Origin of the sequence: Microbacterium sp. Nx66 (assembly GCF_904066215.1) — a bacterium.
GTDB lineage: Bacteria > Actinomycetota > Actinomycetes > Actinomycetales > Microbacteriaceae > Microbacterium > Microbacterium meiriae.
Genome location: NZ_LR880474.1, coordinates 3199482 through 3422870, shown reverse-complemented (window position 1 = coordinate 3422870; position 223389 = coordinate 3199482). Strand labels below are relative to the sequence as shown.

Sequence of the window (223389 nt, the reverse complement as noted above, 5' to 3'; positions counted from 1 at the left end):
GGTGCTCCGGACGACGGATCGGGTCGGGGTCGACGTGCCGTTCCCCTGTGGATAACTTCGGATGCCACGGTAGTCACACCGGCTCGGAACGGCAACCTGCCCTTGAAAACACGCGGGCGTGTTGGATGTGGCGGATGCGTCCGGCTTGTGGATAATGGCTGTGCGGTACGCATGGGATGACAAGCGGTACAGGTCGCAGATTTGCCCTGTCCGCCGCCAAGACGTACCCTTAGTCGGTTGACTTATGCCTGTTTGGCAGTTCCCTATGTCTCCGGTCGAAGTGAATCCGGTGACAGCATTCCCGGAGTGATCTCATGAGCAAGCGCACCTTCCAGCCCAACAACCGTCGTCGCGCCAAGAAGCACGGCTTCCGTGCCCGCATGCGTACCCGCGCCGGCCGTGCCATCCTCTCGGCACGCCGCGCGAAGGGCCGTACCGAGCTCTCCGCGTAAGCAGCTGTGCTCGCCCGCCCGTTCCGTTTGACCCGCGGGAGCGACTACCGACTGGTCGTTCGACGCGGATCGCGTTGTGGCGGGGCCCGCGTCCTCACCTCCATGCTGGCGACGGGCGAGAGCAGGGCCGCGCGGTTCGGCTTCATCATCAGCAAGCAGGTGGGCACGGCCGTGGTGCGCAACACCGTCCGTCGGCGACTCAAAGCCGTCTGTGCGGAGGCGCTCCCGCGTGTTCCTCAGGGCACGGATGTCGTCATCCGTGCCCTTCCTGCGTCCGCGACCGCCTCCTACGCGGAGCTTCGCAGCGATGTGCATCGTTGCCTGGCGCGGCTCGCACCGGCCGAGGCCGCCTCATGACCGCGTTGCCGGCCTCGTCGGTGGGGACGGGGGAGATGCACGGGCGCGACGTGCTTCGCAGCATCCCGCTCCTGCCGCGCAACGCCGTGCTCGCCTTCCTGGCGGGGTACCGCAGGGTGGTCTCGCCGATGTACGGGGACGTGTGTGCGTACTATCCCTCCTGTTCCGCCTACGCTGTAGGTGCGGTGCAGCAGCACGGCGCCGTGCGGGGGGCTCTGCTCTCGGCGTGGCGCATCCTCCGCTGCAATCCCTGGTCTCGCGGAGGCGTCGACGACGTCACACCGCACCGACACTTCCGCTACGACCTGACCGCACACGGTTTCGTCGTCCCCTCCCGAAAGGACTGATCGGTGGGTCTTGACCTTCTGTTCGCCAGTGCCACCCCCAGCCCGGAGCCGGCATCCGGCGGATTCGACCTGCTCGGCACGATCCTGTGGCCGCTGAAGTGGGTCGTCGAGCTCATCCTCGTCGCCTGGCATTGGCTGCTGACCGCCGTCGGTCTTCCTGCGGCCTCGGGCATCACCTGGGTCCTCTCGATCGTCGGCCTCGTGATCGTGGTCCGTGCAGCGCTCATCCCGCTGTTCGTGAAGCAGATCAAGAGCCAGCGCAAGATGATGGAAATCGCTCCTGAACTGCGGAAAGTTCAGGAGAAGTACCGCGGCAAGAAGGATCAGCTCTCTCGTGAGGCGATGAGCCGCGAGACGATGGCGCTGTACAAGAAGCACGGCACGACGCCGATGTCGAGCTGTCTGCCGCTGCTCGTGCAGATGCCGATCTTCTTCTCGCTCTACAGCGTGCTGAGCGACGTCAGCAAGCACGCCCGCGACAACGTGGGTGGCGTCGGCCTGCTGAGCCCGGAGCTCACGAAGGAGTTCTACGACGCGAAGCTCTTCGGCGTCGCTTCGCTGCACGAGACGCTGGGCAACGCCATCGATGCGCAGAACGTCACGGCGATCATCATCCTCGTCACCCTGGTCGTCCTGATGATCGCGTCGCAGTTCTTCACCCAGCTGCAGATCATCTCGAAGAACCTCTCGCCGGAGGCCAAGACCGGCCAGGCGTACCAGATGCAGAAGATCATGCTCTACGTGCTGCCGCTGGGCTTCATCTTCTCCGGTGTCTTCTTCCCGCTCGGTGTCGTCGTGTACTGGTTCATCTCGAACCTCTGGACCATGGGCCAGCAGTTCCTCGTCATCCGTGAGATGCCCACCCCGGGCTCGGAGGCGGCGAAGGCGCGCGAAGAGCGTCTGGCGCGTAAGGGCAAGGCCATCGATTCCTCGGGCAAGGTCGTGCCGATGTCGGTGTACGAGGCAGAGCAGCAGCGTCTGCTGGAGCAGGCCGAGAAGGCGAAGGCTGAGGCACCGAAGCGACAGCAGCCGGTCGGCAAGAAGCGCGCGAAGAAGAAGGGGAACGCGTCATGAGTGAGGTCGTGACCGGGAGCACCGAGCCCACTGTGGCGCAGCTCGAGAACGAAGGCGATGTCGCCGCGGATTACCTCGAGGAGCTGCTCGACATCGCCGACATCGACGGCGACCTGAACCTCGATGTCCGGCAGGGGCGTGCCTACGTCTCGGTCGAGGCCGAGGGTGACGGCCTCGCGCTGCTCTCCGCTCCGGACACGGTGCAGGCGCTGCAGGAGCTCACGCGTCTCGCCGTGCAGAACAAGACTGGCTCGTTCTCGCGTCTCATCCTCGACATCGGAGGATCCCGCGACACGCGCCGCCGGCAGCTCGTGACCCTGGTCGAGGCGGCGGCCGCCAAGCTCGATGAGGGCTCGTCGCAGGCGTCGCTGCCGGCGATGTCGAGCTACGAGCGCAAGCTGGTCCACGACATCGCTGCCGAGCGAGGGCTCGTCTCCGAGTCGTACGGCGAGGGCGCGGACCGTCACACGGTCCTGCGTCGTCACTGACGTACCGAAGGCGAGTACGGGCGGGTGTCTGAGACGAACGATTCCGGCGAGAAGACCGTCGAGCAGGAGCCGGCTGTCGCTGCCGATCTTTTCGGAGACCGCCTGGAGATCGCTCGGCGGTTCACGGACTCCCTCGCCCGTGAGGGGGAGGAGCGGGGTCTGATCGGGCCGCTCGAACTGCCCCGCCTGTGGACCCGTCACATCCTGAACAGCGCGATCGCCGCACCGCTCTTCCATGGTTCCGTGGCGGACATCGGGTCTGGGGCCGGACTGCCCGGTCTGGTGCTCGCCATCGCCCGCCCCGATGTGTCGTGGACACTGGTCGAGCCGATGGAGCGTCGGATCAACTGGTTGACGGAGCAGGTGAACGATCTCGAGCTCTCGAACGTCACCATCCTCCGTGCGCGTGCGGAGGACGTCCGTGCGAAGGGTGCCTTCGACGTCGTCACGGCTCGCGCGGTGAGCGCGCTGCGTACCTTGATTCCACTGACGGCTCCGCTGGTGCGCGATGGTGGTGAACTCGCCCTCTTGAAGGGCATGAACGCCGCGAACGAGATCGAGGCGGCGCGGAAGCAGATCGCGAAGTTCACACTCTCCGACGTTCGCGTCGAGGTTCTGGGCGAGGGACTGCTTCCCGAGACGACCCGGGTCGTCCGTGCCCACGTGCGCTGAGGACATTGTCGTTTCACGTGAAACTCTGCCGTCAGAGTGGCCTTCTTTGGTGGGCACTACCTCTTGATCGGCTGATCCGAAAAGGTAGTGTCGGCTCACGCATGAGGTTCGCCCGGACAGGCCATGTTTCACGTGAAACAACAACGAGTCTCGGTGCAGTGCGGTAGGACGCTACTCACGGCTCCGAAGGCGCTGAGTCGGGAATCGCGTTCACTGGGTGCTTCAGCGACGCCAGTGTCCTGGTTGCTCCAGTTACGGTGAACCTGAATCGGCGATCGACCTCTGTCTGACACGGTTGTCGGGAGCGCTGGGTTCGGGGGCGTAGAGCTTCTTCCATCGCGGGACCATCTTCGCTGAGGCGGTCAGGGGCGAGTATCACGACTCCGAGGCCGGCCTCGGAGGAGGGAATCGGTGGGCGCCGCCACACAACTCCTTGGCATCGGCGCTGTGGACGGGCGTACTCATCAGCGTCCCCGGGTCTTTCTGGAAAGCGCGTGTGGAGACCGGTGGGGCATCCACTGATCGAGCCAAGGAGCGTGGGGCGCTGCCCCGGGCGGTCCGTAGGTCAACAGTGATGTTCTCCTGCGAGGTCATTGGACGCACTGCTCGTTGAGTGCCCTTCTGCTCGACACTGGCACCTGCCCGTGCTGTGGGTCAGCGAGCGGGGTGTGCTGTCTTCACGGCGCGGCGTGGTGGGCTGCGGATCGCAGAACCTCCCGTGAGGCAGACGCAGGAGGTGGGATCGTGGTCGGCGTGGCCACATCAGACACACAGCCGTTTCACGTGAAACGTCCCGCGATTCGCTTCGACGAGTTATCGCACGCGCCTACGTCGTCCGCTGACGATCTCCGACCGTTTGCCATGGCGCATTCGGTAGTGGAGGAGGTATCCCTCAGTCGTAGCGATCTCGAATGAGTGTTTCACGTGAAACAGTCGGTTCTCAGTGTGGCTCCCACGGTGCCTGAGTGCCCGTCCTTGCGCTGAGGGGCACCGATCCTCAGCGCGTGCGCAGAGTGTGGTGACGGTGAGCGCGGCACGGGGCGAACGTGTCATCGGTCGTCGGGGGGAGCCCTCGTCAGAGTCGACTGGGTCGTACCGCTGGCTCCTGCAGGTCGCTGCGGCAGTGGAGGTCCCCCGCGGGGGCGTCGACAGGCAAGAAGGTCATCCGCTCGGCGAAGCTACCGCAGGGGGTGCCTCGGTGCCTCGTTTCCTCTGCCGTCTGAAACGGACATGGTGCCACCAGTCCTGTCAGTGACGTTCGGGGTGTGCCTCGAAGCCTGGACTGGAGCCGGCGGGTGGCTTTCTCTTGGGAGAGTGTGATGGTGTCGCCGGGTTCTGCGGCGGGGGGCGGCGCGATACTTCGTCCCGTGCTTGGTTCAATGACGACTCGGGGCAACGGGGCCGGGCCCTGGCGTTCGCTGGTGTGCCGACGTGTAAAGGCACCCGGTGTGTGGCCTTCTTCGGAGGTGGCCTCTGAACCTTTCTGCGGCGCCATCGGATCCCTCGTGCTCGTCTCGAGTGCCGTCGGGGGGGAGACGCGGTGTAACCGGTGCTGGCCTGGCATTCGATACTGTGTGTCCATGTGTGGAGGGGCCCGGTGAGTGCCTTGACGCGGGAGTGGGCTTTGGAGCCTTCGGCCGCTGCGGCAGTGGCGCTCATGCCTCGTCTCGTGTTTTGTCCGAGGGAAGACTCCGGACAACCGGGGCTGGCCTTGATGCTCAACGGTGTCCCTCGATGAGTGGGCGGGGCCCGGTGATCGGCCTTCCCGTGGAGGAGCGGGCAACGGTGTGACCGGGCGCCGCTGTGGCAGACGTGCCGTGGAGCCTCCTCTCTATAGCGGTCCGCGGCGGACCTGCTGCGACGAGCTCTGATCTTCGCTATGGACGGTGTGCACAGGAAGGGGAGGGGGAGCTGTGTGCGGCGTTTGCGCGAAAGTCGGGCGTGAACGTGCCCAGCCGCCGCCGGGGGCTATCGCTGGCGTGACGCAGATGGCTCTTGAGCGACGGTCGTTCCACACACTTCGAGTACGCATGCCGAGTGGTGTGCGTGGATGGGCGACGCCACGTCGTTCGATGGGCATCGCCGTGAAGGGAAATCCTCCGCGCCAGAACTGCTCCCAGGTGTGCTCCGTCGTCGTGGGGCGACCCGAGCAGCGGCTGGGAACACGTGCTGCTGTGCGTGCCCGAGATGGTGAACGGATGTGAACAGGTCAGGAGGGGTTGCGTTTCACGTGAAACAGACCGCGATCGGGCGGCGGATTCACGGGAGACGAGCCGTCGCAAAGGGCGAAGGGACGGGCCACATTGGGGGTCGGTGCCCCCATGCGGCGCGATCCTTCGTCCACCTGCCGGCTCGGACGCTGGAGGAGGCAGCGGTGTGATGCTCCGCGAGTTGTGCGGGCAGGCAGGTCACGGAGGGGCCAGAACGACGCGACGCGCCTGTCGCGCTGTCATACGGAGCACGGGGCGCGAGCGGACCGGATCGGTGCCGCGCGACGCTGGCGTCCTCCCGGCGGAGGGTGCACGCGTGAAGGATCCGCGTGCTCTGCGGGGGAGGTGCCCGGCAGAGCGATGGCTCGCGGGTGTAGGCCGGGGGTTATCCAGAAGGACGCGGTCGCGGATTCGCCTGACCGCGGCATGCACCCCGCGTGGGAAGCTGCGACAAGGTACCTGAGTGAGGTGGGGAGGCCGAGGTTTGCGAGCGCGGGACTGGGCCTCGAGAAATGTGGCGTCGAACCGGACGACGCGGAGAAGCTACGCCGGACCGCCAGGCGCTCTCATCGAGGAGGGGCACGAGGTCGGCTCGCCAGCACGCTTCGGTGGAGCGGTAGGGACCCCAGTCGCGTGATTCAGACATCCGTCTCAGCAGGGGACCCCGGTGTCAGCGCTGGGGGCGTCCCTTCGCCTTTCGTCGATGAAGTTGCGCGAAGCCACCGGTGACGAAAGCCGCGTTCAGCGGGCCGTGCTGAAGCCTCGTTTCACGTGAAACGAACCTCACCGGAGCTGACTGTCCGCGTGTATGCGGAAGTGCGCGGACGGGAAGCATCTCTGCCGCCCGGTCGTGCCTGTGATCCGACGTCGGTCGCTGCGATTAGAGTGGAACGCGGCCCCGAAAGGAGTGGATGTTTCACGTGAAACAGTCCGAGAAGGCATCGTCGAACGAATCGTTCGGGATGGACACCCCCCTCGCGCGAGAAATCGCGGATCTCTCCGTTCGTCGCCGCGCGCTCGAAGCAGTCACCGTGGAGTTCGGGGGAGACACGCGAATCCTGACGGTGTCGAACCAGAAGGGTGGCGTGGGTAAGACCACGAGCGCCGTCAACATCGCTTCGGCATTGGCTGGTCTGGGTGCGAAGGTGCTCGTCATCGACCTGGACCCTCAGGGGAACGCCTCCACGGCGCTCGGGGTGCCACACAATGCCGACACACCGAGCGTCTATGACGTCCTCATCGACGAGTTCCCGCTCGCGGAGATCGTGCAGCCCAGTCCGGAGAGCCCCAATCTCTTCTGTGCGCCGAGCACCATCCACCTCGCGGGTGCCGAGATCGAACTCGTCGCACAGGTCGCCCGGGAGCACCGACTTCGCCGTGCTCTGAAGGACTACCTCGTCGACAACCCTGTCGACTTCGTCATCATCGATTGCCCCCCATCGCTCGGACTCCTCACGATCAACGCGTTCACCGCGGCGAACGAGGTCTTCATCCCGATCCAGTGCGAGTACTACGCCCTGGAAGGCCTGAGCCAGCTGCTCGGCAGCATCCAGATGATCCAGAAGCACCTGAATCCGAGCCTCCATCTCTCGACGATCCTCCTGACTATGTTCGACGGGCGGACGCGTCTGGCGCAGCAGGTTGCGGAGGAAGTGCGCTCGCACTTCCCGTCACAGGTGTTGGACACCGTGATACCGCGGTCCGTACGCGTATCGGAAGCCCCCAGTTTCGGCCAGACGGTCATCGCCTACGACGGTCAGTCCGCCGGAGCGATCGCCTACCGTGAGGCCGCCGTCGAGATCGCGTCGCGACAGACGCAGAGCAAGGAGAAATAATGGCGAAGCGCACTGGACTCGGCCGCGGCATCGGCGCCCTCATCCCGACGGCGGACCAGGCCGAACGTCCTGTCGACGTGTTCTTCCCGGGCGCGAAGATCGCTCCGGCACCCGAGGCTCCCTCCGCGAACGCCGACGCGGCACCCGAGGCTGAGCTCGAGGCGGTGCCCGGGATCCACCTGATCCAGGTCGACCCGCAGGCGATCGTCCCCAACCCCCGCCAGCCGCGCACGCACTTCAACCCGGAGGACCTCGCGGAGCTCGTGCACAGCGTCCGCGAGTTCGGCGTGCTGCAGCCGGTGGTGGTCCGGAAGAACAGCGACGGCGAGTACGAACTCATCATGGGGGAGCGGCGCACGCGGGCTGCCCGCGAGGCCGGACTCGAGTCGATCCCGGCCATCGTCCGGGATACCGCCGATGAGGACCTGCTGCGGGACGCGCTCCTGGAGAACCTCCACCGCTCGGAGCTGAACCCGTTGGAAGAGGCATCGGCCTACCAGCAGCTCCTCGACGATTTCGGCATCACGCAGGAGGAGCTCGCGACGCGCATCGGTCGTTCCCGTCCGCAGATCAGCAACACCATCCGCCTGCTCAAGCTTCCTGTCCCCGTGCAGCAGCGGGTGGCCGCTGGTGTCCTGACCGCCGGACACGCGCGCGCGATCCTGAGCGTGGACTCGCCGGAGGCCATGCAGCGCCTGGCGGACAAGGTCGTCAACGAAGACCTCTCCGTCCGTGCCACGGAAGAGGCGGCCAAGTCCCAGCCCTCCGCAGGGAAGACTCCCAAGCCCACGCCCGGGGCGCGGCGGGCGTACCTGGATGAGGTCGCCGGCAAGCTGGGGGACCGGCTCAACACCCGCGTCCGGATCGCACTGGGCGCTCGGAAAGGCCAGGTCACGATCGATTTCGCTTCGATCCAGGACCTGAACCGCATTCTCGAGGAGCTCGGCGAAGAAGGATACGGCTCCGCGCGCTGACCCCGCCCCTGGTCGGGGGTGACATAGACTCGCGTCATCTTGTCGATGCGAGGGGGATGTCATGTCCAGACCAGCTGATCCAGCGAGTATCAAGCGTCGCGTGATCGCCGTCAGTATTGCGGCGGCTCTGGGCGGATTCCTCTTCGGATTCGACACCGCGGTGATCAACGGTGCTGTCGACGCCCTGGCGGGAGATGTCTCAGGGTTCGACCTCGGCACGGGTCTCAAGGGCTTCGCTGTCTCCTCCGCCCTGATCGGCTGTGCGGTCGGCGCATGGTTCGCCGGCCCGGTGTCGAACAAGTTCGGACGCATCCCGGTGATGGTTGTCGCCGCGGCGATGTTCTTCGTCTCGGCGATCGGCTCCGGACTCGCGTTCAGCGTCGTCGACCTCATCGTCTGGCGTGTGATCGGCGGCCTCGGCGTCGGCGCGGCTTCGGTGATCGCCCCCGCCTACATCGCGGAGGTGTCTCCCGCGGCGATCCGCGGTCGTCTGGGCTCGTTGCAGCAGCTCGCCATCGTCCTCGGCATCTTCGCCGCCCTGCTGTCGGACGCCCTGCTCGCCGGCATCGCGGGGGAGGCCGACCAGCCGCTCTGGGGCCTGACCGCCTGGCGATGGATGTTCATGGTCGCGGCCATCCCCGCGCTCGTCTACGGGTTGATGTCGCTCCGGCTGCCGGAATCCCCGCGCTACCTGGTGCGCAAGGGCGAAGTGAAGCGTGCCGCGGAAGTGCTCCAGACCGTCACGGGGACGATCGACACCGAGGCGAAGATCAAGGAGATCACGGGCACGATCGACACGGAGCGCTCCGAGTCGCTGCGAGACCTGCGAGGCAGCCGTCTCGGCCTCAAGCCGATCGTGTGGGTCGGCATTCTGCTGTCGGTGTTCCAGCAGTTCGTCGGCATCAACGTGATCTTCTACTACTCCACGACACTGTGGCAGTCGGTCGGATTCGACGAGTCCAGCGCTCTCCTGACCTCCGTCATCACCTCTGTGACCAACATCGTCGTCACGATCGTCGCGATCCTGCTCGTCGACCGGATCGGTCGCCGGATCATGCTGCTCGTCGGCTCCGTCGGCATGACGGTGACCCTCGGACTCATGGCGCTCGCCTTCTCGTTCGGCACGCTGGATGCCTCGGGCACCGCGACGCTTCCCGACCCGTGGGCGACCGTCGCCCTCGTCTGCGCCAACGGCTTCGTGGTGTTCTTCGGTGCGAGCTGGGGACCGCTCGTGTGGGTCCTCCTGGGCGAGATCTTCCCGAACTCGATCCGTGCCGGTGCCCTGGCCGTGGCCGCCGCGGCGCAGTGGGTGGCGAACTTCTTCATCTCGACGACGTTCCCGGCGTTCGCCGAGATCGGCCTCACCTTCGCGTACGGCTTCTACGCGTTCTTCGCGTTGCTGTCGTTCTTCTTCGTGTTCTTCAAGGTGCCGGAGACCAAGGGCCGCGAGCTCGAGGACATGAGCGAGGATGCGAAGGTGGAGCGCCGACCCCGTCGCGCACGCGCGTAGGCTGGAGGGATGACCGAGTCCGTCCCCCGTCGCGCCAGCCTGGAAGTGCTGCGCGCCGAGGCCTCGGACGAACTCGCCGTCCTCGTCCAGGAGCGCCTGCTCGGCGGTGAGGACCCCTGGGAGTTCATGGAGGAGCTGCCCAGTGTCGACGAACTCGTCGTCTACCTGCTGCGCGCCGACAACATCGCCGCCAATGACGGGGTACGTCCCAACACCGCGCGGCATTACCGCGTGCTGCGCCAGATCGCCCTGGAGTACCCGGAGCTCACGCCGGCCGTCTGGGGACTCCTGGACGAGAAGCAGCGCCATCGTCGCTGGGACCCCCGCATCGCCGACGCCTCCTGACGACCGATGCTCCTCGTTCCCTACGACCCGTCGTGGCCGCAGCGATTCGAGGAGTTCGCGGCCTCGATCCGTGCTGCGGGGGAGGACGGCTGGATCGTCGAGCACATCGGTTCGACGGCGATCCCTGGGATGAGCGCGAAGCCGGTCATCGACCTCGCGGTGCGCGTGCAGACGCGAGGGGAGTTCGACGCCCACCGGTCCGAACTGGAGGCGACCGCCTGGCGCACCGGCAGCGGAATCCGCACTCATCCGGTGATGATCATGGAGGCGGCCGGGGAGCGCCTCGCCATCGCACACTTCTTTACGGCAGCCGAGTGGGATGCCGCGCCTCAGCGCCTGCTGCGGGACTGGTTGTGCGCGCACCCGGACGATGCGGAGCGATACGAACGCGTCAAGCACGACGCAGCGCGGGCGGCGGAGGAGCGGAGCTCCTCCTACAACGCAGCGAAGACCGCTGTCATCCAGGAGATCGTCGACAGGGCGCGGGCAGCACGCGGGCTCGAGCCGGTGGACGTGTACGACAAGCGCTGATCACCCCAGGCGGCCCCAGCATGCGAAAAGGGCCGCGCCCGGAGGCGCGGCCCTTCTCGTGGTCGAGGGGATCAGCCGAGGAAAGCGGCGAGATCCTGCTCGAGAGCGAACTTCGGCTTGGCGCCGATGATCGTCGTCTTGACCTCTCCGCCCTGGAAGACCTTCATCGCCGGGATCGACGTGATCTGGTACTTCATGGCCAGCTCCGGGTTCTCGTCCACGTTGAGCTTGAGGATGGTGATCTTGTCGGGGTTGTCGGACTGGATCTCGTCCAGCACCGGCGCGACCATACGACACGGACCGCACCACTCGGCCCAGAAGTCCACCAGCACGGGACCATCGGCCTGCAGCACGTCCTGCTCCCAGGTCGCCTGGCTCGTTGCCTTTGCACTCATCAGAGTTCTCCTTGTTCGAGGTTCGCCTGTTGCAACAACGGGCGGGGGGAAAGTGTTCCCGGCCCTGGTCAGGCCGTGATGACCTCGGCGGCCTCGGCCGCGGGGACCTCGACGGACGCGTCCTCGAGGTCGGCGAGGAAGTGCTCGGCGTCGAGAGCCGCGATCGTGCCCGTCCCGGCGGCGGTGATGGCCTGGCGGTAGGTGGGGTCGATCACGTCACCGGCGGCGAAGACACCGGGGACCGACGTCCGCGAGGAGCGTCCGTCGACCCAGATCGTCCCTTCGGGCGTGAGCTCGAGCTTCTCGTGCACGAGGTGCGTGCGCGGGTCGTTGCCGATCGCGATGAACAGGCCGTCGAGAGGGAGGTCGCGCAGCGACCCGTCCTCCGTGGAACGCAGCTGCACGCCGGAGACGGCGGTGTCGCCCAGGATCTCGACGACCTCGCTGTTCCACACGAACTCGATCTTCTCGTTCGCGAAGGCGCGCTCCTGCATGATCTTCGAGGCGCGGAGGGAGTCCTTGCGGTGGATGACGTACACCTTGTCCGCGAAACGCGTGAGGAAGGTGGCCTCCTCCATCGCCGAGTCGCCGCCGCCGACGACCGCGATGGTCTTCTGACGGAAGAAGAAGCCGTCGCAGGTGGCGCACCAGGAGACGCCGAAACCGGAGAGACGCTCCTCGCCCGCGATCCCGAGCTTGCGGTAGGCCGAACCGGTGGCGTAGATGATCGTCTTGGCCTCGTGGGTGGCACCCGAACCGAGGGTGACCTTCTTGACGGGACCGGCGACATCGAGCTCCGTGACGTCGTCGTAGAGCACCTCGGTGCCGAACTTCTCGGCCTGCTCCTGGAACTTCGCCATGAGCTCAGGGCCCTGGATGCCCTCCGGGAAGCCGGGGTAGTTCTCCACCTCGGTCGTGTTCATGAGCTCGCCGCCGACCTCGACGGAACTCGCGATGAGGAGCGGCTCCAGGTTCGCGCGCGCCGCGTAGATGGCAGCCGTGAATCCGGCGGGGCCGGAGCCGATGATGATGACCTGACGCATGTGATCTCCGTTAGAAAAGCGGTGCCGTCGAAAGACGTCCGACTGCTTCAACCCATGGTAACCGCGGGGCATTCCCACGTCAGCGGCCGGGCAGGAGGCGGCGGACGAGCCCGCCGGCGGCCTTCAGCTCCGGGGCGCGGAAGACCGCGAGGATCGCGACGTAGACGATCACGACGACGAGGCCGACGACGGCGGTGCCGAGCGCACCGGACATCGCGCTGCCCATCATCCAGCCGTTCGCTCCTCCGCTCAGCACGAACACACCCCAGCCGGCGAGGCCCGCAGGCACTGCAGCCAGGCCGAACCGCCCCACGGCGGCCAGCCAGGAGCGCACCCCCAGACCACCGATCTTCCGGTGCAGGAGCCAGACGGCCAGAACGGTCTGCAGGATGCTGGCCACGGACTGCCCCAGGGCGACGGCGGCGGCCAGCAGGGAGAGCGGCAGCACCTCGGCCTCGAACAGCGCCCACGCGAGGAGGGCGGTGGCCACGATGAGCGTGCATTGCACGATCGTGAACCAGAACGGCGTGCGGGTGTCGTCGTATGCGTAGAAGGTGCGCTGGACGATGAAGAGAACGGTCAGAGGGATCAGGCTGAGCAGGTAGCAGAGCAGGACCAGCGCGGCGGACTTCGCCGCGTCCTCGGCGGTCACGAACTCGGTGTCCTTCGTGAAGACCCGCGAGGCCGGCACGGCGGCGGCGGCCACGGCGGCGACGGCGGCGGCGATGAAGAAGAGGAGCGTGCGGATGCTCCGGGAGATGTCGCTGCGCACCTCGTCGTCCCGGCCACTCGCGGCGTGCTCGCTGATCTGGGTGAAGTAGGGGGTCCCGATCGACAGCACGATAACCGAGTACGGCAGCATGAAGATCAACCAGGCGTTGGTCGTGACCGTGGCCGAGGCCTCGAGCCCCGCCGCCTCGCTGACGATGAAGCCCTGCAGGGTCCCTGCGGCCAGGCTTGCGAACGCCATCAGGAAGGTCCACCCGGCGAGGCGACCGACCGTGCCGAGCCCGACTCCCCGCCAGCGGAAGTCCGGCTTCAGAGCCAGCCCCGTGCGGCGCCAGAAGACCAGCAGCACCACGGCCTGCAGGGCGATGCCGAGGGTCGCGGTCCCGCCGAGGAGCGAGATCATGGTCGGCGTCCACTCCGCCGCGCGCGTGGGCACGGGTCCGAAGAGGGCGCCGAGCGCCAGGAACCCGATGATCGAGACGACGTTGTTGACGACCGGCGCCCACGTGAAGGGCCCGAAGATGCGGCGCGCGTTGAGTGCCTCGCCGATCATCGCGTACAGGCCGTACAGCAGGATCTGCGGGAGGCACCAGTACGCCAGCGCCGTGGCGAGGGCCAGCAGCTCCGGGTTCGCACGACCGGCCACGATGTGCACGAGCCACGGTGCGCACGCCGTGGCGATACCGGTGACCACGACGAGGACGACCGTTCCGAGCGTGAAGAGCTTGGAGATGAACGCGTTGCCGCCGTCCGCATCCGCCGTGGCCTTGACGATCTGCGGCACGATGACGGCCGTGAGGATGCCCACCGAGATCAACGAGAAGACGCTGTTGGGCAACTGGTTCGCGTACGTGAAGGCGTCAGCGGCCTCGGAGGCGACGGAGCCGATCACCGCCACGAGGACGATACTGCGCAGCAGCCCGGTCACGCGGGAGACAAGGGTGCCCGCGCCGATGATGGCGCTGGCGCGCCCGAGACTAGTCACGCGACTCCTTCGTGGGAGGGGCATCCGGGCCGTCGGGGCGCTCCTGCACCGCGGCTTCCGCTTCCTTCTCCTCGATCAGTTCCTCGACGGCGGCCTCCACGGCCTGCTCCTCGATGGCCTCCCGACGCTTCCGGCGCACCGTGCGCACCACCCCGAGGGCGATGAGGAGCACGGCGAGGCCGCCGAAGACGATGAGACCGATGGTCTCCCATTCCGCGCGCACCGCGACCCGGATGGTCTGCTCCGACTGGATCGGCACTCCGGTCGGGCTGGTGAGGCTGAGGCGCAGGTCGAGCTCGCCGCTGCCGACCCGGGCCGACACCGGCACCTTCGCCCTCGTGGTCGAACTCGCCTGTACGGCGACGTCGATCACGGGTGTCACTTCGAGGCGCGGATCGGTGGGGGACGCGTACAACCGCACCGTCACCGGCCACGGGAGGTCGTTGCGCACGGCGATGGGGAGGTCGGCGTTGGCCGTGAGGAGCTGGATGGTGCTGGAGTCGGGGATGCTGACGGCGCCGAGCGTCTCGGTGGTGCGCGCGCGATGGGCCGCGACCTTCTCGGTGAAGGCTTCCGCGGAGGAACCGACCGCGATGGTGCGCAGGATCCGGATCCGCTCCGGGCTCAGCAGCACGAGCGGGTCACTGAGGACGGTCGCGAAAGCGGTGAGGGAGCGCTCATCGGCGAGGAGGTTCGTGAGGTCGGACGCGCGGGTCGCCGCGGCCGTCTCCGGCAGTGTCACCGCGACGGCAGGTGCCGCCCGCACCGCCGAGAGCTCGAAGCCGATGGAGTCCGCGGTGGAGATCGCGTCACGAAGGGCCTCTGCGGGACGACTCTCGTCGCGCTCCAGGCCGATGAGGAGCGGAGCGCCAGGCGCCCGGGCACCGGCGAGGAAGAGCCGGGCTGCCGCCTCCGCCAGCAGCCCCTGGCGGGGAGCCGAGGCGGATTCGGTCGCCGCTGCGGAGAGGGCCGCCGACGTGGCCGCGTCGGTGACGAGCAGGTCCTGTCCGCCCGCCGTCGCATGAGCCGCACTCTGACCGCCGACCGTCTGAGACGACACGACCGTCGTGGCGGTGCCTCCCAGGTAGCCGGTGAACGACGCGAGGTCAGCCTGCGTGAGGTCGCTCTCCGGCCAGACGATTCCCGGGACCGCGCCGTCGATCTCCGCGAGCTCGTCGTCGGTGGGAAGCGCGGGCCCGTCGGTCGGCGTCGCCGAGGGGTCGGCGGTGGCGGCGGGGGTGTTCGTCGGTGTCACGGCGCGCTGCTGCGGGAAGGCCGCGGGATCGAGCAGCGAGGTCAGCGGCAGCGGCGCCAGCGCCTCGGGCAGACCGGCCTGCGCCTGCACCGTGAGGTCGGCATCGCCGAACTGCAGGGCGAAGCGGGCGTTGGGGAGTTCGTCGAGCCTCTGCAGCCAGTCGCTCGCCGTGGAGGGAGCCGCGGTGCCCAGTGCGCGGATCGAGGTGAGGATGGCGGGATCGACCGCGAGCACAGCCGTCGTCCCGGCGACGCCGTCGAGCTGCGCGGTGAGGTCGCCGTCCGGGGCGGTCAGCTCCGTGAGCTCGTCAGCGCTCAGGAGGGCACCGCCGGCCGGGGTCGCGGTGATGGGCACGAGGACGCCGACCGGACTGGTCGGGCTGGCGCTGACCACGAGGACGCTCGTCGCGCTGGTGTCCCAGGTGGTGGTGCGCTCCCCCTCGGCGTCCTCCGTACCGGCATCGCTCAGGGCGGCCCGCAGCGGGTACACCCCCGGTTTCAACGGCTTCAGCGTCTCCTGCGGCACGAACACGGTGGTGGTGGCGGATCCGCCCGCCTCCGCCGGCTTGGTGGCCTCTTCGCCGAGGGAGAGGAAGGAACCGGCGGCCTGTCCCTCGTCCAGCCATTCGGTCACGGCATCGTCGTCGGTCAGTGGCGTGCTCCCGAGCTCGATCTCGACGCGACCCGCGGAGAGCTCCGCCTCGGTCTCGTTCTCGATCGTGACCACGGCCGACGTCGACGTGCCCGGCGCGACGGTGCCGCGTAGACCCGCCGTGACGTGCAGTTCGACACGGTGGTCGTCGTCCGCGGCGGGCTGGTCGGCCGCCATCGCGGGACCGGCGACACCCACCGCGCAGACGCCGGCGGCCACCACGAACGCCGCGAGCCGGCGCGCACGCGCGCGGAGGCCCGTCGGGGGAGTGATCGCGGTCATGAAGGTCTTCCTCGAACGCCGGGGAGAGGCGGATCGTGAGTACTGACCCTGCGATTCTAGGAGGCCGGACGGAGGAGAACCCTGAAGACGCGTAGAGTGACGGCCGTGTCCGACACCCCCGCCCCCCGCCCCGACCCGCTCCGCAGCGCTGCGTTCGCCGCGGATCTCGATGCCGCCGATCTCCGATCCGAGCCGCTGCGACGTCTCTGGGGCGAGGAGGCGGATGATGCACTCGCCCGTGGTCTGCGCGAGCCCATCCTTCGGGCGATCGCCGAGGATGAGGGGGTCCTCGCGATCCTCGGACGCCTCCTGGTGCTCGGCCTTCCCCAGCCGCGCGCGGCCGTGGAGCGCGCACTGCCGACGCTCGGCGTGGACGGGCTGGAGGCTCTGGGGCTGGCGACGACCGACGCCGACACCGTGACGCCGAGCGCGCTGCTGCGCCCGCAGTCGTTCGTCGACGAGGACGGAGTCGGGGAATGGTGGATCGCCAGCGACCTGGACGAGGTCGCCCTCGACGGCCCGCTGCCCGCCGACCACGTCCTCGGTGTGGGCGGAGCCTCCCGCACGCTCGCTGAGACGGTCGTCCCGCTCGCGGTGGATCGTGCCCTCGACCTCGGCACGGGCTGCGGCATCCAGGCGCTCCTTGTGGCACGACGCGCCGGCCGGGTCGTGGCCACCGACATCTCCCGCCGCGCCCTCGCCTACGCCGCGCTGAACGCGCAACTGAACGGGGTCACGAACATCGAGTTCCGTCACGGGAGCATGTTCGAGCCGGTCGCCGGGGAGGCGTTCGACCTCATCGTCTCGAACCCGCCGTTCGTGATCACCCCGCGCACGGCGGGGGTGCCCGCCTACGAGTATCGCGACGGCGGTCTGGTCGGCGACGCACTGGTCGAGCAGTTCGTCCGCACGGCACCGGCGCACCTCACCCCGGGCGGCATCGCGCAGCTGCTGGGCAACTGGGAGTCGCGGACGGGCATCACCGGCCTCGCGCGGCTGGACGCGTGGGTGCCCGCCGACCTCGACCTGTGGGTCGTGGAGCGGGAGGAGCTGTCCCCTCTCGCCTATGCCGAGCTGTGGATCAGGGACGGCGGCATCACGCCGCGCGATGCCGCCTTCACTCCGCTGCTGACCGCGTGGCTCGACGACTTCGCGGCGCGCGGCGTGACCGCGATCGGCTTCGGCTATGTGCTGCTCCGCCGCGGGCGGGGGGAGCCCCTGCGGCGATCGGAGCGGGTGACGCAGCCCGTGGCGAACGTGGGCGCGGCGCTCGGCCTCGGGCTCGCGGCCCACGATGCGCTCGCCGCAGGGCTGCCCGACACCCTCGTCGTGGCTCCGGACGTCACCGAGGCGCGCCACCTTCTCCCCGGTAACGACGACCCGAGCGTGATCGAGCTGCGTCAGGGCGGCGGGTTCGCGCGCACCGTCGCGGTGGACCCCGCGCTCGCCGGCTTCGTCGGCGCGTGCGACGGCGAGCTCCAGGTGCTGCAGATCGCCCCCGCCCTCGCGGACCTCTTCGAGGTGCCGTTCGCGCAGCTGTGGGCGGAGCTCGAGCCGCGCATCCGCGGGCTCGTCCTCGACGGCTTCCTGCTCCCGGGGGAATAGTCCCGGCTTCCATGCGTTCGAATACACCATGAAGGCTTTCGGTTTCCTCTCGTTCGGTCACTACGCCGACGTGCCCGGCTCGGCCACCCGCACGGCGGGCGACATGCTGAAGCAGACCATCGAGATCGCGGAGGGCGCCGACGAGCTCGGCGTCAACGGCGCCTACGTCCGCGTGCACCACTGGGCACGCCAGGCGGCGTCCCCGATGCCGCTGCTGACGGCCATGGCCGCGCGCACCGAGCGCATCGAGGTCGGCACCGGCGTGATCGACATGCGGTACGAGAACCCGTTCCAGTTCGCCGAGGAGGCGGCCGCACTCGACCTCATCGCGGACGGCCGTATCGCGCTCGGCGTGAGCCGCGGGTCACCCGAGACGGCGCTGCGCGGCTACGAGACCTTCGGCTTCCGCGACGAGGAGGACCCGGAGCGCGGCAGCGTGCTCGCACGGGAGAAGTTCGAGATCTTCCTCCGCGCCATCGACGGCGAGCGACTCGCTCCCGGCGACCCCCGGATGGTGGGTGCGGGACAGTACCTCGCGATCGAACCGCAGTCCTCCACGCTGCGCGACCACATCTGGTGGGGCTCGGGTTCGCGCGCGACGGCCGAGGAGACCGGCCGCAAGGGACTCAACATGATGAGCTCGACGCTCGTGACGGAGGCCACCGGTCAGCCCTTCCACGAGCTGCAGCGCGAGCAGATCGAGCTCTTCCGCTCCGCCTACCGTGAGGCCGGCCACACCGGGACGCCTCGCGTGTCGGTCAGCCGCAGCGTGTTCCCGCTCGTGTCGGACATGGACCGCGCCTACTTCGGGCTGCGCAGCGAGGAGAACGGCGACCAGATCGGCATCATCGACGGGTTCCGCTCCACGTTCGGCAAGACCTACGCCGCGGAGCCCGATGTGCTCATCGAGCAGCTCCGGCAGGACGAGGCCGTCATGGCCGCGGACACCCTCATGCTGACGATCCCGAACCAGCTCGGGCCGGAGTACAACCTCCACGTGCTCGAGGCGTTCGCGGAGCACGTGGCGCCGGCCCTCGGGTGGAAGCCCAACACGGAGGGTCCGGTCCAGGGCGACCCCGTGGTCTGATCCGGCATGGCGGTCCGACCGATAGTGTCGGAGGCATGTCCGCAGGCAGTTCCCCGCTCACCATCCGGCCGTGCCGGGGGGAAGAGGAGTACGCGGAACTCGTCGAGATCTGGCGCAGCGCCGTTCGCGCCACCCATGACTTCCTGGAGGAGACCGACTTCGCCCGGATCGAATCGCACCTCGCGTCCGATTACTTCCCCGCGGTGACCCTCACCGTCGCCGAGCAGGACGGGGTTCCGGTCGGGTTCGCCGGCGTCCACGACGACGGGCTGGAGATGCTGTTCGTCTCCGATGCCGTTCGCGGACGCGGTGTGGGCTCTGCCCTGCTCGCCGAGGTCGTCGTCCACCAGGGCGTGGCCAGGGTCGATGTGAACGAGGACAACCCGGGCGCGCGCGGGTTCTACCGCAGCCGAGGCTTCGTGGAGGTGGGCCGGAGCGCGCTCGACGGTGACGGTCGTCCCTATCCGATCATCCACATGGCGCTTTCGGACGACCCCAAGGCCTGATCCGCGGGTGTCCGGTACGGCGGCCCGCTCTTGACACCGGCCGCGGAACGCCCGACGCTGGGGACGGCGCGCCGACCGGTGCCCGTCCCCACCGCTTCGGAGGCACCATGACCCGCGTGCGCGTCGACCTCAACATCACTCTTGACGGCTTCGCCACGACGACCGATCAGACCCCGGAGAACCCGTTCGGCGAGGACTGGGGACGACTCACCGCCGCCTACACCGCGACCCGCACCTTCCAGGAGCGCGTCTTCCACGACACCAGCGGCGCCGGCACGACCGGGGTGGACGAGAAGTACGCGGCACAGTACTTCCAGGGCATCGGTGCCGAGATCATGGGCGCCGGGATGTTCGGCCTCCACGCGAACCCGGACGACCCGGACTGGCGCGGCTGGTGGGGTGAGGAGCCGCCGTTCGAGGTTCCGGTGTTCGTCCTCACCCACACCCCGCGACCGCCGATCGAGTTCGCGAACGGCACGAGCTTCCGCTTCCTCACCGCGACCCCCGAGGAGGCGCTGCGGGAGGCGGTGGCGGTGGCCGGAGGGAGTGACGTGCGCGTCGGCGGCGGGGCGATCACGGTCCGGGAGTTCCTGCGCGCGGGGCTCGTCGACGACCTGCACGTGGGCATCACCCCGATCCTCACCGGCAGCGGGATCCGTCTGTGGGACGACCTGCGCGGCCTCGAGGCCGGCTATCGCGTGACCTCCGAGGTCGCGGAGTCCGGCGTGACCCACATCACGTTCTCCCGCGGGGCCTGAGGCCCGGCACGCGGTCGCAGATTCGCACCGAGCTCGCACGGATTGCCGGGAGAACCTGCGACCTCGTGCGGAAGTGCGGCTGCGCCCAGGAGAGTCGCGGCATCGGTCTGGAAGGATCGGGGCGTGCATTCCGCGCTCGCTCCCTCCGAAACCGTCCCGTTCTGGGGGCGCCGCTCCGTGGTGCTCTCGGTGTTCCTCATCCCGCTGGCTCTGGCGATATTGCCGTTCACCGTCGAGTCCGGCCCCGTCTTCCTCCTGTGTCTCGTGGCCGTCCTCCCCGCGGCGGCGGTGACGATGTTCGCCGCGCGCTGGATCGCTCCGCGGGTCTCGCGCTCCTGGACGTCCTCCCTGCTGGCGCCGGCCTGGGGCGCCGGTGCTGCTGTGCTCATCGCCACCGGGCTCGGCGCGTGGTCTTCCGAGCAGGCGCTGTACGTCGACGATCAGGGCATCCTGCGCGAGGCGATCCCCTCGACGTGGGTGCTGACGCCCATCGTGGAGGAGCTCGGGAAGGGTCTCGGGGTGCTGCTCATCCTCGTGCTCGCCCGGCGCGTCGGGCGCCGCGGCGTACTCTTCGGCGCGATGGCCGGGGCGCTGGTCGGCGTGGGCTTCGCGGCGGTGGAGGACGCCTCCGCCATCGCGGCTGACATCGCGGCGAACGATGTCGGCTACGGCGTGGTGACGTGGATCGTCCGCACGCTCACCTTCCCCACGCATGCCGCTCTCACCGTCTGGACCGGGGCGGCGCTCGGCCTCGCGCTGGATGCCCGTCGCGCCTGGTCCCGCCCGCTCGTCGCGCTCGCCGGACTCACGGTGGCCATCGGAGCCCACGCCGCGATCAACTACGGGAACCTCGCCGGCGCCACCGATCAGGCCTCGTTCTTCACAGCCGTGGGCACGGCCCTCGGCTGGATCGCGGTGTCGACGGTCCTCGCGGTGACCCTCCGTCTCGTGCTGACCCGTCGCGGAGTCTGAGCCCTCGCGGATCGCGTGCACAGCTTCGGACATCTCGACCGACACGCCGACGTGGGGGCTGAACGACGGCGAGTCGAGCCCCGGCTCCGAAGCTGTGCCCGGACGGGCGGCGGCGTCGTGGGGTGCTTCAGATGTCGCTGAAGTCGTTGCCACCGGTGCTGAGGCGGCTCACGATGTCGCCGGTCATCGTGAGGTCGACGTACTCCACACCGACCTCGCCGGGGTTCACGAGCGAGGAGGTGCCGGGGACTTCCCGCACGCCGATGCTCAGGTAGTCGGCGACGCCATCGCCGTCCTCATCCCACCCGTCCACGGCCCCTGCGGCCATCGCCTCAGCGCGCGTCGAGCCGATGCCGATACCCTCCGGAGTCCGGACGATCACTCCCGGCGCGTCTGCCGACACGACGAGGTCGATGCGGGTGTCGCGGACCGTGGCCTTCGTTCCCGGCCAGTCGTAGCCGGCGTACACGGCGCCGTACGGACCCTCCACGGGTGCCTCCGTCGGCGCCGCTCCGAACGCATCGGTGAGGGCCGCGAGGGCGCCGTCGGCGTCGTCGTACGCGAGGACCGGGCCGTCATCGATGGAAAGGCCGTCAACCGAGATCTCGACGACACGGTCCGCGGGCGTCGCGGGGGGAGAGGCGATGATGGATGGCGACGGCGATGGCGACGGCACTGGTCCACCGCCCTCCGTGCTCTCGGGCGCGCAGGCGGTGAGGGCGAAGCCCAGGACTGCAGCTGCGGTGGAAGCGATCACGAGCCGAGAGGGGTGGGGCATGGCTTGAGCCTAGAGTGAGCGCGGGATCGACCGGCGGACGGAGGCTGAACCGTTATCGGTGGGGGATCCGTGCGCGAAGAGCGGGCGCCGCCCGGGGAGAACCCCGGACGACGCCCGCTGACGGGCTACGCCGTTTCGATCGTCTCCACCGTGGCATCCCGGCGGCGGCGACGCAGGGCGAACAGACCGAGGCCGGCGGCGAGCAGCACGACCGCGCCGATGACGAACGGCGTGCTGTCGGCACCGGTCGTCGCGAGGTCGCCGTCGGTCGCGCCACCCGAGTCGCTCTCACCGGGGACGACCGCTCCGCCGCCGGCCGCTGCGGTCACGGTCAGGGACGCCGTCACCTCTGAGCCGTCGGGGAGGATCACGGCGAGGGTGTGCGCACCCGCCGGGGTGCCCGCCGGGATGGTGACGGTGCGCGCGAACGTGCCGTCCGCCGCGGCCCTGACCGTACCGAGCGAGACCGGGTCGGACCGCAGCTCGAGCGCGAGCTCGGCGCCCTCCGCGAAGCCGCTGCCCGACACGGCGAGCGTGCCGCCGGCGGTGACCGAGGACGCGCCCAGCTCGACGGTCGCGGGCTTCTCGGGCTCCGGCTCCTCCGTGACCGGCGGGGTGACGCCGGCCTCGGTGACCCACTTCTCGCCCGCGTCGGACTTGGTCACCGTGAACGTGTCGTAGACTGCGCCCACGGGGAGCTCGGTCGTGGCGTCCGGCTGCTTCTCGGCGAGATACGACCGGTAGACGAGCTGGTTCTTCGAGACATCGATCACCTGGTAGGTCGTCACGCCCTGACCGCGCAGCACCTGGGTGGCGCCGTTGTTGGTCCAGACGTTCTTCTCCGGGGTCTCCAGGTCGTAGTGCTTGGCGCCGGAGTTCGACACGACGTACACCGGCCCCCTGGTGAGTCCGGCGGTGTCTGTGGCGTCCGTGTTCACGAAACCGCGGGCATACGTGTGATCGTGGCCCATGAGCACGAGGTCGATGTCGTTGCGCTGGAAGACGGGCAGCCACTCGGCACGGAGCACCGGCTCGTCACGACCGGCCGACGCCGAGAACACCGGCTGGTGGAACGTGACGACGTTCCACTTCGACGGGCTGTTCTGCAGCAGCAGGTCGAGCCACGCCGCCTGGAAGCGGGTCCACAGCGTGCCGATCTGCGACGACGGGCATTCCGCGCCCGTGCAGGACGGGAGCCCGGCCGGCGTGAGGAAGGTCGTGTCGCGCGTCGCGTTCAGGGTGATGAAACGGACGCCCTGGTAGTCGGTGTAGTACGCGGTCTCTGCGGCGAACGAGCTCCAGTGGTCGAAGAACGCGCGATACTGCTGCGCCACCTCTGAGTCGCCCTTCGCCAGGTTCGCGAGGTCCCCGATCGAGCTCGTGGACGGGTTGTTGTGCGGGTACTCGAACGCGGCCTTCCAGGCGGTGAGGAGTTTGTCCCCCGAGTACTCGTGGTTGCCGGGGGCGGCCATGACGTTGGTGCGCACGGCGGAATCCTCCATGCCCTTGAACCAGTTCAGCCACTCGTTCTCGTTGCTGGACGTGTTGATGAGGTCTCCGGCGTGCACGGAGCCGATCGATCGCGGGGCGTGGGCCTCTGCCTGCTTCACGACGCGCGGCCAGGTGGTGTCGAGACCGATCTGGGCGTCGCCGTAGTAGATGAACTGGAAGTCGCTCGCCTTCGGGTCCGCGGTGCGGAACTCGTGCCAGTCGCTCCAGCTGCCGGGGAGGCCGACACGGTAACGGTACGCGGTGGCCGGGGTGAGGTCGGTGACCGTGGCCGAGAAGTGCTTGTTCGGGTTGCCGTTCACCACTCCGGCGTCATAGGCGTCGACCGTCCGGGTGGCACCACCGGATGCGGGGCCGATCTCGACCTGACCTGCCGTGTGCGACGCGTCGCCGGCGAGCCAGGAGAACGACTGCGACACCTCCGGCTTCTCGGTCGGGGTGAGGATGACGCGGGTCGGCGGGGCGACGACGGGAGTGCCGGGGTCGGAGGCCTTCACGAGGGTCAGCGACGACATGTCGAAGTAGATGTCGGAGCTCGACGCGCGGTCCTGGAACAGCGACACGGCGATGGTGTTCGTGCCGTCGCGGAGCAGGTCGCCCTCGGCGCTGAACGTGCTGGTCAGGGGGTCGCCGTTGGAGTCTCCGGCGTACTCGACGTTGGTGGTGTCGGTGATGCGGCCGTCGACGTAGCGGGCGACCTCCTCGCCGTTGATCCACACGATGATCGCGTCGTCGAAGGTGACGGTGCTCTGCAGGGCGGCGACCTGCTCGGCGACGCCGGCCTCCAGCTCGAAGGTCGTGCGGAAGAAGTACGTCGGCACCGTCGGTGCCTTCACCCCGTCGAGGTAGTGGTTGAGGAGTGTCTTCGGGGTCTGCGGTCCCACCGGCGCGAGGGCGCCGTTCTTGGCACCGAAGCTGCCCGGTGCGGTCTTCCAGGCGCTGTCGTCGTACGCGGGCAGGGTCCAGTCGCGCAGCGCGGCCGGGGCGGGCGACGGGTCGGAGCCGTCGTCGAGGTAGTGCCAGGGGGTGTCGCCGGTGAGGAGCGAGCCGGTCGGCACTTCCGGGTCGGGCGCGGCGAGGGCCGCGGGGGCGACGACGGCGCCGCCGAGCACGGCGAGCAGCGCGACGGACGTCAGTCCGCGACGCCGCCACCGCACCGCAGGGGTGGGGGAGGTCATGTCTGTCCTTCGTGGGTGGGTGTCCGTGCTCAGCCGCACGGGGCGCCCCCAGCCCAGCGGAGCCGGATGACCGGGGTCTGACATCAAGACGACGGGGAGGTGAACGCGGGCGCGTCAGGGGGCGGCCGGTACGCTGGAACCCATGCTCAACATGGCCGACGGCCTCGCGCGTCTCGGCGCGCTCGCCGAGAATCCCGTCGTCCGTACCCTCGCGGAGGCCTTCGACGCCGCCGGTTTCGAGCTCGCCGTCGTGGGCGGTCCGGTGCGCGATGCGCTGCTCGGCCGGGAGACGCACGACCTCGACTTCACGACGAGTGCGTCGCCGGACGAGATCCTCGCGATCGTGAAGCCGGTGGCCTCCGCGCACTGGGACATCGGTCGCGCCTTCGGGACCATCGGCGCCCGGCTCCGCGGCGAGCAGGTCGAGATCACGACCTATCGGGCGGACAGCTACGACGGCGTGACGCGCAAGCCGACGGTGGAGTTCGGCGACTCGATCGATGGCGACCTGGTCCGCCGCGACTTCACGGTCAACGCGATGGCCCTCCAGGTGCCCGCGGTGAAGCTCGTCGATCCGACCGGCGGGGTCGAGGACCTCGTGGCGGGGGTACTGCGGACGCCGACGGATCCTCGGGTGTCGTTCGGCGACGACCCGCTCCGGATGCTGCGGGCCGCCCGGTTCAGCGCGCAGCTCGGCTTCACGGTGGAGGAGGATACAGAGCGGGCGATCACCGAGCTCCGCGAGACGCTGAAGATCGTGAGCCCCGAGCGCGTGCAGTCCGAGCTCGTGCGCCTCATGCAGACCGACGACCCCGTCCGCGGCATCCGGGTGCTGGTGGAGACCGGACTCATCGACGAGTTCCTCCCCGAGGTGAGCGCTCTCAAGCTCGAGGTCGACGAGCACCACCACCACAAGGACGTCTACGAGCACTCCCTCACGGTGCTCAGCCAGGCCATCGCGCTCGAGCACGCCCGGAACCCCGGGGCGGCGCCGGACGTGCCGCTGCGGATCGCAGCTCTGCTCCACGACATCGGCAAACCCCGCACGCGCAAGCTCGAGCCGGGCGGTGCGGTGACGTTCCACCACCACGACGTGGTCGGCGCGCGCATGGCCCGCAAGCGGCTGCAGGCGCTGCGCTTCGACTCGGCGACCACCGATGCCGTCGCGACCCTGATCGAGCTGCATCTTCGGTTCTTCGGCTATGCGGAGGGGGCGTGGACGGATGCCGCCGTGCGCCGCTACGTCCGCGATGCCGGGGACCTGCTGGAGCGGCTGCACATCCTCACGCGCGCCGACGTCACCACGCGGAACAAGCGCAAGGCCGCCCGGCTCGCCGCCGCCTACGACGACATCGAGTCACGGATCGCGGCGCTCCGGGAGCAGGAGGAGCTCGACGCGATCCGTCCGGAGCTCGACGGCAACCGCATCCAGGAGGTCCTCGGCATCAAGCCGGGCCGGGAGGTCGGCGAGGCGTACCGGTTCCTCCTCGATCTGCGCCTCGACGAGGGTGTGCTGGGCGAGGCCGTCGCGGAGCAGCGTCTCCGGGAGTGGTGGGCGTCGCGCGGTTGACTCCTGCCGGCCCACCCCGTTCCGTGCGTCCCGGCCCCTTACGGCCGCACGCAGGGGGCCGGGAGGACCGGAGAGGGGTGGGTCGACCTCAGTTGACGATGGCGGCGGCGTCCGGAGGGAGTGTCAGGGACGTGGAGGAGCGCGTCAGGGCGGCGGTGGCGAGGAGGATCTCGGACGTGGCGGGGACACTGAACGTCGCGGGGGTGGGGGAGAGGTTCACGAGCACCGACACTCCTCCTCGGTCGATGCGGTAGACACGGTGCTCGGGGCGGCCGTCCGTCTCCCGGACCTCGACCGTCGTGTGCGCGGAGTCCGGGTCGGTGAGCTCCGGTCGCGCTCGCCGCAGTCGTGCCAGGTCGCGGTACAGCGTCAGGAGCCGGGAGTGCTCCGGGGCCTCGGCCTCCGCCCAGTCGAGGTGCGAGCGGTGGAAGGTCTCGGGGTCCTGCGGGTCGGGCACCGCATCCGGATCCCATCCCATGCGGGCGAACTCCGCCGTGCGGCCCTCGGCGACCGCGCGGCCGAGCTCGGGTTCGGGGTGGGAGGTGAAGAACTGCCACGGGGTCGTCGCCCCCCACTCCTCGCCCATGAAGAGCATCGGGGTACCCGGCGCCGTCAGGGTGAGCACGGCGGCCACCGCGAGCCGGTCGGGGGAGAGCGTGGCAGAGAGCCGATCCCCGGCGGCGCGGTTGCCGATCTGATCGTGGTCCTGCGCGAAGGTCACCAGCCGCCAGCTCGGCACCTCGGCCGGGATCGAGGACCCGTGCGGACGGTCGCGGAAGGACGAGAAGGAGCCGTCGTGGAAGAAGCCGCCCTCCGTCACCTTGGCCACCGCGTCGTCTGCGGCGAAGTCGGCGTAGTACCCGGCGGTCTCTCCGGTGAGCGCGACGTGCACGGCGTGGTGCCAGTCGTCGGACCACTGCGCCGTGAGCCCGTAGCCCCCGGCCTCCCGCGGCAGGATGAGCGTCGGGTCGTTGAGATCGGACTCGGCGATGAGCGTCAGCGGTCGGTTCTGCTGCGCGGACAGCGCATCCACCCGTTCGGAGAGCTCCCGCAGCAGGTGCACCGGCCGCCGGTCGTGGAGGGCGTGCACGGCATCGAGCCGGAGTCCGTCGACGTGGAAGTCGCGCAGCCACATCAGGGCGTTGTCGAGGATGTACTCCCGCACGGCGTCCTCGTCGAGGTTCACCGAGTCGCCCCAGGTGGTGCTCTCGCCCTCGCGCAGGTACGGACCGAAGAGCGGGAGGTAGTTGCCGCTCGGGCCGAGGTGGTTGTAGACGACGTCCTGCACGACGGCGAGCCCGTGCGCGTGGGCGGCGTCGACGAAGCGCTGATAGGCCGCGGGGCCGCCGTACTCCTCCTGCACCGCGTACCAGAGCACGCCGTCGTATCCCCAGTTCCAGGCGCCGTTGAAGGCGTTGACGGGCAGCAGCTCGACATGGGTGACGCCGAGGTCGACGAGATGCGCCAGGCGGCCGACCGCCGCGTCGAGCGTGCCCTCCGGTGTGAAGGTGCCGAGGTGCAGCTCGTAGATCAGCCCGCCCGCGAGCTGCCGTCCGGTCCAGGAGGCGTCGGTCCACGCGAAGGCGGCGGGGTCGAAGGCCGCCGAGGCCCCGTGCACGCCGTCCGGCTGCCGCCGCGAGCGAGGGTCAGGGCGGAGGTCGTCGCCGTCGTCGAGGACGAAGCCGTAGCGCTCACCGTCCGCGAGGACGAGGTCGGTGGTCCAGCGCCCCTCTGCCCCCGCCGTGAGTGCGCGCTCCTCCACGGTGGTGCCCGCGTCGTCGAGGCGTCGTACCCGCACACGGGTCGCCCGCGGCGCCCACACCGAGATCATCGGGCCAGCTCGATCAGCGCGACGGGGTAGGTGTCGAGGAGTTCCGCCAGTCGCACGGGCCCGGGCGGGATCCGCCGGCCGGTGAGGAGGTCGGTCCCCGGCAGCTCGGGGCGCATCATGACCGTGTCGCCCCAGCCCCCGCGGCGCGCCAGCGCGACCGGCAGCCGTGTGGCCACGGCGGTTGCGCCGCCGCGGTGCACGGCGATCGCGTGGTCTGCGGCCTCACCTTCGACGACGGCCGGCCGGTAGAAGCGGAACAGCTCCGGATTGTCCCGCCGCAGTCGCAGTGCCCGCGAGGTCACCAGCAGCTTCGCGGCGCCGGAGTCGTCGATCGGGGGGACCACACCGCGGGCGTGGTCCGCGTCGAGCTCCCGCAGCATCCGGGCGCGCAGAGCGAAGTCGACGGGTCGACGGTTGTCGGGGTCGACGAGCGAGAGGTCCCACAGCTCGGTGCCCTGGTACACGTCAGGCACGCCGGGGCCGGTGAGCTGCAGCAGCTTGGCGGAGAGGGAGTTGGAGCGCCCCGCATCGACGATCTCGGCCACGAAACGGTCGAGGATCGGCGCGGCCTCTCCCTCGACGGACCGGGCGATCGCGGCCAGGCCCTCTTCGAACTCCGCATCCGGATGCTGCCAGGTCGTCCCCTCCGCGGCCTCACGCGCGGCCTTGGTGGCGTAGGCGAGTAGCCGTTCGGAGGGCAGCGGCCAGGCGCCGACCGCGGCCTGCCAGATCAGCGTGTCGAGAGGACCGTGTCCGGTGGTCGCGACGGCGCGCAGCTCCGCCAGCACCTCGGCCCAGCGCTCCGGGATCTCCGAGAGCACCGACAGGCGCGCGCGCACGTCCTCCGAGCGCTTCGTGTCGTGCGTGGAGAGCGTCGTCATCGAGTGCGGCCACGCCGCCAGCCGCGCCCGCTGCGCGTCGTGGAACTCCTCGACCGACAGCGCGGGGAGGGACGGGTCGGCGCCGACCTCGGTCAGCGTTCCGAGGCGGGTGAACCGGTAGAACGCTGTGTCCTCCACACCCTTCGCCATCACGGCGCCGCTCACCTGCGGGAATCGCTGCGCGACCTCGAGGCGCGGATCGTTCAGCAGCGGCTCCAGCGCTGTGAACGCGGTCGCGAGGTCGGGGCGTCGGCGACGGGCCTCCGCGAAGGCGGCGCGCAGGTGTTCGCGGCCCTCCGGGAGATAGGAGCGATACACGGGGAAGCAGGCGAGGAGCTCGGCCAGCGCGTCGTCGGCGTGCACGATCCCGTGGGGGAGCGTACGCACCAGTCGGCGCACCTCGGCGGCCAGGAGGGTGTCCGCGATCATCCGCTTCGTGTCGTGGATGAGGTCGTGCCAGGGGAGCGCGTCCGGGAGACCGGTCTCCGCGCGGAGCCTGGCATCCAGCCGGTCCAGCGCCGCGACGCCCTCCGCGTCGACGAACAGGCGGTCGAGCTCGGCCAGCGCGTCGTATCCGGTGGTGCCGTCGGTCCGCCACCAGGCCGGCAGGGCCTCGCCCGGCTCCAGGATCTTCTCGACGAGCGTGTACGCGCGTCCGGTCGCGTCGGCGAGCTGCTCCAGGTACGCGCCGGGGTCGACGAGGCCGTCCGGGTGATCCACCCGCAGACCGTCCGCGAGGCCCTCCCGGATCCAGCGCAGGATCTCCCGGTGCGACTCGGCGAACACCTCGGGCCGTTCGACCCGGATGCCGGCGAGTTCGGAGACGGCGAAGAACCGGCGGTAGGTGAGGTCGGTGTTCTGGTCCTGCCAGAACCGCAGCTCGTAGTTCTGGGCGCCCAGGAGCGCCGGGAGATCGTCCGCCAGTGCCGCGGTCCCGGGGGCGAGGGGCAGCTCATGCTCGAAGTAGCGCAGAACGCCGTCCGGCGCGTCGGCGGCCGGCGTGGTGTCGACCACGAGCTCGCCGTTCGCGACGACCTCGTTCGGGCTCGCGCCCAGCAGCGGCAGCAGGAGACGCCCGCCGCCCGCTGCCCAGTCGATGTCGAACGCCGCCGCATGACGGGTCTTCCGGCCCAGCCGCAGCACCTCCCACCACCACGGGTTCTGCCGCGGCACGGCCACCCCCACGTGGTTGGGCACGATGTCGACGAGGATGCCGAGGCCTGCAGCCCGTGAGGCCGCCGCGAAGCGGACGAGCCCCTCCGCGCCGCCGCGGTCGGGATCGATGCGGCCGTGGTCCACGACGTCGTAGCCGTGGTTCGAGCCGCGGGTCGCCGCCAGCAACGGTGACAGGTAGGCCCACGAGGCGCCGAGCTCGGCGACGTATCCGGTCACCTCCGCGGCCGCGTCCAGGGGGAAGTCCTCGCTGATCTGCAGGCGATACGTCGAGACCGGTCTGTCGGTCATGACGCAGCCTGCTCGCTCTGCGCGCGGAGCGAGGCATCGACGGAGTCATCCGTGTCGACGGGGTCGCCGTCGAGTTCCTGCAGCACGAGCATGGCCTTGCCCTCGAGCGGCACGCTGTCCCGCGCCCGGAGCTTCCGGTCACCGAGTTCGCCGGCGGTGTCCACGGAGACGAGCCATTCCGCGCCGTGCCGGTCGTCCGGCAGGGCGAGGTCGACGGGCTCGTCGCCGCTGTTGAAGTAGACGAGGAAGTTCACGTCCTCCACGGGACGTCCGCGGCGGTCGTTCTCGCGGATGCCGCGGCCGTTCAGGAACATGCCCACGGAGCGTCCGAAGCCCGAGTCCCAGTCCTCCGGCGTCATGCGGGCACCGTCCGGGCGCAGCCACACGACGTCGGGGATGCGCTCGCCGTCCTCGTCCTCGTCTGCGACCGGGCGTCCGTCGAAGAAGCGGCTGCGGCGGAAGGTCGGGTGCTCGTGCCGGAGCCGAGCGACCGCCGCCGTGAACTCCACGAGCGGCAGGTCGGCCGCCTCCCAGTCGATCCACGTGAGCTCGTTGTCCTGCGCGTAGCCGTTGTTGTTGCCGTGCTGCGTGCGGCCGAGTTCGTCGCCGTGGGAGATCATCGGCACGCCCTGCGAGAGCAGCAGGGTCGCCAGGAAGTTCCGCTGCTGACGCGCACGGCGCCGGTTGATGTCGATGTCGTCGGTCGGTCCTTCCGCGCCCATGTTGTCGGAGCGGTTGTGGGATTCGCCGTCGTTGTTGTCCTCGCCGTTGTCCTCGTTGTGCTTCTCGTTGTACGACACCAGGTCCCGCAGCGTGAAGCCGTCGTGGGCGGTGACGAAGTTGATGGACGCGACCGGGCGCCGGCCGGAGTGCTCGTACAGGTCGGCGGAGCCGGTGAGGCGGGAGGCGAACTCGCCGAGCGCCTGGGGCTCGCCGCGCCAGAAGTCGCGCACGGTGTCGCGGTACTTGCCGTTCCACTCCGTCCACTGCGGCGGGAAGTTCCCGACCTGATAGCCGCCGGGGCCGATATCCCACGGCTCGGCGATGAGCTTCACCTGCGAGACGATCGGATCCTGCTGCACGAGCTCGAAGAAGGCTGCGAGGCGGTCGACGTCGTAGAACTCGCGGGCGAGGGTCGCCGCGAGGTCGAAGCGGAAACCGTCGACGTGCATCTCGGTCACCCAGTAGCGCAGCGAGTCCATGAGCAACTGGAGCGCGTGCGGGTTGCCCGCGTTCAGGCTGTTGCCCGTGCCGGTGTAGTCCGTGTAGTACCGCTTGTCCTCTTCGAGCCGGTAGTACGCCTCGTTGTCGATCCCGCGCATGGAGAGCGTCGGCCCGAGGTGGTTGCCCTCAGCGGTGTGGTTGTAGACGACGTCGAGGATGACTTCGATGCCGGCCTCGTGGAGCGCGCGCACCATGGCGCGGAACTCCTGCACCTGCTGGCCGTCCTGGCCGCCGGCGGCATAGGCGTTGTGCGGTGCGAAGAATCCGAGGGTGTTGTAGCCCCAGTAGTTCGACAGGCCCTTGTCCTGCAGCACCGAGTCGTTGACGAATTGATGCACCGGCATCAGCTCCAGGGCCGTGACGCCGAGGCGCTGGAGATGCTCGATGACTGCCGGATGCGCGATGCCGGCGTAGGTGCCGCGCAGCTCCTCCGGGACCTCGGGGTGCCGCTGGGTGAGCCCCTTGACGTGGGCCTCGTAGATGACCGTCTCCGCGTACGGGGTCTTCAGCGGACGGTCGCCGCCCCACTCGAAGAACGGGCTGACGACCACGCCCTTCGCCATCGCGGTCGCGGAGTCGTCGTCGTTGCGGGAGTCGGGGTCGCCGAAGTCGTAGCCGAAGAGGGACTGGCCCCAGTCGACCTCACCGGCGACGGCCTTCGCGTAGGGGTCGAGGAGCAGCTTGTTCGGGTTGAAGCGCTGTCCCTGCGCGGGATCGTACGGACCGTGCACACGGTAGCCATAGCGTTGCCCCGGCTGCACCGTGGGCAGGTAGCCGTGCCAGACGAACGCGTCGACCTCGGTGAGCGGCACTCGTGTCTCCGTGCCGTCCGCGTCGAAGAGGCAGAGTTCCACGCGCTCCGCGCCCTCGCTGAAGAGCGCGAAGTTGGTGCCCTGACCGTCGAAGGTGGCCCCCAGCGGGTACGCGGACCCGGGCCAGACCTCGCCGCTCATCCGGCGAGGGCGTGGTCGCGCGAACCCGCGGCCATGGCACTGACGATGCTGACGGCATGGTCGTAGTCGTACACCTGAGCGATCTCCACAGCCCGAGGATACGGGTGTCCGAGGTAGCAGACGTAGAGCGGCGGCACGACCTCGATGTATCCGACGGGAGCGTCGTGCGCGACGACGTACCGGTCGAAGTCGATCCGCTCGCAGGCCGGCTCGGTCGCGGCGGGGTGGGCCGCGTCGGCGCGCTGCGAGGAGCCAGTGCTGGTGGGGGTGTGGACGTTCATGGCGCCTCCTGACTCGTGATGGGACCACGATAGGAACCGGGAACGGATTCGAGAACGGTATTGCCATCCGGGCCTCGACCGGCTAGGCACCCGATGACGGCGGGATCACTCCCTGCGCCGACGCACGTACTCGGTCACCACGACGCCCGATTCATAGGGAGTCGTCTCCACCGCATCGAACCGCTCCGGGCGGTACGGGCGGTCGCCGAAGAGGGGGATTCCCGAGCCGAAGAGCAACGGCTGCCGCTTCAGGACGAGCCGGTCGATCTCGTCGGCCAACGTCGCCGCGAGGGCCCCGCCGCCGCACAGCCAGATCGCGCCGCCCTCCTCCTGCTTCAGCCGCCGCACGACCTCCACCGGATCCTCCGCCGTCACCTCGAGGTTCTCGGCCTCGGCTGTGCGGGTGCGGCTGAAGACGATCTGCCGCAGGTGCCGGTAGGGACTGGGGAGCCCGCCCACCTCGTAGGTGTTCCCGCCCATCAGCACCGTGTCGAACACGTCGTTGCGCTGCGGGATGCCGAGGGCTTCGGCGGCCACGGTCGGCAGGGTGTCGGCGAAGCGCGCGTTGATGCCGTCCATGTGATCGCCTTCGACGAGGAAGGCGTCGAACTCCCCATTCGGACCGGCGATGAATCCGTCCAGGGTCACCGCGACGTAGTACACGAGGTCTCGCATGATTCTCCAATCACTACATCTGTTGCGGTTGAGAGTACAACAGTCGTAGTGATTGCGCTAGGGTGGCGGCATGGTGAGGAACGAGCCGCGTCGACGCCAGCTCGCGGACGCCGGGCTGGCCGTGCTCGCCCGCGAAGGTTCGCGGGGGCTCACGCATCGAGCGGTCGACGCCGAGGCGCAGGTCCCCGCGGGGACGACCTCGAACTATTTCCGCAGCAGGGGCGCGCTGATCGAGGGTCTCGTCGACCGCATCGGGGAACGTCTGGCTCCGACGCCCGAGGACTTGGAGCATCGCGCGGCGATCGCGCCGAGCCGCCAGCTGTTCGCCGACTACATCCGGGATATCGTGCGTCGCCTCACGGCCGACCGCGACGTCACCCTCGCACTGTTCGCCCTGCGGCTCGAGAGCGCCCGTCGTCCCGAGCTCGCCGCCGTGCTCGGCGCCTGGCAGCGGGCCGGCTTCGACGCGGACGTCGCCTTCAACGTCGCCGCGGGCCTCCCGGGAGGGCGGCGCGAGATCGCCCTGTTCCACTACGCGATCGACGGTCTGCTGCTCGACCGGCTCACCACGCCGATCGACCCGGAGACCTCGACCGACGAGGTGATCGACGATCTCGTGGCCGGGCTGTTGCCCTGACCACTGCCGCGGCCGCTGTTCCGCCCGGTCGATCCTGCTCGTACACTGAGGGCACGCTCTCGACTCCAGAAACGGAGAACGCGTGTCTGCGACGTGGCACGATCCGCGGGAGGCGTCGCCGACGGCGTCTCGCCTCCTCGTCGAGCGTGCGCACGAGGAGCTCATCGCCGGCAATCTCGACGACCACCGCCTCCGCGAGGTGCGGCCACTCGTGCGGGAGTCGTGGGAGCGGTCCTGGCACCGCCGTGTCGGTCCGGAGGCGCTGCCACCGCTCGACCTGTTCGAGGACGAGCTCGACGCCTATCGTCTGACTCACCCGCTCGCCTCCGCGATGGAGATGATCCGCGCGCTGCTGCTTCCCGGCGACTCCGAGGACTCGGGGGTCGTGATCGCCGTCGGAGATCAGGCAGGGCGCCTGCTGTGGATCGAGGGCGATGCGCAGCTCCGGTCCCTCACCGAGGGCATGGGGTTCGTCGCCGGCGCGAACTGGGCGGAGGACGCCGTCGGCACGAGCGCCCCGGGCACGGCGCTCGCCCTGGAGCGGTCGGTGCAGATCCGTGGGGCCGAGCACTACAACCGCCTGGTGCACCCGTGGTCGTGCAGTGCGGCGCCCGTGCGCGACCCGGAGACGCAGCGGGTCCTCGGCGTGATCGACATCACCGGCGGACCCGAAGTGGTGACCCCGCAGGCGCGACTGCTCGTCGACGCGACGGCGCGGGCGGTCGAGTCCGAGCTCCTCGTGGCGCGGCTGCAGCGACGAGCGGAGCCTCCGGCTCGACGCCTGCCGGGCAGGACCCCGCCGGAACCCCTCGCTCGCGCGCGACTGCAGGTGCTCGGACGCGACCGTGCCCGGTTGGAGACCGCGTCGGCACACGAGGAGGCCGTCACCGAGCTCAGCGCCCGGCACGCGGCCATCCTCCTGATGCTGGCCGTGCACCGCCAGGGCCTCTCCGCCGACCGGCTCGCGGAGCTCGTCTACGGTCCCGGGGTCTCGCCGGACACCCTGCGGCCGGAGATGGTGCGCCTGCGCAAGGTCCTGGAGCGGGCGGCCCCGGATCTCGTGCCGGAGTCCCGCCCGTATCGCCTTCCGGTGCCGCTGGAGACCGATGCTCAGGACGTGCTGTCCCTCCTTGATCGCGGCGCCCACCGGGTCGCGCTGACGGCCTACCGGGGGCCGGTGCTGCCGGATTCGACTTCGCCCGGCGTCGAGGAGTTCCGCGATTCGGTCCGTGCGGCGCTGCGGGAGGTGATGCTGTCGGGGGCGAGTCTGGACGTGCTGCTCGCCTATGCGGACACCCCCGAGGGGAGCGAGGACGCGGAGGTGCTGCGGCTCGCGCTGGAGATGCTGCCGGCGCGCTCGCCGCGTCGTGCCGGTCTCGTGACGCGGATCGAGCGCCTCGGCTGATTCGAATCGCCCGATTGGTGCCATTTCGGCCGCGGATGTAGCCAGGTGAGCGATTCGAACGGGGCGCAACCGGCTGCAACGTTGCGCATCGGGAGTGCAACGGGGAGCGGCCTAGCGTCGAGGGAACACCGCGGCATCGACGCCGCGGCGCCCCCGTCGAAGGAGACCCCATGACCATCGTCGAAGAAGACGTGTCCCTCGCCTACGCCGCCCCCGGACAGCCCGGAGCGGTCGCGAACTACCGGCCCCGCTACGGTCACTACATCGGCGGCGAGTTCGTCGAGCCCGCCAAGGGCCAATACTTCGAGAACATCAGTCCCGTCAACGGCAAGCCCTTCACCGAGGTCGGCCGCGGCACCGTCGAGGACATCGACCGCGCCGTCGACGTCGCCTGGAAGGCCTTCAGCGCCTGGGGCAAGACCAGCCCCGCGGAGCGCTCCGTGATCCTGAACCGCATCGCCGACCGGATGGAGCAGCACCTCGAGGAGATCGCGGTCGCGGAGACGTGGGAGAACGGCAAGCCCGTGCGGGAGACCCTCGCCGCCGACATCCCGCTCGCGATCGACCACTTCCGCTACTTCGCGGGGGTGCTCCGCGCGCAGGAGGGCGGCATCAGCCAGCTCGACGAGAACACCGTCGCGTACCACTTCCATGAGCCGCTCGGCGTGGTCGGGCAGATCATCCCCTGGAACTTCCCGATCCTCATGGCCGTGTGGAAGCTGGCGCCGGCGCTCGCCGCGGGCAACTGCATCGTCATCAAGCCCGCGGAGCAGACCCCCGCGTCGATCCTGTTCCTGTTCGACATCATCGGCGACCTGCTGCCGGCCGGGGTCGTGAACATCGTGAACGGCTTCGGGATCGAGGCCGGCGCGCCGCTCGCGCAGCACAAGCGCATCCGCAAGGTCGCCTTCACCGGCGAGACCACGACCGGCCGCCTCATCATGCAGTACGCCTCGCAGAACCTCATCCCGGTCACCCTGGAGCTCGGCGGCAAGAGCCCGAACGTCTTCTTCGAGGACGTCGCCCGCTCCACGAGCGACCCGTTCTACGACAAGGCGCTCGAAGGCTTCACGATGTTCGCGCTCAACCAGGGCGAGGTCTGCACCTGCCCGTCACGCGCCCTCATCCAGCGCTCGATCTACGACGGCTTCCTCGCCGACGGCCTCGAGCGTGTGGAGAAGGTCGTGCAGGGCAATCCGCTCGACCCTGCGACGATGATCGGCGCGCAGGCCTCGAACGATCAGCTGGAGAAGATCCTCAGCTACATCGACATCGGCAAGCAGGGCGGGGCCCGGCTGCTCACGGGAGGCGAGCGCGCCGACCTCGGCGGCGACCTCAGCGAGGGCTTCTACGTGCAGCCGACCGTGTTCGAGGGGACGAACGACATGCGGATCTTCCAGGAGGAGATCTTCGGTCCTGTGCTCTCGGTCACCTCGTTCGACGACTTCGACGACGCGATCTCGATCGCGAACGACACCCTGTACGGGCTGGGGGCCGGTGTATGGAGTCGCAGCGGCGACACCGCGTACCGCGCGGGCCGGGCGATCGAGGCTGGTCGCGTGTGGACGAACACCTACCACCAGTACCCGGCGCATGCCGCGTTCGGCGGGTACAAGCAGTCGGGGGTGGGCCGCGAGAACCACAAGATGATGCTCGACCACTACCAGCAGACGAAGAACCTCCTCGTCTCGTACGCGGAGGGCCCGATGGGCTTCTTCTGATCCGCCCGAGCCCGGGTGACGGGCGGCGCTCGCCGCGCCGTCCGGCACTCGGCATTCCGGAAGGAGTCCCATGGTCAGTCAGACCACGCCCGCCCGCGTCGCGGTGACCGACCCCGCCGCCGCGCTCGTCCGCGAACTCACCGCGCAGCACGGGCCGCTCATGTTCCACCAGTCCGGCGGCTGCTGCGACGGCTCCGCCCCCATGTGCTACCCCGTGGGGATGTTCCTCACCGGTCCCGGCGACGTGCTCCTCGGCACCCTCGACGTCGGGCTCGACGATCCGGTCGAGGTCTACATGTCGGCCTCGCAGTTCGAGTACTGGAAGTTCACGCACCTCACCATCGATGTCGTGCCGGGACGCGGCGCCGGGTTCAGCGTCGAGGGCCCCACGGGGATGCGGTTCCTCATCCGGTCGCGGATGCTCGACCCCGCCGAGCTGGCGGGCCTCGGCCTGGCCTGAGACGCCATGCCTGCGGTTCGTAGGGGAGCGATGGCGCGGTGTTGATCAACGCCGATGCCCTTCCGCAGGCTCGGGAGCCGTGCCGCGGCAGGCCGGCCACGACGCCGAGTCCGATCCGAGGTGCACATGAGCTCGTCCCGATCTCCGAGGAGACGCCTGCCGATCGTCCTGGCCCCGGCCGTGGTTCTGGCCCTGGCAGTGGGGGGTTGCACGCCCGTCGCCCCACCGTCCCCGACGCCCTCGTCCACCGACGTCGACCACTTCTCGGCGGTGGACGGCGTGCGGTCCTCCACGGAACTCATCTTCGCTCTCCTCGCCGCGGGAGACGAGAAGGGCGCAGCCGACGAGCTCCACCCCGCCATGGATCTCGAGCAGCCGTTGGCGTTGCTGCTCACGCCGAGTGGCGTCTACACGCAGATCGAGGACCGGCCGAAGATCCTCTCCGTCGACGACGTGACGGCGGCAGAGGACGGGGAGACCGGCACCGCGACGGTCACCTACGAGATGGCGGGCGCCGAGCACACCGCACGGTCGAGCTCCGACGGACCGGCGAACGGGGGGCGGACGCTTACGCCATCGTGACCTCCGAGGACGACTTCGGGCTGGACGCGAGCGGCGTCGAGCTGCTCCCGGCCGACACGGTGTACCGCATCCACAGGGTGGACGTCAGCGCGGCGTTCCTCGCGGCCCGGGCTCTCGCGGATGGCGATGAGGTGCCGCGGATCCCCGCGTTCGGCGGTACGTATCCGCTGGAGATCACGGTGCCGGGCCCCGACGGCTTCACCGACACGGTGACCCTGCAGACCTCGACCTTCCTCGGCGGCGGCACCGACGGCGTCCTGCGCGACTTCGCCGTGGAGCACGGGTACTGACTTTCGAATCGCCCGATTGGTCCCATTTCGGCCGGAGATGCAGCCAATCAAGCGACTCGAACGGGATACGCTGGCCCCATCGTGAACGCACCGCACCGACCCTCCGTCCTCTTCGTCTGCGTCCACAACGCGGGGCGCTCGCAGATGGCCGCCGGCTTCCTCCGGCACCTCGCCGGCGACCGCATCGAGGTGCGCTCCGCCGGGTCGATGCCCGCTGCCGAGATCAACCCCGTCGCGGTGGCGGCGATGGGGGAGCTCGGCATCGACATCACGGCCGAGCAGCCGAAGGTGCTCACGACCGAGGCCGTGCAGGCGTCGGACGTCGTGATCACGATGGGCTGCGGTGACGCGTGCCCGTTCTTCCCCGGCACGCGCTATGAGGACTGGGTGCTCGATGACCCCGCCGGTCAGGGAATCGATGCCGTCCGGCCGATCCGCGACGATATCCGCGGCCGCATCGAGACCCTCGTGGCCGAGCTGCTCTGACCGGCGCTCAGCCGGCCCCGTCGAGCACCTGTCAGGGGGAGAGCTTCGGCCTGGAGCTCTCTGGCAGCGACGGCACCCGAGTGCTCTGGACCCGGACTGCGGAGTTCAGGTAGAGAGCTGCCACTGCGAGCGCCACCAGGCCACCGATCACGGCCAGCATCGGACTCGGTGAAGCGAATGCTCCGAAGGAGGCCATGATCCCTTGGATCAAGAACATTGCGCTGAGGAGGATTCCGCTCCCTCGTGTGCTGGTCATCTTCCACCAGGGGCGTGGGGCGTCCGACTCTCCGGGGCTACGGAACGTTCGTGCCGCCACGACGACGGCCGCCACGATAACCACGGTGGCCCACACGAATCCGAGTTCGAACCTGAGGACCGTGAGCGGTACGACGGTGAGCATGATCCCGACGATGACGACGAGCAGATACCCGACCTTGGCGGTCGGTGTCCTGATGCGCATGAGTAGCACGTTACGCGTTGGCTGACGATTCGGTCAACGAATGTCCTCGCCGACCTCGTCGTCACGCCGACGGAGAGGCCGCGGCGAGCACAGCACTCCGCAGCCAGGAGCGGTAGCGGTCCGGCGACCAGCCGGACTGCACGACGAGCTGCTGGTGGCTCTCCGGTGAGAGCAAGAACGACAGCACGTCGGCGAGGGCGTCGCCGTCGTGGTCCGAGTCGACGATGCCCCGGCGCTGCAGTTCCGCCGCGAACCCCCGGTAGTCCGCCGCCCGGTTCGCGAGGATGCGCTGCAGGGCGGCATCGACGACCGGGTCGGAGAGCGCCGCGCCCAGGAGGACCGTCCAGAGGGCATGCCCGCGCTCGTTCGCGGCGCCGATCTGCGTGATGACGGCGTCCAGGAAGACGTCGTCGGGCAGGGCCGTCAGTCCCGAACCGGCCTCGGTGTCGGCGAGGGTCTCGGCGGCTTCCGAGCCGGAGAAGGTGACCTCGAAGGCGGCGATGAGCAGTTCCGCCTTCGCCGCCGTGGTCTTCACCGTCTCCGCGGACACCCCGGCCTCCCTGGCGATCGCGGAGATCGTCGTCGCCTGGTATCCCTGCGCGGCGAACAGGCGGGCGGCCGCCGCGACGATGCGCGCACGGGTCTCCTCGGCCTGGCGGGTCCGCAGGGCGGAGCGGTAGGGGCGTGCACTCGACGTCATTGACTTTCCTCAAAGGGTGATGAATACTTCAACGGTACAACCAACCCTATCGAGAGAGCCGCCATGTCCCGTTACCTCCTCACCTGCACTCCCGCTCACGGGCACGTGCTCCCGCTGCTGCAGGTCGCCAGGCACCTGGTCGCGGGCGGGCACGAGGTCCTCTTCCTCACGAGCAGCCGATACGAGGAGCGGGTGACAGCGGCCGGTGCCCGGTTCCGCCCGCTGCCCGCGGAGGCCGACGTCGATCTCGACGACGCGAACGGCGCGTTCCCCGAGCGCGAAGGTCTCACCGGGGCGGCCGCGCTCCGTTTCGATATGAGCACCCTCTTCATCCGCCCGGGTCGGGCTCAGCACGAGGCCGTGCGCGTCGAGCTGGCGCGGAATCGCATCGACGCGGTCCTCACCGAACCGCTGTTCGTCGGTGCGGCGCTGCTGCAGCGGTTGCCGAAGGCCGAGCGGCCCCCGGTCGTGGTCCTCGGGATCTTCCCGCTCGGCGCTCGCAGCGTCGACACAGCCCCGTTCGGGCTCGGAGTCACGCCGATGTCCGGGCTGTTCGGACGCGTGCGCAACGCCTTCCTACGTCTGGTGGCGGAGCGCGTGATCTTCGGGGGCGTGCAGAAGGAGGCCGATGCCATGGCGCGCGAGGCCGTCGGCCGCGATCTCGGCGGATTCGTGCTGGACTGGGCGGGCCGCGCCGACGCGTACGTGCAGTTCTCCGTTTCCGCGTTCGAGTACCCGCGCTCTGACCTCCCGGCGTCCGTGCATTTCGCCGGGCCCCTTCCGGCCGCGCCGTCGACGGCACCGCTGCCGGACTGGTGGTCCGACCTGGACGGTCGGCGGCCCGTGATCCACGTCAGTCAGGGCACCATCGCCAACGCGGACTTCGGTCAGCTCGTGCTTCCCACGATCGCCGGGCTCGCCGCGACCGACGCCCTCGTGGTGGTATCCACCGGCGGCCGTCCTGTCGACGCGCTCCGTGCGGAGCTGCCGGCGAACGTCCGGGTCGCCGAGTACTTGCCCTACGACCGGCTGCTGCCGGAGATCGACGTGTTCGTCACCAACGGCGGCTTCGGCGGGGTGCAGCAGGCCCTGGCCCAGGGTGTCCCGCTGGTGGTCGCGGGTCAGACGGAGGACAAGGTCGAGGTCTCCGCCCGAGTCGGGTGGACCGGCGTCGGCGTCAACCTGCGGACGAATGCGCCGAAGCCGGGACAGGTCGCCGCGGCCGTGCACCGGGTGCTCGTCGAGCCGACGTTCCGCGACCGCGCACGGCAGGTCGGAGAGGCGATGCGCGCTGCGGACGCCTGGCAGACGCTGGACGCGGTCCTGGCGGGGGAGGCCACTCGGGCCGAAGCTGACAGCTCGATGCACCGCTGACCGCCGCGCGGGAAAGTGCATTCCCGCGCATGAACGCAACCGGGTGCAACGTCCGCCGGTATACCATCCGGGTATCGCCACGCAGCGTCAGTCCCAGCTGACCACGGGCGGGACGGTCGAACCGTCAATGCGGAGGGAACGTCGAATTCCTTTCGATCCCGAGGGGGGATGGGGTGGGCGTCGGTTCCCCAGAACGACACCCACCCCCACATCGGACTCGTCGTCAGTTCCAGCGGCTGAGCATCCAGAAGACCGCGAAGCCGATCACCACGAGGATCGGCACCCACGTGCCCGTGCGCTTGAGGCGCCGACCCTGCGGCGCGACCCCCGGCGGTGGGGTGATCATCCCCGCCGGCGGAGCGAACGGGAGCGCGTGGCCCCCGGGCGTCGCCGCGGCAGCCAGGCGGTCGTCGCGCCACCGCGCCCACTGGTCGAGCTTGGTCAGCAACGCGCCCACCGTTCCGAACAGCCAGGCCCACGTCGCCGGATCGAGTGTGGAGGCCCGGCGGGGCGTGTAGAGGAACAGCCAGTCGTCGACGATCTCGACGTCGAGCTGCGCGGCGTTGTCGATGAAGCGCGCCATGATGTCGGGCGTGAAGAGGTAGAGCGCGTCCTGCTCGTAGCCGTCGGGGCAGTACAGGGTGAAGTGCTGATCGAAGTCGCCCTCGAGCGACAGACGCTGCGCCCGCTGGAACGATGCCGGCAGGTTGGAGCCGAAGCCGTTGTTGCCCTTCGCGTCGAGCACGATGTTCGGCAGGGGCACATCCAGCTTCACGGCGACGTAGCCCCAGCGATACGTCGTCGAGTTCTTCCCGGACTGCACCGTGTACTGGTAGTTGCCGAACTCCACGAACCGCGGGTGGGTTCCGCGGACGAGGTCGGTGGCCAGGCGCGAACGGCCGAGGTGGAAGATCATTCCGGGGAGCGGCGGATCGTCCACGCGGGGCTCGTACGTCATGCCGTTGGCCTGGGCGAACCGGTGCAGGCGGTACCGAGCGGTGCGCGCGTTGCGGACGCCCATCCAGACGAGCACACCCACTCCCGCCGCCACCAGGAGCAGGAGGACGAGCGGGATCGCCGCGGAGGCGGGGGACCCACTGCCCGCTGCCAGCGCCACCACCACGGAGGCGAGGATCGGGAGCAGCACGACTCCGGCGATCGCCACGGCTACGACGGCGATGATCGACGACACCGCCATGCCGGTCGTCCGCCGGGACCGGAGCTCCGCCGTGAAGGCGCGGACGGCGGCCGGGTCGACCGGATCGGTGAGGGGACGCGCGTCGAACGACGCCGACGCCTGCGGAGACGTCATCGGTTGACCTCGTCGGCGTCCCAGGTGAGGTCGGCGCCCTCGCGAAGCGCCTTCGCCTCCAGACGTTCGTCCGTGCAGATCGCGCGGACGAGGTCGGGCGAGCCCGCGACGATCGTGGAGTCGTAGTCGATCTCCGAGACCATCACCCACGTGCGATCCTTCGGCCACAGGATGTTCGGGCTCTGCGCGGAGGGCGGGAAGCCGTGCTCCTCGCCCACCCGGTCGCGCCACGGCACGCCGAGCACCCAGGCCGGATCGATGAAGTCCCTGGCGCCGCCGGAGAACAGCACGTAGTCGCGCCCGGGGAGCTGCAGCCGCGGCCCTTCGGAGATCTCCCGCGAGAGGATGCCGTCCTGCCAGGTGGGCTTCCGGAAGACGTTGTTGAACGGGTCGTGGATGCTCCGGTCGAGCATCGCCTGATGGTTCGGGTCGTCGCTGAACGTGAGGAACGCGCGGGACGGGCCGTCGCCGAAGAACCCGACGAGGGCGCCGAACCCGTCCCAGAGCGCGACGACCCCGTCGTCCGGGGTCGTGGTGTGGGCGGCGAGGTGCCCGGCCAGGATCGACACGAGGTCGCTGTCGAGCGCACCCTCGAGCGGCGCCGTGAACTCGCGGCCGTCCGGAGCGATGCGGGTCCGCCAATCGGCGTCGACGGGAGTCCGCACGATCCGGTGCCACTGCGCCTCCGCGTGCATCGTCGTGCCGAAGGCGGCGGCGGTCTGCGCCCAGCTGACGCGTACCTCGGAATCCGCTGCCGTGGGACTCTCCCGCACGGTGGCGGGATGGAAGACCCGGGCGTACGCGGGGAAGCCGCGGGGGACGACCGCGTGCATGCTGCCCAGACCGTCGTCGAGGGTCTCGCGCAGCCACGCGCCGACGCCGGGGTCTGCGATCCACTCCATGCGACCACGGTACCGGCCGTGTCCGACGACGCGAGCCGCGGCCGTGGATCCCTCATAATCGAGGGGTGACTGCCACCGCGACCCTCCCTTCCCTCGACGGCCGACGCTTCCGCATGGTCTCGTCCACGACCTCCGCCGTCGATCCCGACGCCCCCAGCGTCTTCGAGTACTTCGAACGCGACGGCGCGATCTGGGGCGGCTACGAGGGCGACACGGTCACCTTCGGGAAGTTCGTGGGCACGCGTACCGGCGACACGATCTGGGTCTCGTTCGTCCACGTGCTCAAGGCCGACGGCACCGTCGTCACCGGGGACGGCGAGAGCGAGCTGGAGCTCACCGACGACGGCCGCATCCGTCTGGTCGAGCACTACGAGATGCACGGCCTTCCGCAGCTGAGCGTCGTCGAGGAGATCCCCGCCGCCTGACCTCAGCGCGGCGGGAGTGCGTCCCGACCGGGGGAGGCCGGCGTCCACCGGGTCATCCCCAGCGGGACCTCGGTCTGCCGCTCCGGCAGGTCGCCGGGCAGCAGGTAGGGCCGCCGGATCACTTCGTCGAGCACGACGACGCTGACCACGGTCCGCACCTCCGGAAGCTGCGCGATGACCCCCGTCGAGAACTCGTGCACGCCGCTCACGTCGACGGCGCGGATGAGCAGCATCGCGTCGTGCTCCCCGGTCGTGATCGCGCACCACTCCACGTCCGGCATCTCGATGATGCGCTCCCGGAACGAGGCCCAGGCCTGCGGCATCACCGTGACGAAGACGAGCGCCCCGATCGACAGCCCGGCCTTCGCCTGATCCACGCGCGCGCTGAATCCGGTGATGACGCCGTCGTGCACGAGCGACTCGACCCGCGTGTAGGCGCTGGCCCGCGAGATGCCGACCTTCTCGGCCAGCGCGGCGATCGAGACGCGACCGTTATCGCGCAGCACATCGAGGATTCTGTACGCCGTCTCATCCAAAGGGGCGGCACTTCGTCCAGATTGCTTCGACGGATCCGCGTCCTTGCTGGACATATTGCTCCTCACATCCGAGGTTCTCGACAATGCGTGCCTGTGTGACGCGCACTTGCTGGACACATCGTCGCATATGATGCGAATCTGATCCCCGGTCGTCCACATCGGTGGCGACCGGACCCGAATGTACTCCTCGCCCTTGGAGGCCCTGATGTCGTCACGCCGTATCACGCCGGTCATCGCGCTCGGAGCCGTCGCGCTCCTGGCGCTCGCAGGTTGCTCGGGAGGGAACTCGGCGAACAACTCCGAGTCGTCCCAGGGCTCCGACTCCCTCGTCATCGACACCGCGTTCTCGATCGAGACGACCGACCCGGGTCACACCTACGACCCGACCGGCAACATGATCGCGAAGGCGCTGTACGAGACCCTCGTCGACTTCGAGGGCTCCGACGTCTCCACTCCGGTCCCTGGCCTGGCGTCGTGGGAGCAGAACGACGAGGCGACCGAGTTCACCTTCACGCTCGACGGCGACCGCGTGTTCTCCGACGGCTCGCCCATCGAGGCGAAGGACGTCGTGTTCTCGCTGCAGCGCATCCAGGGCATGGCAGACGCCAAGCCCAACTTCCTGCTCGGCGGCCTGACGATCGAGGAGGTCGACGACAAGACCATCCGGTTCACCTCGGAGACCCCGCTGCTGCAGCTCCCCGCGATCCTCGCGAACCCGGCGCTCGGCATCGTCAACGCCGACGTCGTCATGGAGAACGGCGGGACCACCGACGGCTCCGACAGCGCCCAGGGCTTCCTCGACGGCGAGTCCGCCGGATCCGGCCCCTTCGTGCTGGACACGCTCGACCTCAGCTCGCAGGTCATCCTCACCCGCAACGACGAGTACAACGGCGACGAGGAGTCGGCCTACAGCCGCGTCGTCGTGCGCAACGTCTCGGAGAGCGCGACCCAGCTCGCCAACCTCAAGGGCGGCGACTCGATGGTCGCGATGGACCTCAACGGCGACCAGGTCGCGGGCCTCGGCGACGACATCAGCGTCGACTCGGTCCCTTCCGGTCAGACCATCTTCCTGCTGCTCAACCAGGGCGAGGCCGGCGGTGACCTCGCGAACGTGAAGATCGCGGAGGCCATCCGCTACGCGCTCGACTACGACGCGCTGCTCGAGCTCGCGGGCGCGGGTGCCGTGCAGGCGACCGGCGTCATCCCGCCCGGGTTCGAGGGTGCCCTCGACAGCGGCGTGGAGCAGGACCTCGACAAGGCGAAGGCCGCGCTGGAGGAGGCCGGCTACACCGGTCAGACCCTCAAGCTCCAGTTCCCGAACGACTACCCGGTCGGCGGCGTGGAGTTCACGCCGCTCGCAGAGCGCATCCAGGCGCAGCTCGAGGACGCCGGCATCGCCGTCGACCTCGCTCCTGCACCGTTCGCGACCGAGCTCGACGCGTACGTCAACGGCACCGAGGGCTTCGGCCTCTGGTTCTGGGGTCCGGACTACGCCGACTCCGCGAACTTCCTGCCCTTCGCGCCCGGTCTGAAGGTCGGCCTCCGCGCCGGCTGGGCGGCCGAGGCGAACCCGGAGATCGCGGGCATCGCCGCCGGTGCGGCCGCCGCGACCGACGCCGAGCAGCGCACCGAGGCCTTCACGGAGTTCGCCGAGGCCATGCAGGCCGAGGGCCCGTTCGTGCCGCTGATCGTCCCCGGTCGCAACATCTCCTCCGCCTCCAGCGTGTCCGGCGCCGTCTACAACTCCGTGTGGGAGATGGACATCGCCGAGATCACGCCCGCCGGCTGATCGGACGACTCATGACGACAGTGGCCGTGCAGAGGCAGGCGCAGCGGCGCCGCTCGCCTCTCGTCGGGTACCTGCTGCGGCGGGCCGGGACCTCCCTGCTCCTGTTGGTGGGCGTGACCATCGTCACGTTCGCGCTCACCAACCTGGTGCCGGGAGACCCGGTCTCGGCCGCGCTCGGCGAGGGCGCGTCGCAGAACCCCGCGACGCGCGAGGCGTTCATCACGGCGAACGGTCTCGACCAGCCACTGTTCGTGCAGTACTTCATCTATATGGGGAACCTGCTCCGCGGGGACCTCGGCACGTCGCTGGTGACCGGACGCCCGGTCACCAGCGACCTCGCCACCGCCGTGCCCGCGACGATCGAGATCGCGATCAGCGCGATCATCGTCAGCCTCGCGGTCAGCATCGTGCTCGGCACGCTCGCGGCCTACCGTCGCGGACTCGTCACCGACCAGGTCATCCGCGTCGTCACGCTCGTCGGGCTCAGCGTCCCGACCTTCTGGCTCGCGCTCGTCAGCTTCTACGTGTTCTTCCTGGAGCTGCGCATCGCGCCGGGCTCCGGACGCATCTCGCCGTCGATCACCCCGCCGCCCCGTGTGACCGGGCTCTACACGGTCGACTACCTCCTCAACGGCGACGCGGTGGGCTTCTTCGACGCCCTCGCGCACCTCGCGCTGCCGGTCATGGTGCTCTCGCTCGTGACCATCGGACTGCTCACCCGCTTCATCCGCACCTCGGTGCTCGAGGTCCTCGGCAGCGACTACGTGCGCGCGGCCCGTGCCAAGGGCCTGCCGGCCATGCGCGTCATCCTCGACTACGTGCTCCGGGGTGCCTCGCTGCCGATCCTGACGGTGGTCGGCGTGGCCTTCGGAGCCCTGCTCTCCGGAACGGTGCTTGTCGAGTCGGTGTTCGCCTGGCCGGGGCTGGGCACGTACGCCTACAACTCCGCCGCCAATCTCGACCTGCCCGGCATCATGGGTGTCGGTCTTGTGGTCGGTGTCATCTACCTCCTCATCAACTTCATCGTGGACCTGCTCTACGGCGTGCTCGACCCGAGAGTGAGGATCGCATGAGCCGCATCGCCGCAGCGACCCCCGCCGGACGCTTCCGCTTCCGCTGGCCGCGCGCCTGGCGCACCCCGCTCGGCATCATCGGCACCGTCATCGCCGGTGCGTGGATCATCGTCGCCTTCACCGCGCAGTGGTGGGTGCCCTACCCGCCGAACGCGCAGGTGCTGCCCCGTCTGCAGGCGCCGGGCATCGACACGATCCTCGGCACCGACGGCAACGGCCGCGACATCTTCTCCCGATTGATGACCGGCGCGACGGTGAGTCTGCCGCTCGCGCTCATGCTCGTGATCGCCGCCCTCATCATCGGCACCCTCGTCGGCGCGGTCGCCGGGTACTTCGGGCGCGCCGTCGACGAGACGCTCATGCGCATCACGGACCTGTTCATGGCGTTCCCGACCGTGATCCTCGCGATGGTGGTCGCGGCCTCGCTCGGCCCCTCGCTGTTCAACGCCGTCATCGCCGCGATCGTGGTCTCGTGGCCGCAGTACGCCCGCGTCACCCGCAGCATCGTGCTCGGTCTCCGCGGACAGAACTACGTGATCGCGGGCCGCCTGCTCGGACACTCGCCGGTGCGCACCCTGTTCGTCGACATCCTCCCGAACATCGCCGGCCCGGTCCTGGTGCTCGCGACACTCGACATCGGCGCGGCGATCCTGCTGCTCTCCGGCCTCTCCTTCCTCGGCCTGGGGGCGCAGCCGCCGACGGCCGAGTGGGGCTCGATGATCTCCGGTGCGATGCAGAACTTCGACGCCTGGTGGCTCGGAGTCTTCCCCGGTCTCGCGATCCTCACGGTGGTGCTCGCGTTCAACTTCCTCGGAGACGCGATGCGCGACGTGCTCGACCCGACCGCCGAGATCGCCCACGAGAAGCAGGCGGAGCACACGGCTTCCGCGACGGGGGTGCCCGCATGACCGCGCACAGCACGGCGACGCTGAGCATCCGCGACCTCACGATCGACATCGGCCGTCCGCTGGTCAAGGGCGTGTCCCTGGAACTCGAACCGGGGCGCATCCACGGCCTCGCGGGGGAGTCCGGCTCCGGCAAGACGCTCACCTCCCTCGCCGTGCTCGGCCTGCTGCCGCGACAGGCGAAGACCGGCGGCTCGATCCTGCTCGCGGGGGAGGAGCTCGTCGGTCGCAACCGCCGGGGGCTCAACCGCATCCGCGGGAAGCGCATCGCGATGGTCTTCCAGGATCCGTCGGCCTCGCTGCACCCGCAGCTTCCGGTCGGTCGGCAGCTCACCGATCACATGCGCGTGCATCTCGGGCTCAAGGGCGCCGCTGCGCGCGAGCGGGCGGTGGAGCTGCTCCAGACCGTGCAGGTGCCGAATCCGGCCGAGGCGTTGAAGCGGTATCCGCACCAGTTCTCCGGCGGGCAGCGGCAGCGCATCGCGATCGCGTGCGCCCTCGCGTGCGATCCGGAGGTGCTGCTCGCGGACGAGCCGACGACCGCCCTCGACGTGACGGTGCAGGCCGGCATCCTGAAGCTGCTGCGCGACCTCGCGATCGAGCGGAACCTCGCCGTCCTGCTCGTGACCCACGACCTGGGCGTGATGAGCGCGATCGCCGACACGGTCGCCGTCATGAAGGACGGTCGCATCGTGGAGCTCGCCGACCGGGAGACGCTGTTCCGCGCCCCGCAGCACGAGTACACGCGCATGCTGCTCGCGGCCCTGCCGGGGTCGCGCATCGATGAGAGCCCGGAGGAGGCCGCGGATGAGTGAGGTCAGCGTCCTCGACGCGCGCGACGTGGTGGTGCGGTATCCGGGCACCCCGCCCGTGATCGCGGTGAACGGCGTCTCGCTGAGTGTCGCGGCGGGAGAGACGGTCGCCCTCGTGGGCGAGTCCGGCAGCGGCAAGTCGAGCCTGGCCCGCGCTGTCGTCGGCATCGAGAAGACCGCCGGCGGGACGGTGTCGTTCCGCGGAGCCCCCGTCGCGCCGCTGGGGATCCGTCGTCGTGACACGGCGCTCACGGGCATCCAGATGGTCTTCCAGGATCCGGCGACCTCGCTGAACCCGCGCCGGCGGATCGGCGACCAGATCTCCGACGGCATCGCAACCGCCCGCGCGCGCGGTGCCGCCGGCTCCACCGTGGAGGAGTGGCTGGAGCGGGTCGGACTGCCCGCTGAGGTGCGCACCCGCTTCCCGCATCAGTTCTCCGGCGGCCAGAAGCAGCGCATCGCGATCGCCCGAGCGCTCGCCGCGCGGCCCTCGCTGCTCGTCGCCGATGAGCCGATCTCCGCCCTCGACGCGTCCACCCAGACGAGTGTCGCGGGGCTCATGCGCGACCTCGTGGCCGAGTCCGGCGCCGGGATGCTCTTCATCTCCCACGATCTCGCCGTCGTGCGCCGCATCGCCGACCGCACGTTCGTGATGTTCGGCGGGAGGGTGCTCGAATCAGGGCCGACCGCTGAGCTCTGGGCGGCGCCGCGGCACCCCTACACGCAGGCGCTGCTCGCCGCGATCCCGGAGCCGGACGGCACCGGCCGCATCCCCGATGCCCCCTCCGCCGACGACCGCGCGGTCTGGGCCGAGGTGCCTCCCCTCGCCTACTGAGGCCGGGCACGGCGGGGCGGACCCGATGCTCCGTCAGGGAGATTCGTCGGAGATGCGCTGAGCCCGATCGAGGTCTTCGGCCCGGAGGAGCTTCGACGCCTGAAGGATCTCGACTCCGAGAAGGTGCCCGTCGGCGTCGAAATCGAGGATGATCTCCCCGGCGCCGTGCGGGTTGCGTATCTCCGGTACCTGCGCGGCGGATTCGCCCGCGTGGAGCTCACGTCCGACCGGGAGGTACGCAGCATCCGCTTCGGGGTCATATCTGAGGTGCATCAACGGCCTCCGCTCGTTCCTCCGCCACCGGTCCTGGTGACGGCGAAGGGCCGGAGCATGCACCCCGGCCCTTCGCGTGTCTCGTGCGATCAGAGCGGCGCGACGATGTCCTGCTTCACGTCCCACTCGGTGATCTCGAGCGCGACGTCGACCGACTGCCCCTGGACGGTCGCGGAGCTGGTCGAGGCGAGGTTGACGTAGTCCTCGGTGACCTCGAACACGACCTCGACGGGCGTGCCCGCCTGCTCGACGGTGCCGCTGACGAGGTAGACCTTCTGGCCGAGGCGCTCGCCGGTGCCGGTCACGGTGAAGTCACCCGTGATGGCCTTCGCCGTCTCGGCGGGGTCCATCGCGGTGACGTCCTTCGCGGTGGTGCTGAGGCCCGCGATGATCGGGTCGCTCGACGACGGGTCGGCGGTCTGCCAGTCGCTCGACGGCGACTTCACCCAGACGTCGTCGCCGATCGCGACGATCGAGCCCATCGGGGAGAGCGACTCCAGCGCCTTCTCGGACGGGTTGAAGCGCGTGGTGGACTCCATGCCCATCACGACGGTCTTGGCGGCGTAGCCGGCAGTGTCGGTCATGGCCTCGGCGATGCAGGCGCCGAGGGCAGAGCCGTCGACGGTGGCGCCGTCGGCGAGCTCGGGGCAGTCGGTGGACGGCGCTTCGGCCTCCTGCGACGCGGCCCCGCTCGGCTTCGACTCGGCCGGCTTGTCCGACGCTCCCGCCGAGCATCCGGTGAGCATGACGGCGGCGGCGAGCACGACGCCGACCCCCCACTTGTTGACGCGCATGGCGCCCCCCTCCAGGTCATGTGCCGATGACCGTCACCAGGCACGCCCTCCAGCATGCCAAGGACCGAGCGGATGTGCGGGAGGCGGTTCCGAGGAAACTCCGCTAGACTGTCGAGGTTGTCTGCCTTGCGGCGTCCATTCGGGATTCCACGGGCGGGCACGTGCACACACCCTCCTGCTCCCGGGAAAGCCCCGAGAGCCGTTCTAGTCCGAAGGAGGTGGGTAAGTGACGCACCAGTACGAACTCATGGTCATTCTGACCCCCGAGATCGACGAGCGCCAGGTCGCCCCGACGCTCGACAAGTTCCTGAAGGTCATCACCAACGATGGTGGCTCTATCGAGAACGTCGACATCTGGGGCAAGCGCCGTCTCGCCTACGAGATCCAGAAGAAGACCGAGGGCATCTACGCCGTCGTCAACTTCACCGCGACCAGCGCCGCCACGCAGGAGCTCGACCGTCAGCTCAAGCTGAACGAGCAGATCATGCGCACCAAGGTGCTCCGCGCTGAAGAGGCTCAGGCGATGATCGCTTCCGAGGCCAAGCGCTCCGAAGAGAAGGCTGCCCGCAAGGCCGCCAAGGCTGCGAAGGCCTAAGTCTCATGGCCGGCGAAACCGTCATCACCGTGGTGGGCAACCTCACCGCCGACCCCGAGCTGCGCTACACGCAGAACGGGCTGCCGGTGGCGAACTTCACCATCGCATCGACGCCTCGCAACTTCGACCGTGCCGCGAACGAGTGGAAGGACGGCGAAGCGCTGTTCCTCCGCGCCTCGGTGTGGCGTGAGTTCGCCGAGCACGTGGCGGGCTCGCTCACCAAGGGCATGCGCGTGATCGCGCAGGGTCGTCTGCGCCAGCGTTCCTACCAGGACCGCGAGGGCAACCAGCGCACCGCGATCGAGCTGGAGGTCGACGAGATCGGCCCCTCGCTGCGGTACGCGACCGCGCAGGTCACCCGTGCGGCCTCGGGCGGTGGCGGCGGGGGACAGTCCCGTCCCGCGCAGCAGCAGCAGGTGTCGGAGGAGCCGTGGTCCACACCCGGCTCGTCGACCAGCGCCGACGCCTGGAGCACTCCGGGCAGCTTCGGCGACGACACCCCCTTCTGAAAACACTTCTTCACGGGTGGGTCCCTGAGCTTGTCGAGGGGCCGCACCCCGCTCATCACTAAGGAAAAACTATGGCTGGAAAGTCGAGCGGCGACCGCCGCAAGCCGCGGAAGGGTGGCAAGCCCACCGCTCCCGCGAAGTCCATCCGGGTCGGTGTCATCGATTACAAGGATGTCGCCACCCTTCGCAAGTTCGTCTCGGAGCGCGGCAAGATCCGCGCCCGTCGTATCACCGGTGTCTCGGTGCAGGAGCAGCGTCTGATCGCCACGGCGATCAAGAACGCGCGCGAAATGGCGCTCCTGCCCTACGCTGGCGCCGGCCGGTAAGGGGTATCGAGATGGCAAAGCTGATTCTCACGAACGAGGTCGCCGGGCTCGGTAGCGCCGGTGACGTGGTCGAGGTCAAGAACGGGTACGCCCGCAACTTCCTCATCCCGCAGGGCTTCGCTACGGCGTGGACCCGCGGTGGCGAAAAGCAGGTCGCATCGATCCAGGCCGCGCGTCAGGCACGCGCGATCCACGACCGCGACGAGGCTGTGGCCCTGAAGAACACCCTCGAGGGCACCAAGGTGCGCCTCGCGGTGAAGGCCGGCAAGGAAGGCCGTCTGTTCGGCTCGGTGAAGACCGCCGACGTCGCAGAGGCCGTCACGGCTGCGGGCCTCGGCTCGATCGACAAGCGCAAGGTGCACATCACCTCGCCCATCAAGGCGACCGGTGAGCACGAGGCGACCGTGCGTCTGCACGAGGACGTCACTGCCGTCATCACGCTGCAGGTCGTCGCCGCCAAGTAAGGCATCCGACGGGCCCTGCCTGTCGAACAGAACGCCCCCTGTCCTCCGGGACAGGGGGCGTTTCTGCGTCCGGACGCGGGTCAGGCGGCAGGGGTGCTGCCTGATTCCATCGTCTGGTCGATGAGGTGATGCCTCCGTCGACGCTGCGCGACGAGCGCCCACGCCAACGCCACGATGCCGAGGCCGAACACCGCACCGCCGACGAGGAGCGGGACGTTCAGCGGCTCCTCGCCACGGGCAGCGGCGGCGAGGGTGCACCCGGGAGCGTCCGCGTCGAACACCGAACCGGCCGCGATGCAGTCGTTCAGCACGGTGACCTGACGGGCATAGGCCTGATCGGTGTGGACGCTGATCTTCCCGTCCGCCCCCACCTCGCACGGGTTGTCCTCCGTGCACTTCTCCCCGTCGGTGTTGCTCGAACTGTTCACCCCGACGATGGTCTTCCCGTCGGGGGCGACGAGGGCTGCCCCGGAGGTGCCGTGGTAGGTCTCGCAGTCCTCGTCCTTCGCCAGTCGCAGCGAGTCGTAGAGCTCATACTCGCCTTCGCGCAGGGTGGGGACGACCGTCTCGACGGTGCAGGTGAAGCCCTCATCCGCCTGCAGGGTGACCACGTCTCCGATCTTCGGCGGCGCGGCGGCGATGTCCAGGAGGGTGACGCCCTGCGATTCGAGGTCGGCGTAGGAGGCGTCGAGCCGATAGAGCGCGAGATCGGTGCCGGTCATGGTGGCGAACAGCAGCCGCTCGGTCCTCGACGTGGTCAGGAGGTACCCCTTCTCGTCCTTGAACGGGACCGAGGAGTCCGATGGTCGGTCGAGCTCGAATGCTCCAGGCTGCGGGATGTCTCCAGACGGATCCACGGCCGGGGTGCAGTGCCCGTTGGTGAGGAGGAGGGCATGGTCCTCGTCCGTCGACGCCGCGGCTCTGACGATGGAGGACGCGCAGGGCCCGACGCCCGGGTAGCCGGCGAGGGGGTCATGGGGCACGACGTCATCGGGAATCGACTCGTACGTCGACATGACGGTCCGGATCCAGTCGGCGTGCGCGGTCACGTCGGTGAAGAGGCCGCTGACCTCCGGGTTCTGGTCCTCGCTGCCGGTGAGTATGCCGGCGAGGGCCCACCCTCCGTTCACACGGACGAGCAGCGGCCCCCCGGAGTCTGCGTTTCCGGTCTTGCCGTCGCCGTCGCCGGCGCACATCTCGCTGACTCGTTCGATGGTGGGGCAGTCGGCGTTGTCGAGGACTCGCGCGTCGAACTCCTTCAGCATCGTCGGATAGTGGGATTGTTCGCCCGGACTCGCGTCATTACCCCAACCGAGAAAACGCACCGCCGTGCCGACCTTCGGCCGCGCCGACGCGAGAGGGATCGGCGTCTGCGACACCGGCTCGTCGAAGCGCAACAGCATGAGGTCTTCACCGAACACGGGCTCGGTACCCTCGGGGAGGCGGAAGAACCGGCTCACCGTGGCGACCTCACCGCCTTCCGTCACGTCGGCGGAACCGAATTGGACCGTCCATCCCTTCGGCGTTCCCGTGCTGACGAGGTTGTTCTTGCGGCAGTGCGCGGCGGTGAGGCCCCAGTTCGCGTCGATCAGGGTGACGCCGCAGCCGTTGCCTCCCGGCCCCGGCGTCTTCGGGTAGCCGGGCTTGTAGGCGCCCATGAAGGGGTAGGACTCCGTCGCGTCGCTGCCGTCGCTGATCGCGAGCGCGGGCGTCGTGCCCGCGAGGACCAGGAGCGAGGCGAGCACGGCGGCGACGAGGTATCTGATGCGTGTCATGCGAAGGACCGTACGGACGGGGATGTTGCAGGACTGTCGCCGGATTCGCATACGCTCTCGCAACATCCGGTGGGGTGGGCTGGTGTCATGACCGCAGCGACGACATCGCGCGCGCCCTGGGGCGATGCCGCGAAGGGGCTGCTGATCGTCCTCGTGGTGTTCTGGCACGTCGTGCTGAAGACCTACCTGCAGGTCGACTGGCGGCTCGGCATCCCCCTTCCCGGAGCCTGGGGTCTCGCGAGCGACCTCATCTGGCCGTTCCTCATGCCGCTGTTCCTGTTCCTGTCCGGATACTTCGCCTCCGCAGCGTTGGCTCGACCGTGGGCGGCCGTGCTCCGTCCGCGCGTGGGCCGCTTCCTCTACCTCTATCTCCTCTGGAGCCTCATCCATGCCGCCGCGATGTGGGCGTTCCCCGACTTCCCGACGTTCGTACCGAGGAGTGTCTCCGCGTTCGTGGAGGGGGTGACGATCAGCCCGCCGAACACCTGGTACCTCTACGCCCTCGCGCTGTACTTCGTCGTCGCGAAGGGATTGCAGCGACTGCCGCGCGGCGTCCTGCTGGCGGGTTCCGGAGTCCTCTCGGTGGCGGTGGCCGCCGGGCTGGTCGATGTGGTGAGCAACCGCGGATCGCTCCTCTACAACCTCTTCTTCTTCCTCGGAGGTGCGTACCTCGCACCGCGCATCCGTCGCTTCACCGCTCGTCCGCGACCAGCACTCGCCGGGGCCCTGATCCTCGGGTACCTCGCCGCCTACGCCGTCATGCGCGTGACGGGTACGGAGACCGTTCCCGGGGTGTGGCCGGCGGTGTCCGTCCTCGGGGTGGCGATGGGACTCGCGGTCGCCCCGATCCTCGCGGGCCTCCCTCTGGTCGGGCGGGGCCTGCAGGCGCTCGGCGTCCGGACCCTGCCGATCTACCTCCTGCACATGCCGCTGCTCGCGCTCGCCGACGCCGCGCTCGGGGGAGTGCTGTCCGAGGCGGGGCAGGCGGTGCAGCTGATCGCGGCCGTCCTGCTCCCGGTCGTGCTGACGGCGGCTCTCGTCGCCGCGTGCATCGGCCTCGATCGCCCCACCGCTCGCGATGGACTCGCCTGGCTGTGGGATCTGCCTCGTCGGCGGGCCGCGGTCGACGGCGCGCCTCGCAGAGTCCCCTGGCGGACCCCGGTCGCGATGCTGGCACTGCTGGGGGTCGGCCTCGCCGTCAGCGCGGCAGCGGCGATTCCCGCCCGGCCGGCCGCGACCGCCGACCGCGCCGCCACCAACGAGGGCGAGGTCAGCATCGGCGCCGTCGGCGACATCCTGCTGTACGACGCGTCGCGCGGGATCCCGGTGGATCGCGGACGATCGACCTTCGACGCCGTGCGCCCGTGGTTCACCGAAGACATCGTCACCGGCAACCTCGAGCAGGTGATCGCGGCCGACACCGGCGTCGACAAGTGCGGCGGGAGCGACCACTGCCTCGCGTTCCGCAGCGAGCCGGATGCCGCTGCGGCGCTGCGCGGCTTCGACGTGCTCAATCAGGCGAACAACCACAGTCACGACTTCGGCCGGGAGGGCGTCGACGAGACGAGGGCCGTTCTGCGCGCGGAGGGCATGGACGCCGTCGGGGACCGGAACGAGGTCGTCGTGACGAGGGTGGGGGAGACCACCGTGGCCCTGGTCGGCTTCGCGCCGTACAGGGGATTCAACCGGGTCACCGACCTCCGTCACGTCGGTCAGGTGGTGCGCGCGGCGGCGGAGCAGGCCGATCTCGTCGTCGTCCACGCGCACATGGGCGCCGAGGGACCGGAGGCGGACGCGGTCACCGGGGGGACCGAGCTCAGCTTCGGGGAGAACCGGGGCGATCCGCAGGCGTTCGCGCACGCGGCCGTCGACGCCGGGGCCGATCTGGTGGTCGGGCACGGTCCGCACGTCGTCCGGGGTGCGGAGTTCTACCGTGGCCGGCTCATCGCGTACAGCCTGGGCAACTTCGCGGGAGGGGGCGTCTTCGGGGCCGAGGAGGAGACGCGCTTCGGCGCCTACCTGTCGGTCCGTCTCCGCGCAGACGGAACGTATCTCGGCGGACAGGTCCGCTCGATCGTCTTGGAGGCCGACGGCGGTGCCCCGGCGCCCGATCCGACCGGTCGGGCCGGCGCCCTGATGGACGAGCGCGGCCGACGGGACTTCCCGGGCAGTGCCGCCGTCGTCGACGCCGACGGGTCGATCGCCCCGCCGTGAGGATAGGCTGCTGGCCATGACGGACGACGTTCGCAATGTGCGCGAGGCCCTTTCCACCATCCACGAGCACTGGCAGCCGCACCGGCTGACGAGCGTCAACGACTACGACGTCAAGGTCGTGAAGCTGCAGGGCGAGTTCGTCTGGCACACGCATCCCGAGACCGACGAGCTGTTCTTCGTGGTGAGCGGACGCCTGACGATCCAGCTCCGCGACCGCGACGTCGTCCTGAACCCGAACGACGTGTTCGTCGTTCCTCGGGGGGTCGAGCACTGCCCGAAAGCCGAGGAAGAGGTGCAGGCGATCCTCTTCGAGCCGAAGGGCACGGTCAACACCGGAGACGCAGGCGGCGACATGACGGCGGAGCTCCAGGAGCTCGGCTAAGCCCCACATCCCGTGCGTCCGCAGAACGGGCGCACGGATGCCCCGCGGTGGGGGGACCACGGGGCATCCGCCGTTTGCGCGGCGGTCACGCTCGGCAGAGGAAGCGCAGCGAGGGCTGCACCGCACGTGCGGACGCTGCCGCGCACCGGCGGGGGCGAGTCTCCTCCCCCGAGGACATCGCCACCGCCGGGGCTCAGCGCCTACGCCGTGCGACGGCGCAGCAGGCCCGCACCTCCCAGCAGCAGGAGAGCGGCGAGGGCCCACAGCCACGGGGCCGAGGCACCACCGGTCATCGCGAGGCCGGTGGCCTCACCCGTCGCGGCGGCACCCGCAGCCCACGGCATGCTGGTCATGCCGGCTCCAGTGCTCGGCGTCGTTCCCGGGTTCGCTCCGGGGTCGGTTCCGGGGTTGGTGCCGGGGTCCGTGCCCGGGTCGGTTCCGGGGTTCGTGCCCGGGTCGGTGCCCGGGTCCGTTCCGGGATCAGTGCCCGGGTCCGTGCCCGGGTCCGTGCCGGGGTTCGTGCCGGGATCGGTCACCGTGCTCTCGCCGACGACGGAGATCGCGTTCCCGCCGATCGTGATGGGAAGCGTCACCGGGAGCTCCAGCTGAGTCCCGCCGAGGACGCTGTCGTCACCGCCGGTGGTGCTGCCTCCGGTCGCGGGTGCGGTCGGGGCCGTGGCGCCGCCGGTGGTGCCGGTGACGGTGGCGTCGTCGGTGATGGAGATGGCGTTGCCGGTGACGCCGACGGGGGCGGTCACGGGCGCGACCACCTGGGTGCCGCCGAGGATGCTGTCGTCACCGCCGGTGGTGCTGCCTCCGGTCGCGGGTGCGGTCGGGGCCGTGGCGCCGCCGGTGGTGCCGGTGGCCTCGCTGTCACCGAGGAGCGAGATGGCGTTGCCGCCGACGGTGACGGGGGCCGTCACCGGGGCGACGACCTGGGTGCCGCTCGCGGTGCCGTCCTCGCCCGAGGTGCTCGACCCGGCCGCGGGCGCAGCCGGTGCCGGGCTGGTGCCGCCGGAGGTGCCGGTGGCCTCGCTGTCGCCGAGGAGCGAGATGGCGTTGCCGCCGACGGTGACAGGCGCCGTCACGGGTGCCACGGCCTGCGTGCCCCCGAGGATGCTGTCGTCACCGCCGGTGGTGCTCGACCCGGCCGCGGGTGCGGTCGGGGCCGCGGTGCCGCCGGAGGTGCCGGAGGCCTCGCTGTCGCCGAGGAGCGAGATGGCATTGCCGCTCACCGTGACCGGGGCCGTCACCGGCGCGACGACCTGGGTGCCGCTTGCGGTGCCGTCCTCGCCCGACGTGCTCGACCCGGTCGCCGGGGCAGGCGCCGGTGCTGCGGCGCTCTCTCCCTCAGCGGCCGACTCGGAGTCACCGAGCAGCGAGATGGCGTTATCGGCCACGGTCACCGGGGCGTTGACCGCCACGAGAGCCTGGGTGCCCGAGAGCACACCATCCAGGCCGTCCGTGTCGAGGGAAAGCACCCCGGCCGCGTCAGGGGCCTGGGGAGCCGCGCTCTGGGGAGGAGCGGCGGCCGGGGTGCTGGTCGTGGAGTCTTCGGTGAGACTGATGGCGTTGTCCGTCACCGTGACGGGAAGGTTCACGGTCACCACGGCTTGGGTGCCGGATGCGGTGCCCTCCTCGCCGCTCGTCTGCGGAGCGGGGGCGGACGCCGGTGCGGGAGCCGGAGCAGGGGCGGGAGCCGGGGCCGGAGCCGGCGCGGTGGATGCCGCGTCGCCGAGCACGGAGATCGCGTTGTCGACGACCGTGATCGGGGCGGTGATGGGCGCTACCGCCTGGGTGCCGGAGAGCAAGCCGTCGTCTCCGGATGTCTCGGCCGCATTGGCGGCCGTCGCGCCGAGCAGGGTGATCCCGCCGGCGATGAGCGTGCCCCAGAGGACTCGCTTCGCGTAGGTACGCATGATTGTTCTCCTGACGTGACTGGTCTGTCTGATGGGATGCGCGCGAGGAAGTGCGCGCGCAGCACGGCATCTGTCATCCCGGTGGGATGACGCGACAGTCCGTCAGTCAGGCGAGACGTCGGTGTCGGCGACGGGTGCGCCCGGAAGGGCGTCGTCCCGTGCGCCGGCGGCCCGCTCCCAGGCACGGAGCGGGGTTGCGCCGATCTCGCTGAGGCGAGCGGGGGCGCTGGCGGAACCTCCGGCCGAGGTGGCGGAGGAAGAGGCGGGGGCGGCCGGAGCGGACGGAGGAGCACCGAACGGCACCGGGGCGGTGTCACCGGCACCGGCGTCCGAGGAGTCGGGTGCGGAGACCGGACCTGCGACGGAAGCCACGGTACGGAGCACAGAGTCCTGGCCCGTGCTCGGCGAGGCCGACGGTGCGGGAGCAGGCTCGGGAAGCGTGGCGATGTCGTCGCGCACAGGGGGGACGCCCATGGGGACGGAGCCCTCCGGGGTCTGCGGTGCAGCCGGCTCTTGTGGCGTGAGCACCTCGACGACCGGCGGAACGGTCTCTTCGACGACGCCGCCGATCAGGCTGGTCGTGCCGTCGACGACACCGACGACGTTCTCGACCAGGTCGATGGCGCCGGAGTCCACGACGATGCCGCCGACCAGCGGAAGGCCGCCGACGAGGTCGAGCACGGGCGCGGTGATCTGCGAGACCGGTGCAGAGCCGAGCACGTCGGTCACGGGCTCGACGACCGTCTCGGTGGTCTCGGCGACCGCCTCGAGCACCGGAGCCGCAGTGTCTCCGACGACCGGGACCTGCGTCACCGTTTCGGTAACCGTCTCGACGACGGCGGGAGCCGCCTCCTGGACGGGAGCAACGGTGTGGGTCACGACCGGCGCGACGACCTCCTGCACGACGGGGGCCACGACCTCCTGGACCACCGGCGTCGCCACCTGCTTCACCACCGGAGCCACGACGTTGTTCACGACCGGCTTCGTCACGGCGGTGACCGTCTCCGACACGACGGAGGTGAGGCCGTCGAGCGGACCCTTCGGCTCCTCGGCCGCATGCGCGGAGCCCCCACCGGTGAGGACGGTCAGGGCCGCCCAGGCGAGCACGCCGACGCCACCCCAGAGGACGGCGTTGGGTACGCCGCGTCGGGTGGTCCGAGCGTCCACGTCGTCCTCCCCCTCCGAAGGTCTACGGGTGTGTCGATGGGAGGCACAATACTCGCGGACCCCCTCTCTGTCCAGGGGCGTTTACATCCGATTCGTCTCGTGTCAGATCGTGACGCGCCCGGCGGATTTCCGGCTTGACTTTCCCCAGGTTCTACACATGCCCCCTCCGGAGGGGAAACCTTCAACGCGCAATTTAAACTCGTTTTCATCCACAGGCTGGGGAAACGATTTATACCTGGTCAGTTTGCAGAAAAAACTTCGCTCTTCACACCGTCCACCGGGTTATCCACACCCGTTCTGCACAGACACTCCGAGATTGTCCGCACGCTGTCCACATGGTTATCCACAGGCCGTGTTGCACCGTGTGGAGACCGCTCATAGCGTGGTCGAGCGACCGAATGTCGGGGGCACCTGCTTGTCTGGGGATGGCCGCCGCGCGGCCGCGGTCCCCCGCACCGGCATCCGCGAATGCGCGCGCGGGGCCCGCCTCAGAACCGTCGCATCGAAGGGAACACAGTGTCGATCGCCGACATCTCCGCGGAGCGCCTGGGAGGGCAGCGTCCGCCCGAGCGCACCCCTCCGCACGACCTCCTCGCCGAGCAGAGCGCCCTGGGCGGCATGCTTCTGTCGAAGGACGCCGTCGCCGATGTGATCGAGACGCTCAAGGGCGCCGACTTCTACATCCCGAAGCACGAGCTCATCTTCGAGGCCATCCTCTCCCTCTACTCCCACGGTGAGCCGACCGACGTCGTCGCCGTCACCGACGAGCTCATCAAGACCGGTGAGCTGAACAAGGCGGGCGGCGCGGACTACCTGCACACCCTTACGTCGATCGTCCCGACCGCGGCCAACGCCGGCTACTACGCGGGCATCGTCTCCGAGCGAGCGATCCTCCGCCGCCTCGTCGACGCCGGGACGCGCATCGTCCAGCTCGGCTACGACGGCCAGGGCGACGCGACCGACATCGTCAACAACGCGCAGGCGGAGATCTACTCGGTCACCGGCTCGGAGACGGCCGAGGACTACGTACCGCTCACCGTCGCGGTCGATGCCGCCGTCGAGGAGATCGAGGCGGCCAACGGCCGCGACGGTTCCATGACCGGCATCCCCACCGGCTTCCGCGAGCTCGACGAGCTCACCAACGGCCTGCACGGCGGCCAGATGATCGTCGTCGCCGCGCGACCCGCGATGGGTAAGTCCACGCTCGCCCTCGACTTCGCCCGTGCGGCCTCGATCGGGCACGACTTCCCCTCGATCTTCTTCTCGCTCGAGATGGGCAAGAGCGAGATCGCGATGCGTCTGCTCAGCGCCGAGGGGGCGATCCCGCTGCAGAACATGCGCAAGGGAACGCTCGACCCGCGGGACTGGACGACGGTCGCCGCCACCCGCGGCCGCATCAACGACGCCCCGCTCTACATCGACGACAGCCCGAACATGACGCTCGTCGAGATCCGGGCGAAGTGCCGGCGGCTGAAGCAGCGGGCCGGTCTGCGGATGGTCATCATCGACTATCTCCAGCTCATGACATCCGGCAAGCGCGTCGAGTCCCGTCAGCAGGAGGTCTCGGAGTTCTCCCGAAGCCTCAAGCTCATCGCCAAGGAGCTGCAGGTGCCGGTCATCGCGCTGTCGCAGCTGAACCGTGGTCCCGAGCAGCGACAGGACAAGAAGCCCGCCATCAGCGACCTGCGAGAGTCCGGATCGATCGAGCAGGACGCCGACATGGTCATCCTCTTGCACCGCGACTCGGTCTACGACAAGGACGTCCGTCCCGGCGAGGCCGACCTCATCGTGGCCAAGCACCGTAACGGTCCGACCGCGACCATCACGGTCGCCTTCCAGGGGCACTACTCTCGGTTCGCCGACATGGCGCCGGGCGGCGACTTCACCTGAGCCGCGGCATCAGCGTCCCACGTCGGACGCCGACTCCTCGCGGAGGCTGAGCCGGACGTGGCAGGAGTGGGACGTCGTGAACGGGATAACGCGTTCGATCTCCACGGGGCCGCCCGCTCTCGCCAGCACCGACTTCATGAGTTCCTCGTGCACCCGGCAGACCACGGTCTGGTCATCGGTCAGCAGCGTGTGGAAGCGGCAGGGGGAGAGGTCGACGGTCATCGCCTTCTCGTCGATGTCCGGCTGCAGGCCCACGTCGTCGAGGTGGTGGAACAGCGCATCGAGCTGATGCGTCGCGGCCTCCGGGAGCCCGGATCGCGTCGCCGGGAGCACCGCGCGCATGAGGTCGCCGTGACGGATCGCCTCCTGGACCCGCCGCTCCTCGATCTCATTCGGCTCGCTCGGCAACACGGGGGAGAAGCGCAGCCGCGGCCGTCCGCGCCGACCGGTGTGCTCCACCTCGGACCGGGCGAGGCCCTCGCCTTCGAGCACGCGAAGGTGGTCGCGCAGCGTGTTCACGTGGAGGCCCATGCGGAGGGAGAGCTCGGCGAGGCCGATTCCCGGAGTGTCCATCAAGGCGGCGAGAACCCGCAGCCGGCTGCTCTGCATGAGCCCGCGGTAGGCGTCGGTAGGACGTGGCATGTTACCCATTATCCCCTGCGCGCCGAGCGAGGGGCCGATTTCCACGGCCAGGTCTGGCGACGGCGGCGACCGGTCCGGTTAGCCTGAGGCCATGACGGGTGGACGCACGGTGACCGCGCTGCGCCTGCTCCTGCCCGCATTCCTGCTCGGGGCGATCGTCGCGATCTCATTCCTGGAGGCGCCGTTGAAGTTCCTGGCTCCCGGAATCACGATCCCGCTGGGGCTCGGCATCGGTCGCCTCGTCTTCACCGCCCTCAATGTCCTCGCGGGAGCGGTGCTCCTCGTGTTGACCGCGGTCAGCATCCGCGCCAGGGCCGGACGTCCCTCGGCGCTGCTGCTCGGCGGGCTGTGGCTGGCGTTCCTCGTCGAGGTGATCGTCATCCGCCCGATCCTCAATCGGCGCAGCGATCTCGTCATCGCAGGGCAGGAGGCTCCGGGAACCGATGGCGCGCACTACGCCTACATCGTCGCGGACGTGACGATGGTCGTGCTGCTCGTGGCCCTTCTCGTGGTCACGGTGCGCGCTGTGCTGCCGCCGCGCGCGTCCTTGCCGACGACCGACGTCTAGGACGCGTCGGACGGTGTGGACTCCAGGATCCGCCGCGCGCTGTCGCGAGCGGTGACGAACGGTTCGGCGAAGGTCCCCATGCCGACGGTGACGATGGCCCCTTCATAGAGGAGCATGAGCGTCGCCGCGAGACGTTCCGGATCGCGGAAGCCCGCCTCATCGCAGAGCTCTGCGAACACCGCGAGCAGCCACTCCTTCTCGCGACGGGCCTCGGCGAGCACCAGCGGGGCATCCCCGGGGCCGTCGATCTCGGCACGCGCGTTGATGGCGCTGCATCCCTTGGTGCTGTTGTCGGGCACCCAGGCTAGGGCTGCGTCGAAGATCGCGAGCACACGGGCAGGCCCCGGCTCCGGCACCCGCGCGAGGTGGGCCGCGACGTGATCGCGCCAGCGGGCGTCCCGGTGCTGCAGGTACGACACGACGAGCGCTTCCTTCGATCCGAAGCGGTCGTACAGCGTCTTCTTCGTGACGCCGGCGGCCGCGGCGATGGTGTCGACTCCGATGGCGTGGATGCCGCGCTCGTAGAAGAGGTCGGAGGCGGCGTCGAGCACGCGGCGTGCTCCCGGGGTCAATGGGGGGAGTTCCGGGACGGGGATCGACATGCGCCGAGTATACCAACCTGTATAGTGGGTGGATGAGTAAACAGATCGGTATACTCGGGCGCCTCCTCACCGTCGGTGCCGCGGTGGCTTTCGTCCTCACGTGGAGCTCGGGATTCCTCATCCCCGCGGTCGCCACCACGGACGTCGACCCGCTGACGCTCCTGGTCTGGCGGTTCACGCCGCTCGCCGTCGTGCTCGTGGTCCTCGTCGCGGTGTCCGGTGCGGCGAGGGGGATGACCGGTCGCGAACTCGGCGTCCAGGCGCTCGTCGGATCGCTCGCCCAGTTCGGATACTGCGCCGCTGTGTACGCCGCCGTCGCCGCAGGCATCGCCACCGGCACCGTCGCGCTGATCGATGCCGTCCAGCCGCTGCTCGTCGCCGTGCTGGTCGGTCCGGTGCTAGGCCTCCGCGTACGCGGCGCTCAGGTCGCGGGGCTGGTGATCGGGGCGGTGGGGGTGCTGCTCGTCGTCCAGTCGCAGTTCGGCGCCGGCCGCGCGCCGCTCGTCGCCTACCTGCTTCCGGCGACGGCGATGGTCTGCCTCGTGATCGGCACGCTGGTGCAGCGGCGGACGGCCGTGCGCACGGGGGTGCTGCTGACCCTGACCATCCACGTGAGCGTGACCGCCGTGCTGCTCCTCGTCATCGGCGCGCTCGCCGGGGCACTCGTGCCGCCGGCTCGACCGTCGTTCTGGATCGCCGTGGTCCTGACCGCGGTCTTCCCTACGCTCGGCGCCTACGGACTGTACTGGTGGCTGCTGCGCCGGGTCGGCATCACCGCGCTGCAGGCCCTGCTCTTCCTCGTCGCCCCGGCGACCGCGATCGGCGGGGCGCTGCTGCTCGGCGAGCCCCTCACCGCGATCACGCTCGGCGGGTTCGCGCTGTGCGGGGCCGGGGTGACCGCCGTGCTCGTGAGCGAGGCGCGGAATCGGGGCCAGGAGGAGGACGGCTCCGCGGTGCCGAGTCAGGGCCGGACGCGCACCGCCCGGCCCTCGAAGGTCACCACATCGCCATCGCGGAGCTGACGCCCGCGGCGCCGGTCCACGTCGCCGTTCACGGTGACGTAGCCGTCGATGATGACCTCTTTCGCGTCGCCGCCCGAATCGAGCAGGCCCGCGAACTTGAGGAACTGCCCGAGGCGGATGACCTCGCCGCCGATGGAGACTTCGTCGATCGGATCGGAGTTCGTCATCCTTGCATGCTAGCCGTCGGGCCGACCGTCACTCGTCGATGTCGGTGCCCACGACCGCGAACGAGGCATCGAAGGAGATGTCGATCGAGCGGTTGTCCGTCGTCAGGACGGAGGCGTCGTAGGGGCTCACGTCGTCGGAGTCCACGTCGAGGTCGGTGATCATCCCCTCGGCCTCGGCGAGAGCGGCATCGACGAGCGTGCGGATGGTCTCCTCGTCGAGCGTGAGAGTCGGACCCTGGTCGTCGCCGTCCGCAGCGTCTGTCGACACCACGGTCGCGGCGAGCTCGTCGTCGACGCGCACCTCGGTCTCGTCCCCAGCGGACGTGGTGAGCTGCACCTCCCACGTCCCGTCGCGCTTCGCGTCGATCGAGGTGACCTCGCCCTCCGCGGCGTCCTGGGCGGCGGCGGCGATCGCGAGGAGCTCGTCGACGTCGTCGGTGCCGATGCCGGTCACCGGACCGCGGTCGCCCCGGTCTCCGCTCGGGCGCGCGTCGTCGTCGCCGCGGTGGTCTCCGCGCGGGCCGTGATCGCCCTCGTGTCGGGGGCCCTCCATGGCGGGACGGTCGTCGTCGTCACCGAACTCGTCGCCGATCGCGGCGCCCACTGCCACGCCTCCGCCGGCGAGCAGCACCGCGGCCGCGATCCCGCCGCCGATGAGGAGCGCGCGCTTGCGTCCGGGCTTGGTGGGGGTCGCTGCGGCGGCCGGTGCCTCCGGCGCGCCGTTCGGCGTCGCGGCAGGATCGGTGGTCGGCGCGACCGGCACCGTCGGGTCGTCGGCGTTCGCGTTCGTGCCGGGGCCGGCGGGGGAGCCCTGTCCTGCGGTGTGGTCCTGGCCCGCGTTCGGGACGGCGGATGCCGAGTCCGGTCCGGAGGCGCGGTTCTCGTCCGGCGTGGGGTTCTGGTCGGAAGCAGGAGTCTTGTCGTTCATGTCTCGATGGTCTCCCGACGCCGCTGAAGCCACCCTGAAGCCTCCTGAAGCCCCGTTCAGGAACCGATATCCCGGGCACGATTTCGGAGCTCGGCGACGACACGCCGTCCGGGAGGAGGTCATGGCCGGGGTGTCGTGGGCGATCTCCGAAGCTGTGCCCGGGGGCGGGGTCAGGAGAGAGGGCCGGCCGAGGGGAGGGTGACGGTGAAGCGGGCGCCGCCCCACCGGGAGGCGTCCACCGCGATCGCGCCGTGGGCGGCGGTGGCGATACCCTGGGCGATCGCGAGACCGAGCCCGCTGCCTCCCGCGTCGCGGCTGCGGGCCTCGTCGAGCCGGACGAAGCGCTCGAAGATGCGGTCCCGCTCCTCCGGCGGGATGCCGGCGCCGTCATCTTCGACCGTGAGGACGACGTGCGGCGGCCGTGACTCCACCCCGATCGCCACGCGGCCGTTGCTGTGCCGGGCGGCGTTGTCCGCGAGGTTCCGCAGCAGCTGGCCCAGCAGGCGGGGATCGCCGGCAGTGCGGGCCGCGCGGATGCCGGACCCGTCGACGTCGAGCCCGGCAGCCCGCAGCCGACGCACCTCCGCGAGGGCCAGGTCGTCCAGGTCGACCGGTTCGGTGCTCCCGGTGACACCCTCGTCGAGGCGGGCGAGGAGCAGCAGCGACTCCACGATGCCCTGCAGCCGCAGCCCCTCCTCGGCCACCACCTCGGCGAGCTCGTCGATGCTCGTCACCTCCGGGTGCGCCTGGGCGAGCTCCGCGTGCTGACGGATCGTCGCCAGGGGAGACCGCAGTTCGTGCGAGGCGTCGGAGACGAAGCGGCGCTGCGCGGTCGCCGCCGCGTCGAGCCGGTCGAGCATCCCGTTCATCGTCACGGCGAGGGAGTGGATCTCATCCGCCGTGTCGGGAACCGGCACCCGGTGATCGAGGCGCTCGGCGGTGATGCCCTCGACCTCCTGGCGGATGCGTGTGACCGGGCGCAGCGCGCGCCCCGTGACGAGCCAGGTCGTGACGGCCACGAGCAGCAGCAGCGCGGGGACGGCGATCACGAGCAGCGTCGCCACGGTGGCCAGGGTCTCCGCGTCCTCGTCCATCGGCACCGCGAGGACGAGGGTCTGGTCGCCCTCGACGTCGTCGGACACCACGACCATGGGTTCCCCGTCGATGCGGACCACCTGCGGATCGTCGTCCACGGGCAGCGGGGTGGCGCCGAGCGCATCGGCAGCCTCCTCGCTGGACGCCCGCACCGATCCGTCTCGTCCGAGCAGCTGCACGAGGTCGTCGTCGAGCTGGTCGGGGCCACGCCGGCCCGGACCGTCGAACCGGCTGACGAGCTCCTCCAGCCGCTGCTCCGCCGCGCGTTCGGTGCTGCCGTGGATGCTCGCGCTCAGCACCCCGTAGAAGGAGAAGGCACCGAGGAGCAGCGCGACCGCGACGACCAGGGTGGCACCCAGGGTCGTCCGGCCGCGGACCGACCGCCAGAGCCGCCTAGCCACCGTTCGCCGCCAGCCGGTAGCCCGCACCGCGGATGGTCTCGATCGCCTCGCGCCCGAACGGCTTGTCGACCTTGCGGCGGAGGTGGCCGACGTAGACCTCGACGATGTTCGGGTCGCCGTCGAAGTCGTCGTCCCAGACGCCGGCCAGCAGGTCGCGCTTCGACAGCACCTGCCCCCGGTGCCGCATCAGGTGCTCGAGCACAGCGAACTCGCGCGCCGTCAGGGTGATCGGGGCCTCGCCGCGCCAGACGTGGTGTCCCGCGGGATCCAGTCGCAGGTCGCCGGCCTCGAGGATCGTCGGTCGCGCCACGGCGCCGCGCCGCACGAGTGCCCGGAGTCGGGCCACGAGGATCGCGAACGAGAAGGGCTTGGTGACGTAGTCGTCGGCGCCGCTCTCCAGCGCCTCCACCTGATCCCACTCGCCGTCCTTGGCGGTGAGCATCAGCACGGGGGTCCAGTTCTCCTCGGCGCGCAGGGCCTCGCAGACCTTCCACCCGCTCATGCCGGGCATCATCAGGTCGAGCACGATGGCGTCGTACCGGGTCTCGCGGGCCCGCCACAGGCCGTCGACGCCGTTGTGGGCGACGTCGACCGCGAAGCCCTCCGCCTCGAGTCCGCGGCGCACGCCTTCGGCCAGACGCACCTCGTCGTCCACCACCAGGATCCGCATCCCCCCAGTGTGGCGGGTCGACGCTGAATCGGGGCTGAAGCCGTCGGGCCGCTTTCGAATCGCGCAACTGGTTCCATCTGCGGCTCAGATACAGCCAGTTGCGCGATTCGAAGAGGGACTCAATCGACGGCGGACGAGAGGTGTGCCTGCAGGTCGCGGATCACCTCGCCGAGGGGGCCGGAGGAGAGGAGCCCGGGGCCGAGCGGGCCGGCGGGGTCGGTGCCCAGGGGCGGGAGGGTGCGCAGGGCCGCAGCGGCCTCGGGGGAGAGGTGCGCGAGTTGCCAGCGCACCTCTGCGACGCGGACGTCGGGGGCGTCCGGGTGTGCCAGCTCGACAGCTCGCGCGGCGTAGGCGGCTGCCCCGAGAGCATGCGCACCCATGTGCGCGACCCCGGCGGCCTGTGCCGCGGAGCGAGCGGCCGCGGTGCCGGCAGGTGTCACGGCGCTGCGGGCAGCCCTGCCCGCGACGAAGCGACGACGGATCTCGCCCGCAGCCGCGAGCTCGCCACGGGCGAAGGCGCGCGTCCTGGCGATGGCATCACGCGCACGGTCGTCGTCCGGGGCCTCCCTCTCGAACAGCGGCAGCACGCGGTCGGCGCAGTCGGCCGCCCACACCGCGACGATCCGACGGTCGGACTCGGTCATGCCCTGAGAAGTCGACACGGGACTCATCGCGCCCGTCGTCCGGTGCGCGCACGTGCCGCCTCGTGCGCCTCGCGGAGAAGGGCGAGCACGGCACCCTCCGTCGCCTCTGCGGGGTCGATGACGCACACCCAGCCGGCGGTGCCGTACAGGGGGTGAGGGCGGAAGACGTCGACCGCCGTCGGGTCGGTGTCGTCGCCTGTGAGAGACGCCGCCGCGACGATCGACTCCGCGCGCTCGCGTCCGACGTGGATGTTCACCCGGAAGCGCCCTGGAGCGTCCAGCGCGGAGGACGTGTCGTCGGGATAGTCCTTCGTGATGATCGTCCCGTACGGCTGAGTGCGCTCGGGCATGCGGCCGTCGGGCGCGTGGTAGAAGTACGCGTCTCCCCATGACAGTTCGGGGAAGTCGCTGCCCGCCTCCGGGGCGATGACGAGCACGCCGTCGAACGAACGGACCTCTGCGATGATCTCCTGCATTTGCATCCTTCAATGCTGAGGCTGACGTGCTTATGTGGACTCAAGGACCGGAAAGACGAGGAGGAGTGTGCAGAACCCTCAAGAGCAGGTGATGACGACGGCGGCGCTCGGCCGGCTGGTCGACTACTCGACGCAGCAGGTGCGCGACCTCGAGCGCCTCGGCGTCCTCCCCGCCGCGGAGCGCGGCGCGAACGGGTACCGGCGGTATCGGACGCCGCATGCCCTGGCGCTGCGTGCCTATCGCGCGTTGGCGGCGGCGCTCGGTCCGGTGCCCGCGCGTCGACTGATGCCCGCTCTCATCGGCGGATCGGTCGAGCACGCGGCGGAGCGGATCGACGCCCTGCACGCGGACATCGCCCTCGATCGCTCACGGGTGCGCGCGGCCCTGCGCGGACTCGAGGACGCCGTGGCGGAGGCCGACGATCCGTTCGTCGAGGACGATGCGATGGCCATCGGCGAACTCGCCCAGGCGCTCGGCGTCCGTTCCTCCGCACTTCGGCACTGGGAGCGAGAAGGGCTCGTGCGCCCCCTTCGTCGCGCGGGATCGGTCCGCTCCTATGACTCCCTCGCGATCACCGAGGCGCGGATCGCCGCCGCCCTGCGCTCGGGCGGCTACGGCATCCCCGCGGTATCCCGGATCATCGAAGAGGTGCGAGCGCATGGTGACACCGAAGACGTGCAGCGCATCCTCGCGGAGCGGCTGGCTGACCTCACGCGCCGTAGCGTGGCGCTTCTCGCGGCGGCAGGTCACCTGCACGCCCTGCTCACGGAACGCCTCGCGGAGGAGGGATCCTCGCTCACGCCCCCGCCGGGATCTGCGCCAGGACCTCGGGGATCAGCGGATTCTCGTCGAGGGGGTCGGTGATGACCGCGGCGACCGCCTCGAACGGCAGCACCGGGTAGCGCGAGGCGGCGCCGATCTTCTCGTCGCTCGCGAGCACGATCGTCGCGGCACATCGGGAGGCGATCGCCCGCTTGGTGACGGCATCGTCGAGCTCGCCCGTCGTGAGGCCGTGACGCGGGTCGACACCCGTGACCCCGACGAAGAACACGTCGGCAGCGAGGTGCTGGATCGCCTCCATCGCGAGTCCCCCTCCGGCGACGAGAGAGTGCCGGGCGAGCTCGCCGCCGATCATGATCACGCGCGCATCCGAGTGCTCGGCGACGGCCAGGGCGACGGCGGGACTCGGGGTGATGACCGTGACGCCGGTGCCGGAGGGCAGCAGTCGCGCCATCGCGAGCGTGGTGGTTCCGGCATCCAGCACGATCGTCGATCCGGGGCGGATGGTCGTGACCGCCTGGCGGGCGACCCGCTCCTTGCTCTCGGTCGCCAGGTCGTGGCGCTCCCGCACCGGGCGATCGGCCGCGGCGATGGGCAGCGCGCCGCCGTACACGCGCTGGAGCCTGCCCTCCTCGGCGAGCTCGCGGAGGTCGCGGCGGATGGCGTCTTCCGATACTCCGAGGTCATCGGCCGCAGCCTTCGCCACGACCCGTCCCTCGCGGGCGAGTACGGCGAGCAGGTGGTCTTTGCGCTGAGCAGCGAGCATACGTTTCCTCACGAAGCTGCACGTTTATGCATGATTCAGACTACAGTCATCTCCATGATGAAGCCACTCCTGATCCTGATCGCCGGCCCCTACCGTTCCGGCACCAACGGCGACGCCGCCCTGATCGCCCGCAATCTCGCGCGTCTGGAGGAGGCGTCCGGTCCGATCTTCCGCCTCGGCCACGTGCCGATGATCGGGGAATGGGCCGCTCTGCCCATCCTCCGCACCCTCGACGCGGCCGAAGTGGAGACCGGCGACGTGATGTACGAGACCGCGCACCGCCTCCTCCAGCACTGCGATGCGGTGCTGCGCCTTCCGGGGGCTTCGACGGGCGCGGACCAGGATGTCGCCATCGCCCACGAGCGCGGACTGCCTGTCTACCGGTCGCTGGAGGAGATCCCGGCCGCCGCGACTCCGTAGGCTGGAGGCATGACCAAGAACATCTGGACCGTCCTCGGCGTCATCCTCGCCGTCGTGATCGCGTGGTGGATCGTCAGCGCGCTGTTCTCGGTGCTCTGGTTCATCGCGAAGCTCGCCATCGTCGCGGTCGTCGCCGTGGTGGTCTTCCTCGTGCTGCGGAGCCTCTTCACCCGCGACGCCGACTGATCGGCCTTCGAATCGCCCACATTGCGCCACACCGGCCGGATTTGCAGCACAGCGGGCGATTCGAACGGGGTCAGAGGCGGTACTGGGCGGCGCGGTGCGTGGGCTGGACCCGGTCGCCGCGGCCGTGCAGCTTGTGGCGGAGCGTGCCGGGCACGTACTCCTCGGGGTAGGCGCCGCGCTCGCGCAGCACCGGGATGACGTGCTCGATGACGTCCTGCCAGGTGCCGGGGGTGACGGCGTACGCGAGGTTGAAGCCGTCGATGTCGGTCTCCTCGACCCACGACTGCAGCTCGTCGGCGATCTCGACCCCCGAGCCGACGATCGTGGGGCCGAGCCCGCCGATCGCGTTGTGGCGGCCGAAGTCGCCCACCGTCCACTCGCGACCGAGGTCGGCCTCCTCCTTCAGGTGCTGCAGCACCGACTGGATCGCGTTCGACTCGACGTTCCCCACCGGCTCGTCCTCGGCGTACTGCGACAGGTCGACGCCCATCCACCCCGACATGAAGGTGAGCGCCCCCTCCGGGCTCGCGTAGGAGAGGTACTCGGCGTGCTTCGAGGCCGCCTCCTCGCTCGTCGCGGCGGTGATGACAGTGAGCAGGGTGTAGATCCGGGCGTCGTACCGGTCGCGCCCCGCCGCCTCGAGAGCGTCGCGGATGCGCTTCACGGTGCCGGCGAGCACCTCCTTCGACGGCGCCGCGACGAAGATGGCCTCGGCGTTCTCCGCCGCGAACCGCACTCCGCGCGGGCTGGCGCCGGCCTGGTAGATCACCGGAGTGCGCTGCGGCGACGGCTCCGAGATGTGGATGCCGGGCACGGAGAAGTGCTTCCCCTCGTGCCGGATCGGGTGCACCTTCGACGGGTCTGTGAAGATGCCGCGCTCGCGGTCCTCCACCACCGCGTCGTCCTCCCACGACCCCTCCCAGAGCTTGTAGAGCACCTCGACGTACTCGTCCGCGTGGTCGTAGCGGTCGTCATGCGCGAGCTGGTCCTCCTGGCCCATGTTCCGGGCGGCGCTGGGCAGATAGCCGGTCACGACGTTCCAGCCGACGCGGCCCTGGGTGAGGTGATCGAGCGTGCTGAGTCGTCGAGCGAACGGGTAGGGGTGCTCGAACGCGGTGCCGGCCGTGACGCCGAAGCCGAGATGCTCGGTCACCGCGGCCATCGCGCTGACCAGGAGGATCGGGTCGTTCACCGGCACCTGGGCGCCGTTGCGGATGGCGGCCTCGTTCGTGCCGCCGTAGACATCGTAGGTGCCCAGGACGTCGGCGATGAAGATGCCGTCGAAGGTCGCGCTTTCCAGCAGCTTCGCCAGGTCGGTCCAGTACGAGATCGTGTTGTACTGGCGCGACCGGTCGTCGGGATGCCGCCACAGGCCGGACGACTGATGGGCGACGCAGTTCATGTCGAAGGCGTTGAAACGGATCTGCCGGGTCATGCCCCCATGAAACGGGACCGGGCGGCATCGGGGCGAGCGACGGCGACACGCACCGAAACAATCGCGACGCCGGTCAGGCCTCGTCGTCCGGACGGCGGGGGCTCGGGTCGGGCGGGAGGATCTCGATCGGACGGGCAGCCTGCCGTTGCGCCCGCCACCAGATCACGAACCCGATCGCGGTGAAGACGCCGTAGAACACGTACATGAGGCCGGTCGCGTAGTAGCCGGAGCTGAACAGCAGCGGCACCCCCACCACGTCCACGGCGATCCAGATGAGCCAGAACTCGGTCCAGCCCTTGGCCATGCCGTACGTCGCGAGCAGTGACCCGACGAAGGTCCAGGCGTCGGCCCAGACCGGTTCCCACGAACCGAGGGCGCGGAACAGGGGGGTGAGCGCCACGGTTCCGACGACGAGGACCACGACCAGACCGACGCGGGCACCGGTCGGCGCCCACCGCGGCACGATGCGACCGCCGTCGGCATTCCGCCAGCGGATCCAGCCGTAGATCGCGACGGCGATGAACATGATCTGCCGCCCGGCCTGACCGAGGAGATGCGGGAGCGACGGGTCGGGGCTCAGCGCGGAACCGAGGAACACCGTCAGCAGCAGGACGTTGCCGACGATGCCGACCGGCCACGCCCAGACCTTGCGCCGCATGCCCCCGAGGGCGCTCGCGAGTCCGAACGCGTTCCCGACGACCTCACGCACCAGGAGGGTCTGGCCTCCCGGCAGCACCCAGGACGAGGAGAAGGCGTCGACGAGCCACTGCAGGAAGCCCATCGCTAGAGCGCCGCGTGGGGGGTGGGGCGGTCGTCGAGCACGAGCTGCAGCATGCTGAGGTCGAGCCAGCGGCCGAACTTCGCACCGACCTGCGGCATGCGGCCCACCTCCCGGAACCCGAGGCGCTCGTGCAGGGCGATGGAGGCGGTGTTGCCGCTCTCCACCCCGCCGATCATCACGTGCATCCCGGCTGCCCGAGCCCGGGCGATGAGCTCAGTCATGAGGAGCGTGCCGATGCCGCGCCCGCGCTGATCGCCGCGCACGTAGACGGAGTGCTCGACGGTCAGGCGGTAGCCGCTGTGCGGGCGCCACTGGGCGTAGGACGCATAGCCCACGACCCCGCTGTCGTCGGCGGCGACGATCACGGGGTAGCCGCGCGCGGTCCGGTCGGCGAGCCAGGCTTCCCGGTCGGCGCGATCCACCGCCTCCTCGTTCCAGATCGCGGTCGTGTGCAGGACGGCGTGGTTGTGGATCTCGGTGATCGTGTCGAGGTCGTCGCTCTCGGCGGCCCTGAGGTGCACGGCGGTCATCGTCAGACGTGGATGTCGGCGGGGGAGGCCTCGCCCTCGTGGAAGCTCGGCTTCTTGCCGAAGACCTTCGCGATGCCGAGGACGGCGCCGACGATCACGAGACCCCAGATGAGACCGGCGATGGCGGAGATGATGGTGTCGACCACCCAGACCACGAAGCCGCCGAGGGGCTCCAGCGCGTGCTCGACCGCATGGAGCACGTCGGCCGGCGCGTGCAGCCCGACCTCGCCGAGGTTGATGAGGACGAGGTGCCCGCCGACCCAGAGCATCGCGACGGTGCCGAGCACGCTGATGAAGCGGAAGACCGCGGGCATCGACCGGACGATACGCGTGCCGGTGTGCCGCACGCGCTGCACGGGGTTCTTCGCCATCTTCAGGCCGATGTCGTCGATCTTCACCAGGAGCGCCACGGCGCCGTACACCGCGACGGTCATGACCAGCGCGATCACCGCGAGGATCGCCAGGGTGGACCAGATGCCGAGTCCCTTGTCGAGGCTGGCGAGGGAGATGAGCATGATCTCGGTCGAGAGGATGAGGTCGGTGCGGACGGCGCCGAGCACGAGCTTCCTCTCGTCGCGGGCGCCCTCGTCCGCGTGACCGTGCTGCACCCCGAACCACTCGAGCACCTTCTCCGCCCCCTCGAAGCACAGGTACGAGCCGCCGAGGATCAGCAGATAGGGCAGTACCCATGGCGCGAAGGCGGTGAGCAGCAGCGCGATGGGGATGATGATGACGAACTTGTTCACCAGCGACCCGAGGGCGATCTTGCCGACCACGGGGAGTTCGCGGGCCGGCGTGATGCCCTGCACGTACTGCGGCGTCACGGCGGCGTCGTCGATGACGACTCCCGCAGCCTTCGCCGACGCCTTCATCGCGGCGCTCAGGATGTCGTCGACGACGGCGAGCAGTCCAACGGACATGGCAGTTCCCCTCGGGTGGTGTGTGGTGCGGAGGCAACTCTATCGAGTGGGAAAACTCCCAGCCCGCTCCCAGCCCCGCGGGACCAAAAGCCGCGCCCGCGTGGTTCTCCTCTATGACGCCGCAGCCAGCGGCGTCGGACAAGGAGCCACTCATGTCGAACGACTACGGCAGGACCCCCGAGGCCGTCAGCGGTCTCACGAACCTGCAGTACGAGGTCACGCAGCAGGACGCCACCGAGCCGCCCTTCCGCAACGCCTACTGGAACACCCACGACGACGGCATCTACGTCGACGTCGTCTCCGGCCAGCCGCTGTTCTCCTCGCGGGACAAGTACGACAGCGGCACCGGCTGGCCGAGCTTCACGCGCCCGATCGACGCCGACGCCGTGACCACGAAGACCGACCGCACGCTGTGGATGACCCGCACCGAGGCGCGGTCCTCCGGAGCCGACAGCCACCTGGGACACGTCTTCGACGACGGACCCCGCGCCGAGGGCGGCCTCCGCTACTGCATGAACTCGGCGGCCCTCCGCTTCATCCCGGCGGAGGATCTCGAGAAGGAGGGGTACGGTCGCTACAGCCCCCTCTTCACCACCCACACCTCTGAGGAGCAGTCATGACCGACACCGGAACCATCACCCGCACCCCCGGGACCGAGACGGCCGTCCTCGCGGGCGGCTGCTTCTGGGGCATGGAAGACCTCATCCGCCGCCAGCCCGGCGTCATCGACACCCGCGTGGGCTACACCGGCGGCGAGAACGACCACGCGACCTACCGCAACCACCCCGGTCACGCGGAGGCCGTGGAGATCGTGTTCGACCCGAGTGCGACCACCTATCGCGACATCCTGGCGTTCTTCTTCCAGATCCACGACCCGTCGACGTTGAACCGGCAGGGCAACGACATCGGGTCGAGCTACCGGTCGGCGATCTTCCCGCTCACTCCCGAGCAGGAGCAGGTCGCCCGGGACACGATCGCCGATGTCGACGCCTCCGGCCTGTGGCCGGCGAAGGCCGTCACGACGATCGAGCCCGTCGGTCCGTTCTGGGAGGCCGAGCCCGAGCACCAGGACTACCTGATCAAGTACCCGAACGGCTACACGTGTCACTTCCCCCGCGCCGGCTGGGTCCTCCCGAAGCGCGAGGACGCCACCGCCTGATCCCGAGACCCCGCTCTCGCGCCGAGACCCCCTCCTGCACACGCGTGCGGGAGGGGGTCTCGGCGCGAAGACGGGGTCTCGGCGGGCTCAGGACTCGGCGAAGAACGCGAGCGCGGCCTCCTTGAAGTCACGGGAGCCGGGGGCGTTGAAGTGGTGGCGGTTCGGGAGCTCGACGAAGCGGGCATCGGGAGCCGCCGCGGCCAGTGCCCGGGAGCCCTCGATGATCGCGTCCTTGGACCCCGTCGCGAACAGCAGCGGCACGACCGGGGCGTCCGCGGGATCGGGGTCGATCGTGCCGGAGCCCCGCAGCCCCTCGGCCAGCGCGACGAGCGCACGCAGATCGTTCCCGGGCACCCGCTCGGTCAGCGCGATGTAGTTCTGTGTCGTGCCGTCCTCCACCGAGGTGCCGTCCGCGATGTACGCGCGCACCTGGTCGAGGTCGAGACGCGCGAGGGGGATGCCGTCGGGAACACCGCCCAGGACCGCCCGGCCGATCCGATGCGGGAGCTCACGGGCCACTTCCCAGCCCACCCGGGCGCCGAGGGAGTAGCCGAGGTAGAACGCGTCGTCGACGAGGTACGTGTCCATGACGGTCTCGACGTCGGTCACGAGGTTGCGGATGGCGTAGGCGTCGGACTCATGCGGCTTGTCGCTCTGCCCGTGGCCCCGCTGGTCGAGTGCGAGCACGCGGTACCCGGCCCTAGTCAGCTCGCGCACCCAGCCCGTCAGCACCCAGCTGTCGCGCGCGCCGGAGGCGAAGCCGTGCACGGTCACCACGACCGGGGCATCGAGCTCGCCCCACGTGTACGTCGCCAGTCGTGTGCCGTCCGCCGCGTAGACGTGCTGCGGGGCGGGCATCTCGGTGAGGTCGGAGAGGGAAACAGCCACCCCTCCATCTTGGCCCTGACGTCGACGCCGAGACCCCGGTTACACGCCGAAACCCCCTCCCCGCGGTGTCGCGGGGAGGGGGTTTCGAGGAGAACCCGGGGTCTCGGGTCAGACGCGGTCGCGGAGAGCGGCGCCGAGCTCGGCGTCGACGTTCGTCCAGTACTGGAAGAAGCGCTCGCGGATGGCGTCGACCGTGATCGAGCGGCCCTGACCGGTCAGCACCTCCAGGAAGCGCGCGCGCTGCGGGCCGTCGAAGACCTCGCGGTACAGCGTGCCGGCCTGACCGAAGTCGTCGTCCTCGGCGTGCAGCGTCGCGGCGGAGCGGGTGAGCTCGCCGTCCGCCGACCAGTTCACCTCGATGCCCTTCGCCGGGTCGGCCTCGGGGCCACCGGGGGTCCCGAAGGAGTTCGGCTGGTAGGTGCGGTGCGCGGCGTCGTTGTACTGGTACCGCATCGAGCCCTCGTGCTGGTAGTTGCGGGTCTCGGCGGCGTGCGGCTGGTTCACCGGCAGCTGGTTGTAGTTCGCGCCGATGCGGTGCCGCTGGGCGTCCGGATAGGCGAACATCCGGCCCATGAGCATCTTGTCGGGGGAGATGCCGGTACCGGGCACCTGGTTCCCCGGCGCGAAGCCGGCCTGCTCGATCTGCGCGAAGAAGTTCTCCGGGTTGCGGTTCAGGGTCAGCGTGCCGACCTTGATGCGCGGGTAGTCCTTCTTCGAGATCGTCTTGGTGAGGTCGAAGGGGTTGAAGCGGTAGTCCTTGGCCTCGTCGTACGGCATGATCTGCACGTACAGGTCCCACTTCGGGAAGTCGCCGCCGTCGATCGACTGGAACAGGTCGCGACGGTAGTGGTCCGCATCGGAACCGGCCAGCTGCTCGGCCTCCTCCGGGCTCATCGCCTCGACGCCCTGGTGGGAGATGAAGTGGTACTTGACCCAGAACACCTCGCCCTCGGCGTTGATCCAGGAGTAGGTGTGCGAGCCGTAGCCGTTCATGTGACGCCAGCTGCGGGGGAGGCCGCGCTCGCCCATGAGGTAGGTGACCTGGTGGGCGCTCTCCGGCGAGAGGGTCCAGAAGTCCCACTGCATGTCCGCGTCGCGCAGGCCGGAGTCGCCGAGGCGCTTCTGCGAGTGGATGAAGTCGGGGAACTTGATGGCGTCGCGGAGGAAGAACGTCGGGGTGTTGTTGCCGACGATGTCGAGGTTGCCCTCGGTCGTGTAGAAGCGCAGCGAGAACCCGCGCACGTCGCGCCAGGTGTCGGGGGAGCCCTGCTCACCGGCGACGGAGGAGAAGCGGAGGAGGGTCTCCGAGGTGGCGCCCGGCTGGAACACGGCCGCGCGGGTGTACTTCGAGACGTCCTCGGTGACGACGAACTCGCCGAACGCGCCGCCGCCCTTGGCGTGCGGGTTGCGCTCCGGCACGCGCTCGCGGTTGAAGGAGGCGAGCTTCTCGACCAGGTAGTGGTCGTGCAGCGCGGTGGGGCCGTCGGGGCCCACGGTCAGCGAATGGGTGTCGCTCGCGATCGGCGCTCCGGCCTGCGTCGTCGTGGCCGGACGGCCCGCGTCGGTGGGGTTGGTCATGGTCTTCTCCTTCTCCGCGCGGACATGCCGAACGGACCCTCGGGGAGGGGATCGGTGGATGCGCCTACGCGGCGTTCTGGCAGCTGGGGCAGAGGCCCCAGAAGGTGACTTCAGCTGTCTGCACGGTGAAGCCCCCCGTCGAGGACGGGGTGAGACACGGCGCCTCGCCGACGACGCAGTCCACATCGCCGACCGCACCGCAGGAGGTGCAGACGATGTGGTGGTGGTTGTCGTCGATGCGCCGTTCGTACAGCGCCGCGGATCCTGCCGGTTCGATCCGGCGGATGAGGCCCGCCGTCGTCAGGTCCGCGAGGATGTTGTGCACCGACTGGATCGACGTGGTCGGAAGCACGTCGGACACGGCGCGGTAGACCCGCTCCGCATCCGTGTGGGCCATGGAGCCGAGAGCCTCGAGGACGGCGACGCGGCCCGCAGTCGCACGCAGCCCGGCGTCGCGCAACGCCGAGTCGAGTTCCGTCTCCATGCCTCCGACTCTACACGTGTTTTGAGTGATTCAAAAGAGCATGCCGGGATGCCGGGCGCGTCGCGGACTCAGACGAAGCGGACCGTCTGCTGGAGACGGGTGCGGACATCGAACAGCTCGTTGCCGCCGATGGCCCGCGCCCCGGGGACGCCCTGCCGCAGCACCATCGCCAGCGCGCTGCGTCGGACCACCACGACCGGGACGCCGCGACTGCTGCCGAGCGGCGTGACGGCCTGGGCGAGGTCGTCGTCGGGGAGCACCACGATCGCGCCGCCGAACTTCACCTTCGCGGCCTTCGCCACCGCGCGCATCCGGGCGAGAGCCGCCGTGACCGGGGCGCGGGTGCCGAGGCTCGGACCGGTGATCTCACCGCGGCGGAAGCCCACGACCCCGCCGAAGTCCTCGGACATGATGCCGTAGAGGCCGGAGGGACTGAGCACGACGTGGTCGAGCTTGTCCTCCGGGGTCTGCCCGGCGGCGACGTCGTGCCAGACCGTGAAGCCCATGCCGAGGTCGGAGACCGTGCGGGCCGTGGCCTCCTCCGCGAGCGCATCGGCGAGCAGCCGCCGGAGTTCGCGCGGGGCCGCACGGACCAGAGCCGGGGCGTACGGATCGGGGACCTCGACCCCGTGGCCCGCCCACTCGCGGATGAGGGAGAGGTAGCGCTCTCGCCGCCAGCCCCCGGGGTGTCCGTAGGAGCGGGCGCGCGGCCGGGTGTCGGTGCGCACGGTCTGGGGGCGCCAGCCGCTCCACTCGCCGCCGTCGTCGGTCAGGCCCGCGCGGCGGTCGTACGCGGCACGGTCCTCCGCAGTACCGATGAGCTCCCAGGCGCGCTGGACCTGGATGAACACGGCCGCGTCGCCGCCGGTGTCGGGGTGGGTCTGCCGCAGCCGCAGCCGATACGCCCGCCGGAGCTCGGCGTCGTCGACGGCCGGATCCACGCCGAGGACCTCGTACGGCGAGGCCGAGAGCGGACTGTCGAACATCGCTCTCCTTCCGCGACCGCGGCGTCCAGGATATCCGGCGGACGGTGTGCGGCCGCCGGGAGCCTCAGTCCGCGACGTCGACGATCCGCTCGATCCCGGCCACCGGGGCGACGGCGCCCCCGGACGCGGCGGCGAGGTCGGCGGTCAGACGCGGCAGCGCGGCGGCGGGCACCCACAGCTCGAGGTGCGCGGAGGCCCCGTAGGTCGGAGTGCCGAGCGTGGCCCCGTGCGACGCCGCCCAGTCGCGGAGCAGGTTGTCGTAGCGGCCGGCGTCGGCGTGCGGGACCTCGACGGTCGCCTGGGTGAGCGCCTCGCGACGGACGAGTGAAGCACGATCGAGCGTCTCGGACACGGCGGTGGAGTAGGCGCGGATGAGGCCGCCCGCCCCGAGCTTCACCCCGCCGAAGTACCGGGTCACCACCGCCACGACATCCGTGAGGCCGCGACGCCGCAGGACCTCGAGCATCGGGACGCCGGCCGTGCCGGAGGGCTCGCCGTCATCCGAGGACCGCGCCTGATCCGCGTGCAGGCCGGTCACCATCGCGGTGCAGTTGTGGTTCGCGTCCCAGGCGCGCTTCCGGATCGTCGCGATGACGGCCTCCGCCTCGGCCACCGTCGACACCGGCGCGACGTGCGTGAGGAAGCGCGACTTCCGGATGACGAGCGCGTGGTCGACGGCCGCCGCGATCGTCGCCGGGAACGGGTGCGGTGTCGACATCGGCCCCACGATACCTCCGTTCGAATCGCCTGATTGGTCCCAAATCCGGGCCGGATGCCGCCAATCGCGCGATTCGAACCGGCTCGACCGAACGATGGAGGCGGACTGTGGCCCGGCGGACGAGAATGTCAGCATGCCGACCGGAGACACCGCCGAGCCCGACCTCCCCGGAGGGCGGACGGGAGCACGCACGCGCTCCTGGGGGCGCCTGGTCACGTCGCTCCGGATCGGGCAGGCCGTCATCACGGTCGTGCTCACCGTCGTCGGCGTCGTGCGCTCCCTCGCCGACGGGGTCCCGGTGCCGTGGCTGCTCGCGACCGCCCTCGCCTTCCTCGGCTGGTACGGCGGCGGACTCCTGCTCTCCTCCCGCACGGACGACCGCGCGCTCGCCGCCGGCTGGCTGCTGGGGCTCACGGCCATCTGGCTGGGGGCGGTGGCGCTGTCGCCGGAATTCGTCTGGCTCGCGTTCTCGCTGTGGTTGCTCGCCGGCTTCCTGTTGCGGCTGCGATGGGCCGTACCGCTGAGCCTCCTCGTCCTCGCCGTCGTGATCGTCGCGCCGCTGCTGCACACCGGGACGACCACCTACGCGAACGTCATCGGACCGCTCGTGGGCGGCATTTTCGCCCTCGGGATCTCCCGCGGCTACCTGGAACTGGTCCGCGACGGGCGCGAGCGGCGGCGGCTCATCGCCTCCCTCGTCGCGACGCAGCAGGAGATGGCGGCCCTCCAGGACGAGCTCGCCCGGACCCAGCGTGAGTCCGGCGCCGCCGCCGAGCGCACCAGGGTGTCCCGCGACATCCACGACACGGTCGCCCAGAGCCTGTCGTCCATCGTCCTGCTGGCGCGGTCGGCGGCCGAGCACGAGGACGGTCGGGAGCAGGCGCTCGGGCAGATCGGGGCGCTCGCCGCGGAAGGGCTCGCCGACGCCCGCCGCATCGTGGACGACCTCATGCCCGCCGAGCTCGACGGTTCCGCGTTGAGCGACGCCCTCGCCCGGATGCTCGAGCGCCTGACCGCCGAGACCGGGATCGCGGCCACCCTCCACGCCGACGAGGAACTCCCCGCACTCGGCCTCGACGCCGAGGTCGCCCTGCTGCGGACGGCGCAGTCCGCACTCGCCAACGTGCGCAGCCATGCCGCCGCGACCCGGGTGGTGGTGACCCTCGCGGACGCCGGCGACGCCGTGCGGCTGGACGTGGTCGACGACGGCCGCGGCTTCGATCCGTCCCGGCTGGAGTCGGCGGGGCCCGGCGGCGGCTACGGTCTGCGGGCGATGCGCGCCCGACTGCGCGAGCTCGGCGGCGGTCTCGACGTGGAGAGCGCCCCCGGCGACGGCACCGCGCTCTCCGCCCACCTGCCGCTCGGAGGACGGTCGTGACCCCGGTGCGCATCCTCCTCGTCGACGATCACCCGATCGTGCGGGCCGGCGTGCGTTCGCTGTTCGACCGCCGCGACGACGCCGAGGTCGTGGGCGAGGCGGCGTCGGGGGAGGAGGCGGTCGTGCTCGCGCGGCACCTGCGTCCCGACGTCGTGCTCTGCGATCTGCGTCTGGGGGCGGGGATGGACGGCGTGCAGACGACGGCGGCGCTCCGGGCGCTCGACCCGGCGCCGGCGGTGCTCATCCTCACCACGTTCGACCGCGACGCCCAGATCCTCGGCGCGATCGAGGCGGGGGCGGCGGGGTATCTGCTCAAGGACATCGACCCGGAGGACATCGTCCGTGCCGTGCGACAGGCCGCGTCGGGCGGGCAGGCGCTGACGCCGGAGCTCACGGCGCGCGTCGGGCGGGCCCTCCGTGCCCCGCGGGTGCAGCTCACGGGGCGCGAGCTCGACGTGCTGCGGCTGCTCGACACCGGGGCCTCCAACCGGGAGATCGCGAAGGCGCTGTTCGTCACGGAGGCGACGGTGAAGACCCACCTCGTGCACGTCTTCGAGAAGCTCGGGGCCGACAGCCGCGCGAAGGCGGTCGCGATCGCCAGGGAGTCCGGTCTGCTCTGACGCCCGCGGTCTCCACCGTTCGATGGATCCGCGGCGACGGCTCCCCGGCGAGGCTGGAGGCAGACAGAAAGGACTCCCATGCGCAGGCTCTTCACCGCCGCGTTCGCCTCCATGCTGGTGGGCGTCGCCTCCGGACTCTTCTACCGCGAGTTCACCAAGATCAACGGCTTCCCCGAGGGGGCGCCGACGCAGCTCGGACTCGTGCACACGCATCTGCTCGTGCTGGGCTTCGTCGTCTTCCTCGTGGTGATGCTCTTGGAGAAGGCATTCGCGCTCTCCGAGAGCCGCCTGTTCGGCTGGTTCTTCTGGACCTACACCGCCGGTCTCGTGCTGACCTCCGCGATGCTCGTCTGGCACGGCTGCCTCACGGTGCTCGGGCAGGACTCCACGAAGATGATCGCCGGCATCGCGGGCGTCGGGCACATGCTGCTCGCCGCCGGCATGGTGCTGCTGTTCCTCGCGCTCCGCCCTCGTGTCTTCGCGCCGAAGGTCGCGGCCACCGGGCCCGCGACCCTCGAGTCGGTGGCCTGACGCCTCAGTCGGCCGGGATCGTGTCGTCGCGCAGGTAGGCGATGTGCGCGGCGTGACGCTCCAGGTGGTGCGGCGACTTCCGGACGAACAGCCACGCCACGATGAGGATCGCGAACCAGATCGGCGTCACGAGCAGCGCGATCAGGGTGTCCGGCTGGGTGGTCAGCGCCCAGAGGATGAACAGGAAGAACGCGAGCACGACGAACACCATGAACACGCCGCCCGGCATCTTGAACGCCGAGGTCGCCGCCTTCTCCGGACGCCGGCGCCGGTACACGAGGTAGCTGCAGAGGAAGATCGTCCACACGAACATGAAGCACACGGCCGACACGGTGGTGACCATCTCGAACGCCGTGCCGATGTCCTTGCCCGCGTAGAGCAGCACGACGCCGGACAGCAGCAGGATGCAGGACAGGAACAGCGCGTTCTGCGGCACGCGGCGCTTGGAGAGCCGGCCGAAGAACCGGGGGGCGTCGCCGTCCTGCGCCAGGCCGAACACCATGCGCGACGTGGAGTAGATGCCGGAGTTCGCGCTGGACATCGCCGAGGTGAGCACCACGAGGTTGACGACGGTGGCGGCGATGCCGAGTCCGGCGAGGGCGAACATCGCGATGAAGGGGCTCTCACCGGCGACGTACTCGGTCCACGGCGTGACGGCCATGAGGATGATGAGCGCGCCCACGTAGAACAGCAGGACCCGGATCGGGATGGCGTTGATGGCCTTCGGGAGGTTGCGCTCCGGGTCCTTGGTCTCCGCGGCGGCGGTGCCGACGAGCTCGATCCCGACGAACGCGAACACCGCGATCTGGAAGCCGGCGACGAATCCGAGGAAGCCGTGCGGGAACATGCCGCCGTGCTCCCACAGGTTCGAGAAGCTCGCGGTGCCGGCGTCGTGGGAGAAGCCGGTGAGGATCATGACGAGACCGGTGACGATGAGCGCCACGATCGCGACGATCTTGATGAGTGCGAACCAGAACTCCATCTCGCCGAAGGCGGCGACGGTGGGCAGGTTGAGCGCCAGGAGGATCACGACCACGAGGAGACCCGGGATCCACAGCGGGACGCCGGGGATCAGGGCGTCGGTGTACCCGGCGATCGCGATCACGTCGGCCACGCCCGTGACCACCCAGCAGAACCAGTACGTCCAGCCGGTGAAGAAGCCCGCCCAGGGGCCGAGGAGGTCGCTCGCGAAGTCGCTGAACGACTTGTACTTGAGGTTCGACAGCAGCAGCTCACCCATCGCCCGCATGACGAAGAACAGCATGAACCCGATGATCATGTAGACGAAGATCACGGAGGGGCCGGCGACCGAGATCGTCTTGCCGCTGCCCATGAACAGGCCCGTGCCGATCGCCCCGCCGATCGCGAGCAGCTGGATGTGCCGATTGCTGAGCGCGCGCCGCAGGTGCTCCTCGCCTCCGGCTCCGGTCTGCCCCTGGCGGATGGTCCCCGTGTCTTGCTTCGTCACGCTCTTCTCCTCCGGTCGTCGTCGACTGATGCAGAGTAACCACCGGGATGTGCCAGGCCGAAATCGACGGGCGTGGACCGGCATTTCGGCATTCGTGTGTTCCCTTCGCCCGAAACGATTCGATAAACTGAGCGCACCCCCGATCCATCCCTCCTTCCCTGCGAGCCCCTTCCTTCATGGCCACCACCCTCACCACGGGCCGTCCGTGGCGCGTCATCCTCGCGTTCTCGATCCCACTCCTGCTCGGCAACGTCGTGCAGCAGCTCTATCAGTTCGCCGACGCGATCGTCGTCGGACGCCACCTCGGCGTCCAGTCCCTCGCCGCCGTCGGCGCGACGGGCAGCCTGCTCTTCCTGCTCCTCGGCTTCGCCTGGGGTCTGACGAGCGGTTTCGCGATCCCCATCGCCCAGGCCTTCGGTGCGCGCGACGACGCCGCCGTGCGCCGCTCGGTCGCGACGGGTGTGCTCCTCAGCGGCATCACGAGCGTGGTCCTCACGGTGATCGCGCCGCTCATCGCGGGGCCGATCCTGACGCTGCTGCAGACGCCGCCCGAGCTCATGGCCGAGGCGACGGTGTTCACGCAGATCAGCTTCCTCGGCGCGGGCGCGACGATGTTCTTCAACTACCTCTCCGCCATCATCCGCGCCATCGGCGATTCGAAGACCCCGCTGGTGTTCCTCACGGTCTCCTGCGCACTCAACGTCGGCCTCGTCGTGCTCATGGTCGGGCCGCTGGAGTGGGGCGTCGCCGGGGCCGCGCTCGCGACCGTCGTCGCACAGGCCGTCTCGGTGATCCTGTGCCTGGAATTCGTGCGCCGGCGGCTGCACATGCTGCACCTGCGTCGTTCGGACTGGCGCATCTCCCGCACGGACATCGCCGACCACCTGCGCCTCGGTCTGCCCATGGGCTTCCAGGCCTCGATCATCGCGATCGGGACCCTCACGGTGCAGGTCGCCCTCAACACCCTCGGCGCCGACGCGGTGGCGGCCTACACGACGGCGTCCCGCGTGGACAGCCTGGCGGTCGCCCTGCTCTCCTCGCTCGGGCTCGCCGTGTCGATGTACGCGGCGCAGAACCACGGCGGCCGCCGCCCCGACCGCATCCGGCGCGGCGTGGTAGAGGCCACCTGGATGGCGGTCGCCGCGGCGATCGTCCTCGGCGGGCTGCTCATCGCGTTCGGCGCGCCGATGGTCCGGCTGTTCGTCGGTGACGGTGCGGACGACGTCGTCGTCATGGCGCACCGCATGCTCATCATCAACGGCTGCGGCTACTGGGCGCTCGGCATGCTCTTCGTGCTCCGCGGCGCACTCCAGGGGCTCGGCCACACGCTGGTGCCGACCGTCACCGGCGTGATCGAGCTCGTGATGCGCGTCGTCGCCGCAGTGGTCCTCGGCGCGATGATCGGGTTCGACGGCGTGGCCCTCAGCAACCCGCTCGCCTGGGTGGGCGCGATCGTGCTCCTCGTGCCGGCCTACGTCAAGGCGCATCGCGCGCTGGCGACCCAGCCCGTGGCCCCGACCGAGGCCACCGAGACCTCCGCGATCGCGATCGTCGGCCCCACCGACGGCTCGATGGTGGTCGACGCGGTCGTCACCCGCCCGGTCCGCGTCGTGCGCCCGCGCCGGCTGCGGTGGCCGGTCCGGCGCTGATCCGCGATATCCACCGGAAGGATGACCCGGATCGGACTTGAGACGGATGGGCTTCCGGAGAGACACTTCTAATGTCGAAGGTGCGGAGGGGTTCCGCCGGACGGGGGGTCGTCATGACGACATTGGGAGTGGCCAGAGATCTGGCCGCCATTCTGGTACCGATCGGATACGTGGGTGCGGCGCTCGCCGCGGTCTGCGCGATCGTGGCCGCGATCGCGATCATCCGCGGAGCCGGGGGGCTCGCGGGAGGCGCGGTCGGACTGTGGATCGTGTGCGCGCTGATGAGCTTCACCGCGAGCTTCGCGAATCAGTGGCTTCCGCTGATCGCGGCGGGCGCGTCGCTCGGGGGCATGCTCGTGATCGGCGGGATCGTGCGCGCGATGCTCACGGCGGGCGGCTTCGAGTCGCGACGCCGGGCCGCGCGCGTGAAGCCGGCGCCGGCGACCACGACGACGGCCACGCTCAAGACCGGCTCGACCGCGACGCCCACGGCGCCGGTCGCCGTCGTCTCCTAGCGCTCAGCGGTAGTCGCGGTCGCGGTGCTGCCGCGCCTCGTCGCCCGCGGCCACGCGGGCGCTCTCGCGTGCCCGCAGCTCGACGCGGCGGATCTTCCCGGAGATGGTCTTCGGAAGCTCGGGCACGAACTCGATGATCCGCACCCACAGGTGCGAGGACAGCCGTGCGTGCGCGTAGCCGAACACGGCGCGCGCGGCGGCGGCCTCGTCCGCGCCCGCGTCCGGTGTCAGGCACACGTACGCCTTCGGCACCGCGAGGCGCGTCGGGTCGGGGCTGGGGATGACGGCCGCTTCGACGACGAGGTCGTGCTCCAGCAGCACGGACTCGAGCTCGAACGGCGAGATCTTGTAGTCGGAGGCCTTGAACACGTCGTCGGAGCGTCCGATGTAGGTCAGGTAGCCGTCGGCGTCGCGCACGGCGATGTCCCCGGTGTGGTGGAAGCCCCCGGCCCGCGACTCCGCGGTCTTCTCCGGGTCGTCGTAGTACCCCGCCATGAGGCCGAGCGGCGGCTGCGCGAGGTCGAGCGCGATCTCGCCCTCGTCCTCCACGACCTCGCCCGTCGACGGGTCGAGCAGCACGACCGGGTAGCCGGGCAGCGGACGGCCCATCGACCCGACCTTGACCGTCTGGCCAGGGGAGTTGCCGATGCAGGCCGTCATCTCGGTCTGACCGAAGCCGTCGCGGATCGTGCCGCCCCACGCCTCGCGCACCCGGTCGATGACCTCGGGGTTCAGCGGCTCGCCGGCGCCGACGAGCTCCCGCGGAGGGTGCGCGAGCCGGGAGAGGTCGGCCTGGATGAGCATGCGCCAGACCGTGGGCGGGGCGCAGAAGGTCGAGACGTGGTGGGTGTCCATGACCTCCATGAGCGTGTTCGCGTCGAAGCGGTCGTAGTTGTACACGAACACCGTCGCCTCGGCCAGGAAGGGGGAGTAGAAGCTCGACCAGGCGTGCTTGGCCCACCCCGGGGAGGAGATGTTGAGGTGCACGTCGTCCGGGCGCACCCCGAGCCACCACATCGTGGAGAGGTGGCCGACGGGGTACGAGACGTGGGTGTGCTGCACGAGCTTCGGGCGGTTCGTCGTGCCCGACGTGAAGTACAGCAGAGCCGTGTCGCCGGCGGGCGTCGGGCCGTCCGGGACGAACTCCTCCGTGGTCGCGGCGGCGTCCGCGAACCGCTTCCAGTCCGCAGGCAGCGATGCGCCGACGCCGATGCGCAGGACCGCGGGGTCGATCCCTTCGAGGCGGTCGGCCAGGGCGCCGAGGGTGACGACGGCGCCGGCGCGGCCGTGCTCGATGCGGTACGCGAGGTCGGAGGCCGACAGCAGCGTCGAGGTCGGGATCGACACCGCGCCCAACTTCGTGATCGCGAGCATCACCTCCCACAGCTCGATCGTGTTGTTGAGCATGACGATCACGTGGTCGCCGCGGCCGATGCCGAGGCTGCGGAGCCAGGCGGCCACCTGATCGGAGCGCGCGGAGAGCTCCCCGTACGTCCAGGACCGGAGGCTGAGGTCGGCCTCGACGATCTGCACGGCCGGACGATCGGGGTTCTCGCCGGCGATGACGTCGAACCACTCGAGCGCGAAGTTGAAGGCGGTCAGGTCGGGCCAGGCGAACTCGCGGCGCGCGGCGTCGTAGTCCGTGGCGTGCGTGAAGAGAAGGTCCCTCATCCCGCGGATCGCTTCGGTGGCGGGGGTGGCACGACGGCTCATGGTGCTCCTTTGCAACGGCGTCCCTCCATCCTGCCCCTTCGTTCAGCGGGGGAGGAAACCCGTGCCGTCGCGGAGCTCGAACACGAGCTGGGTCTCGGTGCCGCGGACGACGGGGTGCACGGTGATGTGCTCGAGCACGATGTCGCGCAGGGCGGTCGCATCCTGCACGGCCACGTGCACCAGGAAGTCGTCCACCCCGGCGACATGGAACACCTGGAGCACCCGGGGGATCGCGACGAGCGCGTCGAAGAGTGCCGTGACCTTGGGGCCGGTGTGGTGAGCGAGCCGGACCTTGATGATCGCCTGCAGCGGGTAGCCGAGAGCCGACCCGTCGAGGCGGACGCGCGTATCGCGGATCATTCCCCGGTCTCGGAGCGCGCGGATGCGGTGTGCGCATGTGGACTCCGCGAGGCCGAGCCGATGAGCCAGAGCCTTGTTGGTCACGGCCGCATCGCGGCTCAAGGCCGCGAGCAGCTCCAGGTCGATCTCGTCGAGTTGCGCTTTCGCCAACGTGCCCTCCTCGGTACGACCGGATGTTGCACAGAATAGCGAGAATCCCGGATTCGGCGAGCTGTTCTGTCGATGATCAGCGAGAACCTCGTGATTCGGTCACCGTGGAGGGATGACCGCACCGCTGCATCCCGACACCGTCGCCGTCCACAGCGGCCGAGCCGACCTCGAGGCGCTCGGGGTCCACGCCCTGCCGATCGACCTCTCCACGACCAACCCGCTGCCGGACGTCGAGCGCGGCGGGGACTCGTACGAGGCGATGGCCACGGGGGGTCGTCCGCCGCAGGACGGCAGCATGGTCTACGCCCGCCTCTGGAACCCGACGGTCGCGCGCTTCGAGGACGCCCTCGCCGAGCTGGAGCACGCTGAAGCCGCCGTCGCCTTCGGCTCCGGAATGGCGGCCATGACCGCCGTGATCCTCGCGCACACCGGTGCCACGGGGGCGCGGCACGTCGTCGCGGTGCGTCCGCTCTACGGAGGGACCGACCACCTGCTGGGGTCGGGTCTGCTCGGTGTGGAGACGACGTACTGCCGTCCCGACGAGGTCGCCGCCGCACTGCGCGCCGACACCGGACTCGTCGTCGTGGAGACGCCGGCGAACCCGACCCTCGAGGTCGCGGACATCGCCGAGATCGTGCGGCAGGCCGGGAGCGTGCCGGTGGTGGTCGACAACACGTTCGCGACCCCCGTGCTGCAGAACCCGATCGACCACGGCGCGGCGATGTCGTTGCACAGCGCCACCAAATACCTCGGCGGCCACGGTGATGTCATCGCCGGCGTCGTCGCCTGTGACGAGAGGACCGCGGAGGCGCTGCGTCGCGTGCGTGCGGTGACCGGGGGGCTCCTGCACCCGCTCGGCGCGTACCTGCTGCACCGCGGTCTCACGACCCTGCCGGTCCGCGTGCGGCACCAGCAGGAGAGTGCTCGTCGCATCGTGCAGTGGCTGGTCGATCGACCCGAGGTCGCCGAGGTCTTCTATCCGGGGCTCGACGGGGATCCGTGGGGCATCCTGGAACGGCAGCTCCGCGGGCCGGGGGCGATGATCGCCCTGCGGCTGCGAGGCGGTTATGCGGCGGCCGCGGCGGTGGCCGGGGCGACCCGCCTCTTCACGCATGCGGTGTCACTGGGCGGCGTGGACTCCCTCATCCAGCATCCTGCCGCGCTCACGCACCGCCCGGTCCCCGCGGAGGCGCGTCCCGCCGCCGACGTCCTTCGCCTGTCCATCGGCCTCGAGAACGTCGATGATCTCCTCGCCGACCTCGCGAACGCCTTCGCCACTCTCGCCGACCCACCCCTTTCCGTGCCACCCACCCCGGAAAGTGCGTCACATATGGGGGTGGCTCGCACATAAGGGGCCGGGTCGGCGATTGTGTGAGGACGACAAGAAACTGAGTCTCGACTGAGGTGGGACTTGGTACCTGACGGCAAAACCGGGGGGTCGCGGAGAGGGCGGGCCTACAGTCGCGGGTGGCAACGACGCCACTGACCTCGGGAGTCCTCAATGACGAGTGAAAAGACCCACGCGCACGGCCTCGGCATGCGCATCGCCGTGATCGTCCTCAGCCTTCTGCTGGCGGCGATGGTGCTGCTGTTCTTCGCCACGATGAGCAAGGTCTCCGCTGGGGCCGCGGAGCTCGCGGACGGCACGACCACCGCGCGGGGCGGATCCGCGGACCTCGCCGCCGGTGCCTCCGACCTCGCCGCGGGAGCCGACGACCTGGCCGCGGGCACGCAGGATCTCGCGGCAGGCACGGCGACGGCGCAGCAGGGTTCCGAGAAGCTGAGCGACGGGGCGACGACGGCCGCCGCGGGCGCCACGACGCTCGCCGAGGGCGCCGGAACCCTCGCGGCGGGAGCCGCCACCGCTCTCGACGGTGCAGGACGAGTGAGCGGCGGAGCGCAGACGGCGCTCGCCGGGTCGCAGGAGCTCGCGGCGAAGATGGCGGCGGCGGATGCCGGGGCCCGAGAGCTCGTCGCGGGAGCGACCACGCTCGCCGCGGGCGTCGACGGCGCGCACCGGTACGCGAACGGCGTGCTCGAGGGCGCGACGACTCTGAGCACCACGCTGCGCGCCGGAGTGAGCGCCGACGTGCAGAAGCTCGCCCATCCGGACACGCAGACGCTGCTGACGGGCGTCGCCACGAGCGCTCCCGGCAATGCGCGGACGCTCGCCGCCGGTCTGCAAGGTCTCCTCGCCGCGAATCCCGCCGATGTGCAGCTCCAGCAGCTCGCGACGCTCGCCGCCGGTGTCGAGAAGCAGGTCGGCGCGCTGGCCGGCCCCGCCGCGGCTGCTCCGGGCCTCGCACAGGGACTCATCGGCGCCGCCGACGGCTCCGCACGCGTCACGGCGGGCGTCGGTGCGCTCATCAACGGCGACCCCTCGAAAGGGTGGCCGGGGACCGTGGTGCTGGTCTCCCCGAAGGGCGCTCCCGCCCTGGTCGCCGGAACGCAGACACTGCAGGACGGCACCTCCCGGCTCGCGGCAGGTGCGGCGGATCTCTCGTCCGGGCTGCAGACCCTCTCGACCGGGGCGTCGTCGCTGTACTCCGGCACCGCGGAGCTCAGCGCCGGCGCGGCGCGGCTCGACGACGGCGCCGGGTCGCTGGCCACGGGCGTCGGCGCGCTGCAGTCGGGTGCCGGTGACCTCCGATCCGGGATGAGCGAACTCCGCACCGGCGCCGACGCGGTGGCCGAGGGCTCCGGGGCCCTTGCGAGCGGAGGCGCGAGGCTCGACGCCGGTGCCGCCGACCTCGCGGCCGGCAACGGACGTATCGCCGACGGTTCGGGCACCCTCGCGACGGCCACGGCGGGCGCCGCGCCCTCTCTGCTCCCGTGGATCCTCGGGATCGGTCTCGTCGGCCTGATCGCGATCGGGTTCTGGATCGGCCACCGCGTCGCCCACCGCTGATCGTCGATCCACCCCCTTCCGCGCGACCCACCCCCGTAAGTGACGCACTTTCGGGGGTGGGTCGACCGCAAGGGGGTGGGTCGGCGAGCGCGGGTCAGCGCTTCGGGAGGGGGATCGTGCCGGTGGCGATGCGCTCGGTGGGCATGCGGTCGCGATCGTAGGTGATCTCGTCGTAACCGTGCGGGGTCGGCAGGCCGTCCTCACCGATGCTGACGAACACGATCTCGTCGATGGTGAGGATGCGCTTGCGGGTGATCATGTTGCGCGCGACGGCCCGCATCGTGAGCGACGTCGTACCGAAGCGCGTGGCCTGCAGCCCGATCTCGATGAGGTCGCCCTGCACCGCCGATGCCTCGAACGTGATGGCGGAGATGTGCCGGGTGACGACGCGGTAGTTGCCGAGCTGCACGATCGCGTAGATCGCCGCCTCCTCGTCGATCCACTTCAGCAGGCTCCCGCCGAACAGCGTGCCGTTCGCGTTGAGGTCTTCCGGGCGCACCCACTTGCGGGTGCGGAAGTTCAGGCCGTCCTCGGACTGCCATGCCGGTGCTTTCTGTTTCGCCATGCCCCGAGGCTAGGCGGCTCGTGCGTCGGCGGTGTTACGCCGGGTTTTCGGACGGATGCACGCGCCGCCGCTCACAGCGGATCTGCTCCGGGCGGATTCGCTCCCGCGGTCCTGAGCGGAGCCGGATGCTGGGGACATGAGCGAAGACACCCCTCTCCCGCAGTTCGGCCCCGAGGCCCGGCGCGCCCTGTTCCACGAACGGGTGCTCGTCCTCGACGGCGCCCTCGACGACGACAACGGCACCCTTCTGATGACCCAGCTCCTCGGCCTCGCCGCGGAGGACCCGACGACCGACATCGCCCTCTGGATCCACTCGCCAGGCGGCTCTGTGCCGTCGATGCTGGCGATCCGCGACCTCATGCACCTCATCCCCAACGACGTTTCCACCCTCGCCCTCGGCCTCGCCTGCAGCGCGGGACAGTTCCTGCTCTCCGCGGGGACGAAGGGCAAGCGGCGCGCTCTCCCGCACGCCCGGATCCTCATGCACCAGGGCTCGGCGGGGATCGGCGGATCGGCGGTGGAGATCGAGGCGCAGGCCGACGACCTCCGGCACATGCGCGACACCGTCCTCGGCCTCATCGCCGACGACACCGGTCAGCCCCTCGCGCGGATCTTCGAGGACTCCCTCCACGATCGCTGGTACACCGCGGCCGAGGCGCAGGGCTACGGGTTCATCGACGAGATCGTGCGGTCCGCGGCGGAGATCATGCCCCGCCGTCGTGCGCGGGTCGGACTGGGGGCGGACGTATGAGCAGCTACACGATCCCCCACGTCATCGCGCAGCACCCGCGGGGTGAGCGGGTGATGGACGTCTACTCGCATCTGCTCGCCGAGCGCGTCATCTACCTCGGAACCGGCATCGATGCGGGAGTCGCGAACGCCCTCATCGCGCAGCTCCTGCACCTCGACGCGGACAGCCCGGAGACCGCCGTGCAGTTCTACATCAACAGCGAGGGTGGGGATCCCGGTGCCGCGCTGGCGATCTACGACACCATGCAGCACATCCGCCCGCGGATCGCGACGACCTGCGTCGGGCAGGCCATCGGTCCGGCGGCGCTGCTCGTCGCGGCGGGGGCGCCGGGGGAGCGAGCGGCCCTCGCCCACGCGCGCATCGTGCTGCATCAGCCGGCCGGGCAGTCACGCGGAGCCATCCCGGACCTCATCCTCGCGGCCGACGAGGTCGTGCGGGTGCGGGCCGACATGGAGTCGATCCTGGCCCGGCACAGCGGTCGCGCGCTCGCGGAGCTCCGCGTCGACACCGACCGGGACCGGGTCTTCACCGCCGCCGCGGCTCTCGAGTACGGCCTCATCGACACCGTGCTCGGTCCCCGTGATCCGGATGCACGATGAGGTGACGGGTGTACGACGGATTCCCGAGATCCGTCGTGCACCCGGACTCCGGTCGTGCAGGTGAAAGGGGTCAGGCGGCCAGAGCGAAGGCGCCGCGGGAGGTCGAGACCGCCGCCGCGGCAGGGGTGGCCTGACGAAGCTCCTCGGCGACCGCGCTCGTGAGCTCCACGAGGGAGGAGTCCAGCGCGCCGGCGATCGCGGCGATCATCTCGCTGGACGGCTCCTTCCGGCCGCGCTCGACCTCGGAGAGGTACTGCGGCGAGACCCCGGCCTTCTCCGCGGTCTCGCTGAGTGTCTCCCCGCGGTCATGGCGTCGCCGTCGCAGCTGATCGCCGAGCATCTCGCGCCACAGCGGTTCGGGTCCGTTGGACGGCGGACGGACGGGATGCGGGGCGCGGGGGAACGGGACGATGTCGGCCATGCCTCACGATAAGCCGCCGCCCGCGGGGCGATCGAGACGTTCTGCTCAGAGCAGAACGCGGCTCAGAGCGCGGCCGTGACTCCCGGCAGCAGCGCCCCCAGGATGTCCTGCAGCCGCTGCCGATCCTCCGCGGACAGCGGGTCGAGGATGAGCTCGCGGATCTGGGCCACGTGGACCGGTGCGGCCGCGCGGAGCATGTCCCGTCCGGCCGGGGTCAGCGTCGCGGAGAGGGTGCGCTTGTCCGTGCTGCACGAGGTCCGTTCCACCCACCCGCGCTCCTCCAGCGAGTCCAGGGCGTGGCTCAGGCGCGACCGGCTGAGTCCGGCGATGCGCGCGAGCTCGGTCATGGTGACGGCATCCTCACCCTGGCCGGCGAGGGTGACGAGGATCGCGTAGCGGGCGTGGTTGAGCCCGACCTCGTCCTTCAGCGCCCGGTCGAGGACCTGCGGCAGCAGTTGGACGAACCGGATGATCGGCAGCCAGGTCGCGAGCTCGCCGTCGTCGAGCCGCCGCGGGTGCCGCGCCTCGTTCATGTCGTGCTCCTCGGAGGTCACGCCGCGGTCAGGTCGATCGTGTGGGCCGTGTGGTCGCGCTTCGCCTGGAGGTAGCGCGAGTTGGCTGCGGAGAGGTGCACCTCGGTGCGGACGCGCTCGGTGACCTGGATTCCGAGCCCGTCGAGCTGCGCGGCCTTGTCGGGGTTGTTGCTGAGCAGGCGGATGCGGTCCACGCCCAGCGCTCGCAGCATCTGGGCCGCCACGGTGTAGTCCCGCTCGTCCTCGCCGCGGCCGAGGGCCACGTTCGCCTCGTAGGTGTCGAGCCCGGCGTCCTGCAGCGCGTAGGCGTCGAGCTTGGCGTAGAGCCCGATGCCGCGGCCCTCCTGCCGCAGGTAGAGGAGGAAGCCGCCCTCCGCGGCGATCCGCTCCACGGCCTCCCGCAGCTGCGGTCCGCAGTCGCAGCGCTCCGACCCGAACACGTCACCGGTGAGGCACTCGCTGTGCGGGCGGACGAGGGGCGCGACCCCGCCGTCGGCGGCGCGATCGAGGGCGGCCTGCCAGTCGCCCAGGCCGAGCAGCAGGTGCTCGCGGCCGTCCACGAGTCCGTCGAAGGTCACGACGTCGGCCGTCGTGCCGAAGCCGTCCGCGAAGCGCAGGGGCACCCGCACGCGGGTGCGCTCCGCAGCGACCGTTGAAGTTTCAATCATGTGAGGGGAAACGCCGGAGACGCGCGGCTATTCCCGCAACCGTCGGGAGGCGATGACCGTGTCCGTCCGTGACGGAGGCAGACGGGGAGCGCCGCGCACTCGGTAGCCTCGCACCATGAGTCACTTCGTCACCGCCACCGAGCTCCACGACCTCCTCGAGAACGGCGCCCCGATCCGGGTCATCGACGTGCGCTGGCGCCTCGACCGCCCAGAGGCGGGCCCGGGCGACTATCGCTCCGGCCACATCCCCGGCGCGGTGTTCGCGTCGTTGGATCAGGAGCTCTCCACACCCGGGGCACCGACCGAGGGCCGCCATCCGCTCCCCTCGACGGAGACCCTGCAGGCGGCGGCCCGGCGATGGGGTGTGCGGCAGGGAGACACGGTCGTCGCCTACGACGACACCAAGGGACTCGCGGCGGCCCGGGCGTGGTGGCTGCTGCGGCAGGCAGGGGTCGACGTCCGGGTGCTCGACGGCGGGCTGCGCGCGTGGACCGCGGCCGGATACGACCTGGCGACCGACGACGTCGTGCCGGAGACCGGCGATGTCGTCCTCGCGGATCCGGGCCAGGACGCCCTCTCGATCGATGAGGCGGAGGCGTTCCCGGAGACCGGGGTGCTGCTCGACGTCCGCGCCCCGGAGCGCTACCGCGGAGAGACCGAGCCGCTCGACCCGATCGCCGGGCACATCCCCGGCGCCCGGAACCTCCCCACCACGCGGCACCTCGACGACAACGGGCGCATCCGCGACCGTGACACGGTGCTGGCGACGCTCGCCGAGGTCGGGGTCACCCCGGAGACGCCGGTGGCGGCCTACTGCGGGTCGGGAGTCACGGCGGCGCACACGGCTCTGGTGCTCCACGAGGTCGGCATCCCGGCGAAGGTCTTCCCCGGCTCCTGGAGCCAGTGGTCGAACACCCCGGGGCGGCCGGTCGCGACGGGGGATCAGCCCGGCTGATCGCCCCCGCGAGGACCGTACCCCCAGCGCAGACCGAGGGCGCCGGGGCCGAATGCCCGACGGACCTGATGCACCGACGTGCCCCGAGGTCGGGGGAGCGCGGTGACGACGGTGCCTCCGGCGGTCTCGACGAGTTCGTCGCACCAGTCCGGGACGGCATCCGGGTGGAAGCGCGTCCACACCAGGACTTCCCGGGCCTGGCGGGACAGGGCGTGACCGGTCTCCCGATCCGACGGGTGGCCCGGCTCGTACTGCACCGACCACTCGACGACCGCGGTGTCCGGGGCTTCGAGCGGGACGTCGAGTTCGATCAGCGCACCGTGCGCCTCGCCGTTCGGGTGGGAGTAGCGCGCGGTGACCCGTCCGCCGGCCACGGCCGTGAGCCGCGGCGGAGGCCCGGGCACGCCGGGGGTGAGGTCGAGGACGGGGATGGCGGTGATCACGCCGCTCGTCGACTGCACGATGCTGCGGGTGAGGCAGGAGGACACCTCGCCGTCGGCGTCGACGTCCGTGACGGAATGGACGGTGAGCTCCCGCGACGGGTCCGGGTACGTGGCGCCGAGGGCGGCGTAGACCTCGCGGACGGCCCGTTCCATGTCGACCTGCTCCAGCGGGAACCCCTGCGGTCCCAGGGGTCCTGTGCGGTGCGGACGGAGGAGACGGCTCAACGCCCCGGATTCGAGGCACAGCAGGTCCTCGATGTCGGCGAGGGCGGCGAGGGACTGCGGTCCTTCCGGGCGACGGGCCCCCGAGCGCCAGTAGCTCAGCGTGGCCATCGAGACGCGGTTGCCCCGGTCGTGGAGCTGCCGCTGCAACCACGACAGCGTCACCGGTCTCGCATTGATCGCATCGCGCAGCGCCGCGGCGAACGCGTCCGGCGTCGCCGCTCTCCTCTCGCCGTCCCCAAAACCCATCACAGCCCCCGCCCGGTATGTGAAGAACACACCTCTACAGTGAGCATAAGACCGCACGCGCGCACCTCAGGGGACCAGGTGGGCATGTGGGTCACGGGGCTGCGATGTCGCGGGGAGGGTGCCCGACCCGGCGACAGCGGCCCGACGCAGTGATGCCCCCCTTGCTGCGTATGTCGTGAAGCCCGGCAATCGATCTGGGGAGATCCGCCGGGCTTCACGAGCATCCCCGGGCGCGTGCGGCTCGCGGCCCCGCGTAGACTGGGGGGAAACCCCGGAGGATCTGGCCGTTATGTCTGCCCCTGCTCGCGCGTTCACCATGCGCCACGTGCAATTGCTGCGCGCGTTGTTCGCGGCCGTCGCCGCCCTGATGATCACCTTCTCCTCGGATCACTCCGCCGCGGTCGGTCTCGCCGTCTTCAGCGGCTTCGCTCTGGTCACCGCCCTCGTGCACATCCTCGCGGCCTGGCTCGTCCTCCCCGCGGGGTCGCGCTGGGCGGCGATCCTCCTCGCGGTCGTCAGCGTCATCGCGGGTATGGCGAGCGGTGTGCCCGTGTGGCGCACGGACGACATGTTCTTCATCGTCCTCATCACCTGGGGCGTGCTCAACGGTGGCCTCGAGCTGCTCGCCGGCATCCGGGCCCGCCGCGCCGGGGGAGCGCTCGCCACCGACGCGATCACCGTCGGGGCTCTCGGCCTGCTCCTCGCCGTCGTCCTGCTGCTGATCCCCTCGGGCTTCGTCCAGGAGTACACGATCGAGAAGGCGGGCACGTTCCAGCTGTCCGGCATCATCCTCGGCGTGGGGATGTTCGGAGGGTATGCGGCCATCGTCGCCGTCTTCCTCGGCATCGCCGGCCTCACCCCGAAGCGTGCGGACGCCGATGACGTCGCTCCCGCCCCCGAGAACGATGCGGCTCCTGTGGAGCACGGAGGAGAGCGATGAGCGACGACAAGCCCACCCGACGGGACATCCTGCGTCCCCTCCACCTGCTCGGCATCGCCCTGGGCTGCGGCGTGTTCGCCATGGTGGTCACTCTCGTCTCCACCGGCGCGTTCACCCTCCGCGTGAACACGGCCATCGCGAACGGCACCTACGAGGGTCTCACCCCCGTGGCGTTGAGCCTCGTCGTGGGTGGCGGCGCCTTCATCGCGACGCTCTTGATCCTCGCGATGCTGATGCTCGCGATCGACCCCGCCGACGTCACCAAGACCATCGACCGTCCCGTGCTCTACGACGCGGAGGACGACGGCAAGGGTGACGGCACCACCGACGAGCCGGGACGCCCCGCCTCGACCTGATCCGTCATACGGGCGGAATATCGGTGAGGTCCTTCCGCTTGTCCCTGGAGTGACTGCCTCCGTCGACCGCGCCTCCATCGGACTCCGGTCGGAGCGCGGACCCATCCTCGGCGCGCTCATGCTCGCCACCGGCCTCATCGCGATCGACGCGACCATCCTCGCGACCGCTGTCCCGAGCATCGTGCGCGACCTCGGCAGCTATCAGCAGTTCCCGTGGCTGTTCTCCGTGTACCTCCTGGCGCAGGCCGTCAGCGTGCCCATCTACTCCCGCTTCGCGGACACGGTGGGCCGCAAGCCGATCATCCTGCTCGGCATCGCCCTGTTCCTGCTCGGATCGATCCTCTGCGGGTTCGCCTGGAGCATGCCGGCGCTGATCGTGTTCCGCATCATCCAGGGCATCGGCGCCGGTGCCGTCGCGCCGATGTCGATGACCATCGTCGGCGACATCTACACGGTCGCCGAACGCGCCAAGGTCCAGGGATACGTCGCGAGCGTCTGGGCCATCTCCTCGGTCGTGGGCCCGGCGCTCGGCGGGATCTTCGCGCAGCTCGACGCCTGGCGATGGATCTTCTGGATCAACGTCCCGCTGTGTCTGATCGCCGGGTGGATGCTGCTGCGCACCTACCGGGAGCAGAAGCAGACGCAGAAGCACAGCATCGACTACGGCGGAGCGGTGCTGCTCACGATCGGGTTGACCGCGCTCATCCTCGGCATGCTGGAGGGCGGGAACGCGTGGGCCTGGCTGTCGGTGCCGAGCGCCCTCTGCTTCGGTATCGGGGTGGTCGCGTTGGTGGCCTTCGGGTTCGTCGAGCGCCGTGTCGCGGAGCCGATCGTCGATCTGCGCCTCGTCACACGTCGGCTCATCCTCACGACGACCATCGTGTCGCTCGGCATCGGGGCGTTGATGCTCGGGGTGACGAGCTTCGCCCCCGCCTACCTCGAGGGGTCCATCGGCATCGCTCCGCTGCTGTCAGGTCTCGCGGTGGCTGCTCTGACCCTCGGCTGGCCGCTCGCCGCCGCGAACGCCGGGCGGCTGTACCTGCGCATCGGCTTCCGCCGCACCACCCTGATCGGCATGAGCATCACCACGGTCGCCGCCATCGCGCTCGCCGCCGTCGCCTCCTGGCCGAACCCGTTCGTCGTCGCCGGCATCGCGTTCCTCCTCGGCTTCGGGCTCGGGTGGAGTGCCGCGCCGACCCTCATCGCCGCTCAGGCTTCGGTCGGCTGGGGCGAGCGCGGAGCGGTGACCGGGATGAATGCCTTCGCACGGTCCGCGGGAAGTGCCGTGGGGGTGGCGGTGTTCGGGGCGATCTCCAACGCCATCATCGCGCAGGGCGCGGGACCCGACGACCCCGACACGATCATCCACGCGTCGGTGTGGGTGTTCGTCGCGGTCGCCGTGACCGCTGTGCTCACCCTGATCGCCGCCGCGTTCATGCCGAAGGACAGCGTCGAGGAGCACTCCGGGGAGTCCGGCTCCTAGCTCCCCGGGCTCAGCGGGCGAGGCGCTCCGCGATACCGGTGTAGGTCGCGGGGGTCAGTGCGAGCAGCCGTTGCTTGGCCGCGTCGCCGATCTCCAGGCCCTGCACGAACTCGGCGAGGTCGTCGGCGCCCACCCGGTGTCCGCGCGTGAGCTCCTTGAGGAGCGCATACGGGTCCTGGATGTTCGACCGGCCGGCGACGACCTCGGCACGGATCACCGTCTGGATCGCCTCGGCCAGCACCTCCCAGTTCACGTCGAGGTCGGCGAGCAGCACGTCGCGCGACAGCGAGATCGCGTTCAGGCCGCGGCGCAGGTTGTCGAGCGCGAGCAGCGAGTGCCCGAATGCGACGCCGATGTTGCGCTGCGTGGTGGAGTCGGTGAGGTCGCGCTGCAGGCGGCTCGTGACGAGGGTCTGGCCGAGCGAGGCGAGCAGAGCGCCCGAGATCTCCAGGTTGGCCTCGGCGTTCTCGAAGCGGATCGGGTTGATCTTGTGCGGCATCGTCGACGAGCCGGTGGCCCCGGCGACCGGGATCTGCGCGAAGTAGCCGAGCGAGATGTAGGTCCAGATGTCCGTCGCCAGGTTGTGCAGGATACCGCCGGCGTGACGCACGCGGTCGTACAGCTCCACCTGCCAGTCGTGCGACTCGATCTGCGTCGTCAGCGGGTTGAACCCGAGACCGAGCCCTTCGATGTACTCGCGGGCGATGGTCGGCCAGTCGGCGTCCGGGTCGGCCGCGAGGTGAGCGGACCAGGTGCCGGTCGCTCCGGAGAACTTCGCGAGGTACTCGGAGCCGGCGATCTGGCTGCGCACGCGCTCGAGGCGCCAGGCGAAGACCGCGAGTTCCTTGCCCATGGTCGAGGGCGTGGCGGGCTGCCCGTGCGTGCGGGAGAGCATGGCGGCGTCGGCGTGCTCGACGGCGAGCTCCCGCAGCTTCGCGATCACGGTGTCGAGAGCCGGGAGCCAGACCTCCTCGACGGCGCGCTTGACGGTGAGCGCGTAGGACGCGGAGTTGATGTCCTCGCTCGTCGCCGCGAAGTGCGTCAGCTCGGCGATGTGGTCGAGGCCGAGCGTGGCGAGCCGGTCGCGCACGAGGTACTCGATGGCCTTCACGTCGTGCTGCGTGACGGCCTCCTTCTCGGCGAGCCAGTCGATCTCGGCCTGCCCGAAGTCGCGGTAGAGCGCGCGCAGGCGCTCCTTGTCGTCGCCCGACAGGGGGCTCGTCTCGAACAGCGAGCGGTCGGTGAGGGCGATCAGCCATTCCACCTCCACCTCGACCCTGGCGCGGTTGAGTCCGGCCTCGGAGAGGAAGTCGGCGAGCCCGGTGACGGCGCCGCGATAGCGGCCGTCGAGGGGGCTGAGGGGCTGCGGCGGGAGCGAAGGCTGGAAAGTCAGGGGAATCCTCCTGATCAGGCCCCGAAGGTTCGGGGCGTGCGGGGCAGGCGCAGGGCGGGTTCGAGCTGGCGGAACAAGCCGCGAGTCGCCGTCTCGATCATACCGAGCACCGAATCGAACATCTCCGGGCCCGCGTAGTAGGGGTCGGGGACATCGTGGGTCGAGGCGTCGGGATCGAAGGCGAGGAGGAGGGTCACCTTGCCGTCCTCGTCCTCGTCTCTGGCCCATTCGCGGAGGATGCGCTCGTGCGTGCGGTCCAGGGCCACCACGAGGTCGTTCTCGGCGAAGGACGCGGCGGTGAACTGGCGGGCGCGGTGCAGCGAGCCGTCGTAGCCGCGACGGGCGAGCGCATCGATGGTGCGGTGATCGGCGCGCTCCCCGAGATGCCAGTCCCCGGTGCCCGCGCTGCGGGAGACGATCCGGGAACCGAGACCCTGCCGTTCCGCGAGGTCCCGGAACACGGCCTCCGCCATGGGGGAGCGGCAGATGTTGCCGGTGCAGACGAAGATCACGCGGAAGGGATCTCGGGCTGTCACGGATCCATTCTGCCGGTCGATGCGGTTCCTGCACAGCGCCGCCCGGATCGCGACCCGCCTTCGACTCTCCTGCACCGTGGTGTGTGGGCGACGACTGTCCACGGTCCGTGCCCGTGTGAGGCGCATCCGGAGCCGGGGAACGAAGGGCGGGGAAAGGGTGGATCCATGTCGTCCTTCCCTCTCACCGCCCTCTCTCCCGGTGTCGACCCCGCGCTGCGCGCCGCAGTGCTGTCCGAGCTGGATGCGGCCGGGGAGCGACTCGACGAGGCGGCGTCCGTGCTGACGGCCCTGCGTGATGCGTGCTCCTGGGAATCCGAGGGGGTCGAGGCGCTGCGGATGGCGCTCTGGCGGCTGTCCGAGGACGCGGCGCCGGTGCGCGCCATGATGCAGCAGTGCCGCAGGGAGGCGGAAGCGGCATGAGCGGGCTCAGCATCGACCACGGCGGCGCGATCGCCGTGGACACCGCGCAGCTTCGCGACCTCGCGGTACGGGTGCGGGGCGTCGTCCCGGTGTTGGCGGAGGTGGCCGATGCCGTGGCGCGCGCCGAGGCGCTGCTCGCCACGGCGGCGTGGACGGAGCTGGCCCCCGCGGCCTGGTCGCTGCGGTCCGTGGCGACGTCGCTGGACGGGCTGACGGCCCGCGTCGAGAAGACGGCCGCCGATCTCGTCCTGATGGCCGAGGCGTACGAGGTCGTCGAGCTGCGCGCGCGGGCGGAGGCGCTGGCGCACACCGACGCGGCCGCCGCCGCCGCGGTGGAGGCGCGCCTGGCGCGGCTCCTCGCCTCGGACGGGAGTGTGGGAACGCTCGCGGACACTCTGGAGCGGACCGCGGATGCCCGGAGGTTCCGCGGCCTCGACGACCAGTACGACGCCGCCGGTCTGCTCCCACCGGTCTTCCTGGGCGGTGCGTTCGTAGGGGTGACGTCGGGACTCGGGCGCGTCCGACCGGGAATGGCACTCGGCGCGACGGCCGATCCGGTACGCGTCTCCGTGGCCTCCCGCTCGCGGCCGACCGGCGCACCGAGCGGACTGGCGAGTGCGCTCCGCCGACTGCCCTCCGCCTCCGGGGCGCAGGTGGCGATCGAGAAGTACACGATGCCCGGTGAGGCGCCGCGATACGTCGCCTACCTCGCCGGCAGCCGCTCGATGTCGCTCCGCACGGCCGGCGGGACGGAACCGTGGGACATGAAGTCGAACATCGAGCTCTACACCGGGGGCCGGTCCGCGTCGTATCAGGCGACCCTCGACGCCCTGGCCGCGGCCGGTGCGAGACCCGGGGATCGGGTGGATGTGGTCGCGCACTCGCAGGGTGGGTTGATCGCGGCGCACCTGGCGATGGAGAGCCCGTTCGCGGTCACGACTCAGATCACCGCCGGAAGCCCCGTGGAGCCGACGCTCTCCGCCGATCACACCCTGGTGCAGCTTCGGCACACCGACGACGTGGTGTCCGCGCTCGCCGCGGGAGGGGCGAGGGAGGGCACAGGCTCGGCCGACAGCTTCACCGCGAGCCGGGTGGGCGACCCCGACGCCGGTCGCCAGGACCTCGCGCTCGAGACGCACTCCCTGGAGAACTACATGGAGACGGCGGCGATGGTGGATGCCTCCGCCGACCCGCGGGCGGAGGCTCTCGACGCCTACTGGGCGGACCTGGACCGCGCCGTCACCGTCGACCGCACCGAGTACCGCGCGGAGCGTGTGCTCCCCGATCCGTGAGCCGCACGCGGCGTCGGCAGACGTCGGTGGACGGGTCAGTCGCGGCGGGAGCGCTTGTTCTGCGGGCGCAGGATGAAGCCGAAGATGCCGTTGATGATCGAGATGATCAGGGCGGCGAGAACACCCCACCAGAACGACTCGACCGTCAGGCCCCATCCGAAGCTGCTGGTGATCCAGGCGGTCAGCCAGAGCAGGAAGCCGTTGATGAGGAAGCCGATGAGGCCGAACGTGATGATGTACAGCGGGAAGGCGACGATCTTCACGACCGTGCCGATGATGGTGTTCACCAGCGCGAAAAGGGCTCCCACCGCGAGGAGCGTCAGGACGAGCTGCAGCGTCTCGCCCGGCGGGAAGGCGCGCACCGTGACCTGGAGCACGGGGATGAGCGTGACGACCCAGATGGCGAACGCGTTGACGACGACCCGGATGATGAAGCGCATGATGTGTTCAGTCTCCCACGCGGGGCTCGCGGTGTCAGCCGCGGTCGTCCACCGGGATCCGGTTCTCGCGGATGCGCCGCTCCGACTCGTCGAGGTCGATGCTGCCTGATGCGACGCCGATGACCAGATCGAAGGCATCGTCCGTCGTGAAGCGGTGCTTCCATCCGTTGATCCAGAGGAACGCCACGAAACTCGTCCACGCCGTGCGCTTGTTTCCGTCGAACAGGGGATGGTTGCGGGCCAGAGACTCGAGGAGGGCGGCCGCCTTCCGGTCCAGCGTGCCGTAGGCGTCCTCCCCGAACAGCGACGCGGCAGGGCGCGCGAGAGCCGACGCCAGGAGACCGGCGTCCCGGACGTGGAACCCCAGGCGGCCGACGATGCGGAGGCCGTCCTCCAGAGTCAGATACTCGGTCACGCGTCTTCGAGTCGCTCGAGGAGGACCTTGTCGTTGTCGAACACGAAGTCGACGGCGGCGTCGACGAGGGCCGACCGATGGCTGTCCGCGACGAAGCGATCGGCCGCCTCGATGAGCAGCGCATGCTTGGACGTGTGTCGCTGGGCGGCGACCTCGCCCAGCCGTGCATCGAGTTCCGCAGGGAGTCGCACCGTCATAGCCATACCAGAATGGTATCACTGCACCCTCGGCCTCGAAAGGGTGGCGGGACACACGTCCTAGACTCGACGCGTGACCGAGCCGACCCTGCCCCGCATCCGTCCCGCCATCGCCTCCCTCGCGCCGTACCGCCAGGGCAAGCAGGCCGGTCCCGAGGCCTTCAAGCTCTCCAGCAACGAGAATCCGTTCGATCCGCTGCCCTCGGTCGTCGAGGCGCTGCAGCACACGACGCCGATCAACCGCTATCCCGACGCCACGGCCGGCCGCCTGCGTGCGCGGCTCGGAGCCCGCTACGGGGTCGAGCCCGAGCAGGTCCACGTCGCCTCCGGCAGCGTCGCGATCCTGCATCAGCTCGTGCTCGCCACCGCGTCGGTCGGCGACGAGGTCGTCTACGCCTGGCGGTCGTTCGAGGCGTACCCGAGCCTGCCGCTCGTCGCCGGGGCGACCGGGGTGCAGGTGCCGCTGACCGCCGACTCCCGCCACGACCTCGACGCGATGGCCGACGCCGTGACCGACCGCACGCGCGCGATCATCGTCTGCACGCCGAACAACCCGACCGGCCCGATCATCACCTCCGCCGAGTTCGCTGCGTTCGTGGATCGCGTGCCCTCTGACGTGCTCATCATCCTCGACGAGGCCTACGCGGAGTTCGTCACCGCCCCCGACGCCGTCGACGGCCTGGCCGAGCGCGTCTTCGAGGCGCACCCGAACGTGGTCGTCCTCCGCACGTTCTCCAAGGCCTACGGTCTGGCCGGGCTCCGGGTCGGCTATGCGATCGGCCACGAGAAGGTGCTCGACGCGGCGCGCACGACCGGCATCCCGCTGTCGGTGACATCCGCGGCCGAGAACGCCGCCATCGCGAGCCTCGACGCCGAAGCCGAGCTCCTCGAGCGCGTCGCCGTGATCGTCGAACGCCGCGCCCGTCTCGTCGAGGGGCTCCGCGCGCAGGGCTGGGAGGTGCCGGACGCCCAGGGCAACTTCGTCTGGCTGCCGACCGGCGCGCGTACGGACGAGGTCGCGGCGGCGTTCGTCGACGCCGACCTGATCGTGCGCCCTTTCTCCGGCGACGGCATCCGGATCTCCGTCGGCGAGGAGGCGGCCGTCACCCGTGTGCTGGAGGTCGCCGCAACCCTCCGCTGAGCGCGACGCCGCCCGGCGGACCGCGGAATCTCGGGGTTCCGGGGAGATGCGAGGGCGTCCTAGGTATGCGTGACCCGGCATGCCGACGCGGGTAGCGTGGGGGCCGTGAGCACCTCTGAGACCCCCCTCGTGCGCGTCCTGGACGAGACCGGAAAGGTCGCCCCGACGCCGGCCGCGGAGCAGTACCTGCCGCTCATCGAGGCCATCCCCGACGACGAGCTCGCGCAGTTCTACCGCGACATGGTGGGCATCCGCGCGATCGACACCCAGGCCACCAACCTGCAGCGCCAGGGCCAGCTCGCCCTGTGGCCGCCGAGCCGCGGACAGGAGGCGGCGCAGGTCGGCTCCGGTCGGGCCGCCCGCGCGCAGGACACGATCTTCCCCTCGTACCGCGAGCACGCCGTCACCCGGATCCGCGGCGTGGACCCGGTCGACATCATCAAGCTCATGCGCGGCGTCTCCCACGGTGGCTGGGACCCGACCGATCCGAAGAACGGCAACACCCGCCTCTACACGCTCGTGCTCGGCTCCCAGGTGCTGCACGCCGCCGGCTATGCCATGGGTCTCACGTTCGACGGGCGCACCGGCACCGGCGACCCCGAGCGCGACGAGGCGGTCGTCGTGTACTACGGCGACGGGGCCTCCAGCCAGGGCGACGTGCACGAGGCGATGGTGTTCGCGGCCAGCTACCAGGCCCCGACGCTGTTCTTCCTGCAGAACAACCACTGGGCCATCTCGGTCCCCGTCACCACGCAGTCCCGGGTGCCGCTCGTGCAGCGCAGCGCCGGGTACGGCATCCCCAGCGTCCGCGTGGACGGCAACGACGTCCTCGCCAGCTACGCGGTGTCCCGCGTGGCCCTCGACGAGGCGCGCGGCGGCGGCGGCCCTCGCGCCATCGAGGCCGTGACCTACCGGCTCGGCGCGCACACGACCAGCGACGACCCCACGAAGTACCGCGGCGACGACGAGGAGCTCGCGTGGGCCGGGCGCGACCCGATCGTCCGGATGCGCGCGTTCCTGGAGAACCGCGGCGCCGAGGAGGGCTTCTTCGCCGAGGTCGACGCCGAGGCCGCCGACGCCGCGGAAGACCTCCGCGCCCGCACCGTGCAGCTCGGCCCGCCCCGCGCCGACCTCATGTTCGACCACGTGTACAGCGAGCCGCATCCGCTGATCGAGGAGCAGAAAGCCTGGCGCGCCCGCTACGAGGCGTCGTTCGAAGGAGAGGGCCAGTGACCCGGGAGACCATGCCGCTCGGCAAGGCGCTGAACGCCGGTATGCGCAAGGCGATGGAGGACGACCCGAAAGTCCTCCTCATGGGCGAGGACATCGGCAAGCTCGGCGGCGTGTTCCGCATCACCGAGCACCTGCAGCGCGACTTCGGGGAGCAGCGCGTGCTGGACACCCCGCTCGCGGAGTCGGCCCTGGTCGGCACCGCGATCGGCCTCGCGATGGCCGGGTTCCGTCCCGTCGTCGAGATCCAGTTCGACGGCTTCGTCTTCCCCGCGTTCGACCAGATCACCACCCAGCTCGCCAAGCTCACCAACCGGCACGAGGGGTCGCTGCGGCTGCCCGTCGTGATCCGCATCCCGTACGGCGGGCACATCGGGGCGGTCGAGCACCACCAGGAGAGCCCGGAGGCGTACTTCACGCACACCCCCGGCCTGCGCGTGGTGTCGCCGTCCACCGCGAACGATGCCTACTGGATGATCCAGGAGGCCATCGCGTCGGACGACCCGGTGATCTTCCTGGAGCCGAAGAGCCGGTACTGGCCGAAGGGCGAGGTCGAGCTCGACGCTCCCGCCGTCCCGCTGCACTCCTCGCGGGTGGTGCGGACCGGGACGGACGTGACCCTCGTCGGACACGGCGCCATGGTCACGACGCTGCTGCAGGCCGCCGCCCTCGCCGAGTCCGAGGGCACGAGCTGCGAGGTCGTCGACGTGCGCTCGCTGTCTCCGGTGGACTACGAGCCGATCCTCGGGTCGGTACGCAAGACGGGGCGCATGGTCTACGCGCAGGAGGCCCCGGGATTCACGAGCCTCGGCAGCGAGATCGCCGCGACCGTCATGGAGCGCGCGTTCTACGCCCTCGAGGCTCCGGTGCTGCGCGTCTCCGGCTACGACACCCCGTTCCCGCCCGCGAAGCTCGAGGGCGCGTACCTGCCGGACGCCGATCGCATCCTCGAAGCCGTCGACCGCTCCCTGGCCTACTGACACCGACGTTCCATGTTCACAACTCAGGACAACCGCCCCCTTTACCCGTCCAGCGCGGGCGCAGGGGCGCGCACCGGTTCGAGTCTCCTGAGTTATGAACGCGGCCCACGAAAGGACTCCGCATGAGCACGCAGAACTTCCCCCTTCCGGACGTCGGCGAAGGGCTGACCGAGGCCGAGATCGTCGCGTGGAAGGTGGCGCCGGGTGACCGGGTCGCCATCAACGACGTCATCTGCGAGATCGAGACCGCGAAGTCCCTGGTCGAGCTGCCCTCCCCGCACGCGGGCGTGGTCGGCGAGCTGCTCGTCGACGAGGGGGCGACGGTCGAGGTCGGCACCCCGATCATCACCTTCGTGACCGACCCTGCGGCGGGCTCGGGGAACGGTTCGGTGGCGCCCGGCACCGTCGCGACGGCGGAGGCGCCCGCGCCCGAGGAGGGCGGCGGGTCGGTGCTCGTCGGCTACGGCTCCGGAAGCGGCGCGACCTCGCGGCGCAAGCGCCCGGCCGAGCGCCCCGTGCGGTCGTCGGTCGGCGTGATCGCGAAGCCGCCGATCCGCAAGCTCGCCCGCGACCTCGGCGTCGACCTCACGAGCGTGACGCCCACGGGTGCCGACGGCGAGGTCACCCGCGACGACGTGATGAAGCACGCGTCCCAGGCCAGCGTGTTCCGCAACATCGAGACCCCGGAGTGGGGGAGCGTGCGCGAGGAGACGGTGCCCGCGCCGCAGGCCCCGTCCGGCCTGGCGCGCGGCCTCGCGCCCGTGCGCCCGTCGCCGGCCGGCGACGACCGCACCGAGTCCATCCCCGTCAAGGGCGTGCGCAAGGCGACGTCGTCGGCGATGGTGCAGAGCGCGTACTCCGCCCCGCACGTGACGGTGTGGAAGGAGATCGACGCCACCCGCACGATGGAACTCGTCAAGCGCCTCAAGGCCTCGCCGGACTACGCCGACATCAAGGTCTCGCCGCTGCTCATCATGGCTCGCGCGGTGATCTGGGCGGTGCGCCGGACGCCGATGGTCAACGCGGCCTGGATCGACACCGAGGCCGGGGCCGAGATCGCCGTGCGCCACTACGTGAACCTCGGCATCGCCGCCGCCACGCCCCGGGGTCTGCTCGTGCCGAACATCAAGGACGCCCAGGACCTCAGCATGAAGGATCTCGCCCGCGCCCTGAACCGGCTCACGCTGACAGCGCGCGAGGGCAAGACCCCGCCGGCCGATCAGCAGAACGGCACGATCACCATCACGAACATCGGCGTGTTCGGGATGGACGCGGGCACTCCGATCATCAACCCGGGCGAGGCCGGCATCGTCGCCATGGGCACGATCAGCCAGAAGCCCTGGGTCGTCGACGGCGAGGTGCGCCCGCGCTGGGTGACCACGGTCGCCGGCTCGTTCGACCACCGCGTGATCGACGGCGACGGCATGAGCCGCTTCATCGCCGACGTCGCCTCCATCCTCGAGGAGCCCGCGCTCCTGGTGGACTGAGCAGGCCACGGTTCGGCGCGGCCCGAACGATCGGGTGGCGAGAATGGACGGATGAGAACCACGCGGAGCGTCGACCTGCCGGTGTTGTACTTCGGGACTCCTGTCGCGCTGATCACCACCGTCAACCCCGACGGGTCGTCGAACATCAGCCCGATCTCGTCCGCATGGGCGCTGGGGACGCGGTACATGCTCGGGCTCGGTGCCGAGGGGCAGGCGGCCGCGAACATCGGACGGGTCAGGGACCTCGTCATCAACCTCCCCTCCGCCGACCTCGTGCACGCCGTGGAGGCGATCGCGCCGACCACCGGTCGCTCGCCGGTTCCCGCCGAGAAGGTTCCCGCATACCGGCATGAGCCGGACAAATGGAGTCTCGGGGGCTTCACCCCTGTGCCGTCGGACGCGGTGATCCCGTTCCGGATCGCGGAATGCCCGGTGCAGATCGAAGCGCGCGTGGCGCAGATCATCCCGATCGACGGCGGCGACGCGCTGGCGGTCGAAGCCGAGGTCCTGCAGGTCCACGTGCACGAGGACATCTTGAAGGCGTACGGACCCGACCGCATCGACACGGACAAGTGGGACCCTCTGTCCTACGCCTTCCGCCATTACTTCGCCCAGGGGCCTCGGGTCGGCTCCAACTTCCGCGCGCCGCTCCTCGACGACCCCGTCGTGGCGTGATCGTCGATCCCTCGTCCGTGTCCCAGCTGGGACACGCGCTCAGCAGCCCGACGCGGGTGCAGATGTGTCTGGCGCTCCTCGACGGCCGGGCATGGACGGCCGGCGAGCTCGCGCGTGCCGCCGGGGTGTCGAGGTCGACGGCGTCGGAGCATCTGACGACGCTCCTCGACGTCCGGCTCGTCGCACTCCGCCGACAGGGGCGGCACTCCTACGTCACCCTCGCTTCCCCCGGCGCCGCGCACATCATCGAGGCCGCGACGGCGTACGCCGGGAAGGCGGCTCCGGTCTCGAGTCTCCGTTCGGCGACGGCGCGAGACGGCATGGCCCTGGCCCGCACCTGCTACGACCACCTCGCCGGTCGCCTGGGGGTCGCCCTCTTCGACGCCCTCGTCGAGCGGGGGCACCTCACGCCGGACCTGACGGTGACCGCGACGGGGCGCGACCTGTTCGAGAGCATCGCGGGGCCGGACGCGTTGGTGCCGTCGTCTCGTCGTCCGCTTGTGCGGAGCTGCCTCGACTGGACGGAACGGCGCTCGCATCTCTCGGGTCACCTCGGCGCCGTCCTCCTCCGCACCGCGCGCGACCGAGGCTGGATCCACCCTCAGCAGACCTCGCGTGCCGTGACGGTCTCTCCCGCCGGCACGGCCGCCTTCCACGCTCTCTTCGGTATTCCGCCGACACTGTCCTGACCGCGATCGGCATCCGCGTCCCACGACACAGGCGTTCGCGCGGGAACAGGCTCTGGAGTGAGGGAGAGCCTGAACTCCCGCGTTCGCCTGAGTTCGCGCGGGGGCCTGTTCTCGCGACAGGCTGGCGGGACAGGCGTTCGCGCGGGAACAGGCTGCCAGGGGCGGGAGAGCCTGAACTCGCGCGCTTACCTGTTCTCGCGAGGGAGGGCGGGTCGCGAGGGGAGGGGGCGGCTGACGCAAGAGGGGGGTCAGGCGGTGAGACGCTGTTCCGCGAGGCGGGGGACGGCACGCTCCCTGGCCGCCCTCCGGGCGGTCGCGATCGCGCCGGCCGACACGACCTCCGCGCCGAGTGTGGAGGCGAGGATCTCGGGTGCGGGCAGGTGCAGCTCGTCCGGGAGGATCCGGCGGGCGGCGGCCAGCACAGGCTCGATGCTCTCCGCCACGGCCCCGCAGATGATCACGCGCGCGGGGTCGTACATGCTGCCGAGCACCCCGACGACACGGGCGAGGGTGGCCCCCACGCGCTCGGCGACGCGGAGGGCGTCGGCGTCTCCGGAGGCGGCGAGGGTCAGCACCAGCCGCGGATCGACCGGCCCGTCCGCCACGAGCCGTCCGAGGATTCCGTCTGCGGCAGCGCCCCCGTCTTCGACGGCGCTCCGAGCCTGTTCCTCCACGGCGTGACGGAGGCCCACCGCCGAGCCGACACCGATGATGTGATCGAACACCACGCCCTCGCCGACGCCGCCGTGGGCGCCATGCAGCACGTGCCCGTCGACGACGACGCCGCCGCCGAAGCGCTCACTCGCGAGCAGGGCCACGTAGTCGCGGCAGTCGACGGCCACCCCGAGCGTCCCCTCGGCGATCGCGGCGAGCTGGGCGTCGTTCTTCACCTCGACCACCGGGGCCCAGTCGCGCAGGGCCTCCGCGAGCCCGGGGTTCGTGCGCTCCCAGAAGCCGTCGGGGTGCGGGGGCGAGATGCCGTCGCGGTTGACGGGGGCGGCGACGCCGGCGCACACCGCGAGCACGCGCTCCGCGGGCACCCCGGCCTCGTCGCGCGCGGCGGTGAGGTGCTGCAGGATCGTCGCCCGGCGGTCCTCGACGCTCTGCGCGGGGTCGACCTCCACGCGATGGTGCACGAGCGTGCGATCGAGCAGATCCGCGACGGTGACGGCGAGATGGGTGTCGCCGGCGTCGATGCCCATCACCACGCCGAGGTCTGCCGCGAGGGCGAAGCGGCGCGCGGGGCGCCCGGAGCGGTAATCGCCGATGGCGCGGGCGTTGGGCAGCTCGCGCAGCACCTCCGCGGTGACGAGGGTATCGATCGCGTCGATGGTGGTCGAGCGCGTGAGCGAGGTGCCGGCCATGGCCTCGGTGGCGGTGAACTCGCCGGCCGTCCAGGCGAAGTCGAGCACCGCGCTCACGCTCGCGCGGCCGGTGCCGAGTCCCGTCGAGACCTCTGTCACTCCCCTTGACCTTTCTGTCGCCCAGATGAGACAGTACCTCTAGACGGACTAAATTCGCTCACTAGATTTATTCCGCGGATCTACGAAAGGACGACGGTGTCTGCCACACGATCACGGGCGGTGCGCTGGACCGCCGGAGCGCTCGGCCTCGTGCTGACCGGCGCGGCGCTCACGAGCTGTGCCGCCGGCGGGGGAGCGGAGACGATCCGCTTCACGTTCAGCAAGCGCGAGGCCATCCCGTTCATGACGGAGCTCGTCGCGGAGTACAACGCGTCGCAGGACGACGTCCGGGTGGAGATCGACACGTCCGGCGTCGACGTCGTCTCGGCGAGCTTCGTCCGCGGGAACCCGCCCGACATCATGCTCGCCAACTACAACTACGAGGTCGCCCGGTTCGTGCAGCGGTGCGCGCTCACCGATCTCTCCGACACGGAGGCCGCCGCCGGCATCCGTGAGGACCTGCAGCCTTTGATGGACCAGTACGGCTCCTGCGAGGGGCGCACCAGCGCCCTGCCGTACTCGGTCATGGCCGCCTCGGTCATCTACAACACGCAGATCTTCGCGGAGCAGGGCCTCGAGGTGCCGCAGACCTGGGACGAGCTCCTCGCCGTCAGCGACAGCCTCCGCGAGGCCGGGATCGACCCGTTCTACGCCACGTTCAAGGACGACTGGACCGTCGCGCAGGGCTGGTACGACTACGCGGCCGGTGGCTCGCTGGACGTGCTGGCTTTCTTCGACGCGCTCGCCGCCGAGGGCACAGAGGTGGGCCCGGACTCGGAGGTCTCCTTCGAGAAGGACTTCGCGGAGCCGATGGACAGGATGATGGTGCTCGCGAACGAGTACACGAACGAGGATGCGGCGAGCCGGGCGTACGGAGACGGCAACCTCGCCTTCGCGAAGGGCGAGGCCGCGATGTACCTCCAGGGGCCGTGGGCGTTCAGCGAGATCGCCAAGACCGACCCCGACCTCGACCTCGGCACCTTCCCGCTGCCCATGACCGACGATCCGGCCGACCTCGCCGTCCGGGTGAACATGGACCTCGCGGTCATGATCCCCGAGGAGTCGCAGCACCAGGAGGCCGCGCGCGACTTCCTGGAGTACCTCTACCTCCCGGAGAACATCGAGGAGTACAACGCCTCGCAGCTCGGGTTCACCCCGACGACGGACGCGGCACCGCCGGACGACCCGCGTATCGAGGGCATGATCGAGTACTACGACGAGGGGCGGATCTACCAGGGCCCCTCGGTCCTCGTCCCGAAGACCCTGCCGATGAACAACTACGCGCAGGCCATGGTGCTCGGCGCCGACCCCTCCTCCATCCTCCGCACCATGGACGCGGACTGGGCCCGCATCGCCTTCCGCGCCCCGATCCCGAGTTCCGAGGATTCCGCATCGGGCGAGACAGAGGAGTCCGCGCCATGAGCACCAGCACGACCGCCATCGTCACCGGCGAGCAGCGGAAGATCCGCCGCCACACGCGCCGCGTCGAGCCGATCTACTACCTGTTCCTGCTGCCGACCCTGGTGATCTTCACGCTCGCGATCACCGTTCCCGGCGTCATCGGCATCTTCTTCAGCTTCACCGACTCGATCGGCATCGGCGAGTGGAGCTTCAACGGGCTGACGAACTACATCGCGCTGTTCAGCGACCCGGCGATCCTGCAGAGCTATCTCTTCACCTTCGGGTTCTCGATCGCGACAGTGATCGTCGTCAACGTCATCGCGTTCCTGCTGGCGGTCGGCCTCACCTCCCGCATCCGGTTCAAGACGGGGCTGCGGACGATCTTCGTGATCCCGATGGTGATCTCGGGCATCATCATCGCCTACGTCTTCAACTTCCTGTTCTCGAACTCGATCCCCGCGGCGGGCGCGGCCACCGGCATCCCGTGGCTGGAGACGAGCCTGCTCGCCAACCCCGACCTCGCCTGGGTCGCGATCGTGATCGTCACCGCCTGGCAGGCGGTCCCCGGCACGCTCCTCATCTACATCGCCGGACTCCTGTCGGTGCCGGGCGAGGTGTACGAGGCGGCGAGCATCGACGGCGCCAGCCGCACGCAGCAGCTGACCCGCATCACGATCCCCCTCGTCGCCGGATACGTCGTCATCAACGTGATCCTCGGCTTCAAGGGCTTCCTCAACGCCTACGACATCATCGTCGGCCTCACCAACGGCGGCCCGGGCACCGCCACCCGCAGCGTCGCGATGACGATCATCGCGGGCTTCAACGGCGGCGACTACGCCTACCAGATGGCCAACGCCACGATCTTCTTCATCGTGGCCGTGCTCATCTCCGTCCTCCAGCTCTCGCTGACCCGCGGAAGGAACACGTTCTGATGTCGACGGAGACCCTCACCACCATCCCCGCGGACGGACGCCGGAAGCGGCAGAAGATGGAGCGCGTCAACTGGTCGGGCACCATCATCCTGATCCTGTGCACGGCGACGATCCTCATCCCGCTGTACGTGACGATCTCGATGGCGTTCAAGACCACCGGGCAGGCGGTCGACGGCAACGCGTTCTCGCTGCCGGCGCCGTTCAGCATCGACGGCTTCGTGCAAGCGTGGACGCTGACGAAGTTCCCGGTCGGCGCCGCGATCTCGCTGCTCGTCACGGCAGGGACGGTCATCGCGACGATCGTCCTCGCGGCCTTCGCGTCGTACGCGATCGTGCGCAACTGGGACCGCCGGCTGTTCCGGTACTCCTTCTTCTACCTGCTGGCGGCGATGTTCATCCCGTTCCCCGTCGTGGCACTTCCGCAGATCCAGCTCACCGGACGCGTCGGCCTCGACAACCCGTTCGGCGTGATCATCCTCGCCACGATGTTCCAGCTCAGCTTCAGCGTGCTGCTGTTCACGGCCTTCCTGCGCTCGATCCCGATCGAGCTGGAGGAGAGCGCGCGGATCGACGGCGCCACGACCTGGCAGACGTTCTGGCGGCTCATCTTCCCGCTGCTCGCGCCGATGAGCGCCACGGTCGGCATCTTCGCCTTCCTCTACGCCTGGAACGACTTCATGATGCCGTCGCTGATCATCTCCGACCCGGCGCTGCAGACGCTCCCGGTGCGGCAGAACCTCTTCCAGAACCAGTTCAGCAACAACTACAACGTCGCCTTCGCCTCGTACCTGATGGCCATGGCGCCCGCGATCGTCGCCTATCTCTTCACTCAGCGCTGGGTGATGGAGGGTGTCACGCAGGGTGCCGTCAAGGGCTGACCCGACCCCCGCAAGAAACAAGGAGAGCCTCTTCCTCATGACCGATTCGCTGCTCACCGCGACCCGCGAAGACGACAAGACCGCGACCTGGTGGCGTCAGGCCGCCGTGTACCAGATCTATCCGCGGAGCTTCGCGGACGCCGACGGCGACGGCCTCGGCGACATCCCCGGCATCGTGTCGCGCGCCGACTACCTCGCCGAGCTCGGCATCGACGCGGTGTGGCTGAGCCCGTTCTACCCGTCGGAGCTCGCCGACGGCGGGTACGACGTGGCGGACTACCGGGACGTCGACCCCCGCCTCGGCACCCTCGACGACTTCGACGCCATGGTCGAGGCGCTGCACGCGCGGGGCATCCGCGTCGTCGTCGACATCGTCCCCAACCACACCTCCGACCAGCACGCCTGGTTCCAGGAGGCGCTGGCTGCCGGCCGCGGCTCGGCCGCCCGGGAGCGCTACATCTTCCGCGAGGGCACCGGTCCCGACGGCGCGGAGCCGCCCACCGACTGGGTCTCGGTCTTCGGCGGCAGCGCCTGGGAGCGCGTCGCGGACGGCCAGTGGTACCTGCACAACTTCGCCGTCGAGCAGCCCGACCTCAACTGGGACCACCCCGAGGTGCGCGAGGACTTCCTCACAACGCTCCGCTTCTGGTCGGACCGCGGCGTGGACGGGTTCCGCATCGATGTGGCCCACATGCTGACGAAGGACCTCACCGAGCCGCTGCCGTCGCGTGCCGAGCTCGACGCGATGGACCGCACCTCCGGCACGCACCCGATGATCGACCGCGACGACGTGCACGAGATCTACGCCCAGTGGCGCGCGGTCTTCAACGAGTACGACCCGCCGCGCACCGCGGTCGCGGAGGCGTGGGTGGAGACCCCGGAGCGCCGCGCGAAGTACGCCTCCGCAGAGGGGCTCGGACAGGCGTTCAACTTCGACCTGCTCGTCGCCGACTTCGACGCGGCGGACTTCCAGCGCATCATCGCCGACAACCTCGCCCAGGCGCAGGCCGCCGGATCCTCGACGACCTGGGTGCTCTCGAACCACGACGTGACCCGGCACGCCACCCGCTACGGCCTGCCGCCGCTGCGCGGACGCGCGGTCAAGCAGGGAACCGAGTGGGTGCGCGCGGGCGGCCCGGAGGAGGGACTCGATCGGGAAGGCGGTCTGCGTCGGGCGCACGCCGCGACGCTGCTGCTGCTCGGCCTGCCCGGCAGCGCCTACCTCTATCAGGGCGAGGAGCTCGGCCTGCACGAGGTCGCGGGCATCACCCCCGACCAGCGCCAGGACCCCGGGTTCTTCCGCGGCGCGGACTTCGACGGCCTCGGGCGCGACGGCTGCCGCGTGCCGCTGCCGTGGACGGCGTCCGGCAGCTCATACGGCTTCGGCGCGGCCGGCGCGCACCTGCCGCAGCCTGCCTGGTTCGCGGAGTACGCGGTCGAGGTGGAGGACGCCGATCCCGGCTCGACCCTCAACCTGTACCGCGAGGCGCTGCGTCTCCGGCGACTGCTGCAGACCGGGGAGACGCTCGAGTGGGTCGACACGGGTCGGGAGGACGTGCTGCGGTTCCGCCGCCCGAACGGGTGGGAGGTCGTGACGAACTTCGGCACCGCTCCGTTCGATCTGGGCGCCGCGGCCGACGATGCCGTGCTGTCGACCGTGCCCCTCGACGGCTCCGTGCTGCCGGGCGAGGCCACGGCGTGGATCGCCTCGGGGGCGCTCGCGGACTGACTGCAGAGTCGGGGCGAGGGCACCGGTTTGATAATGGTTCTCATTAGCGTTTAGAGTGGGAATCATGAAGAAGCCCGTCCTCGCCCTCACACTCGCCTCCGTCGCCGCCCTCACGCTGGCCGGATGCTCGACCACCCCGGGCGCGGCAGAGGACGACGGCGCGGTGACGGTCGTCGCGAGCACCAACGTCTACGGCGACATCGCCGCGCAGGTCGGCGGGGACCGCGTCGACGTCACCTCGATCATCGACTCGGTCACCCAGGACCCGCACTCCTACGAGGCGAGTGCCCGCGACCGTCTCACGCTGCAGAAGGCCGATCTCGTGGTGGAGAACGGCGGCGGCTACGACGCGTTCATCGACAGCCTCCTGCAGGATGCGCAGGACCCGCACGTCGTCACCGCAGTGGAGTTCTCGCACGACTACCCGGGCAACGAGGGTCACGACGGGGGCGAGGACCACGATCACGACGAGGCGGCGACGGACGAGCCGCACGATCACGAGCACGCCGAGGGCGAGGACGAGCACGCCGGCCACGACCACATCGAGGGCTTCAACGAGCACGTCTGGTTCGACCCGCACACGATGATCCACGTCGTCGACGCGATCGCCGACGAGCTCACCGAGATCGACCCCGACGGCGCCGACACGTTCCGCACGAACGCGGACGAGCTCGTCGCGGAGCTGGAGGGTTTCGAGGGCGACCTCGAGGCGATCAAGGCGGATGCCAGCGGTGCGACGGTGTTCATGACCGAGCCGTTGCCCGGATACCTGGCCACGGCCGCCGGGCTCACCGACGTCACCCCCGAGGGCTTCGCGGAGTCGGTGGAGGAGGGCAGTGATGTCGCGCCCGCCGTGCTGCTCGAGGCGCTGCAGGTCGTCGGGTCCGGCGATGTGACCGCCGTGCTCACCAACGCTCAGACCGGCGGCGCGGAGACGGAGCGCGTGGAGAAGGCCGCGGAGGACGCCGGGGTGCCCGTGGTCGCGTTCACGGAGCTGCTCGAGGACGGATCGTCGTACTCTGAGTGGATGAGTGACGCGATCCAGAGCCTCGCCGCCGCCGTCCAGTCGTGAGCGGAGCCCGTTCACAGGCTCAGCGACCCGCGAGGGAGACCGGCCCGGTCCTCGAGATCGCCGACGGCGCCCTGCAGCGGGGCGACCGCGAGCTCTGGTCGGGACTCGACCTCTCGGTGCAGCCCGGGGAGTTCATCGCCGTGCTCGGCCCATCGGGATCCGGGAAGACGACGCTCCTCCGCAGCATCCTGGGACTCCAGCCCCTCTCGCGCGGCAGCATCCGCGTGGCCGGCGAGCCCGTGCACCGCGGGAACGCCCGCATCGGGTACATCCCTCAGCAGCGCTCGCTCGCTCCCGACACGAGCATGCGCGCCCGTGATCTCGTCGCCCTCGGCGTGCAGGGCAGCCGCTTCGGCTTCCCGGTCCCGCACCGTGGCGACCGGGCGAAGGTCGACGCCCTGCTGGCCGCTGTCGGGGCGACCTCGTACGCGGACCGCCGGGTGGGCCTCCTCTCCGGCGGAGAGCAGCAGCGCCTCCGCGTCGGGCAGGCGCTGGCCGACGAACCCGCGCTGCTCCTCTGCGACGAGCCGCTGTCGAACCTCGACCTCGCCAACCAGGTCGCCGTCACCGACATCATCGATCGGCAGCGTCGGGAGCGCGGAGCCGCCGTGCTCTTCGTCACGCACGACGTCAACCCGATCCTGAACCGCGTCGACCGCATCCTCTACATCGCCGGCGGCCGGTTCCTCCTCGGGACCCCGGAGGAGGTGCTGCAGACCCGGGTGCTGACGGATCTCTACGGCACCGCGGTGTTCGTGCTCCGCGCCGGTGACCGGCTCGTCGTGGTCGGCGTCCCCGATGCGGAGCCGCACCACGACCATGACCACGAGCACGGGGGCGCCGCATGACCGTCCCGTCCGCTCTCGTCCCCATGGTCGGCTGGGACGACATCTTCTCCTTCCAGGACTATGGCGAGCTCGTCGCCCTGCTCGCGAACTCGATCATCGCGGGCGCCGTGCTCGGGCTCGTCGGCGGTCTCATCGGGGTGTTCGTCATGCAGCGCGATCTCGCGTTCGCGGTGCACGGGGTGAGCGAGCTCTCCTTCGCGGGAGCGGCGGCGGCGCTGCTGTTCGGCGGCAGCGTCGTGCTCGGCTCACTCGGCGGAGCCCTCGTGGCGGCGATCCTCATCGGGGTCCTCGGCGCCAAGGCCAGGGACCGCAACTCGATCGTCGGCGTGCTCATGCCGTTCGGCCTCGGTCTCGGCATCCTGTTCCTGTCGCTGTACGACGGCCGCAGCGCCAACCGGTTCAGCCTCCTCACGGGGCAGATCGTGTCGGTCTCGAGTCCCGACCTCGGCTGGCTCGTCGGCATCAGCCTCGTGGTGCTGCTCGGCCTGCTCGTGATGTGGAATCCGCTGCGCTTCGACTCACTCGATCCGGAGTCGGCGGCAGCCCGCGGGGTGCCCACCCGCACCGTGAGCCTGCTGTTCATGGTGCTTCTGGGGCTCATCGTCGCGGTGAGCGTGCACATCATCGGCGCGCTGCTGGTGATGGCGCTCCTGGTGACGCCCGCTGCCGCAGCCATGCGGATCACGGCGGGCCCGGTCGCGGTGCCGGTGCTGGCGGCGCTGTTCGGGTTCGTCTCGGCCGTCGGCGGCATCCTCCTCGCGCTCGCCGGCACCCTGCCCGTCAGCCCCTACATCACGACCCTGTCCTTCACGATCTACGTCGTGTGCTGGATCGTGCAGCGCGTCCGTTCCCGGGTCACCCGCGTCTGACCCCTTTTCGAGTCGCGCACTTCGCTCCATTTCGGTCGCAGATGCCGCCAATCGGGCGACTCGAATCCGCGGTGGGGGCGCTCCCAGCCCTCGCCGATCCCGGCGGCCTAGAATCGATGGCATGGCTCAGCGGAACACCTGGCAGCGCGAACGCGTGCGCGAAGCGCTCGCCGACGCGCGCGGTTTCGTGAGCGCACAGAGCCTGCACGCGACGCTCCGCGACGACAACACGGGGATCGGCCTGGCCACTGTCTACCGCGCCCTCGCCGGACTCGCGGCGGCCGGAGATGCCGACTCGCTGCAGAGCCCCGAGGGGGAGGCGCTCTACCGGGCGTGCACCACCCAGGGCCACCACCACCACCTCATCTGCCGGTCCTGCGGCCTCACGGTCGAGATCGAGGCGAAGGACGTGGAGCAGTGGGCGCACCGCACGGCCGCCCTGCACGGCTTCACCGAGGCCGCGCACGTGGTCGACATCTTCGGACTGTGCACCCCCTGCGCGAACAAGCGCGACGCCGAGAGGACTGCGACAGCGTGACCGCCCCGGCACGAACGGCCACCCGTCCGGGCCACACGCACCGTCGAGCGCCCTCGCCGCGCTCGACGTGGATCGCCGTCGGCATCGGCGTCGTGATCGTCGCGGCGCTGTTCCTCATCGACGCCTTCCTCCCCACCCTCTTCCCCGCCTCGCTGCCCACCCGCGCGCAGGACGGTCTGACACTCGCTCTCAGCGTGCTGATCGAGGCGCTGCCGTTCGTGGTGCTCGGCGTGCTGCTGTCGATCGTGGTGCAGGTCTGGCTCCCGGCGGACGTCATCCACCGCTGGCTCCCGCGCCGCGCCTGGGCCCGCCGCGCCGTGCTCTCCCTGCTCGGCATGCTCATCCCGGTCTGCGAGTGCGGGAACGTCCCGTTCGCCCGCGGACTCATGATGCGCGGACTCGCCCCCGCGGAAGCGCTGACCTTCCTCATCGCGGCGCCGATCGTGAACCCGATCGTGATCCTCACGACGCACGCCGCGTTCGGATGGGACGGCGGCATCCTCGTCGCCCGCCTCGTCGGTGGCTACCTCATCGCGAACCTCATCGGCTGGATCTACAGCCGCCACCCCTCGCCGGAGTCGCTGCTCACCCAGCGCTTCGTCGACACGTGCGAGCGCGTGACCCACGAGCCGGGAACTCCCGTGCGCCGCAGCCTCACGCAGTTCCTCGTCGAGCTGCGGGCCGTGATGCCGGCGCTCGTGATCGGCTCCGCGCTGGCGGGGGCCGTGCAGGTCCTCATCCCGCGCGACGTCCTGCTCACGATCGGCGCCAACCCCGTGCTGTCCATCGTCGCGATGATGCTGCTCGCGATCGTCGTGGCGATCTGCTCCAATGTCGACGCCTTCTTCGCGCTGTCGTTCGCGTCGACCTTCTCCTCGGGGGCCCTCGTGGCGTTCCTCCTGGTCGGGCCGCTCGTCGACATCAAGATGCTGGCGCTGATGCGCACGACCTTCACCACCCGGACGCTCGTCGGGATCACCGCTGTCGTGCTGGCGTCGGCCTTCGCGATCGGGATCGGGGTGAACGTCCTTGCCTGAGCTCTCCGTCCGCACGCGCGCCCTCGCGACCCGGTGGCTGGGGATCGGTCTGGCCTCCGTCGTCGCCGTCGTCACCCTCGGCCTCGCGGTGACCGACCGCCTCAGCCTCTACATCAGCCCGGAGTCGGTGTGGTTCGCATCGGCTGCCGCCGTGGTCACTCTCGCCGGAGCCGTCTGGTCGTGCACGCTGCCCCTGGGCGCGGAGGAGGATCACGGGCACGACCACGGTCCCTCCTCCGCCCGATCTGCGGAGTCGGAGCACTCCTCCGCTGAGGAGAGCGAGCGCCCCTCCGTCCCGTCGCGCCGGACCCTCGCCGGGGTCGGTGCTCTGGCCGGCGGTGTGGTGGCGACGGGGGTCGTCGTCTCCGCACTCGTCCTGCCTCCCGCCTCGCTCTCGGTCGAGCTCGCGATGTCGCGCGCCGGGGAGGAGACCGCACTGTTCGCCGGCGCCGACACGGTCGCCCTCGGGGTCGCGGACACGTCGACGTTCGGCGTGGGCGACTGGGCGAGCGTCTTCGCCGCCGCGACGAACACCACGGCCTACGACGGGGCCGACGTCACGTTGCAGGGCTTCGTCACGCCGGGCGACGGCGACGGCGTCAACCTCACCCGGCTCGTGATCACCCACTGCGTCATCGACGCCCAGACGGCGGCGCTGCCGGTGAGCGTCGACGCGGACGCGTACAAGACCGGACAATGGGTCGAGATCACCGGGACCGTCCGTGCGGATGAGAACGGCTCCCTGCACATCGAGCCGACCGATGTCGTGGCGATCGACGAGCCGAAGGACCCGTATGAGTACTGACGACGAGCGGCCGGAGCCGCCCGCCGTCCCGCGGACCCGCGCTGAGCTGCGCGCTGCCAGGGAAGCGGAGGAGCGCGCCGCCGAGGAGCAGACGGCCGCAGAGCGCGCGGCCACCGAGCAGGCTGAAGCGGAGCAGGTCGCGGCGGAACGTGCGGCCGTGGAGCGGATGGCCGCCGAGGTCGCCGCCGAGCAGGCCGCCGTCGATCGCGAAGCTGCGGCGGAGCGTGAGGCGGCAGAGCGCGAGGCGGCGGAGCGTGAGGCGGCGGAGCGTGAGGCGGCGGAGCGCGCTGCTCCCGATGCGGCCGCCGGCGTCCCCGCGATCCCGCAGGCGCCCGAGCCGGTGTTCACCCCCGCGGGGCCGGCGTCCACCCCCGCGGCGAGCAGGGAACCGGGAGATGCATCGGATCCGGGCTGGACGCCGACCACCGACCTCCCCGCCGACGACGATGCGCCTCCGCCCGCGCCGTGGTCCCGCCGCCGCTTCCTCGTCACGATCGGTGCCGTGGTCGGAGTGCTCGTGCTCGTCGGCACCGGACTCGGAATCGTCAGCCTGCTCCAGGGTCCCCGGGTGACCGATGTGCAGGTCGACGCCGCCCAGGCCATCGAATCCTCAGGGAGCCGCGTCATCCTCACGGCGAATCAGCCGCTCTCCGCCATCGACCCCGAGCAGGTCACGGTCGAGCCGTCCGTGCCGTTCACGGTCGATGCCGCCGGTCGGGGCGTCGGCGTGCGCTTCACGGTGCCCCTCGACGACGACACGACCTACACGGTGACCGTCTCCGACGTGACGGGTGCGGGAGGAGGACCGGCCGCCGATCTGACGACATCCTTCGAGACCCCGGCGTCGTCGATCTTCCTCCTGCGCCGCGACCCCGACGGCGACGACATCATCTTCCGCACCGACCTGAGCGGCGAGAACGCGCAGCCGGTGTTCTCCCACCCGCGGATCGACGACTTCCGGGCCACGTCCACGCAGCTCGTGGCCGCGGTCGAGGATGACGACCAGTCGCGGCTGCTCGTGATGGACAGGGACGGCTCCGACCAGCGCGAGCTCCCCCTCCCCGGAGAAGGCTACGTGGGCGCGATCCAGGTGTCCGAACGGGGCAACCTCGTCGGCTACAGCTACTCCGATCGCGAGCTCAGCGACACCGAGGGGCGCGCGAGCGTGCTCGTCACCCAGTCGCTGAGCGGCGACGACGAGCCCCGCATCACCGAGGTCGGAGACAAGCAGGTGAGCGTCTTCGTGTGGCAGTTCGTGCCGGACAGTGCCGCCGTCCTGTTCATCGACTTCGACGGAGCGCTCTCCCTCGTGGACCAGTCGGCCGACACCGGCGTGCAGTCCCTCGGTCTCGCCACGACGATCCAGGGCATCTCCCGCGGCACCTACACCGCGATCGTCGAGCGACTGGACGGATCGGTGGTGGAGCTCGACCTGGCAGACGGATCGGAGGAGCCGCTCGCCGCGTCCGAGCCGGACTACGGCACCGCGACCTCCATCACGCCGTTCCCCGGCGGAACGCTGCGCCACGTCGTCGCCAGGGACGAGGGCGGCCTCCCGGTGGGACAGGCCGTCATCCGCGTCGACGACTCCGGCGCGGCCACGCCGCTGGTCGAGGTGAGTTCGGCCGACTCGATCCTCCAGGCCTGCGCGTCGCCGAGCGGGCAGTACGCCGCCGTGGTGATCGCGCCGGACATGGCGGACAACGCCTACGACGGGATGCTGCTGCCGCTGCCGGAGAAGCTCGAGACCCACCTCATCGACATGAAGACCGGGGACGAGATCGTCGCGCTGACCGGTTTCGACGCGTCCTGGTGCCAGACGGCGCCGCGGTTCTGACATGACGGGGCCCCTGGCGCTGCGGCGCGCGACCCGCGAAGACGTGATGCGCTCCGCCGTGGAGGTCGCGCCGACCCTCCTCGGCGCGGAGCTGCGGACCGTGGTCGTCGAGGACGGTCGCCCGGTGGAGGTGCGCGTGCGGATCACCGAGGTGGAGGCCTATCACGGGCAGGGCACCGGAGCGCTGGCGGACCCGGGGTCCCACGCCCGCATGGGCCGCACCGCCCGGAACGCCACGATGTGGGGCGAGCCGGGCCATCTCTACGTGTACCTGAGTCACGGCATCCACTCCTGCGTCAACGTGGCCTGCGGTCCCGAGGGGCAGGGTGACGGGGTGCTGCTGCGCGCGGGGGAGATCGTGACCGGGGTGGAGGAGGCGGCCCGGCGACGGCGTGCGGTCCTCCCGCTCGGCCGCACCGCTCGGCGGGACCTCGCGCGTGGGCCCGGACGGCTCGGACAGGCCGCGGGACTGCGGCACTCCCTGCACGACGGCATCGACGCCATCACCGGCGAGGAGCGGAACGGCGCCAGGGCGGAGTTGTGGCTCGGCCCTCCCGTGGTCGACGTGGCCCAGGGCCCGCGGGTGGGGGTGGCGGGCATCGCCGGCACGGACGCGTTCCCTTGGCGCTTCTGGATCCCCAGCGACCCCACGGTGTCCGCGTTCCGGTGGGGCCGGGGCGCCGCCGACGCTTCGAGTCGCGCGAATGGCGGCGTTTCGGGCTGAGATGGGGCCATTCAGGCGATTCGAGCGGCTGCTCGGAGCCGTGCTAGACTGACTCTTCGTCTGCGCACGCTCCTGTGCGCAGTTCGTGTGCTCCCCCTTCTTCCGCCGAGAGATCGGCATGCGGGGCGGCGTGCAGACAAGGGATCTTGGGTGAGGCCGTCCGGTCTCACGGTAATGAAGGAGTCATCATCATGGCAGCAGTGTGCCAGGTGACCGGAGCTGTTCCCGGCTTCGGTCACAACGTCTCGCACTCGCACCGCCGGACGAAGCGTCGCTTCGACCCGAACGTGCAGAAGAAGACCTATTTCGTGCCCTCGCTCGGTCGTAAGATCACGCTCAACGTGTCCGCCAAGGGCATCAAGGTGATCGACGTGCGCGGCATCGAGAACGTCGTCAAGGACCTCCAGGCGAAGGGTGTGAAGCTCTAATGGCCAAGAAGGCTCAGGACGTCCGTCCGATCATCAAGCTGCGTTCGACGGCGGGTACGGGTTACACGTACGTGACCAAGAAGAACCGCCGCAACACCCCCGACCGCCTCGTGCTCAAGAAGTACGACCCGGTCATCCGTCAGCACGTCGAATTCCGAGAGGAGCGTTGATCCATGGCTAAGAAGAGCAAGATCGCGCGCAACGAGCAGCGCAAGGTCATCGTCGAGCGCTACGCCGAGCGTCGTGCCGAGCTGAAGAAGACCCTGGTCGACCCGAACGCCACCGACGAGGCCCGCGAGGCCGCCCGCGTCGGCCTGCAGAAGCTGCCGCGCAACGCGTCGCCGGCTCGCGTGCGTTCGCGCGACGTCATCGACGGCCGCCCCCGTGGTGTCCTCACGAAGTTCGGCATCTCGCGTGTCCGCTTCCGTGACATGGCGCACCGTGGCGAGCTGCCCGGCGTGACCAAGTCGAGCTGGTAAGCACCCAGCGAGAAGGGGCGGGGATCTTCGGATCCTCGCCCCTTTTGCATGCCCGGGAACGCAGGCGATCACGCCGGATCAGGCGCATATGTCAGGGAGTGCCTGATGCCGCGCGGCGGCCTCAACGCGCGAGCGGGCGCCCGAAAACCTGTGACGCGAGTGGCCAATGTGACGCGACACGCCGGGAAATCGGTCGAAACCCGCGAAATGACGCGGAAATCCGGGTGGCCGTTGGTACATTCGAGGCGGTCACACGACCAACGGGGAGCACCCGCTCCTCGCACCCACACACGATGCGACGGTCCTTCGTCGCTGGAGGATGACATGGCTGACAAGTCCATCACCAAGACCGAGCTCGTCGCGAGCATCGCTTCCGCCACCGGCCAGAGCCAGGCCACCGTCTCCGGTGTCCTCGACTCGCTGTTCGCCACGGTCTCCGACGCCGTCGCCAAGGGCAGCAAGGTCTCCATCCCGGGCTGGATCTCGTTCGAGCAGGTCGACACGGCCGCCCGCACGGGCCGCAACCCGCAGACCGGCGCCGAGATCAAGATCCCGGCCGGCAAGCGCGTCAAGGTGACCGCCGGCTCCAAGCTCAAGGCTGCCGTCAAGTAAGACCGCACCCGTTCGAAGGCCGCCCCCGCTTCGGGGGCGGCCTTCGTGCGTTCTCCCTGCTGCGCGCGCCTAGGCTGGAGGGGTGAGTTCCCGCACCGAGACGCCGCGCCCGACGTCGGCGTACCGTCTCGCCGGCATCGTGATCCTCCTCGTCGCAGCCGGAGCCGCTCTGGTCTGGGCGCTTCTGGTCGGGGGAGGGGCGAACCCGCCGCTGCTGCAGGATCCAGGGCCGGTGGTGCTGTGGGGCACACCCTTGGCGAAGCTCGTGATGAACATCGCCGGCGCCGTCATGCTCGGCTCCCTCGTGCTGGCGCTCTTCGGACTGCAGGCGGGGGAGCGCACCTTCGACACGGCCCTGAACATCGCGTCCATCGGCGCCGCCGTCTTCACCGTCTCCGCCGGGCTCGCCGGGTTCTTCTCCTTCATGGCCGCCTTCAACCCGCAGCTCAGCATCGAGCGCGAGTTCGGTTCGCAGCTCGGCCGCTTCCTGCTCGAGCTCCCGCTGGGGCAGTCGTGGCTGATCACAACGATCCTGGGCGCCGTCATCACGGTGCTCGCGTTCGCCTGGCGCACCTGGACACCCACGCTGCTCACCGCCCTGCTGGCCGCGGTGTCTTTCCTGCCGCTGGCGACCCAGGGGCACGCGGGGGACCTCGACGGACACAACATGGCCGTCAACTCGATCCTCCTGCACACCATCGGCGCGGCGGCGTGGCTCGGCGGGCTGCTCCTTCTCGTACTGTTGCGCGGGCAGCAGGGGCTCGACCTCCCCCGGCTCGTCGGCCGCTACTCGTCCCTGGCGATCGCGGCCTTCGCGGTCGTCGCCTTCTCCGGCTTCACGCGGTCGATCGTGGCCGTCGGGAGCTGGGAGGCCGTGTGGACGACCCCCTACGGACTCATCGTCGTCGTCAAGGCCGTCCTGCTCGTCGGCATGGGACTGCTCGGCGCCTGGTACCGCACGCGGCTGATCCCGAAGCTGAGCGGCGCCCGCGCCTCCCGGTGGTTCTGGGCTCTGGTCCTCGGCGAGGTGGCGCTCATGGGCCTCGCCTCCGGCGCGGCGGCCGCGCTCGCGCGCACGCCCCCGCCGACCGGAGAGGTCGCCGCGTTCGCGCAGACCCCCGCGCAGATCCTCACCGGCTCGCTGCTGCCGCCGGAGCTCACTCTGGAGCGCTGGTTCACGGCCTGGGACATCGACGTGCTGTGGCTCGTCGCGGCGGGCTTCGGACTCTTCTTCTACCTCGCAGGGGTGCGCCGACTCCGGGTGCGCGGCGATCGCTGGCCGATCCACCGCACCGTGTTCTGGGTGCTCGGTCTGCTCCTGCTGGTGTGGGTGACCGGCGGACCCATCAACGCGTACCAGGAGTACCTCTTCAGCGTGCACATGCTGGGGCACATGATGCTCTCGATGGCGATCCCGCTGCTCCTCGTCTCCGGCGCGCCGATCACCCTCGCGCTGCGCGCCATCCACAAGCGCGACGACGGCACCCGCGGTGGTCGCGAATGGATCATGTGGGCCGTCCACTCGCCGTTCGCGAGGGTCGTGACGCACCCGATCGTGGCGGCGGCGATCTTCATCCTGTCCCTCTGGGCGTTCTACTTCACCGACCTGGTGCGCTGGTCGATGTTCGAGCACCTCGGGCACGAGTGGATGGTCGCCCACTTCCTGATCTCTGGGTACCTCTTCGTGATGAGTCTGATCGGCGCCGACCCGGTGCCGTATCGCCTGCCGTACCCCGGCCGGCTCATCACCCTCATCGCCGTGATGGCCATGCACGCGTTCTTCGGCATGGCGATCATGATGCAGGAGGGGCTCATGGTCGCCGACTGGTTCGGTGCGATGGGCCGTGACTGGGGCGCCGACCCGATGACCGACCAGTACGTGGGCGGGGGCATCGCGTGGTCGATCGGGGAGATCCCGACGCTCATCCTCGCGATCACCGTCGCCATCCAGTGGAGCCGGAGCGACACCAAGCTCCAGCGTCGCCGCGATCGGCATGCCGATCGCACCGGCGATGCCGAGCTGGAGGAGTACAACGCGCGGCTCGCCGACCTCGCGGCCCGGGATCAGCGCGCGGCGGAGCGCCAGGGCCGCTGACCGGGCACCGGTCTCACTTCACGGGATCGTCCGGGGAGCCGACGCGGATCGATGCCGAGCCGTCCGGGAGGATGGCGATGGAGCCGTTGACCCGGAAGGGCACGTCTTCGGAGACCGGCTCCACGGAGCCGTCGAAGAGGGACTGGATCTCGACCTCGACGTGCGCCACGGCGTCGGTCGCCGGGATCTGCCAGTGACCGTCGTCGGACGGCGCGACCATGATCTCGGGCTGCTGGGCGATGGACCACTTCGGCGGCGCGGCGATCCTGTTCTCGACGCGCAGGCCGAACGGGCACGCGGTGGGCTGCAGCACCTCCTGCGTGGTGCACGCGGTGAGGAACTCCTCGACGCGCTCCTGGACCACGTCGACGAACTCCTCCGTCGGCTCGGTCTGCACGTCGAGAGGGGTCACGGCGAGCGGCTCGTCGGCGAGCACGCCGTGCCCGGTGGACTCCGCGATCGCGGTGTCGACCGTCACGGAGTAGAGCCCGGGGGTGAAGACGAGCAGCGGGAGAGGCTCCAGGGGCAACGCCGCGGGCCCGGCGGCGGAGACCTGGCGGCGGTCGACCTCGAACCCGTTCACGGAGAACCGGTCGGCTCCGCGCACCGTGAGCTCGACGACGGCGAGGGGGCTGGTCGTGAACCGCCAGTTCGGTGTGACGCCGGCCCAGCCGTCCTGCGCGACGTGGAACGTGGTGGTGCCGGAGTGGCCGCCGGCGCGGTAGCTGACGGTCACCGCGGTGCCGTCGCCGGAGGGCTCCTCGGATTCGACCTCGACGTCGCTGAGCGGACCGAGGGCGGAGCGGCGCAGCATCGCCTCGGACGCGGCGGGGTCGATCCCGGCGTCATCGAGGGTCTCCCGGTCGATAGCGACACCGGGAACGCGGAGGGCATCGGCGGCTCGCCCCTCGGAGAGCAGGTCGAGATAGCGGACCACGAACGCCGACGGGCCGTAGAACTGCCGGTAGAGCGTCGCGCCGCCCGCGCCGATCGCGGCCAGCAGGAGGACGCCGATGAGGCCCAGGATCGCCAGATCGGCGCCCAGGCGCGACCGCCGGGGCGCGCGCGTCCCGGCCCGCTCCATGCCGGTCAGTCTAGGAGGGCGTCCTGGGGGGACGCCGAGCGTCGGCGGCCCCGTCCCGGACGGGGCACGTAGCATGGGGGAGCGCCCCGTGTCCGCCCCGTCAGCCCTGTGAGAACCGTGTCCCTTCCCGCCCTGTCCGAGGAGCAGCAGGAGCTGTTCCGGCTCATCGAGGACACCAGCGAGCACGTGTTCATCACGGGACGCGCCGGCACCGGGAAGTCCACGCTGCTGCAGCACTTCGCTTGGAACACGAAGAAGCAGATCGCGATCTGCGCTCCCACGGGCGTCGCAGCGTTGAACGTGGAGGGGCAGACGATCCACTCCCTGTTCCGCCTCCCGATCGGCCTCATCGGGGACGGCGACATCGATCAGAACGATGCGACCCGACGCATCCTCAACGCGATCGAGACCCTCGTCATCGATGAGATCTCCATGGTCAACGCCGACCTCATGGACGCCATCGATCGGTCGCTGCGGCAGGCGAGAGGGCGGCGGGGAGAGCCCTTCGGCGGTGTGCAGGTCGTCATGTTCGGCGACCCCTATCAGCTCGCTCCGGTCCCGCCCCGGGGCGATGAGGCTCGGTACGTGAAGGATCACTACCGGTCGTTCTGGTTCTTCGACGCGAAGGTGTGGGCGGGCCCTTCGACAGGCTCTTCGACAGGCTCAGGGACTCAAGAGACCCAGGGGGCGTTGTTCGAGGTCGACGCCCGGGCGGAGCTGCACGTGCGGGAGCTCGTGCAGATCCACCGCCAGTCGGACGACGGCTTCAAGTCCATGCTCAACGCCGTCCGCTATGGACGGGTGACGGCGGAGATCGCCGGGATCCTCAACGCTCAGGGCGCGCGCACCCCGCCGGAGCCCGAGCCCGGCGAGGTGCCGATGATCACCCTCGCCACCCGCAACGACATCGTGAACAGCATCAACAGCCGGCATCTCGCCGCGCTGCCCGGCAAGGAGCAGACCGCGCGGGCGGAGGTCAACGGCGACTTCGGCCGCGGCGAGGCCTCTCTCCCCGCCGAATCCGAGCTCAAGCTCAAGGTGGGGGCGCAGGTGATGTTCCTGCGCAACGACACCGCGATGACCGGAGAGCCGCCGCGCTGGGTCAACGGCACCATCGGGACGGTGACCCGCATCCTCGGCGGGACCGTGCGGGTGGAGATCGACGGTGAGGAGGTCGACGTCGAGCCGGCCGTCTGGGAGCGGTTCCGGTACGCCTACGACCCCAACACGAAGAAGCTCTCCCGGGACGTCGTCGCCGAGTTCACGCAGTTCCCGCTGCGGCTCGCGTGGGCCGTGACGATCCACAAGTCCCAGGGCAAGACCTACGACCGCGCCGTGATCGACCTGGGCTCCGGGGCCTTCGCGCCGGGGCAGACCTACGTCGCGCTGAGCCGGCTCACGTCGCTCGACGGGCTGTACCTCTCCCGTCCGCTGCGGCCGAGCGACATCCGCGTGGATGAGGACGTGCGCCGGTTCATGCGCGATGCGTGGCTGGCGGCCTCGACGCCGGAGCTGCCGAGGACCTGAGGTCGCTGCCGGGTCAGGCGGCGGCGCGGGCGCGGTCCAGGTCTTCGAAGAGCTCGGTGTTGAAGCGGTACGCCAGCAGCACCTCGTCGATGACGCGCTCGCGCTCCGCCTCGTCCCACGGAGCGGCGTCGAGCTGTTCGCGATAGACGTCCTTGAAGGCGGAGGGGTCGGCGATGTCGTCGAACAGGTAGAAGCCGATGCCGTTGGTCTCGAAGCCGAAGCGCCGCGCCATCACCCGCCCGATGAAGATGCCGCCGGAGAGATCGCCGAGGTACCGGGTGTAGTGGTGCGCCACGAACCCGCCCGCCCACGTCGCGCCCACCTGACGGATGCGGTCGACGTAGCGCTGTGTGGTGGGCAGGGGTGCGATCCGCTCGCGCCACTCGGGGCCGAGGAGGAAGGCGAGATCGGCTTCGAGCGCGGGGAGACGCGTGAGCTTGTCGCTGAGGAACACGGAGGCCACCGGGTCCTGACGCATCCGCTCTCCCGCGCCTTCGAGGGCGTCGTAGATGAAGTAGTGCTGCGCGACCAGGGCGATGTAGTCCTCGCGCGATCCTTCGCCCTTGAGCAGATCGGACATGAAGCCGGCGGTCTCGCTGCGGGAGTGCGAGCCGGAGGAGCGCTCGCGGAGGGCGGCGGAGAAGGACAGGATCTCGGGCATGGCTTCAGTGTAAGGGCAGCCTAACCTTGGGCGGAAGCCCGAACTGTGCGGGACGACTCAGTCGTGCGGACGCGGTTCGATGCCCAGGCGCGCGCAGGCCGCGTCGTACAGGGCCACGACCTCGCGGCGCACCTCTCGGCGCTCGGTGATCGGACCGCCGGGCCACGGGACGCGGAGCTCCGACGTCGAGCCACCGCGGGAGATCTCCCAGACCCCGACCTGCCCGTCGAAGCCGGTCATCACCGCCCCGTCGATCGCCTCCGCGGACGGTTCGGCGAAGGCGCGGGCGATGAGGAGGTTGTCGTCCGTGTGGTCGCCGTTCATGTGGCGGAGGACGGCGGCGATCACGTCGGCATCGAAATCATGGGGCACAGGGACACCCTACGACGCCACGCGGGGCCGACTTTCAGCATCCGCGTTCTAGACTCAGGGGACACGTCTTCGGGGGTTCCCACACATGCAGCTTCTCTCGTCGCGCCGGTGGCGCGCCGCAGCGGCCACGGCGGCCGTTCTCGGTCTCGTCCTCACCGGATGCTCCTCCGAGGGCTCCTTCAGCTATACGCCACCCCCGCAGGTCGACGCCACGCTTCCCGACGACACGGTCGCGGCGCTGCAGGGCGCGGTCGACAACGCGCTCGCGGCCTCCGGGGCCAGCGGGGCGATCGTCGGGGTCTGGGTGCCGTGGAGCGGCACCTGGGTCGCCGCCACGGGCACGCAGGACAAGGCGGACGGCGGCGAGCTCTCCACCGACATGTCGTTCCGCATCGCCGACATCACCCGGTTGATGACCTGCGACGTCCTCTACGCGCTCGCCGACGAGGGCACCGTGGAGCTCGACGCGAAGGTGCCGGAGTACGTCTCGGGCGTCGCCGACATGGCCGATGTCACTCTCCTCGATCTGTGCAACGGAACCAGTGGCGCCGGTTCGTCCGAGGCGACGGTCAAGAGCGCGTGGCTGAACACGCCGGAGCGGGTCTGGGCGCCCCTCGAGCTCGCGGGTTACGGTCTCGGCCGCGCGCGCGTCGCTCCGCAGACCACGTTCCGCGACTCCGACGCCGGATACCTTCTCCTCGGCCTCGCGTTGGAGCGCGCCTCGGGGATGAGCGCGCGCGAACTGATCGCCGAGTACGTCACCGAGCCGCTGGAGCTCGCCGACACCTCGCTGCCGTCGCCCGCTGCGGCACCGCCGTCGGAGGGGGCGTCGCTCAGCGGACACTACATGGGAGCCGTCGAGGGCGGTTTCACCTGCGCCGCGCCCGTCGACATCACGACGATGTCCTCCAGCACCGGCTTCACCGATTCGGGTGTGGTGTCGACGATCACCGACCTCGGGCGGTACATGCAGGCTGAGGCCAAGCAGGTGCTGCGCACGAAGGACGAGCCGGACCGCTTCGCGTCGCCGCTCCCCGCGTACGACAAGGCACCATCGTGGTACCAGGCGACCGGTGGCGCCTACATCGTCGGTTCTATGATCGGTCAGCACGGCTGGACTCCCGGCTACGCGACGGCGGCGTACTCCGACCCGACGACCGGCTTCACGGTTGCCGTGGTGCTGAACGACTCCACGGGCGGTGCGCGCTTCGCCCAGCAGCTCTCCTGGGAGCTCGCGGCGATCGCCTCCAAGGCACCCGCGGCGGCCGGGGAGACGGCTCCGGAGTTCGGTCTCCCCTATACGGCCGAGCAGTATCACACGGCCATCGCGAACGCCGCGCTCGCGTGCGTCCCTCCGGCCGGCTGAGCGCGTCTTCGACGAGCAGGAGGTCCGCATGGCGATCGTCGACAACGCCGTCTACGTCGATGGCGTGCGCACCGAGAACCCGCAGAGCCTGAACGACACGTTCGAGCGGATCCGCGAACGACGGGGCATGGGGTGGATCGGTCTGTATCGGCCGAGCCCCGAGGAGATCCGCGCCGTGGCTGACGAGTTCGGCATCCACGAGCTGGTTGTGGAGGACGCGCTCTCCGGTCACCAGCGCGCCAAGCTGGAGCGGTACGGCGACGTGCTGTTCATGGTCCTCCGCCCCGCCCGCTATCTCGACGAGCGCGAGGAGGTCGAGTTCGGCGAGGTGCACGTGCTGGTAGGACCCGACTTCGTCGTGACGATCCGTCATGCGGAGTCGCCGGACCTCGGCCGCGTGCGTCGCCGGCTCGAGGCCGATCCCGCTCTGCTCGCCCACGGCCCTGAGGCGGTGCTCTACGCGATCCTCGACGAGGTCGTCGACGAGTACTCCCCGGTCCTCGCCGGACTCGAGAACGACATCGACGAGATCGAGGGTCAGCTCTTCGAGGAGGACGCGGACGCGACCCAGCGGATCTACGACCTCGGTCGCGAGGTGATCGACTTCCAGCGGGCGACGCAGCCGCTGACCGGCATGCTCGAGGCGCTGCTCCGCGGATCCGAGAAGTACCGCGTGAGCGAGGAGCTCCAGCGGTACCTGCGGGACGTCCTCGACCACACCCTGCGCGTGAGCGACAAGGCGACGACCTTCCGCTCCGTCCTCGACAACGCCCTCACGGTCGAGTCGACCATCGTCGCGCGACGCCAGAACGACGAGATGCGACGGATGACGGAACTCAGCATCCGCCAGAACGATGAGGTGAAGAAGATCTCCGGCTGGGCGGCGATCCTCTTCGCTCCGACGCTCGTCGGCACCGTCTACGGCATGAACTTCGACCACATGCCGGAGCTGCACTGGGCACTCGGGTACCCCATGGCGGTGCTGCTCATGGTGGCGATGGGCGTCGGGCTCTACGCGGCGTTCAAGCGCAAGGGCTGGCTGTAGCGCCCGACGGCACCGGATCAGTCCTCGCCGTCGGCCTCCGGCATGCCAGGACCGGGGCCCGGGCGCACCTCCGCGTCATCCCGGATGTCGATGCGCGTGTTGCCGTCGTGCTCCGAGACGTCCACGCGCGGCGCGGCGTCGGCCTCCGTGGCATCGGGAGCGGAGGTCAGCTGGTCGTGACGGTTCTCCTCGAACGTCTCGTCAGCGGTGTTGTCAGGCGTGCTCATGGCTCTCCTTCGTGTCGGCGGTCTTCGATCGATTGCGGGTCCATCGGGCGACAGCGTAGAGCACCCCGCCGACGGCGAGGAGGATGGCGCCGAACAGCCACACCTGCGGACGCTGCTGGGTGAGCAGCAGGATGCAGGACGCGATGCCCAGCACCGGGACGAACGTCCACACGCGGAAGTGGTCGTGCTCGACCTTGTCGCGGCGCAGGACCAGCACCGAGATGTTCACACTCAGGAAGACGACGAGCAGCAGCAGCACGACGGTCTCGGCGAGGGTCGCGAGGTCTCCGACCAGCGTGAGGCCCATCGCCACGAGCGTCGTGGTCAGGATCGCGACCCACGGGGTCTTCCGCTTCGGCAGGACGCGCCCGAGCACCGACGGCAGGAGGTTCTGCTCCGCCATGCCGTAGGTGAGGCGGCTGACCATGATCATCGTGAGCAGCGCACCGTTGGCGACCGCGATGAGGGCGATGAGGCTGAACAGCCAGGACGGGACGCTGACCCCGGTGGCCTCGACGACCGCGAGCAGCGGACCGCTGGACTCCTGCAGCTCGGACGCCGGCAGGGCGACGGCGCTGGCGATACCGACGAGCACGTACACGACGCCCGCGGTGAGGAGTGCTCCGAACAGCGCGCGGGGATAGGTCCGCCGCGGGTCCTTGACCTCTTCGATCATGTTGGCGGAGGTCTCGAAGCCGACGAAGGAGTAGTACGCGATCACCGCGCCGGAGAGCACCGCCAGCGCGACGTTCGCCCCCTCCGGCACCTGCGTCGCCCGGGACAGGTCGCCGCCCCCGCCGCCGACGAACACCGCCACGACGACGATCACGATGACGAGGCCGCTGAGCTCGATCGCCGTCATCACGAGGTTCGCGCCCATCGACTCGCGGATGCCGCGGGCGTTGAGCAGGCCGACGATCGCGAGGAAGACGATCGCGACCGGGATGGTCGGCAGGTCGATGAAGGTGCTGAGGTAGTCGCCGGCGAAGGCGATGGCGAGACCGGCCGCGCTGGTCACACCCGCCGCGAGCATGCTGAAGCCGACGAGGAAGGAGACCAGCGGGCTGTGGAACGCGCGCTCGGCGAAGACCGCGGCGCCGCCGGCGCGCGGATACTTGGTGACGAGTTCCGCATACGAGCCGGCGGTGAGCATGGCGAGAAGGAGGGCGAGGACGAGCGGTGCCCAGAGCAGACCGCCCACGTCCTCCGACAGCACGCCCATGAGCGCATAGATCCCCGCGCCCAGGACGTCACCGAGGATGAACGCGAACAGGAGGGGGCCGGTGATGGCGCGGCGCAGCCGGGTGGGTGTCTCGGCGCGCGGCTCGGTCTGGGCGGTCATCCTTGCACGGTACGGCCCGGAAGCCGGTGGGGCGACGGGCTTGACAGTCCCGCCGCCAATGAGCCAGCACAGGACGACCGCGCGCTATCCTCAGTGCCGCAAGGCGGGTCGTCGCCCGGACGGTTCCGGGGAGACGGGGGGCCGCCTGCGATCCCACAGAAGGACACTCTCATGATCGGTACACCTCGTAAGGCGCTCGCAGAAGCGATCGCCACGTTCCTCTTCGTCCTCGCCATCATCGCCGCGGTGAACAGCGGAAGCCCGCTCACCCCGCTCGCGATCGGCTTCACGTTGATGGTGCTCGTGTACTCCACGGGCCACATCTCCGGCGCCCACCTCAACCCGGCGGTCTCGCTGGGCGTGTTCCTGCGCGGCGGGCTCAGCGTCGCCGACTTCGTCTCCTACCTCGTCGCGCAGTTCGCCGGCGGGGCGCTCGCCGCTCTCGTGGCTCTCGCCGTCTGGCCGGCGGGGGAGAAGGCGATGGTCATCGAGGTCGGCCCGGCGTTCCTCGTCGAGGCGCTGTTCACCCTGATCCTCGTCTGGGTCGTGCTGAACTCCGCCACCTCGAAGGACACCGCGGGCAACTCGTTCTACGGGCTCGCGATCGGTGCGACCGTCTTCGTCGGTGCGGCGACGGTCGGCTCCATCTCGGGTGGCGGGTTCAACCCGGCGGTGGCGCTCGGCCTCTCGGTCAGCGGGCACTTCGCGTGGAGCTCCCTCTGGCTCTACATCGTGGCTCCTGCGGCCGGTGCGATCATCGCGGCGCTGCTGTTCCGGGTGCTCAACGCCGACGACGCGCGGAAGATCGCTGCGGACGCCGAGTAGACACGATCGACCGGAGCGCCGCATCCTTCCGGGGTGCGGCGCTCCGTCGTCTCGTCACGGGCGGCGCCGACCCCGCCGGCGCAGCGCGGCCGACGCGACGGCGACGATCGTGCCGACGAGGACGCCGATGATCGTCTCCAGGACGCGATCGGTCAAAAGGTCGGCGACCGGTGTGGGTGCGGCCAGGTGCACCATCAGGAGGGCCAGCGGGGTGACGAACACCATCGCGATGCCGTAGTTGCGGCCGATGAACAGTTCCGCCGTCCCCTGCAGGACCACGACGACGGCGATCACGGCGAGAGGCGGCATGTCGAGAGCGAGGATCCCGGCGGCCACCAGCACGCCGAGCAGCGTGCCGACGAGGCGCTGGATGCCGCGGATCACGCGGGCGTTGAGCTGCGCGCCGCTGACCGCCGCCACCGCGCCGACCGCCGCCCAGTACCAGTGAGTGCCGCCGAGGAGCAGGCCCACGACTCCGGCACCGACGATCGCGACGGCGACCGAGGCGGCCATCTCGGCGGCGACCGGGCCCACGGACGGGCGCCGTCGCGGCGGCGCCTCCGCCGTGCTCCGGGTGACCACGGCGACGAGGGCGGTGAGCGCGAGGCCGAAGAGCACGCTCGCCCCGCCGACGAGCAGGACCGCGCCGAAGGAGGCGCCGGTGGCAGGGATGGTCGCGCACGCGCCGGTCGCGAAGACCGTGAACAGTGGACCGGGCGGGTGCCACTGCAGGACGTAGGCGAGGAGCGTCACGGCCGCAGCGACGAGTGCGACGACGACGATGCTCAGCACGGCGGGGGCGGCGAGGACCGACAGCGCCGTGCCGATCAGCATCGCGAGGAGCAGTACGCCTCCGGCACTCGCCTGCATGCGGATCCGGTCGCGGAAGACGTCGTGCCGACCGTAGAGCGCGGCGAAGGCGCCGAAGCTCGCATAGATGCTGAGGTCGAGCCGGCCGACGGCCCACAGCACGAGCAGCGGGACGGCGACGCTCACCGCGGCGCGCAGGGCCACCCGGTGATCGCCGCGGTGCGGGCCGACGCGGAGGACCCCCGTCCACACCCGTCCCTGCGATTCCGTCACCGATCAAGCCTACGTCCGTCACCCGGCACCGATGTGCGAGGGTGGAGGAGATGACCACTCCGTCTCCGCCGCGCCGCGCCCTCCTCGTCGGCTTCGGGAAACTCGGCGCCCGGCTCGCCCCACTGCTCCTCGGGGACGGTGGTGAGGTTCTGGCCCTCCGCCGCAGTGACGGACCCGTGCCGGACGGTGTGCAGGCGCTCACCGCCGACCTCGCCGTCCCGCTCACGGGTCCGCTGCCCGAGGTCGACGCGATGGTGGTGACGCTGCCACCCGGGCCGGACGTGTCGTCGTACCGCACGGCGCTCTCCCGCCTCGCGGCGGCGTTGCCGTCCCCGCCCGCGCGGACGCTCTTCGTCTCGTCGACCGGGGTGTTCGACGGCGCCGGGGGCGCCGAGCCGGTGACCGAGCGGGTCGAGCCGGTGCCCACCACGGATCGCGGCCGCGGTCTGCGCGACGGAGAGCGCGCGGCCGTCGAGCTCTTCGACGCCGTGGTCGTGCGCCCCGCCGGCATCTACGGTCCTGGGCGCGAGTTCCTGCTCCGGAAGGTCCGGGAAGGGGCTCCGGTGGCCCACCGTCGCCGCACGAACCGGATCCACGAGACCGACCTGGTGCGCGCTCTCGACCTGCTGCTACGGATGCCGGAGCCCCCGGCGCTCGTGCACGCCGTCGACCGGGCGCCCGCTCCTCTGGGAGACGTCATGACCTTCCTCGCCGACCGCCTCGGTCTGCCGGTACCGCCCGACGACGGCAGTGCGCCGAGCGGCTTCGTCTACGACGGCACGCTCTTGCGTTCGGTGCTCGGCCACCTCGTGTACCCGACGTACGAGGACGGGTACGCGGAGATGATCGACCGGAGCTGAGGCATTCCGGGCGTCCGTCGTCCGGCGTACCGTGGGCGCATGACGAATGCGCAGACAGCTGTCGAGGTCGTCGACTGGCGGCGGCGGGTGTTCGCCCTGTACGAAGCGGTGCGACGGGCCGACTCCCCGGAGGAGGCGCACGAGCTGTGGCGGATCGAGCGCGACGAGCTGCTGCTGCGGCACCCGGCGACGCCCCTCCTCCCGCAGGACAGGGCGCTGTTCGAGGGGCTGCCGATCGCCTCGTACGACCCTTCCTGGCGGTTCGAGCTCCCGATCCTCGACACGGATCCGGCCACGTTCGAGTTCGCGACCGGGACCGACGGCGTCGTGCCGTTCGAGCGTGTCGGCGTCGTGGAGATCCCGGACGCCGGATCGCTCGACGTGTGGCGGCTCGCCTCCTACGGCGGCGGGCTGTTCGTGCCGGTGCGCGATGCCTCCGCCGGGCAGGGCGGGGGGACGTACGGCGGCGGGCGCTACCTCATCGACACGATCAAGGGTGCCGACCTCGGGGCCGACCCACGCCGCGGCACGATCGTGCTCGACTTCAATTTCGCGTACAACCCGTCGTGCGCCTACGACCCGGCGTGGGCGTGCCCGCTGGCGCCACCCGGCAACGTGCTGACGGTGCCGATTCCGGTCGGAGAGCTCCGATGAGGCCGCTGCGGTACGCGATCAACGTGACACTCGACGGCTGCTGCCATCACGAGGCGGGGCTCCCGCCGAATGAGGAGTCGATGCGCTTCTGGACCGCGGAGCTGGAGCGCGCCGACGCTCTGCTCTACGGACGGGTGACGTACGACATGATGCGGGCCGCGTGGCGCCGTCCGGAATCCGGGGTCTGGCCGGACTGGATGGAGGAGTGGGAGACACCCTTCGCCGAGGTCATCGATGGCATGCCGAAGCACGTGGTCTCGGCGACGCTCGATGCCGTCGACTGGAACGCGGACCTCGTGCGCGGCGATCTCTCGGAGGCGGTGCGGCAGCTGAAGGATGAGCCGGGGGCGGGCCTGTCGGTCGGTGGAGTGACCCTGCCCGCGACCCTCGCGGACCTCGGGTTGATCGACGAGTACGTGTTCGTGGTCCATCCGGTCGTCGCGGGGCATGGTCCCCGGCTGCTCGACGGCGTGCACGAGCGTCTTCGGCTCGAACTCGTGGAGCGGCGGGAGTTCCGCTCCGGTGCCGTCATGCAGCGGTATCGTCCGGTGGCCTGAGCGGGTGCACCGGTCTCCACCGTGATCACCTCGCGTCAGCGAGGCGTCCGGAGGCAGGTCGTCCCGGCCACCAGATGCGGTCGCCGACGAGCGCGAAGAGTGCCGGGACGATCACGGTCCTGACCACCAGGGTGTCGACGATCACGCCCACGCCGACGATCAGCCCGAGCTGCCCGAGGGTCACCAGCGGCAGGACGCCGAGCGCCGCGAAAACGGCGGCGAGGACGACGCCGGCGCTCGTGATCACGCTGCCGGTGTGTGCGACGGCTTCGACCATGCCCACCCGAGTGCCCCGCAGCGCCGCTTCGGTCCGCGCACGGTGGACGAGGAAGATCGTGTAGTCGATGCCGAGGGCGACCAGGAACAGGAAGGCCAGCAGCGGCACCGGGAGATCGAGCGCGTGCTGTCCGAACAGCACGCGACTGAGCCAGGCCCCGGCACCGATGGCGGCCACGGCGCTCGCCACATTGACGGCGAGCAGCAGCAGCGGGGCGACCAGCGACCGCAGCAGGAGCACGAGCACCAGGAAGCTCACCGCCAGGACGAGAGGCACCACGACGCCGAGGTCCGCGAGGTTCCCGGCACGGGCGTCGAGATCTGTCGCCACCGCGCCGCCGACGACCGCCTCGGCCCCCGGGACAGCGTGCACGGCATCGCGGAGTCCGGTGATCTGGGCGAGGCTCTCCTCGGTGCTGGGCGCATACTCGCTGGTCACCAGGATCTCCGTGAGCTTCTCATCGTCCGTCGTCCCGACAGGAGTGGCGCGGACGATGCCCTCCACGTCGCGCGCCGCAGTGAGGACGGCTTCGGCTTCGCCGCTGTCCGTGACGATGAGGATCGGCTGCGCCTCTCCTGCCGGGAAGTGGTTCGAGAGCACCTCGAGACCCGTCGCGGACTCGGACGGGACCCGGAACTTGTCGACCTGGTCGAGCCCGACGGTCGTCCCGACGAGGCCGATCGTCATCACGGCCAGCAGGGCCGCACCCCCGAGGAGGCTCACGACCGGCCGGCTCACGACGCGCGTCGCGATCGTCCGCCACACCCCGCCGCGCCGTGCGGCAGCTCCGGGACGAGGGACGAACGGCCAGAACACGTTCCGTCCGCACACCGCCAGCAGGGGAGGCAGCAGGAAGAGGACGGACGCCAGGGCGACCAGCAGGCCGATCGCGGAGGAGACGCCGAGCCCGTGCGTGCCGGGGATCACCGCGAGGACGAGCGTCAAGAGTGCGAGGACGACGGTGAGGTTCGAGGCGAGGATCGCCGGAGCGGTCCGCCGCCACGCGGTGCTGAGCGCCCGGCGATGGCTTGTGGTGGTGGCGAGCTCTTCCCGGTACCTCGAGATCAGGAGGAGGGCGTAGTTGGTCCCGGCGCCGAAGACGAGGACGCTGATGATCCCGGCGTCGAACTGCAGGTCCCACGCGGAACCGGCAGCCGCGGTCAGGCAGCCGGCGAGTCCGTCGGCCAGGCCGACGGCGGCGAGCGGCAGCAGCCACAGCACCGGTGACCGGTACGTGACGATGAGGAGTACCGCGACGATCAGGATGGTCACGAGCAGCAGGGTGAAGTCGGCCCCTTCGAAGGAGGCGGCGATATCGGCGCCGAAGGCCGGCCCGCCCGTCACGAGCAGCGTCATCCCGTCCGGGGCGTGCTCGTCGATGTCGGCGCGGAGCGCCGAGATCACGGCGGCGGTGTCGGTGCTCGTCTGACCGACCGCGATCGGCGTCACCAGAACTGCGGCCTTCTCGTCCTCGCTCACGAGAGGCCCGGTCGGATCCGCGTCCGCGTGCGTGCCGAGCACCGGGAGGAGACTGTCGAGGGCGTCGACGTCCTGTGCCGAGAGCGTCGCGCCGTCGTTGCGCGACGCGACCACGATCACGGACTGGCGATCCGCGTTCGGGAACTCGGCCAGCAGGGCGCTCGCTCGCGCCGACTCCGATCCCGCGGGGGCCTGCTCGTTGCCGGCCGGGGCCTTCGCCGACCCGAACAGGCCGAAGAGAGCCGTCATGATCAGGAGGACCACGCCGAGCATGATCCATGCGCCGCCACGGGAGGTCATCCACTCGGGAAAGCGCCGAAGAGCGCGAGAATGTGCCATACCTGTCACTCCACCAGGAGCGTCGTGCGGCGACATCGTCAAGACGATGGAGGGAAGTCTCCCTCTTTCGATGGATGCCGGCCGGTCAGCGAGGGGGACGCCGAACCGGTCGCGTCGAGGCGAGGATCAGAGATGTGGAGGGGCTGACGGGAATCGAACCCGCGCTGTCTGCTTGGGAAGCAGAAGTTCTACCATTGAACTACAGCCCCGTACCCGCCCGAGAGCAGGTGGAGCAAGCCTACCTGTCGCAGGCCGGATGGCCAAAGCGCGGGTCGCTCGTGACTAGGCTTGTGCCGTGCTTCTCAGCGATCGCGATATCAGAGCAGAACTCGCCTCCGGCCGCGTCGGCCTGGAACCGCATGCGCCGGAGATGATCCAGCCGTCGAGCATCGATGTGCGGCTGGACCGCTACTTCCGCCTGTTCGACAACCACAAGTACCCGTTCATCGATCCCTCGGTCGATCAGCCCGAGCTCACACGGCTGATCGAGGTCGACCCGGACGAGCCCTTCATCCTGCACCCCGGCGAGTTCGCGCTGGGGGCCACGTTCGAGCAGGTCACCCTGCCGGACGACATCGCCGCCCGGCTGGAGGGCAAGTCCTCTCTCGGCCGCCTCGGGCTCATCACCCACTCGACCGCCGGTTTCATCGACCCGGGTTTCTCCGGGCATGTGACCCTGGAGCTCGCGAACGTGGCGACGCTGCCGATCAAGCTGTGGCCCGGCATGAAGATCGGCCAGCTCTGCTTCTTCCGGCTCACCTCGCCGGCGGAGAACCCGTACGGCTCCGGCCCCTACGGCAACCGCTACCAGGGCCAGCGAGGACCGACGGCGTCCCGCTCCTTCCAGAACTTCCACCGCACGGACGTGGGTGTGACCGACATCGGAGCCGTCGGAGGCTGACATGAGCGACGCGAGCGGGACCACCCCCGACGAGCCTGGGGCGCCGTACGAGGCAGTGCCGCCGGACGCGGCGGGACCGGAGATCGCTCCCGCCGATGCGGTGATCCCGTCCGCCGATGACGTGATCCCGCCCCCGCCACCGGAGACGCCGATTCCGGAGGGACTACTTGCGACGCCGGACGCCGCGGACGATGTGCTTCCGGCCCCGACCCGTCGCTCGGAACGATCCCGTCCGACGCCCGCGATCCTCCAGGGTGAGCAGCCCGCGGCGGCCGCCGACGACTGGGCACAGCGATCGATCGCGCCGGAGGTCGCCGACACCGGGAGCTACCGGGTGCTCGCCGTCGTGGTCTTCGTCGTGCTGTTCCTGCTGCTCGCGGCGGCCGTGGTGACGCTCGTGGTGCTGATCACCACTGTCGGGCTGCCGTTCGCGGCGGCCGGCCCGGACGCGGGCTTCCTGCCGATTCGGGTGTAGCGCTGCGGAGGGCGGCGGCCCGGTCTGCCGGTGCGGCGTCGGTGGCTGCCCGTCCCGTCGCGGTGCCGAGCGCATCGACGGCGTCGAGCCCTCCGGTCACGAGGGCGACCACCGCATCGAGGGTCGGGTCCGCCGACAGCACTTTCGTATGGCCGAGACCCACGGTGCGGACGAGGCGGGAGCGGCCGCGGTGGGCGGCGTGCAGCCTGAGGGTGTCCTGGTCGGTCATCCGGCGGTCGCCCCGATCGTGCACGAGGAGCAGCGCGGTGTCGGCGGGCAGAGGATCCGCGGCCGCATCGTATCGCTCGGCGGCGGAGGCGGAATCGAGGCCGAGTCGGCGGTGGAAGCGGGTGCGGAGCCGTTCCGCGGTGGCGGGGTCGAGGCGGAGGTCGTGCGCGAACTGGGCGAGGAAAGCCTCGGGAGCCGCGGCACCGGCGACGACGGCGACGGCGGGGACCGGGCCGGACGTCCGGGCGACGGTCAGTGCCGCGAGACCCCCGAAGGAGTGGCCGATGAGGGCGGAGAAGGGGCCGTGGGTGTGTTCCAGCTCCTGCGCGGCCTCGACCCAGTCGCGGATGTCGGTCCTCCGCCCGCCGGAGGAGCCGTGGGCCGGAGCGTCGAAGGCGACGACCCGGAGCCCCTCAGCGACGAGCTCCCGCACGAGTGGCGCGAACTGCGAGGCGCGGCCACGCCAGCCGTGCAGAAGCAGCACGGTGCGCGGACCCCCGCCCCACGTGTAGGTCGTGACGGGGATGTCGCGCACGAGGATGCTCCCGCGGCGGGCGGCCTCATGGGTCGCGGCGTCGGCGGCACGCACGGCCATCCGCGGGCGGGTGGAGAAGAACAGCCGGTATGCGAGGTCGCCGGCGAGGCGGGGAGTGACACGTCCCACAGCGGGGAGGGTGCGGACGAGGAGGGTGGACGCGGACGGCATGGGGGCTCCTTCACCGAACTATACGAACGATCATCCGTATAGTAGGCGAACGATCGTTCGTATACTAGGGCTATGACGGACACGGTGATGCAGGACGGTCGGCGGGCGCGGGGCGATGCCTCCCGCCGCATCGTGCTGGAGAGTGCGACCGACCTCGCCTCCGTCGAGGGGTTGGACGGCGTGACGATCGGGCGCCTCGCCGCGGCCTCGGGGTCGAGCAAGAGCAGCATCGCGACGCTGTTCCAGAGCAAGGAGGGCCTGCAGCTCGCGACGGTCGCCGCCGCTCGGGACATCTTCGTCGCGCGGATCATCGAGCCCGCCCGCGCCCATCCGCGAGGAGCGCATCGCCTGGCCGCGCTCCTCCACAATGCCTTGGTCTACTCGAAGGACCGCGTCTTCACGGGCGGCTGCTTCTTCGCGGCGACTGCGGCGGACGTCGACTCCAAGCCCGGCCCCGTGAGCGATGCCGTGCGGGCAGCCCTCGTCGACTGGTACGGGTACATCGAGGCCCAGCTGCGGTTCGCCGCGGCGGAGGGCGAGGTCGACGCGGCCGACGTCGAGGTCCTGGCCTTCGAGCTCGTCGCCCTCAATGAGCAGGCCAACGCGCGGTCGCTCCTCCTGCGGAGCGACAAGCCGTACGGGCTCGCGGCGGCCGCCATGCGCGCACGCCTCCGTGACGCCGGTGCCCCCGACACCGCCCTCGCTCTCCTCGCCCTCTAGCCCCATCCCGCGGCCGGGGCCCGCGCCCCGTTCCCCCTGCGGGATCACGAACGCCCCGCAATCCCGCTTCGAAGGGCCGTTTCTGATCCCGCCCGACCGTCGGGTCTGCCCCCTTCGCGTGCGGGATGAGAATCGGGCCCCGAGATCCGTCGGAAGGGTCGTTTTCGATCCTGCCCGACGGCCGGACCGTCCGCTCTTTGGCTCGCGGGATGGGAAGCGGGCCCCGAGATCCGCCTGAAGGGGCGATTCTGATCTCGTCCGGGGAGGGGTGCTCGCGTCGCCGAGGTGTGGGATCAAGAATGTGCCCCGGAACGGCTTGGGAGGCGCGACTCTGATCCCGTCTCGGCTCAGGGCGCTTCGCCCGCGTCCTCGCCTCGGGTCGCACTGGGGTGCGGGTGGGGGATCGCGAAAGTGCCGCGGGGGCGCTCGGGAGGCGCGGAAGTGATCCCGGCTCCGGTTTCGCGAAGCGCAAAGCGCCTCACCCGGGAGTCGGGTGAGGCGCTTGAGGGGGACGGTCAGGCGGCGTGGCCGTGGCGGAATCCGGCGTCGAAGCCGCGCTCGAATGCCCGCTCCGCCATCCGCTGCGCCCGATGGCCGTGGCCGTGGCCGTGGCCGTGGCCGCGATGCGCGTGACCGTGATCGCGGTGTGCGTGACCGTCGTGGTGACCGCGTCCGCGGTACCCGCCGTCCTCCTCGCCGTCGTGACGGTCGAAGCCGTGCCGGGGCTCGAAGTCCCCGTGTCCGAAGCCGTGCCCGGCACCGAAGCCGTGCCGGGGCTCGAAGTCCCCGGGTCCGAAGCCGTGTCCGGGTCCGAAGCCGTGCCCGTGCCCGTGCCGGCGGCCGAAGCCGTGCCGGGGGCCGAAGCCGAACCCGGGGCGCTGCTTCCGGGGGAGAGGAGTCTCCTCGTCCCAGTCGAAGGCGCGAGCGATCTTCTCGAGTGCGGCGAGGGTCGTCGCCATCTCCTCGTCGGAGACGGCGCCGGCGACCTTCGCGCGGATGCTGTCGACGGCGGCGCCGAGGCGCTCCTTCGCCGCGCGGCCTTCCCCAGTGAGTGTCCACCCGTCGCCGTCCGCTTCGACCCAGCCGCGGTCGACGAGGTCGTGCAGCTTGTGCGGGTTCAGCGGGCGGGGCGAGGGCGCCGAGCCGTCGACGACGTTCAGCGACCGCCAGTCGCGACGGGTCGCGCCCTCCGCGGCGAAGGCGGTGGCGAATTCCTGGGCCATCAGGCGATCCACGGCCTTGAGCCAGTAGCCGAACGGACGGGAGCTGTTGTCAGAGGTGTTGTCTGTCGTGGTGTTCATGGTGATCCTTCATGGTCTGTGGTGCACCGATGACGGATGTCATCCGACATATCAATGTCAGTGTGCATGTGTATGCAGTGTGACATGGATGGGAGACGCATGTCAAGCTGCATGTAAAATCGGGGCATGGCCACCGATCCGATCGACCCCGCGTCCCCCGACGCCGCCGAAGCGATCGCGCAGGCGCTCTCCCGACTGCGCGGACGCCGCCCCGGACCCGGCGGTCGCGAGCACGGCGGGCCGCACGGTGCACACGGTCACGGCCCTCACGGCGACCCGCACGAGCACTTCGCTCACCATCGTGGTCACCCGGGGATGCCGCCCTGGATGGCCGACGGCGGCCGCCTCGGCGGACCGGCCCGTCTCCGCATGCTCGAGGCGCTCGCCGCCGCGCCGGAGCCCCTGAGCGTGAGCGCGCTCGGGCAGGCGATCGGCGTGGATCAGCCGCGGGCGTCCCGGCTCGTGCAGCAGGGCGTGCAGGCCGGGTTCGTGCGGCGCGAGGCCGATCCGGACGACGCCCGCCGCACCCGCATCGCGTTGACCGAGGAGGGCCGGCGGCTCGCCCGCGGGATGCGGGGGGAACGCCGCGAGATGCTCGGCCGCGCGCTGGAGTCCTTCACCGAGGAGGAGCGCACCGAGCTCGCGCGGCTGCTCACCAAGCTCGCCGACAACTGGCGCGCCTGACCGGCCTCAGACCCGAGCGAAATCCAGCGAGGTCTCGTCGTCCACCGAGAGCGACAGCACGACGGTCTCGACAGCATCGTGGGCCTCGATCCGCCGCTCCACCTCCCGCAGCCGCCGGGCCACGTCGTGCTCGCGCGCATCGCCCGCGAGGTCGACCTCGGCGACGAGGAACAGGCGATTCGGCCCCACGTACTCGATGTGCAGGTAGGTGACCCGCTCGATCTCGTCCATGCCGAGGAGGGCCGTGCCCACCCGCGAGCGCAGTGCGGGGGACACCGACGTGCCCACGAGGAACGCGATGTTCCGCCCGATCAGGATCACGGCGACGACGCCGAGCAGGATCCCGACGAGGATCGACCCGATCGCATCCCACGCGGCGACGCCGGTGAGCTGGTGCAGGAGGATCGATCCGCCCGCCAGCACGAGGCCGATGAGGGCGGCGGAGTCCTCGAAGAACACCGCCCGGAGCGTGGTGTCGCTCGTCTCGAGCACGAAGTCCCACGTGGAGGACCCGCGTTCCTTGGCCAGCCGACGGGAGCGGACCATCGCCTGCGTGAACGACGCCCCCTCCAGCACGAAGGCGATGCCCAGCACGACATAGGCGACGACCGGGCTCTCCACGGGGCCGGTGTCGGACAGCTCCTGGATCCCGTGCATGATCGACACGATCGAACCGGCGGTGAAGATGCCGAACGCGGCGATGAGAGACCAGACGAACGCGTTGCGGCCGTAGCCGAGCGGATGCCGGGCGTCCTTGGTCTTCGCGCCGCGCCGGTCGGCGATGAGCAGGAAGATCTCGTTCCCCGCGTCGGCCCAGGAGTGCGCGGCCTCCGCGACCATCGACGCGGACGAGGTGATGACGGCGGCGACCGTCTTCGCGATCGCGACGAGGATGTTGGCGAGGAAGGCGAGGACGACGGTCACCGGGTCAGGCTACTCCCGCCGGCCCCGCTCTTTCGCCGGGCACAGCTTCGGAGCCCCGCCGCGACTCGCCGCCGTCAGGGCCCGACGGCCGGCGTGTCGGCTCCGAGGTCCGAAGTCGTGCACGGAGCGGACTCAGCGCGGTGCCTTCACGGGCAGCAGGAGGAGGAACCCGATGATGAGCACGATGACGATGCCGAGGATGCCGTAGGCGGTCTGACTCGTGGCGACGATCAGCACGGTCCAGGCGGCCGAGGCCATCCAGCTCGCCGCCCTGCCCGTCGTGGCGTAGAGGCCGAAGATCTCGCCTTCCCGTCCGGCCGGTGTGACGCGGGCGAGGAAGGACCGTGCCGCTGCCTGCGCCGGTCCCACGAAGGCGCAGAGCACGAGGCCGCCGATCCAGAACACGAGGGACCCGGCGTCGCGCAGCAGGAACACCGCGAGTCCAGCGACGATCATCGACCCGATCGAGCCGAGGATGATCCGCTTGGGGCCGAGGCGGTCGTCGAGGCGTCCGGCGATGATGGTCGAGACACCGGCGACGAGGTTCGCGGCGATGCCGAAGACGATGATGTCCTGGGTGCCGAACCGGAACACCGCGGTGCCGATGATGGCGCCGAACGCGAAGACGCCGCCGAGACCGTCGCGGAACACGGCGCTGGCGAGCAGGTACCAGAACGTCGACCGGGTCTGCGGGTCGCGGTAGAGGCCGATCACGTCCTGCACGAGCACGGCGTACGAACGGAAGAACCCGACCTTGCGCTCCGGCCGCCCGAGGGACGGCTCCGGCACGTTGAGGAAGATCGGGATGCTGAAGACGATCGCCCAGACGGCGCATCCCACCGCGATGAGCCGGTACGCGAGGCCGTTGTCGGTGGACATCCCGAACCAGTCGAAGGTGTCCAGCAGGACGACGATGACGAGGGCGATGATGCCGCCGAGGTAGCCGAAGCCCCAGCCGAGTCCGGAGATGCGGCCGACGTTCTTCGGGTTCGCGATGCCGATGAGCATGGCGTTGGAGTTCACCGCGGCGATCTCGCCGAACACGGAGCCGGCGGAGATCAGCGCGACGCCGAGCCAGAACAGGGCCGGCTGCGGCTCCACGAACCACAACCCCAGCATGCAGAGGATGAGGGCGCCGGTGCCGATGCCCAGCCAGAGCTTCTGTCGTCCGGCCGCATCCGCGCGCTGACCGAGGACGGGGGCGAGCAGGAGGATGCCGAGGGCGGCGATCGTCGAACCCAGTCCGAGACCGGAGGCGAGGTCAGCCTCCGCGGCGACGCGGACCGGGTCGCTCGGGTCGAGGGCGGCGACCTCCGGCGGCAGGAATGAGGCGCTGACGAGGTACAGCGCGGTGAAGACGAACGTGAGGATGACGGTGTTGAACGGCTGCGTCGCCCAATCCCACAGCGCCCAGGAGTACACCTGTTTGCGGGGTGCGGGGGTGTCTCCGCGCAGCTCGAGTCCGACGACGGCAACGGCGCCGCTGTTCGCTGTCGCCACGGGCTCGGGGGCGCCCGCGGCGGGATCGGGTGAGGTCATGCTCGAAGTCTGGCCGCGGACGGTGAACGGCCGGTGACGGCGCGCCGTCACCGGCCCCGAGCGCGAGGCGGGGTCAGAGGGCGGGACCGCGACGGATCCGCACGGGTCCGCGGGCGTCGGCGATCCGGACCGGTTCACCCTTCTGCGTGACGACCACCACGTCGCGGGAGGCGAGGTCCGCCGCGACACGGCGGACGTCGGGCATCCGGTCGCGCCATGCCTCGCCGCCGACCGCGCGGGCGACGTCGCTCGGGCAGATCGACGAGTCGGTGCGCTTCCTGGTGAGGGCGCGCATCGTCGCGGCGATCCGCTCCTCCGCCTGGGCTGCGGAGGGCTCCTCCCACCACGGCGCCCCCCGCTCGCCGAGGGCGGTCTTCGCATCCTGCACGCGACCGCGGGCGTCGGGCTCCGCGTTCTTGACCGCGCGCCGCGCGGCCATCAGCTCGTCCACGAGCTCCTGTCGCAGGTTCTCGGGGATCGACGGATCGGTGGCGCGCCACCGCCGGCCGTTCACGACGATGTGATGCCCGTCCGCCGCGCGCTCCGGTCCGGCCCCGTCGACGCTTCCGGTCTCCTCATCCGCCATGCCGCCATCCTCCGCCGTGCCCTCCACTTTTCCCATCCCCTTGACGCCCCACCCCCACCCCCACCGCCCCCGCCGCCCCCGCGCCTCGTTCCGGCTCACTAACGCTCCGAAAACCCGCCCCCCAGGTCCGGAATCCATCCCCCGCCGAGGACCTCTCCCGACGGGAGTGCGAAAACGTGCCGCGAGCGCGTCGGGGAGGAACGCTTTCGATCCCGGGACGGGCGGGACCGGACGGAGCGAGACGTATGAGGATGGGGACCGGGACGGGTTGGGACGGGAGGAGCTCAGTCCGTCCGGAGGGGGCGGAGGGTGCGGGCGTAGTCCTCCTTGAGCACCGCGAGGTGCAGCCACGCCTCGATCCGGGTCACGCCGGGGAGGGCGCGCAGCCGCTCGAGACTTGCGTACAGAGCCCCGGCGGAAGGCTCCACGAGGGTCGCGACGGCATCGAACCGCCCGAGGGTCCGTGCTGCGAAGTCGACGCCGCGCCCCCGCCGCAGTTCGTCGATCACGGCCTCGTCGTCATCTCCGAGCGTCATGCCCACGCCCATCGAGAGCTGTCGATGCGCGAGCCCGCGGGCCTCCACGGCGCTGATCTTGATGACCCCGGCGTCGATGAGGCGCTGCACCCGGGTGGCGACAGCACTGGGGGAGAGTCGCACCTGCTCGCCGAGCGCGCGGAAGCTCATCCGTCCGTCGGTCTGCAGGAGTTCGATGAGAGCCTCGTCGATCCCGTCGAGCGTCACCCCGCCGTGGTACTCCGAGACGAAGAACCCCTTGATCACGGTCGAGTAGATGATGGTGTTGATGTCGAGCACCCCGGCGCTCCCGCGGATGCGCGCGAGCAGGTCGTGGAGCTCCGACATCGACCCCACCCGCACCTCCGTGACGATGTCGTGCGCGCCGCCGACCGCCGACACCAGCACGGTCTCGGACATGTCGCGCAAGTGCTCGGCGACCACCTCGACGGCGCCGTCGGTCCGGATCGACACGTGTGCGAGGACGTGCTGGCCGAGGAACACCGGGTCGACGGCCGCGACCACTCGCACCGTGCGGTCGCCGAGCAGGGTGCGCAGGCGTGCCGCCACGATGGCGCGGGACTGGCCGACGCGCTCGGCGAGGGAGAGGATGCTGGCGCGGCCGTCCTCCTGCAGCGCCCGGATGAGTTCCGCGTCGAAGTCCATGTCCGATCCGATTCCGTCGATTTCCCCGCAGTGCACGGTCGTCCGTGCAGAACCTCAGCGTAGAGCGCGTTGAGGCAGAGAGGAAGACCCGCTGTGCGCGGTACTGTCGACAGACCTCCAGTGAATGACGCGTACGGCTGGAGTTCTGCCCTTGCTCACGGTGCTCCACGTCCGTAGCATCCTTCGCTATCCGACACCATCCGCGAAGGAGCGGGTCCATGACCACTACCCCCACCCCCCGAAGCGGCGTCCACAGCCGCGCACGCCGCGCCGGCATCGCCGCCTTCGTCGGCACCACCATCGAGTGGTACGACTTCTACGTCTACGCCACGGCCGCCGCCCTCGTCTTCGGCCCGCTGTTCTTCCCGAGTGACGACCCCCTGGCCGAGACCGCCGCGGCCTTCGCGACGTTCGCGGTCGCCTTCCTCGTCCGCCCCCTCGGCGGCATCGTCTTCGGGCACATCGGCGACAAGCTCGGCCGGCGTGTCTCGCTCGTCATCACGCTGCTGCTGATGGGCGCGGCGACCGTCCTCGTCGGCTGCCTCCCGACGTACGAGAACATCGGCATCCTCGCGCCCATCCTCCTCATCCTGCTCCGCGCCATCCAGGGCCTCGCGGTCGGCGGCGAATGGGGCGGCGCGGTGCTCATGAGCGTCGAGCACGCTCCCGAGAAGTCGAAGACCTTCTACGGCGGCTTCACCCAGCTCGGCAACCCGGCCGGTGCCCTCCTCGCCTCCGGCATCTTCGCGATCATGGCCCGCGGCGGCGACACGTTCATCATCGACGGCGGCTGGCGCATCCCGTTCCTGCTGTCCATCGTGCTGATCGCCGTCGGCCTCTGGGTCCGGTATCGCGTCGAGGAGTCGCCGGTCTTCGAGGAGAAGATCGAGGGTCGCAAGCAGTCCATGCCGCTGGCCTTCGCCCTCCGTGTCAACTGGAAGCCGATCCTCCTCGGCATCGGCATCCTGCCCATCTCCACCGGCGGCTACTACCTGGCCACCACCTTCGCCACCGCCTACGCGACCGGCGAGCCCATCGCGATCAGCGAGCAGGTCATCCTCGACGCGATGACCCTGGCCTCGTTCGTGGAGTTCGTGGTGACGCTGCCGGTCGCCTGGCTCGGCGACAAGTGGGGCCGCAAGAACGTCATGTACATCGGTCTCATCACCTCCGTGCTGACCTTCGCGCCCTTCCTGCTGCTGATGCCCGGACGCGTGGAGCCGTTGATCTTCCTCTTCGCCTCGCTGGTGCGCATCGCGATGAGCGCGACCTACGCGCCGATCGCGGCGATCCTCGCGCAGATGTTCCGTCCGCAGGCCCGCTACACGTCGATCGCGCTGGCCTACGGTGTCGGCGCTGCGATCTGGGCCGGGTTCTCGCCCTGGTTCGCCACCCAGCTCATCGCCTGGACCGGGAGCGTCTGGTCGGTCATCGCGATGTTCGTGGGCATGGCGGTCATCGCGGGGATCTGCACGCGCCTCGCGCCGCAGCACTCCGACGAGGCTCCGGTCACGGCCTCGTTCACCGCCCGAACCGACACCACGGCGAACCGCCTGCCCTGACCGGCCCCTTCCCCGTACGACACCACCGCGAACAGGCTCCCCATGAGAAAGCTCACTCCCTTCGACCGCTCGGCCCAGGCCGCTCCAGCCCTCATCACCGCGCGGGCGATCCACACGGCGGACGCCTCCGACACGACGGCGACCGCGATGCTGACCGACCGGGGGCGCATCGTCGCCCTCGGCACGGCGGCGGAGTGCGAGGACGTGGCGGCGCGGGCGGGCCTCACCCCGGAGCGCGTCGACCTGGGGGAGGCGGTCGTCGTCCCCGGCTTCGTGGACGCACACGCGCATCCGCTGATGTTCGGGCAGATGATGACGTGGGTGGACTGCGGCCCCGAGAAGGCGGGGAGCATCCCGGAGATCGTGGCCCTGCTGAAGGCCGCGGCCGCCGACCTCCCCGCCGGACGCCCGGTGCGCGGCTACGGCTACGAGCAGCGCAACCTCGCCGAGAAGCGGCACCCCACCCGCTTCGAGCTCGACGAGGTGGCCGCCGACCGCGAGGTGTACCTCATGAACGCCTCCGGTCACGGCGGCGTGGTGAACTCGTACACGCTCGACCTCAACGGCGTCGACCGGGACACCCCGAACCCGGACGGCGGCGAGTTCTTCCGCGACGCCGATGGTGAGCTGACCGGTGAACTCTCGGATGCGGCGTGCAACATCCTCACCGGCGTGCACGGGGTGAAGATCGGCCATCACGGCCCGAACTTCCACCTCGCGGACGAGCCGGAGGAGCACCTGCGGCAGCTCGACGCGGCGACGCAGCGATTCCTCGCGGGCGGCGTCACCTCGATCGGCGACTGCCAGGTCACGCGGCGCGAGTTCGACATGTATCTGCGGCTGGCCGAGGCCGGGCGGCTCGAGCTTCGGGTGTCGATGTATCTGCTGTCGCACCTGCTCGACGAGGCGCTGGAGATGGGTCTCGTCGGACAGTTCGGCAACGCCCACCTGAGTTTCGCCGGCATCAAGTTCTACGCCGATGGCACCCTGGGCGGCTGGACCGCGTACTTCCCGGACGGCTACGTGGGCGACCCCTGCCGCACCGGCCAGCTCTACCACGAGCCCGCCGACTACGCGGAGCTCATCCGCAAGGCGCATGCGGCCGGGCTGCAGACCGCGACGCACGCCCAGTCGCCCACCGCGATCGAGATGGTCGTGTCGGCGGTCGAGGCGGCCCTTGCGGAGCGTCCGGACGCCGACGCCCGGCACCGCATCGAGCACTGCGGCCTGCCCACGCCCGCGCAGATCGAGCGGATGGCGGTCGCCGGCATCCGTCCCGTCAACCAGACCCAGCACTACTTCAACTGGGGCGAGGGTGTGGAGGAGGCCATCGGCACCCCCGGCGAGCGCTTCAACCCTCTCGGGGAGTTCGAGCGCGCCGGCGTGCCCATGACGATCTCGTCGGATGCCCCGGTCGCCGAGCCCATCCCCCTGGAGGCGATCCAGACCGCGGTCACCCGGGTCACTCGTCGCGGACACCAGCTCGGCCCGGACGACCTGCGCATCTCCGCGATCGCGGCGCTCCGAGCGCACACGATCGAGGGCGCGGTGTCGATCGGACGGGAGGACGACCTCGGCTCGCTGGAGCCGGGCAAGTACGCCGACTTCGCGGTGCTCTCGGGCGACCCGCTCGCGGTGCCTGCCGAGGAGATCGCCGCGATCGAGGTCCGTGAGACCTGGGTCGACGGCGTCCGTCGCCACGCGGTGTGAGGATGACACGATGAGCACCGACATCAGCGGAGACGACCGGTACACCGACACCGCGGGCCGCGCGGTCCTGGAGACCATCCGCGGCTACGGGGTCACCGCGATCTTCGGCATCCCCGGCACGCACAACCTGGAGTTCTACCGCCCCCTCGCCGACCTCGGCATCCGCGCTGTGACGAACCGCCACGAGCAGGGATCGGGGTACGGCGCCGACGGCTGGTCCCAGCAGACCGGCCTTCCCGGTGTGGTGATCACCACCTCCGGTCCCGGCCTGCAGAACGCGATGAGCGCCATCGGCACCGCGTTCTGCGAGTCGCGACCACTCATCGTCCTGTCCCCGGGCGTGCCGCTCGGGGCGGAGTTCGCCGACGTCGGCACGTTGCACGAGACGAAGGACGCCACGGCCATGGTCGGTGCGATCGCCGAGTGGTCGCGGCGGGTGTCGTCCGCGGCGGAGGCGGTGCAGGCCGTGCACGACGCGTTCCACCTCTTCCGCACCGGCCGCCCCCGACCCGTGCACATCGAGATCCCGCTCGACGTTCTGGAGGGGACCGCCGAGGTGCCCGCGGAGGACCGGAGGCCGCGGTCGATGCCCGACCGCATCTCCGGAGACCCGATCGCGCTCGCCGAGGCCGCCCGACTGCTGTCCGCCGCCCGCACCCCGGTGATCGTCGCCGGAGGGGGCGCGGTGGACGCCGCGCACCAGATCGTCGCGGTGGCCGAGCGGCTCGGCGCCCCCGTGCTCACGACCCTGAACGGCAAGGCCGTGCTCGACGAGCGGCATCCGCTGTCGCTCGGATCGAACCTGCGTCTGGCCGCCGCCCGCGCCGTGGCCGAGGACGCCGACGTGCTCCTCGTGATCGGCTCGAAGCTGGGCGAGGCGGAGCTCTGGGCACCGCGGCTCGAGGCGCGCGGTGCGGTGATCCGCATCGACATCTCCCCGGAGCAGCGTGACAAGAACCTCGCGGCGACCGTCGGCCTCACGGGAGACGCGGCCGCGGTGACCGACGCCCTCCTGCCGCTGCTGCCGGATGCCGCCCGGGCCGCCCGCGACCTCACGACCGAGCGGGCCGCGCTCGAGGCCGAGTCGCGGGCGACAGCACCGGACACCGTGGCGCTCGCCGAGGTCATCGCCACCGCCCTCCCCGTCGACGCGATCGTCGCTGGCGACTCCTCTCAGATCGTCTATCTGGCGCTCGGCAGCGTGCTGCGGCAGGAGCATCCGCACTCCCTCCTCTACACGCCGACCTACGCCACGCTCGGCTACGGCCTCCCCGCCGCGATCGGTGCGGCGGTCGCGCAGACGGAGCGCCCCGTCGTCACCGTCATCGGCGACGGCGCCCTGATGTTCTGCGTGAACGAGCTCGCCACCGCCGTCGAGCAGCGCCTCGACGTCACCGTGGTGTGCGTGGACAACGGCGGGTACGCCGAGATCCGGCAGAACGAACTCGACCGCGGGATGGCGCCCATCGGCGTCGACCTCGTCCAGCCGGACTGGGCCGCGCTGGCCACCGCCTTCGGGGCGACCGGGCGGCGGGTGGCGTCGCGTGCCGACATCGCCCCGAGCATCCGCGCGGCCATCGCCGACGGCGGGGTGCAGCTCGTGCACATCCCGCAGCACGCCCTCTGAGCCTCACACCTCCCGACGAACAGGAACGAGAATGACCGACAACATCGGCCCCGTCGACGCCTCCGTGAACCCGCGGTACTCCGGCATCGCCACCTTCGCCCGCCTGCCCCGCATCGAGGACGTGCCGCGCGCCGACATCGCCGTGGTCGGCATCCCGTTCGACTCCGGTGTGAGCTACCGCCCCGGCACCCGCTTCGGCCCGTCCCACGTGCGGGAGTCGTCTCGACTGCTGCGGCCCTACAACCCCGCGCAGGATGTGTCGCCGTTCCAGCTGGCGCAGGTGGTGGACGCGGGGGACATCCCCGTGAACCCCTTCGACCTCACGGAGGCCGTCACCGAGGTCGAGCGTGCAGCGCTGGCGCTGGGCGAGCGGGTGCAGCGCATCGTCACGATCGGCGGCGACCACACGGTGGCCCTGCCCCTGCTGCGTGCGGTGGCCGCGAAGCACGGACCCGTCGCCGTCCTGCACTTCGACGCGCATCTCGACACGTGGGACACCTACTTCGGGGCGCCCATCACGCACGGCACCCCCTTCCGGCGCGCGAGCGAGGAGGGGCTGATCGACCTCACGGCGAGCTGCCACGTCGGCACCCGCGGCCCCCTGTACTCCCAGCAGGATCTCGAGGACGACGAGCGCCTCGGCTTCTCCATCGTCTCCAGCGAGTACATCGAGGAGCACGGGGTGGAGGCGGCGATCGACCGCATCCTCACCCGCATCGGCGACAAGCCGCTGTACGTCTCGATCGACATCGACGTGCTCGACCCCGCGCACGCGCCCGGCACGGGGACCCCCGAGGCGGGAGGGCTCACGAGCCGCGAGCTGCTGCGCATCCTCCGTGCCCTGCGCGACCGCGACATCGTCGGCGCGGACGTGGTGGAGGTGTCGCCCGCCTACGACCACGCCCAGATGACCGGTATCGCCGCGAGCCACGTCGTCTACGAGCTGGTGACCCTTCTGGCGGCCCGCCTCGCCTCCTGACCGCAGGGGTCAGAAGAGGGTCCCGAGGAGGTCGGCGAACAGGGCCTCGGCGTCGCACTGCACCCGCCGCCGCGTGAACCAGTCGCACACGTTGACGCAGTCGCGGTGCAGCAGGTCGAGGCCCTGCGGATTCGCGATCACGTCGACGATCTGCGGCAGGTCGATCACCCGGACCCGCCCGTCGTGCACAAGGAGGTTATAGGCGGAGAGGTCGCCGTGCGCGAAGCCCGCGGCGGCGAAGACCCGCATGAGTTCGACCACCTGCGCGAAGTACTCGTGCATCTCGGCGCTCGACCCGCGCATCTGCGCGAGCCGGGGTGCCGCGATGCCCCGGTCGTCGCCGAGGAACTCCATGAGCACCTCGGTGCCGCTGACCTGCACGGGATAGGGGACCGGGGCGCCGCGCTCCCACATCCGGCACAGGGCCTCGAACTCCGCGAGCGACCACTGGGCTGCGGCGACCTCCCGTCCGTGGGCGGTCTTCTTGGCGAGGGCGCGGGTGTCGCGGGTGTTCCGCGTGCTGCGCCCCTCGGTGTAGACCGCGGAGCGCTGGAAGCTCCGGTTCTCGATGCCGCGGTAGCGCTTGGCGGCGAGGAGCGTGCGCTGCGCGGGGTCGTCGGGCACGGCGCGCTCCAGCAGGAACACGTCGGCCTCCTTGCCGGTCTTCAGGATGCCGAGCTCGGTGTCCAGGGCGCCGGCGGAGGTCACGACCCACGCGGGGCGCGGTTCCGGCCCGCGCTCGGTGGGGGTGGATGACGGCCAGGTCGTCCAGCGCTGGTTGGCGCCGGGCTCGACCTCGGCGAAGGAGAGGGCGGTCTCGAGGGAATCGAAGGAGGTGGCGTCGAAGGACGCGGCTTCCGAGGAAGCGGGGGATTCGGTCACGGTGTGGCTCCGGGAAGGGAGGCCACGCGGCGATCAGGAGCGGGTGGCCTCGAAGGGAAGGTGGTCGGCGAAAGGCGCGACGACGACAGCGTTCATCTCATCGCCTCCTTCGCTCGGGCTTCCCGGGCGCTTCCCGGTGCGTCGTCGAGCCTAGGGGGTCCGATCGGAGGTTGTCCAGGGCCGGACGATCGGTCGGATGCGGCGGACGACCGGTCGGGCGCGGCCCCGTTCCCGTTGCGAGTCTGGAAGCATGACCACGACCGCCCCCGTCCCGACCCTGCCGACGACCCGCGCCGATCGCATCCGCTACGGAGGGCTCATCGCCCTCATGGTGATGGGGTTCCTGCTGGTGACCGCCGAGTTCCTCCCCAACGGGGTGCTCACCGAGATGGCGGACGGCCTCGGGGTGACCCCCGGGCAGGCCGGGCAGACCGTCACCGTCACGGCTCTCGTCGGACTCTTCGTCGCCCCGACCGTCGGCCTCGTGTTCCCCCGTCTGGACCGCCGATCGCTGCTGGTGTGGATGGCGCTCGCCGCGGCCGTGTCGAACCTCATCGTCGCGATCGCGCCGAACCTCGTCGTCGTGCTGCTGGCACGCTTCCTGCTGGGAGCGGCGATCAGCGCCTACTGGACGATGTCGATCACGGTCGCCGCGCGGCTCGCGGGGCCCGAGCATCTCGGTCGCGGGGTGATGTTCACCTCAGCCGGGGTCTCCCTCGCCACGGTCGCCGGTGTGCCGCTGGGGGTCATGCTGAGCGAGGTCGTCGACTGGCGTGCCGTGTTCGCGATCGCGGGAGTGCTGATGGTGGTGCTCGCCGTCGCGTTGCGGTGGGCGCTGCCGACCGTTCCGGCCGAGCGCGCGTCGAGCCTCCGTCTGCTCGTCGACACGGTACGGCGGCCCGGCATCGGCCTCGGCATGGTCGGACACGTCCTCGTCGTGCTCGGCCACTTCCTCGCCTACACCTACGTCCGCCTCGCGCTGGAGCGCATCCCGGACGTGGACGCCTCGACGATCGTCGTGCTGCTGGCGCTGTTCGGTGTCGGAGGCCTTCTCGGCAACCTCTCCATCGGCCTCGTGATCGACCGCTCCTTCGCCTTCTTCGCGGTGTTCGCGCCGCTGGTGATCTCGGCCGCCGTGCTGTCGATGGTGCTCTTCTCCGGATCGATCATCGGGATCGGCGCGGTCGTGCTCCTCTGGGGGTTCTTCTTCTCGTCGTGGCTGATCGTCGTGAACACCTGGGTGGGCCACCGCATGCCGGACCGCCTGGAGGCCGGGGGGAGCCTCGTGGTCGTCGGGTTCCAGGGCGCGATCACGCTCGCGGCCGGCGTCGGTGGGCTCCTCGTCGACACCCTGAGCGTCGAGCTCGTCTACACGATCGGCGCGGTCTCGCTCCTCGCCGGCGCCGTGCTGTTCGGCCTCTCCAACCGCCGCAGCTCCCGCTCCTGACCCCTGCTCCTGACCCCTGGTTGCCCGGGCACAACTTCGGAGCCGGCCGCCGACACGCCGTCGCCTCGGGCTTCGGAGACGGCGTGTCGCCCCGGGTCTCCGAAGTCGTGCCCGCCCCGAGGCTGGGACGAGGGTGTGGGGATCAGGCAGATCAGGCAGGCACGAGGGAGTGCGAGCCGCGCCAGGAGGACGGGGTCATGCCCGTGCGGCGACGGAACGCGCGGCTGAAACCCTCGTCCGAGGCGTAGCCGAGCTCGCGCGAGACGCTCGACACGGATTGCCCGGCCTGGAGCATCCGCTTCGCGGCGTCGATGCGCACCTCGGTGACGTAGTCGGCGGGGGAGCGGCCGACGGCGAGACGGAACCGCTCCGCGAAGGCCGACCGTGACATGGCGCCGACAGCGGCCAGGCGTTCGACGGTCCAGTCCCGGCCCGGCTGCTCGTGGATGGCGTCCACGACGCGGTCGAGGAAGGGGTCCTTCGACAGGGAGGGCCATCCGGCGGGCGCACAGCCGTTGGCCGCCCAGGCGCGGATCACCGAGAGCAGCACGGTGGTCGCCATCATCCGGCAGATCAGCGGGTCGCCCTGGCGCACGGGGCACGCGGCCGCGTCGACGATCCCCATGTTCTCGGCGAGGGCGGCGGCGGCCGGCTCCAGCGCGTCGAACCCGGTCACCGTGAGGAAGGGCGGCAGGAGTGCCGGGAGGGGAGACGCGGTGTCCGCGAGCTCGATGTCGACGACGAGGAGTGCAGTCTCGACGGCGGCCTCCAGTGCGAAGGTGTCGCCGCGGAGCAGCAGGAAGGCATCGCCGGTGACGAGGCGGTCTCGGCGGCCGGGCTCCTCGAGTGTGAGCTGCTGCGACGAGCGGTCCACGTCGAGACGGCAGCCGGTGCCGAGAGGCGGATGCCCATGCACGGCGCCGTCGGCGATGTAGACGAGGGTGATCCGGCCGGGAGCCAGCGGCAGCAGTCCCCCGCGGCCCAGCTGCACCCGACGGGCGATCCCCACGCGCAGGTCCACCGTGCCGAGCACAGAGGACAGCGCATCCGCATCCACCGTCACCATGCCTTCGGCAACGCCGACCACCGTCCCCCTATTCCCCTTCGAGTCGCTCACCTTGCTCCATCCAGGCGGCGGATGGGGCACAGTGGGCGATTCGAAGCGGGATACGCTGGAGGGGTACCCCACCCGAGGAGTTCCGTGTTCCGCACCCCTGGCCGCCTGTACCGTGTCCTCGCGATCGCGGAGGCGATCACCTGGACCATCCTCATCGCCGCGATCATCGCCCGGGCCGTCGGAGCCCCCGGAGTCGTGGTGACGGTCGGCGGCGGCATCCACGGGTTCGTGTTCCTCGCCTATGCCGCGACCGCCGTCCTCGTCGCGCTCAACCAGCGGTGGCACCCGGGCGTCGGGGTGCTCGCGGTCGTCAGCGCCGTCGTCCCGTACGCGACCATCCCGATGGAGATCTGGCTGCACCGCACCGGTCGTCTCCGGGGTGACTGGCGTCTCGACGCGTCCGACGACCCGCGTGACCACCGCTGGTACGACCGCCTGATGCGCTGGTTCCTGCGTCGCCCCTGGGTGCTCGCGGTGCTGCTCGTCGTGGGAATCGTCGCGCTGTACGTGATCCTCCTGCTGGTCGGCCCGCCCGGGGGCAAGTGACCCCGATCCCGAACGGCGCGACGCCCGAAGGATGTGGCGCCCTAAGGGATCGGCGTCGATGCCGTCGCGCCGGGAACGCCGGCGGCGTCGAGAGCGGTGCGCAACGCGGAGACTCCCGTGTAGTGGTGCGTGGTCATGCCGAGCGTCCGTGCGCCGCTGAGCTTCCCCGGCGAATCGTCGAGGAAGAAGACCTCCTCCGGCGCGATGGCGAGGTCGGCGACCACGTGTCGGAACGCCTGGACATCCGGCTTGGCGTATCCGATGTCCGCGGAGTTGAACACGCGATCGAAGTGCGCGGCGATGCCGCTGTCGTGAAGCTCCTCGGCGATGGTGTCCGTGCCGTTCGTGAGGATGGCGCACATCATCCCGTGAGAGCGCAGCTCGTCGACGAGCGCGAGCACGTCCGGGTCGGCGGCGAACGGTGTGCGTCCCCATTCCCGCGCGGCGGCTGCGGATCCCGCGGCCTCGCCGACTCGGACGATCCACTCCTCGCGAGTGAGGTTCCCCGTGGTGACCGCGTCGATCAACGGTGACGCGAACGCGATGCGGGCGATCATCCCGGCCGGAAGTCCGTGCCGCGCCTCCAGGTCGGGGTCGTGGAGGAAGTGACGGACGACCCCGTCGAGGTCGAAGAGCACGGCACGGATCATGCCCCCATCCTGCCCGCAGGTCGTGCGCCTCGTCAGCGGCGCGCGACGGGCTGCTGGAGTTCCGTGCCCCAGTCCGACTGGTCGTCTCCCACGGCGCGGACGTACAGCTCCCGACAGGGCCCGGCATGGATGAGGCCGCGCGCGACGACCTCGGTGTGGATCGCGTGCCAGCTCTCGGCGATCCGCTCCATCGAGCCGAGGTGCACCCCGCAGACCGCGTCCTCCTCAGCGGGGAGCTCGACGATCTCGATCCCGTCGGCGGCCGGACCGGTATACGAGTACCCGGCGATGACCTCCATCCCGTCCGGCTGCGTCCGGTACAGGGCGATCGGGGTGGTGAGAGAGCCGCATTCGTCTCCGATGACCTCTGCCACGGCGTCGAAGGCCGGTCCCACGACCTCCGCGACCGCGGGCTGCTCGGCGACGACGGAGCGGACGGCGGCCAGACGCACGGCGGGGAGGGGCTTCTGGACGATCTCGATCTGCGACATGTGCTTCTCCTTCTCGATGAGGTGGAGGCGCCGTTCCACATCGACGAGTCGCGCGGCCGCGAGCCGGTGCTCCTGCTCCACCTCGGCGCGCCGGACGCGCAGAAGCGCCGCGATCCGGTCGGCGTCGACGCCCTGGGCGAGGATCGCCGAGATGTCGTCGAGACCGAAGCCGAGCTGACGCAGGGCGACGATCCGGTGCAGACGCTCGAGCTGCGCCGGATCGTACGACCGGTAGCCGGTGAACTCGTCCACGTGGGCGGGGACGAGCAGCCCGGCCGTGTCCCAGTGCCGGAGCATCCGGTGGGTCACCTGGCCGATCTGCGCGAACGCTCCGATGGACAACATGTCTCAGTTCTCCCGTCTGACACCGTGTGAGAGTCAAGCATGGCGGCTCGCGGCCATCGAGGCGGACCGGGCTCGGCGTGATCGCCGAGGCGCGCACTGCATCCCGGCATATCGTTTACTCCACCTGAACTGGGGTTTCAATGTCGGTGGTCCCTGCTTCACTCGGGGTATGACAGGACTGGCGGACGCGACGATCGAGCAGGTGGAGGCGCTCCGAGCGCTCACCGAGATGCTCGTCGGTGTCGAGCGGTCGATCAATGGACTGCAGGCCGCGCGGGACGGGATCCTGGCGCTGGGGTCGCGCCTGGCCGTGGAGGTCGCGGCGCAGGCCGCCCATCCGGACGGCGCGGATCTGAGCGTGCGCACGGTCGCGGCCGAGTTCGCTGCCGCGCTGCGGGCGAGCGACAGGACGGTGCAGCGGCGTATGGCCGATGCGGTCTGGATCGTCGAGCGCTTTCCGCGGCTGTGGGGTGCATGGGGCGCGGGGCAGGTCACCGCCCAGCAAGCCCGCGTCATCGCGGAGGCGGGTGCGCACCTCGAAGACGAGGCGCATCGCGACGCCTTCTCCGCGCGGATGATCGCCTTCGCCGAGAGCGAGGCGCCGAACCGGGTCGCGCGCATGGCGCGCCGGGCCGCGGAGGAGTTTCAGCCGCATACCCTCGCGGACCGTCACGAGGATGCCCGTGAGCGGCGGCGCGTGTGGGTACGGGATGCCCCTGACGGGATGGCTGAGCTCGGACTTCTGGGGCCGGCGGCGCTGGTGCACGGCGTGTTCGACCGGCTGACCACCATGGCCACGACCACGCAGGCCGGCGACGACCCGACGGACCTGCGAACCATCGCCCAGTCCCGGGCCGACCTCGCGCTCGACCTCCTCCTCACCGGTGCGCCGGCCGGCCATGATGATCATGACGGCACCCTGGCAGCCATCGTCCCCACGGTCGCGATCACGGTCCCCGTCATGACCCTCCTCGGTCGGGGAACGGCGCCGGCGGAACTCGACGGGCGCACCCCGATCGACCCCGCCACGGCACGGAGGCTGGCAGGGGCCGCCTCCGGATGGGATCGCATCCTCACGCACCCCGTGACGGGCACGGTCCTCGCCGTCGACCGGTATCGCCCGAACGCGGAACTGCGACGCCACCTGCGGGCCCGAGATCAGCGATGCCGCTTCCCCGGCTGCGGATATCCGCCCGCGGAGTGCGACATCGATCACCACCGTGACGCCGCGATGGGCGGGGAGACGTCCGCCTCGAATCTCGGCCATCTGTGCCGTCGACATCATGTCTTGAAACATCAGTCCGCCTGGCATGTCGAGGCGCGTGGCGACGGCCTCTATGCCTGGACGAGTCCGACGGGGAGGGTCTACATCGACCGCCCGCCGCCGTCGAACACCGTCACCTTCGCCGAAGGATCGACGGACGCGCCGTTCTGACCGCCCGGCGGGAAAAGTTGAGCCTGTTCATATCAAGTTCATTTGACAACCTTCCGGCCCCGGCGTACACTTGAGCCATCGCGACTCAGGTTTCCCTGATCGCCGCAGGTTTTCGGACCACTACAGACTTCCCAACAAAGGAGAGAACACATGGCACGTGCTGTCGGTATCGACCTCGGAACCACCAACTCCGTCGTCAGCGTCCTCGAGGGTGGCGAGCCCAAGGTCATCGCCAACGCCGAGGGCTTCCGCACGACCCCTTCGGTCGTCGCCTTCACCAAGGACGGGGAGGTGCTCGTCGGCGAGACCGCGAAGCGCCAGGCCGTCACCAACGTCGACCGGACGATCGCCTCGGTCAAGCGCCACATGGGCACCGACTGGAGCTTCGACGTCGACGGCAAGAAGTGGACGCCGCAGGAGATCTCCGCGCGCATCCTCCAGAAGCTGAAGCGCGATGCCGAGTCCTACCTCGGCGACACCGTGACCGACGCGGTCATCACGGTCCCCGCGTACTTCAACGACGCCGAGCGTCAGGCCACCAAGGAGGCCGGTGAGATCGCGGGCCTCAACGTGCTCCGCATCATCAACGAGCCGACCGCCGCGGCCCTCGCCTACGGCCTCGACAAGGGCAAGGAGGACGAGCTCATCCTCGTCTTCGACCTCGGTGGTGGAACGTTCGACGTCTCCCTCCTCGAGGTGGGCAAGGACGACGACTTCTCCACGATCCAGGTGCGCGCCACTGCCGGTGACAACCGCCTCGGTGGTGACGACTGGGACCAGCGCCTCGTCGACTACCTGATCAAGCAGTTCAAGGAGACCACGGGCGTCGACGTCTCGGGTGACAAGATCGCGCTGCAGCGCCTCAAGGAGGCTGCGGAGCAGGCGAAGAAGGAGCTCTCCAGCTCCACGTCCACGAGCATCAACCTCCCGTACCTGTCGCTGACCGACTCGGGCCCCGTCTCACTCTCCGAGACCGTGACCCGCGCGAAGTTCGAGGACCTCACGAAGGACCTGCTCGACCGCACCAAGAAGCCGTTCGAGGACGTCATCCGCGAAGCCGGCATCAAGGTGTCCGACATCGACCACATCGTCCTCGTGGGTGGTTCGACCCGTATGCCGGCCGTCGCCGAGCTCGTCAAGCGCGAGACCGGCAAGGAGGCCAACAAGGGCGTGAACCCGGACGAGGTCGTCGCCGTCGGCGCCGCGCTGCAGGCCGGTGTCCTCAAGGGCGAGCGCAAGGACGTCCTCCTCATCGATGTCACCCCGCTCTCCCTCGGCATCGAGACCAAGGGCGGCATGATGACCAAGCTCATCGAGCGCAACACGGCCATCCCGACCAAGCGGAGCGAGACCTTCACCACGGCCGACGACAACCAGCCGTCCGTCGCGATCCAGGTCTTCCAGGGTGAGCGCGACTTCACCCGCGACAACAAGCCGCTCGGCACGTTCGAGCTGACGGGCATCGCCCCGGCTCCCCGCGGCATCCCGCAGATCGAGGTCACCTTCGACATCGACGCCAACGGCATCGTGCACGTGTCCGCGAAGGACAAGGGCACCGGTACCGAGAAGTCGATCGTCATCTCCGGCGGCTCGTCGCTGTCGAAGGAGGACATCGAGCGCATGGTGCGCGAGGCCGAGGAGCACGCCGCCGAGGACAAGGCGCGTCGTGAGGCCGCGGAGACCCGCAACCAGGCGGAGACCCTCGCCTACTCGATCGAGAAGCTCATCTCCGAGAACGAGGACAAGCTCCCCGAGGACGTGAAGACCGAGGTCAAGGCCGACGTCGACGCGCTCAAGACGGCTCTGGCCGGCGACGACGACGAGGCCGTGAAGACCGCGTTCGAGAAGCTCAACCAGTCCCAGTCGAAGCTCGGCGAGGCGATCTACGCCTCCTCGCAGGCGGACGCCGCCGGCGCTTCGGCCGAGGGCGAGGCCCCGACCGGTGACGCCCCCTCCTCCGAGGAGGACGTCATCGACGCCGAGGTCGTCGACGACGAGGACGAGAAGAAGTAATCATGACGGACAAGAACTTCGACGAGAACGAGGTTCCGGAGGGGTCGGATGCTCAGGCATCCGGCCCCGTGCCGCAGAACCAGGACTCCCGCGAGGCGAAGGCCGCCGAGGGCTCCGACGAGACTCCGGTCGACGCGGCTGCCGAGACCGAGGAGGGGCTGACGGTCGAGGACATCCTCGGCGCCGCCCAGACCGCGGATGCCGCCGCCGGCGACGCCGCGATCGCCGACGCCGAGAACGCCCTGCTGACCGACCTCAAGCGCCTGCAGGCCGAGTACGCGAACTACCGCCGCCGCACCGAGGAGCAGCGCCAGATCGAGATCGAGCGCGCGAAGGGCGAGGCCGCCAAGGGCCTCATCCCCGTGCTCGACGACCTGGCCCGCGCCGAGCAGCACGGCGATCTGGTCGAGGGCAGCCCCTTCGCCGTGATCGCCGAGAAGGTGCGCGCGGTCGTGGAGCGCCTCGGCGTGGTCGCTTACGGCGAGAAGGGCGAGGAGTTCGACCCCCAGCGTCACGAGGCGATCTTCCAGCAGCCGACCCCCGGCACCTCGAAGACCACGGTGCTCGAGGTCGTCGAGGTGGGGTACCGCCTCGGCGAGGTCGAGCTGCGTCCTGCGAAGGTCGTCGTCGCCGTCCCTGCGGAGTAGGTGATCGATGGCCAGCCAGGATTGGTTCGACAAGGACTTCTACAAGACCCTCGGGGTCTCGAAGGACGTCAGCGACGCTGACCTGAAGAAGACGTACCGCAAGCTCGCGCGCAAGTATCACCCCGATTCCAATCAGGGCGATGCGAAGGCCGAGGCCAAGTTCAAGGAGATCAGCGAGGCATACTCGGTGCTCTCCGACGCCGAGCAGCGCAAGGAGTACGACGAGATCCGCGCCATGGGTTCGGGCGCTCGCTTCACGGCGAGCGGCTCGGGCGCCGGCGGGTTCGAAGACGTCTTCAGCCGGTTCGGACAGCAGGGGCGCGGCCAGACCGCCGACTTCGAGGACATCTTCGCGATGTTCAACCAGGGCCAGGGCAGCTCGTTCGGCGGTGGCCGATTCGGGCAGCCGAGCGGCGGCTTCCGTGGCTTCGGCGGTCCGCAGCGCGGCGCCGACGTCACGGCCCGCACCACGCTGGACTTCAGCACCGCTGTGCAGGGCGAGACGATCACCCTGCAGGGCGAGGACGGCAAGCCGTTCAAGGTGAAGATCCCCGCGGGTGTCGCCGATGGACAGAAGATCCGGCTGCGCGGCCGTGGTCGCCCCTCGCCCGATGGCGGGGAGAACGGGGACATCGTGGTGCAGATCACGGTGCGCCCGCACCCGGTCTTCACGCGGGACGGCCTCAACCTCCGCGTGGTGGTCCCCGTGACCTTCACCGAGGCGACGCTGGGCGCGACCATCGAGGTCCCGACGCTCGGCGGCGACGTGGTGAAGCTGCGTGTGGCCCCCGGGACGCCGTCGGGCCGCGTGCTCCGCGTCAAGGGCCGGGGTGTCGCGACCGCGAAGGGGACCGGTGACCTGCTCGCCGAGCTCCAGGTCGCGGTTCCGACGCACCTCGACGACGCCGCGCGCGAGGCCCTCGAGAGGTTCCAGGAGCTGGAACCTCAGGAGAACCCGCGGGCCGAGCTCATGGCGAAAGCCCGCCGTTGACGAGAACAGGCTTTCGCGCCGGGTCAGGCGGTTCCGGGAAGGAGCTGCCTGACCAGGCGCGACGGCCTGACGTGAAACCAGGAAGGAAGGCGTGATGGACGCGGACACTCCGGTCTTCGCGATCGCCGCAGCCGCCAAGCTCTCCGGCCTGCACCCCCAGACCCTCCGTCAGTACGACCGGATCGGCCTCGTGGTGCCGGGTCGGACGCCCGGCGGATCCCGTCGTTACTCGCACCGCAACATCGAGCAGCTGCGCGAGGTGGCCCAGCTCTCCTCCGAAGGGGTCAGTCTCCCGGCGATCGCACGTCTCCTCGACCTGGAGGACGAGAACCGGATGCTGCGCGACCGCGTGCTCGCGCTGGAGGGCGCCCTCCGTGCCGAGCGGGAGAACCGCCCCGGCGTGCGGGTGTTCGCCGCCGGCTCCGCGGGGGTCGTGCCGATGCCGACCGGCCGCCGCATCCGGCGCTCGACGGAACTCGTGCTCTGGAGTCCGCGCTCCGGAGCCTGACCGCGTACCCCGGTGTGTATCCTGTCAACTGTTAACAGGAGGTCACCATGACGCAGACCGTCACGCGCGGGGAGTCGCTCGGAGCGCAGGTCGCACGCGTGCTGCGCCAGCGCATCGTGCGAGGGGAGCTCGCCCCGGGGGCCCGGCTCACCGAGGAGGCCCTCGCCGAGGAGTTCGCCGTCAGCCGCGGCCCCGTGCGCGACGCCCTGACCCAGCTCAGCTTCGAGAAGCTCGTCGAGGTGCAGCGTCCCCGCGGCGTCTACATCGTGGGCCTCACGAGCGACGACGTCGACCAGCTCTACAGCCTCCGGGGCGCGCTGGAGCAGCTCGCCCTCTCGCGCGCGATGCGGGTCGACGACGACGAGCGGTGGCAGCCGATGGCCGACGCCGTCCAGCGCATGGCCGAGGCCGCGGACGCCGGCGACCATGCGGCCTTCGTCACGGCCGACCTCGACTTCCACTCCCAGATCTACGCCCTCGCCGATCACCCCCGGCTGGAGGGTGCCTGGAACCAGTACCTCCCGACCTTCACGGCCCTCCTCGAGGTCACGATCAACCACGACGAGGACCTGCACGAGTCGTCGGACGATCACGTGACGCTGCTCGACGTCATGCGCACGGGAGCCCCGGAGGACGCCGCCGCGGTCCTCTCGGCTCACCTCGACGGCGCCCGGGAGCGGATGCTCCACGAGGTCGGCTCCCGCTGAGCCTGCGTCCGCCGGCGCCGAGGCGTTCAGCGGACGGAAAAGAACGGTTCCTACCGTGGGGGCCAGGGCAAGAGCCCTGGTCCGCGCCCGCGCGGGTGTCCTGCCACGAAGGAAGAACCTCCTCATGACGAACACCACAGCCTCCGCCACCTCCGCCTCGTCGCTCGGACTCCTCGTCCTGCGCATCGTCGTCGGCGCGATCTTCGCCGCCCACGGCGCTCAGAAGATCTTCGAGTTCACGATCCCCGGCACCATCGGCAGCTTCGCCGGCATGGGGGTCCCGCTCGCCGAGATCGCCGCACCCGTCGTCGCCTTCCTCGAGCTCATCGGCGGGATCCTGCTGATCCTCGGCCTGCTGACGCGCCCGGTCGGCATCCTCCTCGCCGTCGACATGCTGGTGGCACTCGTGCTCGTGCACCTGCCCGCCGGCCTGTGGGTGACGGCCGGCGGCTACGAGTTCGTCGCCGTGCTCGGCGCCGCGGCTCTCGCGCTCGCGCTCACCGGCGCCGGGCGCTACTCCATCGACGCCGCGGCCCTCCGCGGGCGCGCGCCGGCCTGGCTCGCCTGACCGGTCAGTCGCCCGCCTCGCGCGCGGGATCCACGCGCCGGACGAGGACCCAGGTGTTGCCGAGATCGGTGACCGTGTGGGTGAACTCGTCGAGCGCGGCCTGCGACAGCGCGAGCCCGCGTCCGCTCTCCGCCTCCTCGCCCGGCATCGACACGGCGTCCCAGTCGATCGGTGCCGGCGGGGCGGTGTCGCGGATGTAGGCGCGCAGCTCCTCCGCCGTCACGCGGACGTCGATGCTCAGCACGACGTCCGCGTGCTCATTGTGCTGGGCGACGTTGGTCGTGACCTCGCTCAGCGCCAGGGTGAACAGCACCTGATCCTGGGCAGGTACCTCCGGAGCCAGCGGCCACAGCCGGTCGAGCTCGTCGAGGGCGCGGTCGACGAGGGCGAGCCCGGCGGGCCCGTCGATGTGGAAGGCCCGGATGTCAGCGTCCATCGAACGCCGATTCCGGCGTCGGGTAGTCGCGGAGCACGCGATCCAGGTTGGTGAGGTGGAGGACGGTGCGCACGGCCTCGGGAACGGCGGCGATGCGCAGATCGCCGCCGGCCACGCGGGCGCTCTTGAGGCCGCCGACGAGGGCGCCGAGACCGGAGGAGTCGACGAACTCGGTGCCGCTCAGATCGATCGCGATGCGCGGCTGCCCCGCGGCGACGAGGTCGCTCACCGCGTTGCGCAGCAACGGCGCTCCCGAGGCGGTCAGGCGGCCCGTGATCGTGACGACGGCATAGCCGTCCCTGGTGTCAGTGCTGACGTTCATTCGACTCCTTCTCGAGGACCTTCGCGGCCGGACCGCGGTAGCGTGCCGCCTGGATGATGACGCTGAGGACGACCAGGTCGTACAGAACCCAGGCGGTGTTGACGAGGGTGCCGGTGCCGTCGCCGGTGCCGACGATGACCCGGGCGACCCCGATCATGAGGGCGATCACGAGGACGACCATGGCGGTGAGCTGCGGCCAGATCTCGCGCCACGGGATGCCCCGAGGATCGCGGCCGTCCTTCCTGGTCACGGCGAAGGAGAGCGGTCGGCCGAGCACCACGTTGGCGAAGGCCGTCCAGCACGCGCGGATCCACACGGGGAACAGCGCAAGCGAGTACTGCTGACCTCGCCAGGTCTTCACCCCCTTCGCGACCACGAGGAACAGCGCCTGATTGACGAGGAAGTACGGCAGGAAGCGCGCGAAGAAGTCGACCGACCAGGCGGTGACGGGGAGCACGCCGAACACGAGATAGATCACCGGGGCGGCGAGGTAGACGATCGCGGCGAAGCCCGAGAGGTAGCTCCACATCGTCGCGAAGTACATGAGGCGCTGCCCCACCGAGAGTCCTCGCTTGGCCAGGGGGTTGTCGCGCAGCATGACCTGCAGCGTCCCCTGGGCCCACCGCAGCCGCTGCGTGAGCATCGTCCGGAGGTCTTCCGGGGCGAGCCCGTGCGCCAGGATCTCGTGGTGGTAGACGCTCTTCCAGCCGAGGGCGTGGAGCTGCATCGCCGTGGCCATGTCCTCGGTCACCGAGATCGTGGCGAGGGGGAGGATCGGCTGCGCCTCATCCGCACGGTCGAGGCGGAGCGCATCGAGCAGTCCGCGGACGGCCTCGACGGCGGTGAGGGGGGAGAGGTCGGACGCGGCGAGCGCGTCGAGTCCGGCCTCGTCCACGATCACCTGCCCGAGCTCCGCGTCCTGCTGCACCGGCAGGGACTCGATCACTGCGAGGTCGGCACGGATGCCCTCGAGGTCGTGGGCGACGAGGATGCGGGAGGCGCTGTCGACGGCTTCCCCCACGCGGGCGGCCACCTCGGCGACCGACTCGCCCGCGGCGAGCTCCTTGCGTCCGCGTGCGATCGCGATGCGGAGCGCGCCGAGCTCGGTGGCGAGCGCCGGGTCGGTCGCCGCCTCGGCCTCGCGGGCGATGAGGGCCTCGGACGTCTTGAGGGCCCGCGCGGCGGAGTCGGTCACGTTCCGCACGTAGCCGACGATGCCGAGCTGCATCAGTGCTTCGCGGCGGAGCACGGCGTTCGAGCCGCAGAAGAAGGCCGCGTTCCAGCCGTCCTTCCCCTGCTGGATCGGCCCGTAGAAGAGGGGCGCCTGGCTGCCGAGCGGGTCGGCCTCGTCGACGTTCACGAACCATTGCGGCGTCTGCACGAGGGCGACCTCGGGATCATCGGCGAAGTAGCCGAGCGTGCGGTGCAGGATCAGCGGGTCCGGCACCTGGTCGGCGTCGAGGATGAGGAGGAACTCGCCGTCGGTCTGGAAGAGGGCGCTGTTGAGATTGCCCGCCTTGGCGTGCCGGGGCTTGCCCGTCCAGTCCTCGGAACGCGTGAGATAGCCGACGCCGGCGGCCCGGGCTTCGGCTTCGAGCTCGGGGCGCGAGCCGTCGTCGAGGATCCAGGTCGAGTGCGGGTAGGCGATCCGCTTCGCCGCCTTCGCGGTGGTCATGACGAGCTCGATCGGCTCGTCGTAGGTGGTGATGAACACGTCGACGGTGCCCTGCGGAGGCGACACCGGCGCCGGACGCTCCTTCGCGCGCCACATCGTCAGGCAGAAGAGGAACGTGTCGATGAGGCTGTACGTCTCGGCGATCACGAGCGGCACCGCGATCCACCAGGCCGACCAGTTCACCGACTCCAGCCAGCGCCAGGCGACGTAGTTCACGCCGAGCAGGACCGACAGCAGCGCGAGGACGCGGATGGTCGCGAACCGGGCGGTCACGCGTCCCTCCGCACGACCACGACGGTGATGTCGTCGGTGGCGCGCTCATCGTTCGCGAGTCGCAGGGCCTCGCGCACGGCGCCGTCCGGTCCCATCGCGGTGAGCACCCGCTCCACGTGGCCGAACGGGTCGTCGGCGTCGAGGACGTCGAGGAGACCGTCGCTGCAGCAGATGAAGGCGTCCCCCACCTCGAGCCGCGTCGTCACCGGGACCCGGGGGTCGGCGAGGCCCATCCCCATGCCCAAGGGCAGGTTCGTGGAGCGCAGGGGCGTCCACGACCCGTCTGCGCGGACGACGAACGCGAGGCTGTGGCCCGCGTCGATGACCTCGAGCTCTCCCGTCTCCGGCCGCAGCTCGGCGACGACCGCCGTGACGAACATCGACGTGTCCGCGAGATCGTCCTCGAGCAGGCGGTCCACCTCGATCACGGCGTCGGACAGCGAGCGCTCCGGCGCCGTGCGCAGGGACGCCCGAACCGTGGCCGCGACCAACGCCGGCCCCGTGCCCTTGCCCATGGCATCGGCCAGGGTCACCCGCAGGGCCTCGCCGTGGCGCGAGAAGTCGTAGTAGTCCCCGGCGAGCGTTCCCCGCGGGGCGGCACCGGCGGCGATCGTGTACCCGGCGATCTCCGGGTGCGCCCGGGGGCGCAGCGCTCGCTGTACCACGGCGGCGTGGTCGACGTCGGCGTCCTGTGCCAGCTCCGTCTGCACCCAGAACGCGAGGTCGCGCAGGAGGTCCTGCTGGGCGTCGGTGAACGTGTGCGGCTCGGTGTCGAGCACGCACAGCGTCCCGACCGGCTCCCCTCCCGGCGCGTGCAGCGGATGGGCCGCGTAGAAGCGCAGGTGCGGGTCGCCGGTCACGAACGGATTCTCGGCGAAGAGGTCGGTCGTGCTCGCATCCTCCACCACCACCGTCCGGTTCTGCGACACGGTGTAGTCGCAGAACGAATCCTGTCGCGGTGCCTCGTTCCCCCCGAGGCCGATCTGCGATTTGCGCCACTGCCGGTCGCGATCGATCAGCGAGACGCTGACCATCGGCACGCCGAACATCTCCTTCGCCAGTCGTGCCACCCGATCCACCCGCTCATCGGGTGGCGTGTCAAGGATCCCCAGTTCCTCGAGCGCTGCCTGTCGCCGTCGCTCGTCGAACATTCCCCCGGCCCTCCTCCGTGTTTATTCCCCTCATCCTAGGGAGGAACCGCTCCCGGGGCGCCAGGCCGTCCGGCGGCATTCAGGTGAACCACAGGAAACGGTTCTGCGCAAGCCCCGCGGAGAACCGCTTCTCCGGATCTACCATCGCGCCAGGACCAGAGCGCCGTGTCTGCGCGTCCTCGGAAAGGAGGCAGGTGGATGCCGCTCAAGACCCGCCAGCGGGACCGGTACAACCGCCGAGAAGCCCTCGCCGGCTATCTCTTCATCTCGCCATGGCTCATCGGATTCCTCATCTTCACGGCCGGCGCGATGGTCTACAGCCTGTACATCTCGTTCAGCAGCTACAACCTCGCCACGAACAGCGCGCGCCCGGTCGGCATCGACAACTACGCCAACCTCTTCGAGGACCCGCGGGTGGGCGTCTCGCTCGCCAACACGCTGTTCTACGTGGTGATGGCGGTGCCGCTGGAGATCGTGTTCGCGCTCGTCCTCGCGCTGCTGCTCAACCGGGTCGGGCGAGGTGCGGGATTCTTCCGCGTGCTCTACTACCTGCCGAAGATGACCCCGGCCGTCGCCACGGCGGCCGTGTTCTTCCTCCTCCTGAACGGCAACTCCGGGGCGATCAACCAGTTCCTCCGACTGTTCGGCATCCAGGGGCCCCAGTGGCTCGTCGACCCCGCGTGGGTCAAGCCGAGCATCGTGATCATGACGCTGTGGACCGTCGCGGGAACCATGGTGATCTTCCTGGCCGCCCTCAAGAACGTGCCGGTCGAGCTGTACGAGGTGGCCTCGCTCGACGGGGCGGGACCGATCAGGAAGTTCTTCTCGATCACCCTGCCGATGATCTCGGGGGCCATGTTCTTCAACGTCATCGTGCTCTCGATCGCCGCCTTCCAGATCTTCGATCAGGCGTATCTGCTGTTCTGGCGGGATCAGAGCAACTCGTCTCCTGAGGCGTCGCTCTTCTACGCGATCTACCTGTTCCAACAGGCCTTCCGGCAGTTCAACTTCGGTTTCGCGGCGGCGATGGCGTGGCTGCTCTTCGTCATCATCATGATCATCACGCTCATCCAGGTGAAGGTCGGCAACCGCTTCGTCTACTACGAGGGAGACCGCTGATGTCCCAGACCCTGCGTCAGGTCCCCGTCGAGGCCACCGGGGACGACCTCCCGGAGGCCGTCGCGGCTCCCGCCCCGGCCCGGTCGCGCTGGCGACGGCGCCTGCGACAGCCGAAGAGCCTCGTCGCCCGGATCGTGCTGAACATCATCCTCGTGCTGTTCGCGCTGCTGTTCCTGTACCCCTTCGCGTGGCTCATCGCTGCCAGCTTCAAGCCGCGGGGGGAGGTGTTCGACAACGCCCTCATCCCGAAGACGTTCGTGCCGGAGAACTACGTCGAGGTGTGGAATCAGCTCCCGCTGCTGAACTGGATGGGCAACAGCATCGCCATCGCGCTGCTCGCCGCCGGTGCCGTGGCGATCTCCAGCTCGATCGTGGCGTTCGGCTTCGCCTACTTCCGCTTCCCGGGGCGCGGGCTGCTGTTCGGCCTCGTGCTCGCGACGATGATGCTCCCCGGCGCGGTGACGATGATCCCGATCTACCTCATCTGGAAGGAGACCGGACTCCTCGGCACCTGGGTGCCGCTGTGGGGCATGAACCTGTTCGGCTCGGCCTTCTACATCTTCCTGCAGCGGCAGTTCTTCCTCGGCCTTCCTCGGGAGCTGTTCGAGGCGGCGCGGCTCGACGGGGCCAGCGCCTGGGGCCTCTTCTGGCGGATCGCGATGCCGCTGTCGATACCGTCGTTCGTCATCGTGTTCCTGTTCGAGTTCCAGGCGAGCTGGAACAACCTGCAGGCCGCTCTCATCTACCTCAACGCCGGGTCGGTGGACGAGTTCACCGCGCCGCTCGGCATCGCCTACGCGATGACCAAGTACAGCCCCACGGCGGGCGGTCACGGTGATTACCAGTACGTCATGGTCGCCTCCCTCCTGGTGACCCTCCCCATGCTCATCCTCTTCGCCTTCGGGCAGCGTGCCTTCATCGAGGGCGTCGCCACCCAGGGGCGCAAGGGATGACGAACCACAGATCGAAAGGAGCAGTCATGCGCACACGCATGCTGGGAATCACCGCGGTCGCCGCGGCATCCGTCCTCGTCCTCGCCGGGTGCGGCGGCGGAGGGGGAGACGACCAGGCGGCCGACGCCGACTTCGGCGCGGAGCCGAGCGGCACGCTCAAAGCGTGGGGCTTCGAGAACGCCGACGACGTCGGCACCTCGCGCATGGACTACGCCGCCGAGCAGCTGAAGGACGTCGAGGTCGACCTCGACGCGACGGCCTTCGACGCGCAGAAGTTCACCACGCGGATCGCGAGCGGCGACGTGCCCGACGTCGTGCAGATGGACCGCCGGTACGTGACCACGTATGCCGCGCAGGACCTCATCATGCCGCTCGACGAGTGCTTCGCCGCCCAGGACGTCTCGCCGCGGGACCACTGGTACCCCTTCGTCGTCGACGACGTCACCTACGACGATGCCGTGTGGGCGGTGCCGCAGTTCTACCAGCCGCCGGCGATCCTGCTGAACAAGGCCGTGCTCGACGAGGCGGGGGTGACGGCGGACGAGATCGACACCTCCAAGCCCGACGTGCTGCTCGGCGCGATCGAGAAGATGTACCAGGAGTCCGGCGGCGTGCCCACGCGGCTCGGGTTCGACCCCGTCGCGACGGGCCAGGCCGGGCTGTGGATTCTCGGCATGGGCGGCCAGCTCAACGATGAGAAGGGCGCGCCCACCCTGGACGACCCCAGCAACGTGGCCGGCATCGAGATGCTCAAGCAGATCACCGACGCGCAGGGCGGCTTCGCGGCCGTCAAGAGCTTCACCGACTCGTTCGACGCCTTCGGCGACCAGAACCAGTTCGTCGCCCAGCAGGTCGGCGCGCAGGTGAACGCGCAGTGGTATCCGAACGTGCTGAGCCCCTACGCCGACCAGATCGACCTCGAGGCTGTGCCGTTCCGGAATGCCGACGGGGAGCCGTTCTCGGTCGCGTCCGGCACCGCGTTCGTGATCCCGGCCGGGGCGGAGAACCCCGCGGCGGCGTGCGCCTGGATGGTGAACCTCACCTCGGACGACGCCTGGAACGCGGCGGGCGAGGCCCGTGCCGAGACGCTGAAGACCGATGGCGGTATCAACACCGGGCTCTTCACCGGATCGCCGTCCGCCGATCAGTCGATCCGTGAGACCTTCGTGACGGACAGCGGCAACGCCGGCTTCGACCAGGTCATCTCGACCTACTACGACGTGGTGGACTACGGACAGTCCTTCGGTTCCTCGCCCGCGGGCCAGGAGATCCAGAACGAACTCAACAACGCGATCACCGCAGCGCTGCTCGGGGACAAGTCTCCCGAGGACGCGCTGAAGGAGGCGCAGGAGGCGGCGATGCGGGCGTACGAGAACGCCACGGCCGGCTAGACCCCGGAGGGGCAGAGCGCCAGGCGGCCATGTCCGCCTGGCGCTCGTCGACGGATCGGGTCGGCGTGGATGATGGAGGCCTACCGATCGGAGGTCGACCATGGACCAGCGTGAGCTCGATGAGCGGATCCGCGACTACTACGAGGACCAGTTCGACGAATCGGCGCGGTTGACGACCCGCTCGGCGCAAGGACCTCTGGAGCACCAGCGCATCCAGGAGCTGATCGCCGCGCACCTCCCCGAGGGTCGCGTCATCGATGTCGGAGGCGGGGCGGGCGTCCATGCGCGGTCGCTCCTGGCCCGTGGCCATCAGGTCATCCTCGTCGACCCGGTGCGCGGGCACGTCCACAGCGCGGCGCAGCGGGGCGTGGATGCTCGTGTAGGGGACGCGCGCTCGTTGCCGTTCACCGCGGACAGCTTCGATGCCGCTCTTCTCCTCGGTCCGCTGTACCACCTGGCGGATCGCGCGGACCGCCTCCAGGCGCTCGGCGAGGCCGCACGGGTGGTGCGATCCGGCGGCTGGGTGTTCGCGGCAGGCCTCTCGCGATTCGTCGGATTCGGTCAGCTCGCGCTGGGCGTGACCGACCTCCACCTCGACGATGAACACGGCGCACTGCTGGAGCACGGGGCGCCCTCCTCGCGAGGTCGCTTCCCTGCCGGGCACTTCCACACGGCGGATTCGCTCGCCGAGGAGGCCGCCGCCGCCGGACTCGACGTTGTGGAGGTCCATGGCGTCGAAGGGCCCGGCGGGCTGCTGCTGGAGGAGATGCCTGCGGAGGAGACGGCGCTCACACAGGCGGCTCTCCTGCTGGCGCGAGCCGGGAGCACCGTTCCCGGAATCCGGGAGCTCAGCCCGCACCTCCTGGTCGTGAGCCGGGTGCGGTGACGCTCCGCAGTGTTGACTGTTAACAGTCAACACTGGTAGCCTCGCGGTGTCGACAACACGGTCGACCCACGTAGAGGAGCAAAGATGCCCCGCATGCGCATCACTCGGGCGGCCGCTGCCTTCGCCGCCCTCGCCGCCACCGCTCTGGTGCTGTCGGCCTGCACGAAGGTCGACGAGAGCGAGGGGGCCGCCTCGACCTATCCCGAGGACGACATCCGGCTGATCATCCAGGCCAATCCCGGCGGCGGCTCCGACCTGTCGTCCCGCGCGCTCGCCACCGAGGTCGAGAAGATCCTCGGTGTCAGCGTGATCCCGGAGAACATGCCCGGTGCCGCGGGAGCGCTCGCGATGGAGTACGTCGGCTCGCAGGATCCCGACGGCTACGTCATCGGCTTCGCGCCCGTCGAGATCGCGATGCTCAACACGACCCAGAGCGCCGACGTGCTGCCCGACGACTTCGACCTGCTCGGCCAGATCATGCTCGCTCCCGGGGTCATCACGGTGGGTGCCAACAGCGGCATCGAGACCCTCGACGACCTCGTGACGCAGGCGAAGTCCGGCGCGGTCACGGTCGCGAACTCCGGTGCCGGCTCGATCTGGGAGGCCGCCACCCTCGGCCTCGGCCAGGCGACCGACGCCGACTTCACTCCCGTCCCCTACGACGGCGGCGCCACGGCGGTCGCGGCCGCCGCGTCCGGTGAGACCGTCGCCGCCGTCTCCGGACTCGGCGAGGCGCTCGCGCAGGGCGAGGCCGTCCGCATCCTCGCGGTCATGAACGACGAGCGTCACCCCGACGCGGAGGATGTCGAGACGGTCGAGGAGGCCATCGGCGAAGAGGTCGTCTTCGGCGGCTGGGGCGGCATCTACGCACCGGCCGGACTGCCGGACGACGTGCACGACGCCCTCGAAGCCGCCGTCAAGGAGGCCGTGGAGTCCGAGAGCTACCAGAAGTTCCAGGCCGACGCCGGCAACCTCGTGGTCTACCGCGACTCCGAGGAGTGGACCGGGTTCGTCGACGACCAGTTCGCCCTGTTCCAGGACCTCCTGGGCTGAACACCTCCGGTGGGGTCGGCACGCGCCGACCCCACCGGGTCCTCCGACGAAGGAGCACCATGACCAGCCCCGACACCGCGGCCGAGCCGGTCGCGCCGGGCGGCTACGAGGGAGCGACCGCCTCCCGTCCCCTCGAGATCGCGTTCGCCGCCGTCGCCCTCGCGATCACCGCCGGCTACCTTTTCCTCGCCACGCAGATCCCGCTGCGCCGCGAGGCCGCCCCCGGACAGATCGACGCCCGCTTCTGGCCGCTCGTCATCGGCGTGACCGGCGTCGCGATCGCGATCGCCCTGCTCGCCGTGGCGATCACGCGACCGGCACCCACGCGTGAGGATCTCGAGCGCATCCAGCCGGGCGGCGTCCTCCGGGTGATCGCGACGATCGCGATCGCCGGCGCCTTCATCGCGCTGTGGTCCCTCGGCTCGGTCATCCTCTTCGGCTACCGGATCGAGGTCTTCCCGATCGCCTGTGCTCTGCTCATGGCCGCACTGATGCTCCTCTACGGCCACCGCCGCTGGCTGAGCCTCGTCATCTACTCCGCCGCCGTCACGGCATTCGTCTACGTCGTCTTCGGCATGCTCCTGAGGATCCCCCTGTGAACGCGCTCCTGGAGGGGCTGAACTCGCTCCTCGACATCTCGATCCTGCTGTACATGGCAGTCGGCCTCGTGCTCGGCTTCATGGTCGGCGCCTTCCCCGGCATCACCGCGACCATGGCCGTCGCACTCGCCGCCGGCTTCACCATGACCCTGGAGCCCGTGCAGGGCCTCGCGGTGCTCCTGACGATCTACGTCGCGGCGAACTTCGGCGACCGGGTGCCGTCCATCCTCATCAACACCCCGGGGACACCCGCCTCCATCGCCACCACCCTCGACGGCTATCCCATGGCGAAGCAGGGCAGGGCCGGTCTGGCGCTGACGATCTCCGCGATCGTGTCGGCCGTCGGCATCCTCGCCTCGCTCGTGCTCTTCTCGGTCGCCGCCGTGCCGATCGCCAGCTTCGCCCGGGACTACTTCAAGTCGCCCGAGCTGTTCGCGCTCGTCGTCTTCGGCATCGCGATCATGATCGGCATCTCGTCGAAGTCGATGCTCAAGGGCATCCTGGCCGGTCTCTTCGGGCTGATGCTCGGCAGCGTCGGCACCTACGCGGCCACCGCCGACCAGCGCTTCACGTTCGGCGTGCTGGAACTCGTCGAGGGCGTGAACTTCATCGCCGTCATCATCGGTCTCTTCGGCATCGCCGAGCTGTTCGATCAGCTCCTCACGCACCGGAAGTCGCACGTCCGACCGATCTCGAGCCTCGGCCGGTGGTGGCCGAACCGCGCCGAGCTGAAGCAGAGCGGACGGGCCACCGCGGTCGGCGGGGCGGTCGGCCTCGGCGTCGGCCTCATCCCCGCGGCCGGCGGCGACATCGCCGGGCTCATCGGCTGGGAGCGGGCGCGGAAGGCGTCGAAGCACCCGGAGATGTTCGGAAAGGGGTCGATCGAGGGCGTCGCCGCGTCCGACACCGCCTCCAGCGCCACGCTCGGCGGCTCGCTCACCACCACGATGGCGCTCGGCATCCCCGGCGACTCCGTGATGGCGGTCATGATCGGCTCGATGATCATCTGGGGCATCACCCCCGGGCCCACGCTGTTCACCAACCGCCCCGACCTCGTCGTCTCGATCGTCGGCATCATGCTCGTCGCGACCCTCCTGTCGCTCGCGCTGAGCCTCGTGCGGATGAAGGGCATGGTCAAGCTGCTCGACGTGCCGCAGCCGTATCTGTGGAGCGGCATCCTCATCTTCTGCATCATCGGCACCTACGCCACCTCGAACAGCCTGTCGACGGTCGTCACGATGCTCGTCTTCGGGGTGATCGGCGTGCTGCTCAAGCGCATGCAGGTCCCGGCAGGACCCGTGGTGCTCGGCCTGCTGCTCGGTCCGCTCGCCGAGGAGAACCTCGCCCGCACGCTGGCGATCCTGCCGACGCGGCCGATCTTCGAGGTCGTCAGCCCGATCGCCCTCGTGCTGCTCGCGCTCGCGGTGCTGTCGATCGTGATGCCCGCGATCCGCGCCGCCCGCACGCCCCGCGCCGAGCGGGCCTCGTTGGAGGACTCGATCCTCCACACCGACAGCATCGTGCAGATCGAGAAGGCGCACGACGAGCTCGCGGCGCAGCCCGACCTGCTCACCTCCACCGTCCGCAACGTCCACGCCGGTGCGCGCCGGGGACGCGCCGACCGCAAGAACCGCCAGAGCACGACCCCCGAGGAGACCGAGAAGTGACCCGCTACGACATCCTGACCGCCGTCCCGACCGCGTTCCACCGCGACGGGACCCTCGACCTCGAGGGGTCGCGTGCGATCTTCCGATTCGTGGCCGACTCGGGGAACGAGGGCGCCTTCATCCTCGGCACCACGGGCGAGTTCCCCGCTGTGGACGCGGACGAGTTCCGGGCGCTCGTGGCCGCCGCGCTGGAGGAGCTGGCCGGCCGGATGCGCGTCATCGTGCACGTCGGGCAGCCGAGCACGTTCGAGGCCGTGCGTCTGGTCGGCATCGCGAAGGAGCTCGGGGCCACGGAGTTCGCGGCCCTCACCCCCTATTACCTGCGTGCCACGGACGATGCGATCCTCGACTACTACCGTGCCGTCTCGGCGGCGGTGGGCGACGGGCGCCTGTACGTCTACATCTACCCCGCGCGTAGCGGGAACCCGGTCTCGCCGGAGCTGCTCGTGCGCATCGCCGCGCTTCCGAACGTGGTGGGAGCGAAGGTGAGCGAGCTGTCGCTCGACGACATCGCGGCCTATCGTGCGGACGTGCCGACGGGCTTCGAGCTCTACACCGGCGCCGACCGCGACCTCATCGCGGCCGTCGGGGCGGGGGCGCAGGGTGTCGTCTCGGGCGTCTCCTCCGTGACGCCGAAGCCCTTCCGCGCCCTCGCCGATGCCGGACGCTCCGGAGATGCCGAGGCCATCGCGGCGGCACAGGCAGCAGTCGACGACGTCGTCGCGCTCATCGGCGGCGACATGGGGCGCATGAAGGAGGCGTACCGCGTGCTCGACGTCGTGGACACTCATTGCCGCATGGCCATCTCCGAACCCTCCGCCGACGAGCGGGCCGCCGTCGCACAGGTGGTGGCCACGCACCGCTGACACGACTCCGGGACCTACACGGGCGGGATGCCGCGGCCTTCGGGTCGCGGCATTTCTGCATGGGCTCGCTTTTACTTGTCCGACAAGTGAGCGCAGTCAGGAGCCTACTTGACGACACGCAGGGAAAGTGTCTAGGCTCAGGAGCGGAAATTCCGCCGATGTCGCGAAGGAGCGAACGGGACATGTCAGACAAGATCGAGATCACCGGGTCCGACTTGTCAGACGCGCTCGCTCGACGTCTGGCTCAGCACCTGCAGCGCTCCGGGCTGGAGATCGGCGACCCGCTGCCCACCGAGGCCGAACTCGGCGCCGTGCTGGAGGTGGGACGGCAGCGCATCCGCGAGGCCCTCAGCGTGCTCGAAGCGTTCGGCATCGTGGCCTCTCGGCAGGGCGCGCGCCGCGTGTGGCGCGGGTTCCGTGCCGCCGATCTCGCCACCCGCTGGATCGGCTTCGTCGACGACCCGGAGGCCGCCACCCGCGAGCTCCTGGAAGTGCGTCACGCGCTGGAGACTTCGCTGCTTCCCCTGGTCATCCCGCGCCTGCAGCCGAGCGACCTGACCCGCCTGCGTCTGCTCTCGGAGGAGATGGTGGAGCGAGCCCTGCGCAACGAGAGCTTCGCGGAGCTCGACCAGCAGTTCCACCGCGGGCTGCTCGCGCCGATGCGCAATGCGTTCGTGGACCAGTTCCTGCAATCCTTCTGGGTCGTCTTCGCGGCCGCGCGACGGGAGGAGCCCGTGGAGGAGGACCCCGCCATCGCCGCGATGCACGGTCGCATCATCGACGCGATCGAGGCCGGCGACACCCGCCGAGCCGTCCACGAGCTCGACGCCCACTTCTACGGCGTCCGCAACCGCTACCCGGACATCGACTTCGGCACCACGGCCGCGCTGCCGGTCTGACCCCTCCCCGCACCGGCGCGTTCTGCCGCACCCGTTTTGAAATCGATTTCGCACAACCCTCATCTGATCGACGAAGGAGTACGCATCATGAGATCCACCCGATTCCTCCCCGGATTGGCCGTCCTCGGCGTGGTCGCCCTCACCGCCGGCTGCGCCGGAGGCGCCCCGACGGGCGAGGGCGACGGTCCCGTCGAGATCACCTACTGGCTCTGGCAGGACGACGCGACCGACCCCACCTGGACGGAGCTCGCGGACGAGTTCAACGACGCGCAGGACGAGGTGGAGGTCGTGCTGGAGACGATCCCCCTCGACCAGTACCAGAACCAGCTCGTGTCCTCTGCGATGAACGGCACCGGACCGGACGCCGCCCGCAGCAAGGACTGGTGGCTCGGGCAGTTCGCGCCGCAGGGCGCCATCGCCGACCTCACCCCGTACGTCGACGGCTGGGACGCCTCGGACGACGTCGTCGACTCGCTCTGGGCGACGGGGCAGCTGCCCGGCGAGGACGCCGTCTACATGCTGCCGCACCAGTACACGACGCTCTACCTCTACTACCGCGTGGACTACTTCGAGGAGCTCGGGCTCGAGGCGCCGCGCACCCAGCAGGACCTCCTCGACGCGGCGGCGGCCCTCACCGGCGACGGCCGGTACGGCATCGACGTCCGCGGCGGTGCGGGCGGACAGGACCAGTGGCTCGCATGGATGTACGCCGGCGGCGCGTCGGTCGTCGACGACTCCGGCGAGGTCGTCCTGGACGACGCGAAGGGCGTCGCGGTGAACGAGGACTACCTCAGCATCGTCACCGACCTGCAGGCCGCGCCCCCCGGATCGATCACGGCCGCCTTCGCCGACGTCAAGACGAACTTCGTCGAGGGTCTCACCGGCATGATGATCCACCACCCGGGTTCCCTGAAGGAGCTGCAGGGCGTCTTCGGCGACAAGCTCGGCGTCGTCCCGATCCCCACGGAGGACGGGAAGCCGGGCGCGACACTCGGCAGCATGAGCGGCAACGTCATCCTCGAGGGCTCCGACAAGAAGGACGCCGCGTGGACCTGGATCTCCTGGCTGAGCGAGGAGGCGCAGATGGAGAAGATCTCCGCCTCGCCGCAGGGCCAGCTGCCCGTGCTCGAGTCGGTGATCGACACCGAGGCGTACTCGTCCGACCCGCAGCTCGCGGTCGCGGTCGACGCGATCCCCACCGCCAAGACCTGGCCGGCGCTGGAGGGGGTGGCGGAGCTCGCCGCCAAGGAGTGGAACCCGCTCATCCAGCAGGCGTTCCAGGGTGAGATCAGCAGCCAGGACGTGCTGACGAAGATGTCCGACGTGCTGCGCTGAGGGCCGACATGGCAAGCTCCACTCTCACGGAAGCGGTCGTCACCGGCCGGCCGGCCCCGCGCCGGCCGGTGACCCGGCCCCGGCAGCGCGCTCGCCGCGGGTCGGTCGCCCCGCTCGTCCTGCTCGCGCCGGCGATCGCGCTGGTCGCGGTCTTCGCCGGGTATCCGCTCGTCCGCTCGATCTGGTTCTCGTTCAACGACGTGAGCGTCTTCACCGGCGTGCTCGAGTTCGTCGGGTTCCAGAACTTCGCCAGTGTCATCGGCACGGCGGAGTTCCTGCCCACGCTCGGCCGCACGGCCATCTGGACGTTCGGCGCCGTCTCCCTCCAGCTGATCGGCGGGCTGTCGCTCGCGCTCATGCTGAACAACCGCTTCCCGCTGCGGGGCGTGTACCGCGGGCTGATCATGATCCCGTGGGCGACGCCCAGCGTCCTGGTCGCGCTGATGTGGAAGTGGATCCTCGATCCGAACAACGGCGTCCTCAATCAGTGGCTGCTGAACGCCGGGGTCATCGACGCCCCGATCGAGTTCCTGTCGCAGAACAGCACCGCGCTGCCGACCCTCGTGATGATCGACGTCTGGCAGGGCATCCCGCTCTTCGCGATCATGATCCTCGCGGCGCTGCAGAGCGTGTCCGGCGAGCTCAAGGAGTCCGCGCAGATCGACGGATGCGGGCCGGTCGGCGTGTTCCGTCACGTCGTGCTGCCCGCCATCCTCCCGACGATCCTCATCACGACGCTCCTGCGCCTGATCTGGACCTCGAACTACGTCGACCTCATCTTCATCCTCACCGGCGGCGGGCCGGGCACGTCCTCGACGACGCTGGCGCTCGAGTCGTATCTGACGACCTACAAGGCCAGCGACTTCGGTGCCGGCGCGGCGTACGCCGTCATCCAGGCCCTGTTCCTCGCCGTCTTCATCGCGCTCTACGTGCGCCTCACCCGGAAGGACACCACGCGATGAGTACGACGACCGTCCCCGTCCGCTTCGGCCGCTTCGCGGGAAGGACCGGCTTCGCGATCGCCCTCCTCGGCGTCCTCGCGATGGTGCTCGGGCCGTACATCGTCATGCTGCTGACGTCGCTCACGCCCCGGGATCAGCTCGCCGGCGCCGGAGCGAACCTCATCCCCTCGGAGTTCACGACCGCCTCCTACGCCGAGCTGCTGTCGACCACGCCGTTCCTGACCTATCTGCGGAACAGCCTCACCGTCGCCGCGATCGCCGTCCCGGTGACCCTCGTCGTCTCCACCGGCGCCGCGATCGCGATGTCGCGGTTCGACTTCCGCGGCCGCGGGGCCGTCATGATCGGGCTGCTGCTCGCACAGATGTTCCCCGCCGTCCTGCTCGTGATCTCGCTGCAGGGGCAGCTCCGCGGGATGGGGCTGATGGACACGACGCTGGGCCTCGCACTGGTCCACGCCGCGTTCGCCACGCCGTTCGCCACCTGGCTGCTCAAGGGCTTCGCGGACTCGATCCCGCGCGAGATCGAGGAGGCCGGCCAGATCGACGGGGCCTCGTCCTGGCAGATCATCCGCATCCTGCTGCTGCCCCTGCTGCGGCCGGGGATGGTGGCGGCGGGAACCTACGCGTTCATCCTCACCTGGAACGAGTTCCTCTACGCCCTCACGTTCACCTCGCAGACGGCGACCCGCACCCTGCCGGTCGGCCTGCACCTGTTCATCGGCGAGTACCAGATCCGGTGGGATCTGCTCACCGCGGGCGGCGTGCTCTCGGTGCTCCCCGTCGTCGTCGGCTTCCTCCTCGTGCAGAAGCGCCTCGTCGCCGGACTCGCCGCCGGCGCCGTCAAGGGCTGACGCCCCCTCCGACCCCTCCTCGTCGTCCCGGAAGGACCACGCATGAAAATCGAATCGATCGACCTCCAGCTCTCCCGCATCCCCCTCCCCAAGGGGCCGTGGGGGGACCAGATCCATCGGGTGACCCACATCGAGATCGTCCTCGCCGACATCACCACCGACACCGGCCTGGTCGGCACCGGGTTCAGCCACACCTCCGGCGTCGGCGGCCAGATGATGATGGCGGCGCTGCGCGAGCTCATCCCGACGCTCATCGGCCGTGAGGTCAATCCGCGAGCCGTCTGGCAGCACTCCTGGCAGCATCTCCGCGACAACGGCCCCGGCGGGACCACCACGCTCGCGCTCGCCGCGATCGACGTGGCGCTGTGGGATCTGCTGGGGCTGCACTACCAGCAGCCGCTCGCGAAGCTCCTCGGGCAGGTGCGCGACCGGGTCGCGCTGTACGGCAGCGGCATCAATCTCAACCTGTCCGCCGAGGAGGTCGTCGAGCAGGTCAAGGAGTGGAAGGCCGACGGGTACGCCGCCGGGAAGGTCAAGGTCGGCAAGCCGGACCTCGAGGAGGACGTCTACCGGCTCACCAAGATCCGCGAGGCCGTCGGCGAGTACCCGCTCATGGTCGACGCCAACCAGGGATGGACCTACGGAGAGGCGGTCCGGGCGGTCACCCGGTTCCGCGACCTCAACCTGTACTGGGTCGAGGAGCCGCTGCGCGTGGACGACGTCGCCTCGCACGCCCGCCTCCGGGCGCGCTCTCCGATCCCGATCGGCCTGGGCGAGAACGTCTACACGCTCCAGCAGTTCAACCAGTACCTCCTCGCCGACGCGTGCGACTTCATCCAGGCCGACGTCGGTCGTGTCGGCGGCATCACGCCCTATATGGACATCGCCGCCCTGGGCCGGGCGTACAACGCCCCCATGACGCCGCACTTCGTGATGGAGCTCACGGCCAACGTGCTCTGCGCGGTGCCCAACGCCCTGTTCGGCGAGATGACGGACGGCGGCACGCTCACCGACCTCGGCGTCATCGTGCCGCAGCGGCCGCAGAACGGGTTCTTCGTCCCGACCGGAGCGCCGGGGAACGGCCTGGAGTACGACCGCGAGAACCTCGCGCGGCACGCGGTGAGCTGAGGGAGACGAACGACATGACGGACATCTTCGACCTCACCGACCGCATCATCCTCGTCACCGGCGGCCTCGGCCAGATCGGCTCGGCCTTCGTCCGCGAGCTGCACGGGCGCGGTGCCCGGGTGGCCGTGGCATCGCGCACCGTCGACGCCGCGCGCCTGCAGGAGACGTTCCCCGAGATCGCCGACAGCCCGCGCCTCCTCGGCGTCTCCGTGGACATCGTCTCGAAGGACAGCGTCGAGGCCGGCCTCGATGCGATCGTCGATGCGTGGGGTGCGGCGCCGGACGGCGTGATCAACAACGCGGGACTGGACACCCAGCCGAGCGCGCCGCCCGAGGTCTCCGGCCCGTTCGAGGACTTCCCCCTCGACGTGTTCCGGGAGGTGGTCGACGTGAACCTCGTCGGCACCTTCCTCGTGACGCAGGCGGCCGGTGCCCGGATGCGCGCCGTCGGAAAGCCGGGCTCGATCATCAACGTCGGCTCGATCTACGGGATGGTGTCCCCGGTGCAGGACATCTACGCCTACAAGGAGGAGCAGACCGGGGTGCCGTTCGTGAAGCCGGTGGCGTACTCAGCGGCGAAGTCGGGGCTCTACAACCTCACGCGCTACTGCGCGACGTACTGGGGGCGGCAGGGGATCCGAGTCAACACCCTCACTCCGTCCGGCGTCGGCCGAGACACGCAGGACGCGACCTTCCGGCAGAACTACACGGCGCGCATCCCGATCGGGCGGATGGCGGAGGCGACCGACTTCAACGGTGCCGCGGTCTTCCTGCTCTCCGATGCCTCGCGCTATATGACCGGAGCCAACCTCGTCGTGGACGGGGGGTGGACGGCATGGTGACCACCGCGGCGGACCTCGGGGTGTTGATGGCGGCGATCGCCACCCCCTACGACGCGGAGGGGGCGGTCGACACCGGGCTGCTCTCGACGCTCATCGGGGACTACGTGGCGCGCGGGGTCGAGGGGATCTACTGCTGCGGGTCGTCGGGGGAGGGCCTCCTCCTGTCGGCGGACGAGCGGACCGCGATGGTGGAGACCGCGGTGAGCGCCGCGGAAGGGCGGATACCCGTCGTCGCCCACGTCGGCGCGCTGTCCACGAGGGAGGCGATCGAGCTCGCGCGACGGGCTCAGCAGGCCGGCGCATCCGCACTCTCGATGATCCCGCCGATCTACTACTCGTTCGGCATCGAGGCCGTCCTCGACCATTACCGCGCGGTGCTGGACGCCGTGGATCTCCCGCTCATCGTCTACAACATCCCGCAGTTCACCGGGACGGAGTTCACGGTCGAGACAGCCGGCGAGCTCCTGGACGACGATCGGGTGATCGGACTCAAGCAGACCGCGCACAACATGTACGCCCTGGAGCGCATGAAGACGGCCTTCCCCGACAAGGCCTACATCAACGGCTTCGACGAGGTGTTCGTGCCGGCGCTCGCCGCCGGCGCCCGCGGGACCATCGGCACGACCGTCGGGCTGCAGGTCGAGCTCTTCCAGGCGGCGCGTCGCCTCCTCGACGTCGGCGACCTGGCCGGAGCGCAGCGGGTGCAGAGCCGGATCAACCATGTCATCGCCGAGCTGGTCGCGATCGACGTCTTCCCTGCGGCGAAGTACCTCTCCGGTCGCAGCGCGGGTGGCGCCGGAGCACTGGGCGACTGCCGTCGTCCGTTCCGACCGCTCTCGGACGCGGCTCGGGCCCGGCTGGATGCTCTCGGGGTGACTCTCGATCGATTCCTCGCGGAGGTCTGAGGGCTGAAACCGGTTACAGTGGGTGCCCATGGCCACGATCTACGACGTCGCGCGGCGGGCCGGCGTCTCGCCGGCCACGGTCTCACGCGTCTTCAACGGCACGAGCGTGTCGGAGGAGAAGGCGGCGGCCGTGCGGGCGGCGGCGGAGGAGCTCCGATTCACGCCGAACCGGACGGCGCGCACGTTGCGGACCCAGAGCTCCGAGGTCATCGCCCTGGTGATCCCGGACATCGAGAACCCGTACTTCACCGAGATGGCGCGTGGGGTGGAGGACGCGGCGTCCGAGGCGGGGTACTCCGTCGTACTCTGCAACTCCGACGCCCAGGTCGAGAAGGAGGCGACGTACCTCCGGATCGCGATCGCCGAGAACATGTCGGGGGTGATCATCGCGACAGCGGATGAGCACTCGGATCTCGCGCCGGTGCGGGCGACGGGGCGGCCCGTGGTCGCCGTGGACCGTCGCACGGCCGCCGACATCGACGGCGTGGTGATGGCCAACCGGGAGGCGGGAGCCGCAGCGACGCAGAGCCTGCTCGACGCCGGGTATCGCCGCATCGCGTACATCGGGGGGCCCGCGCACATCGACACCGCGGCCGAGCGGGCGGAAGGTTGGCGGGGAGCCCTCTCGGCGATGGATCCCCATCATGAGCTGTCCTCGCTCCAGCGCTTCGCCACGTTCCGGGTCGACGGCGGGCGTGCGGCCATGGAGGAGCTCCTCGCGCTGCCGGAGCCGCCGGACGCGGTCGTCGCCGGGAACAACCTCATCGGCGTCGGCGCGATCCAGGTCCTCACGGAGCGCGGCCTCACCCCTCCGGAACTCGGTGTCGCGGTGATCGGATCGCTGCCCTTCACGACGCTGTCTCCCTCCGCTGTGACCGTCGTGCGGTTGCCGGCGCGGCACATGGGCGTGACGGCGGCGCGGATGCTGCTCGAACGGATCAGGGGAGACGTGCAGCCGGCTCGGACGGTCGTCCTCTCCGGCGAGGTGCAGCGCGCGACCGCACGCGCCTGACCGCAGGTCGCTACTGCGAGCGCCAGAACCGCGCTGCGAGGTTCGTCATCTCCTTGTCGAGATCGTCGACCTTCACCTCCAATCGGTCGAGGCGGTGATCGAGACCGTCGAGTCGTGCGGTCATCTCGCCACGGAGCCCGATCATCTCGCCACGCAGCCCGATCATCGCTCCCTGCAGCGCACCCATCGCCGCGCGCAGCGCTCCGATCTCGCTCATCATCACTCCGTGCAGCGCTGCCAGCGCCGCGTGCAGCCCACCGGTTTCGTTCGTCATCTCGATGCGGAGGCTGCCGATCTCGGTGGTCATCTCGGTGCGGAGGGTGCCGATCTCGGTGGTCATTTCGGTGCGGAGGGTGCCGATCTCGCCGGTCATTTCGGTGCGGAGGCCGTTGATCTCGCCGGTCATGTCGGTGCGGAGGATGCCGATCTCGGTGGTCATGTCGGTGCGGAGGGTGCCGATCTCGGTGGTCATGTCTGTGCGGAGGGTGCCGATCTCGGTGCGTAGTCGTGTGGTCTCGGTGGTCATGTCGGTGCGGAGGCCGGCGATCTCGGTGGTCATCTCGGTGCGGAGGCCGGCGATCTCGGTGGTCATGTCTGTGCGGAGGCCGGCGATCTCGGTGGTCATCTCGGTGCGGAGCCTGCCGGTCTCGCCGGTCATCTCTCCCCGCAGCCCGCCGATCTCCGCACGGAGCACGCGACCGAACTGCGTCGTCATGAGGGTCATGCCGCCGAGCATCGTCGTCACGAAGATGCCGATCAGCGTCCATACCTGCGGGCCGTCCAAGGGCATGCCTCCAGTCTCGATCGGAGGGGTCAGGATGTCACGGTATTCCGGTGCTGAACCGGCGTTTTCCCAGTCAGGAGCGGGGATGGTGGAATCTTCGGAGATCGGCCAACGCGGTGCAGGAGCGGTCACCTCCTTGCGCCCTGAAATCGATTTCGCGTAGCCTGGGTCCAGGTCAGCACGGCCCGTCGGTATCGAAGGAGAGACCATGCGCTGCACCCTCGGGGTGGACATCGGCACGTCCAGCAGCAAGGGCGTCCTCGTGGACCCCGCCGGCACGATCCTCGCGACTGCGACCCGCGCGCACGACGTCTCCCGTCCGCAGTCCGGATGGGTCGAGATGGACGGCCGGATCTGGTGGGACGAGTTCGTCGAGCTGGCCACGGACCTTCTCTCCGCGGTCCCCGACGCGGACGTCGTGGGGGTCGGAGTGAGCGGCATGGGCCCGTGCATCCTGCTCGCCGACGAGGACGACGAGCCCGTGCGCCCCGCGATCCTCTACGGCGTGGACACCCGTTCCACCGCGCAGATCGAGCGCATGACGGCGGAGCTCGGCGTCGAGGAGATCACCCGCGTGGGCGGCTCGACCCTCACGTCGCAGGCCGGCGGGCCCAAGATCGCCTGGGTCGCCGAGGAGGAACCGGAGGCCTGGCAGCGCGCGCGGCGGCTCTACATGCCCGCCTCCTGGTTGGCTCGTAAGCTCACCGGTGCCTACGTCCTCGACCACCAGTCCGCCAGCCAGGTCTCGCCGTTGTACGACATCGAGGGCGCGCAGTGGCACGAACCGTGGTGGCAGCGGTTCGCCGGGACGATCGAGCAGCCGCCGCTGCGCTGGGCGGGGGAGATCGCGGGCACCGTGACCGCCGCTGCGGCGGCCCTGACCGGCCTGCCCGAGGGAACGCCGGTCATCACCGGCACGATCGACGCGTGGACCGAGGCGGTGAGTATCGGCGCCCATGAGGTCGGCGACCTCATGCTGATGTACGGCACGACGATGTTCCTCGTGGCGACGGGCGAGCAGACCCTCCGCACGCCTTCGATGTGGACCACGGCCGGCGCGTTCGAAGGAACGCGCAACCTCGCCGGTGGCCTTTCCACGTCCGGAGCGCTCACCGCGTGGCTGAGAGGCCTCTCGGGCGCCGACTACCCGGCGCTGCTGGCCGAGGCGGAGGAGTCGGGGCCCGGCGCGAACGGCCTGCTGATGCTGCCGTACTTCGCCGGCGAGCGCACCCCGATCCAGGATCCGGATGCCCGCGGGGTCATCGCCGGGCTCACCCTCCGGCACACCCGAGGAGACCTCTACCGCGCCGCGCTCGAAGCCACAGCGCTGGGCGTGCGGCACAACGTCGAGACGATGCGCGCCGCAGGCGCCGACATCCGCCGCATCGTGGCGGTCGGCGGGGGCACGCAAGGGCGGCTCTGGCTGCAGATCGTCTCCGACATCACCGGGCTCGTGCAGGAGGTGCCGCAGACGACGATCGGCGCGAGCTACGGGGCCGCCTTCCTCGCGGCGACGGCCACGGCCGCCGAGGATGCCGCGCCCGCCATCGCCGACTGGAACCCCATCGCCGACACCGTCCGTCCGGACGAGGCGCTGCGCCCCTTCGCCGACGCCCTCTTCGACCGTTACGTGCGGCTGTACGACGGCTCGAAGGACGTCGTCCATGAACTCGCCGCCGCCCAGCGCGACGGCTCCCCGACCACCTCGACCCCGGAGAACTCATGACCGCTTACACCCTGCCCACCCCGGCGCCCCGTCCTGCCACGGCGCCGAAGACCGCCTACCTGATCGCGTCCGGCGATCTCCGTGAGTCGGCCAACACGGCCGGCTGGCCCACCCAGGTCGAGCTCGAAGCCGGGGTCACCGGCGTGCTGAATGACCTCGGCTGGACGGTCATCCGCGCCAACGAGGTCGACCCGGAGACCGGTCACGGGTTCATCTCCAGCCAGCGCATGGGTCTCGAGGTCTTCAAGAACATCCCCGTCGACGCACCGCTCATCGTCGCCGAGGCCGTCTGGCAGTACTCGCACCACGTGCTCGCGGGCCTCCGCACGCACGAGGGTCCGATCCTCACGGTGGCGAACTTCGCGGGCGACTGGCCCGGCCTCGTCGGCCTCCTCGGCCTCAACGCGGGCCTGACGAAGATGGACAAGCCGTACGCGACGATCTGGTCGGTCGACTTCACCGACGACTGGTTCCGCGAGGGCATCCGGGAGTGGACCGAGACCGGCGCCATCACCCACGATGCCTCCCACGTGCGTCCGCTCCCCGCGCTGCCCGACAGCCCGGAGAAGCAGCTCGGCGAGGCCCTGGCCGCGGAACTGCGCGCTGAGAAGGCCATCATCGGCGTCTTCGACGAGGGCTGCATGGGAATGTACAACGCCATCTTCGACGACGAGCTCCTCAACCAGACCGGCATCTACAAGGAGCGCCTGTCGCAGTCGGCGCTCTACGCGGAGATGCTGAACGTGACCGACGAGGAGGCCGACGCCGCGTACGACTGGCTGATCGAGCGGGGGATGACGTTCCGCTACGGCGAGGACGCCGCGACCGAGCTCACCCGTGAGCAGGTGCAGTGGCAGCTGAAGATGTACATCGCCGCGCTCCGCATCGCGGACGACTTCGGGCTCGACGCGGTCGGCATCCAGTACCAGCAGGGGTTGAAGGACCTCGTTCCGGCCTCGGACCTGGCGGAGGGGATCCTCAACTCCACCGAGCGCCCGCCGGTGACCTCGCGCGACGGCTCCCGCGTGCTGCACGAGGGGCGCGCGTTCCCGCACTTCAACGAGGCCGACGAGGGCGTCGCCGTCGATGCGCTCGTGACCGACCGCGTCTGGCGCGCGATGGGGCTCGTTCCCGACAACACTCTCCACGACGTCCGCTGGGGCGAGGACCACGACGGGCAGTTCGTGTGGGTGTACGAGATCTCCGGCTCGGTGCCGGCCTCCCACCTCGGCGGCTGGCAGAACGCGGAGGGCTGGCGCCAGGGGCACGTGTTCTTCCCTGCGGGCGGCGCCACGATCAACGGCGTCTCGAAGCCCGGCGAGGTCGTGCTCTCGCGGGTTTTCATCGCCGAGGGGGTCCTGCAGGCGGACATCTTCCGGGCGTCGGTCGTCGAGCTGCCGGCGGAGGAGACGCAGCGCCGGAAGGACGCCACGAACCCGGAGTGGCCGATCGCCCACGTGGTGCTGCACGGCATCTCGCGCGATCAGTTCATGGCACGGCACAAGGCGAACCACGCGCAGCTCGTCTACGCCCCCGACGCCGAGACCGCGGACAAGGCGCTGATCGCGAAGGCCGCGATGTTCGACGGCATGGGCATCAAGGTCAACCTCGTCGGCGACGTGTCGATCTGAGGCCGCGGCTCGTCACTGCGAGCGCCAGAACCGCGTCGCGAGGTTCGTGAGCTCCCTGTCGAGATCGTCGACCTTCGTCTCGATGCGTCCGAGCCGGGCGTCGAGGCCGTCGATCCGTGCGGAGAGGGTGTCGTCGATGCGATCGATCCGTGCGGAGAGCGTGCCGTCGATGCGGTCCACCTCCGCACGGATCACGCGGCTGAGCTGCGACGTCATGAGTGTCATGCCGCCGAGCATCACGGCGGCGAAGACGCCGATCAGTGTCCATACCTGCGGGTCGTCCACGGTCATGCGTCCAGCCTGAGTCCGGGGTCTCAGGCTGTCACGGTATTCCGCAGGGGCAGGGCCGCGAACACGGGACCTGTGGACGGGAGAAGCGGTACCGGGGTCGGTGCAGGAGCAGCCCTCAGGGGGAGGGGCGGAGGTCGCTCGGCGGGCCGCTCAGCGCGCGCAGGGCGTAGAGGATCGTCGCGAGGTCGACGAGCTCCTGCACCAGTGCGCCGACGACCGCGGGGATGACGCCGGTCATTGCCACGACCATCAGTCCCACGCTCAGACCGATCCCGATCCAGATCGCGGTGAGGGCCACGCGGAGGGTGTGCCGTCCGATCGCGACGGCGTCGACGACCTTGGCGAGCGAATCCACGAGGATGACGACGTCGGCGGCGTCCCCGGCGGCCGTCGCCCCCTTCGCGCCCATCGCGATGCCGATGTCGGCCGCCGCCAGCACCGGCGCGTCGTTGACACCGTCGCCGACCATCAGCACGGGCCGTGGCTGCATCTCGGCGGCCAGACGCACCTTCTCGGGAGGCAGCAGCTCGGCGTGGATCTCGTCGATCCCGACCTGCCGTCCGATCGACTCCGCCGTGGTGGCCACATCCCCGGTCAACATCGCGAGCCTGTCGACCTCGTGCGTCCGCATCCAGGAGACCACGGCGGGCGCCTCCGGGCGGGCGGCGTCGGCGAGCACGAGGGCCCCTGCGAACCGACCGTCCACGGCGACGTACGCGGCGGCCTGTCCCGGTGCGAGCTCCACCCGCACGGTGTCGGGGGCGAGGGAGGCCACGTAGGCCGGCTTGCCGACGACGACCGAACGGCCGCCGATCGTCGCGGACACCCCGTTCGTCGCGGTCTCGCTCGCCTCCGTCGCCGCGTGCAGGGCCAGGCCCCGTGCGGCGGCGGCGCGACGGATGCCGTCGGCGAGCACGTGCGACGAGTACTGCTCGGCGGAGGCGGCGAGTCGCAGGATCTCATCCGCATCGAAACCGCGGGACGGTCGCACGTCGACCAGCTCCGGCCTCCCCTGGGTGAGCGTCCCTGTCTTGTCGAACGCGGCCGAGCGCACCCGGGCGATCTGCTCGATGACCGCGCCGCTCTTCATGATGACGCCCGACTTCGCCGCCCGGGAGAGCCCGCCGAGGAAGGCCACCGGGGCGGCGATCAGCAGCGGGCAGGGCGTCGCCAGCACGAGCACCTCGGCGAACCGAGTCGCGTCGCCGGAGAGTGCCCACGCCGTCCCCGCGAGCACGAGCGCGACGGCGGTGAACGGAATCGCGAACCGGTCGGCGAGACGCACGATGGGAGCGTGGGAGGACTCGGCCTCGGCGACCAGGGCGACGATCTGCTGATACTGACTGTCGGCGCCGGTGCGGAGGGCGCGGAGGCGGATGGCCCGGCTGCCGTTGATCGCGCCCGACAGCACCTCGTCGCCCGCACCGCGCGTCACGGGCAGACTTTCGCCCGTGAGCGACGATTCGTCGAACGACGCGCGGTCCGTGAGCAGTTCACCGTCCACGGGGATGATCTCCGCCGGGCGCACGAGAAGCACGTCGCCCACGGCCACATCGTCGACCGGCACCTCCCTCGCCGCGTCCGAGTCCGCGTCCTCGGGATGCGTCAGCACATGGGCGCTGCGGGGCGAGCGATCCAGCAGTGCGGAGAGGTCGCGCTTCGCCCGGCGGCCCGCGAAGTCCTCCAGCGCCTCGCCGCCGGAGAGCATCAGGACGATGATGAGCGCCGCGATGTATTCGCCCACCGCGAGCGTCGCGACCATGGCGACGACGGCGAGGATGTCGAGTCCGACGTGGCCGCGGAGCACGTCGCGCACCATCCCGACGAGCGTCCAGACCACCACCGCAGCCACGAAGATCGTCGCGATCCACCGGCCGATGGTCTCCTCCCCGGCGGCGTGCAGCCCTCCGACCACGGCGAAGACGATGACCGTCAGGGTGATGACGGGGTACCGCCAGAGGAGTCGGAGGGCGCGCATGCGTCCAGCATCGTCGGAATCGGTGCGCACCGCCAGCATCCCCTTCCGACACCTGTGCTTAAGCGATATAGTCGGCCGCGAGTCGCGACGTCGCGGCCCGATCTCGACAACGACGCCGAAGGAGAAGACACCGTCATGAGTTCCTCACCCGCACGATCGTCCCGCCTGAGAAGAGGCGTTGCGGCAGCAGTGGCGATCGCTGCCGCCGGAGCCGCCGCCCTCGCCGCCTCGACGGCGGCCGTCGCCGATGCGGATGCCGCCGACCCGCAGCTCGCCGTCTACGTCGAGGTCAACTCGAACGATTTAGCGAATGTCGCGGACTACACGCTCGCCGAGTCGGGCCGCCCCGCCGTCGATCTGGCCATGATCTTCGCCGCGAACATCAACTATGACGGGGAGCGGGCGGTCCTCCACCTCAACGAGCGGGTCACCGAGACGCTGCAGGACGCGCAGAACCAGATCCGCCCGCTGCAGGCCCAGGGCACCAAGGTCCTCCTGTCGGTGCTCGGAAACCACCAGGGTGCCGGCTTCGCGAACTTCACCTCGTACGCGGAAGCCGACGCCTTCGCCGCGCAGCTCGCCGACACCGTCACCACCTACGGCCTGGACGGCGTCGATTTCGACGACGAGTGGAGCAACTACGGGGCGAACGGCACGCCGCAGCCGAACCCGCAGTCCTTCGGCTGGCTCGCCTCCGCGCTGCGCGATCGCCTGGGACCGGACAAGCTCATCACGTTGTATGCGATCGGCCCGTCCTACACGACCACGGACTTCGGCCTCTTCGACGCCGGCAGCGTGCTCGATCACGCGTGGAACCCGTACTACCCGACCTACGACGCTCCCACCGTGCCGGGCCTGGACGACCGCGGCCGGCTCGGCGCCGCGGCGATCGACCTCGCGAACACCAGCGCCACGACGGCCGCCGACTTCGCCCAGCGCACGGTGGCGGACGGGTACGGCGTCTACGTCGCGTACAACCTCACCGCGACGGATCAGTCGGCCTACCTCTCCGGCATCACCCAGGCGCTGAAGGGGGAGGCGACTCTGTACCGCGCAGCGTCGCGGTGAGTCAGCCCAGGTCGAAGAGCTCGACCTGACGAAGCGTGACCTCGACCGTCGCCCGCACGCGGATGGCCGGGGTCACGACCGGCATCTCCAGAGTGAACGGCGTCGTCCGGTCGGGAGCCAGGTCTTCGCGGTGTCTGGTGGCGAGGGGATGCCAGGCTCCATCGGCACCCTCCCTCTCCCAGCGCAGCGCATCGGCCGCCGTGGGCCCGAGGCTCGTGACGGTGATGTCGGTGAGGCCGCGGGGTGAGGGGAATCGCCAGCCCACCCACGAGCCTTCCGGCAGCCGGACGCCCGCGTCGCCCTGCGGATCGCCGTCGTCGAACAGCCGTGGCGCATCGAGGACATCCGCGGAGGCGACGATCTCTCCCGCGTCGGCGGTGAGGTGGCACCGCCACGGCTCGGCGTCGAGTGCGTCCTCACCGCTCTCGAGCGCCCGCGCCGGGTCCGTGCCGAACACCAGGTCGAGCACCGCGTCCCCCCGAAGCGCGTCGATCGGCAGATCGGCGGTGGGGAGAGGGCGTCCGTCCAGCCGGGCGTCCTCCAATACGTGCGCGGCGGGGGAGCTCCGTCGCGAGCGGATGCGCAGCGACGAGCCGTCTCCGCGTGCGACCCGGATGTCGTCGGACAGCGGGGACCCGATCCGCAGAGTCCCCGCCGCGAGTTCCAGGGGATAGAGGCCGAGCGCGGCCCAGAGCCACCAGGCGCTCATCTCTCCGTTGTCCTCGTCGCCGGGGAACCCCTGGCCGATGTGGGCACCGGCGAAGAGGCGGCGCGCGAGGCCGTGCACGAGGCCCGCGCTGTGCCACGGCCGGTCCGTGAAGGCGTACATGAAGGGGATGTGGTGCGCCGGCTGATTCGACAGCGCGCACATGCCCGACCGCTGGGCGCGGGCTTCGCGCTGCTCGTGGATGACGGTGCCGTACGCACCGCCGAAGCGCTCGTCGGCGGTCTCGGGCTCGGCGAAGAGGGCGTCGAGGTGCCGACCGAGTCCCGCAGGGCCGCCGTGGAGCGCCGCGAGGCCCGGCCCGTCGTGCACCGTGCCCACGGACATCCCCCACGCGTTCGTCTCGACGTTGTCGCCGCCCCAGACGCGAGGATCGAAATCCGGTGCGAAGGACCCGTCCGCCGTGCGACCGCGGAAGAATCCGGAGGCAGGATCGAACAGGGCGCGCGCCGCGCGGGAGCGGTTCGCGAAGTACCGCGCAAAGGCCCGGTAGCGCGCGGCGCCGTCCGCCGCCGTCGACGCCGCGAGCTGGGCGGCGAACCGGCCGAGGGCGGCATCGCTCACGGCGTTCTCGATGCTCCAGCTCATCCCCTCCGGCACGTCGGACGGGATGAAGCCGAGGAAGCGACCACGGCCGATGCCCTTGCGACCCCGTCGCGGATCCGGGCCCGGCTCGCACGCGTCGCGCCACCCGCTCTCGAACGCCGTCTCGCGGTCGAAGGGCACCTCCCAACGCGCGGCGTCGGCGAAGATCTGGTCGCTGGAGGTCCCGACCATGCTGTCCACATACCCGGGGGCGCTCCACCGCGCCATCCAGCCGCCGCGGCGATACTGCATGAGCTGTCCGTCCAGCAGGCGTCCGGCCAGCGCGGGGTCGAGGAGCGCGAGCGCGGGCCACTCGGTGCGGTACGTGTCCCAATAGCCGTTGTTGACGACGAGCTCGCCCTCCGCGACCGGCGCCCCCGTGGCCGACTCGCCGAAGGCGGTCCGCGGGGCGAACACGTCGGCGAAACGCCACGCCGGTGCCTCCGCGGTGCCCGTGTTCTCCGCCGCCGTATTCGGATACAGATGCATACGGTGGAGCGCGGCGGCGATCCGGGCGCGCTGCTCCTCGTCGGCCAGGCCGCGGAACGGGCGCTCGGCCTCGGGGAGCGGGGGGATCGTCACGCGCCCGAGCAGGCGGTTCCACGCGGCGGCCGCGCGGGCGCGGAGCTCGTCGAACGGGACGGCGGGAGGTGCCTCGAGGGCGAGGCTGTGCCGGGCCTGCGCGACGGAGAGGAACGAGACCCCGACCCGCACCTCGACGGCGCCCACGGCGCGAACGAAGCCGGCGACCCGGGGACGCGCGTCGTCCTCCAGCGCGCGATGCGCGACGTCCGACGCGCTATGCACGGTCCCGGCGAAGTAGCAGCGTGGCGCGTTCCCCCAGTCCTCGGTGCCCTCGGGGATCCACCCCTCGAAGCCGGTGTCGGTGAAGGTGAGCAGCCCCTCGTTCGTGAGCTGATCGATCACGAAACCCACGGCGGCGCGCGAATCATCGCACCGCACGCGGAAGGCCGCGGTGTGCGAGGTCGCGGTCATCTCGACATGCACGCCGTCGCCGAGGTCGGCGGTGTACTCGTGCGGGCGGGCGCGTTCGCTTCCCTCGACGATCCAGCGGCGTCGATCCTCCCTGGCCGACCGTGCTGTGCCGAGGAAGGGCATGAGCTGAAGAACCGCGCGATCGCCGATCCACGGGCTGGGCTGGTGCGAGAACTGCAGGGCTTCGAGACGCCGCCCCTGCGGATCGTCGTGCACGAACGGACGGTAGGGCCAGCGTGCGTCCGCGGCGTCGGTCGCCGGCGTGACGAAGGTGAACCCGTGCGGCATGGCGACCGCCGGGACCGTGTTCCCGCGGGAGAAGCGGGGGCCGGAATGGGAGCCGCGCCGGGTGTCGACCCGCTCGACGGGTGGGAGGTCGCCGGGGGCCGGGCGCTCCTCGACGAGGACCTGCACGAAACCGGTGACCTCCGCGGGCAGCTCCGGCGCTGCCGGGAGAGCGGCGGTGCCGAGGACGAGCTCGACCGTGCCGGCACCGGGGCCGAGCGGCGCGAGCGCCACGCTGTCGGCGTTCCACTGCTCCGGCATGCTCCACCGGGCGGCGAACTGCCCCTCGGCCGTGAGCGGGAAGTCGTACCGGTCGCGGACGGCGGCGCTGTCGCTCAGCCGGCTGCCGTCGGCGGTCCGCACGTCGACGGTGACCGCGAGCGCGGCCCAGGGGGCGAGGGTCGCGGCGGGGCCGTCGGCGTAGAACGCCCAGTGCAGCACGGTGTCCGGGGTGAGGGCGATGCCGTCGAGGCCGGGGACGTCGATCCGCTGCGCCCCGCGGGAGGGGTCGAACGTGTAGGCGAAAACGGGGCCGGGGAGAACCCCGGCGCGAGGGCGCGACGACGGGGGATCCGCGGGACCGGAGGCCGGGCGGAGCAGCGGCGCGCTCACCCCTTCAGCGCACCCTCCTGCACGCCCTTGAAGAAGAAGCGCTGCGTGAACGAGAACATGATGACGATCGGCACGAGCGCGATCATGGTGCCGGCGGCGATGAGTCGCGGATCGACCGAGAAGCTGCTGTTGAGGTAGGCCATGCCGACGGTCAGGGTGTACTTGGCCGGGTCGGAGAGCACGATGAGCGGCCAGAGGTAGTCGTCCCACGCGCCGATGAAGGCGAAGATCGCCACGACCGAGACCATGCCGCGGATGTTCGGCCACACGATGTGCCGGATGCGCTGCCACGTGGTCGCACCGTCGACGGTGGCCGCGTCGAGCACGTCCTTCGGGATCATCCGGCACGCGGTGGCGACGAGCAGCACGTTCATGGCGCTGATCGCTCCGGGCAGGAACACGCCCCACAGGGTGTCGGCGAGCCCGAGAGCGCGGATGGTGAGGAAGTTGCTCGTCACCGTGACCTCGCCCGGGAACAGCAGCGTGGACAGCAGGATGCCCATGACGACCCACTTGCCGCGGAAGCGCATGCAGCCCAGGGCGTAGCCGGCGAACGTGGCCAGGATCACGTTGCTGAGCACGGTGCCGAGCGATACGAGCAGCGAGTGCCAGGCGTAGAGGTAGACGGGGACGATGTCGGCGACCCTCGTGTAGTTCTGCAGCGTCGGATCGCGGGGGATGAGCTCGGGTGGGAAGGAGTAGATGTTCTCCTGGGGGCCCTTGAACGACGTGGAGAGCTGCCAGACGAAGGGGCCGATGACGAGGAAGAGGACGAACAGCAGCAGCGCATATCGGCCGATGAGTCCGCCGAGCGTGGGCTTGCTGAAGTCGCCGGAGCCGCGGCGGCGGAAGATGCGCTCGCGACCGGGCCGCGGGGCCTCCTCCGCAGGCGGGGTGCTCTCCACCGGGGGCGTCGTCAGAGTCGTCATGCGGAGACCTTCGCCTTCTTCTCGCGGTTCATGAACGCGATCGCCGCGAGCGGCACGAGCGTGAGGAGGAACAGCGCCACGCTGATCGCGGACGCGTAGCCGATGTTGCCGTTCAGGCCCGACCCCACCTGGCGGATGAGCATCACGAGCGACATGTCGTAGCCGCCGGGGCCGCCCGTGCTCTTGGAGAGCACGTCGAGCTCGGCGAACACCCGCATGGCGGACACCGCGATGAGCACGGCGATGAGGAGCATCGCCCCGCGCACCGACGGGATCGTGACGGAGAGGAAGCGGCGGAACGAGCTCGCACCGTCGAGCATCGCGGCCTCGTGCAGCTCCTTGCCCACGTTCCCCAGGGCGGCGAGGTACACCACCATGTAGTAGCCCAGGCCCTTCCACACGGTCAGCAGGATCGCGCAGCCGAGCAGCAGCCAGCGGTCGACGAGGAAGGCCATCGGCTGGTCGATGAGGCCGAGGAACTCCAGGGTCTGGTTGATGATGCCCCGGCTGTCGAACAGCCAGGTCCAGATGAGCGCGACCACGACGACCGACGCGATCACGGGGAAGTAGAACGTGGTGCGGAAGAACGAGATGCCGGGGAGCTTCTTCTGCACGAGGAGGGCGAGGAGCAGCGGGAGGACCGTGAGCAGCGGCACGCACACGACCACGTAGATGAGGCAGGTGGTCAGCGCGTTCCAGAACATCTCGTCGCCGAACATGCGCTCGTAGTTGGCGCCGCCGACGAACTCGGGGGTCCGCAGGGGGCGAGCATCCGTGAAGCTGAGGACGACGGTGTTGAGGAACGGCCAGAGCGCGAACACCAGCACCCAGATCACGGCGGGGGCGAGGAGCAGCCACGGGGTGAACCACTTGTGGGATCTCATCGTCGACCTCCGCTGCCGGGTGCCGGTGTCCGCGCGCATGGTCACTGGTCCACGCGGTTCGCGTTGGCGTACTCGACGATCTTGTCGAGCTGCGTCTTGGCGTCGGCCTCGCCGTTCACGGCCAGGGCGATCTGCTGGGTCATGTAGGTGGCCATGTCCGAGGTCCACTGGAACGGCAGGGCCTTGGCGTCCTTCATCGCGCCGAACACGGTGTCGATCGCCGCGAGCTGCTTCTCGTCGGTGACCGAGGAGGCGATGTTCTCGACGACCTGGTCGCCGCCGTCGGCCGTGCCGGGGGCGGTGCCGACCGCGAGGGAGGAGAATGCGACCTGGTTCTCCTCGTTCGTGGCGAACTCGGCGAACGCGAGAGCCGCTTCCTTGTTGTCGGAGTCGGCGGAGACGTTGAGGCCCTGCACGTAGAGCGGGGCGACGCCGAGGCGCGGGGTGGCGACGGTGTTCTCCAGGAGCGCCGGGGCGTCCTTCTGCAGATCGGTCGTGAACCCGGTGCCGCCGGTGGTGAAGGCGACCTTCTCCTGGATGTAGGCCTCCGCGTTCCCGCCGTAGTCGCCGGTGAGTGCCTCCGCGGGCATCGCGCCCGCGGCGTAGGCGTCCGCGTACTGCTCGATGATCGCGGCCGCCTCGTCGGTGTTGAAGTCGAACTCGCCCTCGTCGTTGATGACCTCCATGCCGGCGGCGGTGAAGGTATCCAGCGCAGGGATCGAGGAGAGGAGCTGGACCTTGCCGCCGGACTCCGTGGCGACGTCCTTCGCGAGCGTGAGCAGCTCGTCGACCGTCGTCGGCAGGTTCTCCTCGGTGACGCCGTACGGGGCGAGCTGGGCGAGGTTCCACCAGGACGCGTCGCTGGAGAGGTACCACGGCAGGCCGTACGTGCCCTCGACGCCGGGGTACTGGCTGTAGGCGTCCCAGGCGCCGGCGTTGTACGTCGACTTCAGGTCGGGATCCGCGGTGTCCAGGTCGACGAGCTTCCCGGCGGCGACGAGCGGGTAGGCGATGTCCGGCGGCAGGTTCAGCACGTCGGGGAGGGTGTCGGCGTTCGCCTGGCTCAGGATCTTCTCCTGGTAGCCGTCGCCGGGCTGGTCGAGCCACTCGACGGTCACGTCCGGATGCTCCTCCTCGAAGGCCGCGATGAGGTCTTCGAAGTAGGGGGTGAACTTCTCGTTCTTCAGCGACCAGGTCTGGAACTGGATGGTTCCGCTGAGCTCGCCGGAGGTGTCGATGGGGCCGGCGCCGTCCGAGGCGGCACCGCCTCCGGTGCAGCTCACGAGCGCCAGGGCGCCGATCGTGAAGGTTGCCAGAGCGACAATGCGTGCGGGAACTTTCATCGTGCTTCTTCCTCGAGGCGGGCGATTCGGCGTGGTCCGACGAAGGGACTACAGCGCTTTAGCAGATGAAACCATCGGATCCGGTCGGTGTCAAGGTGGGCGCTATCGACGCTGTTGCTCAAGCGTTATAGTGGTGCGACATGTCCTCGTGGGAGGGCACTGTCCGAAAGGTGCACACATGACGCAGCGCGGCGCTCTCGACGCTCCTCTCCGTTTCGGGGCGAACTACACGCCGTCGAAGGACTGGATGCACTCCTGGCTCGACTTCACGCCGGACGACGTGCGTCGCGACTTCGCGGCCCTCGCCGCGCTCGGCCTCGACCATGTGCGGGTGTTCCCGCTCTGGACCGTCCTGCAGCCCAACCGCACCCTCATCCGCTCGAAGGCGATCGACGACGTGCGCACCATGGTCGACATCGCCGCCGAGTTCGGGATGGACGTGAGCGTCGACGTCATCCAGGGGCACCTGTCGAGCTTCGACTTCGTCCCTTCGTGGCTGTACACCTGGCACGACCGGAACATGTTCACCGATCCGACGGCCCTCGACGGTCAGGTGCAGCTCGTGGAGCAGCTCGCGGGCGCCCTGCGGGACGCACCGAACTTCCTCGGCCTCACTCTCGGGAACGAGACGAACCAGTTCTCCGCGCACACCCACCCCTCGCCGTGGCCCGTCACGACCGACGAGGCCGGCGGCTGGATCGAGGCGCTGCTCGCCGCGGCGGAACGGGGTGCCCCCGGGCTGCCGCACGTGCACAGCGAATACGACGCGGTCTGGTACATGGACGATCACGGGTTCACGCCGGCGCATGCCTCCCGCCTCGGCGCGATGACGACGGTCCACTCCTGGATCTTCAACGGCACGGCGCAGCGCTACGGAGGTCGCTCGATCGCCGCCGACCGCCACGCGGAGTACCTCATCGAGCTCTCCCGCGCGTTCGCGACCGATCCCGCCCGTCCGATCTGGCTACAGGAGGTCGGCGCCCCCTCGAACTGCCTCGACGAGAGCGAGATGCCCGGCTTCCTCGAGGCCACCGTGCGTTCGGCCCTCCGCACCGAGAACCTCTGGGGCGTGACGTGGTGGTGCTCGCACGACGTGAGTCGGGAGCTCGCCGACTTCCCGGAGCTCGAGTACTCCCTGGGGCTCATCGATCAGGAAGGCGCGGCGAAGCCCCTCGGCCGCCGGTTCGCGGAACTCATCCCCGAGCTGCGCACCCGCACCGCGGCGCCGGCCCGCCCGACGGCGATCGTGGTGGACGTCGACGAGCAGGAGGTGCCGGTGAGCCGGGCGGCCCTGAGCCCGGGCGGTGCGGTCTTCCAGGCCTGGGTCGACACCTGCGCCGCGGGCGAAGACCCCGCCCTGGTGACCTCCCGCACCGCGCAGGACCCCGCGGCGCTGGAGTCGCGCGGCATCCGCCGTCTCATCCACCCCGCCCCGTCCGCGTCCGACGTCACCCGCTACGCCTCCGTCAACACCGTCGTCTGACGCCGAGACCGCGGGTTGTCGTCGAGACCCCGGGGTACGCGCGGCGGTAGCCCGGGGTATGGGCGGGGAGGCGGGGCCTCAGCGGGGCGGTGGCGCGGTGCTCTCGCGGGCGGTGAGCACGGGGGTCGGGCCCTGGACGCTCGGCAGCGTGGTGCCGGCCTCGATCTGCTGCAGCAGGAGCGTGGCCGCCTGCTCGCCGAGCTCGAACGTGTCGCGGGTCATGGCGGTGATCGACGGGTTGATGAGGCCCGCGATGACGGAGTCGTCGAACGACGCGAGTGAGACGTCGCGCGGAACCGCCCGGCCCATCTCCTGCGCCACCCGGAGGCCGGCGACGGCCATCACATCGTTGTCGTAGACGATCGCGGTCGGGCGCTGCCGGCCGGAGAGCTGCGCGCGGGTGACCGCGGAGGCGCGGGCGGGGGAGAAGTCGGTCGTGATGACCTCGCCGGAGACGCCGTCCGCCGCCATCCGCTCGAGCACCTCGGCGCGCAGGCGGGTGTGCTCCAGCTCCGCCGGGCCCGCGACGTAGGCGATACGGGTGTGGCCCAGGGCGGCGAGGTAGGAGAAGAGCGTCTCCGCGACGGCGTCGTCGCCGATCCAGACGCTGGGCACCGCGCCGTCCGGGGACGGCTTCGAGCCGATCATCACAGCGCGGGCGTCCAGGGCCATGATGCGCTCGCCGCGGGGGTCGTCGTCGCGCGGGTCGATGAGGATGATCCCGTCGACCTGATTCGACGACCGCCACTGCCGATGCACCTCCATCTCCTCGTCGATGTCGGCGACGAGGCGGAGCTGCAGCCCGACCTTGCTCTCGGAGAGCCGGGACTCGATGCCGGCGATGAGGTCGGTGAAGAAGGCCTCGGAGCCGAGGGAGCGTGCCGGGCGGGCGAGGGCGAACCCGACCGCGTTGGCCCGGGCGCCGACGAGGGCGCGGGCAGCGGAGCTCGGCTGCCAGTGGTGCTCTTCGATGATGGAGAGGATGCGCTGCCGCGTCTCCTCGCTCACACCGGGACGACCGTTGAGGGCGAACGAGACGGCGCCGGGGGAGACACCGGCCATGCGCGCGATGTCCGCGATCGTCACGCGTTTCCCCGGGGCCATAGGCATCACCCTACTTGATCGGTTTAGCCTCTCGTAAGCACGGGAACGGTACCGTAGACTCCCGTGCTAGATCGTTTTAGTAAACGGCGAGCATCGAACCCCTTCCCTCACCGTCGAGCCCGGAGAACCCCCACATGCATGACGACACCTCGCTCACCGTCGGCCGCGTCAAGCGGGTCCTCGAAGAGCGCATCCGCCCGGCGATCCACTCGGCCGCGGTTCCCCTCGTGGTCGAGGCGCACCAGCTCCCCGGCGAGCCGATAGCCCCCGCGGAGGGCCTGGCGCTCCCGTTCGCCCCGGCCGCGGTCGGCGAGCTGTGGGGTCCGGCCTGGGGCACCACCTGGTTCAAGCTCACCGGTCGGGTGCCCGCGGAATGGGCCGGCCGCCGGGTCGAGGCGCTCATCGACCTGGGCTTCGACGTGAACATGACGGGGTTCCAGTGCGAGGCCCTCGCCTACCGCCCCGACGGCACGCCGATCAAGAGCATCAACCCGCGCAACCAGTGGGTCCCGATCGCCGAGAGCGCCGCGGGTGACGAGGCCGTCGAGCTCTACCTGGAGGGCGCGTCCAACCCCGTCCTCCTCGACTACCACCCCTTCCTGCCGACGCAGGAGGGCGACATCCTCACCTCCTCGAAGGAGCCGCTGTACCGGCTGCGGCGCCTCGACCTCGCAGTGTTCGAGCCCGAGGTGTTCGATCTGTCCCTCGACCTCGAGGTGCTGTTCGAGCTGCAGGCCGAGCTCCCCGCCACGTCGCCGCGCCGCATGCGCATACTGCAGGCGCTGGACGACGCGCTCGACGTGCTCGACCTGCAGCACATCGTGGAGACCGCCGGTGACGCGCGGGCCCGGCTCGCCGACGTCCTCGCCGCTCCGGCCGAAGCGAGTGCGCACCGGATCTCGGCCGTCGGCCACGCGCATATCGACTCCGCCTGGCTGTGGCCGGTGCGCGAGACGATCCGCAAGGTCGCCCGCACGACCTCGTCCATGACCACGCTCATCGAGGAGCAGCCCGACTTCCAGTACGGCATGTCCAGTGCGCAGCAGTACGCCTGGATCAAGGAGCACCGCCCAGAGGTGTGGGAGCGGGTCAAGGCCGCCGTCGCCGCCGGACGTTTCCTGCCCCTCGGCGGCATGTGGGTCGAGTCCGACACCGTCATGCCGACGGGCGAGTCGCTCGTGCGGCAGTTCTCGCACGGGCAGCGGTTCTTCGAGCGCGAGTTCGGCATCCGGTCGAAGGGCGTGTGGCTGCCGGACAGCTTCGGCTATTCGCCGGCCCTCCCGCAGCTCATGCGCCGTGCCGGGTTCGAGTGGTTCTTCACGCAGAAGATCTCCTGGAATCAGCAGAACGTGTTCCCGCACCACTCCTTCCTCTGGGAGGGCATCGACGGCTCGCAGGTGTTCACGCACTTCCCGTCGATGGACACCTACAACTCGCAGCTCAGCGGCATGGAGGTCGCGAAGGCCTCTCGTCAGTTCAAGGAGAACCGCCTCAGCTCGCGGTCGATCGCCCCTGTCGGCTGGGGTGATGGCGGCGGCGGCACGACGCGCGAGATGACGGGCAAGGCCGAGCGGCTGCGCGACCTCGAGGGCAGCGCGCAGGTCGTGTGGGAGCACCCCGACGTGTTCTTCGACGCCGCCAAGGTCGAGCTGCCGAACCCCGCCGTGTGGGTCGGCGAGCTCTACCTCGAACTGCACCGCGGCACGCTCACGAGCCAGCACGCCACGAAGGCTCTGCACCGCTGGGCAGAGCACGCGCTGGTGGAGGCCGAGCTGTGGGCCGCGACCGACGCCGTGCGCACCGGCGCCGCGTACCCGCAGGCCGAGCTCGACCGGCTCTGGCAGGCCGTGCTGCTGCACGAGTTCCACGACATCCTGCCCGGCACGTCGATCGCGTGGGTGCACCGCGAGGCCGTCGCCGTGCTGTCGGACGTGCTGTCGGATGCGCGCGACATCGCCGACGCCGCGCGCCGGTCGCTCGCCGGCGAGGGCGACCGCGAGCTGCGGTTCGAGCCGACCTCGGTCGGTCGGGGGCGCGCGCTCGGCGCCTCGTGGGTCCCTGAGCCCGTCGAAGGGGCGGTCTCGCTCGTCGAGGACGCTTCGGCAGGCTCAGCGGTCCACCCGGGATGGCGCCTGGAGAACGAGCTCGTGTCCGTGCTCGTCTCGGGCGAGGGCGTGATCGTCTCGGCCGTCGACAAGGCCACAGGGCGGGAGACGGTCGCGCCAGGCACGGCCGCCAACCTGTTCCAGCTGCACCAGGACTTCCCGAACATGTGGGACGCGTGGGACATCGACCGGTACTACCGCAACAGCGTCGACGACCTCACCGCGGTCTCGTCGATCGAGGCATCGCTCGTGAACGGTGTCGCGCAGATCGTCGTCGTGCGTCCGTTCTCGGAGTCGACGATCACGCAGACGATCACACTCGCCGCGGGCTCGAGGACCGTGCACCTCCGCAACGAGGTCGACTGGCACGAGACCGAGAAGCTGCTCAAGCTCGCCTTCCCGCTCGACATCCAGGCGTCGCACACCGAAGCCGAGACGCAGTTCGGCTACCAGGCGCGCGTCACCCACACGAACACGAGCTGGGAGGCGGCGAAGTTCGAGACGTCGATGCACCGCTTCGTGCTGGTGCGCGAGCAGGACTTCGGCGCGGCCCTCGTGAACGACTCGATCTACGGGTACGACACGACGCGCGAGGTGGGCGAGGACGGGGTCACCACGACCGTGCGACTCTCCCTGCTGCGGGCGCCGCGGTTCCCCGACCCGGACACGGATCACGGGCTCCACGAGATCGAGGTCGGCTTCGTGATCGGCGCCGACGCCGCGATCGCCACGGTCGAGGGCATCCGCCTCAACAGCGTGCCCACGGTGATCCGCGGCACGCGCGAGGTCGAGCCGCTGGTGGAGGTGTCGGGTGAGGGGATCGTCGTCTCGGCCGTGAAGCTCGCCGACGACGGCTCCGGCGACGTCATCGTGCGGGTGTACGAGGCGCTCGGGCGTCGTGCGGTCGGCGAGCTGTCGGTCGGCTTCGACCACCGCGAGGTGCGCGAGGTGAGCCTGATCGAGGACGAGATCGAGGCCCCCCGTCTCGGGGGCGGGCTCCATCTCCGCCCCTTCGAGGTCCGCACCCTCCGCATCGCCCGCTGAGCCTCCGGCCTCCTCGCGCCCGGCGCTCCGTGCCGGATCAGAAACGCGCCTCCCCGCCCTTCGGGAGGCGCGTTTCTCATCCCGCCGGGCGGGATCGGTGCGCGTCCTCGACGGTGCGCATCGCAGCGACGCCGTCGACCAGCGCAGGCCGCTGATCGGGGGCGTCGCGGAAGAAGGAGACGACGGAGGCCACGGCTGCCGGGTCAGACCCTAGGTGATGCGCATCGAGGATCACGGGGGCGCGTCCGGCGATCGAGATCGCCAGCTTCGGCCCGTGTGGGCCGACAGGCGTGGTGGTGCCGATCTCCTCCCAGGAGGCATCGACCCGGGCAGATCTGCGGACTCCGTGCAGGCCCCTCTCGTCGAGTACGAGACCCAGCGGCTGGCCCTGCGCGAGGACTTCCCGGCCGAGGCCGACGAGCGAGACGACGGCGAGCACGTACGGGCCCCATTCGAGAAGCCGACCGCCCATCGTCGGAAGGTCCAGGGCCTGAACGAGGAAGGCCGCCGCTGCGGGAAGCAAACCCGTCAGGGGAACGAGCCATGAGGAGATGCGGACGCCCGTGGACGGCGTGAATCGCAGCGGGCCGCTTGCCTCGATTCGGATCAGGCGTTCGCGCAAGGACCGCACCCAGAACCAGAGTGCCACCGCGAGCATCCCGGCGTAGAGAGCGAGTGCGATCAGGATGAGGCGGAAGCCTGGACGGGTATCCATGATCGCCAGCAGCAGGGGCAGCAGAGGAAGGATGCCGACGAGCCCGAGCGCCGCAGACGGGAAGCGGCCGTTCGGGTGGACCGATCGTGAGCCGTCGACGATGCGCGGGGACCGCGCGACAGTGTTCATCGGTATCCGCTGTCAGGCGGGCGGGAGGCGGAGGACCTCGGGCGACTCGCCGCCGGTGAGGTCGTCGGCGATGCGGAGGCTGCGGGCCAGCTCGTCGAGCGCGCCGATGAGGGTCCCGAAGCGTTCGCGGTCGCTGCAGACGGCCGTCAGGGTCACCAGGTGCGTGCCGGTGTCCCAGGTGTAGGTCGCGAAGGGCGGGGCCGAGGGGGAGGGCGGCGTCGGGACCACGAGCTTCTCGCCCACGCCGAGCCGGGTCGGGAAGGAGGTCGTGTCGTCGTACTCCATCGGCATCGACGCGCGGGCGATCCGGATGTCGGGCGTGAGCGCCTGCACCGTCGCCATCGCCACGACGAGGTCCGGCTCCGCCTTCCAGGTCCACGCGAGGACCCGGCCGTCGGCCTTCTTCATGAGCATCGGCGCGGCCTGGCTCATCGCCCAGGCTCCGAACCGCGAGCCGGGGCGCTCCGTCGCGCCGACCGCGGCGTTCACCTGGCCGAGCAGCATCCGGATCGCGGCCTTGCGATGCCGGCGCCCCTTCCACCCGAGCGAGTCCGTCACGGGGATCCACAGCTGGGGGTCGGCGTCGGCGTGCAGTCGCATGGCTTCACGGTATCGGCCGAGGCTGAAGGATGCCGGTATGGCTCGGCGTCGCGGACAGGGCCCTCGGGTAGAGTTGCCACCGCCCGACCAGGGCTTCTCCTTGGCCGCCACCCCGTTAGGCATCTCTGTGACCTCCTCCGACGATCCGATCGATGCGTCGCGCGACGCCACCGCCGCACAGCCCCGTCCGCTGAAGATCCTCCTCGGCTGTGACACGTTCGCTCCCGACATCAACGGTGCCGCCCGCTTCGCCGAGCGTCTCGCCGCCGGGCTCGTGCAGCGCGGGCACGAGGTGCACGTCGTCGCCCCCAACCAGGCGTACCGCCGCACCGCGCCCCGCACCGAGGTGATCGAGGGGGAGCCGATGACGCTCCACCGCCTGCCCTCCGTGCGCTGGGCGCCGCACGACTGGCTGCGCTTCGTGTGGCCGTGGCGCTCCAAGCACTACGCACGGAAGGTGCTCGATGCCGTACAGCCCGACGTCGTGCACATCCAGTCCCACATCGTGATCGGGCGTGGACTCGCCCGCATCGCGAAGCAGCGCGGCATCCCGGTCATCGCGACGAACCACGTCATGGCCGAGAACATCCTCGACCACACGACCATGCCGAAGTTCGTCGACGACATGGTGCTCAAGTTCGCCTGGGCCGACGCGAAGCGCACCTTCGACCTGACGCGGGCGATCACCACGCCCACGCGTCGGGCCGCCGACTTCCTGGAGAAGACGGTCGAGGTGCGCGGCGTCATCCCGGTGAGCTGCGGCATCGACCGCTCCCAGTACACCCCGGTCATCGCCCCGCGCGAGGAGAACCGGCTCGTGTTCGTGGGCCGGCTGACGGCGGAGAAGCAGGTCGAGGTCATCCTCAAGGCGATGACGAAGCTCGACCCGGCGCTGAACACGACGTTCGACATCGTCGGCGGCGGAGACCAGCGCAAGCAGCTCGAGAGCCTGACGGCACAGCTCGGCCTGTCCGATCGAGTGACCTTCCACGGCCGGACCACCGACGAGGAGCTGCGGGCGCTGCTGTCCCGCGCGAGCCTCTTCGTCATCGCGTCGATCGCCGAGCTGCAGTCCATCGCGACGATGGAGGCCATGGCATCGGCGCTGCCGATCGTCGCCGCCGACGCCGTCGCCCTGCCCCACCTCGTACACGACGGCGAGAACGGCCACCTCTTCACGCCGGGAGACGTCGACGAGCTCGCCGCGAAGCTCACCGCTGTCCTGACCGCCTCCCCCGGCGAGTACGAGCGGATGCAGAAGGCGTCCCTCGACGGCGTGGCCATCCACGACATCAACCGCACGCTCGACACCTTCGAGGCGCTGTACCGCGACGAGCCGCTGCCCGAGTGACGCGGATGCACGTCGTCTTCTTCGCCGATCAGCACCTCGACTCCCTCGGCGGGGCGCAGGTGTCGATGCGGCTGCAGCGGACGTTCCTGGAGCGCGCCGGCCATACCGTGACGGTCGTCGCGCCCCGTATGCACGCACGGCGTGACGACGCTGCACCGTCCCCCGGGAACGTCGACCTCCCGTCGCTGCCGATCACCCTGGACCGGGAGTACGCGATGACCTGGCCGGGTCGGGCGACCGATCGGGCCCTTGACCGGGCGATGGCGCATCGGCCTCCGGTCGACCTCGTGCACGTGCAGGCCGACTTCTGGGGCGCCTTCATCGGTCACCGGTTCGCCGCCCGCCATGGAATCCCGGTCGTGCACACGATGCACAACCGGGTCGACGTGGGGCTCGCCGCGGTCACGCCGCTGCACCGGCCCGTGCTCGCTGTGCTCAACCTCTGGCGCCGCACCGCCCTCCGAGGCATCGGTGTGCCGGTCGGCGGCAGCGACGGGTGGTCGTACCTCCGCGGGCTCGCGGCGGACGCCGCCGCCGTGACGGCGCCTTCCGGGCATTTCGCGCGGCGACTGGAGCGGAACGGCGTCGCCCGCACCGTCGACGTGGTGTGGAACGGCATCGACGACGACGTCCGCGCGCAGACGCTCGCGGCGGCTCCCGTCGAGCGGATGCCGGGGCGTCCTCGGTTCGTCTGGCTCGGGCGGATGAGTCCGGAGAAGCGCCTGCTCCCGTTCCTCCGCGCCTGGGTGGACGCGGACATCGACGCCGACCTCGAGGTGATCGGCGGCGGCGGAGAGCGGGGGGCGGCCGAACGGATCGTCGCGGGGCGTGCGGGCGTGCGGTTCGCCGGTCGCCTCTCCTATGCGCAGACCCTGGAGCGGATCGCCGCCGCCGATGCGCTCGTGCAGACGTCCATCGGATTCGAGACCCAGGGGATGACGCCGTTCGAGGCGGCCACCCTCGGCACGCCCTCCGTCGTGTGCGACCCCGACATCGCCGCTGAGCTGCAGGGCGGGCTCTGGGCTGTGCCGACGGCGGAGCCGCACGCCCGCGGACGCGCCCTCGAGGCGCAACGGATCGAGGCCCTCGCCGCGACGCTGCGGCAGGCAGCCGCGGACATCGCGCACGGGACCGCGCCGCAGCCGGTACCGGCCGTCGCGGAGGCCTTCCGCCAGTCCTCGCGGACGGCCGCCATGATCGAGGTCTACGAGCGCGTGCTCACCCGAGCCTGAGCGCTCACAGGAAGCCGTAGAAGTTCGACGAGAGCCAGCTCAGCACGACCGTCAGCAGGCCGGCGCCGGAGACACCGATGGCGATCCCCGCGAGCAGCCGCGGTCCCGGCCGCCGTGCCGCGATGAGGCCGAGCACGAGCGCCGCCCCGTAGCCGATGAAGGTGAGGATGCCCGATCCCCCCTCGATCAGTCCGATCATGCTGTAGGTCCGGTCCGACATGTAGACGAACGGCCGCGCGAGGATGAGGAACACGTCGATCGCCAGCGTCACCAGCGCGACGATGAAGGCGGCGCGCCCGAGGGAGTCGCCGGGAGTGCGCGGCACCGGCGGACCGTAGGGCGGGACGCCCTGCGCCGATCCGGGGGCGGATCCCGGCGCGGTCGGGTACGGCTGAGGGGTGGCGGTGGGGAAGGCCTGAGGGGCAGCGGCGGTGGGGAACACGTGCCCGCCACCCGGTGTCGGCGCGTAGGGGGCCCCGGGGGCGGGGGCCTGGGCACCGGGGTACTGCGGCTCGGCCGGAAGCGGAGGAGGGGTCGGGACTGCGGCCGGGTCGCCGGCACCGTCGCGCGAGGGGTGTGCGGGCTGCTGGGGGTCGCTCATGCCCCGAGCGTAGCCCTCCTCGCGGACGGCCGGGAGGTCAGCGGTAGACGTGGCCGGGGTCGGCCTGCGACAGGGCGTCCTGTCCGGTGACGCGGCTCCAGTCCGTGGGGGTGCGACGGTAGCCGTCGCGCCGCAGTTCGACGAACGTGGCGATGACCGCCCAGATGCTGAGGGCGAGGAGGAGGATGAGGAGTAGCATGGCAGAAAAGCTACGCTCGGTGTCATGCTGCCACGAGTGGCGGATCGGGCACTGTTCGTAGGAAAACTGCCATTCCGGGAGATGTGATGAAGACCGTCGCGTGCGTGGTGCAGGACGGCTTCGCGCCGTTCGAGTTCGGGGTCGCCTGCGAGGCGTTCGGTCTCGACCGGTCGTCCGACGGAGTGCCGAACTTCGACTTCCGCATCGTCGCCCCACGGCCCGGGGTCGTGCGCTCCAAGATCGGCTTCTCCATCAACGTGGAGCATGATCTGTCCTTCGCCGCGGAGGCCGACCTCGTCGTGTTCTGCCCGGTGCCCCGGGAGACATGGGGCGACATCGATCCGCTCCTCGTCGAGGTCGCCCGCGAAGCGGTGGCGCGCGGAGCCTGGGTGATGAGCGTGTGCAGCGGCTCGTTCATCCTCGCGGCGGCCGGAGTGCTGGACGGGCGGCGCGCCACGACGCACTGGATGTACGCGCACACGATGGCGGACATGTACCCCGACATCGACATCGATCCTGACGTGCTCTTCGTCCAGGACGGCCGCATCATCACCAGCGCGGGCACTGCCGCGGGCATCGACGCCTGCCTGCACCTGCTGCGACAGGAGCTCGGGGCGGAGATCACCAACCGGATCGCGCGTCGGATGGTCGTGCCGCCGCAGCGCGACGGGGGTCAGGCGCAGTTCATCGATCGGCCCATCCCGGTCGCACCCACGGACTCGCTCGCCGCGGTGGCCGACTGGGCGGTGGAGAACCTCCGTGACGAGTTGACGGTCGACCAGCTCGCGGCGCGGGCGCTCATGTCGCCGCGGACCTTCGCGCGCCGCTTCAAAGCCGAGTACGGGGCGACCCCCGCCGCGTGGCTCGGGCGGCAGCGGATCATCCAGGCCCAGCGTCTCCTCGAGCGCACCGACCTTCCGCTCGAGCACATCGCGACCGACTGCGGCTTCGGTTCCGCGGCCGTCCTGCGGCAGAACTTCGCCCGCGTGCTGGGCGTGACCCCCACCGCCTACCGCGCCCGCTTCTCCTGCGCCACCGCCGTCCCTGCCGCCTGACCGCCTCCCCCTCCCGCTGCGCCCGCGCCGGACCCGTCCCGCGGGCCCGCACCGGCCCCGCCAACGTGCGGGATCGATAGCGCCCGCTAGCGGACCGTGTCCGGGACCTTTTCCGTCCCCACATCCGTCCCCGCGTCCGTCCCCGGTGCCTGCGGGATCAAGAACGCGCGGGCGTGGACCGTGCCCGGGGCCCTTTCCGTCCCGCTACCAGCCGCGTCCGTCCCGCGTCCGTTCTCCGCTGCCGTCCGGGATCAAGGACGCGCGGGCGTGGACCGTCCCCGGGGCCTTTTCCGTCCCGCCACCAGCCGCGTCCGTCCCGCGTCCGTTCTCCGCTGCCGTTCGGGATCAAGAACGCGCGGGCGTGGACCGTCCCCGGGGCCGTTTCCGTCCCGCCACCAGCCGCGTCCGTTCTCCGCTGCCGTTCGGGATCAAGAACGCGCTGGAGTGAGCCGCGTCCGGAGCGGTTTCCGTTCCGCTTCCGCGTCTGTCGAGCGGGATCAAGACTGCGCGCGCGGGGGTGGCATCCGGAGCTCTTTCCGTCCCGCTCCGTTGCGCCCCACTCCGGCCCGAGCCGCCCGGGGCGGGCGTCGTGCACTCCGCAGTGGATCTCGTCGGTGCGGCCGACGGGCTGGCCGCATCGACGCGGGATCAGAATGGCTCCGCGGAATGGCAGATCGGGTGCGTTTTCGAACCTGCGCGAGAAGTGACGGGGCTGGCGGGATCAGAAAGGGGCCGCGGGCGGAGGGTGGAGGTGCGTTTTTGATCCCGGGCGGGGATCGCGGCGCGAGGGTGGGACGGGATCGGGAAGCGAGGAGGGGTCAGTGCCAGTGGGCGGGGGAGGGGAGGGGGACGTCGCGGACGTCGACCCCGGTGGGCGTGACCGTGGCGACCGCGTAGAGGAGGGACTGCGTCGGGTAGCCGTGCGGGCGGTTGTCGCGGATGATGGCGCGGTCGTCTTCCGGGGGCAGGGCGGCGGAGGCTCCGAGGAGCGCGGTCCACTCGGTCGCCCAGTCGGCGCTCGCCGCGGCGGGTCCCAGCGCGCGGAACTCCGGGAGCCAGGCGGCGATGCGCGGGGTCTCCTCGTCGTCGAGGTCGTCGTGGGCGATCATGTGCGTCCCGGGCTCGATGGGTGTGTCCCGCAGCTCGGCACCGTCCCAGGAGAGCACCCGGGCGCCGTCCGGCCCGACCTCGAGCAGATTGAAGCCGTGCATCCGCGGCGCGCCCTGCGGGGAGCGGCCGGTGACCGCGGCGAGCGGAAGGGTGCCGCGGGAGACGGCCGCGCCCGCCGAGAGGTCCTGCACGTCGGCGCGGTTGAGGAGCACGGCGAGGCGTCGTTCCACGGGGTTCACGGCGAGCCAGGCCCCACCGGCCCGCCGGTCACGGATGCCGATCACCCCCGGATACTCCTCGGGCCACCACTCGCCCAGGGCGTCCCACTCCCGAGCCGGGTCCTCGTCGCGGACGGCCAGCAGCCGCGCGGATCCCGCGGCCTCGACATCGATCACCACCGTGCACACGCTTCCGAGTCTAGGTCGGTCGAGGCGGGCGGGACCCGCGACGAATCCGTGCGCGATGACCCTAGCGTCCGGACCCTGGGGCAGAATCGAGGCGTGAACATCGTCGTCGGAGTCACGGGCGGCATCGCCGCGTACAAGACGGTGCACCTCGTGCGCCTGCTCACGAAGGCCGGTCATGATGTGACCGTGGTGCCCACCGAGGACGCGCTGCGCTTCGTGGGCCTGCCGACCTGGGAGGCCCTGAGTCGGCACCCGGTGACGACGAGCGTGCATGAGGACGTCGCCCGTGTGCGGCACGTCGCCCTGGGCCAGGGAGCGGACCTCATCGTGATCGCCCCGGCGACGGCGAACTCGCTCGCGAAGATGGCCGCGGGGCTGGCCGACGACCTCCTCGGCACGACGCTGCTCGCGACCGAGGCGCCCGTGCTCGTCGCGCCCGCGATGCACGCGGAGATGTGGCGGAACGCGGCCACGCAGGCGAACATGGCGACGCTCCGGGAACGCGGCGTGCACGTGGTCGGACCGGCCGACGGCGAGCTGGCCGGCGGTGACAGCGGACCCGGTCGCATGGTCGAGCCGGAGGAGATCCTGGCGGCGGCCCAGGCGCTGCTGACACCGGGCGACCTGGCAGGCGTGCGGGTCGTCGTCTCGGCAGGCGGGACGCGGGAGCCCATCGATCCGGTGCGCTTCCTCGGCAACCGGAGCAGCGGGCGCCAGGGGGTCGCGCTCGCGGCGGAGGCGGCGGCGCGCGGCGCGGAGGTGGCGCTCGTCGCGGCGAACGTCTCCGGGGACGTGCTCGCGGAGGCCCGCCACCCGCACGTCCGGATCGTCCGGGTCGGCACGGCCGCGGAGCTGTCCGCGGCGATGAAGGAGGAGTCCGCGGCGGCCGACGTCGTGCTGATGGCGGCGGCCGTGGCCGACTATCGACCGGTCGAGGTCTCCGCGCGCAAGCTCACCAAGGACCGCGGCGGGGTCGGCACCATCGAGCTCGTCGAGAACGAGGACATCGTCGCCGCGCTCGTCGAGAAGCGAGGCGCGGGACAGCTCATCGTCGCGTTCGCGGCGGAGACGCCCGAGGATGAGGCGGAGATGCTCGCCCGCGCCCGCGGCAAGCAGGAGCGCAAGGGGGTCGACCTGCTGGTGGTGAACGAGGTCGGCTGGGAGCAGGGGTTCGAGCGCGGCGAGAACGCCGTGCACATACTCGGGCCCGGCGGGGTCGTGGCGCGGACCGCGGCGGGGAGCAAGCGCGAGGTGGCGGCGGCCGTCTGGGACGAGGTCGCCCGCGAGAGGTGAGGGGCGGTGGAGTCGCGCACCGCCGAATGCTAAACTTGAGTCAACCAAACTCAACTTTCAGAAGGAGCATCTCCAGGAGGAGCGCATGACCACCCCGCAGACCGGATCCCCGAACCAGGAACAGCAGTCCGCCCTCGAGCAGTTCGGCATCAACCTGACCGACCGCGCCCGCGAGGGCAAGCTCGACCCCGTCATCGGACGGGACAGTGAGATCCGGCGTGTCAGCCAGGTGCTCACTCGTCGCACCAAGAACAACCCGGTGCTGATCGGCGAGCCCGGCGTCGGCAAGACGGCGGTGGTCGAAGGGCTCGCGCAGCGCATCGTCGCGGGCGACGTCGCGGAGTCCCTCAAGGACAAGGAGCTCGTCTCGCTCGACATCTCCGCTCTCGTCGCGGGCGCCATGTACCGCGGCCAGTTCGAGGAGCGCCTGAAGCAGGTCCTCAAGGAGATCACCGAGTCGGACGGCCAGGTCATCACGTTCATCGACGAGCTGCACGTGCTCATGGGTGCGGGCGGCGGCGAGGGCTCGGTCGCGGCGTCGAACATGCTCAAGCCGATGCTGGCCCGCGGCGAGCTGCGGCTCATCGGCGCCACCACGCTCAACGAGTACCGCGAGTTCATCGAGAAGGACGCCGCCCTCGAGCGCCGCTTCCAGCAGGTGTACGTCGGCGAACCGACCGTCGAGGACACGATCGCGATCCTCCGCGGGCTTAAGGGCCGCTACGAGGCGCACCACGGGGTGACCATCTCCGACAGCGCCCTCGTGGCCGCGGCGTCGCTGTCCAACCGCTACCTGCCCGCGCGGCAGCTGCCGGACAAGGCCATCGACCTGATCGACGAGTCGATGTCGCGACTGAAGATGGAGATCGACTCCTCTCCGGTCGAGATCGACCAACTCAAGCGCCAGGTCGACCGGCTGAAGCTGGAGGAGCTCGCGCTCAAGCGGGAGAAGGACGCCGCGTCCAAGGAGCGCCTCGGCACCCTGCGCGAGAACCTCGTCGAACTCGAGAAGGAGCTCGCCGGACTCGAAGCCCGGTGGGCGCGGGAACGGCAGGGTCTCAACCGCGTCGGTGAGCTGAAGAAGCAGCTCGACGACGCGATCACCCAGCGCGACCTCGCCATGCGCAACGCCGACTACACGAAGGCGTCGAAGCTGGAGTACGAGACGATCAAGCGCCTGGAGCGTGACATCGCGGAGGCGGAGCAGGCCGAGGCCACCGCCTCGAGCGAGCCGCGTATGGTGAATGAGCAGGTCACCGAGGAGGACATCGCGGCCGTGATCGCGGCCTGGACGGGCATCCCGGTCGGGCGGCTGCTGCAGGGGGAGAGCGAGAAGCTGCTGCACCTGGAGAACGAGCTCGGCAAGCGCCTCATCGGCCAGAAGGATGCCGTCAAGGCGGTGTCCGACGCCGTGCGCCGCTCGCGCGCGGGCATCAGCGATCCCGGTCGTCCCACGGGCTCGTTCCTCTTCCTCGGACCGACCGGTGTCGGCAAGACCGAGCTGGCCAAGGCGCTCGCGCAGTTCCTCTTCGACGACGAGCACGCCATGGTGCGCATCGACATGTCGGAGTACGGCGAGAAGCACTCGGTCTCCCGGCTCGTCGGCGCCCCTCCCGGGTATGTCGGCTACGAGCAGGGCGGTCAGCTCACCGAGGCCGTGCGGCGTCGTCCCTACAGCGTGATCCTGCTCGACGAGGTCGAGAAGGCGCACCCCGAGGTGTTCGACGTGCTGCTGCAGGTGCTCGACGACGGGCGGCTGACCGACGGGCAGGGGCGCACGGTCGACTTCTCGAACGTGATCCTCATCCTGACCTCCAACCTGGGCTCGCCGATCCTCATCGACCCCGTGCTCTCCGTGGAGGAGAAGCGGGAGCAGGTGATGGCGCTCGTGCGCCAGGCGTTCCGGCCCGAGTTCCTGAACCGTCTCGATGACATCGTGATGTTCCAGGCGCTCACCGAGGACGACCTCGCGCAGATCGTGGAGCTGTCGGTCGACCAGCTGCACGACCGGCTGCGCGACCGTCGCCTCACGCTGGCGGTCACTCCTGGGGCGCGGTCGTGGCTGGCCGAGCGCGGTTACGACCCGGTGTTCGGCGCCCGCCCGCTGCGTCGCCTCATCCAGACCGAGGTGCAGAACAAGCTCGCGACCGCCCTCCTCTCGGGTGGCGTGCACGACGGTGACACCGTCCGGGTGGACGTGGCGGCCGACGGCACGGGCCTCGTGCTCACGGCCACGACCCCCGAGCCGGAGGTCGAGGACGACGACGTGATCGAGGCGGAGCTGCTCGACGACTGATCAGGATCGGCACACAGCGAGAAGGCCCGGTATGCGCGACGCATACCGGGCCTTTCGTGTGTCGATGCTCAGGCGCTGAGAACGACCGTCTCCGCGATCGGACGACGCACGCGCGGGGCGACCTCGCGCTCCTGCAGCACCTCCGGCAGGGCCTCGATGTCGCCGAACTCGCCGACGGCGATGACGGTGGCGGGGGTGAAGCGCGCCTCCAGGTCGGCGAACTCGCGGACGACCTCGGGGTCGAAGCCGCTCATCTGGTGCACGACGAGGCCGTCGTGGTGGGCCTGCACGGAGAAGTGCGCCACGGCCTGGCCGAGGTCGTAGAACGCGTGGCTGATCGGCGTGCCGTCGGCGGTCGCGGTCTCGGCGATCGCGACGACGAGCACGGCCGCGTTGCCGGCCCAGGCCTGGTTGAAGCCCATGAGCGCGTCGACGATCTGGGCGTGCAGGGCGGTGCCGCGGCGGGCGACGATGAAGCGCCACGGCTGGATGTTGTTGGCGGAGGGGCTCCACCGGGCGGCCTCGAGGGCGGTGGCGAGCTTGGCCTCGTCGATCGGATGCTGCGCGTCGTACGCGCGGGGGCTCCAGCGGCCGGCGAGGACGTCGAGGACGGGGTGCTCGGTCGGGGCGGTGCGGTCGATGACGGGAGTGCTCACGGAAGTGCCTTTCGGACGGAGGGGATCGGACACCGTCGTCCGCGTACACGGGGGATGAACCGATGCATGTGCATGCATATTCCCGGAGGTCGGTTCGCGTCAGTCCAGGAGGTTGCGGGAGGCGGCGTCGGCGAGCGCGGCGCGGACGGCGCGGATCGAGGGGGCGTCCGCGGACACCCGCCGAGCGGAGGAGAAGATCTCCCGGCGCGGTTCCTGCGGGAGCGGGGCGAGGTCGACCGTCGGGGTGTCGCCCGCCCACACGAGCTCGGGGAGGAGCCCCACCGCGAGCCCGGCGTGGATGAGCCGGACGTGCGCGGTGAGGTCGGCGAGCTCGAAACGCACGTCCGGCTCGAACCCGGCGGTGCGACAGAGCTGCTCGGCCCACGCGCGGGACGCCGTGCCGGCAGGCTCGAGCACCCACGGCTCCGCGCGGGTGGCCCACAGGGCGGCGACGGGGTCGGCGGCTCCCGCAGCTCCGGGGCGCCGGGCGAGGGCGATGGCGTCGTGGGCGAGCACGACACGGTCGAGGTCGGCGTGGATGGGGCGTGTGCGCCCCGGATACTGCTCCGCGAGGATGAGGTCGTACTCGCGGCTGGAGACGCCCACCAGGCCGGATTCCGGGTCGCGCTCGGTCACCTCGACGCGCAGGGCGGGGTGGCGCTCGCCGAGGGCCGCGAGGGCGCGGGGCAGCAGGGAGTGCGCGGTGGACTGGAACACCGCGAGGCGCACGGTGCCGGTCACCTCGGTGAGCGACTCGGCGACGGCGACCTGGGCGTGCTCGAGCTGATCGAGGATGCCGATGGCCTCGGCGACCAGCACGTTCCCCTGCGGCGTGAACTGCACCCCGCGACCGACCCGACGCAGCAGTGGCACTCCGACATCGCGCTCCAATGCGGCGAGCTGCTGGGACACGGAGGCCTTGCTGTAGGACAGCGCGTCGGCCACCGCGGAGAGCGTGCCGCGGCGCGACAGTTCCACGAGCAGACGCAGGCGGTGGGCGTCCAGCACGACGGCTCCCAATCGTTCGGGATGAGTGAACAGAATCCACTCGAATCGGTTGATAGACGGAGCCTACCGAGCGGCTGGACAATGATCCAGCCGCACACGACACCCGGGTGTGCGAGGCCGAGGAAGGTACCCCCGCCCCATGACCGTCATCGACGACACCACCCCCCGCACCGAAGAGGTCGCCGCGCTCGTGCAGCGCTGGCTCGCCGAGAGCGAGACCCACCCGGTCGAGCCGGCCGCCCAGCGCCTCTCCGAGGTGCTCAAGGACCCGAACGGACTGGACTTCA

At 70.3% G+C, this 223389-nt stretch carries 223 protein-coding genes and 1 tRNA gene (1 of these 224 cut by a window edge); 134 read left to right on the top strand and 90 right to left on the bottom strand.

The features are described from left to right. Positions 1-314: 314 nt before the first annotated feature. The 11 genes from rpmH (at position 315) to MICNX66_RS16530 (ending at position 10795) form a co-directional block, all read left to right on the top strand. Entirely contained in the window at positions 315-452 is a 138-nt protein-coding gene (gene rpmH / locus MICNX66_RS16580; protein ID WP_022879826.1) for a 50S ribosomal protein L34, read from the top strand. Positions 453-458: 6 nt separating this feature from the next. After that, entirely contained in the window at positions 459-809 is a 351-nt protein-coding gene (gene rnpA / locus MICNX66_RS16575) for a ribonuclease P protein component (RefSeq protein WP_187662786.1), read from the top strand. Next, positions 806-1156, top strand: a complete 351-nt coding sequence (gene yidD, locus MICNX66_RS16570) for a membrane protein insertion efficiency factor YidD (protein WP_187662785.1) — start codon at positions 806-808, stop codon at positions 1154-1156. Before rnpA ends, yidD begins: the two co-directional genes overlap by 4 nt. 3 nt (positions 1157-1159) lie before the next feature. Next, positions 1160-2230 carry a membrane protein insertase YidC gene (gene yidC / locus MICNX66_RS16565; protein WP_187662784.1) on the top strand — a complete coding sequence of 357 codons (1071 nt, stop codon included), beginning with the start codon at positions 1160-1162 and terminating at the stop codon, positions 2228-2230. After that, positions 2227-2718, top strand: a complete 492-nt coding sequence (locus MICNX66_RS16560) for a Jag family protein (protein ID WP_187662783.1) — start codon at positions 2227-2229, stop codon at positions 2716-2718. Before yidC ends, MICNX66_RS16560 begins: the two co-directional genes overlap by 4 nt. A 24-nt stretch (positions 2719-2742) precedes the next feature. Further along, complete coding sequence (gene rsmG, locus MICNX66_RS16555) at positions 2743-3390, top strand: 16S rRNA (guanine(527)-N(7))-methyltransferase RsmG (RefSeq protein ID WP_187662782.1); 648 nt, start codon at positions 2743-2745, stop codon at positions 3388-3390. A 3172-nt stretch (positions 3391-6562) separates the two neighbouring features. Beyond that, complete coding sequence (locus MICNX66_RS16550; RefSeq protein WP_269474807.1) at positions 6563-7435, top strand: ParA family protein; 873 nt, start codon at positions 6563-6565, stop codon at positions 7433-7435. After that, positions 7435-8409, top strand: a complete 975-nt coding sequence (locus MICNX66_RS16545) for a ParB/RepB/Spo0J family partition protein (protein ID WP_187662781.1) — start codon at positions 7435-7437, stop codon at positions 8407-8409. The genes MICNX66_RS16550 and MICNX66_RS16545 overlap by 1 nt, the downstream gene beginning before the upstream one ends. A gap of 61 nt (positions 8410-8470) precedes the next feature. Further along, positions 8471-9919: a sugar porter family MFS transporter gene (locus MICNX66_RS16540; protein ID WP_187662780.1), complete on the top strand. Its 1449-nt coding sequence runs from the start codon at positions 8471-8473 to the stop codon at positions 9917-9919. A gap of 9 nt (positions 9920-9928) precedes the next feature. Further along, a complete protein-coding gene (locus tag MICNX66_RS16535) occupies positions 9929-10264 on the top strand; it encodes a tryptophan synthase subunit alpha (protein WP_187662779.1) in 336 nt (111 codons plus the stop codon). A 6-nt stretch (positions 10265-10270) separates the two neighbouring features. Then, positions 10271-10795 carry a GrpB family protein gene (locus MICNX66_RS16530; protein WP_187662778.1) on the top strand — a complete coding sequence of 175 codons (525 nt, stop codon included), beginning with the start codon at positions 10271-10273 and terminating at the stop codon, positions 10793-10795. Between the two features lie 71 nt (positions 10796-10866). On the opposite strand, the gene trxA is transcribed toward MICNX66_RS16530, so the two are convergent. The 4 genes from trxA to MICNX66_RS16510 form a co-directional block, all read right to left on the bottom strand. Continuing rightward, positions 10867-11190: a thioredoxin gene (gene trxA / locus MICNX66_RS16525; protein ID WP_025102859.1), complete on the bottom strand. Its 324-nt coding sequence runs from the start codon at positions 11188-11190 to the stop codon at positions 10867-10869. Between the two features lie 68 nt (positions 11191-11258). Next, positions 11259-12233, bottom strand: coding sequence for a thioredoxin-disulfide reductase (trxB, locus tag MICNX66_RS16520; RefSeq protein WP_187662777.1), 975 nt, complete (start codon positions 12231-12233; stop codon positions 11259-11261). Positions 12234-12312: 79 nt separating this feature from the next. Continuing rightward, positions 12313-13947 (bottom strand): murein biosynthesis integral membrane protein MurJ, encoded by a 1635-nt coding sequence (murJ, locus tag MICNX66_RS16515; protein WP_187662776.1) that lies wholly within the window; start codon positions 13945-13947, stop codon positions 12313-12315. Continuing rightward, positions 13940-16135, bottom strand: a complete 2196-nt coding sequence (locus tag MICNX66_RS16510; RefSeq protein ID WP_187662775.1) for a DUF6049 family protein — start codon at positions 16133-16135, stop codon at positions 13940-13942. The genes murJ and MICNX66_RS16510 overlap by 8 nt, the downstream gene beginning before the upstream one ends. A 96-nt stretch (positions 16136-16231) precedes the next feature. Between MICNX66_RS16510 and MICNX66_RS16505 the strand changes: the two genes are divergently transcribed. From MICNX66_RS16505 to MICNX66_RS16485, 5 genes are all read left to right on the top strand, one after another. Then, positions 16232-17740, top strand: a complete 1509-nt coding sequence (locus MICNX66_RS16505; RefSeq protein ID WP_187662774.1) for a DUF7059 domain-containing protein — start codon at positions 16232-16234, stop codon at positions 17738-17740. A gap of 28 nt (positions 17741-17768) precedes the next feature. Next, on the top strand, positions 17769-18827 hold the full coding sequence (locus MICNX66_RS16500; protein ID WP_187662773.1) for an LLM class flavin-dependent oxidoreductase: 1059 nt from the start codon (positions 17769-17771) through the stop codon (positions 18825-18827). Between the two features lie 35 nt (positions 18828-18862). Then, complete coding sequence (locus tag MICNX66_RS16495; protein WP_187662772.1) at positions 18863-19333, top strand: GNAT family N-acetyltransferase; 471 nt, start codon at positions 18863-18865, stop codon at positions 19331-19333. A gap of 107 nt (positions 19334-19440) precedes the next feature. Beyond that, complete coding sequence (locus MICNX66_RS16490) at positions 19441-20091, top strand: dihydrofolate reductase family protein (RefSeq protein WP_187662771.1); 651 nt, start codon at positions 19441-19443, stop codon at positions 20089-20091. Positions 20092-20214: 123 nt separating this feature from the next. Next, positions 20215-21063 carry a PrsW family glutamic-type intramembrane protease gene (locus tag MICNX66_RS16485; protein ID WP_187662770.1) on the top strand — a complete coding sequence of 283 codons (849 nt, stop codon included), beginning with the start codon at positions 20215-20217 and terminating at the stop codon, positions 21061-21063. A gap of 127 nt (positions 21064-21190) precedes the next feature. Here the strand turns inward: MICNX66_RS16485 and MICNX66_RS16480 are convergent, their stop codons facing one another. Both MICNX66_RS16480 and MICNX66_RS16475 read right to left on the bottom strand, forming a co-directional pair. Continuing rightward, positions 21191-21841 (bottom strand): hypothetical protein, encoded by a 651-nt coding sequence (locus MICNX66_RS16480; RefSeq protein ID WP_187662769.1) that lies wholly within the window; start codon positions 21839-21841, stop codon positions 21191-21193. Between the two features lie 125 nt (positions 21842-21966). Continuing rightward, on the bottom strand, positions 21967-24528 hold the full coding sequence (locus MICNX66_RS16475; protein ID WP_187662768.1) for a purple acid phosphatase family protein: 2562 nt from the start codon (positions 24526-24528) through the stop codon (positions 21967-21969). A gap of 142 nt (positions 24529-24670) precedes the next feature. Here MICNX66_RS16475 and MICNX66_RS16470 point away from each other — a divergent pair, with 142 nt between their 5' ends. Then, entirely contained in the window at positions 24671-26098 is a 1428-nt protein-coding gene (locus MICNX66_RS16470; protein ID WP_187662767.1) for a CCA tRNA nucleotidyltransferase, read from the top strand. 88 nt (positions 26099-26186) lie between these two features. On the opposite strand, the gene treZ is transcribed toward MICNX66_RS16470, so the two are convergent. The 5 genes from treZ to MICNX66_RS16445 all read right to left on the bottom strand — a co-directional run bounded on the left by treZ (position 26187) and on the right by MICNX66_RS16445 (position 33407). Next, a complete protein-coding gene (gene treZ, locus MICNX66_RS16465; protein ID WP_187662766.1) occupies positions 26187-27929 on the bottom strand; it encodes a malto-oligosyltrehalose trehalohydrolase in 1743 nt (580 codons plus the stop codon). After that, entirely contained in the window at positions 27926-30274 is a 2349-nt protein-coding gene (gene treY / locus MICNX66_RS16460; RefSeq protein WP_187662765.1) for a malto-oligosyltrehalose synthase, read from the bottom strand. Before treY ends, treZ begins: the two co-directional genes overlap by 4 nt. Continuing rightward, positions 30271-32451, bottom strand: a complete 2181-nt coding sequence (gene glgX / locus MICNX66_RS16455; RefSeq protein WP_187662764.1) for a glycogen debranching protein GlgX — start codon at positions 32449-32451, stop codon at positions 30271-30273. The genes treY and glgX overlap by 4 nt, the downstream gene beginning before the upstream one ends. Then, a complete protein-coding gene (locus MICNX66_RS16450) occupies positions 32448-32732 on the bottom strand; it encodes a hypothetical protein (protein WP_060922071.1) in 285 nt (94 codons plus the stop codon). The genes glgX and MICNX66_RS16450 overlap by 4 nt, the downstream gene beginning before the upstream one ends. A gap of 105 nt (positions 32733-32837) precedes the next feature. Further along, entirely contained in the window at positions 32838-33407 is a 570-nt protein-coding gene (locus MICNX66_RS16445; RefSeq protein WP_187662763.1) for a dihydrofolate reductase family protein, read from the bottom strand. A 70-nt stretch (positions 33408-33477) separates the two neighbouring features. Here MICNX66_RS16445 and MICNX66_RS16440 point away from each other — a divergent pair, with 70 nt between their 5' ends. The 7 genes from MICNX66_RS16440 (at position 33478) to MICNX66_RS16410 (ending at position 38988) form a co-directional block, all read left to right on the top strand. Then, on the top strand, positions 33478-34044 hold the full coding sequence (locus MICNX66_RS16440; protein WP_187662762.1) for a TetR/AcrR family transcriptional regulator: 567 nt from the start codon (positions 33478-33480) through the stop codon (positions 34042-34044). 82 nt (positions 34045-34126) lie between these two features. Beyond that, positions 34127-35449, top strand: a complete 1323-nt coding sequence (locus MICNX66_RS16435) for a GAF domain-containing protein (RefSeq protein WP_187662761.1) — start codon at positions 34127-34129, stop codon at positions 35447-35449. A gap of 170 nt (positions 35450-35619) precedes the next feature. Next, the gene (gene exaC, locus MICNX66_RS16430; RefSeq protein WP_187662760.1) at positions 35620-37170 is read left to right on the top strand and encodes an acetaldehyde dehydrogenase ExaC; all 1551 of its coding nucleotides are present in this window, start codon (positions 35620-35622) and stop codon (positions 37168-37170) included. A gap of 70 nt (positions 37171-37240) precedes the next feature. Continuing rightward, entirely contained in the window at positions 37241-37630 is a 390-nt protein-coding gene (locus tag MICNX66_RS16425; protein WP_187662759.1) for a DUF779 domain-containing protein, read from the top strand. A gap of 279 nt (positions 37631-37909) precedes the next feature. Beyond that, positions 37910-38212, top strand: coding sequence for a hypothetical protein (locus MICNX66_RS16420; protein WP_187662758.1), 303 nt, complete (start codon positions 37910-37912; stop codon positions 38210-38212). Further along, positions 38209-38502 carry a hypothetical protein gene (locus MICNX66_RS16415; protein WP_187662757.1) on the top strand — a complete coding sequence of 98 codons (294 nt, stop codon included), beginning with the start codon at positions 38209-38211 and terminating at the stop codon, positions 38500-38502. Before MICNX66_RS16420 ends, MICNX66_RS16415 begins: the two co-directional genes overlap by 4 nt. An 81-nt stretch (positions 38503-38583) precedes the next feature. Further along, entirely contained in the window at positions 38584-38988 is a 405-nt protein-coding gene (locus MICNX66_RS16410; protein WP_370428222.1) for an arsenate reductase ArsC, read from the top strand. 31 nt (positions 38989-39019) lie between these two features. On the opposite strand, the gene MICNX66_RS16405 is transcribed toward MICNX66_RS16410, so the two are convergent. Both MICNX66_RS16405 and MICNX66_RS16400 read right to left on the bottom strand, forming a co-directional pair. Further along, positions 39020-39448 (bottom strand): hypothetical protein, encoded by a 429-nt coding sequence (locus tag MICNX66_RS16405; RefSeq protein ID WP_187662756.1) that lies wholly within the window; start codon positions 39446-39448, stop codon positions 39020-39022. A gap of 61 nt (positions 39449-39509) precedes the next feature. Further along, complete coding sequence (locus MICNX66_RS16400; protein WP_187662755.1) at positions 39510-40148, bottom strand: TetR/AcrR family transcriptional regulator; 639 nt, start codon at positions 40146-40148, stop codon at positions 39510-39512. A 63-nt stretch (positions 40149-40211) separates the two neighbouring features. Between MICNX66_RS16400 and MICNX66_RS16395 the strand changes: the two genes are divergently transcribed. Beyond that, entirely contained in the window at positions 40212-41522 is a 1311-nt protein-coding gene (locus MICNX66_RS16395; RefSeq protein WP_187662754.1) for a glycosyltransferase, read from the top strand. 223 nt (positions 41523-41745) lie between these two features. Here the strand turns inward: MICNX66_RS16395 and MICNX66_RS16390 are convergent, their stop codons facing one another. Both MICNX66_RS16390 and MICNX66_RS16385 read right to left on the bottom strand, forming a co-directional pair. Then, positions 41746-42834 carry a hypothetical protein gene (locus MICNX66_RS16390; RefSeq protein WP_187662753.1) on the bottom strand — a complete coding sequence of 363 codons (1089 nt, stop codon included), beginning with the start codon at positions 42832-42834 and terminating at the stop codon, positions 41746-41748. Beyond that, the gene (locus MICNX66_RS16385) at positions 42831-43736 is read right to left on the bottom strand and encodes a hypothetical protein (protein ID WP_187662752.1); all 906 of its coding nucleotides are present in this window, start codon (positions 43734-43736) and stop codon (positions 42831-42833) included. The genes MICNX66_RS16390 and MICNX66_RS16385 overlap by 4 nt, the downstream gene beginning before the upstream one ends. Positions 43737-43801: 65 nt before the next feature. Between MICNX66_RS16385 and MICNX66_RS16380 the strand changes: the two genes are divergently transcribed. Next, on the top strand, positions 43802-44161 hold the full coding sequence (locus tag MICNX66_RS16380) for a hypothetical protein (RefSeq protein ID WP_231729533.1): 360 nt from the start codon (positions 43802-43804) through the stop codon (positions 44159-44161). A gap of 2 nt (positions 44162-44163) precedes the next feature. Here the strand turns inward: MICNX66_RS16380 and MICNX66_RS16375 are convergent, their stop codons facing one another. Beyond that, positions 44164-44751: an Lrp/AsnC family transcriptional regulator gene (locus MICNX66_RS16375; RefSeq protein WP_234024180.1), complete on the bottom strand. Its 588-nt coding sequence runs from the start codon at positions 44749-44751 to the stop codon at positions 44164-44166. 151 nt (positions 44752-44902) lie between these two features. Here MICNX66_RS16375 and MICNX66_RS16370 point away from each other — a divergent pair, with 151 nt between their 5' ends. The 5 genes from MICNX66_RS16370 to MICNX66_RS16350 are packed head-to-tail and all read left to right on the top strand — an operon-like array spanning position 44903 to position 50111. Next, positions 44903-46486 carry an ABC transporter substrate-binding protein gene (locus MICNX66_RS16370; RefSeq protein ID WP_187662751.1) on the top strand — a complete coding sequence of 528 codons (1584 nt, stop codon included), beginning with the start codon at positions 44903-44905 and terminating at the stop codon, positions 46484-46486. Between the two features lie 11 nt (positions 46487-46497). After that, positions 46498-47559, top strand: coding sequence for an ABC transporter permease (locus MICNX66_RS16365; protein ID WP_187662750.1), 1062 nt, complete (start codon positions 46498-46500; stop codon positions 47557-47559). Next, the gene (locus tag MICNX66_RS16360) at positions 47556-48467 is read left to right on the top strand and encodes an ABC transporter permease (protein ID WP_187662749.1); all 912 of its coding nucleotides are present in this window, start codon (positions 47556-47558) and stop codon (positions 48465-48467) included. Before MICNX66_RS16365 ends, MICNX66_RS16360 begins: the two co-directional genes overlap by 4 nt. Next, a complete protein-coding gene (locus MICNX66_RS16355) occupies positions 48464-49279 on the top strand; it encodes an ABC transporter ATP-binding protein (protein ID WP_187662748.1) in 816 nt (271 codons plus the stop codon). Before MICNX66_RS16360 ends, MICNX66_RS16355 begins: the two co-directional genes overlap by 4 nt. Beyond that, positions 49272-50111, top strand: a complete 840-nt coding sequence (locus tag MICNX66_RS16350; RefSeq protein ID WP_187662747.1) for an ABC transporter ATP-binding protein — start codon at positions 49272-49274, stop codon at positions 50109-50111. Before MICNX66_RS16355 ends, MICNX66_RS16350 begins: the two co-directional genes overlap by 8 nt. A gap of 33 nt (positions 50112-50144) precedes the next feature. Here MICNX66_RS16350 and MICNX66_RS16345 read toward each other — a convergent pair whose 3' ends face one another. Then, positions 50145-50384, bottom strand: coding sequence for a DUF2283 domain-containing protein (locus MICNX66_RS16345; protein WP_187662746.1), 240 nt, complete (start codon positions 50382-50384; stop codon positions 50145-50147). Positions 50385-50473: 89 nt separating this feature from the next. Next, the gene (locus tag MICNX66_RS16340) at positions 50474-51178 is read right to left on the bottom strand and encodes a hypothetical protein (protein ID WP_187662745.1); all 705 of its coding nucleotides are present in this window, start codon (positions 51176-51178) and stop codon (positions 50474-50476) included. A gap of 226 nt (positions 51179-51404) precedes the next feature. On the opposite strand from MICNX66_RS16340, the gene rpsF reads away from it, so the two are divergent. The 4 genes from rpsF (at position 51405) to rplI (ending at position 53072) form a co-directional block, all read left to right on the top strand. After that, on the top strand, positions 51405-51773 hold the full coding sequence (gene rpsF / locus MICNX66_RS16335; protein ID WP_021201450.1) for a 30S ribosomal protein S6: 369 nt from the start codon (positions 51405-51407) through the stop codon (positions 51771-51773). A 5-nt stretch (positions 51774-51778) separates the two neighbouring features. Then, positions 51779-52282 carry a single-stranded DNA-binding protein gene (locus MICNX66_RS16330; RefSeq protein WP_025102815.1) on the top strand — a complete coding sequence of 168 codons (504 nt, stop codon included), beginning with the start codon at positions 51779-51781 and terminating at the stop codon, positions 52280-52282. Between the two features lie 71 nt (positions 52283-52353). Continuing rightward, entirely contained in the window at positions 52354-52608 is a 255-nt protein-coding gene (rpsR, locus tag MICNX66_RS16325; RefSeq protein ID WP_017829850.1) for a 30S ribosomal protein S18, read from the top strand. Between the two features lie 11 nt (positions 52609-52619). Further along, a complete protein-coding gene (gene rplI, locus MICNX66_RS16320) occupies positions 52620-53072 on the top strand; it encodes a 50S ribosomal protein L9 (RefSeq protein WP_187662744.1) in 453 nt (150 codons plus the stop codon). Between the two features lie 80 nt (positions 53073-53152). Here rplI and MICNX66_RS16315 read toward each other — a convergent pair whose 3' ends face one another. Next, positions 53153-54847, bottom strand: a complete 1695-nt coding sequence (locus MICNX66_RS16315; RefSeq protein ID WP_187662743.1) for a trypsin-like serine protease — start codon at positions 54845-54847, stop codon at positions 53153-53155. An 87-nt stretch (positions 54848-54934) separates the two neighbouring features. Between MICNX66_RS16315 and MICNX66_RS16310 the strand changes: the two genes are divergently transcribed. Both MICNX66_RS16310 and MICNX66_RS16305 read left to right on the top strand, forming a co-directional pair. Then, positions 54935-57061: a CapA family protein gene (locus MICNX66_RS16310; RefSeq protein ID WP_187662742.1), complete on the top strand. Its 2127-nt coding sequence runs from the start codon at positions 54935-54937 to the stop codon at positions 57059-57061. 16 nt (positions 57062-57077) lie between these two features. After that, the gene (locus MICNX66_RS16305; RefSeq protein ID WP_187662741.1) at positions 57078-57443 is read left to right on the top strand and encodes a cupin domain-containing protein; all 366 of its coding nucleotides are present in this window, start codon (positions 57078-57080) and stop codon (positions 57441-57443) included. A gap of 200 nt (positions 57444-57643) precedes the next feature. On the opposite strand, the gene MICNX66_RS16300 is transcribed toward MICNX66_RS16305, so the two are convergent. Both MICNX66_RS16300 and MICNX66_RS16295 read right to left on the bottom strand, forming a co-directional pair. Then, positions 57644-59362, bottom strand: a complete 1719-nt coding sequence (locus tag MICNX66_RS16300) for a hypothetical protein (protein WP_232089131.1) — start codon at positions 59360-59362, stop codon at positions 57644-57646. Between the two features lie 102 nt (positions 59363-59464). Beyond that, a complete protein-coding gene (locus MICNX66_RS16295; RefSeq protein ID WP_187662740.1) occupies positions 59465-60529 on the bottom strand; it encodes a hypothetical protein in 1065 nt (354 codons plus the stop codon). Positions 60530-61045: 516 nt separating this feature from the next. Here MICNX66_RS16295 and dnaB point away from each other — a divergent pair. Continuing rightward, positions 61046-62419: a replicative DNA helicase gene (dnaB, locus tag MICNX66_RS16290; RefSeq protein ID WP_187662739.1), complete on the top strand. Its 1374-nt coding sequence runs from the start codon at positions 61046-61048 to the stop codon at positions 62417-62419. Positions 62420-62428: 9 nt separating this feature from the next. On the opposite strand, the gene MICNX66_RS16285 is transcribed toward dnaB, so the two are convergent. Beyond that, the gene (locus MICNX66_RS16285) at positions 62429-63061 is read right to left on the bottom strand and encodes a winged helix-turn-helix transcriptional regulator (protein ID WP_187662738.1); all 633 of its coding nucleotides are present in this window, start codon (positions 63059-63061) and stop codon (positions 62429-62431) included. Between the two features lie 91 nt (positions 63062-63152). Between MICNX66_RS16285 and MICNX66_RS16280 the strand changes: the two genes are divergently transcribed. Continuing rightward, on the top strand, positions 63153-63629 hold the full coding sequence (locus tag MICNX66_RS16280) for a hypothetical protein (RefSeq protein WP_187662737.1): 477 nt from the start codon (positions 63153-63155) through the stop codon (positions 63627-63629). On the opposite strand, the gene MICNX66_RS16275 is transcribed toward MICNX66_RS16280, so the two are convergent. Then, positions 63626-64231, bottom strand: a complete 606-nt coding sequence (locus MICNX66_RS16275) for a TetR/AcrR family transcriptional regulator (RefSeq protein WP_187662736.1) — start codon at positions 64229-64231, stop codon at positions 63626-63628. The two genes, MICNX66_RS16280 and MICNX66_RS16275, sit on opposite strands and share 4 nt — an antisense overlap. Before the next feature lie 32 nt (positions 64232-64263). On the opposite strand from MICNX66_RS16275, the gene MICNX66_RS16270 reads away from it, so the two are divergent. Further along, positions 64264-65253 carry a DMT family transporter gene (locus MICNX66_RS16270; protein ID WP_187662735.1) on the top strand — a complete coding sequence of 330 codons (990 nt, stop codon included), beginning with the start codon at positions 64264-64266 and terminating at the stop codon, positions 65251-65253. Here the strand turns inward: MICNX66_RS16270 and MICNX66_RS16265 are convergent. From MICNX66_RS16265 to MICNX66_RS16240, 6 genes are all read right to left on the bottom strand, one after another. Next, entirely contained in the window at positions 65193-65420 is a 228-nt protein-coding gene (locus tag MICNX66_RS16265; protein WP_187662734.1) for an RNA-binding S4 domain-containing protein, read from the bottom strand. The two genes, MICNX66_RS16270 and MICNX66_RS16265, sit on opposite strands and share 61 nt — an antisense overlap. 28 nt (positions 65421-65448) lie before the next feature. Then, on the bottom strand, positions 65449-66348 hold the full coding sequence (locus MICNX66_RS16260) for a hypothetical protein (protein WP_232089130.1): 900 nt from the start codon (positions 66346-66348) through the stop codon (positions 65449-65451). 170 nt (positions 66349-66518) lie between these two features. After that, complete coding sequence (locus tag MICNX66_RS16255) at positions 66519-67844, bottom strand: sensor histidine kinase (protein ID WP_187662733.1); 1326 nt, start codon at positions 67842-67844, stop codon at positions 66519-66521. Further along, on the bottom strand, positions 67837-68514 hold the full coding sequence (locus MICNX66_RS16250; protein WP_187662732.1) for a response regulator transcription factor: 678 nt from the start codon (positions 68512-68514) through the stop codon (positions 67837-67839). The genes MICNX66_RS16255 and MICNX66_RS16250 overlap by 8 nt, the downstream gene beginning before the upstream one ends. Positions 68515-68633: 119 nt before the next feature. Then, positions 68634-69158, bottom strand: a complete 525-nt coding sequence (locus MICNX66_RS16245) for a putative immunity protein (protein WP_232089129.1) — start codon at positions 69156-69158, stop codon at positions 68634-68636. Positions 69159-69181: 23 nt separating this feature from the next. Continuing rightward, complete coding sequence (locus tag MICNX66_RS16240; protein ID WP_232089128.1) at positions 69182-69634, bottom strand: DUF6194 family protein; 453 nt, start codon at positions 69632-69634, stop codon at positions 69182-69184. A gap of 67 nt (positions 69635-69701) precedes the next feature. Here MICNX66_RS16240 and MICNX66_RS16235 point away from each other — a divergent pair, with 67 nt between their 5' ends. Further along, a complete protein-coding gene (locus MICNX66_RS16235; protein ID WP_232089127.1) occupies positions 69702-70499 on the top strand; it encodes a MerR family transcriptional regulator in 798 nt (265 codons plus the stop codon). On the opposite strand, the gene MICNX66_RS16230 is transcribed toward MICNX66_RS16235, so the two are convergent. Further along, positions 70432-71181 carry a DeoR/GlpR family DNA-binding transcription regulator gene (locus tag MICNX66_RS16230; RefSeq protein WP_187662729.1) on the bottom strand — a complete coding sequence of 250 codons (750 nt, stop codon included), beginning with the start codon at positions 71179-71181 and terminating at the stop codon, positions 70432-70434. The two genes, MICNX66_RS16235 and MICNX66_RS16230, sit on opposite strands and share 68 nt — an antisense overlap. 54 nt (positions 71182-71235) lie before the next feature. Between MICNX66_RS16230 and MICNX66_RS16225 the strand changes: the two genes are divergently transcribed. Both MICNX66_RS16225 and MICNX66_RS16220 read left to right on the top strand, forming a co-directional pair. Then, positions 71236-71601: a DUF4406 domain-containing protein gene (locus MICNX66_RS16225; RefSeq protein ID WP_187662728.1), complete on the top strand. Its 366-nt coding sequence runs from the start codon at positions 71236-71238 to the stop codon at positions 71599-71601. Positions 71602-71610: 9 nt separating this feature from the next. Beyond that, positions 71611-71787, top strand: a complete 177-nt coding sequence (locus MICNX66_RS16220) for a hypothetical protein (RefSeq protein WP_025102796.1) — start codon at positions 71611-71613, stop codon at positions 71785-71787. 70 nt (positions 71788-71857) lie between these two features. Here the strand turns inward: MICNX66_RS16220 and MICNX66_RS16215 are convergent, their stop codons facing one another. The 4 genes from MICNX66_RS16215 to MICNX66_RS16200 form a co-directional block, all read right to left on the bottom strand. Beyond that, on the bottom strand, positions 71858-73222 hold the full coding sequence (locus tag MICNX66_RS16215; protein WP_187662727.1) for an LLM class flavin-dependent oxidoreductase: 1365 nt from the start codon (positions 73220-73222) through the stop codon (positions 71858-71860). A 73-nt stretch (positions 73223-73295) separates the two neighbouring features. Further along, complete coding sequence (gene pnuC, locus MICNX66_RS16210) at positions 73296-74003, bottom strand: nicotinamide riboside transporter PnuC (RefSeq protein WP_187662726.1); 708 nt, start codon at positions 74001-74003, stop codon at positions 73296-73298. Between the two features lie 2 nt (positions 74004-74005). Then, positions 74006-74533: a GNAT family N-acetyltransferase gene (locus tag MICNX66_RS16205; RefSeq protein ID WP_187662725.1), complete on the bottom strand. Its 528-nt coding sequence runs from the start codon at positions 74531-74533 to the stop codon at positions 74006-74008. Between the two features lie 2 nt (positions 74534-74535). After that, positions 74536-75453 carry a DUF808 domain-containing protein gene (locus MICNX66_RS16200; RefSeq protein ID WP_187662724.1) on the bottom strand — a complete coding sequence of 306 codons (918 nt, stop codon included), beginning with the start codon at positions 75451-75453 and terminating at the stop codon, positions 74536-74538. Between the two features lie 152 nt (positions 75454-75605). Here MICNX66_RS16200 and msrB point away from each other — a divergent pair, with 152 nt between their 5' ends. Next, positions 75606-76073: a peptide-methionine (R)-S-oxide reductase MsrB gene (msrB, locus tag MICNX66_RS16195; protein WP_102209798.1), complete on the top strand. Its 468-nt coding sequence runs from the start codon at positions 75606-75608 to the stop codon at positions 76071-76073. After that, positions 76070-76612 carry a peptide-methionine (S)-S-oxide reductase MsrA gene (gene msrA, locus MICNX66_RS16190; RefSeq protein WP_187662723.1) on the top strand — a complete coding sequence of 181 codons (543 nt, stop codon included), beginning with the start codon at positions 76070-76072 and terminating at the stop codon, positions 76610-76612. The genes msrB and msrA overlap by 4 nt, the downstream gene beginning before the upstream one ends. A gap of 87 nt (positions 76613-76699) precedes the next feature. On the opposite strand, the gene MICNX66_RS16185 is transcribed toward msrA, so the two are convergent. The 5 genes from MICNX66_RS16185 to MICNX66_RS16165 all read right to left on the bottom strand — a co-directional run bounded on the left by MICNX66_RS16185 (position 76700) and on the right by MICNX66_RS16165 (position 81266). After that, positions 76700-77500, bottom strand: coding sequence for an alpha/beta fold hydrolase (locus MICNX66_RS16185; protein ID WP_187662722.1), 801 nt, complete (start codon positions 77498-77500; stop codon positions 76700-76702). Positions 77501-77608: 108 nt separating this feature from the next. Then, positions 77609-79078, bottom strand: coding sequence for a catalase (locus MICNX66_RS16180; RefSeq protein WP_136052327.1), 1470 nt, complete (start codon positions 79076-79078; stop codon positions 77609-77611). A gap of 64 nt (positions 79079-79142) precedes the next feature. After that, positions 79143-79562, bottom strand: coding sequence for a Fur family transcriptional regulator (locus MICNX66_RS16175; RefSeq protein ID WP_187662721.1), 420 nt, complete (start codon positions 79560-79562; stop codon positions 79143-79145). A gap of 68 nt (positions 79563-79630) precedes the next feature. After that, positions 79631-80548, bottom strand: coding sequence for a J domain-containing protein (locus MICNX66_RS16170; RefSeq protein ID WP_187662720.1), 918 nt, complete (start codon positions 80546-80548; stop codon positions 79631-79633). 64 nt (positions 80549-80612) lie between these two features. Beyond that, positions 80613-81266, bottom strand: coding sequence for an IMPACT family protein (locus MICNX66_RS16165; RefSeq protein ID WP_187662719.1), 654 nt, complete (start codon positions 81264-81266; stop codon positions 80613-80615). A gap of 133 nt (positions 81267-81399) precedes the next feature. Between MICNX66_RS16165 and MICNX66_RS16160 the strand changes: the two genes are divergently transcribed. The 3 genes from MICNX66_RS16160 (at position 81400) to MICNX66_RS16150 (ending at position 83795) form a co-directional block, all read left to right on the top strand. After that, positions 81400-82644, top strand: a complete 1245-nt coding sequence (locus MICNX66_RS16160) for a sensor histidine kinase (RefSeq protein ID WP_187662718.1) — start codon at positions 81400-81402, stop codon at positions 82642-82644. Next, entirely contained in the window at positions 82641-83264 is a 624-nt protein-coding gene (locus MICNX66_RS16155; protein ID WP_025102775.1) for a response regulator, read from the top strand. Before MICNX66_RS16160 ends, MICNX66_RS16155 begins: the two co-directional genes overlap by 4 nt. Before the next feature lie 78 nt (positions 83265-83342). Continuing rightward, complete coding sequence (locus tag MICNX66_RS16150) at positions 83343-83795, top strand: DUF2871 domain-containing protein (RefSeq protein ID WP_187662717.1); 453 nt, start codon at positions 83343-83345, stop codon at positions 83793-83795. Between the two features lie 4 nt (positions 83796-83799). On the opposite strand, the gene cycA is transcribed toward MICNX66_RS16150, so the two are convergent. After that, positions 83800-85263 carry a D-serine/D-alanine/glycine transporter gene (cycA, locus tag MICNX66_RS16145; RefSeq protein WP_232089126.1) on the bottom strand — a complete coding sequence of 488 codons (1464 nt, stop codon included), beginning with the start codon at positions 85261-85263 and terminating at the stop codon, positions 83800-83802. Positions 85264-85439: 176 nt separating this feature from the next. On the opposite strand from cycA, the gene MICNX66_RS16140 reads away from it, so the two are divergent. Together MICNX66_RS16140 and MICNX66_RS16135 are read left to right on the top strand one after the other, a co-directional pair. Further along, a complete protein-coding gene (locus tag MICNX66_RS16140) occupies positions 85440-86912 on the top strand; it encodes an MATE family efflux transporter (protein WP_187662716.1) in 1473 nt (490 codons plus the stop codon). A 113-nt stretch (positions 86913-87025) separates the two neighbouring features. Then, positions 87026-87427, top strand: coding sequence for a hypothetical protein (locus tag MICNX66_RS16135; protein WP_187662715.1), 402 nt, complete (start codon positions 87026-87028; stop codon positions 87425-87427). 3 nt (positions 87428-87430) lie between these two features. Here the strand turns inward: MICNX66_RS16135 and MICNX66_RS16130 are convergent, their stop codons facing one another. Continuing rightward, positions 87431-89140 carry an AMP-binding protein gene (locus tag MICNX66_RS16130; RefSeq protein WP_187662714.1) on the bottom strand — a complete coding sequence of 570 codons (1710 nt, stop codon included), beginning with the start codon at positions 89138-89140 and terminating at the stop codon, positions 87431-87433. Positions 89141-89182: 42 nt separating this feature from the next. Continuing rightward, positions 89183-89650 (bottom strand): Lrp/AsnC family transcriptional regulator, encoded by a 468-nt coding sequence (locus MICNX66_RS16125; protein ID WP_187662713.1) that lies wholly within the window; start codon positions 89648-89650, stop codon positions 89183-89185. Between the two features lie 112 nt (positions 89651-89762). Here MICNX66_RS16125 and MICNX66_RS16120 point away from each other — a divergent pair, with 112 nt between their 5' ends. Both MICNX66_RS16120 and MICNX66_RS16115 read left to right on the top strand, forming a co-directional pair. Continuing rightward, entirely contained in the window at positions 89763-91001 is a 1239-nt protein-coding gene (locus MICNX66_RS16120; RefSeq protein WP_187662712.1) for a trans-sulfuration enzyme family protein, read from the top strand. A 150-nt stretch (positions 91002-91151) separates the two neighbouring features. After that, positions 91152-92558 carry a hypothetical protein gene (locus tag MICNX66_RS16115; protein ID WP_187662711.1) on the top strand — a complete coding sequence of 469 codons (1407 nt, stop codon included), beginning with the start codon at positions 91152-91154 and terminating at the stop codon, positions 92556-92558. A gap of 94 nt (positions 92559-92652) precedes the next feature. Here the strand turns inward: MICNX66_RS16115 and MICNX66_RS16110 are convergent, their stop codons facing one another. Next, positions 92653-93123 (bottom strand): acyl-CoA thioesterase, encoded by a 471-nt coding sequence (locus tag MICNX66_RS16110; protein WP_081811533.1) that lies wholly within the window; start codon positions 93121-93123, stop codon positions 92653-92655. A 136-nt stretch (positions 93124-93259) separates the two neighbouring features. Here MICNX66_RS16110 and MICNX66_RS16105 point away from each other — a divergent pair, with 136 nt between their 5' ends. Together MICNX66_RS16105 and MICNX66_RS16100 are read left to right on the top strand one after the other, a co-directional pair. Next, positions 93260-93874, top strand: coding sequence for a ClpP family protease (locus MICNX66_RS16105; RefSeq protein WP_187662710.1), 615 nt, complete (start codon positions 93260-93262; stop codon positions 93872-93874). After that, entirely contained in the window at positions 93871-94473 is a 603-nt protein-coding gene (locus MICNX66_RS16100; RefSeq protein ID WP_187662709.1) for a ClpP family protease, read from the top strand. Before MICNX66_RS16105 ends, MICNX66_RS16100 begins: the two co-directional genes overlap by 4 nt. Positions 94474-94543: 70 nt before the next feature. Here the strand turns inward: MICNX66_RS16100 and MICNX66_RS16095 are convergent, their stop codons facing one another. From MICNX66_RS16095 to MICNX66_RS16085, 3 genes are all read right to left on the bottom strand, one after another. Next, a complete protein-coding gene (locus MICNX66_RS16095) occupies positions 94544-94894 on the bottom strand; it encodes a helix-turn-helix domain-containing protein (protein ID WP_187662708.1) in 351 nt (116 codons plus the stop codon). A 62-nt stretch (positions 94895-94956) separates the two neighbouring features. After that, the gene (locus MICNX66_RS16090) at positions 94957-95427 is read right to left on the bottom strand and encodes a MarR family winged helix-turn-helix transcriptional regulator (protein WP_187662707.1); all 471 of its coding nucleotides are present in this window, start codon (positions 95425-95427) and stop codon (positions 94957-94959) included. A 17-nt stretch (positions 95428-95444) separates the two neighbouring features. After that, the gene (locus MICNX66_RS16085) at positions 95445-96095 is read right to left on the bottom strand and encodes a GTP cyclohydrolase II (protein WP_187662706.1); all 651 of its coding nucleotides are present in this window, start codon (positions 96093-96095) and stop codon (positions 95445-95447) included. Between the two features lie 115 nt (positions 96096-96210). Here MICNX66_RS16085 and MICNX66_RS16080 point away from each other — a divergent pair, with 115 nt between their 5' ends. Next, positions 96211-97050, top strand: coding sequence for a sulfurtransferase (locus MICNX66_RS16080; protein WP_187662705.1), 840 nt, complete (start codon positions 96211-96213; stop codon positions 97048-97050). Here the strand turns inward: MICNX66_RS16080 and MICNX66_RS16075 are convergent. Beyond that, entirely contained in the window at positions 97038-97964 is a 927-nt protein-coding gene (locus tag MICNX66_RS16075; RefSeq protein WP_187662704.1) for a hypothetical protein, read from the bottom strand. The genes MICNX66_RS16080 and MICNX66_RS16075 overlap by 13 nt on opposite strands. Positions 97965-98253: 289 nt before the next feature. On the opposite strand from MICNX66_RS16075, the gene MICNX66_RS16070 reads away from it, so the two are divergent. Genes MICNX66_RS16070 through MICNX66_RS16060 form a run of 3 tightly spaced genes read left to right on the top strand, consistent with a single transcriptional unit; the run spans position 98254 to position 100743 of the window. After that, positions 98254-98904, top strand: coding sequence for an acyl-CoA synthetase (locus MICNX66_RS16070; RefSeq protein WP_187662703.1), 651 nt, complete (start codon positions 98254-98256; stop codon positions 98902-98904). Continuing rightward, positions 98901-99260, top strand: coding sequence for a hypothetical protein (locus MICNX66_RS16065; protein WP_187662702.1), 360 nt, complete (start codon positions 98901-98903; stop codon positions 99258-99260). Before MICNX66_RS16070 ends, MICNX66_RS16065 begins: the two co-directional genes overlap by 4 nt. A gap of 49 nt (positions 99261-99309) precedes the next feature. Further along, entirely contained in the window at positions 99310-100743 is a 1434-nt protein-coding gene (locus MICNX66_RS16060; RefSeq protein ID WP_187662701.1) for an MFS transporter, read from the top strand. A 10-nt stretch (positions 100744-100753) separates the two neighbouring features. On the opposite strand, the gene purB is transcribed toward MICNX66_RS16060, so the two are convergent. Both purB and MICNX66_RS16050 read right to left on the bottom strand, forming a co-directional pair. Continuing rightward, on the bottom strand, positions 100754-102136 hold the full coding sequence (purB, locus tag MICNX66_RS16055; RefSeq protein ID WP_187664258.1) for an adenylosuccinate lyase: 1383 nt from the start codon (positions 102134-102136) through the stop codon (positions 100754-100756). 14 nt (positions 102137-102150) lie between these two features. Continuing rightward, the gene (locus MICNX66_RS16050) at positions 102151-102672 is read right to left on the bottom strand and encodes a low molecular weight protein-tyrosine-phosphatase (RefSeq protein ID WP_187662700.1); all 522 of its coding nucleotides are present in this window, start codon (positions 102670-102672) and stop codon (positions 102151-102153) included. A gap of 165 nt (positions 102673-102837) precedes the next feature. Between MICNX66_RS16050 and MICNX66_RS16045 the strand changes: the two genes are divergently transcribed. Together MICNX66_RS16045 and MICNX66_RS16040 are read left to right on the top strand one after the other, a co-directional pair. After that, a complete protein-coding gene (locus tag MICNX66_RS16045; RefSeq protein ID WP_187662699.1) occupies positions 102838-103092 on the top strand; it encodes a hypothetical protein in 255 nt (84 codons plus the stop codon). Beyond that, on the top strand, positions 103089-104384 hold the full coding sequence (locus MICNX66_RS16040; RefSeq protein WP_187662698.1) for a hypothetical protein: 1296 nt from the start codon (positions 103089-103091) through the stop codon (positions 104382-104384). Before MICNX66_RS16045 ends, MICNX66_RS16040 begins: the two co-directional genes overlap by 4 nt. A 35-nt stretch (positions 104385-104419) precedes the next feature. On the opposite strand, the gene MICNX66_RS16035 is transcribed toward MICNX66_RS16040, so the two are convergent. The 3 genes from MICNX66_RS16035 to MICNX66_RS16025 are packed head-to-tail and all read right to left on the bottom strand — an operon-like array spanning position 104420 to position 105442. Then, positions 104420-104824 (bottom strand): phage holin family protein, encoded by a 405-nt coding sequence (locus tag MICNX66_RS16035; protein ID WP_187662697.1) that lies wholly within the window; start codon positions 104822-104824, stop codon positions 104420-104422. A 34-nt stretch (positions 104825-104858) separates the two neighbouring features. Beyond that, a complete protein-coding gene (locus MICNX66_RS16030) occupies positions 104859-105239 on the bottom strand; it encodes a type II toxin-antitoxin system death-on-curing family toxin (RefSeq protein WP_187662696.1) in 381 nt (126 codons plus the stop codon). Further along, positions 105236-105442 (bottom strand): hypothetical protein, encoded by a 207-nt coding sequence (locus MICNX66_RS16025; protein ID WP_187662695.1) that lies wholly within the window; start codon positions 105440-105442, stop codon positions 105236-105238. Before MICNX66_RS16025 ends, MICNX66_RS16030 begins: the two co-directional genes overlap by 4 nt. Before the next feature lie 67 nt (positions 105443-105509). Between MICNX66_RS16025 and MICNX66_RS16020 the strand changes: the two genes are divergently transcribed. The 6 genes from MICNX66_RS16020 (at position 105510) to MICNX66_RS15995 (ending at position 111638) form a co-directional block, all read left to right on the top strand. Then, on the top strand, positions 105510-106577 hold the full coding sequence (locus tag MICNX66_RS16020) for a histidinol-phosphate transaminase (protein ID WP_187662694.1): 1068 nt from the start codon (positions 105510-105512) through the stop codon (positions 106575-106577). 105 nt (positions 106578-106682) lie between these two features. Next, positions 106683-107810, top strand: a complete 1128-nt coding sequence (locus MICNX66_RS16015; protein WP_232089125.1) for a thiamine pyrophosphate-dependent dehydrogenase E1 component subunit alpha — start codon at positions 106683-106685, stop codon at positions 107808-107810. An 11-nt stretch (positions 107811-107821) separates the two neighbouring features. Next, positions 107822-108787 (top strand): alpha-ketoacid dehydrogenase subunit beta, encoded by a 966-nt coding sequence (locus MICNX66_RS16010; RefSeq protein ID WP_187664256.1) that lies wholly within the window; start codon positions 107822-107824, stop codon positions 108785-108787. Between the two features lie 122 nt (positions 108788-108909). Next, a complete protein-coding gene (locus MICNX66_RS16005) occupies positions 108910-110274 on the top strand; it encodes a dihydrolipoamide acetyltransferase family protein (RefSeq protein WP_187662693.1) in 1365 nt (454 codons plus the stop codon). Positions 110275-110325: 51 nt separating this feature from the next. After that, positions 110326-110949 (top strand): flavin reductase family protein, encoded by a 624-nt coding sequence (locus MICNX66_RS16000; protein WP_187662692.1) that lies wholly within the window; start codon positions 110326-110328, stop codon positions 110947-110949. 17 nt (positions 110950-110966) lie between these two features. Next, complete coding sequence (locus tag MICNX66_RS15995; RefSeq protein WP_197971858.1) at positions 110967-111638, top strand: ArsR/SmtB family transcription factor; 672 nt, start codon at positions 110967-110969, stop codon at positions 111636-111638. 248 nt (positions 111639-111886) lie between these two features. Here MICNX66_RS15995 and MICNX66_RS15990 read toward each other — a convergent pair whose 3' ends face one another. Then, positions 111887-113101: an ROK family protein gene (locus MICNX66_RS15990; RefSeq protein WP_187662691.1), complete on the bottom strand. Its 1215-nt coding sequence runs from the start codon at positions 113099-113101 to the stop codon at positions 111887-111889. 96 nt (positions 113102-113197) lie between these two features. Between MICNX66_RS15990 and MICNX66_RS15985 the strand changes: the two genes are divergently transcribed. The 17 genes from MICNX66_RS15985 (at position 113198) to MICNX66_RS15905 (ending at position 129385) form a co-directional block, all read left to right on the top strand. Next, complete coding sequence (locus MICNX66_RS15985) at positions 113198-114523, top strand: ABC transporter substrate-binding protein (protein ID WP_187662690.1); 1326 nt, start codon at positions 113198-113200, stop codon at positions 114521-114523. Next, on the top strand, positions 114520-115434 hold the full coding sequence (locus MICNX66_RS15980) for a carbohydrate ABC transporter permease (RefSeq protein WP_101848001.1): 915 nt from the start codon (positions 114520-114522) through the stop codon (positions 115432-115434). Before MICNX66_RS15985 ends, MICNX66_RS15980 begins: the two co-directional genes overlap by 4 nt. Next, a complete protein-coding gene (locus tag MICNX66_RS15975) occupies positions 115434-116312 on the top strand; it encodes a carbohydrate ABC transporter permease (protein WP_085605188.1) in 879 nt (292 codons plus the stop codon). Before MICNX66_RS15980 ends, MICNX66_RS15975 begins: the two co-directional genes overlap by 1 nt. Positions 116313-116349: 37 nt before the next feature. Beyond that, on the top strand, positions 116350-118041 hold the full coding sequence (locus MICNX66_RS15970) for a glycoside hydrolase family 13 protein (protein ID WP_187662689.1): 1692 nt from the start codon (positions 116350-116352) through the stop codon (positions 118039-118041). Between the two features lie 64 nt (positions 118042-118105). Then, positions 118106-119113: a metal ABC transporter substrate-binding protein gene (locus MICNX66_RS15965; protein WP_187662688.1), complete on the top strand. Its 1008-nt coding sequence runs from the start codon at positions 118106-118108 to the stop codon at positions 119111-119113. Beyond that, positions 119110-119961 carry a metal ABC transporter ATP-binding protein gene (locus tag MICNX66_RS15960; protein ID WP_442922888.1) on the top strand — a complete coding sequence of 284 codons (852 nt, stop codon included), beginning with the start codon at positions 119110-119112 and terminating at the stop codon, positions 119959-119961. The genes MICNX66_RS15965 and MICNX66_RS15960 overlap by 4 nt, the downstream gene beginning before the upstream one ends. After that, positions 119958-120830 (top strand): metal ABC transporter permease, encoded by an 873-nt coding sequence (locus MICNX66_RS15955; RefSeq protein ID WP_419181691.1) that lies wholly within the window; start codon positions 119958-119960, stop codon positions 120828-120830. Before MICNX66_RS15960 ends, MICNX66_RS15955 begins: the two co-directional genes overlap by 4 nt. 121 nt (positions 120831-120951) lie before the next feature. Beyond that, on the top strand, positions 120952-121368 hold the full coding sequence (locus MICNX66_RS15950) for a Fur family transcriptional regulator (RefSeq protein ID WP_187662687.1): 417 nt from the start codon (positions 120952-120954) through the stop codon (positions 121366-121368). Continuing rightward, entirely contained in the window at positions 121365-122405 is a 1041-nt protein-coding gene (locus tag MICNX66_RS15945) for a permease (protein ID WP_187662686.1), read from the top strand. The genes MICNX66_RS15950 and MICNX66_RS15945 overlap by 4 nt, the downstream gene beginning before the upstream one ends. Beyond that, complete coding sequence (locus MICNX66_RS15940) at positions 122398-123210, top strand: TIGR03943 family putative permease subunit (RefSeq protein WP_187662685.1); 813 nt, start codon at positions 122398-122400, stop codon at positions 123208-123210. Before MICNX66_RS15945 ends, MICNX66_RS15940 begins: the two co-directional genes overlap by 8 nt. After that, positions 123200-125047: an Ig-like domain-containing protein gene (locus tag MICNX66_RS15935; RefSeq protein ID WP_232089124.1), complete on the top strand. Its 1848-nt coding sequence runs from the start codon at positions 123200-123202 to the stop codon at positions 125045-125047. The genes MICNX66_RS15940 and MICNX66_RS15935 overlap by 11 nt, the downstream gene beginning before the upstream one ends. A gap of 1 nt (position 125048) precedes the next feature. Continuing rightward, positions 125049-125771: a DNA-3-methyladenine glycosylase gene (locus tag MICNX66_RS15930; protein WP_187662684.1), complete on the top strand. Its 723-nt coding sequence runs from the start codon at positions 125049-125051 to the stop codon at positions 125769-125771. Between the two features lie 191 nt (positions 125772-125962). Beyond that, entirely contained in the window at positions 125963-126199 is a 237-nt protein-coding gene (gene rpmB, locus MICNX66_RS15925) for a 50S ribosomal protein L28 (protein WP_017203559.1), read from the top strand. Further along, positions 126199-126369, top strand: coding sequence for a 50S ribosomal protein L33 (rpmG, locus tag MICNX66_RS15920; protein ID WP_017203558.1), 171 nt, complete (start codon positions 126199-126201; stop codon positions 126367-126369). The genes rpmB and rpmG overlap by 1 nt, the downstream gene beginning before the upstream one ends. Positions 126370-126372: 3 nt before the next feature. Further along, the gene (gene rpsN, locus MICNX66_RS15915) at positions 126373-126678 is read left to right on the top strand and encodes a 30S ribosomal protein S14 (protein WP_017829734.1); all 306 of its coding nucleotides are present in this window, start codon (positions 126373-126375) and stop codon (positions 126676-126678) included. A 324-nt stretch (positions 126679-127002) separates the two neighbouring features. Then, on the top strand, positions 127003-127290 hold the full coding sequence (locus MICNX66_RS15910) for an HU family DNA-binding protein (RefSeq protein ID WP_017203554.1): 288 nt from the start codon (positions 127003-127005) through the stop codon (positions 127288-127290). Positions 127291-127372: 82 nt separating this feature from the next. After that, the gene (locus tag MICNX66_RS15905) at positions 127373-129385 is read left to right on the top strand and encodes a cytochrome c oxidase assembly protein (protein WP_232089123.1); all 2013 of its coding nucleotides are present in this window, start codon (positions 127373-127375) and stop codon (positions 129383-129385) included. Between the two features lie 13 nt (positions 129386-129398). Here the strand turns inward: MICNX66_RS15905 and MICNX66_RS15900 are convergent, their stop codons facing one another. Beyond that, complete coding sequence (locus MICNX66_RS15900) at positions 129399-130469, bottom strand: hypothetical protein (RefSeq protein WP_187662683.1); 1071 nt, start codon at positions 130467-130469, stop codon at positions 129399-129401. A 117-nt stretch (positions 130470-130586) separates the two neighbouring features. Between MICNX66_RS15900 and MICNX66_RS15895 the strand changes: the two genes are divergently transcribed. After that, positions 130587-131996, top strand: coding sequence for an ATP-dependent DNA helicase (locus MICNX66_RS15895; RefSeq protein WP_187662682.1), 1410 nt, complete (start codon positions 130587-130589; stop codon positions 131994-131996). A gap of 13 nt (positions 131997-132009) precedes the next feature. Here MICNX66_RS15895 and MICNX66_RS15890 read toward each other — a convergent pair whose 3' ends face one another. Together MICNX66_RS15890 and MICNX66_RS15885 are read right to left on the bottom strand one after the other, a co-directional pair. Next, positions 132010-132657 (bottom strand): biliverdin-producing heme oxygenase, encoded by a 648-nt coding sequence (locus tag MICNX66_RS15890; protein WP_060922936.1) that lies wholly within the window; start codon positions 132655-132657, stop codon positions 132010-132012. Positions 132658-132714: 57 nt separating this feature from the next. Further along, a complete protein-coding gene (locus tag MICNX66_RS15885) occupies positions 132715-133029 on the bottom strand; it encodes a DUF2470 domain-containing protein (RefSeq protein ID WP_232089122.1) in 315 nt (104 codons plus the stop codon). Between the two features lie 85 nt (positions 133030-133114). On the opposite strand from MICNX66_RS15885, the gene MICNX66_RS15880 reads away from it, so the two are divergent. Continuing rightward, positions 133115-134395 (top strand): serine hydrolase domain-containing protein, encoded by a 1281-nt coding sequence (locus MICNX66_RS15880; protein ID WP_187662681.1) that lies wholly within the window; start codon positions 133115-133117, stop codon positions 134393-134395. Positions 134396-134423: 28 nt separating this feature from the next. Beyond that, entirely contained in the window at positions 134424-135440 is a 1017-nt protein-coding gene (gene corA, locus MICNX66_RS15875) for a magnesium/cobalt transporter CorA (RefSeq protein ID WP_187662680.1), read from the top strand. Between the two features lie 17 nt (positions 135441-135457). Here corA and MICNX66_RS15870 read toward each other — a convergent pair whose 3' ends face one another. Together MICNX66_RS15870 and MICNX66_RS15865 are read right to left on the bottom strand one after the other, a co-directional pair. Next, positions 135458-135667 carry a multidrug transporter gene (locus MICNX66_RS15870; RefSeq protein WP_187662679.1) on the bottom strand — a complete coding sequence of 70 codons (210 nt, stop codon included), beginning with the start codon at positions 135665-135667 and terminating at the stop codon, positions 135458-135460. Then, positions 135654-137009, bottom strand: coding sequence for an APC family permease (locus MICNX66_RS15865; RefSeq protein ID WP_187662678.1), 1356 nt, complete (start codon positions 137007-137009; stop codon positions 135654-135656). Before MICNX66_RS15865 ends, MICNX66_RS15870 begins: the two co-directional genes overlap by 14 nt. A gap of 171 nt (positions 137010-137180) precedes the next feature. Between MICNX66_RS15865 and MICNX66_RS15860 the strand changes: the two genes are divergently transcribed. Next, positions 137181-137834: an MIP/aquaporin family protein gene (locus MICNX66_RS15860; protein WP_187662677.1), complete on the top strand. Its 654-nt coding sequence runs from the start codon at positions 137181-137183 to the stop codon at positions 137832-137834. A gap of 54 nt (positions 137835-137888) precedes the next feature. Here the strand turns inward: MICNX66_RS15860 and MICNX66_RS15855 are convergent, their stop codons facing one another. Beyond that, positions 137889-138917 carry an FUSC family protein gene (locus MICNX66_RS15855; RefSeq protein ID WP_187662676.1) on the bottom strand — a complete coding sequence of 343 codons (1029 nt, stop codon included), beginning with the start codon at positions 138915-138917 and terminating at the stop codon, positions 137889-137891. 50 nt (positions 138918-138967) lie between these two features. On the opposite strand from MICNX66_RS15855, the gene MICNX66_RS15850 reads away from it, so the two are divergent. Genes MICNX66_RS15850 through MICNX66_RS15840 form a run of 3 tightly spaced genes read left to right on the top strand, consistent with a single transcriptional unit; the run spans position 138968 to position 140988 of the window. Further along, the gene (locus tag MICNX66_RS15850; RefSeq protein WP_187662675.1) at positions 138968-139777 is read left to right on the top strand and encodes a sugar nucleotide-binding protein; all 810 of its coding nucleotides are present in this window, start codon (positions 138968-138970) and stop codon (positions 139775-139777) included. Between the two features lie 39 nt (positions 139778-139816). Further along, positions 139817-140431, top strand: a complete 615-nt coding sequence (locus MICNX66_RS15845) for a DUF1684 domain-containing protein (RefSeq protein WP_187662674.1) — start codon at positions 139817-139819, stop codon at positions 140429-140431. Continuing rightward, the gene (locus MICNX66_RS15840) at positions 140428-140988 is read left to right on the top strand and encodes a dihydrofolate reductase family protein (protein ID WP_187662673.1); all 561 of its coding nucleotides are present in this window, start codon (positions 140428-140430) and stop codon (positions 140986-140988) included. Before MICNX66_RS15845 ends, MICNX66_RS15840 begins: the two co-directional genes overlap by 4 nt. Before the next feature lie 25 nt (positions 140989-141013). On the opposite strand, the gene MICNX66_RS15835 is transcribed toward MICNX66_RS15840, so the two are convergent. Then, entirely contained in the window at positions 141014-143044 is a 2031-nt protein-coding gene (locus MICNX66_RS15835) for an MMPL family transporter (RefSeq protein ID WP_187662672.1), read from the bottom strand. A gap of 174 nt (positions 143045-143218) precedes the next feature. Next, positions 143219-143292: transfer RNA gene (locus MICNX66_RS15830), tRNA-Gly, on the bottom strand. Between the two features lie 86 nt (positions 143293-143378). Here MICNX66_RS15830 and dcd point away from each other — a divergent pair. Next, a complete protein-coding gene (gene dcd / locus MICNX66_RS15825; protein WP_025102697.1) occupies positions 143379-143984 on the top strand; it encodes a dCTP deaminase in 606 nt (201 codons plus the stop codon). Position 143985: 1 nt separating this feature from the next. Then, positions 143986-144459: a hypothetical protein gene (locus MICNX66_RS15820; RefSeq protein ID WP_187662671.1), complete on the top strand. Its 474-nt coding sequence runs from the start codon at positions 143986-143988 to the stop codon at positions 144457-144459. Here the strand turns inward: MICNX66_RS15820 and MICNX66_RS15815 are convergent. Beyond that, on the bottom strand, positions 144392-145393 hold the full coding sequence (locus MICNX66_RS15815; protein ID WP_187662670.1) for an alpha/beta fold hydrolase: 1002 nt from the start codon (positions 145391-145393) through the stop codon (positions 144392-144394). The genes MICNX66_RS15820 and MICNX66_RS15815 overlap by 68 nt on opposite strands. Positions 145394-145465: 72 nt before the next feature. Between MICNX66_RS15815 and MICNX66_RS15810 the strand changes: the two genes are divergently transcribed. Further along, complete coding sequence (locus tag MICNX66_RS15810; protein ID WP_187662669.1) at positions 145466-146113, top strand: TetR family transcriptional regulator C-terminal domain-containing protein; 648 nt, start codon at positions 145466-145468, stop codon at positions 146111-146113. 515 nt (positions 146114-146628) lie between these two features. On the opposite strand, the gene MICNX66_RS15805 is transcribed toward MICNX66_RS15810, so the two are convergent. Next, the gene (locus MICNX66_RS15805) at positions 146629-147414 is read right to left on the bottom strand and encodes a hypothetical protein (RefSeq protein WP_187662668.1); all 786 of its coding nucleotides are present in this window, start codon (positions 147412-147414) and stop codon (positions 146629-146631) included. 126 nt (positions 147415-147540) lie between these two features. Here MICNX66_RS15805 and MICNX66_RS15800 point away from each other — a divergent pair, with 126 nt between their 5' ends. Continuing rightward, on the top strand, positions 147541-148098 hold the full coding sequence (locus MICNX66_RS15800; protein ID WP_232089121.1) for a MarR family winged helix-turn-helix transcriptional regulator: 558 nt from the start codon (positions 147541-147543) through the stop codon (positions 148096-148098). 6 nt (positions 148099-148104) lie between these two features. On the opposite strand, the gene MICNX66_RS15795 is transcribed toward MICNX66_RS15800, so the two are convergent. From MICNX66_RS15795 to MICNX66_RS15780, 4 genes are all read right to left on the bottom strand, one after another. Beyond that, a complete protein-coding gene (locus tag MICNX66_RS15795) occupies positions 148105-149022 on the bottom strand; it encodes a cation diffusion facilitator family transporter (protein WP_187662667.1) in 918 nt (305 codons plus the stop codon). A gap of 132 nt (positions 149023-149154) precedes the next feature. After that, on the bottom strand, positions 149155-150561 hold the full coding sequence (locus MICNX66_RS15790; RefSeq protein ID WP_187662666.1) for an MFS transporter: 1407 nt from the start codon (positions 150559-150561) through the stop codon (positions 149155-149157). Positions 150562-150634: 73 nt separating this feature from the next. After that, positions 150635-151147 (bottom strand): DUF3253 domain-containing protein, encoded by a 513-nt coding sequence (locus MICNX66_RS15785; RefSeq protein WP_187662665.1) that lies wholly within the window; start codon positions 151145-151147, stop codon positions 150635-150637. A 284-nt stretch (positions 151148-151431) separates the two neighbouring features. Beyond that, complete coding sequence (locus MICNX66_RS15780; protein WP_187662664.1) at positions 151432-152328, bottom strand: Lrp/AsnC family transcriptional regulator; 897 nt, start codon at positions 152326-152328, stop codon at positions 151432-151434. Positions 152329-152546: 218 nt separating this feature from the next. Here MICNX66_RS15780 and MICNX66_RS15775 point away from each other — a divergent pair, with 218 nt between their 5' ends. The 4 genes from MICNX66_RS15775 to speB are packed head-to-tail and all read left to right on the top strand — an operon-like array spanning position 152547 to position 158206. Continuing rightward, the gene (locus MICNX66_RS15775; RefSeq protein ID WP_187662663.1) at positions 152547-153890 is read left to right on the top strand and encodes an MFS transporter; all 1344 of its coding nucleotides are present in this window, start codon (positions 152547-152549) and stop codon (positions 153888-153890) included. A 42-nt stretch (positions 153891-153932) separates the two neighbouring features. After that, positions 153933-155600 carry an amidohydrolase gene (locus tag MICNX66_RS15770; protein ID WP_187662662.1) on the top strand — a complete coding sequence of 556 codons (1668 nt, stop codon included), beginning with the start codon at positions 153933-153935 and terminating at the stop codon, positions 155598-155600. A 10-nt stretch (positions 155601-155610) separates the two neighbouring features. Then, positions 155611-157227: a thiamine pyrophosphate-binding protein gene (locus MICNX66_RS15765; RefSeq protein ID WP_187662661.1), complete on the top strand. Its 1617-nt coding sequence runs from the start codon at positions 155611-155613 to the stop codon at positions 157225-157227. 31 nt (positions 157228-157258) lie between these two features. Next, on the top strand, positions 157259-158206 hold the full coding sequence (gene speB / locus MICNX66_RS15760; protein ID WP_187662660.1) for an agmatinase: 948 nt from the start codon (positions 157259-157261) through the stop codon (positions 158204-158206). A 9-nt stretch (positions 158207-158215) separates the two neighbouring features. Here speB and MICNX66_RS15755 read toward each other — a convergent pair whose 3' ends face one another. Continuing rightward, positions 158216-159088: a serine protein kinase RIO gene (locus MICNX66_RS15755; RefSeq protein WP_187662659.1), complete on the bottom strand. Its 873-nt coding sequence runs from the start codon at positions 159086-159088 to the stop codon at positions 158216-158218. 250 nt (positions 159089-159338) lie between these two features. On the opposite strand from MICNX66_RS15755, the gene MICNX66_RS15750 reads away from it, so the two are divergent. After that, a complete protein-coding gene (locus MICNX66_RS15750; RefSeq protein WP_187662658.1) occupies positions 159339-160535 on the top strand; it encodes an MFS transporter in 1197 nt (398 codons plus the stop codon). 151 nt (positions 160536-160686) lie between these two features. Here MICNX66_RS15750 and MICNX66_RS15745 read toward each other — a convergent pair whose 3' ends face one another. Next, positions 160687-161622: a helix-turn-helix domain-containing protein gene (locus tag MICNX66_RS15745; RefSeq protein WP_232089120.1), complete on the bottom strand. Its 936-nt coding sequence runs from the start codon at positions 161620-161622 to the stop codon at positions 160687-160689. 114 nt (positions 161623-161736) lie between these two features. Here MICNX66_RS15745 and MICNX66_RS15740 point away from each other — a divergent pair, with 114 nt between their 5' ends. Beyond that, positions 161737-162198 (top strand): DUF3817 domain-containing protein, encoded by a 462-nt coding sequence (locus MICNX66_RS15740; protein WP_187662657.1) that lies wholly within the window; start codon positions 161737-161739, stop codon positions 162196-162198. A gap of 41 nt (positions 162199-162239) precedes the next feature. Here MICNX66_RS15740 and MICNX66_RS15735 read toward each other — a convergent pair whose 3' ends face one another. Further along, positions 162240-162848, bottom strand: coding sequence for an HAD-IA family hydrolase (locus tag MICNX66_RS15735; RefSeq protein WP_187662656.1), 609 nt, complete (start codon positions 162846-162848; stop codon positions 162240-162242). Between the two features lie 32 nt (positions 162849-162880). Then, on the bottom strand, positions 162881-163684 hold the full coding sequence (locus MICNX66_RS15730) for a MerR family transcriptional regulator (RefSeq protein ID WP_187662655.1): 804 nt from the start codon (positions 163682-163684) through the stop codon (positions 162881-162883). On the opposite strand from MICNX66_RS15730, the gene MICNX66_RS15725 reads away from it, so the two are divergent. From MICNX66_RS15725 to MICNX66_RS15695, 7 genes are all read left to right on the top strand, one after another. Beyond that, the gene (locus tag MICNX66_RS15725) at positions 163683-165119 is read left to right on the top strand and encodes an HNH endonuclease signature motif containing protein (RefSeq protein WP_232089119.1); all 1437 of its coding nucleotides are present in this window, start codon (positions 163683-163685) and stop codon (positions 165117-165119) included. The two genes, MICNX66_RS15730 and MICNX66_RS15725, sit on opposite strands and share 2 nt — an antisense overlap. A gap of 150 nt (positions 165120-165269) precedes the next feature. Beyond that, complete coding sequence (gene dnaK, locus MICNX66_RS15720; protein WP_187662654.1) at positions 165270-167132, top strand: molecular chaperone DnaK; 1863 nt, start codon at positions 165270-165272, stop codon at positions 167130-167132. A 2-nt stretch (positions 167133-167134) separates the two neighbouring features. Next, complete coding sequence (locus tag MICNX66_RS15715) at positions 167135-167779, top strand: nucleotide exchange factor GrpE (protein ID WP_071329295.1); 645 nt, start codon at positions 167135-167137, stop codon at positions 167777-167779. Positions 167780-167786: 7 nt separating this feature from the next. Next, positions 167787-168770, top strand: coding sequence for a DnaJ C-terminal domain-containing protein (locus MICNX66_RS15710; RefSeq protein ID WP_187662653.1), 984 nt, complete (start codon positions 167787-167789; stop codon positions 168768-168770). A gap of 94 nt (positions 168771-168864) precedes the next feature. Continuing rightward, a complete protein-coding gene (locus tag MICNX66_RS15705; protein WP_187662652.1) occupies positions 168865-169278 on the top strand; it encodes a heat shock protein transcriptional repressor HspR in 414 nt (137 codons plus the stop codon). Positions 169279-169325: 47 nt separating this feature from the next. Next, complete coding sequence (locus tag MICNX66_RS15700; RefSeq protein WP_187662651.1) at positions 169326-169985, top strand: GntR family transcriptional regulator; 660 nt, start codon at positions 169326-169328, stop codon at positions 169983-169985. A 124-nt stretch (positions 169986-170109) separates the two neighbouring features. Beyond that, a complete protein-coding gene (locus tag MICNX66_RS15695; protein ID WP_187662650.1) occupies positions 170110-170553 on the top strand; it encodes a DoxX family protein in 444 nt (147 codons plus the stop codon). Positions 170554-170557: 4 nt separating this feature from the next. Here the strand turns inward: MICNX66_RS15695 and MICNX66_RS15690 are convergent, their stop codons facing one another. Genes MICNX66_RS15690 through MICNX66_RS15675 form a run of 4 tightly spaced genes read right to left on the bottom strand, consistent with a single transcriptional unit; the run spans position 170558 to position 174410 of the window. Further along, positions 170558-170989, bottom strand: a complete 432-nt coding sequence (locus MICNX66_RS15690) for an ATP-binding protein (protein ID WP_187662649.1) — start codon at positions 170987-170989, stop codon at positions 170558-170560. Next, positions 170979-171311, bottom strand: coding sequence for an STAS domain-containing protein (locus tag MICNX66_RS15685; protein ID WP_187662648.1), 333 nt, complete (start codon positions 171309-171311; stop codon positions 170979-170981). The genes MICNX66_RS15690 and MICNX66_RS15685 overlap by 11 nt, the downstream gene beginning before the upstream one ends. Beyond that, a complete protein-coding gene (locus MICNX66_RS15680; protein ID WP_187662647.1) occupies positions 171295-173259 on the bottom strand; it encodes a glycosyltransferase family 2 protein in 1965 nt (654 codons plus the stop codon). The genes MICNX66_RS15685 and MICNX66_RS15680 overlap by 17 nt, the downstream gene beginning before the upstream one ends. After that, the gene (locus MICNX66_RS15675; RefSeq protein WP_187662646.1) at positions 173256-174410 is read right to left on the bottom strand and encodes a PP2C family protein-serine/threonine phosphatase; all 1155 of its coding nucleotides are present in this window, start codon (positions 174408-174410) and stop codon (positions 173256-173258) included. Before MICNX66_RS15675 ends, MICNX66_RS15680 begins: the two co-directional genes overlap by 4 nt. Positions 174411-174608: 198 nt before the next feature. Here MICNX66_RS15675 and MICNX66_RS15670 point away from each other — a divergent pair, with 198 nt between their 5' ends. The 16 genes from MICNX66_RS15670 (at position 174609) to MICNX66_RS15595 (ending at position 190878) form a co-directional block, all read left to right on the top strand. Next, positions 174609-175529 (top strand): carbohydrate ABC transporter permease, encoded by a 921-nt coding sequence (locus tag MICNX66_RS15670; RefSeq protein ID WP_187662645.1) that lies wholly within the window; start codon positions 174609-174611, stop codon positions 175527-175529. Beyond that, a complete protein-coding gene (locus MICNX66_RS15665; RefSeq protein ID WP_187662644.1) occupies positions 175529-176482 on the top strand; it encodes a carbohydrate ABC transporter permease in 954 nt (317 codons plus the stop codon). The genes MICNX66_RS15670 and MICNX66_RS15665 overlap by 1 nt, the downstream gene beginning before the upstream one ends. A 26-nt stretch (positions 176483-176508) precedes the next feature. Further along, positions 176509-177873 (top strand): extracellular solute-binding protein, encoded by a 1365-nt coding sequence (locus tag MICNX66_RS15660; RefSeq protein WP_144881801.1) that lies wholly within the window; start codon positions 176509-176511, stop codon positions 177871-177873. 100 nt (positions 177874-177973) lie between these two features. Beyond that, the gene (locus MICNX66_RS15655; protein ID WP_187662643.1) at positions 177974-178759 is read left to right on the top strand and encodes a class I SAM-dependent methyltransferase; all 786 of its coding nucleotides are present in this window, start codon (positions 177974-177976) and stop codon (positions 178757-178759) included. 93 nt (positions 178760-178852) lie between these two features. Further along, positions 178853-179812, top strand: coding sequence for a tripartite tricarboxylate transporter substrate binding protein (locus tag MICNX66_RS15650; protein WP_232089118.1), 960 nt, complete (start codon positions 178853-178855; stop codon positions 179810-179812). A 59-nt stretch (positions 179813-179871) separates the two neighbouring features. After that, positions 179872-180411 (top strand): tripartite tricarboxylate transporter TctB family protein, encoded by a 540-nt coding sequence (locus tag MICNX66_RS15645; protein ID WP_187662641.1) that lies wholly within the window; start codon positions 179872-179874, stop codon positions 180409-180411. Continuing rightward, positions 180408-182078, top strand: a complete 1671-nt coding sequence (locus MICNX66_RS15640) for a tripartite tricarboxylate transporter permease (protein WP_187662640.1) — start codon at positions 180408-180410, stop codon at positions 182076-182078. Before MICNX66_RS15645 ends, MICNX66_RS15640 begins: the two co-directional genes overlap by 4 nt. After that, positions 182075-182944, top strand: a complete 870-nt coding sequence (locus tag MICNX66_RS15635) for a dihydrodipicolinate synthase family protein (protein ID WP_187662639.1) — start codon at positions 182075-182077, stop codon at positions 182942-182944. Before MICNX66_RS15640 ends, MICNX66_RS15635 begins: the two co-directional genes overlap by 4 nt. A gap of 182 nt (positions 182945-183126) precedes the next feature. Then, positions 183127-183843, top strand: coding sequence for a FadR/GntR family transcriptional regulator (locus tag MICNX66_RS15630; RefSeq protein ID WP_187662638.1), 717 nt, complete (start codon positions 183127-183129; stop codon positions 183841-183843). Positions 183844-183930: 87 nt separating this feature from the next. Further along, on the top strand, positions 183931-185178 hold the full coding sequence (locus MICNX66_RS15625; RefSeq protein WP_187662637.1) for an ABC transporter substrate-binding protein: 1248 nt from the start codon (positions 183931-183933) through the stop codon (positions 185176-185178). Between the two features lie 8 nt (positions 185179-185186). Then, positions 185187-186140 carry a carbohydrate ABC transporter permease gene (locus MICNX66_RS15620; protein WP_187662636.1) on the top strand — a complete coding sequence of 318 codons (954 nt, stop codon included), beginning with the start codon at positions 185187-185189 and terminating at the stop codon, positions 186138-186140. After that, complete coding sequence (locus MICNX66_RS15615; protein WP_187662635.1) at positions 186137-186991, top strand: carbohydrate ABC transporter permease; 855 nt, start codon at positions 186137-186139, stop codon at positions 186989-186991. Before MICNX66_RS15620 ends, MICNX66_RS15615 begins: the two co-directional genes overlap by 4 nt. A gap of 42 nt (positions 186992-187033) precedes the next feature. After that, entirely contained in the window at positions 187034-188119 is a 1086-nt protein-coding gene (locus MICNX66_RS15610) for a mandelate racemase/muconate lactonizing enzyme family protein (RefSeq protein WP_187662634.1), read from the top strand. A gap of 14 nt (positions 188120-188133) precedes the next feature. Next, entirely contained in the window at positions 188134-188961 is an 828-nt protein-coding gene (locus MICNX66_RS15605; protein ID WP_187662633.1) for an SDR family oxidoreductase, read from the top strand. Further along, positions 188955-189866 carry a dihydrodipicolinate synthase family protein gene (locus MICNX66_RS15600; protein ID WP_187662632.1) on the top strand — a complete coding sequence of 304 codons (912 nt, stop codon included), beginning with the start codon at positions 188955-188957 and terminating at the stop codon, positions 189864-189866. Before MICNX66_RS15605 ends, MICNX66_RS15600 begins: the two co-directional genes overlap by 7 nt. 28 nt (positions 189867-189894) lie before the next feature. Continuing rightward, positions 189895-190878, top strand: coding sequence for a LacI family DNA-binding transcriptional regulator (locus MICNX66_RS15595; RefSeq protein WP_187662631.1), 984 nt, complete (start codon positions 189895-189897; stop codon positions 190876-190878). Between the two features lie 10 nt (positions 190879-190888). On the opposite strand, the gene MICNX66_RS15590 is transcribed toward MICNX66_RS15595, so the two are convergent. Beyond that, positions 190889-191872, bottom strand: coding sequence for a DUF1640 domain-containing protein (locus MICNX66_RS15590; RefSeq protein ID WP_187662630.1), 984 nt, complete (start codon positions 191870-191872; stop codon positions 190889-190891). Between MICNX66_RS15590 and MICNX66_RS15585 the strand changes: the two genes are divergently transcribed. Continuing rightward, on the top strand, positions 191871-193388 hold the full coding sequence (locus MICNX66_RS15585; RefSeq protein WP_187662629.1) for an FGGY-family carbohydrate kinase: 1518 nt from the start codon (positions 191871-191873) through the stop codon (positions 193386-193388). The two genes, MICNX66_RS15590 and MICNX66_RS15585, sit on opposite strands and share 2 nt — an antisense overlap. After that, positions 193385-195019: a fucose isomerase gene (locus tag MICNX66_RS15580; protein ID WP_187662628.1), complete on the top strand. Its 1635-nt coding sequence runs from the start codon at positions 193385-193387 to the stop codon at positions 195017-195019. Before MICNX66_RS15585 ends, MICNX66_RS15580 begins: the two co-directional genes overlap by 4 nt. Positions 195020-195031: 12 nt before the next feature. Here the strand turns inward: MICNX66_RS15580 and MICNX66_RS15575 are convergent, their stop codons facing one another. Both MICNX66_RS15575 and MICNX66_RS15570 read right to left on the bottom strand, forming a co-directional pair. Beyond that, positions 195032-195310, bottom strand: a complete 279-nt coding sequence (locus tag MICNX66_RS15575; protein WP_187662627.1) for a hypothetical protein — start codon at positions 195308-195310, stop codon at positions 195032-195034. A 115-nt stretch (positions 195311-195425) separates the two neighbouring features. After that, entirely contained in the window at positions 195426-197288 is a 1863-nt protein-coding gene (locus tag MICNX66_RS15570) for a heavy metal translocating P-type ATPase (RefSeq protein WP_187662626.1), read from the bottom strand. Positions 197289-197477: 189 nt separating this feature from the next. Between MICNX66_RS15570 and MICNX66_RS15565 the strand changes: the two genes are divergently transcribed. After that, on the top strand, positions 197478-198356 hold the full coding sequence (locus tag MICNX66_RS15565; protein ID WP_232089117.1) for an endo-beta-N-acetylglucosaminidase H: 879 nt from the start codon (positions 197478-197480) through the stop codon (positions 198354-198356). Position 198357: 1 nt separating this feature from the next. Here MICNX66_RS15565 and MICNX66_RS15560 read toward each other — a convergent pair whose 3' ends face one another. The 4 genes from MICNX66_RS15560 to MICNX66_RS15545 are packed head-to-tail and all read right to left on the bottom strand — an operon-like array spanning position 198358 to position 204714. Further along, complete coding sequence (locus MICNX66_RS15560) at positions 198358-201558, bottom strand: GH92 family glycosyl hydrolase (RefSeq protein WP_187662625.1); 3201 nt, start codon at positions 201556-201558, stop codon at positions 198358-198360. After that, positions 201555-202487 (bottom strand): carbohydrate ABC transporter permease, encoded by a 933-nt coding sequence (locus MICNX66_RS15555; RefSeq protein WP_197971856.1) that lies wholly within the window; start codon positions 202485-202487, stop codon positions 201555-201557. Before MICNX66_RS15555 ends, MICNX66_RS15560 begins: the two co-directional genes overlap by 4 nt. After that, positions 202484-203371 carry a carbohydrate ABC transporter permease gene (locus tag MICNX66_RS15550; protein WP_060922295.1) on the bottom strand — a complete coding sequence of 296 codons (888 nt, stop codon included), beginning with the start codon at positions 203369-203371 and terminating at the stop codon, positions 202484-202486. Before MICNX66_RS15550 ends, MICNX66_RS15555 begins: the two co-directional genes overlap by 4 nt. A 41-nt stretch (positions 203372-203412) precedes the next feature. Beyond that, positions 203413-204714 (bottom strand): ABC transporter substrate-binding protein, encoded by a 1302-nt coding sequence (locus tag MICNX66_RS15545; protein ID WP_187662624.1) that lies wholly within the window; start codon positions 204712-204714, stop codon positions 203413-203415. 178 nt (positions 204715-204892) lie between these two features. Here MICNX66_RS15545 and MICNX66_RS15540 point away from each other — a divergent pair, with 178 nt between their 5' ends. Then, the gene (locus tag MICNX66_RS15540; protein ID WP_187662623.1) at positions 204893-206197 is read left to right on the top strand and encodes a glycoside hydrolase 5 family protein; all 1305 of its coding nucleotides are present in this window, start codon (positions 204893-204895) and stop codon (positions 206195-206197) included. Positions 206198-206275: 78 nt separating this feature from the next. Here MICNX66_RS15540 and MICNX66_RS15535 read toward each other — a convergent pair whose 3' ends face one another. Continuing rightward, positions 206276-207301: a LacI family DNA-binding transcriptional regulator gene (locus MICNX66_RS15535; protein ID WP_187662622.1), complete on the bottom strand. Its 1026-nt coding sequence runs from the start codon at positions 207299-207301 to the stop codon at positions 206276-206278. A 134-nt stretch (positions 207302-207435) separates the two neighbouring features. Between MICNX66_RS15535 and MICNX66_RS15530 the strand changes: the two genes are divergently transcribed. Then, a complete protein-coding gene (locus tag MICNX66_RS15530) occupies positions 207436-210450 on the top strand; it encodes an alpha-mannosidase (protein ID WP_187662621.1) in 3015 nt (1004 codons plus the stop codon). A 76-nt stretch (positions 210451-210526) separates the two neighbouring features. Here MICNX66_RS15530 and MICNX66_RS15525 read toward each other — a convergent pair whose 3' ends face one another. Further along, positions 210527-211294: a hypothetical protein gene (locus MICNX66_RS15525; RefSeq protein WP_187662620.1), complete on the bottom strand. Its 768-nt coding sequence runs from the start codon at positions 211292-211294 to the stop codon at positions 210527-210529. A 12-nt stretch (positions 211295-211306) separates the two neighbouring features. Continuing rightward, positions 211307-211894 carry a hypothetical protein gene (locus tag MICNX66_RS15520; RefSeq protein ID WP_187662619.1) on the bottom strand — a complete coding sequence of 196 codons (588 nt, stop codon included), beginning with the start codon at positions 211892-211894 and terminating at the stop codon, positions 211307-211309. 121 nt (positions 211895-212015) lie between these two features. On the opposite strand from MICNX66_RS15520, the gene MICNX66_RS15515 reads away from it, so the two are divergent. Both MICNX66_RS15515 and MICNX66_RS15510 read left to right on the top strand, forming a co-directional pair. Beyond that, positions 212016-213245, top strand: a complete 1230-nt coding sequence (locus MICNX66_RS15515) for a glycosyltransferase (RefSeq protein WP_232089256.1) — start codon at positions 212016-212018, stop codon at positions 213243-213245. Positions 213246-213250: 5 nt separating this feature from the next. Then, positions 213251-214477, top strand: a complete 1227-nt coding sequence (locus MICNX66_RS15510) for a glycosyltransferase (protein ID WP_187664244.1) — start codon at positions 213251-213253, stop codon at positions 214475-214477. Positions 214478-214481: 4 nt separating this feature from the next. Here the strand turns inward: MICNX66_RS15510 and MICNX66_RS15505 are convergent, their stop codons facing one another. Together MICNX66_RS15505 and MICNX66_RS15500 are read right to left on the bottom strand one after the other, a co-directional pair. Beyond that, complete coding sequence (locus MICNX66_RS15505) at positions 214482-215078, bottom strand: hypothetical protein (RefSeq protein ID WP_187662617.1); 597 nt, start codon at positions 215076-215078, stop codon at positions 214482-214484. Positions 215079-215115: 37 nt separating this feature from the next. After that, entirely contained in the window at positions 215116-215277 is a 162-nt protein-coding gene (locus tag MICNX66_RS15500) for a hypothetical protein (protein ID WP_187662616.1), read from the bottom strand. Between the two features lie 86 nt (positions 215278-215363). Here MICNX66_RS15500 and MICNX66_RS15495 point away from each other — a divergent pair, with 86 nt between their 5' ends. Beyond that, positions 215364-216332 carry a GlxA family transcriptional regulator gene (locus tag MICNX66_RS15495; protein ID WP_187662615.1) on the top strand — a complete coding sequence of 323 codons (969 nt, stop codon included), beginning with the start codon at positions 215364-215366 and terminating at the stop codon, positions 216330-216332. An 818-nt stretch (positions 216333-217150) separates the two neighbouring features. On the opposite strand, the gene MICNX66_RS15490 is transcribed toward MICNX66_RS15495, so the two are convergent. After that, positions 217151-217849 (bottom strand): NRDE family protein, encoded by a 699-nt coding sequence (locus MICNX66_RS15490; RefSeq protein WP_187662614.1) that lies wholly within the window; start codon positions 217847-217849, stop codon positions 217151-217153. 93 nt (positions 217850-217942) lie between these two features. On the opposite strand from MICNX66_RS15490, the gene coaBC reads away from it, so the two are divergent. Continuing rightward, complete coding sequence (gene coaBC / locus MICNX66_RS15485; protein ID WP_187662613.1) at positions 217943-219142, top strand: bifunctional phosphopantothenoylcysteine decarboxylase/phosphopantothenate--cysteine ligase CoaBC; 1200 nt, start codon at positions 217943-217945, stop codon at positions 219140-219142. Between the two features lie 85 nt (positions 219143-219227). Next, a complete protein-coding gene (locus MICNX66_RS15480) occupies positions 219228-221438 on the top strand; it encodes an ATP-dependent Clp protease ATP-binding subunit (RefSeq protein ID WP_187662612.1) in 2211 nt (736 codons plus the stop codon). 68 nt (positions 221439-221506) lie between these two features. Here MICNX66_RS15480 and MICNX66_RS15475 read toward each other — a convergent pair whose 3' ends face one another. Further along, the gene (locus tag MICNX66_RS15475) at positions 221507-222094 is read right to left on the bottom strand and encodes a nitroreductase family protein (protein WP_187662611.1); all 588 of its coding nucleotides are present in this window, start codon (positions 222092-222094) and stop codon (positions 221507-221509) included. A gap of 99 nt (positions 222095-222193) precedes the next feature. Then, positions 222194-223102, bottom strand: a complete 909-nt coding sequence (locus tag MICNX66_RS15470) for a LysR family transcriptional regulator (protein WP_187662610.1) — start codon at positions 223100-223102, stop codon at positions 222194-222196. Between the two features lie 139 nt (positions 223103-223241). Here MICNX66_RS15470 and MICNX66_RS15465 point away from each other — a divergent pair, with 139 nt between their 5' ends. Then, a protein-coding gene (locus MICNX66_RS15465; RefSeq protein ID WP_187662609.1) for a bifunctional proline dehydrogenase/L-glutamate gamma-semialdehyde dehydrogenase crosses the window boundary here: on the top strand, positions 223242-223389 show its 5' end (the start). The gene runs 3347 nt beyond the window's last position; 148 of the gene's 3495 nt are visible here — the first part of the coding sequence; the start codon lies at positions 223242-223244; its stop codon lies off the right edge, out of view.

Bases quoted from the DNA above. Each gene is read 5' to 3' on its own strand.
- MICNX66_RS15965 (WP_187662688.1), top strand. From the start codon at position 118,106: ATGAAGAAGCCCGTCCTCGCCCTCACACTCGCCTCCGTCGCCGCCCTC.
- MICNX66_RS16355 (WP_187662748.1), top strand. From the start codon at position 48,464: ATGACCGCGCACAGCACGGCGACGCTGAGCATCCGCGACCTCACGATC.
- MICNX66_RS16250 (WP_187662732.1), bottom strand. From the start codon at position 68,514: ATGCGGATCCTGGTGGTGGACGACGAGGTGCGTCTGGCCGAAGGCGTG.
- MICNX66_RS16045 (WP_187662699.1), top strand. From the start codon at position 102,838: ATGTCGTCCTTCCCTCTCACCGCCCTCTCTCCCGGTGTCGACCCCGCG.
- MICNX66_RS15500 (WP_187662616.1), bottom strand. From the start codon at position 215,277: ATGCTACTCCTCATCCTCCTCCTCGCCCTCAGCATCTGGGCGGTCATC.
- MICNX66_RS16550 (WP_269474807.1), top strand. From the start codon at position 6,563: ATGGACACCCCCCTCGCGCGAGAAATCGCGGATCTCTCCGTTCGTCGC.
- MICNX66_RS15670 (WP_187662645.1), top strand. From the start codon at position 174,609: ATGCCGCTCAAGACCCGCCAGCGGGACCGGTACAACCGCCGAGAAGCC.
- MICNX66_RS16115 (WP_187662711.1), top strand. From the start codon at position 91,152: ATGACGAGTGAAAAGACCCACGCGCACGGCCTCGGCATGCGCATCGCC.
- MICNX66_RS15750 (WP_187662658.1), top strand. From the start codon at position 159,339: ATGACCACGACCGCCCCCGTCCCGACCCTGCCGACGACCCGCGCCGAT.
- rpsN (WP_017829734.1), top strand. From the start codon at position 126,373: ATGGCTAAGAAGAGCAAGATCGCGCGCAACGAGCAGCGCAAGGTCATC.
- MICNX66_RS15575 (WP_187662627.1), bottom strand. From the start codon at position 195,310: ATGACCGTGGACGACCCGCAGGTATGGACACTGATCGGCGTCTTCGCC.
- MICNX66_RS15625 (WP_187662637.1), top strand. From the start codon at position 183,931: ATGAGATCCACCCGATTCCTCCCCGGATTGGCCGTCCTCGGCGTGGTC.
- MICNX66_RS16000 (WP_187662692.1), top strand. From the start codon at position 110,326: ATGAGAACCACGCGGAGCGTCGACCTGCCGGTGTTGTACTTCGGGACT.
- MICNX66_RS16540 (WP_187662780.1), top strand. From the start codon at position 8,471: ATGTCCAGACCAGCTGATCCAGCGAGTATCAAGCGTCGCGTGATCGCC.
- MICNX66_RS15695 (WP_187662650.1), top strand. From the start codon at position 170,110: ATGACGAACACCACAGCCTCCGCCACCTCCGCCTCGTCGCTCGGACTC.
- MICNX66_RS15600 (WP_187662632.1), top strand. From the start codon at position 188,955: ATGGTGACCACCGCGGCGGACCTCGGGGTGTTGATGGCGGCGATCGCC.
- rpsR (WP_017829850.1), top strand. From the start codon at position 52,354: ATGGCTGGAAAGTCGAGCGGCGACCGCCGCAAGCCGCGGAAGGGTGGC.
- MICNX66_RS15840 (WP_187662673.1), top strand. From the start codon at position 140,428: ATGAGGCCGCTGCGGTACGCGATCAACGTGACACTCGACGGCTGCTGC.
- MICNX66_RS15550 (WP_060922295.1), bottom strand. From the start codon at position 203,371: ATGAGATCCCACAAGTGGTTCACCCCGTGGCTGCTCCTCGCCCCCGCC.
- MICNX66_RS16545 (WP_187662781.1), top strand. From the start codon at position 7,435: ATGGCGAAGCGCACTGGACTCGGCCGCGGCATCGGCGCCCTCATCCCG.
- MICNX66_RS15655 (WP_187662643.1), top strand. From the start codon at position 177,974: ATGGACCAGCGTGAGCTCGATGAGCGGATCCGCGACTACTACGAGGAC.
- MICNX66_RS16110 (WP_081811533.1), bottom strand. From the start codon at position 93,123: ATGGCGAAACAGAAAGCACCGGCATGGCAGTCCGAGGACGGCCTGAAC.
- MICNX66_RS16365 (WP_187662750.1), top strand. From the start codon at position 46,498: ATGACGACAGTGGCCGTGCAGAGGCAGGCGCAGCGGCGCCGCTCGCCT.
- MICNX66_RS16070 (WP_187662703.1), top strand. From the start codon at position 98,254: ATGTCTGCCCCTGCTCGCGCGTTCACCATGCGCCACGTGCAATTGCTG.
- exaC (WP_187662760.1), top strand. From the start codon at position 35,620: ATGACCATCGTCGAAGAAGACGTGTCCCTCGCCTACGCCGCCCCCGGA.
- MICNX66_RS16215 (WP_187662727.1), bottom strand. From the start codon at position 73,222: ATGACCCGGCAGATCCGTTTCAACGCCTTCGACATGAACTGCGTCGCC.
- speB (WP_187662660.1), top strand. From the start codon at position 157,259: ATGACCGACAACATCGGCCCCGTCGACGCCTCCGTGAACCCGCGGTAC.
- MICNX66_RS16305 (WP_187662741.1), top strand. From the start codon at position 57,078: ATGACGGACGACGTTCGCAATGTGCGCGAGGCCCTTTCCACCATCCAC.
- MICNX66_RS15765 (WP_187662661.1), top strand. From the start codon at position 155,611: ATGAGCACCGACATCAGCGGAGACGACCGGTACACCGACACCGCGGGC.
- MICNX66_RS15525 (WP_187662620.1), bottom strand. From the start codon at position 211,294: ATGAACACTGTCGCGCGGTCCCCGCGCATCGTCGACGGCTCACGATCG.
- MICNX66_RS15715 (WP_071329295.1), top strand. From the start codon at position 167,135: ATGACGGACAAGAACTTCGACGAGAACGAGGTTCCGGAGGGGTCGGAT.
- MICNX66_RS15555 (WP_197971856.1), bottom strand. From the start codon at position 202,487: ATGACGACTCTGACGACGCCCCCGGTGGAGAGCACCCCGCCTGCGGAG.
- treZ (WP_187662766.1), bottom strand. From the start codon at position 27,929: ATGATCTCGGTGTGGGCGCCGCGGGCGACCCGTGTGCGGGTACGACGC.
- MICNX66_RS16405 (WP_187662756.1), bottom strand. From the start codon at position 39,448: ATGCGCATCAGGACACCGACCGCCAAGGTCGGGTATCTGCTCGTCGTC.
- MICNX66_RS15545 (WP_187662624.1), bottom strand. From the start codon at position 204,714: ATGAAAGTTCCCGCACGCATTGTCGCTCTGGCAACCTTCACGATCGGC.
- MICNX66_RS15605 (WP_187662633.1), top strand. From the start codon at position 188,134: ATGACGGACATCTTCGACCTCACCGACCGCATCATCCTCGTCACCGGC.
- MICNX66_RS16315 (WP_187662743.1), bottom strand. From the start codon at position 54,847: ATGACACGCATCAGATACCTCGTCGCCGCCGTGCTCGCCTCGCTCCTG.
- MICNX66_RS16495 (WP_187662772.1), top strand. From the start codon at position 18,863: ATGTCCGCAGGCAGTTCCCCGCTCACCATCCGGCCGTGCCGGGGGGAA.
- MICNX66_RS15790 (WP_187662666.1), bottom strand. From the start codon at position 150,561: ATGACCTCACCCGATCCCGCCGCGGGCGCCCCCGAGCCCGTGGCGACA.
- MICNX66_RS15570 (WP_187662626.1), bottom strand. From the start codon at position 197,288: ATGCGCGCCCTCCGACTCCTCTGGCGGTACCCCGTCATCACCCTGACG.
- MICNX66_RS15665 (WP_187662644.1), top strand. From the start codon at position 175,529: ATGTCCCAGACCCTGCGTCAGGTCCCCGTCGAGGCCACCGGGGACGAC.
- MICNX66_RS16470 (WP_187662767.1), top strand. From the start codon at position 24,671: ATGCTCAACATGGCCGACGGCCTCGCGCGTCTCGGCGCGCTCGCCGAG.
- MICNX66_RS16245 (WP_232089129.1), bottom strand. From the start codon at position 69,158: ATGACCGAGTCCGACCGTCGGATCGTCGCGGTGTGGGCGGCCGACTGC.
- MICNX66_RS15620 (WP_187662636.1), top strand. From the start codon at position 185,187: ATGGCAAGCTCCACTCTCACGGAAGCGGTCGTCACCGGCCGGCCGGCC.
- MICNX66_RS15970 (WP_187662689.1), top strand. From the start codon at position 116,350: ATGACCGATTCGCTGCTCACCGCGACCCGCGAAGACGACAAGACCGCG.
- MICNX66_RS16330 (WP_025102815.1), top strand. From the start codon at position 51,779: ATGGCCGGCGAAACCGTCATCACCGTGGTGGGCAACCTCACCGCCGAC.
- MICNX66_RS16085 (WP_187662706.1), bottom strand. From the start codon at position 96,095: ATGATTGAAACTTCAACGGTCGCTGCGGAGCGCACCCGCGTGCGGGTG.
- MICNX66_RS15630 (WP_187662638.1), top strand. From the start codon at position 183,127: ATGTCAGACAAGATCGAGATCACCGGGTCCGACTTGTCAGACGCGCTC.
- MICNX66_RS16220 (WP_025102796.1), top strand. From the start codon at position 71,611: ATGACCAAGAACATCTGGACCGTCCTCGGCGTCATCCTCGCCGTCGTG.
- treY (WP_187662765.1), bottom strand. From the start codon at position 30,274: ATGACCGACAGACCGGTCTCGACGTATCGCCTGCAGATCAGCGAGGAC.
- MICNX66_RS16395 (WP_187662754.1), top strand. From the start codon at position 40,212: ATGTCCCGTTACCTCCTCACCTGCACTCCCGCTCACGGGCACGTGCTC.
- MICNX66_RS16450 (WP_060922071.1), bottom strand. From the start codon at position 32,732: ATGAACGTCCACACCCCCACCAGCACTGGCTCCTCGCAGCGCGCCGAC.
- yidD (WP_187662785.1), top strand. From the start codon at position 806: ATGACCGCGTTGCCGGCCTCGTCGGTGGGGACGGGGGAGATGCACGGG.
- MICNX66_RS16490 (WP_187662771.1), top strand. From the start codon at position 19,441: ATGACCCGCGTGCGCGTCGACCTCAACATCACTCTTGACGGCTTCGCC.
- MICNX66_RS16340 (WP_187662745.1), bottom strand. From the start codon at position 51,178: ATGCGCGTCAACAAGTGGGGGGTCGGCGTCGTGCTCGCCGCCGCCGTC.
- MICNX66_RS15770 (WP_187662662.1), top strand. From the start codon at position 153,933: ATGAGAAAGCTCACTCCCTTCGACCGCTCGGCCCAGGCCGCTCCAGCC.
- MICNX66_RS15505 (WP_187662617.1), bottom strand. From the start codon at position 215,078: ATGAGCGACCCCCAGCAGCCCGCACACCCCTCGCGCGACGGTGCCGGC.
- MICNX66_RS15705 (WP_187662652.1), top strand. From the start codon at position 168,865: ATGGACGCGGACACTCCGGTCTTCGCGATCGCCGCAGCCGCCAAGCTC.
- MICNX66_RS16500 (WP_187662773.1), top strand. From the start codon at position 17,769: ATGAAGGCTTTCGGTTTCCTCTCGTTCGGTCACTACGCCGACGTGCCC.
- MICNX66_RS16280 (WP_187662737.1), top strand. From the start codon at position 63,153: ATGACGGGTGGACGCACGGTGACCGCGCTGCGCCTGCTCCTGCCCGCA.
- MICNX66_RS15860 (WP_187662677.1), top strand. From the start codon at position 137,181: ATGATCGGTACACCTCGTAAGGCGCTCGCAGAAGCGATCGCCACGTTC.
- MICNX66_RS16090 (WP_187662707.1), bottom strand. From the start codon at position 95,427: ATGAACGAGGCGCGGCACCCGCGGCGGCTCGACGACGGCGAGCTCGCG.
- MICNX66_RS15835 (WP_187662672.1), bottom strand. From the start codon at position 143,044: ATGACCTCCCGTGGCGGCGCATGGATCATGCTCGGCGTGGTCCTCCTG.
- corA (WP_187662680.1), top strand. From the start codon at position 134,424: ATGGCGATCGTCGACAACGCCGTCTACGTCGATGGCGTGCGCACCGAG.
- MICNX66_RS16105 (WP_187662710.1), top strand. From the start codon at position 93,260: ATGAGCGAAGACACCCCTCTCCCGCAGTTCGGCCCCGAGGCCCGGCGC.
- MICNX66_RS15585 (WP_187662629.1), top strand. From the start codon at position 191,871: ATGCGCTGCACCCTCGGGGTGGACATCGGCACGTCCAGCAGCAAGGGC.
- MICNX66_RS16130 (WP_187662714.1), bottom strand. From the start codon at position 89,140: ATGAGCCGTCGTGCCACCCCCGCCACCGAAGCGATCCGCGGGATGAGG.
- MICNX66_RS16025 (WP_187662695.1), bottom strand. From the start codon at position 105,442: ATGGCTATGACGGTGCGACTCCCTGCGGAACTCGATGCACGGCTGGGC.
- MICNX66_RS15730 (WP_187662655.1), bottom strand. From the start codon at position 163,684: ATGTTGTCCATCGGAGCGTTCGCGCAGATCGGCCAGGTGACCCACCGG.
- MICNX66_RS15675 (WP_187662646.1), bottom strand. From the start codon at position 174,410: ATGTTCGACGAGCGACGGCGACAGGCAGCGCTCGAGGAACTGGGGATC.
- MICNX66_RS16375 (WP_234024180.1), bottom strand. From the start codon at position 44,751: ATGTCCAGCAAGGACGCGGATCCGTCGAAGCAATCTGGACGAAGTGCC.
- MICNX66_RS15890 (WP_060922936.1), bottom strand. From the start codon at position 132,657: ATGCCCGAGATCCTGTCCTTCTCCGCCGCCCTCCGCGAGCGCTCCTCC.
- MICNX66_RS16475 (WP_187662768.1), bottom strand. From the start codon at position 24,528: ATGACCTCCCCCACCCCTGCGGTGCGGTGGCGGCGTCGCGGACTGACG.
- MICNX66_RS15975 (WP_085605188.1), top strand. From the start codon at position 115,434: ATGTCGACGGAGACCCTCACCACCATCCCCGCGGACGGACGCCGGAAG.
- MICNX66_RS16300 (WP_232089131.1), bottom strand. From the start codon at position 59,362: ATGCGTACCTACGCGAAGCGAGTCCTCTGGGGCACGCTCATCGCCGGC.
- MICNX66_RS16530 (WP_187662778.1), top strand. From the start codon at position 10,271: ATGCTCCTCGTTCCCTACGACCCGTCGTGGCCGCAGCGATTCGAGGAG.
- MICNX66_RS15845 (WP_187662674.1), top strand. From the start codon at position 139,817: ATGACGAATGCGCAGACAGCTGTCGAGGTCGTCGACTGGCGGCGGCGG.
- MICNX66_RS15540 (WP_187662623.1), top strand. From the start codon at position 204,893: ATGACGCAGCGCGGCGCTCTCGACGCTCCTCTCCGTTTCGGGGCGAAC.
- rpmG (WP_017203558.1), top strand. From the start codon at position 126,199: ATGGCCAAGAAGGCTCAGGACGTCCGTCCGATCATCAAGCTGCGTTCG.
- MICNX66_RS16230 (WP_187662729.1), bottom strand. From the start codon at position 71,181: ATGCTCGCTGCTCAGCGCAAAGACCACCTGCTCGCCGTACTCGCCCGC.
- MICNX66_RS15580 (WP_187662628.1), top strand. From the start codon at position 193,385: ATGACCGCTTACACCCTGCCCACCCCGGCGCCCCGTCCTGCCACGGCG.
- MICNX66_RS16390 (WP_187662753.1), bottom strand. From the start codon at position 42,834: ATGACGTCTCCGCAGGCGTCGGCGTCGTTCGACGCGCGTCCCCTCACC.
- MICNX66_RS15645 (WP_187662641.1), top strand. From the start codon at position 179,872: ATGACCAGCCCCGACACCGCGGCCGAGCCGGTCGCGCCGGGCGGCTAC.
- MICNX66_RS15520 (WP_187662619.1), bottom strand. From the start codon at position 211,894: ATGCGACTGCACGCCGACGCCGACCCCCAGCTGTGGATCCCCGTGACG.
- MICNX66_RS16560 (WP_187662783.1), top strand. From the start codon at position 2,227: ATGAGTGAGGTCGTGACCGGGAGCACCGAGCCCACTGTGGCGCAGCTC.
- msrA (WP_187662723.1), top strand. From the start codon at position 76,070: ATGACCGACACCGGAACCATCACCCGCACCCCCGGGACCGAGACGGCC.
- MICNX66_RS16445 (WP_187662763.1), bottom strand. From the start codon at position 33,407: ATGCGAGACCTCGTGTACTACGTCGCGGTGACCCTGGACGGATTCATC.
- MICNX66_RS16260 (WP_232089130.1), bottom strand. From the start codon at position 66,348: ATGAACGACAAGACTCCTGCTTCCGACCAGAACCCCACGCCGGACGAG.
- MICNX66_RS15650 (WP_232089118.1), top strand. From the start codon at position 178,853: ATGCGCATCACTCGGGCGGCCGCTGCCTTCGCCGCCCTCGCCGCCACC.
- MICNX66_RS15780 (WP_187662664.1), bottom strand. From the start codon at position 152,328: ATGGACTTCGACGCGGAACTCATCCGGGCGCTGCAGGAGGACGGCCGC.
- pnuC (WP_187662726.1), bottom strand. From the start codon at position 74,003: ATGGGCTTCCTGCAGTGGCTCGTCGACGCCTTCTCCTCGTCCTGGGTG.
- MICNX66_RS16275 (WP_187662736.1), bottom strand. From the start codon at position 64,231: ATGTCGATCCCCGTCCCGGAACTCCCCCCATTGACCCCGGGAGCACGC.
- MICNX66_RS15800 (WP_232089121.1), top strand. From the start codon at position 147,541: ATGGCCACCGATCCGATCGACCCCGCGTCCCCCGACGCCGCCGAAGCG.
- MICNX66_RS16510 (WP_187662775.1), bottom strand. From the start codon at position 16,135: ATGACCGCGATCACTCCCCCGACGGGCCTCCGCGCGCGTGCGCGCCGG.
- MICNX66_RS16100 (WP_187662709.1), top strand. From the start codon at position 93,871: ATGAGCAGCTACACGATCCCCCACGTCATCGCGCAGCACCCGCGGGGT.
- MICNX66_RS15815 (WP_187662670.1), bottom strand. From the start codon at position 145,393: ATGCCGTCCGCGTCCACCCTCCTCGTCCGCACCCTCCCCGCTGTGGGA.
- MICNX66_RS15810 (WP_187662669.1), top strand. From the start codon at position 145,466: ATGACGGACACGGTGATGCAGGACGGTCGGCGGGCGCGGGGCGATGCC.
- dnaK (WP_187662654.1), top strand. From the start codon at position 165,270: ATGGCACGTGCTGTCGGTATCGACCTCGGAACCACCAACTCCGTCGTC.
- MICNX66_RS15805 (WP_187662668.1), bottom strand. From the start codon at position 147,414: ATGAACACCACGACAGACAACACCTCTGACAACAGCTCCCGTCCGTTC.
- MICNX66_RS15530 (WP_187662621.1), top strand. From the start codon at position 207,436: ATGCATGACGACACCTCGCTCACCGTCGGCCGCGTCAAGCGGGTCCTC.
- glgX (WP_187662764.1), bottom strand. From the start codon at position 32,451: ATGAGCGGCGAGGTCTGGCCCGGGTCCGCGTACCCGCTGGGGGCCACC.
- MICNX66_RS16480 (WP_187662769.1), bottom strand. From the start codon at position 21,841: ATGCCCCACCCCTCTCGGCTCGTGATCGCTTCCACCGCAGCTGCAGTC.
- MICNX66_RS15480 (WP_187662612.1), top strand. From the start codon at position 219,228: ATGACCACCCCGCAGACCGGATCCCCGAACCAGGAACAGCAGTCCGCC.
- MICNX66_RS15685 (WP_187662648.1), bottom strand. From the start codon at position 171,311: ATGAACGTCAGCACTGACACCAGGGACGGCTATGCCGTCGTCACGATC.
- MICNX66_RS15950 (WP_187662687.1), top strand. From the start codon at position 120,952: ATGGCTCAGCGGAACACCTGGCAGCGCGAACGCGTGCGCGAAGCGCTC.
- MICNX66_RS16285 (WP_187662738.1), bottom strand. From the start codon at position 63,061: ATGCCACGTCCTACCGACGCCTACCGCGGGCTCATGCAGAGCAGCCGG.
- MICNX66_RS15870 (WP_187662679.1), bottom strand. From the start codon at position 135,667: ATGAGCACGCCTGACAACACCGCTGACGAGACGTTCGAGGAGAACCGT.
- MICNX66_RS16010 (WP_187664256.1), top strand. From the start codon at position 107,822: ATGCCGCTCGGCAAGGCGCTGAACGCCGGTATGCGCAAGGCGATGGAG.
- MICNX66_RS15690 (WP_187662649.1), bottom strand. From the start codon at position 170,989: ATGGACGCTGACATCCGGGCCTTCCACATCGACGGGCCCGCCGGGCTC.
- MICNX66_RS16065 (WP_187662702.1), top strand. From the start codon at position 98,901: ATGAGCGACGACAAGCCCACCCGACGGGACATCCTGCGTCCCCTCCAC.
- MICNX66_RS16360 (WP_187662749.1), top strand. From the start codon at position 47,556: ATGAGCCGCATCGCCGCAGCGACCCCCGCCGGACGCTTCCGCTTCCGC.
- msrB (WP_102209798.1), top strand. From the start codon at position 75,606: ATGTCGAACGACTACGGCAGGACCCCCGAGGCCGTCAGCGGTCTCACG.
- MICNX66_RS16150 (WP_187662717.1), top strand. From the start codon at position 83,343: ATGCGCAGGCTCTTCACCGCCGCGTTCGCCTCCATGCTGGTGGGCGTC.
- MICNX66_RS15980 (WP_101848001.1), top strand. From the start codon at position 114,520: ATGAGCACCAGCACGACCGCCATCGTCACCGGCGAGCAGCGGAAGATC.
- MICNX66_RS15660 (WP_144881801.1), top strand. From the start codon at position 176,509: ATGCGCACACGCATGCTGGGAATCACCGCGGTCGCCGCGGCATCCGTC.
- MICNX66_RS16165 (WP_187662719.1), bottom strand. From the start codon at position 81,266: ATGTCGACACCGCACCCGTTCCCGGCGACGATCGCGGCGGCCGTCGAC.
- MICNX66_RS16040 (WP_187662698.1), top strand. From the start codon at position 103,089: ATGAGCGGGCTCAGCATCGACCACGGCGGCGCGATCGCCGTGGACACC.
- MICNX66_RS15880 (WP_187662681.1), top strand. From the start codon at position 133,115: ATGCAGCTTCTCTCGTCGCGCCGGTGGCGCGCCGCAGCGGCCACGGCG.
- MICNX66_RS16200 (WP_187662724.1), bottom strand. From the start codon at position 75,453: ATGTCCGTTGGACTGCTCGCCGTCGTCGACGACATCCTGAGCGCCGCG.
- MICNX66_RS15495 (WP_187662615.1), top strand. From the start codon at position 215,364: ATGAAGACCGTCGCGTGCGTGGTGCAGGACGGCTTCGCGCCGTTCGAG.
- MICNX66_RS15510 (WP_187664244.1), top strand. From the start codon at position 213,251: ATGCACGTCGTCTTCTTCGCCGATCAGCACCTCGACTCCCTCGGCGGG.
- MICNX66_RS16180 (WP_136052327.1), bottom strand. From the start codon at position 79,078: ATGACCAACCCCACCGACGCGGGCCGTCCGGCCACGACGACGCAGGCC.
- MICNX66_RS16225 (WP_187662728.1), top strand. From the start codon at position 71,236: ATGATGAAGCCACTCCTGATCCTGATCGCCGGCCCCTACCGTTCCGGC.
- MICNX66_RS16075 (WP_187662704.1), bottom strand. From the start codon at position 97,964: ATGGGTTTTGGGGACGGCGAGAGGAGAGCGGCGACGCCGGACGCGTTC.
- rpmH (WP_022879826.1), top strand. From the start codon at position 315: ATGAGCAAGCGCACCTTCCAGCCCAACAACCGTCGTCGCGCCAAGAAG.
- trxA (WP_025102859.1), bottom strand. From the start codon at position 11,190: ATGAGTGCAAAGGCAACGAGCCAGGCGACCTGGGAGCAGGACGTGCTG.
- MICNX66_RS15595 (WP_187662631.1), top strand. From the start codon at position 189,895: ATGGCCACGATCTACGACGTCGCGCGGCGGGCCGGCGTCTCGCCGGCC.
- MICNX66_RS15615 (WP_187662635.1), top strand. From the start codon at position 186,137: ATGAGTACGACGACCGTCCCCGTCCGCTTCGGCCGCTTCGCGGGAAGG.
- MICNX66_RS16080 (WP_187662705.1), top strand. From the start codon at position 96,211: ATGAGTCACTTCGTCACCGCCACCGAGCTCCACGACCTCCTCGAGAAC.
- MICNX66_RS16385 (WP_187662752.1), bottom strand. From the start codon at position 43,736: ATGGAGTGGATCGCAGACCCCGGCGTCGGCGCGTGGCTGCGCGAGACC.
- MICNX66_RS15590 (WP_187662630.1), bottom strand. From the start codon at position 191,872: ATGGTCTCTCCTTCGATACCGACGGGCCGTGCTGACCTGGACCCAGGC.
- MICNX66_RS15930 (WP_187662684.1), top strand. From the start codon at position 125,049: ATGACGGGGCCCCTGGCGCTGCGGCGCGCGACCCGCGAAGACGTGATG.
- MICNX66_RS16160 (WP_187662718.1), top strand. From the start codon at position 81,400: ATGCCGACCGGAGACACCGCCGAGCCCGACCTCCCCGGAGGGCGGACG.
- MICNX66_RS16425 (WP_187662759.1), top strand. From the start codon at position 37,241: ATGGTCAGTCAGACCACGCCCGCCCGCGTCGCGGTGACCGACCCCGCC.
- MICNX66_RS16140 (WP_187662716.1), top strand. From the start codon at position 85,440: ATGGCCACCACCCTCACCACGGGCCGTCCGTGGCGCGTCATCCTCGCG.
- MICNX66_RS16170 (WP_187662720.1), bottom strand. From the start codon at position 80,548: ATGTTCGACAGTCCGCTCTCGGCCTCGCCGTACGAGGTCCTCGGCGTG.
- MICNX66_RS16005 (WP_187662693.1), top strand. From the start codon at position 108,910: ATGAGCACGCAGAACTTCCCCCTTCCGGACGTCGGCGAAGGGCTGACC.
- MICNX66_RS15710 (WP_187662653.1), top strand. From the start codon at position 167,787: ATGGCCAGCCAGGATTGGTTCGACAAGGACTTCTACAAGACCCTCGGG.
- MICNX66_RS16240 (WP_232089128.1), bottom strand. From the start codon at position 69,634: ATGCAGGAGATCATCGCAGAGGTCCGTTCGTTCGACGGCGTGCTCGTC.
- MICNX66_RS16175 (WP_187662721.1), bottom strand. From the start codon at position 79,562: ATGGAGACGGAACTCGACTCGGCGTTGCGCGACGCCGGGCTGCGTGCG.
- MICNX66_RS15820 (WP_187662671.1), top strand. From the start codon at position 143,986: ATGAGCGACGCGAGCGGGACCACCCCCGACGAGCCTGGGGCGCCGTAC.
- MICNX66_RS15735 (WP_187662656.1), bottom strand. From the start codon at position 162,848: ATGATCCGTGCCGTGCTCTTCGACCTCGACGGGGTCGTCCGTCACTTC.
- MICNX66_RS15865 (WP_187662678.1), bottom strand. From the start codon at position 137,009: ATGACCGCCCAGACCGAGCCGCGCGCCGAGACACCCACCCGGCTGCGC.
- MICNX66_RS16265 (WP_187662734.1), bottom strand. From the start codon at position 65,420: ATGACGAACTCCGATCCGATCGACGAAGTCTCCATCGGCGGCGAGGTC.
- trxB (WP_187662777.1), bottom strand. From the start codon at position 12,233: ATGCGTCAGGTCATCATCATCGGCTCCGGCCCCGCCGGATTCACGGCT.
- MICNX66_RS15535 (WP_187662622.1), bottom strand. From the start codon at position 207,301: ATGGCCCCGGGGAAACGCGTGACGATCGCGGACATCGCGCGCATGGCC.
- MICNX66_RS16270 (WP_187662735.1), top strand. From the start codon at position 64,264: ATGAGTAAACAGATCGGTATACTCGGGCGCCTCCTCACCGTCGGTGCC.
- MICNX66_RS16350 (WP_187662747.1), top strand. From the start codon at position 49,272: ATGAGTGAGGTCAGCGTCCTCGACGCGCGCGACGTGGTGGTGCGGTAT.
- rpmB (WP_017203559.1), top strand. From the start codon at position 125,963: ATGGCAGCAGTGTGCCAGGTGACCGGAGCTGTTCCCGGCTTCGGTCAC.
- rplI (WP_187662744.1), top strand. From the start codon at position 52,620: ATGGCAAAGCTGATTCTCACGAACGAGGTCGCCGGGCTCGGTAGCGCC.
- MICNX66_RS16135 (WP_187662715.1), top strand. From the start codon at position 87,026: ATGACGACATTGGGAGTGGCCAGAGATCTGGCCGCCATTCTGGTACCG.
- MICNX66_RS16095 (WP_187662708.1), bottom strand. From the start codon at position 94,894: ATGGCCGACATCGTCCCGTTCCCCCGCGCCCCGCATCCCGTCCGTCCG.
- MICNX66_RS16345 (WP_187662746.1), bottom strand. From the start codon at position 50,384: ATGCACCTCAGATATGACCCCGAAGCGGATGCTGCGTACCTCCCGGTC.
- MICNX66_RS16035 (WP_187662697.1), bottom strand. From the start codon at position 104,824: ATGCGCTTCATCATCCGGGTCGTCGTCAACGCGTTCGCCATCTGGGTC.
- MICNX66_RS15610 (WP_187662634.1), top strand. From the start codon at position 187,034: ATGAAAATCGAATCGATCGACCTCCAGCTCTCCCGCATCCCCCTCCCC.
- MICNX66_RS16205 (WP_187662725.1), bottom strand. From the start codon at position 74,533: ATGACCGCCGTGCACCTCAGGGCCGCCGAGAGCGACGACCTCGACACG.
- MICNX66_RS15775 (WP_187662663.1), top strand. From the start codon at position 152,547: ATGACCACTACCCCCACCCCCCGAAGCGGCGTCCACAGCCGCGCACGC.
- MICNX66_RS15910 (WP_017203554.1), top strand. From the start codon at position 127,003: ATGGCTGACAAGTCCATCACCAAGACCGAGCTCGTCGCGAGCATCGCT.
- MICNX66_RS16120 (WP_187662712.1), top strand. From the start codon at position 89,763: ATGACCGCACCGCTGCATCCCGACACCGTCGCCGTCCACAGCGGCCGA.
- MICNX66_RS15900 (WP_187662683.1), bottom strand. From the start codon at position 130,469: ATGGAGCGGGCCGGGACGCGCGCGCCCCGGCGGTCGCGCCTGGGCGCC.
- MICNX66_RS16310 (WP_187662742.1), top strand. From the start codon at position 54,935: ATGACCGCAGCGACGACATCGCGCGCGCCCTGGGGCGATGCCGCGAAG.
- MICNX66_RS15850 (WP_187662675.1), top strand. From the start codon at position 138,968: ATGACCACTCCGTCTCCGCCGCGCCGCGCCCTCCTCGTCGGCTTCGGG.
- MICNX66_RS15785 (WP_187662665.1), bottom strand. From the start codon at position 151,147: ATGGCGGATGAGGAGACCGGAAGCGTCGACGGGGCCGGACCGGAGCGC.
- MICNX66_RS15935 (WP_232089124.1), top strand. From the start codon at position 123,200: ATGAGTACTGACGACGAGCGGCCGGAGCCGCCCGCCGTCCCGCGGACC.
- MICNX66_RS16370 (WP_187662751.1), top strand. From the start codon at position 44,903: ATGTCGTCACGCCGTATCACGCCGGTCATCGCGCTCGGAGCCGTCGCG.
- MICNX66_RS15700 (WP_187662651.1), top strand. From the start codon at position 169,326: ATGACGCAGACCGTCACGCGCGGGGAGTCGCTCGGAGCGCAGGTCGCA.
- MICNX66_RS16400 (WP_187662755.1), bottom strand. From the start codon at position 40,148: ATGACGTCGAGTGCACGCCCCTACCGCTCCGCCCTGCGGACCCGCCAG.
- MICNX66_RS15725 (WP_232089119.1), top strand. From the start codon at position 163,683: ATGTCTCAGTTCTCCCGTCTGACACCGTGTGAGAGTCAAGCATGGCGG.
- MICNX66_RS16535 (WP_187662779.1), top strand. From the start codon at position 9,929: ATGACCGAGTCCGTCCCCCGTCGCGCCAGCCTGGAAGTGCTGCGCGCC.
- MICNX66_RS16440 (WP_187662762.1), top strand. From the start codon at position 33,478: ATGGTGAGGAACGAGCCGCGTCGACGCCAGCTCGCGGACGCCGGGCTG.
- MICNX66_RS15955 (WP_419181691.1), top strand. From the start codon at position 119,958: ATGACCGTCCCGTCCGCTCTCGTCCCCATGGTCGGCTGGGACGACATC.